186 protein-coding genes and 1 pseudogene (2 of these 187 cut by a window edge) are annotated in these 230686 nt (G+C 44.5%); 95 read left to right on the plus strand and 92 right to left on the minus strand.

What is annotated here, in order from left to right; translation table 11 throughout:
* On the plus strand, positions 1-813 hold the end of the coding sequence (luxN, locus tag OCU90_RS22375) for a quorum-sensing autoinducer 1 sensor kinase/phosphatase LuxN (protein ID WP_061022125.1). Its footprint begins 1794 nt before the window's first position; 813 of the gene's 2607 nt are visible here — the last part of the coding sequence; its start codon lies off the left edge, out of view; the stop codon is at positions 811-813.
* Between the two features lie 150 nt (positions 814-963).
* Here luxN and OCU90_RS22380 read toward each other — a convergent pair whose 3' ends face one another.
* Positions 964-1890 (minus strand): LysR family transcriptional regulator, encoded by a 927-nt coding sequence (locus OCU90_RS22380; protein ID WP_004731949.1) that lies wholly within the window; start codon positions 1888-1890, stop codon positions 964-966.
* Between the two features lie 130 nt (positions 1891-2020).
* On the opposite strand from OCU90_RS22380, the gene OCU90_RS22385 reads away from it, so the two are divergent.
* Positions 2021-2809, plus strand: a complete 789-nt coding sequence (locus tag OCU90_RS22385; RefSeq protein WP_004731951.1) for a hypothetical protein — start codon at positions 2021-2023, stop codon at positions 2807-2809.
* A gap of 106 nt (positions 2810-2915) precedes the next feature.
* On the plus strand, positions 2916-4427 hold the full coding sequence (locus tag OCU90_RS22390; protein ID WP_061022128.1) for a DUF1214 domain-containing protein: 1512 nt from the start codon (positions 2916-2918) through the stop codon (positions 4425-4427).
* A 139-nt stretch (positions 4428-4566) separates the two neighbouring features.
* Here the strand turns inward: OCU90_RS22390 and OCU90_RS22395 are convergent, their stop codons facing one another.
* Positions 4567-5205 carry an RpiB/LacA/LacB family sugar-phosphate isomerase gene (locus OCU90_RS22395; protein WP_061022130.1) on the minus strand — a complete coding sequence of 213 codons (639 nt, stop codon included), beginning with the start codon at positions 5203-5205 and terminating at the stop codon, positions 4567-4569.
* A 63-nt stretch (positions 5206-5268) separates the two neighbouring features.
* Complete coding sequence (kduD, locus tag OCU90_RS22400; protein ID WP_017077347.1) at positions 5269-6030, minus strand: 2-dehydro-3-deoxy-D-gluconate 5-dehydrogenase KduD; 762 nt, start codon at positions 6028-6030, stop codon at positions 5269-5271.
* A gap of 319 nt (positions 6031-6349) precedes the next feature.
* Between kduD and OCU90_RS22405 the strand changes: the two genes are divergently transcribed.
* From OCU90_RS22405 to OCU90_RS22415, 3 genes are all read left to right on the plus strand, one after another.
* Positions 6350-7681: an MFS transporter gene (locus tag OCU90_RS22405; protein WP_061022132.1), complete on the plus strand. Its 1332-nt coding sequence runs from the start codon at positions 6350-6352 to the stop codon at positions 7679-7681.
* A gap of 185 nt (positions 7682-7866) precedes the next feature.
* Entirely contained in the window at positions 7867-8748 is an 882-nt protein-coding gene (locus OCU90_RS22410) for a DMT family transporter (RefSeq protein ID WP_061022134.1), read from the plus strand.
* 181 nt (positions 8749-8929) lie between these two features.
* Complete coding sequence (locus OCU90_RS22415; protein ID WP_061022136.1) at positions 8930-9175, plus strand: hypothetical protein; 246 nt, start codon at positions 8930-8932, stop codon at positions 9173-9175.
* 53 nt (positions 9176-9228) lie between these two features.
* Here OCU90_RS22415 and OCU90_RS22420 read toward each other — a convergent pair whose 3' ends face one another.
* The gene (locus tag OCU90_RS22420; protein WP_061022137.1) at positions 9229-10416 is read right to left on the minus strand and encodes a GGDEF domain-containing protein; all 1188 of its coding nucleotides are present in this window, start codon (positions 10414-10416) and stop codon (positions 9229-9231) included.
* Between the two features lie 584 nt (positions 10417-11000).
* Here OCU90_RS22420 and OCU90_RS22425 point away from each other — a divergent pair.
* Together OCU90_RS22425 and OCU90_RS22430 are read left to right on the plus strand one after the other, a co-directional pair.
* On the plus strand, positions 11001-11789 hold the full coding sequence (locus OCU90_RS22425) for a phytanoyl-CoA dioxygenase family protein (protein WP_061022139.1): 789 nt from the start codon (positions 11001-11003) through the stop codon (positions 11787-11789).
* Between the two features lie 20 nt (positions 11790-11809).
* Positions 11810-12799, plus strand: a complete 990-nt coding sequence (locus OCU90_RS22430; protein WP_061022142.1) for a zinc-dependent alcohol dehydrogenase family protein — start codon at positions 11810-11812, stop codon at positions 12797-12799.
* 21 nt (positions 12800-12820) lie between these two features.
* Here OCU90_RS22430 and OCU90_RS22435 read toward each other — a convergent pair whose 3' ends face one another.
* The 3 genes from OCU90_RS22435 to OCU90_RS22445 all read right to left on the minus strand — a co-directional run bounded on the left by OCU90_RS22435 (position 12821) and on the right by OCU90_RS22445 (position 15662).
* Positions 12821-13768 carry a FecCD family ABC transporter permease gene (locus tag OCU90_RS22435; protein WP_004731972.1) on the minus strand — a complete coding sequence of 316 codons (948 nt, stop codon included), beginning with the start codon at positions 13766-13768 and terminating at the stop codon, positions 12821-12823.
* A 101-nt stretch (positions 13769-13869) separates the two neighbouring features.
* Positions 13870-14832 (minus strand): ABC transporter substrate-binding protein, encoded by a 963-nt coding sequence (locus OCU90_RS22440; RefSeq protein WP_061022144.1) that lies wholly within the window; start codon positions 14830-14832, stop codon positions 13870-13872.
* Positions 14829-15662: an ABC transporter ATP-binding protein gene (locus OCU90_RS22445; protein WP_081089957.1), complete on the minus strand. Its 834-nt coding sequence runs from the start codon at positions 15660-15662 to the stop codon at positions 14829-14831. The genes OCU90_RS22440 and OCU90_RS22445 overlap by 4 nt, the downstream gene beginning before the upstream one ends.
* Before the next feature lie 371 nt (positions 15663-16033).
* Between OCU90_RS22445 and OCU90_RS22450 the strand changes: the two genes are divergently transcribed.
* From OCU90_RS22450 to OCU90_RS22465, 4 genes are all read left to right on the plus strand, one after another.
* Positions 16034-17938, plus strand: coding sequence for a bifunctional metallophosphatase/5'-nucleotidase (locus OCU90_RS22450; RefSeq protein WP_061022146.1), 1905 nt, complete (start codon positions 16034-16036; stop codon positions 17936-17938).
* 746 nt (positions 17939-18684) lie between these two features.
* Positions 18685-19383: an ABC transporter ATP-binding protein gene (locus OCU90_RS22455; RefSeq protein WP_061022148.1), complete on the plus strand. Its 699-nt coding sequence runs from the start codon at positions 18685-18687 to the stop codon at positions 19381-19383.
* A gap of 8 nt (positions 19384-19391) precedes the next feature.
* Positions 19392-21926, plus strand: a complete 2535-nt coding sequence (locus OCU90_RS22460) for an ABC transporter permease (protein ID WP_061022150.1) — start codon at positions 19392-19394, stop codon at positions 21924-21926.
* Positions 21926-23059, plus strand: a complete 1134-nt coding sequence (locus tag OCU90_RS22465) for a lipocalin-like domain-containing protein (protein ID WP_061022152.1) — start codon at positions 21926-21928, stop codon at positions 23057-23059. The genes OCU90_RS22460 and OCU90_RS22465 overlap by 1 nt, the downstream gene beginning before the upstream one ends.
* A gap of 60 nt (positions 23060-23119) precedes the next feature.
* Here the strand turns inward: OCU90_RS22465 and OCU90_RS22470 are convergent, their stop codons facing one another.
* Both OCU90_RS22470 and OCU90_RS22475 read right to left on the minus strand, forming a co-directional pair.
* Entirely contained in the window at positions 23120-23914 is a 795-nt protein-coding gene (locus OCU90_RS22470; RefSeq protein ID WP_017091752.1) for an endonuclease I family protein, read from the minus strand.
* A 264-nt stretch (positions 23915-24178) separates the two neighbouring features.
* The gene (locus OCU90_RS22475) at positions 24179-24442 is read right to left on the minus strand and encodes a hypothetical protein (protein ID WP_017091753.1); all 264 of its coding nucleotides are present in this window, start codon (positions 24440-24442) and stop codon (positions 24179-24181) included.
* 385 nt (positions 24443-24827) lie between these two features.
* Here OCU90_RS22475 and secD point away from each other — a divergent pair, with 385 nt between their 5' ends.
* The 9 genes from secD (at position 24828) to OCU90_RS22520 (ending at position 34621) form a co-directional block, all read left to right on the plus strand.
* Positions 24828-26615: a protein translocase subunit SecD gene (gene secD / locus OCU90_RS22480; RefSeq protein WP_061022154.1), complete on the plus strand. Its 1788-nt coding sequence runs from the start codon at positions 24828-24830 to the stop codon at positions 26613-26615.
* Positions 26615-27517 carry a protein translocase subunit SecF gene (gene secF / locus OCU90_RS22485; RefSeq protein ID WP_061022156.1) on the plus strand — a complete coding sequence of 301 codons (903 nt, stop codon included), beginning with the start codon at positions 26615-26617 and terminating at the stop codon, positions 27515-27517. Before secD ends, secF begins: the two co-directional genes overlap by 1 nt.
* A gap of 303 nt (positions 27518-27820) precedes the next feature.
* The gene (locus OCU90_RS22490; protein WP_061022158.1) at positions 27821-28912 is read left to right on the plus strand and encodes a calcium:cation antiporter; all 1092 of its coding nucleotides are present in this window, start codon (positions 27821-27823) and stop codon (positions 28910-28912) included.
* A 57-nt stretch (positions 28913-28969) separates the two neighbouring features.
* Positions 28970-29626, plus strand: coding sequence for a DedA family protein (locus tag OCU90_RS22495; RefSeq protein ID WP_012600220.1), 657 nt, complete (start codon positions 28970-28972; stop codon positions 29624-29626).
* Between the two features lie 45 nt (positions 29627-29671).
* The gene (locus OCU90_RS22500) at positions 29672-31063 is read left to right on the plus strand and encodes a magnesium transporter (RefSeq protein ID WP_061022160.1); all 1392 of its coding nucleotides are present in this window, start codon (positions 29672-29674) and stop codon (positions 31061-31063) included.
* A gap of 36 nt (positions 31064-31099) precedes the next feature.
* Complete coding sequence (locus OCU90_RS22505; protein ID WP_017091757.1) at positions 31100-31750, plus strand: MarC family NAAT transporter; 651 nt, start codon at positions 31100-31102, stop codon at positions 31748-31750.
* 187 nt (positions 31751-31937) lie between these two features.
* Entirely contained in the window at positions 31938-32615 is a 678-nt protein-coding gene (locus OCU90_RS22510; RefSeq protein WP_061022163.1) for a hypothetical protein, read from the plus strand.
* A 75-nt stretch (positions 32616-32690) separates the two neighbouring features.
* Positions 32691-33392, plus strand: coding sequence for a hypothetical protein (locus OCU90_RS22515; RefSeq protein WP_061022164.1), 702 nt, complete (start codon positions 32691-32693; stop codon positions 33390-33392).
* Positions 33393-33688: 296 nt separating this feature from the next.
* Positions 33689-34621 (plus strand): LysR family transcriptional regulator, encoded by a 933-nt coding sequence (locus OCU90_RS22520; protein ID WP_012600214.1) that lies wholly within the window; start codon positions 33689-33691, stop codon positions 34619-34621.
* 135 nt (positions 34622-34756) lie between these two features.
* Here OCU90_RS22520 and OCU90_RS22525 read toward each other — a convergent pair whose 3' ends face one another.
* Entirely contained in the window at positions 34757-36490 is a 1734-nt protein-coding gene (locus OCU90_RS22525) for a mechanosensitive ion channel family protein (protein WP_061022166.1), read from the minus strand.
* Between the two features lie 289 nt (positions 36491-36779).
* On the minus strand, positions 36780-37820 hold the full coding sequence (locus OCU90_RS22530) for an alpha/beta hydrolase (protein WP_017091762.1): 1041 nt from the start codon (positions 37818-37820) through the stop codon (positions 36780-36782).
* 408 nt (positions 37821-38228) lie between these two features.
* On the opposite strand from OCU90_RS22530, the gene OCU90_RS22535 reads away from it, so the two are divergent.
* Positions 38229-40067 (plus strand): alkyl sulfatase dimerization domain-containing protein, encoded by a 1839-nt coding sequence (locus OCU90_RS22535; protein ID WP_041473037.1) that lies wholly within the window; start codon positions 38229-38231, stop codon positions 40065-40067.
* A gap of 266 nt (positions 40068-40333) precedes the next feature.
* Here OCU90_RS22535 and OCU90_RS22540 read toward each other — a convergent pair whose 3' ends face one another.
* Complete coding sequence (locus tag OCU90_RS22540; RefSeq protein ID WP_261809214.1) at positions 40334-40576, minus strand: hypothetical protein; 243 nt, start codon at positions 40574-40576, stop codon at positions 40334-40336.
* 182 nt (positions 40577-40758) lie between these two features.
* Positions 40759-41547 (minus strand): AraC family transcriptional regulator, encoded by a 789-nt coding sequence (locus OCU90_RS22545; protein ID WP_061022172.1) that lies wholly within the window; start codon positions 41545-41547, stop codon positions 40759-40761.
* A 98-nt stretch (positions 41548-41645) separates the two neighbouring features.
* Between OCU90_RS22545 and OCU90_RS22550 the strand changes: the two genes are divergently transcribed.
* The 4 genes from OCU90_RS22550 to OCU90_RS22565 all read left to right on the plus strand — a co-directional run bounded on the left by OCU90_RS22550 (position 41646) and on the right by OCU90_RS22565 (position 45810).
* Entirely contained in the window at positions 41646-42539 is an 894-nt protein-coding gene (locus tag OCU90_RS22550; RefSeq protein WP_004732002.1) for a DMT family transporter, read from the plus strand.
* Between the two features lie 194 nt (positions 42540-42733).
* A complete protein-coding gene (locus OCU90_RS22555) occupies positions 42734-44371 on the plus strand; it encodes a peptide ABC transporter substrate-binding protein (RefSeq protein WP_061022174.1) in 1638 nt (545 codons plus the stop codon).
* A gap of 428 nt (positions 44372-44799) precedes the next feature.
* Positions 44800-45303, plus strand: coding sequence for an acyl-CoA thioesterase (locus tag OCU90_RS22560; protein WP_004732005.1), 504 nt, complete (start codon positions 44800-44802; stop codon positions 45301-45303).
* Between the two features lie 234 nt (positions 45304-45537).
* The gene (locus tag OCU90_RS22565) at positions 45538-45810 is read left to right on the plus strand and encodes a hypothetical protein (RefSeq protein ID WP_017079795.1); all 273 of its coding nucleotides are present in this window, start codon (positions 45538-45540) and stop codon (positions 45808-45810) included.
* 583 nt (positions 45811-46393) lie between these two features.
* Here OCU90_RS22565 and malG read toward each other — a convergent pair.
* From malG to malE, 3 genes are all read right to left on the minus strand, one after another.
* On the minus strand, positions 46394-47284 hold the full coding sequence (gene malG, locus OCU90_RS22570; protein WP_017081399.1) for a maltose ABC transporter permease MalG: 891 nt from the start codon (positions 47282-47284) through the stop codon (positions 46394-46396).
* Between the two features lie 11 nt (positions 47285-47295).
* Entirely contained in the window at positions 47296-48867 is a 1572-nt protein-coding gene (gene malF, locus OCU90_RS22575; protein ID WP_017079792.1) for a maltose ABC transporter permease MalF, read from the minus strand.
* Between the two features lie 81 nt (positions 48868-48948).
* On the minus strand, positions 48949-50133 hold the full coding sequence (malE, locus tag OCU90_RS22580; RefSeq protein WP_017084832.1) for a maltose/maltodextrin ABC transporter substrate-binding protein MalE: 1185 nt from the start codon (positions 50131-50133) through the stop codon (positions 48949-48951).
* Positions 50134-50797: 664 nt separating this feature from the next.
* On the opposite strand from malE, the gene malK reads away from it, so the two are divergent.
* The gene (malK, locus tag OCU90_RS22585; RefSeq protein ID WP_004732014.1) at positions 50798-51910 is read left to right on the plus strand and encodes a maltose/maltodextrin ABC transporter ATP-binding protein MalK; all 1113 of its coding nucleotides are present in this window, start codon (positions 50798-50800) and stop codon (positions 51908-51910) included.
* A gap of 230 nt (positions 51911-52140) precedes the next feature.
* On the opposite strand, the gene OCU90_RS22590 is transcribed toward malK, so the two are convergent.
* On the minus strand, positions 52141-52341 hold the full coding sequence (locus OCU90_RS22590) for a restriction endonuclease subunit S domain-containing protein (protein ID WP_004732016.1): 201 nt from the start codon (positions 52339-52341) through the stop codon (positions 52141-52143).
* A 224-nt stretch (positions 52342-52565) separates the two neighbouring features.
* On the minus strand, positions 52566-54482 hold the full coding sequence (locus tag OCU90_RS22595) for a methyl-accepting chemotaxis protein (RefSeq protein WP_061022176.1): 1917 nt from the start codon (positions 54480-54482) through the stop codon (positions 52566-52568).
* Between the two features lie 455 nt (positions 54483-54937).
* Here OCU90_RS22595 and OCU90_RS22600 point away from each other — a divergent pair, with 455 nt between their 5' ends.
* Genes OCU90_RS22600 through OCU90_RS22625 form a run of 6 tightly spaced genes read left to right on the plus strand, consistent with a single transcriptional unit; the run spans position 54938 to position 61880 of the window.
* On the plus strand, positions 54938-55894 hold the full coding sequence (locus tag OCU90_RS22600) for an AAA family ATPase (RefSeq protein WP_017084836.1): 957 nt from the start codon (positions 54938-54940) through the stop codon (positions 55892-55894).
* A 10-nt stretch (positions 55895-55904) separates the two neighbouring features.
* A complete protein-coding gene (locus tag OCU90_RS22605; protein ID WP_061022178.1) occupies positions 55905-56831 on the plus strand; it encodes a DUF58 domain-containing protein in 927 nt (308 codons plus the stop codon).
* Positions 56828-57313: a DUF4381 domain-containing protein gene (locus OCU90_RS22610; RefSeq protein WP_061022180.1), complete on the plus strand. Its 486-nt coding sequence runs from the start codon at positions 56828-56830 to the stop codon at positions 57311-57313. The genes OCU90_RS22605 and OCU90_RS22610 overlap by 4 nt, the downstream gene beginning before the upstream one ends.
* Positions 57306-58298, plus strand: coding sequence for a vWA domain-containing protein (locus OCU90_RS22615; protein WP_099426127.1), 993 nt, complete (start codon positions 57306-57308; stop codon positions 58296-58298). Before OCU90_RS22610 ends, OCU90_RS22615 begins: the two co-directional genes overlap by 8 nt.
* Complete coding sequence (locus OCU90_RS22620) at positions 58291-60195, plus strand: VWA domain-containing protein (RefSeq protein WP_061022184.1); 1905 nt, start codon at positions 58291-58293, stop codon at positions 60193-60195. Before OCU90_RS22615 ends, OCU90_RS22620 begins: the two co-directional genes overlap by 8 nt.
* Before the next feature lie 2 nt (positions 60196-60197).
* Complete coding sequence (locus OCU90_RS22625; RefSeq protein WP_061022187.1) at positions 60198-61880, plus strand: BatD family protein; 1683 nt, start codon at positions 60198-60200, stop codon at positions 61878-61880.
* Between the two features lie 136 nt (positions 61881-62016).
* Here the strand turns inward: OCU90_RS22625 and OCU90_RS22630 are convergent, their stop codons facing one another.
* From OCU90_RS22630 to OCU90_RS22650, 5 genes are all read right to left on the minus strand, one after another.
* Entirely contained in the window at positions 62017-64161 is a 2145-nt protein-coding gene (locus tag OCU90_RS22630; protein ID WP_061022190.1) for a sensor domain-containing diguanylate cyclase, read from the minus strand.
* Positions 64162-64497: 336 nt separating this feature from the next.
* Entirely contained in the window at positions 64498-65247 is a 750-nt protein-coding gene (gene pstB / locus OCU90_RS22635; protein ID WP_004732036.1) for a phosphate ABC transporter ATP-binding protein PstB, read from the minus strand.
* A 90-nt stretch (positions 65248-65337) separates the two neighbouring features.
* A complete protein-coding gene (gene pstA / locus OCU90_RS22640) occupies positions 65338-66201 on the minus strand; it encodes a phosphate ABC transporter permease PstA (protein ID WP_004732038.1) in 864 nt (287 codons plus the stop codon).
* A gap of 15 nt (positions 66202-66216) precedes the next feature.
* Positions 66217-67146, minus strand: a complete 930-nt coding sequence (pstC, locus tag OCU90_RS22645; protein WP_004732040.1) for a phosphate ABC transporter permease subunit PstC — start codon at positions 67144-67146, stop codon at positions 66217-66219.
* Between the two features lie 111 nt (positions 67147-67257).
* Positions 67258-68079 carry a phosphate ABC transporter substrate-binding protein gene (locus tag OCU90_RS22650; RefSeq protein WP_004732042.1) on the minus strand — a complete coding sequence of 274 codons (822 nt, stop codon included), beginning with the start codon at positions 68077-68079 and terminating at the stop codon, positions 67258-67260.
* A gap of 461 nt (positions 68080-68540) precedes the next feature.
* On the opposite strand from OCU90_RS22650, the gene OCU90_RS22655 reads away from it, so the two are divergent.
* Positions 68541-70184, plus strand: coding sequence for a methyl-accepting chemotaxis protein (locus tag OCU90_RS22655; RefSeq protein WP_061022191.1), 1644 nt, complete (start codon positions 68541-68543; stop codon positions 70182-70184).
* A 109-nt stretch (positions 70185-70293) separates the two neighbouring features.
* Here the strand turns inward: OCU90_RS22655 and OCU90_RS22660 are convergent, their stop codons facing one another.
* The 7 genes from OCU90_RS22660 to OCU90_RS22690 all read right to left on the minus strand — a co-directional run bounded on the left by OCU90_RS22660 (position 70294) and on the right by OCU90_RS22690 (position 81029).
* Entirely contained in the window at positions 70294-70851 is a 558-nt protein-coding gene (locus OCU90_RS22660) for an Lcl C-terminal domain-containing protein (protein ID WP_017081844.1), read from the minus strand.
* 2 nt (positions 70852-70853) lie between these two features.
* The gene (locus tag OCU90_RS22665; RefSeq protein WP_061022193.1) at positions 70854-72338 is read right to left on the minus strand and encodes an Lcl domain-containing protein; all 1485 of its coding nucleotides are present in this window, start codon (positions 72336-72338) and stop codon (positions 70854-70856) included.
* Between the two features lie 4 nt (positions 72339-72342).
* Positions 72343-74670 carry a proprotein convertase P-domain-containing protein gene (locus tag OCU90_RS22670; protein WP_061022195.1) on the minus strand — a complete coding sequence of 776 codons (2328 nt, stop codon included), beginning with the start codon at positions 74668-74670 and terminating at the stop codon, positions 72343-72345.
* Positions 74671-74679: 9 nt separating this feature from the next.
* On the minus strand, positions 74680-76821 hold the full coding sequence (locus tag OCU90_RS22675) for a TonB-dependent hemoglobin/transferrin/lactoferrin family receptor (protein ID WP_061022197.1): 2142 nt from the start codon (positions 76819-76821) through the stop codon (positions 74680-74682).
* Positions 76822-78843, minus strand: a complete 2022-nt coding sequence (locus OCU90_RS22680; RefSeq protein ID WP_061022199.1) for a prolyl oligopeptidase family serine peptidase — start codon at positions 78841-78843, stop codon at positions 76822-76824.
* 311 nt (positions 78844-79154) lie between these two features.
* Positions 79155-80048, minus strand: a complete 894-nt coding sequence (locus tag OCU90_RS22685; protein WP_061022201.1) for a lipase secretion chaperone — start codon at positions 80046-80048, stop codon at positions 79155-79157.
* Between the two features lie 39 nt (positions 80049-80087).
* On the minus strand, positions 80088-81029 hold the full coding sequence (locus OCU90_RS22690; RefSeq protein WP_061022202.1) for a lipase family alpha/beta hydrolase: 942 nt from the start codon (positions 81027-81029) through the stop codon (positions 80088-80090).
* A gap of 586 nt (positions 81030-81615) precedes the next feature.
* Between OCU90_RS22690 and OCU90_RS22695 the strand changes: the two genes are divergently transcribed.
* Complete coding sequence (locus OCU90_RS22695; RefSeq protein ID WP_061022204.1) at positions 81616-82863, plus strand: SGNH/GDSL hydrolase family protein; 1248 nt, start codon at positions 81616-81618, stop codon at positions 82861-82863.
* A gap of 153 nt (positions 82864-83016) precedes the next feature.
* Here OCU90_RS22695 and OCU90_RS22700 read toward each other — a convergent pair whose 3' ends face one another.
* Complete coding sequence (locus OCU90_RS22700) at positions 83017-84348, minus strand: DEAD/DEAH box helicase (protein WP_004732064.1); 1332 nt, start codon at positions 84346-84348, stop codon at positions 83017-83019.
* A 361-nt stretch (positions 84349-84709) separates the two neighbouring features.
* On the opposite strand from OCU90_RS22700, the gene OCU90_RS22705 reads away from it, so the two are divergent.
* Positions 84710-84976 (plus strand): Lpp/OprI family alanine-zipper lipoprotein, encoded by a 267-nt coding sequence (locus tag OCU90_RS22705; RefSeq protein ID WP_004732066.1) that lies wholly within the window; start codon positions 84710-84712, stop codon positions 84974-84976.
* Positions 84977-85122: 146 nt separating this feature from the next.
* On the opposite strand, the gene OCU90_RS22710 is transcribed toward OCU90_RS22705, so the two are convergent.
* Entirely contained in the window at positions 85123-86220 is a 1098-nt protein-coding gene (locus OCU90_RS22710; protein ID WP_061022206.1) for a L,D-transpeptidase family protein, read from the minus strand.
* Between the two features lie 347 nt (positions 86221-86567).
* On the opposite strand from OCU90_RS22710, the gene deoD reads away from it, so the two are divergent.
* From deoD to OCU90_RS22730, 4 genes are all read left to right on the plus strand, one after another.
* A complete protein-coding gene (gene deoD, locus OCU90_RS22715; protein WP_004732072.1) occupies positions 86568-87278 on the plus strand; it encodes a purine-nucleoside phosphorylase in 711 nt (236 codons plus the stop codon).
* A gap of 81 nt (positions 87279-87359) precedes the next feature.
* Entirely contained in the window at positions 87360-88829 is a 1470-nt protein-coding gene (locus OCU90_RS22720; RefSeq protein ID WP_004732073.1) for a hypothetical protein, read from the plus strand.
* Between the two features lie 185 nt (positions 88830-89014).
* Positions 89015-90484, plus strand: coding sequence for a tetratricopeptide repeat protein (locus OCU90_RS22725; protein WP_061022209.1), 1470 nt, complete (start codon positions 89015-89017; stop codon positions 90482-90484).
* Positions 90484-92064: a GGDEF domain-containing protein gene (locus OCU90_RS22730; protein ID WP_061022211.1), complete on the plus strand. Its 1581-nt coding sequence runs from the start codon at positions 90484-90486 to the stop codon at positions 92062-92064. Before OCU90_RS22725 ends, OCU90_RS22730 begins: the two co-directional genes overlap by 1 nt.
* 72 nt (positions 92065-92136) lie before the next feature.
* Here OCU90_RS22730 and OCU90_RS22735 read toward each other — a convergent pair whose 3' ends face one another.
* Positions 92137-93039, minus strand: coding sequence for a DMT family transporter (locus OCU90_RS22735; RefSeq protein WP_004732079.1), 903 nt, complete (start codon positions 93037-93039; stop codon positions 92137-92139).
* Positions 93040-93289: 250 nt separating this feature from the next.
* Between OCU90_RS22735 and OCU90_RS22740 the strand changes: the two genes are divergently transcribed.
* The 6 genes from OCU90_RS22740 (at position 93290) to OCU90_RS22765 (ending at position 98914) form a co-directional block, all read left to right on the plus strand.
* Positions 93290-93685: a DUF3302 domain-containing protein gene (locus tag OCU90_RS22740; RefSeq protein WP_061022213.1), complete on the plus strand. Its 396-nt coding sequence runs from the start codon at positions 93290-93292 to the stop codon at positions 93683-93685.
* Entirely contained in the window at positions 93685-94815 is a 1131-nt protein-coding gene (locus OCU90_RS22745; protein ID WP_017061874.1) for an HlyD family secretion protein, read from the plus strand. The genes OCU90_RS22740 and OCU90_RS22745 overlap by 1 nt, the downstream gene beginning before the upstream one ends.
* Before the next feature lie 320 nt (positions 94816-95135).
* Entirely contained in the window at positions 95136-95684 is a 549-nt protein-coding gene (locus OCU90_RS22750) for an ECF-type riboflavin transporter substrate-binding protein (RefSeq protein WP_004732085.1), read from the plus strand.
* Between the two features lie 6 nt (positions 95685-95690).
* Positions 95691-97385 (plus strand): ABC transporter ATP-binding protein, encoded by a 1695-nt coding sequence (locus tag OCU90_RS22755; RefSeq protein WP_061022215.1) that lies wholly within the window; start codon positions 95691-95693, stop codon positions 97383-97385.
* Complete coding sequence (locus OCU90_RS22760) at positions 97382-98221, plus strand: energy-coupling factor transporter transmembrane component T family protein (RefSeq protein ID WP_017078595.1); 840 nt, start codon at positions 97382-97384, stop codon at positions 98219-98221. The genes OCU90_RS22755 and OCU90_RS22760 overlap by 4 nt, the downstream gene beginning before the upstream one ends.
* 222 nt (positions 98222-98443) lie before the next feature.
* Entirely contained in the window at positions 98444-98914 is a 471-nt protein-coding gene (locus tag OCU90_RS22765) for a TetR/AcrR family transcriptional regulator (RefSeq protein WP_017072409.1), read from the plus strand.
* A gap of 80 nt (positions 98915-98994) precedes the next feature.
* Here the strand turns inward: OCU90_RS22765 and glgB are convergent, their stop codons facing one another.
* The 3 genes from glgB to OCU90_RS22780 all read right to left on the minus strand — a co-directional run bounded on the left by glgB (position 98995) and on the right by OCU90_RS22780 (position 106173).
* Positions 98995-101175 carry a 1,4-alpha-glucan branching protein GlgB gene (gene glgB / locus OCU90_RS22770; RefSeq protein ID WP_061022216.1) on the minus strand — a complete coding sequence of 727 codons (2181 nt, stop codon included), beginning with the start codon at positions 101173-101175 and terminating at the stop codon, positions 98995-98997.
* A 175-nt stretch (positions 101176-101350) separates the two neighbouring features.
* Entirely contained in the window at positions 101351-103531 is a 2181-nt protein-coding gene (gene malQ / locus OCU90_RS22775; protein ID WP_004732094.1) for a 4-alpha-glucanotransferase, read from the minus strand.
* 188 nt (positions 103532-103719) lie between these two features.
* On the minus strand, positions 103720-106173 hold the full coding sequence (locus OCU90_RS22780; RefSeq protein WP_061022218.1) for a glycogen/starch/alpha-glucan phosphorylase: 2454 nt from the start codon (positions 106171-106173) through the stop codon (positions 103720-103722).
* 568 nt (positions 106174-106741) lie between these two features.
* On the opposite strand from OCU90_RS22780, the gene malT reads away from it, so the two are divergent.
* The 5 genes from malT to OCU90_RS22805 all read left to right on the plus strand — a co-directional run bounded on the left by malT (position 106742) and on the right by OCU90_RS22805 (position 112762).
* Positions 106742-109450, plus strand: a complete 2709-nt coding sequence (gene malT, locus OCU90_RS22785) for an HTH-type transcriptional regulator MalT (RefSeq protein ID WP_026012276.1) — start codon at positions 106742-106744, stop codon at positions 109448-109450.
* A gap of 612 nt (positions 109451-110062) precedes the next feature.
* Positions 110063-110983, plus strand: coding sequence for a polyprenyl-phosphate transporter (locus OCU90_RS22790; protein ID WP_004732100.1), 921 nt, complete (start codon positions 110063-110065; stop codon positions 110981-110983).
* A 203-nt stretch (positions 110984-111186) separates the two neighbouring features.
* The gene (locus OCU90_RS22795; RefSeq protein ID WP_061022220.1) at positions 111187-111627 is read left to right on the plus strand and encodes a hypothetical protein; all 441 of its coding nucleotides are present in this window, start codon (positions 111187-111189) and stop codon (positions 111625-111627) included.
* Positions 111624-112220 (plus strand): SCO family protein, encoded by a 597-nt coding sequence (locus tag OCU90_RS22800; RefSeq protein ID WP_004732104.1) that lies wholly within the window; start codon positions 111624-111626, stop codon positions 112218-112220. The genes OCU90_RS22795 and OCU90_RS22800 overlap by 4 nt, the downstream gene beginning before the upstream one ends.
* Positions 112221-112303: 83 nt before the next feature.
* On the plus strand, positions 112304-112762 hold the full coding sequence (locus OCU90_RS22805; protein ID WP_017061862.1) for a copper chaperone PCu(A)C: 459 nt from the start codon (positions 112304-112306) through the stop codon (positions 112760-112762).
* A gap of 99 nt (positions 112763-112861) precedes the next feature.
* Here the strand turns inward: OCU90_RS22805 and OCU90_RS22810 are convergent, their stop codons facing one another.
* On the minus strand, positions 112862-113482 hold the full coding sequence (locus OCU90_RS22810; protein WP_017081826.1) for a glutathione S-transferase family protein: 621 nt from the start codon (positions 113480-113482) through the stop codon (positions 112862-112864).
* 273 nt (positions 113483-113755) lie between these two features.
* On the opposite strand from OCU90_RS22810, the gene OCU90_RS22815 reads away from it, so the two are divergent.
* A complete protein-coding gene (locus OCU90_RS22815) occupies positions 113756-114289 on the plus strand; it encodes a DUF4136 domain-containing protein (protein WP_017081825.1) in 534 nt (177 codons plus the stop codon).
* Between the two features lie 154 nt (positions 114290-114443).
* Here OCU90_RS22815 and OCU90_RS22820 read toward each other — a convergent pair whose 3' ends face one another.
* The 6 genes from OCU90_RS22820 to OCU90_RS22845 all read right to left on the minus strand — a co-directional run bounded on the left by OCU90_RS22820 (position 114444) and on the right by OCU90_RS22845 (position 121266).
* Positions 114444-115796 carry a BamA/TamA family outer membrane protein gene (locus OCU90_RS22820; protein WP_017081824.1) on the minus strand — a complete coding sequence of 451 codons (1353 nt, stop codon included), beginning with the start codon at positions 115794-115796 and terminating at the stop codon, positions 114444-114446.
* A 322-nt stretch (positions 115797-116118) separates the two neighbouring features.
* Positions 116119-116868 (minus strand): DUF302 domain-containing protein, encoded by a 750-nt coding sequence (locus OCU90_RS22825; protein ID WP_061022222.1) that lies wholly within the window; start codon positions 116866-116868, stop codon positions 116119-116121.
* A 101-nt stretch (positions 116869-116969) separates the two neighbouring features.
* Entirely contained in the window at positions 116970-117269 is a 300-nt protein-coding gene (locus OCU90_RS22830; protein WP_061022223.1) for a muconolactone Delta-isomerase family protein, read from the minus strand.
* Positions 117270-117348: 79 nt separating this feature from the next.
* Positions 117349-118434 (minus strand): transporter, encoded by a 1086-nt coding sequence (locus OCU90_RS22835; RefSeq protein ID WP_017081820.1) that lies wholly within the window; start codon positions 118432-118434, stop codon positions 117349-117351.
* Positions 118434-120236: an arylsulfatase gene (locus tag OCU90_RS22840; RefSeq protein ID WP_081089959.1), complete on the minus strand. Its 1803-nt coding sequence runs from the start codon at positions 120234-120236 to the stop codon at positions 118434-118436. The genes OCU90_RS22835 and OCU90_RS22840 overlap by 1 nt, the downstream gene beginning before the upstream one ends.
* A gap of 55 nt (positions 120237-120291) precedes the next feature.
* A complete protein-coding gene (locus OCU90_RS22845; protein WP_061022225.1) occupies positions 120292-121266 on the minus strand; it encodes an alpha/beta fold hydrolase in 975 nt (324 codons plus the stop codon).
* Positions 121267-121549: 283 nt separating this feature from the next.
* Between OCU90_RS22845 and OCU90_RS22850 the strand changes: the two genes are divergently transcribed.
* Positions 121550-122557 carry an AraC family transcriptional regulator gene (locus tag OCU90_RS22850; protein ID WP_017081817.1) on the plus strand — a complete coding sequence of 336 codons (1008 nt, stop codon included), beginning with the start codon at positions 121550-121552 and terminating at the stop codon, positions 122555-122557.
* Positions 122558-122613: 56 nt separating this feature from the next.
* Here OCU90_RS22850 and OCU90_RS22855 read toward each other — a convergent pair whose 3' ends face one another.
* The 3 genes from OCU90_RS22855 to OCU90_RS22865 all read right to left on the minus strand — a co-directional run bounded on the left by OCU90_RS22855 (position 122614) and on the right by OCU90_RS22865 (position 125009).
* On the minus strand, positions 122614-123276 hold the full coding sequence (locus OCU90_RS22855) for an OmpA family protein (protein ID WP_029224309.1): 663 nt from the start codon (positions 123274-123276) through the stop codon (positions 122614-122616).
* 188 nt (positions 123277-123464) lie between these two features.
* Complete coding sequence (locus OCU90_RS22860; RefSeq protein ID WP_017081815.1) at positions 123465-124688, minus strand: HlyD family secretion protein; 1224 nt, start codon at positions 124686-124688, stop codon at positions 123465-123467.
* Complete coding sequence (locus OCU90_RS22865; RefSeq protein ID WP_017072398.1) at positions 124689-125009, minus strand: hypothetical protein; 321 nt, start codon at positions 125007-125009, stop codon at positions 124689-124691.
* 627 nt (positions 125010-125636) lie between these two features.
* Here OCU90_RS22865 and sstT point away from each other — a divergent pair.
* The gene (sstT, locus tag OCU90_RS22870; RefSeq protein WP_017068938.1) at positions 125637-126851 is read left to right on the plus strand and encodes a serine/threonine transporter SstT; all 1215 of its coding nucleotides are present in this window, start codon (positions 125637-125639) and stop codon (positions 126849-126851) included.
* Between the two features lie 192 nt (positions 126852-127043).
* Here sstT and OCU90_RS22875 read toward each other — a convergent pair whose 3' ends face one another.
* From OCU90_RS22875 to OCU90_RS22885, 3 genes are all read right to left on the minus strand, one after another.
* The gene (locus OCU90_RS22875) at positions 127044-128288 is read right to left on the minus strand and encodes a tetratricopeptide repeat protein (protein ID WP_061022226.1); all 1245 of its coding nucleotides are present in this window, start codon (positions 128286-128288) and stop codon (positions 127044-127046) included.
* A 322-nt stretch (positions 128289-128610) separates the two neighbouring features.
* Positions 128611-129213, minus strand: coding sequence for a response regulator transcription factor (locus OCU90_RS22880; RefSeq protein WP_061022228.1), 603 nt, complete (start codon positions 129211-129213; stop codon positions 128611-128613).
* An 11-nt stretch (positions 129214-129224) separates the two neighbouring features.
* Positions 129225-131096 (minus strand): sensor histidine kinase, encoded by a 1872-nt coding sequence (locus tag OCU90_RS22885; protein ID WP_061022230.1) that lies wholly within the window; start codon positions 131094-131096, stop codon positions 129225-129227.
* 257 nt (positions 131097-131353) lie between these two features.
* Between OCU90_RS22885 and dsrO the strand changes: the two genes are divergently transcribed.
* The 5 genes from dsrO to OCU90_RS22910 all read left to right on the plus strand — a co-directional run bounded on the left by dsrO (position 131354) and on the right by OCU90_RS22910 (position 138681).
* Positions 131354-132190, plus strand: a complete 837-nt coding sequence (gene dsrO, locus OCU90_RS22890; protein ID WP_061022232.1) for a sulfate reduction electron transfer complex DsrMKJOP subunit DsrO — start codon at positions 131354-131356, stop codon at positions 132188-132190.
* Positions 132187-133335, plus strand: a complete 1149-nt coding sequence (nrfD, locus tag OCU90_RS22895) for an NrfD/PsrC family molybdoenzyme membrane anchor subunit (RefSeq protein WP_061022234.1) — start codon at positions 132187-132189, stop codon at positions 133333-133335. The genes dsrO and nrfD overlap by 4 nt, the downstream gene beginning before the upstream one ends.
* Before the next feature lie 14 nt (positions 133336-133349).
* Positions 133350-136442, plus strand: a complete 3093-nt coding sequence (locus tag OCU90_RS22900; protein ID WP_061022236.1) for a tetrathionate reductase subunit A — start codon at positions 133350-133352, stop codon at positions 136440-136442.
* Between the two features lie 526 nt (positions 136443-136968).
* Positions 136969-137610 (plus strand): c-type cytochrome, encoded by a 642-nt coding sequence (locus tag OCU90_RS22905; RefSeq protein ID WP_017064226.1) that lies wholly within the window; start codon positions 136969-136971, stop codon positions 137608-137610.
* 9 nt (positions 137611-137619) lie between these two features.
* A complete protein-coding gene (locus OCU90_RS22910; protein ID WP_061022238.1) occupies positions 137620-138681 on the plus strand; it encodes a c-type cytochrome in 1062 nt (353 codons plus the stop codon).
* A gap of 142 nt (positions 138682-138823) precedes the next feature.
* Here the strand turns inward: OCU90_RS22910 and OCU90_RS22915 are convergent, their stop codons facing one another.
* Entirely contained in the window at positions 138824-139753 is a 930-nt protein-coding gene (locus tag OCU90_RS22915; protein WP_061022240.1) for a LysR family transcriptional regulator, read from the minus strand.
* 27 nt (positions 139754-139780) lie between these two features.
* Positions 139781-140221 carry an Lrp/AsnC family transcriptional regulator gene (locus tag OCU90_RS22920; protein WP_017090339.1) on the minus strand — a complete coding sequence of 147 codons (441 nt, stop codon included), beginning with the start codon at positions 140219-140221 and terminating at the stop codon, positions 139781-139783.
* A 141-nt stretch (positions 140222-140362) separates the two neighbouring features.
* On the opposite strand from OCU90_RS22920, the gene OCU90_RS22925 reads away from it, so the two are divergent.
* Positions 140363-140947 carry a LysE family translocator gene (locus OCU90_RS22925; RefSeq protein WP_061022243.1) on the plus strand — a complete coding sequence of 195 codons (585 nt, stop codon included), beginning with the start codon at positions 140363-140365 and terminating at the stop codon, positions 140945-140947.
* A gap of 56 nt (positions 140948-141003) precedes the next feature.
* On the opposite strand, the gene OCU90_RS22930 is transcribed toward OCU90_RS22925, so the two are convergent.
* The gene (locus OCU90_RS22930) at positions 141004-141393 is read right to left on the minus strand and encodes a DUF1294 domain-containing protein (RefSeq protein WP_061022245.1); all 390 of its coding nucleotides are present in this window, start codon (positions 141391-141393) and stop codon (positions 141004-141006) included.
* Between the two features lie 157 nt (positions 141394-141550).
* Between OCU90_RS22930 and OCU90_RS22935 the strand changes: the two genes are divergently transcribed.
* Entirely contained in the window at positions 141551-143323 is a 1773-nt protein-coding gene (locus OCU90_RS22935; protein WP_061022247.1) for an alpha-amylase family glycosyl hydrolase, read from the plus strand.
* Positions 143324-143727: 404 nt separating this feature from the next.
* Positions 143728-147369, plus strand: a complete 3642-nt coding sequence (pulA, locus tag OCU90_RS22940; protein ID WP_061022323.1) for a pullulanase-type alpha-1,6-glucosidase — start codon at positions 143728-143730, stop codon at positions 147367-147369.
* Positions 147370-147911: 542 nt separating this feature from the next.
* On the opposite strand, the gene OCU90_RS22945 is transcribed toward pulA, so the two are convergent.
* Together OCU90_RS22945 and lamB are read right to left on the minus strand one after the other, a co-directional pair.
* On the minus strand, positions 147912-148739 hold the full coding sequence (locus tag OCU90_RS22945; protein WP_017081801.1) for a MalM family protein: 828 nt from the start codon (positions 148737-148739) through the stop codon (positions 147912-147914).
* 163 nt (positions 148740-148902) lie between these two features.
* Entirely contained in the window at positions 148903-150126 is a 1224-nt protein-coding gene (gene lamB / locus OCU90_RS22950; RefSeq protein WP_061022249.1) for a maltoporin LamB, read from the minus strand.
* A 434-nt stretch (positions 150127-150560) separates the two neighbouring features.
* Here lamB and glgX point away from each other — a divergent pair, with 434 nt between their 5' ends.
* The 3 genes from glgX to OCU90_RS22965 all read left to right on the plus strand — a co-directional run bounded on the left by glgX (position 150561) and on the right by OCU90_RS22965 (position 155386).
* Positions 150561-152534 (plus strand): glycogen debranching protein GlgX, encoded by a 1974-nt coding sequence (gene glgX / locus OCU90_RS22955; RefSeq protein ID WP_061022251.1) that lies wholly within the window; start codon positions 150561-150563, stop codon positions 152532-152534.
* 258 nt (positions 152535-152792) lie between these two features.
* Positions 152793-154535, plus strand: coding sequence for a sensor domain-containing diguanylate cyclase (locus OCU90_RS22960; RefSeq protein ID WP_061022254.1), 1743 nt, complete (start codon positions 152793-152795; stop codon positions 154533-154535).
* Positions 154536-154663: 128 nt separating this feature from the next.
* Positions 154664-155386: a tRNA (adenine(22)-N(1))-methyltransferase gene (locus tag OCU90_RS22965; protein WP_017086583.1), complete on the plus strand. Its 723-nt coding sequence runs from the start codon at positions 154664-154666 to the stop codon at positions 155384-155386.
* Between the two features lie 154 nt (positions 155387-155540).
* Here OCU90_RS22965 and OCU90_RS22970 read toward each other — a convergent pair whose 3' ends face one another.
* The gene (locus OCU90_RS22970) at positions 155541-156485 is read right to left on the minus strand and encodes an acyltransferase (RefSeq protein ID WP_017086584.1); all 945 of its coding nucleotides are present in this window, start codon (positions 156483-156485) and stop codon (positions 155541-155543) included.
* Positions 156486-156828: 343 nt separating this feature from the next.
* Between OCU90_RS22970 and OCU90_RS22975 the strand changes: the two genes are divergently transcribed.
* From OCU90_RS22975 to OCU90_RS22985, 3 genes are all read left to right on the plus strand, one after another.
* Complete coding sequence (locus OCU90_RS22975) at positions 156829-157632, plus strand: ferredoxin--NADP reductase (protein ID WP_061022256.1); 804 nt, start codon at positions 156829-156831, stop codon at positions 157630-157632.
* 66 nt (positions 157633-157698) lie between these two features.
* Entirely contained in the window at positions 157699-158031 is a 333-nt protein-coding gene (locus OCU90_RS22980) for a DUF1971 domain-containing protein (RefSeq protein WP_009845875.1), read from the plus strand.
* A 223-nt stretch (positions 158032-158254) separates the two neighbouring features.
* Positions 158255-159247, plus strand: coding sequence for a 2-hydroxyacid dehydrogenase (locus OCU90_RS22985; protein WP_017081793.1), 993 nt, complete (start codon positions 158255-158257; stop codon positions 159245-159247).
* 120 nt (positions 159248-159367) lie between these two features.
* On the opposite strand, the gene OCU90_RS22990 is transcribed toward OCU90_RS22985, so the two are convergent.
* The 8 genes from OCU90_RS22990 to ltnD all read right to left on the minus strand — a co-directional run bounded on the left by OCU90_RS22990 (position 159368) and on the right by ltnD (position 168700).
* Positions 159368-160240, minus strand: coding sequence for a patatin-like phospholipase family protein (locus tag OCU90_RS22990; RefSeq protein ID WP_061022258.1), 873 nt, complete (start codon positions 160238-160240; stop codon positions 159368-159370).
* Between the two features lie 302 nt (positions 160241-160542).
* Positions 160543-161994 carry a catalase gene (locus OCU90_RS22995; protein WP_061022260.1) on the minus strand — a complete coding sequence of 484 codons (1452 nt, stop codon included), beginning with the start codon at positions 161992-161994 and terminating at the stop codon, positions 160543-160545.
* 200 nt (positions 161995-162194) lie between these two features.
* The gene (locus OCU90_RS23000) at positions 162195-163361 is read right to left on the minus strand and encodes a glycerate kinase (RefSeq protein WP_061022261.1); all 1167 of its coding nucleotides are present in this window, start codon (positions 163359-163361) and stop codon (positions 162195-162197) included.
* A gap of 113 nt (positions 163362-163474) precedes the next feature.
* A complete protein-coding gene (locus OCU90_RS23005; RefSeq protein WP_061022264.1) occupies positions 163475-164929 on the minus strand; it encodes a GntP family permease in 1455 nt (484 codons plus the stop codon).
* Between the two features lie 162 nt (positions 164930-165091).
* Positions 165092-165868, minus strand: a complete 777-nt coding sequence (otnI, locus tag OCU90_RS23010) for a 2-oxo-tetronate isomerase (RefSeq protein WP_061022266.1) — start codon at positions 165866-165868, stop codon at positions 165092-165094.
* Entirely contained in the window at positions 165868-166515 is a 648-nt protein-coding gene (otnC, locus tag OCU90_RS23015) for a 3-oxo-tetronate 4-phosphate decarboxylase (RefSeq protein WP_206207875.1), read from the minus strand. Before otnC ends, otnI begins: the two co-directional genes overlap by 1 nt.
* A gap of 11 nt (positions 166516-166526) precedes the next feature.
* Positions 166527-167783 carry a 3-oxo-tetronate kinase gene (gene otnK / locus OCU90_RS23020; RefSeq protein ID WP_061022268.1) on the minus strand — a complete coding sequence of 419 codons (1257 nt, stop codon included), beginning with the start codon at positions 167781-167783 and terminating at the stop codon, positions 166527-166529.
* Positions 167784-167785: 2 nt separating this feature from the next.
* Entirely contained in the window at positions 167786-168700 is a 915-nt protein-coding gene (gene ltnD / locus OCU90_RS23025) for an L-threonate dehydrogenase (protein WP_061022270.1), read from the minus strand.
* Between the two features lie 281 nt (positions 168701-168981).
* On the opposite strand from ltnD, the gene OCU90_RS23030 reads away from it, so the two are divergent.
* Both OCU90_RS23030 and OCU90_RS23035 read left to right on the plus strand, forming a co-directional pair.
* Positions 168982-169746, plus strand: coding sequence for a DeoR/GlpR family DNA-binding transcription regulator (locus OCU90_RS23030; protein ID WP_061022274.1), 765 nt, complete (start codon positions 168982-168984; stop codon positions 169744-169746).
* A gap of 225 nt (positions 169747-169971) precedes the next feature.
* Positions 169972-170871: an AraC family transcriptional regulator gene (locus tag OCU90_RS23035; RefSeq protein ID WP_061022276.1), complete on the plus strand. Its 900-nt coding sequence runs from the start codon at positions 169972-169974 to the stop codon at positions 170869-170871.
* Between the two features lie 81 nt (positions 170872-170952).
* Here OCU90_RS23035 and OCU90_RS23040 read toward each other — a convergent pair whose 3' ends face one another.
* The 3 genes from OCU90_RS23040 to OCU90_RS23050 all read right to left on the minus strand — a co-directional run bounded on the left by OCU90_RS23040 (position 170953) and on the right by OCU90_RS23050 (position 172790).
* Positions 170953-171291 (minus strand): hypothetical protein, encoded by a 339-nt coding sequence (locus OCU90_RS23040; protein WP_061022278.1) that lies wholly within the window; start codon positions 171289-171291, stop codon positions 170953-170955.
* Positions 171292-171488: 197 nt separating this feature from the next.
* A complete protein-coding gene (locus OCU90_RS23045; protein ID WP_061022280.1) occupies positions 171489-172463 on the minus strand; it encodes a Gfo/Idh/MocA family protein in 975 nt (324 codons plus the stop codon).
* A 3-nt stretch (positions 172464-172466) separates the two neighbouring features.
* Positions 172467-172790, minus strand: a complete 324-nt coding sequence (locus OCU90_RS23050) for a putative quinol monooxygenase (RefSeq protein ID WP_061022282.1) — start codon at positions 172788-172790, stop codon at positions 172467-172469.
* Positions 172791-172896: 106 nt separating this feature from the next.
* On the opposite strand from OCU90_RS23050, the gene OCU90_RS23055 reads away from it, so the two are divergent.
* On the plus strand, positions 172897-173754 hold the full coding sequence (locus OCU90_RS23055) for a LysR substrate-binding domain-containing protein (RefSeq protein WP_061022284.1): 858 nt from the start codon (positions 172897-172899) through the stop codon (positions 173752-173754).
* Between the two features lie 28 nt (positions 173755-173782).
* Here the strand turns inward: OCU90_RS23055 and OCU90_RS23060 are convergent, their stop codons facing one another.
* From OCU90_RS23060 to OCU90_RS23075, 4 genes are all read right to left on the minus strand, one after another.
* Entirely contained in the window at positions 173783-174976 is a 1194-nt protein-coding gene (locus OCU90_RS23060; RefSeq protein ID WP_061022286.1) for a winged helix-turn-helix domain-containing protein, read from the minus strand.
* A 34-nt stretch (positions 174977-175010) separates the two neighbouring features.
* Positions 175011-175658 carry a DsbA family oxidoreductase gene (locus tag OCU90_RS23065; protein ID WP_061022287.1) on the minus strand — a complete coding sequence of 216 codons (648 nt, stop codon included), beginning with the start codon at positions 175656-175658 and terminating at the stop codon, positions 175011-175013.
* A gap of 181 nt (positions 175659-175839) precedes the next feature.
* Positions 175840-176637 carry a Cof-type HAD-IIB family hydrolase gene (locus OCU90_RS23070; RefSeq protein ID WP_061022290.1) on the minus strand — a complete coding sequence of 266 codons (798 nt, stop codon included), beginning with the start codon at positions 176635-176637 and terminating at the stop codon, positions 175840-175842.
* Positions 176638-176715: 78 nt separating this feature from the next.
* A complete protein-coding gene (locus tag OCU90_RS23075) occupies positions 176716-177312 on the minus strand; it encodes a TetR/AcrR family transcriptional regulator (RefSeq protein WP_061022292.1) in 597 nt (198 codons plus the stop codon).
* A 138-nt stretch (positions 177313-177450) separates the two neighbouring features.
* Between OCU90_RS23075 and OCU90_RS23080 the strand changes: the two genes are divergently transcribed.
* The 3 genes from OCU90_RS23080 (at position 177451) to arsB (ending at position 179608) form a co-directional block, all read left to right on the plus strand.
* Positions 177451-177975, plus strand: coding sequence for an HPP family protein (locus OCU90_RS23080; protein ID WP_029224304.1), 525 nt, complete (start codon positions 177451-177453; stop codon positions 177973-177975).
* A 134-nt stretch (positions 177976-178109) separates the two neighbouring features.
* Positions 178110-178451, plus strand: a complete 342-nt coding sequence (locus tag OCU90_RS23085; protein ID WP_061022294.1) for an ArsR/SmtB family transcription factor — start codon at positions 178110-178112, stop codon at positions 178449-178451.
* Positions 178452-178552: 101 nt separating this feature from the next.
* The gene (gene arsB, locus OCU90_RS23090; protein WP_004732209.1) at positions 178553-179608 is read left to right on the plus strand and encodes an ACR3 family arsenite efflux transporter; all 1056 of its coding nucleotides are present in this window, start codon (positions 178553-178555) and stop codon (positions 179606-179608) included.
* Between the two features lie 136 nt (positions 179609-179744).
* Here arsB and OCU90_RS23095 read toward each other — a convergent pair whose 3' ends face one another.
* Positions 179745-180632, minus strand: coding sequence for a LysR family transcriptional regulator (locus OCU90_RS23095; protein WP_004732211.1), 888 nt, complete (start codon positions 180630-180632; stop codon positions 179745-179747).
* A gap of 130 nt (positions 180633-180762) precedes the next feature.
* Between OCU90_RS23095 and OCU90_RS23100 the strand changes: the two genes are divergently transcribed.
* The 6 genes from OCU90_RS23100 to OCU90_RS23125 all read left to right on the plus strand — a co-directional run bounded on the left by OCU90_RS23100 (position 180763) and on the right by OCU90_RS23125 (position 188097).
* Positions 180763-181194, plus strand: a complete 432-nt coding sequence (locus OCU90_RS23100; protein WP_061022296.1) for a PACE efflux transporter — start codon at positions 180763-180765, stop codon at positions 181192-181194.
* Positions 181195-181642: 448 nt separating this feature from the next.
* Positions 181643-182497: an MIP/aquaporin family protein gene (locus OCU90_RS23105; protein ID WP_004732234.1), complete on the plus strand. Its 855-nt coding sequence runs from the start codon at positions 181643-181645 to the stop codon at positions 182495-182497.
* A 59-nt stretch (positions 182498-182556) separates the two neighbouring features.
* On the plus strand, positions 182557-184080 hold the full coding sequence (glpK, locus tag OCU90_RS23110; protein WP_004732235.1) for a glycerol kinase GlpK: 1524 nt from the start codon (positions 182557-182559) through the stop codon (positions 184078-184080).
* Positions 184081-184372: 292 nt separating this feature from the next.
* Complete coding sequence (locus OCU90_RS23115) at positions 184373-185158, plus strand: DeoR/GlpR family transcriptional regulator (protein ID WP_004732237.1); 786 nt, start codon at positions 184373-184375, stop codon at positions 185156-185158.
* Positions 185159-185425: 267 nt separating this feature from the next.
* Complete coding sequence (glpD, locus tag OCU90_RS23120) at positions 185426-186985, plus strand: glycerol-3-phosphate dehydrogenase (RefSeq protein ID WP_061022325.1); 1560 nt, start codon at positions 185426-185428, stop codon at positions 186983-186985.
* Between the two features lie 302 nt (positions 186986-187287).
* Positions 187288-188097 carry an SDR family NAD(P)-dependent oxidoreductase gene (locus OCU90_RS23125; RefSeq protein WP_061022298.1) on the plus strand — a complete coding sequence of 270 codons (810 nt, stop codon included), beginning with the start codon at positions 187288-187290 and terminating at the stop codon, positions 188095-188097.
* 102 nt (positions 188098-188199) lie between these two features.
* Here the strand turns inward: OCU90_RS23125 and OCU90_RS23130 are convergent, their stop codons facing one another.
* The gene (locus OCU90_RS23130; RefSeq protein ID WP_004732242.1) at positions 188200-189096 is read right to left on the minus strand and encodes a LysR family transcriptional regulator; all 897 of its coding nucleotides are present in this window, start codon (positions 189094-189096) and stop codon (positions 188200-188202) included.
* 192 nt (positions 189097-189288) lie between these two features.
* Positions 189289-189525 carry a YdcH family protein gene (locus OCU90_RS23135; RefSeq protein WP_017060944.1) on the minus strand — a complete coding sequence of 79 codons (237 nt, stop codon included), beginning with the start codon at positions 189523-189525 and terminating at the stop codon, positions 189289-189291.
* A gap of 667 nt (positions 189526-190192) precedes the next feature.
* Between OCU90_RS23135 and OCU90_RS23140 the strand changes: the two genes are divergently transcribed.
* Entirely contained in the window at positions 190193-191233 is a 1041-nt protein-coding gene (locus tag OCU90_RS23140; protein ID WP_017082585.1) for a DUF1214 domain-containing protein, read from the plus strand.
* A 106-nt stretch (positions 191234-191339) separates the two neighbouring features.
* Here the strand turns inward: OCU90_RS23140 and OCU90_RS23145 are convergent, their stop codons facing one another.
* From OCU90_RS23145 to OCU90_RS23155, 3 genes are all read right to left on the minus strand, one after another.
* Entirely contained in the window at positions 191340-192254 is a 915-nt protein-coding gene (locus OCU90_RS23145; protein WP_017082586.1) for a LysR family transcriptional regulator, read from the minus strand.
* A gap of 247 nt (positions 192255-192501) precedes the next feature.
* Positions 192502-193485 carry an HAD family hydrolase gene (locus OCU90_RS23150; RefSeq protein ID WP_061022300.1) on the minus strand — a complete coding sequence of 328 codons (984 nt, stop codon included), beginning with the start codon at positions 193483-193485 and terminating at the stop codon, positions 192502-192504.
* A 236-nt stretch (positions 193486-193721) separates the two neighbouring features.
* Positions 193722-194966, minus strand: a complete 1245-nt coding sequence (locus OCU90_RS23155; protein ID WP_061022301.1) for an NADH:flavin oxidoreductase/NADH oxidase family protein — start codon at positions 194964-194966, stop codon at positions 193722-193724.
* Between the two features lie 279 nt (positions 194967-195245).
* Here OCU90_RS23155 and nfsA point away from each other — a divergent pair, with 279 nt between their 5' ends.
* Positions 195246-195968, plus strand: a complete 723-nt coding sequence (gene nfsA / locus OCU90_RS23160) for an oxygen-insensitive NADPH nitroreductase (protein WP_061022303.1) — start codon at positions 195246-195248, stop codon at positions 195966-195968.
* A gap of 161 nt (positions 195969-196129) precedes the next feature.
* Here nfsA and OCU90_RS23165 read toward each other — a convergent pair whose 3' ends face one another.
* Complete coding sequence (locus OCU90_RS23165) at positions 196130-197662, minus strand: phospholipase D family protein (protein WP_061022305.1); 1533 nt, start codon at positions 197660-197662, stop codon at positions 196130-196132.
* 161 nt (positions 197663-197823) lie between these two features.
* A complete protein-coding gene (locus tag OCU90_RS23170) occupies positions 197824-198387 on the minus strand; it encodes a TetR/AcrR family transcriptional regulator (protein WP_017082590.1) in 564 nt (187 codons plus the stop codon).
* Between the two features lie 93 nt (positions 198388-198480).
* Here OCU90_RS23170 and OCU90_RS23175 point away from each other — a divergent pair, with 93 nt between their 5' ends.
* From OCU90_RS23175 to OCU90_RS23195, 5 genes are all read left to right on the plus strand, one after another.
* Entirely contained in the window at positions 198481-199014 is a 534-nt protein-coding gene (locus OCU90_RS23175) for a dihydrofolate reductase family protein (protein WP_061022307.1), read from the plus strand.
* 139 nt (positions 199015-199153) lie between these two features.
* Positions 199154-199651 carry a hypothetical protein gene (locus OCU90_RS23180; protein WP_061022309.1) on the plus strand — a complete coding sequence of 166 codons (498 nt, stop codon included), beginning with the start codon at positions 199154-199156 and terminating at the stop codon, positions 199649-199651.
* Between the two features lie 207 nt (positions 199652-199858).
* Positions 199859-200149, plus strand: coding sequence for a putative quinol monooxygenase (locus OCU90_RS23185; protein WP_017062386.1), 291 nt, complete (start codon positions 199859-199861; stop codon positions 200147-200149).
* Between the two features lie 145 nt (positions 200150-200294).
* On the plus strand, positions 200295-200969 hold the full coding sequence (locus OCU90_RS23190; RefSeq protein ID WP_061022311.1) for a Crp/Fnr family transcriptional regulator: 675 nt from the start codon (positions 200295-200297) through the stop codon (positions 200967-200969).
* Between the two features lie 156 nt (positions 200970-201125).
* Positions 201126-202448, plus strand: coding sequence for an IS4-like element ISVbsp1 family transposase (locus OCU90_RS23195; RefSeq protein WP_009845967.1), 1323 nt, complete (start codon positions 201126-201128; stop codon positions 202446-202448).
* A gap of 87 nt (positions 202449-202535) precedes the next feature.
* On the opposite strand, the gene OCU90_RS23200 is transcribed toward OCU90_RS23195, so the two are convergent.
* The 3 genes from OCU90_RS23200 to OCU90_RS23210 all read right to left on the minus strand — a co-directional run bounded on the left by OCU90_RS23200 (position 202536) and on the right by OCU90_RS23210 (position 206424).
* Positions 202536-204020: a sulfatase family protein gene (locus OCU90_RS23200; RefSeq protein ID WP_061025914.1), complete on the minus strand. Its 1485-nt coding sequence runs from the start codon at positions 204018-204020 to the stop codon at positions 202536-202538.
* A 30-nt stretch (positions 204021-204050) separates the two neighbouring features.
* Positions 204051-205259 (minus strand): anaerobic sulfatase maturase, encoded by a 1209-nt coding sequence (locus tag OCU90_RS23205; protein ID WP_240513424.1) that lies wholly within the window; start codon positions 205257-205259, stop codon positions 204051-204053.
* A 283-nt stretch (positions 205260-205542) separates the two neighbouring features.
* Positions 205543-206424 carry a LysR family transcriptional regulator gene (locus OCU90_RS23210; protein WP_061025910.1) on the minus strand — a complete coding sequence of 294 codons (882 nt, stop codon included), beginning with the start codon at positions 206422-206424 and terminating at the stop codon, positions 205543-205545.
* Between the two features lie 281 nt (positions 206425-206705).
* On the opposite strand from OCU90_RS23210, the gene OCU90_RS23215 reads away from it, so the two are divergent.
* Positions 206706-207893: an MFS transporter gene (locus OCU90_RS23215; protein ID WP_061025909.1), complete on the plus strand. Its 1188-nt coding sequence runs from the start codon at positions 206706-206708 to the stop codon at positions 207891-207893.
* Positions 207894-207992: 99 nt separating this feature from the next.
* Here the strand turns inward: OCU90_RS23215 and OCU90_RS23220 are convergent, their stop codons facing one another.
* The 6 genes from OCU90_RS23220 to OCU90_RS23245 all read right to left on the minus strand — a co-directional run bounded on the left by OCU90_RS23220 (position 207993) and on the right by OCU90_RS23245 (position 217573).
* On the minus strand, positions 207993-208556 hold the full coding sequence (locus tag OCU90_RS23220) for a sugar O-acetyltransferase (protein WP_061025907.1): 564 nt from the start codon (positions 208554-208556) through the stop codon (positions 207993-207995).
* Between the two features lie 201 nt (positions 208557-208757).
* A complete protein-coding gene (locus OCU90_RS23225) occupies positions 208758-209756 on the minus strand; it encodes a LacI family DNA-binding transcriptional regulator (RefSeq protein WP_061025905.1) in 999 nt (332 codons plus the stop codon).
* A gap of 99 nt (positions 209757-209855) precedes the next feature.
* Positions 209856-211295, minus strand: a complete 1440-nt coding sequence (locus OCU90_RS23230) for a 6-phospho-beta-glucosidase (RefSeq protein ID WP_017078512.1) — start codon at positions 211293-211295, stop codon at positions 209856-209858.
* 273 nt (positions 211296-211568) lie between these two features.
* Complete coding sequence (locus tag OCU90_RS23235; protein ID WP_061025903.1) at positions 211569-212699, minus strand: RHS repeat-associated core domain-containing protein; 1131 nt, start codon at positions 212697-212699, stop codon at positions 211569-211571.
* Complete coding sequence (locus OCU90_RS23240; protein WP_061025902.1) at positions 212689-216381, minus strand: RHS repeat domain-containing protein; 3693 nt, start codon at positions 216379-216381, stop codon at positions 212689-212691. The genes OCU90_RS23235 and OCU90_RS23240 overlap by 11 nt, the downstream gene beginning before the upstream one ends.
* A 64-nt stretch (positions 216382-216445) precedes the next feature.
* On the minus strand, positions 216446-217573 hold the full coding sequence (locus OCU90_RS23245; RefSeq protein ID WP_017082599.1) for a hypothetical protein: 1128 nt from the start codon (positions 217571-217573) through the stop codon (positions 216446-216448).
* An 877-nt stretch (positions 217574-218450) separates the two neighbouring features.
* On the opposite strand from OCU90_RS23245, the gene OCU90_RS23250 reads away from it, so the two are divergent.
* Positions 218451-218768 carry a hypothetical protein gene (locus OCU90_RS23250; RefSeq protein ID WP_240513423.1) on the plus strand — a complete coding sequence of 106 codons (318 nt, stop codon included), beginning with the start codon at positions 218451-218453 and terminating at the stop codon, positions 218766-218768.
* A gap of 54 nt (positions 218769-218822) precedes the next feature.
* Here the strand turns inward: OCU90_RS23250 and OCU90_RS23255 are convergent, their stop codons facing one another.
* Complete coding sequence (locus OCU90_RS23255) at positions 218823-219347, minus strand: hypothetical protein (protein ID WP_061025896.1); 525 nt, start codon at positions 219345-219347, stop codon at positions 218823-218825.
* Positions 219348-219398: 51 nt separating this feature from the next.
* Positions 219399-219788 carry a VOC family protein gene (locus OCU90_RS23260; protein WP_017078507.1) on the minus strand — a complete coding sequence of 130 codons (390 nt, stop codon included), beginning with the start codon at positions 219786-219788 and terminating at the stop codon, positions 219399-219401.
* Between the two features lie 255 nt (positions 219789-220043).
* Between OCU90_RS23260 and OCU90_RS23265 the strand changes: the two genes are divergently transcribed.
* Positions 220044-220886: a DMT family transporter gene (locus OCU90_RS23265; protein WP_061025895.1), complete on the plus strand. Its 843-nt coding sequence runs from the start codon at positions 220044-220046 to the stop codon at positions 220884-220886.
* 90 nt (positions 220887-220976) lie between these two features.
* Here OCU90_RS23265 and OCU90_RS23270 read toward each other — a convergent pair whose 3' ends face one another.
* Positions 220977-221879 (minus strand): LysR family transcriptional regulator, encoded by a 903-nt coding sequence (locus OCU90_RS23270; protein ID WP_004732294.1) that lies wholly within the window; start codon positions 221877-221879, stop codon positions 220977-220979.
* A 188-nt stretch (positions 221880-222067) separates the two neighbouring features.
* Here OCU90_RS23270 and OCU90_RS23275 point away from each other — a divergent pair, with 188 nt between their 5' ends.
* Complete coding sequence (locus OCU90_RS23275; protein WP_061025894.1) at positions 222068-224140, plus strand: alkyl/aryl-sulfatase; 2073 nt, start codon at positions 222068-222070, stop codon at positions 224138-224140.
* A gap of 306 nt (positions 224141-224446) precedes the next feature.
* Positions 224447-224761, plus strand: a complete 315-nt coding sequence (locus tag OCU90_RS23280) for a hypothetical protein (RefSeq protein ID WP_061025893.1) — start codon at positions 224447-224449, stop codon at positions 224759-224761.
* Positions 224762-225155: 394 nt separating this feature from the next.
* Here OCU90_RS23280 and OCU90_RS23285 read toward each other — a convergent pair whose 3' ends face one another.
* Positions 225156-226148, minus strand: coding sequence for an alpha/beta hydrolase (locus OCU90_RS23285; protein ID WP_061025890.1), 993 nt, complete (start codon positions 226146-226148; stop codon positions 225156-225158).
* 52 nt (positions 226149-226200) lie between these two features.
* Here OCU90_RS23285 and OCU90_RS26210 point away from each other — a divergent pair.
* Positions 226201-226497: pseudogene (locus OCU90_RS26210) on the plus strand (IS4 family transposase); the annotation flags it as partial.
* A gap of 356 nt (positions 226498-226853) precedes the next feature.
* Here the strand turns inward: OCU90_RS26210 and OCU90_RS23295 are convergent.
* The gene (locus OCU90_RS23295; RefSeq protein ID WP_061025917.1) at positions 226854-228170 is read right to left on the minus strand and encodes a serine hydrolase domain-containing protein; all 1317 of its coding nucleotides are present in this window, start codon (positions 228168-228170) and stop codon (positions 226854-226856) included.
* 120 nt (positions 228171-228290) lie between these two features.
* Here OCU90_RS23295 and OCU90_RS23300 point away from each other — a divergent pair, with 120 nt between their 5' ends.
* Together OCU90_RS23300 and OCU90_RS23305 are read left to right on the plus strand one after the other, a co-directional pair.
* Positions 228291-229181 (plus strand): LysR family transcriptional regulator, encoded by an 891-nt coding sequence (locus OCU90_RS23300; protein WP_061025889.1) that lies wholly within the window; start codon positions 228291-228293, stop codon positions 229179-229181.
* A 461-nt stretch (positions 229182-229642) separates the two neighbouring features.
* Positions 229643-230686: the 5' portion of an ISNCY family transposase gene (locus tag OCU90_RS23305; protein WP_081090036.1), read on the plus strand. 474 nt of this gene lie beyond the right edge of the window; 1044 of the gene's 1518 nt are visible here — the first part of the coding sequence; the start codon lies at positions 229643-229645; its stop codon lies off the right edge, out of view.

Here is a 230686-nt window from a genome sequence, read left to right on the forward strand (position 1 = left end):
GACAGCCAAATTGAGATCAGCACCAAAACTGGGGCTTACGAGAACGTCCTCACATTCCGTGATACCGGCCCCGGCATTGACGAAGCCATCGTTCATAAGATCTTTGATGACTTCTTCTCTTACCAAAAAAGCGGTGGTAGTGGTTTAGGTTTAGGCTACTGCCAACGTGTAATGCGTTCATTTGGTGGCAAAGTTGAATGCCATTCCAAACTTGGCGAGTTTACTGAGTTCCACCTGTACTTCCCTGTTGTGCCCAATGCACCCAAAGCAGACGCACTTCGTACACCTTACTTCAATGATTGGAAAAGTAACCAAGCCGCAACTGAAAACAAAACCAACGTAGACGCTAAGCCAGACAACCAAGCGGCAACGCAAAATTCAGAACCAACAAGCACGCTAACCCCAGGGAATCATTTGGCTCCAACCGTGCTTATCGTCGATGATAAAGAAGTACAACGCACGCTTGTTCAAATGTACCTGAGCCGACTTGGCGTAAATAGCTTACAAGCCAAAAACGGTGAGAATGCCGTCGAGCTGTTCAAAACACACAAGGTCGATTTGATCTTAATGGACGTACAAATGCCGATAATGAATGGTTTTGACGCCAGCCAAATTATCAAGGCACGCTCTCCTCAAACACCAATCATTGCTTTGTCTGGCGAATCAGGACAACACGAGTTAGATATGATCAGTAAACTGATGGATGGTCGCCTAGAGAAGCCAACCTCTTTGAAGGCACTGCAACACGTACTGGACAACTGGCTAGAGAAAGGCTGGGCGTCAAACGCCTCTAAAGAAACAGAAAGTGAATAGCTAACTGCGAACGGTTAAGCGAATCAATGGTTAAATAGTTAATAGTTAATAGTTAATAGTTAATAGTTAATAAAAAATGCCCTCAAGAGATGTATTGAGGGCATTTTTTTGGTCAACTCATTGAATCTATTAAAAAATCACAGTTAAAGCTTACTGATGGTTGGCTTCAACCATCGCCGTTTCGATCAAATCCAGTAACCATTTGTATTTAGCAGAGTGTTGGTTTTTCTTATGAAGATAGGCAAATACCTCCATTTTCTCTGCATCTTCTTCTAATCCTTCAATCACAATCGAGCGCAATACTCCCTTGTGCTGTTCGATCACCGGAGGCATGCAGGGCGCGATCATATTGGAATGCTTAATCGTTTCTATTAACCCCACAACTGACGTCGTTCGAAGCGCCATATTAATCGATTTACCTTGGCTTAAAACTTCTTCTTCCAATCGCGAGTGTTTGTTTTGATCGAAGTAAGCAAGGTCTACATGCGCAAATGGAAAGGACAACAAATCATCGATCTGTGCTACATCCTCTTTAAAAGGATGGTCGACTCTTACTGCCAATACAAATTTTAGGGTCACGAGAGGCACGGCAATGATCTCGGCGGGCAGGTTTTCAGCTTCAAAGTGAATAACAAAATCAATCTCGTCACTCTTAAGTCTTTCCAGTGAATCTTGGGAGCTAGTATGACTAATCAACCTCGAAAGTGGACTTTCATCTGAGAGTTGATGAAACAGAGAGGGTGTTAACCAAGGCAAAAGATGCGGGTTCGCCTCTATCTTAAAGTCTTCGCTTAGTTCGGCAGGAGTAAACTGTTTACCCTCTTCTATCGCCGTGACCAACCCGTCCAATAATGGAAAAACACGTCGATACAGTTCATCAGAATAAGGCGTCGGGAGAAACTGCTTATTGGACAAAACAAATAGCTCTTCACCTAACGATTCCTTAAGCTTTTTGACGCTTTGGCTTACCGCTGGTGTCGAGACAAACAGCTTTTCAGCTGCTTTGCGCAAGCTTTTTTCCTGATATACCACCACAAACACTTTCAATAAGTTCAAATCGACATTATTCAGTTTCATACCCAAACCATAAATCAATACTTAACGAATGGTTAAGTTTATATGAATTAACTTAACGATGTCCACTTTGTATAGTTACCTCACCTTCACGCAGTACACGGAAGTAGTGAGATAAATTTATGAGGCATCTATGTTATTACAACGTTCAATCCTTTCTCTAACTCCTTTGTTTCTGGCAAGTGTCGCTTTCGCGGAAGAAGCCGAAATTCAAGATATGTCAGATCCGTTAGCCGTCTATACACAAGGTGGCTTCGGTTACACAGACAAAGGCTTAAACCTGAAAATCGGGCAAACCTATGACACTGGTAGCGATACGACCATGGGTATGAATGTCTTCGAAGTCAAAGGCATCGCTGGTGAAGCCATTGGTTGGAATAACCGAGGCGCAGATGACAGTATCGATTCGATTCGTTTCAGAAACTTCGGCGTAGACTTAACCAATGGTCGAGGCACACAAGTCGATATGTCTTGGGATTTCGATAGTAATCAAGGTAGTGCGTCATACAGCTTTATACAAGCTCTTCCACAAATGGGCATGTTTAATTTCTATCCGCTTGCGGGTGTTGGTGTTGCTGCAGGTGAGGAGTTGGTTGAAGGCTCTGGAGGCAACCTCGACGCGGATCAACTTCGTGATCGCTACAACATGCACGGTACTTTCTACGTGGCGGGTATGTACGCAAAAATGCAACTTACCGACAAGATTTGGTTGAACTATAACCCTATGTATTTAGGCACGATGTCTGGTTCATCAACGTTCAAAGATTATGGATTCGAGGGCAGTGATTCTGTACTCGCACATGAGTTTGCTGCGAGCTACCAGATTAACCCAAGGGCGAACGTTCGTTATTTTGCAAATTGGACAGAAAACACCAGTATCGAAGACGGTGATCACCGCATCGAATTTAACTATCAGTTTTAAGCAGTCACTTTCTGCTTGGATGAGCTCTTTCAGTTTGAACCAATGATTTCTGTTCGACGAGCCACTCCCGTTTTGACGAATAATTTTGATTTTTTGAGGACATATTATGAATATGATATCTAAAGCCTTTGTTGGTAGTTTCACTTGCCCATTACGCTCAGCTGCCATGCTAGTTTCTGTAACAGCCTTGTTTTCAGCCACAGCGATAGCAGGCAACGGTGATGCGACAGAAACGATCCAAACGCGTGCAGGTGACTTTACTTTCGAAACCGACTTTCTTCATGGCATTCCAACACAAGAAAGCTCAGCAAAACTGTTTGAACTGATGGACTATCAACGCGCGTCACAAGCTTACATTTGGTCCGTACCTTTGGTGTCAAACTACGCATGGAAACAAGCCTATGCCGACATGGGTGCAGAGGATGGTCAAATTACTTATGTTGAGTCTCATGAATCTAAGCTAGGAGGCTTAACTTACAACACCTCTACGCCTTATGCGATTACTTGGTTTAACGTAGAGAAAGAGCCCGTTGTTATAGAAATTCCCACAAATGAACTGCGTGGCGCGGTACACACCATGTGGCAAATCGGTATTTCACAGATGACCGAACCGGGTGTCTACGTGGTAAAAGCGAAAGGTTCTGAAACGCCTAGCAACTTGCCAAAAGGCGCAAAAGTATTTGAGTCTGATACCAATAATGTTTTCTTGGGTGTTCGCTTAATGGCTAAGTCAGATCAACAACGTATGAAAGACTTAGAAGCATTAAAAATTACTGACCTTAACGGCAAGCCGCTCAGTAGCAAAGGCGTGAACTTCCCTGAACGTGGTGACGATGCTAAGCACCCACGTGGTATGGCATTTTGGGAGACGTTGAATGAAGCGATCCAAGCCGAACCTGTAGCAGAGCGCGACCGCATAATGCACGACATGTTACGCCCACTAGGTATTGAAAAAGGCAAAGCATTTACTCCATCAGATCAGCAGCGTGACATCTTAGAACAAGCGGTAATCATGGGTGAAGCTATGGTCAAAAACATCGATTTCAACAAAACCGAACGTCTACCACATGCGGCTTACGGTAAAGAAGGGAATTCGTGGGAAATCGCAACGGCTTCAACACCAAACCAAGACCGTCACTATGGTATGGACCTCGATGGACGTGCAGCTTGGTTTTATGAAGCCGTCACTAACGACATTGCAATGCATGGGTTTGAGAACGGCGGTTGGGGACAGATCTACCTAGACAACTACCGTGACGACAATGGCAAAGGGCTAAATGGCAGTAACCACTATACTTTGACACTAGATGGAGATGTAAATTTCGCCGATTTGTTCTGGACAATTACTGTCTACAACGTAGAGAACCGCGCCATCATCGACAACGATATTGAACGTGCCGACGTGGGTTCAAACATCGAAGGAACAGTTAAAGATGCGCAAGGTAATTACACGTTCCACTTCTCGCCAACTAAGCCAGCGGGCGTTAATGAAGCGAATTGGGTGCAAACCCGAGAAGATGAAAACTGGTTTGTTTACTTCCGCGCTTACTCACCAAGTAAAGCGTTTGTAGAGCAGCAGCCTGAAACCTTGTTGCCTAACTTTAAGCGTGTGGACTGATCATCTAGAGCGAATCACAGATCATTTATCTATGCGTCTAAAAACTAACAGGCTCATAGAGCAAAACAAAAGAGGAGCCTCAGGGCTCCTCTTTCTCTTTTCTATCTTCATCTAGCAGCCAAATAAGCTCTTAATCGAATTAATCTAAAAGTGAACGAACGTAATCCGCAATGTCTGGGTCTTGGCAATGATCAAACAAGCATTGTTGGAAACGCTCACTGCCAACCGCTGTTTTCACGAGCTCTTGGTCGATTGCTCTTAGCGAATCAATAAAGTTATCTTTGACCACTGCGGCTTTCACCTCATTTAACAGTGCTGCGTTACGCTGTTGTGGTTCAGCTCGCTCTAGTGGATACCCATTACCACGCTCGCCTGTGAACGCTTTTTCAAAGATATAACGAATGTTGAGTTCACCAGCCCAGCCAAAGCCTTTAGCAAAAGCGAGAGCGAGAGCATTACCGTTGTTGATTTGGTTAAACAAGAACGCATCTGATGGCTCTAGGCAGTAGCCACAAACCACACCCGGATGCAGGTTCAGTGACATCAAAGCACCTTGCCCTGTTCCACATCCCGTCACAACAAAGTCCACAGCCTTTGAGTTGATGAGAATACTAGCCATGATACCTAAGTGGATATACGTTAAGTGGTGATCATTCTCGTCGGTCATACCTAGATTAAAAACATCATGACCAATGCCACCCGCCACTGACTCTAGCTCAGCTGCAACCATGGCATTTTTACCTGCCTGACTGTTTTCCATCATTAGTGCGATTTTCATTTATGTTCTCCTGCAAGATTGCTGCAAATTTAAAATTCTTAACCGTGTTTGTTACAAGGTCAGTTAACGAGCTAACCAACCACCGTCAACAGCAATGGTATAGCCGTTAATGTAATCCGATGCTGATGAGGCTAAGAACACACAAGGACCTGCGATATCTTGCGGTTTACCCCAACGTTCAGCCGGAATACGCTCAAGAATCGCTTGATTACGCACAGCATCTTCACGCAGAGCTTGAGTATTGTTCGTTTCCATATAACCGGGGGCTATCGCATTCACGTTGATATTATCGCGCGCCCATTCGTTCGCCATCGCACGTGTCACTCCCATCACTGCACTCTTTGAGGCAGTATAAGAAGGCACGCGAATACCACCTTGGAATGAGAGCATTGATGCGATGTTAATGATTTTTCCGCCAGTGCCTTGAGCCTTAAACTGCTTCGCAACAGCTTGAGACATAAAGAACACAGTCTTGGTGTTCACGTTCATTACGTCATCCCAATCTTGCTCTGAGAACTCAATAGCATCTTGGCGACGAATAATTCCTGCATTGTTGACCAAGATGTCGACTTGGCCAAACTCAGCCAAAGTGCGCTCTATAACCTCTGGAATGCACGCTTGATCGAGAAGATCAGCACTCACGTTTAAGAACGAATGACCTGCCGCACTCATTTTCTCAATAGTCTCTTCAGGTTCTGTTCGGTTAACACCGACAACCTTACAACCAGCTTCCGCTAGGCCTAATGCAATACCTTGCCCAAGCCCCGTGTTGCAGCCAGTCACTATCGCTACTTTACCTTCCAGACTGAATGACTCTAAGATCATGCTCGCTTCCTCAATTACATTGGATTCATTGCGTATCATTACTATCAACAATTAAATCATACAATAAGATGTAAATGCGAGAGCGACGTTGTAGAAGTTCGATCTTGCACCAAAATCAGTCAAGCAAGTTGAAACGAGCAGCACAAACTAAATGAATGGGGGGAAGTGATTTGAAGAAGAGAAACCTATAACCCACTATGAACCATGAACTCGAAGATCACCTAAATCAGATATTTTAGGGATTTGGCAACAATTCCATGATTTAAAAGAGTAAAAGGGTTATACATAATGATGTGTTATCTAAAATACTGAAATTATCATGACGCTCAAAGAGATCCTTAACATTCCCAATGTCCGCTACTTCTTAATGTTTCGAAGCAGCTACTTTGCGCGTTTTTACTACCCTATATTCACCCTACTCTATTTAGATTACGGGCTAACTCTTTCTCAATTCGCGATGCTTAATGTAGTTTGGGCAGCTACCATTGTGCTTGCTGAGGTGCCGTCGGGCGCGTTCGCTGATACCTTAGGCCGCAAGAAACTGGTGGTGCTGTCTTCGATCGTGATGTTTGTTGAGATCGCAATGATCGCGCTAGTACCAACCGGAAACCCCGACTTGGTGTTCATTGTCTTTCTGATTAACCGGATTCTCAGTGGCTTAGCGATGGCACTGGCCAGCGGCGCCGACGAGGCATTGGCTTACGACACCTTAAAAGAACAAGGCAATGAAGAGTTGTGGCCTCGAGTGCTGCAAATCCAGCTTCGTGTCGCCTCAACGGTCGGTATCTTTGTCACATTGATTGGTGCGGCGATGTACGATGTGAACTTCATGGCGAACATCTTTGATTTCCTAGGATTAGCCGAGCCAGAAAGCACTAAAGATCTGATGCGTATTCCTGTGTTCGCCACCCTATTTGTTGCGATGATCGCTATCTATGCCGCGATTAATATGCGCGAAGAGAAAAAGGTGATGCCAAGTGACCAAACCAAATTGGCAGCCACCATCTCAAGTCTTAAGTTAACGATCGATGCGGGTAAGTGGGTATTTGCTACGCCTTACGTGCTGTTCATCTTGCTCTACTACAGCCTATTCGAACACACCTCACGCATGTTCCTAACCATGAACAGCCAATACTATCTGGCCATTGATATTCCAATTATCTACTTTGGTTTTATTGGTGCGGGTATCAGCTTGCTTAAGATTATATTGGCAGGACAAAGCCGAAGATTAGCAGAGAGTATGGAGGCTAAAACCTTCATTGTAGTTATGGGATTGGCAAGCATGGCGACTTATTACTGGATCAGTTTAGGTTGGTCGATTTACGGAGTCATTCCGGCACTGGTATTAATCTTTATCATCATGACGATGAACATTTTCATCAGCTACCACCTGAATAAAAAAACCGAATCACACAACAGAGCCACGGTTCTCAGCTTTAAAGGGCTGATGTTTAACCTCGGATACGGCCTGATCGGTATCTTGTACGCTTACTACTATAAGCTGGTGTCTCAGGGCTACACCGAACAAGAAATAGAGCAGAATCTTGCCTTCTTGGCCTCACTGTCTTCGTTTTTCTATTACTTCACCTTACTGTTCATTTCGATAAGCGCACTGTTCTATTTCAAGAACCGAAAAGAGCCCATTTTTTGAGGCGGCTAGCTATATTGTGTTGAAGTTCAATGAGCTGCCCCTTCAAAGGTTAGCTCGCACAAAGTTCTGATTTACCCAAATAGACTATCGCCTGAAAATAGACGCTCAATAAACAAACAAGCCCCTTCTTCTATTGGTTAAATTTGTTAATATAATCATAATTTTATATAACACACGGAAGCGTCATGTCATTTAGTTGGATAGCCTTTACTCTTCTCGCAGCCTTCAGCCAATCTTGGCGCAATGCCTTTCAAAGTAAATTAAGTGGCACCATGAGTGTTGCTGGTGTGACGCTGGCGCGTTTTATCTGGGCAGGCCCAATCGCCTTAATTTATCTGTGCGCCCTCTATCAATGGAAGCCAGTATCCACACCTGATTTTTCGGGTGAGTTTGTTTTCTACATTATTGCAGCAGCCATTATGCAGATCCTCGCGACGGGTTTAATGGTGATGTTATTTAAGCTCGAAAACTATGCGATAGGAGCAGGCTTAGCCAAATGTGAAGCCCCCGTATCTGCTGTGTTATCCGTACTGTTTTTTGGTACTGCTTTGACACTAACAGGTTGGGTCGGCGTGCTTATTGGCACGTTAGGCGTACTAATCATGAGTAGTTCTTCTGGTTGGCGAAGCTTGTCTCCGAAAGTGTTTTTGTTAGGTATGGCGTGTAGTACCGCTTTTGCTTTAACGTCTCTTTGGGTACGTGAAGCAAGCTTGAGTATCGGGTTACCCTTCCCTCATAGCGCTGCATGGGTGCTGTTCCTCGTCATTTCCCTTCAGACAGTGATTATCTGTACGTATCTCTTTTTCAGAGAACGCGACACGCTGCGCCAGATATTCAAGAAATCTAAACTGGTCGTGATGACAAGCCTAGCGAGTGTTATCGGTTCTCTAGGCTGGTTTAGCGCAATGTCACTTCAAGCCGTTCCGTACGTAAAGACGCTTGGGCAAGTCGAAGTGATCTTCATGGTGTTGATATCCTATTTCTGGTTGGGGCAAAGCATCGCGCGCAAAGACATTCTTGCGCTCATCTTGCTTTCTATCGCAGCGGTCTTGGTGATGTGGCAGTAAGTTGAACGTCGTCATGCTGGGTGTTGGCAAATAAGAACGGGCAAATCATGCCCAAGTGACATATTCATCCACCGTATAATTTTTACGGTGGCATAAAATGATAAGAACGACCTCCAGATAATTTTTATAGTGCACGTATCAGCTATTAGTAATTCCCTCTTACCCAATAGGATACAGCCCAATGAAAACACTCGCTCAAATCGCACTAGCAACAATCATTTTTACAACCTCAATGATGGCATTCGCTGAACCCGTAACTACAAACCAAGCCCAGTCAGAAACGGCAACCATAACGGTGAAACATGAAGCAATGACCGTGACGCTAACAGATAAGCATTTTACGTCTGCAGAAGAAACTGAAGCCACTCTCCCTCAAAAGTTAACACAAAGCCCAAAAACAGACTCAGCGTCACAGCCAACAATATAATGGCTGTATCAAAATAGTAGCGGGGCAAACTAACGTATAAAGACCTGTCATCATCAGGCAGTGACGAGCTCGTTAATATGACTAGGACAAATTGAAGTCATATTGCGACCGTTTGTTTTCGCTTGATACAACGCTTTGTCGGCTCGGCTAATAAACCCATTCCAACTCTCATGCGGGTGAAGCTGAGCAACACCAAAACTCGACGTCAGAAACATCTCATTTCCTTGCACTGCTGAGATCTCTGAAATAGACAATCGCAGCTTACAAGCAATAGCCTGTGCTTGTAGGAAATTAACATTGGGCAATAAAATCATTATCTCGTCTCCGCCAAAACGGAACGCGCTGGCTGTTGGCGATGTTTTTATCGCACTTTGAACCATTTCAGCAAAAGACTTGATCACGAGATCACCCACAATGTGTCCGTGTTGGTCATTGATCGACTTAAAATTATCAATATCCATCATAATGGCACTGACAGGTGCAGTCCCCGCCTGCTTCATGATGACTGGAACCATTTCATCTAATGCTCTGCGATTTCCAAGTGCCGTTAAAGGGTCACTGTAAGACAGGTCATGAATAGACCTAAGCAACCTTGCATTGATCAACCAAAGCATTGTAAAGCTCATCGATACGATAAGAACAATACTCACCAAAAAGGCAAGCTGATGAATGAGTGCAGCCGCCATGAAATCCTGTAGCTCAGCTGAAAATAGCGTCACCATTACTCGGAAAGCCATAAACCCGCCATATATCAAAAATGACAAGGCCATCATCCGAGTTGCTAAGGTCAAGTCATCATGTTGACCCTTCAATACCGCAAAGGCAGTGCAAATAGTCACAAAGGCCAAATAGAAACTAATGAGGATAATTCGAGCCTTGATGGAAGGTTCGTAGTACGTGAAATAAATAAAACATGGCAAAAGAGCCAACATCATCAGAGTGCTGAGGTAGGTGCATTTTAGTGAGTATTCTCGGAATAAGCATAAGCTATACAAAGCGAGATGAAAGCCAAGCGCAATGACCATGTTAGCGCCAATAACAGTGATCCAATCAGGGAGTTCCCCTCTTAGGCTCAACATCAACGGCCCACTTCCGATAACAAATATTGAAATGGAAAAAATTGAAAGCCCTTTAATGGACTGTTGGGTAAATTGGAACAGCAACAAGCCAATGCAGTAAATGAAAGAGAACAAAATAATAATAAAATTAAGTGTTCTCATATCCAGCGAAAAACCATCCATGATTTACTCTCTTCCCTAAGCCAATTAAATCACAATATGGTCAATAATTATCTAAACAATAAATTTATTCACTATATGAATCATTACACTTTGTAAAATAGGGGATGTGTCACATATGGGGAGATCTGTATCGCATGAGTCCATGACATGGATAGACATGTAAAAGTCGTCCCCCATATGGCTTCATAGCATCACGGAATCTACAAGCTTCTGCACACGTTACTTGGTTGAATGACGACTGTCTGGCATTATGCGCCCAAGAAATCTCTAGGGGCTGTTGACCTTTCGAGCTGGGTTTTGCAGCATCTTGTGGAAAATTTATACAAGGAAGAGGCTTTGACGTGTAGCTGGCCTACATGAAAAGCCGATAACGCAGTAGAAATGAACCACAAGAGCTGCCCGAAGGGTTCGGCTAAAATCGTTTTATGCTTTGTTGAAGAATATTTGCTTAGAATGACTAGGCTACATACTCTTCGCCGCGCCTAAAACGATTTTGACTAGGCGTCCCCATCCGAACAAAACTTAACCACGAAAGGTCAACAGCCCCTAGTTATTACACAGCAAAGAATGAACGAAGGTAATCAGTGGTAGAAAACAGCCAACAATTAAGTGACCGTTACGACGAACATGGTTACTTTGTTATCAGAAATTATTTCGATGAAGCTCAAATTACATCGCTTAGAAAAGTCGTGCTGAAATTCCATGAATCATGGAAAGCAGACAACGAAGAATTCTATAAAGAAGAAGCATTTAACTCGTCTTTAATTACGGGAAGCGAGCATTTGCCTGCCGACGATAGAAGCGTGCTTTTCGACTTCATCAGCTCGAAACAAGTGATGGACGTGGTTGATGCGGTGATTCCGAACAAACCGGCATTCATGAATACACAGCTGTTCTTCAACCCAGTAAACTCGCAGCAAAAAGACTTCTGGCATCGTGACTGTCAATACGACTACGACATTGATGACCAGATGAAAGTCATCATGGAAACCCAAGTACTGCATCTGCGAGTGCCCCTTTTTGATGAGCCAGGTATGGAGCTTATCCCCGGTACGCACAAACGCTGGGACAACGAAGAAGAATACAATGTTCGCCAAGAAGAAAACGGCAAAGTGAGCAGCGATGACATCTCTGGTGGTAAGCAGATACCATTAGCCGCCGGTGACTTATTGGTTTTTTCAGCGGATATGATCCATCGAGGTAGATACGGATTGGATCGTTTGGCCTTGGATATCTTGATCTTTGATTCTGCGGCCGATTATGTCGACTACGTCGATGACGATTGCTTACCAACTCCATCAATGTTGAACAAGATTACCGATCCTAGACTGTTTATGAACACGCTACACTTAAAGTCTATGCAGTGCTCATAAACCACAAAGGTGCCCGAACTATGACTGACACTAAGCAAAATACCCGAATTAGCCAGTTCCGCTTCGGTCAGCCGAAGGAGTCTCTCAAGCTAGAACATGTCACTTTAGGGACGCTAGATAAGGATAAGGTTCGAGTAAGAGTTGAGGCGACTAACATCAACCCTAGTGATCTGTTGTCGATTTATGGTGTTGGGCAGTACAAACACAGCCACCAGCCGCCGAGAGTGCCGGGATTTGAAGCGGTAGGAAGGGTTGTAGAATCCAGCAGTGCTGAGTTTTCAGTGAATCAGCGCGTGCTTGTGGCAAGCAGTGGAACATGGCAGAACTATGTCGATGTATCACCAGATGACCTGTTCCAAATTCCTCAGCATTTAGACAATGGCTACGCCTGTCAGTTGTACATTAATGCGCTAACTGCATGGGTGTTGACGACAGAAGTGGCTAAGCTGACCCAAGAAGATGTGTTGATCATCAACGCAGGCGGCTCTGCCATCGGTAAGATCTTCTCGCAGTTATCAGCATCACTCGGCTTCAAAACCATTGTCGTTACATCGCAGCCGACACAATACCCAACCACTTCCAGTTGGGTGTTAGATACGAACGCTGATTTGGCTTCTCAAATTAAGGCGTTAGGCTTGCCGATGCCAACTGTTGCCTTTGATGCGATTGGCGGCTCACCCGGAACCGATCTTATTCACACCCTTGGCAACAATGGGCGCTTTATCAACTATGGGACGCTGTCTCTGGATTTTTACGAACCACGCTTCTTTGAGTACGCGAAAAGCCAAGACATTGATTTCAAAACCTTCTTCTTACGTTATTGGGAGGAAGCGGAAGGTAAAGATGTTCGCCGTGATAAGTTCACGACCATGCTAGATCACTTCATCACAAACGACATTCAACTCGACGTTGACCGCTATCTGCCATTCGATGAAGTGCAAACCGCGATTGATCTCATTGAATCGAAAACCACACGCTTGAACGGCAAGATCATCTTGCTGCCTGTATAGTTTGGTGGAATTGAGCACACACTATTTACGCCAAACAAGATACAGAACGAATAACCCGCCAAGCGCTGCTGTCACAATACCTACTGGCAGTTCTTGTGGCGCTAATATGGTTCGGCTAATCACATCCCCAAACAGTAAAAGCACCGCGCCCCATAAGGCAACCAAAGGCAGAGCTCGCTTGTGAGTGACACCTGAAAATGGTCGAACTAAGTGGGGTACCATCAAGCCAATAAAACCGACCACTCCGGTCATCGATACAATCGACGCAGTGCAAAACGCACAACAAAGAAAAATCTCGCTTTGTAGGCGGTGCACATTGATCCCCAATGAGCTTGTCGTCTGTTCACTCACCAACAAAGTATCGAGCTCGCGATAACGTTTGAAAATCAACACAATAAGACACAACACGCCCGCCAAGGCAAAAATCAAATTATCCCAACGTGCGAGCCCTAAGCCTCCCATCGTCCAGAACAAAATCGAACTCGCCGCTCTCTGGTCGCCTGAATAAATCAAAAAACTCGTGATGGCTCCGAATAGAAATGAGATCGCCAAACCACACAAGATCAAGTTGTCATTGCCCTTTTTCTTCTGCATCGAAAACAGAATCAGAACGGCGGTCGCCGAAACAATACCACCCGAGAATGCAGCCAGTGGCAGTGACCAAACACCCAGAGCATCTCCCACTTTGGTGATCACCAACACCGCACCAGCAGACGCGCCAGATGACAAGCCAAATAGAAACGGATCCGCCAGATCATTTCGTGTCGAGGTTTGAAGCAACGCCCCAACCATCGCCAGCCCTGCACCCGCGATAACCGCTAACAATGCTCTAGGTAACCTTAGATCGATCAGTATTCGACTGGTCATATCCGGCGTTGGATCAGTGAAAGAGCTCAGCCCTACAATCACTTCCTTAAAAGACAAAGGGACTGAGCCAAATTGTAAACTCATCATGAAGGCGAGCAGCATGGCAATGATACCTGTTAGCCATGCTGTCCGATATTTATCAAATAAAATCAACGGACTACTACTCTTATCAATAACAAGATTTCATATAACAACCTTCCCGATCACTCAGAAACGAACGCCTCTGCAAGTTTCTCAATGGCATCGATATTGGCAGGCCCAGGGGTGAGTTGCTCATAACGCAGTTTGACATAACGACCAGAAGTGACTGCATTGGTGTATTTCATTAACGGATGGGCTTCGAGGAAACGTTGCAACGAATCGGCACCACTCGCCGATTGGTAATCAAGAAGGATAATCACATCTGGGTTTTCACGAGCGACATTCTCCCAAGATGTTCTTGCCCAGCTTGCTTCCATGTTGCCAGTGATATTTTGGCCACCAGCAGCTTCAATCATTGCGTTTGGCATTCCGTACTTACCGGCGGTGAAAGGCTTATCTTCACCCGAATCAAACAAGAACACTTTTGGACTCGGCTTACCTGATGCTTTCTGCTTTTCTGCTACTTTTTCAACTCTCTCTTTCCAGCTGCTTACCAAAGCCTCGGCTTCTGCTTGCTTGTCGAAAATAACGCCTAGCTTTTGCATGTCGCCATAAAGCAGATCCATTGTCGCGCCTTCCTTTTGACTCTGGGTATGAATACAGCTTTCAGAAAGTACCAAGGTATCAATCCCGTATGGCTTCAGTGTTTGAGGCGTCACTTCACCGCCCACTTTCATTCCATAATTCCAGCCAGCGAAAAAGAAGTCAGCATCAGCAGCAATCAATGTTTCTAATGAAGGATACTTAGGTGCGAGCTCAGGAATATCACCTAAACGTTCTTCAAACGAACTCGACATCTTGTACCACCCAGTAATGCCCGTAACGCCCACCATCTCCTTTTTAAGACCAAGAGCAAACGCCATCTCGGTCATATTGATGTCGTGTACAACCACACGCGAGGGCCGCTTTTCAATGGTCAGTGGGCTCCCACAGTTATCAACCGTCACTGGGTATTGAGTGCTTGTCGCATGCGCAAAAGAGAAAGGTAAAAGAAACAAAAGACTGGAAATTACAGGCCACTTCATTGGGCTGCTCCTATTAAAGAGTGATTAGAGAGAGTTGAGTAAGTTGATGCAGCTTCAAAATGATGGATGGTGCTGCATAGATTAGGATGATTGAACGTGAGAACGCGCAATCCAAAAACAGGGATCATGTATCGGTCCTGCATCACCGCCTCTGGGGCTGAGAACGCCACCATTTTTTGGCCTGACATCAACAGGACTTTGTCGGCGAATGGCGCTACCAAAGGTAAATCGTGCAGCACCACGACAGACGCAATGCCACGTTGTTTAATTAGGCTCAGAAGTTCAAGACGAGCGAGAGGATCAAGGTGGTTTGTAGGCTCATCTAAGAGTAAAAGTCGCGGCTCTTGTGCGAAGGCGCGAGCAATACTTGCACGTTGTTGTTCACCACCGGATAGCTCACCAAAGCACCGCTGGCTTTTGTGAACAAGACCAACATCTTGCATCGCCTGCTGAACCGCTCGTTTATGCTCTTTTGCGCTACAACAAAATGTATGAGGAGTTCGGCCTAAGCCAACATACTCAGCAACGCTCAAACGAGGATCCACATGCTCATGTTGAGTAACCACCGCGACTTGCTTAGCTATCTGCTGCCGCTCAAGGCTTCCAAGCGGAATACCAGACAACATCAACTCACCCGCGACGGTTTTGTATTCGCCTGTAATGCCTTTCAGCAAACTGGACTTTCCACTTCCATTAGGCCCAATGATGGCAACGCATTCACCGTCGTTCACATCAAATGTCACATCGGAGACGGCCCTCCAGTTAGCCAAGCCATCAGCGCAGAGCCCGCGCACAGACAATACAGGTTTATTCAAATTCCCACCGAACATCCAAAAACAACATTTATTGTTATGTTATAACATAACAATAAATTAAAGGTATAGTTATTAATAGAAATATTAAGACCGCTCTAAGAAGTAATGGGAATGGCGGGATAACCCAATCACCTTAAACAAAGACAGAAGCGCTTACGGAAATTGATTCACTAAGAAAGTTTGATTCAAGGAATTGAGTATTAAGAACGCAGTAAAGAGTTGTAATGCGTTTCTCCATAATTTAAGTGGTTACGAGATGGTCATGAATCACATTTATTTGAAACATCAGTAAGTTATATCACTATAAATATGACACTGATCACCCATAAGGTAATCTCGATTCTATATGGTAGCGTCATACTTAAAACCACGATGTGAACATACTTATGAAAAGACACATACTATCAAGCGCCATCCTACTCTCTCTAGCCTTTCCCACCTTTGCAGATGATGGCGACATACACGATGTCACGATACTGGGTACTTCAGATATCCACGGTCATTTTATGGCGTGGGATTACGCGGCAGATAAACTCAACACTCGTGGTAGCTTGAGCCAAATCGCGACCAAGGTTGGTGAGATCCGCAAAGAGCAATCTAACATTATCCTTGTCGATGCTGGCGACACCATCCAAGGCAACTTCGTGGAAACCTTCAAAGACGAGCCTGTTGATCCAATGATGCTTGGCTTTAATCACATGAAATACGATGTATGGGTTTTAGGTAACCACGAATTCGACTTTGGCCTTAAAACACTCAACAGAGCCGTTACCCAATTTAAAGGGCAGTCTCTCGGCGGCAACATCAAGAACAAAAACGGAAATCCATTCTTACCGGGTTACACCATTCTAGAACGCGGTGGCATTAAGATCGGCGTGATCGGAATGGATACCCCAATGACGGAGGTCTTTGCGCAAGGTACAAACCGTTTAGAAGGCGTCACTTTCACTAATCCAACCTTGGAAGTGAAGAAAATCGTCAAAGAGATTGATGATAAAGTGGATGCTATCGTATTGGTTGCCCATATGGGAATTGAGAACGAGAATGACATTGCCGACACCGGTGTCACCGACATTGCCAACGCAAACCCAGAGCTTGATGCCATCGTCGCTGGCCACATGCACACTCGCATCGATAAAGCCGTTGTGAATGGCGTTATTATTACTGAGCCCGACAAATATGGCCGCGCCCTATCTCGTATCGATCTTCAATTTGAAGAGCGCGATGGCAAATTCACTCTCGTTAACAAAGACAGCTTCACCTATAAAATTAAAGGTATAGATTCTGATCAGAATATGGACGAGCTATACCAGCCTTATCACAAACAACTCCGAGAAATGGCGAACAGACCTGTCGCTCAGCTTACCGGCGTTGATTTAGTCCCTGAAAATGAAATCCGCGGTATCCCTCAAGTCCACGTTCAAGACACAGGCATCAGTGCGCTATACCAAGAAGCGAGCTTCTTCTATGCACCCAAAGCCAATGTCATTGCACTTCAAATAGACAACGACAATGCAGAGCTCGATGTTGGCCCAATCAAAGCCAAAGACATCGCGTACAACTACCAATACGCAGGTGGCGAAATCACTGTCTACCAGATGACAGGCAAAGAGTTAAGAACCTACATGGAATGGTCTGCGGGCTACTTCAACTCAGTGCAACCCGGTGATGTGACCTACAGCTTTAACCCTGAACGCAGAGCTTCAAAATACTCAACTAATGACTTCTTCGCGGGCGTGACTTATACCATCGACCTCGCTCAGCCTGCAGGTACACGCATCACCAACCTCGCGTTTGCAGATGGCACACCGGTTACTGATCAAACAGAAATCCGTATTGGTATGAATAGCTATCGAATGGGTCATCTAACCAAGAAAGGCGGCGTGCTAGAAGGTGAATCATTCCCTGTACTCTTTGATACGGAAGCAGAGTATGGAGAAGAAGCAGGCACGATCCGTAATATGACAATCAAGTATCTTAAAGAAGAAAAGAACGGTCAGTATGAAGGTAAAACTCAGCAGCGATGGGCTCTTTCTGGTTTAGAGAGCCGCTACAATGAACAGCGAGAGATCGTAAAGTCTTTGATTAATGATGAAACCATATCAATCCCGACCAGTGACGATGGCCGCTACACAAACATCGCTTCTATCAACGTAAAAGAACTGATGTTCACATCTGACGAAGCCAAACAAGCAGCCATAACCACACGCGAACAAAAACTGGCGCAAGCTAATGGACAAGAGAGCAAACAGATCAAACGCGAAATCACTCTGATTGAAGCGCTCAATTAACCCCTGACCTCAACCAATAACGACTTAACGACTTAACGACGCTTAGAGCGTGGTTAGGTCGTTGATTGCGGAAAAGTTGAGTACGATCCATATTAAGTGACGTTGAAAAATAGAAGTAAAAGCAGGCTCTTTGGCACACTCATTACTATTGTAAGCAAGTACTTTGCAACTTGAAGGCCACACCGCCTACTCCTTCAGTAAATTCAAAAAAATCAGGTAGTTATCCACAAGCAACCCCATTTTTTTATCTTGCCTTCCCTCACATGCATGTTGATAATACGAAGAAGCTCTCACATAAGGCGAGAGCTTCTTTATAGGTAATAATATGAATAACCCTGAATTGGTTTTCGCTATCGCTGCTTTGTTAGGTGCCCTAGCGAAATTAATCCTCGCAATAAAGTCCAAGTAACTAGATTTTCTTGGACCTTACTAACCCTGATTGGCTTCAACCAATCGGGGGCGTTTTCTTTTCAATGAATTGGAATTGGGAAAATTTTTAACATAGATATTTATTATCTATAAACAGCCCCAAAAGCCTCCTAGGTGACTCAAAACTCCCACTAACAACTGTATTCCTCCTCACACTGATCTATTTCCCTCTTTTTGCAGTACAAGTTATTAATAATTCGATGTAAATCGCTTTCTTTTTCAAATTGTTGTCTACAGTTTTATAGAGCTTGTCGCTTCAATAATTGCCACAAGTAACGACACCTTTTGATGGTTAGTTTTGGTTATGAGGAAAGGAAATGGAAAGCCCAATTGTCACACTTACACATGCCAGCAAAAGCTTTGTTGATGGCAACGATACCCATCACGTGTTGGACAATGTCGACTTCGCTTTGGCGACAGGAGCAAGCGTGGCTTTGACTGGGGCGAGTGGCAGTGGAAAGAGTACTCTGCTTAACATTATTGCGGGGTTTGAACCTCTATCCGGTGGAGAATTGTGGCTTGATGGCGAGAACACATCAAATTGGAAAGATCCACAGTGGAGCCGATTCCGCCATCAAAAACTAGGCGTTATCTTTCAGCAGTTCAACTTGTTAACGCCACTCAACGTAAAACAAAACATCGCCTTCCCTCTTCATTTAAATCAACAGAAATGGAGCGACTGGTGCGATTATTTAGTTGATGCATTGGGCATCAGTGAGCTACTCGAAAGACACGTATCCGCACTCTCTGGCGGTCAGCAACAACGGGTGGCAATAGCGCGTGCGCTTGCCCATAAACCCAAACTACTGCTTGCCGATGAACCCACAGGCAACCTCGACCACAAAGCAGGCATTGAGGTAATGAAGCTGCTGAGTGAAATCACTACACAAGGCAACACTGCCGTGCTTTTGGTTACGCACAGCCCAGAATGCGCCAGCTTTATGCAGACAAAATTGGTGTTAGACGATGGTTGTTTAAGGAACGTAGATCTAACCCCAAGAGCAGCAACGTTGTGAGTCATTCAATGAAGCAAACTGGCTTCGCTCAGAACCAGCTCACCCATACCAAACTGACTTTGAATCTATTCGCGGCGCACTATCGTCAATCACCATTGCAAGCCGCAGCGATTCTGATCGGCATTGTGTTAGCGGTCACCTTGTTTGTCGCTGTGCAAGCCATTAACCTCAATGCCAAGCGCAGTTATGCAGAATCGACCGAGCAACTTAGCGCCCAAGCGAAGAACCTTATCATTCCACCAGCAGGGCAAAACTATTTGCCGGAATCGCTCTACTTCAGCTTAAGACAAAGTGGATTAAGCGCAGTGCTACCTGTTATAGAAGGGCGAGTAAGGGATGAACAAGGTCGACGTTGGTCAGTTCAAGGCAGTGAGTTGATCGCCGCCCTCACTTCAAGATCTCGCCACGCTCGCATCGACGAAAAAAGCAACACTCAAACCAAAGAACCAAACATTTCCCTGTTCGACAATGCCTTACCTTTACCGCAGCTCTTAGCGGGTGAACCCATTGTGATGATGAGCCAATCACAACACCAGAACTTGGGAGAAGTAGACGTACTCACTTTGGATGAAGTGCTCACCAAAGTCGTGGTATTGCCAGATGAATGGCAACTGGGAAGCCGAATGTTGATGGACATTGGATTCGCTCAGCAACTGCTTAACAAGCAAGGGCAACTGAGCTATATCGCTATTTTTGACACTAACAGCGACACTAACAGCAATGCTCAGGATAAATGGCAAGGCCTTATTGGCGAGCAAGGGCAATGGATATCCAACAACCAAAGCACGGATCTCGGTTCAATTACCGATAGCTTTCACCTCAATCTCACCGCCATGAGTTTGTTGGCGTTTTTGGTTGGCCTGTTCATCGCTTACAACGGTGTGAAGTACAGTTTGCTGAAACGTAATCGGCTATTGGTGCAAATTCAACAAGCTGGGATTTCGCGAAGCATCGTGTTTTCAGCTCTGTTAGTCGAGCTGACTGTTTTAGTCACACTGGGCGCGTCGCTTGGTTTCATTCTCGGCATTCAACTCAGCCATTGGCTACATCCCACCGTCGCAATAACGCTTGAGCAACTTTATGGTGCAACACTGCTTCCCGGCACATGGCAGTGGCAATGGTTAGTGCAGGCACTGCTACTCACGCTGGCCGCAACGCTTGTCGCGTGTTGGCAGCACTTTAAACAGCGAGTGCGACAACCCCTCTCTTCCCATGGCGGTTTCTATCAAGCGCCGGAAACGTCTAACAAAAATCAGCTGTTTGTTATCGGGTCAGTATTAACTATTCTCGCGTTAGCAGGGTTATGGATGAGCGAACATCATCGCTTCACCATGGCATGGCTCGGAGTGTTAGTGGTGTCGATTCCTTTGTATTTGCCCAAAACACTCAGCGTGCTAGCGAACTGGAGCGAAAAACGCACCCAATCGGGGTTAATACAATATCTGTTCGCTGAGCTGCGTGAACTTATCTCCCCTCTCTCCCTTGCCATGATGGCGTTGCTTCTCGCCGTCACCGCCAATATCGGAATGAATACCTTAGTCGGCAGCTTTGAATCCACGTTAAAGCAATGGCTTGAACAGCGCTTACATGCCGATATTTACGTTAGCCCTGCCCAAGGTGAAATTGCCAATGTAGAGCGCGCGTTAGAACAGTTTGATAATGTTGAAACCGTCTATAAGCAATACTACGTCGATGATAACTTGCAGGGTTTACCGACTTTGCTCGGCACCAAAGACAAAGACACACTTGAGCAAACCATGGTGTTCCAATCTCACGTTGATGACTTCTGGACGCGCTTTTACCAAGGTGAATTCGTGGCAATCAGCGAACCTACGGCGGTGAAGCTCGGCTTGTCCCTTGGAAGCCAACTCAAGCTCGACGCGATCCAAGACAAAACACTCATCGTCGGGGCGATTTTCCATGATTACGGCTCACCGAATGGCGAAGTGTTGCTTGCACCTAATTTATGGCTTAAGAGCGGATTTACTGACTTACCCACTAGCTTGGGAATTAAAGTATCTGGCGACCCACAAGTGGTGTACGAACAACTGCGCCAGAAACTGAACCTGCACCCAAGTCAGCTTTACGATCAAGCGCAGATCAAATCGATCGCGTTAGATATCTTCTCACAAACTTTTGCCATCACTCGAGCGCTTAATGGCGTTACTTTATTGGTCGCGGTAATAGGGTTGTTCTGCGCCTGTTTCATGTTGCTCGATGCACGTAAAGCCGCTATTGCAAGGTTGTATGCGCTCGGTGTTAGTCAGCGAAAATTGATGGCAATGGTAGTCGGGCAAATCGTTGTGTTGGTCGCCTTCACTCTGGTTATCGCTTTACCACTCGGCGCTATGGTCGGTTATGTGTTGACGGACATCGTTACCCTGCGCGCCTTTGGTTGGAGCTTAAATTACGTGTGGAATTGGAGTGATGCACTCAGCATCGCAGCCATCACCATTTTAGTGGCTGTGATAGCGACCTTGATTCCGCTGTGGCGTTTGGTCAGTAAACCCGTGGTATCCAGTTTACAGAGTGAGGTGTTGTGATGACTCGACCAACAAGAGCTTTCGTTCTCACACTTGGCATCTTGCTCCTTTTAGGGTGTGAGGAGTCCACGCAACCATCAGCTCAAAATATGGGTTCGATACTCGGCACTGGAACACAAGCCGATAATGAAACACAAAAAGAGACTGAGCAATTCACACCAGTAGTAAAAGGTGTCGACATCACCTTCCCTGCCGACCACCAAGCACACCCAAGCTTTCGTCATGAATGGTGGTATTTAACCGCTAACTTAATTGATGAAGACAGCAATGCTTTAGGCGTGCAGTGGACACAGTTCCGCTTCGCGGCTGCACCACAGGAAAGTGGCAATAGCACTAAGAAAACTACGTGGCAAAGTCAGCAAATCTACATGGCACACAGTGCTGTCACGACCAAAGACAAACACTACGCCGATGAAAAGTGGTCTCGCGACCAAGCAGAACTGGCAGGCGTCGATTCTTCACCATTTAGTGTCTATCTTGATGACTGGCAATGGAACTCATCAAGCGATGATCTATTCCCCGCAACCTTGAACGCTAATTCCGATCAGTTTGGCTACTCGCTTAAGTTAACCAACAACGCGCCCTATCAAAAGCAAGGCGAACAAGGCTACAGCACCAAAAGTGTCGATGGCAAAGTGGCTTCCTATTACTACAGCCAGCCATTCATCGATGTATCAGGCGAGGTAACCATTGATGGCATCACGCATCAGGTTTCTGGCAAAGGTTGGATAGACAGAGAGTGGAGCTCGCAGTTTTTACTCGACTCGCAACAAGGCTGGGATTGGTTTGCGCTAAGGCTGAGTGATGAAACCAGCTTAGTGGTATTTCAGCTTCGAAACTCAACATCAGGCGAAGCCAGTTATGCTAACGCAAGATTAATGCAGCAAGACGGTTCTGGCATTGCCATTTCACAACAAGAGATAACCCTAACCGCCGTCAAGCAAACAGAAATCGACGGACGCGATTATCCAACAGAATGGCAAATTTCAATTCCAACTCAACAGATCGAACTGACCGTCTCGGCACTCAATCCAAATGCCAAAATGCCGCTGTCGGTTCCTTATTGGGAGGGGCCAATCATGATTAAAGGTTCTCATTCCGGATCTGGCTATATGGAGTTGACTGGGTATTAAGCCAACAGCATATTTCTGAAATGAGAAGCTTTAATTTTTAACAGACGAATAAGAATAAAATCAACCGTTACATCGGCTGCCATAAATATCGTTTACCCAGCTTGGGTTATCAATGAACGGGTTGCGGTTACCTTGCCACTGCACGGCTTTCTCGTGGCGTTGACGTTCCCAGTTGTCTACTGGATCAGCGTTATGCCATTGAAGCAACGTACATAGCTTTCCAACTTTAGGTTTACCTGACGTACTCGAAGTGTCATCAACCAGATACAAGTCAGGCATGTTTGCGTTGTTGCCCTCATAGCGCACAGCCATGTAGAAAATTGAACGTGCGGTATCACCTTTCACTGCATCACGAGGTTCAAAGCTGTCGTAATCCGTTTTGTTCAGTGGCGACTTTTTCAATGGCGAACCGCCAAAATCAAAGTCTTTATTTGAACGGATGGAGTTAATCTCGGCATCTGTTGGCTGTAGGTGGTGGATATCGGTATAGCCCCATTGATCTTTGCGCTTAAAGCCAAAAGATTTAGGCCAAAGGTGCTCACGGTTCCAAGCATTTTTGTCGTTGTTACCCGATGAGGTAAAGTCTTTGGATTGTGAACGGCCGCTGTAGTACAGAATCACGTTATTCGGATTATTCGGGTCTTCGTTGGTGTCTTTCAATGCAGACCAAACTTGAGTGTACGTTAATTGCTTTTGCCCACGAGCAGCAATCACACCGAGCATATCTTTTAACGCATTTCCGTTGAGTCCTTCAACTTCGAGGTAGTAGCCATCAGGGTATGTAATATCAGCTAGCGCAACTGGACTAAGAGCTGTAGAAATTAGGAAAAGGCTTAGATTTAAACGCATTTTCATTGTTTTAAGTATCCTTGTTATTGTTTTAATCACCCATCATTAATGAGTGTCCTAATACTCTACAAAACAATATCCATATGCAATCGGTTTATTTACAAAAGGTGCTTCCTGATACTTTTCAATACCTCACGTTAATTATTGATGACTAGTATTCAGCTTTCGAAGCTAATTTTATGCCAAGACAAGTTGCTCTAGTTTGTCACTCCCCAACAAACTAGAGCAACTTAAAAATCAACGCCGTAGACAAACATATCAATAGGTTTTCTATTCAGTCGATAGCGCTAGTGCAGAAATCCCTTGGAATATTTCTTGTCCTTTATCTGTTTTAATTTCAAAATCATCGAGCCAATAGATGTCAGTTAATAACCGAACATCTCCGATTAATTCACAGCGATCCTTTTCGCACAGTGTGTCGATTTCTCCACTCCAACATGTTGATATATCGATGACTATCATTCTTTCTATCTCAAGAAACTGATGGCTAAAGTGCTCATGCAATGACTCTATACCTTCTGCGTAACTAAGCACTAGAGTGCATCTCCCTTCACCAATATCGCAAACTCTATATTTGCGATCGTTTAAATATATTGTGCAATCCACGTAGATTTATCCTCAATCATTAATTCAGATTACATTGTTTTAAATAAATCGAATCTCTGCGAGGAATTAGAGAAATTCATATATGCAAAGTCGAGCAAACCAAATATGAATTTCTCTAACCCATAGTTCTATTGAATCAAGAAACTAAGATAGCTCAGTAACCAACAGTTAGGTTTATCGATAAAACCGAAAGCGTCATCGATAACCTTTAGGATCCCTTAGTTTCAACTCATACATGATTAATACTGGTGCTTATTTAATAAATAAGCTTGGTGCTATTTACGTATGCGTTAATCAATAAGATGCAACCAAAATGAAGTTAAAGCGCTCAATCGCACCCATAAATTATTCAGCTAAATGGAAGGTCATCGTTCTCGTGTTGTCTGTAGTACTGATGCTTCTCAGTGCCCTACCCTCTGCATTTGGTGAACGTGAAGCTTTGCACATTTCAAACCAAACGCATTCGACACACGCTGATGATGTATATCGTTATCTTGTGGACAATAGCATTGATGTTCACAGTGTTAGCGAAAACAACGATAGGTTAGTTGTGACGTTTGCTTCAAGCGGGCAACAAGCCCCCGCACAAGCTTTGATGTCCGATTTTATCCAATCATCGGAGACCGTTGCCCTCACGCTCGAACCTTCAGCTCCTTCTTGGCTAAACTCGCTGGGCTTTCAGCCGATTAAGTTTGGATTAGATCTGCGCGGTGGTGTGCAATTTCTGTTAGACGTTGACCTAGTCCCTGTCTTTAATGCTCACGCGCAATCAGTGATCGACGACCTTCGTCAGGAGTTTCGTGTACGCGGTCGTGTAGAAAGCGGTGAGGTAGTCATTGCTCGATATAACGAAGCATTACTTGGCGATATTCGAACCCACTTAAGAACACAGTATCCAAATTGGACTCTGAGCCAATCTGGTGAGCGCTTAATGATCTCAATGGATGAGGAAGAGAAACGCGCGATTCGAACTCTGACCGTGACACAAAATCTTCAAACAATGCGAGGCCGCATAGAAGAGCTAGGGATCACGGAAGCCGCAGTCCAACGCCAAGGTGAAAATCGAATTCGCATCGAACTGCCAGGAGTACAAGACCCGACATCCGCAAAAAACATTATCGGCGCCACTGCATCGTTAGCGTTTTACCATGTGGAGCCTAATGTCAGCGCACGAACAAAATCCATCAATGACCAAGATGGTAGACCTGTCATTCTGCATAGAAACAGTATCTTAGGGGGCGAGCATATTATCGATGCACGCGCCAGCCTAGGAGAAATGGGAACACCCGAAGTTAACATCACTCTTGATAGCACGGGGGGGCGGCTGATGACCAATCACTCGCGCAGCAATATCGGAAACCCGATGGCGACTCTGTACAGTGAATACAGTCAATCAGAGACAGGACAATCCATTGAGCAAAGCGAAGTTATCAGCGTAGCGACAATTCAATCAACGCTGGGTAACCGCTTTCGCATAACTGGCGCGGGGTCAATGGCAGACGCTCAAAACCTGGCTCTTCTATTGAGAGCTGGCTCACTCACCGCTCCTGTTACCATTGTTGAAGAACGCACAATCGGGCCAACTCTTGGTGCTGAAAACGTCAAAAATGGCTTTGCTGCACTCGCCTTGGGGCTTGGTTTTACATTGGTATTTATCGCTTGTTGGTATCGACGCCTTGGCTGGGTTGCGAATGCTGCACTGACTATCAACTTAGTGTGTCTGTTTGGCCTATTGGCGCTCATTCCTGGCGCTGTGCTAACGCTTCCGGGCATTGCTGGGCTCGTGCTAACCGTGGGGATGGCTGTCGATACCAACGTGCTTATCTTTGAACGCATCAAAGACAAAATGCGAGAAGGCAGAAACTTTTCCCAAGCCATAGACCGAGGGTTCGATAGTGCATTCTCTTCAATTTTCGATGCCAACCTCACCACTATGATCGTTGCCATCGCTTTGTATGCAATAGGTAACGGCCCAATTCAAGGCTTTGCTATCACACTCGGATTAGGCCTACTGACTAGCTTATTTACCGGCGTATTTGCGTCTCGAATTCTTATCAATTATTTGTGGGGAAGAGACACCTCACATGAGGTGAAACTGTAATGACCAAATCAATTAACGTCACCAAAATACGTCAATTGATGACGATGATATCTCTGATTCTTTTGACGCTTTCCATTACATCAATCGTTGCAAGGGGGTTCAATTGGGGACTCGACTTTACGGGAGGTGTTGTCGCCGATATTCAAACAAAACCAAACGTAACTCAAGTTCAGCTCAAATCTCACCTCGACTCAGCACTGAGCCAAGATGTTCAAATGACGGCGGCAGGCAGTGAAGGAAATTGGCAACTGCGTTTCAATGATACAGACCTCGATTTGCGAGACGCACTTAACCAAGCACTGTCGCCAATAGACAGCAATTTTCACATTGCTAACAGCAGCGTAATTGGCCCTCAGGTTGGGTTAGAAATGGTCGAACAAGGCGGCTTAGCGATTTTGGCTTGTTTCGTTCTTACCTTGCTGTACTTGAGCTACCGATTTGAATGGCGATTAGCGCTAGGTTCAATTGCGGCGTTGATTTACGACATTGTTATTGTGCTAGGGCTCTTTGCGGTGACTCAAATTGAATTCAACCTAACCGTGTTGGCCGCTTTACTGGCAGTGATGGGCTACTCCCTGAATGACTCGATCATCATTTCAGATCGAATCCGTGAGGTATTTCGTGCGAAGCCAGACGGTGAAACCGATGCCCTTCTCGATCAGTCCATCGTGTCAACGTTGTCACGAACGCTTGTCACATCAGGCACCACCTTAGTCACAGTCTCAGCATTGTGGTTGTTAGGAGGGAGCGCACTAGAAGGTTTCGCCATTGCACTGTGTGTCGGGATTTTAAGTGGGACATGGTCTTCTATCTCTATTGGCACACTCTTGCCAACTCGTGTGGGCTTGAAACCAACCCACTATAAACCGGAAGAAACTGAATCCCTTGAAAGCATGCCTTAGCTTTTACTTACTGCGCTTACTGCTTACTGCTTACTGCTTACTGCTTACTTAGCACGCTATTAGGCGAATGTCGGTCGTCTGATAGCAACAAAGAATTTCTCTAATTCATAGTCTGAATCATCGGTTCACCTTAAGTTAGCAACATGGTTAGACGCATAGCTTTGTAGATATCGTTTTAGATGCAAAAGCTTAAACGCATAACTTGAAACGAACCGTTTGCTGCACAGGAAATTGCAGTATTCACCCGATTTACTCTCGTTAAAGGACATTAGCGAGCCTTCGGTTACTCAATAAAGGCTCAACATGCTCAACGTACTCAAACAAGAATACAAACTGCCACTTGGCATCGTTGCCGTTCTATTTTTCAAACTAATCGGCGACAACTTACTCACAGGAGAGCTGTCTCAGCTCGCCTACATAATGATTACTGCGGTGCTGTTTTACGCGGTGATGAGCGCCATTTTTTCGGTTGTTCGCCACTCAGATGCGCTGGCGATCAAGCTTGGCGACCCATACGGTACTCTTATATTAACGCTGTCTGTTGTCTTGCTCGAAGTCATTATGGTCTCGTCCGTTATGCTGACTGGAGAATCGAATCCCTTCCTAGCGCGTGACACCATGTTTGCTGTCGTGATGGCGGTGCTTAATGGCTTTGTCGGTATCACCTTGTTAATCGGTGGGATGAAATACCATACCCAAACCTACAACCTTGATGGAATAAAAGCGTACTTGGTGGCCATTATTCCACTCTCATTACTGTGCTTGGTACTGCCTAATTTCACCAGCATGGATTCACTGGGTAACATGTCGACCAGCCTAACTTGGACATTAGTGCTCGCTTCGATCGCCTTGTATGCCGTATTCCTGTTCATCCAAACACGCAGCCATACCGACTACTTCATTGATGGTGATAATGAAGATCATCACGAACATCACGGCCCTCTGCACAGCAATATATTCCACACGATTATGCTGGTGAGCTATTTGATGGTGGTGATTTTGTTAGCAAAAAGCCTCGCGATTCCAATTAACGATGGCATCACGGAAATGGGCGCACCTGCGGCTCTAGGTGGTTTGATTGTTGCCTTGATTATTCTCGCACCTGAAGCGGTTGGTGCCGTTAAAGCCGCCGTGACCAATCAATTACAGCGTGCGATGAACCTCTTCTTTGGCTCAGTTCTCGCCACTATTGCACTTACCGTTCCTGCTGTTCTGCTGATTTCAGGGGTAATGAACGAACCCATCCAACTCGGCCTCGCCCCTGCAGAAATGGTGTTATTAGGTGCAACGCTATTAATGACAAGCGTGAGCTTTAGCAGCGGGAGAACTAACTCGCTCAATGGTGCAACCCACCTCATCCTGTTCTTTGCCTACATCATCTTGATGTTTGATTAAAACGCATTGTGGGCTCCGGCTATCAACAGCCAGAACCCACGTTAACTTGGAGTTTCCATGCAAGAGATTATTTCCGCGATTTGGCTGCAAGACTTTGATGCCTTACTTGAATTGAATTCACTGCACGTTTTATTGCTTTTGCTTGGTGTCGTGCTTTTCCTTGAGTCGAGTTTTGTTTTCTTACCACTACCCGGTGACGGCCTAGTGCTGTTTGTCGGGGGTATGGTTGGTTTGGGCGCGATTGATTTTTCAAGTGCTCTAATGCTTCTAACCAGTGCCTCTTTTTTGGGCAGTATCATTGCCTACCTTCAAGGACGCTGGCTGCACAATACTCCGTTCATGCGTAAAGCTGAACAAACACTGCCAGATGAATCGTTACCCAAAGCAAAAAAACTATTAAACCGATTCGGGTTTTTGTCCCTGTTCGTTTCGCGGTTTGTCCCATTTGTTCGCGTACTGACCCCAATGTTAATGGGCGTTGCACAACTCAGCGCAATAAGAACGCTGATTGTTAGCTTCACTAGCTCGATTACATGGGTCTTCAGTTTATTGCTGATAGGAAAGTGGATCATGCGACACCCATTCGTCTCGCAATATCAAGAGTTGATTACAAAGTGGTTCTTAATGGGCAGTTTAATCCTGATGGTTACTGCATTTATCGCCCTCTTTATTCGGCTTGCGACCAAGAAGCGACAACCACAAACATCCGAATAAAAATCGCTTCAATTGTATTCTCACTTATTGTCAAAGGTCTAACATATGACATTAATTACATTAGCTTTTTCATCAGAAGGGGCGGAAAAGCTGTACCTAAAAATACTGGAGTGTCTAACTCTAAGAAAGGCTAAACGACTGAATCAAACGCTTCTAGAAGCTGAACCCGTCGAACTGCCATCAGTCTTAAGGAAGCTCTCTGACCAGCAACGTATCGCCACTTGGACTCTATTAAGCGAAGTAAACCCAAGCCTTGCTGCCAACTTACTTGATCACTTATCTGATCCCGAGCTTCTATGGCTGATCAGTCAGCTATCTGAAAGTAGCACTATAGTGCTATTTCAATATTTGCATTCCGCAGACCGCCGGCTGCTACTCAATGAGCTGCCAAACGACCTACAAAAACAGCTCAGGCAAGCCCTACCTTCAACATGGAAAGACGAAGAGCGTGCAGCCTTGATCTACCCACAAGACTCTGCCGGAGGGATTTGTAAAAGCGAAGTCCTCAAACTGGCAGCAGACGCTACCATCGACAGTTTGAGCGCAATATTAAGCGCAGAAGAACACAACTTAGATCGACTAGAGTGGCGCTACGTTTACTTGCATGACACTGAAAGCAGCTATTTAGGCGGGCTGAAGATCCGTGATGTACTGCTGCTACCACGTGGTACGCCATTAAGGGAATACATAGATACCACATTGCCCGTTATCAGCCCTGACACGGATCTAAATACGATTAAAAGTACGCTGGACACCACTTTACACCCCGTTATTCCCATCGTTGATGAACAAGGTTTCCAAATAGGCATCGTCGGTTTTAAACATCTCAATGAAGCCTTATACCAACGTTCGAAGCAGCAAATGCTGGAGCAATCCGGTGTATTTGGAGGTGATGAGTCTCGCACCATGCCAGTACTAAAACGTAACCTACGTCGACTCGCCTTTTTATTGCCTTCAGTCGCCTTAAGTTATGCCGCAATTTCAATCATTGCTATTTACGAACCCATCATTGAACAAATTGCCGTCTTAGCGGCCGTGTTGCCGCTTGTCGCCAATCTTTCTGGTGCGGCTGGGAATCAATCCGTTGCAGTGTCGATACGTGAATTATCGATGGGGCAGATCTCAGCCAAAGACCTGCTGTATGTGGTCGCGAAAGAGATTCCAATCGGCGCGATCAATGGAATGCTAATTGGTGGTGTTCTGGCTCTGCTTACGCTGTTCACGCTTGGCGGGGAGCACTCTGGATTGCCATTGGTTATCGCCATTGCTTACACACTTTCTTCCACTCTTGCCGTCGTGATTGGAGGTACATTGCCCTTGCTACTAAAACGGCTCAACTTCGACCCAGCCATGCTATCAAGCCCAATGCTGACAACCTTAACCGACGCAATTTCGTTCTTCAGTGTTCTGTATCTAGCACACGCTTTTTTACTGTGATTTAACTTTTTCTTCCACCACAAAATGGGGATTCTTATGCATTTAGAAACATTGTTCACCTATATGACACTCACGGTTCTTGGCCTATTACCCATCATGAACCCACCCGCAGCAGCAACGGTTTTACTCGGTTTGAGTAAAGGACGAGATAAGAGCTATATTGTGTCGCAAGCCAAAACGACTGGAGTCTATCTTTTCATTGCCTTGTGCATCACCTTCTTCATTGGTGCATCGGTACTCGAACTCTTCAGTATTTCAATACCGAGCTTGCGTTTAGGTGGTGGCATCATCATTGTCGCGATTGGTTTCAATATGCTGTTTCCTCGCCCCGACAATGGAGCCGCCCCCTCTGGGCAAGATTCAATAGCACTAGTACCTTTAACCATTCCTTCACTGTGTGGCCCTGGTTCTATGGCGATGATCATCAGCCTGGCCGCTCAAATTGCTACTTATGAAAACCACACAAGTATGACTAGCGTCTATGGTGGTGTAGTCGCAGGGCTTGCTCTCGTTGCACTTATTGCGACCTTCACATTAACCATGGCGTACCCTCTGCTCAAGGCGCTTGGTCAAAATGGCATCAATGCATTTACCCGAATTATGGGCTTCCTATTGATCTGTATGGGAGTACAGTTTTTCACTCTCGGGATTCAAGAAATCGTTCTTGAGATCAATGAACTCTTATAAGTAAACAAACAGCCCAATTTTGAGCCTCAGCCATTTTTGGTTGGGGCTTTTTTATGTCTATACCCAAGTAACCTCAAGGTGCTTGGGTATATACGTTTAGCAAATATGAATCGCTGTAATTCATAGTCTATTCCCCGGTCAGTAAATAAAATAGCGGCATAAACAAACACAACTTGGATTTATATTTATGAAACTAACTAAAACATCTCTATTAATTGCATCACTTATTTCTTCACCTTTAGTACTTGCAAATAACAATGTTGATTTCTCTGACTCTAAACAACATTATTCGGGGTTTGATATTGGTTACGGCAGCAACGATTTTGATATTGGTCTTCAATATGCCAAGTCACTAAATAACGATTGGAGTTTGCTAAGTTCATATAGCAGTGACGACAATTTTGATAACCACGAATTGGGATTTGATTTTCAAAGAAGCGATGGCTTAGGGCTTGTTTTTGAGTATGAACATGATACCAACTTCCAATCCGATAATTTGCGCGCGAATGACTATAGCTTCAGTCTCTACAAGGCCAATACGGTTAACGAACAGTTTTCTGTTGTACCTCAAGTAACGCTTGGTAACCTGAAGCATCAACAGATGAGTAGTAGTGTTTACTACACCAGCGCATCACTTGATATGACTTACAATCTGAACCCTAGCATGTGGGTAGGATTCACACCGGAATACACTTACAGCTTAGGTAAAGTGAAAGAAAAGAATGACAACCAATCGACGCTTAGAGATTGGGATTACACGGCAGAACTTGGTTATCAATTAAATAGCACAAGCGCGTTCGTCTATAGCTATCAATATGATGATGGTAATAACCTTTCATTATTCTCTTTTAAACATTCATTCTAAATCATTAGAGCTGCCGGTAATAGGCAGCTCATTTTTTAATACCTAACCTTAAAATATTTAAATAAGTGAGCCACTTTGAAAACTAAACTAATATTACTGAGCTGTATTATCAGCGCTTATTCCATTGCTGATGAAAACACAATTGATTTTGAATCCGCGGTAGAAGAGTTTACAGAAGCGACCATTGAAACAACATCCATTGATTTCACCGACCCGACTGCCGCTTATAGCTCCCTCCAATTAGGGTACAGCAATGAAGGCCTTGATGCGGGATTTGGATATGCTAGAGCAATCAATGACGATTGGGCGGGATTGATTTTTGCTCAGTCTCTAAACAGTTTTGACACATACAGAGTCAGAGCCGCGGCACTGAGCACCAATTTCGGTAGTGGCGTTATGGGAGACTATTTATATGATGACCGACATGACACACACACTTTCGTATTGAACGCGATGCAAGTCCTGCCGCTGCATGAACGACTACTGATTGCACCGACTCTTGGCGCGGGTGTCATATCCAGCGATAACCTTAATAAAGACGTGCCTATTGCTATGGCGCAATTGTACGGTGTCGTTACCATTACAGAGCAAGTCTCTATGATGATAGCACCTATCTACACGACGTCTTTGAGTGACAAAACACTTAAAATCAACACGTTAGACTGGGAAGGTAATTTTTCATACCAAATCGCAGATAACCAAAATATTTCATTTAAGTATAGTATCTACGATGAAACCGACAACAAGGTGGGCATTCACTACACCTATGCGCTGTAGCTACACTCATTCACTATAATGCCCTTGACTCTACCTAAAACGAGTACTCTAACTCGAAGCTCTTGTATCACATCAAGCCCTAAGCGCCTTTAGTAACACGGATGTTGCTAGCCCTCCTTTTACTTACTCAAGATATTTAGAACGCCTTTCGTTGAAAGCTAACTTCTGCTCACAGCGCATTGCTGCGAACCGTATCAAACATTCTTTAACACATATCGTTCTTAAACTATTGAACAAAGGCTAATTTCCCTTATTCTTAGGTTACGCTTTCGAACTTCATTACGAAAAGGTAACCCATGAAAGAACTTCAAGACTTAGACCTAAATCTGCTCAAGTTACTTAAAGCGGTTGTTGAAACTCGTAATACCCATGCAGCAGCAGACAAGCTTGGTATATCGCAAACCAGTGTCAGCAGAGGGATGGCGAAGTTAAGAGAAACTTTTGGCGACCAGCTTTTTCTTCGTAAAGCACACGGCGTCGAGCCTTCAGAATTGGCAGAGAAACTCGCCGAAGCGGCCGATGAAATGTACTCCCCTTTGATAAAAGTGGTTGAGTCCTACCACAACTTTGACCCTAAAATATTTACCGGCGAAGTCACTATTGCATTAAATATATTTCTACTTGAACTGTATGGCGATGGGGTTTTTAAGGTTCTGCAAGAAGCTTTACCACAAGCGAGCTTTAAATTGATCTACTGGCAAGATAAAAGCTTGGTAGAAGTACTGAATGGACAAGTCGATTATTTACTACAACTTTCAGGCATTCCATTACCTCAAGATATCTACCAACATAAGCTCACCGAAGTAAAATTGAGCCTAATTGCGCGTAAAGATCACCCTGTGTTAAGTAAAAGCAGTGAATGGGAAGATATTCATCACCTACCAATAACAAGAATCTTAATTGATGGCATTAACACCAAGCGTGCTCCGATTGAAGATCTCTATATATCAAAAGGCTACAGCGCGAATATTGTGCTGGCGACGCATAGCCTCACAGTATTACGAAGCAAGCTCAGAAATTCGGATGCCTTCTCTTTTGGCAGCAGTTTTATGACGGAAGATGATTCGGAACTCCGCTGTTACCCATTACCTAATTTACCAAAAGAAATGCGCCAAATTGGTGTAGAGGGCGGCTACCTGCAATCCAAACGAGGCTTCCCACTTCACCAACTATTGCATCAAACCATGCAGAGCTACTTTGATAGTATTGTTCAACCTGACGGTCGATAGCGAGCGGGATTTCTGGCCTCAATTGAAAAACTATTAACGATAAGCTCTGGCCCCTAAAGCGATATATAGGTCGCTTTAGAGGCACGTTGTCTTTAGGGGCAAGGTGTCTTTAGGTTAATCGTGTCTGAGGCTGCTTTAAGCAGAAGGTGGGCGCACAGCAGAGGTTGCCGCCGGATACATGATGGTATTTTTAATTTCGTACTTATATTCAAAGCTGAAATCAGGAAATGGGAAGGCTTGCTCTTCATGCCACTGCGCAACAACCTGTTCGGCTTTTCGTTTCTGTTCCTCATTGTCATTGGCATTTACATCCACAAGTTGATATTGCGTAGAGTGAGCTATCTTCGCACCAATGCTCTCGACTTGGGTCAATACAGAAAACAAAATATCCTCTTGGACAGCCATGAACTCTTCATGGTCACGACAGCTAATGTAAGCCATCAGATTGATATTGATGGAGTATTCCCCAACACCCATAAGCCTCACTCGAACTGGATCTTCTTCGATGATTGGATGTTGTAGCAACAACCGGCGCAGATTAACGATCAGTACGCGTAATTGCTCAAGGGTGGTTTCAGAACGCAATCTCAACACATGATCCATGCGTCGCTTATCACGCCGCTCCAAGTTATCAATTTCCATGTTGGCAAATTCCGAGTTAGGAATGGTAATTAAAGAGCGCTCTAGCGTCCGGACTCGAGTCGAACGCAAACCAATACTCTCAATGGTTCCTAGTTTGTCTCCATAACGGCAAAACTCACCAATCTTTACGCCCCCGTCAGCATAGAGCGTTAATCCGTTGATTACGTTCTCCAATATAGGGCGAATGGCCAGTGCAACCGCTAAGCCACCCACACCCAAACCTGCCAATATTGGGGAGATTGAGAACCCCATAAATTCGATGACATAAATGCCAAGAATCGCGATCGTCAACCCGCCAAATATACGTGCTAATACGGTAATCAGTGACGAATCTACGTGCTTTCCATTGTGCTTTTTGAATACATAAATATCAGCGAAATAATTGAAAATGGCCATAATAAGCCATGAGACGAAGAAGAACTGAGCCAGTAGGAAGAAGGTGGTGAACAGCTGATAAACACCACCTGTAATCCATATCCCATCATCAATCACCCATCTTGCTAAAAACAGCAAATTCACCACGCCCACCAGCGACAACAGTCGACCTGCCCGCCATTTCAAGCCTTTTCCTTCCCAGCGACGATTCCAGCGTTCACCAAGCAAAAAGCTAATTCTTATCATTATCTTACATAGTGACAAAACGCCAGTGAGTGCAAGCCATTGCCATAAAGGAAGCGGCCCATAACGTTGATTAAAAGATGAAGGTAAAGAAAGAACAAATTGCTTAGAGAACATAGGTCCGGGGCTAATCAGAAATTCCTGATAATAGTCTGGACGTGCTTTGGCATAGTACGGAAGGACTGACATCGTTCTATACCACCGAGAAAGGCTTTGAATGGTGTTAGAACTAAATAGGAACTGATCGGTTCGATCGCCTAGAGTTTGGCGAGACAATACGATCTCAGTATTGCCTAAACGCCAGTGATCAATATCTTCTCCCCTTATTTGCTCGACATTTGGCACTAGCTGATGAGTACCTTGATCAATTCGATCCAACAACTCACGAAGAAGAATTATTTTCTCCATCACGACAACTGTTCGGCTTCGATTCGGAACCATAGACAAATCCATGGTTCTGATCACTTGTGAATAAGCATGCTGCGCTTCTTTAAGATGCAGTGTTTCATTTTTCCAATGCTCGATAACCACACTCGAATCTCTGATGAAGCTCGAAAGAGTATGTTTGGGGCTCGACGTGTCGGCGAGCTCCAAAGCAATACTTTGCATGGCTAGCGCATTAGGTATGGTTAGACATAAGGGTATGGTTAGAAAAACGGCTACTAACATCGAATAAAAACGTCTTATCACAACGATCTCCCGTCATCACTTTGTTCCAATGAAAACATAGGGGCTAGCGAATAAGAATGATCCATGACAGATTGATGTTGAGAGTAATGATAATTAGCTTGTAGTAACGTAGATATACATTTTAAAAGTGAAGTGAATAACGTTGTCATTATATCCTCCAAATAAAAATCCACATCCATGTGATTCAATATTAGCTTGCTGAAATAGACTAGTTGATATGTTTATTAAAGAACTGGCCTAACTCATTAATAGCATCTTCAGACTCTGGCATGTCGATTAAGATACCACTCATATAATCACCATGAGATTGGCCATCATATATATGCAGGTCAGTTTCTACGTCTGCACTGCGTAATAATCGATGCATACGAACCGTATCACTTAACAAGAGATCTCGAGTACCTGAAATGAATATCGTTGGTGGGAATTCATCAATATCAGCGTATATTGGTGAAATAAGAGGATTATCAAGCGCTTCTCCACCAGCATAGACATCGAAAGTGCCCTCAATCAGCCCTTCTCGCTGACCTAGAGGGTCTAAGCCTTGCATCGTTAACCATGAATCCGATGTCTCTTTAAGGTCGACGGAAGGGGTCCCAACAAACAATGCGCCAGGTGCCGGAAGATCGAGCTCTTGCAGTTTAAGTGTCGTTGCTAACGTTAAGTTACCGCCTGCGGATGTGCCAAAAATCGCTGTTGATTCTGGTGATTGAGTTTTTATTAGCTCTTTCCATACTGCAACTGCATCATCAATTGCCGCTGGGAATGGATGCAGTGGCGGTTGACGATAGTCAACAGAGATCACCTGTGCACCAAGCCCGTTCGCAACCCAAATAGCTTCTCGTAAAGCTGATTCACCCCCACCGAAAACAAATGCACCACCATGGATATGTACTAGCCACTTATCTTTGTATTCAGGGGCGATATTCTTCGGCGTAACAAAGAACGTATCAACTCCGGCAAACTGCTTAGCTTCATAAGTAACGTCCAAGCGCTCTAGAGCTTGTTGAGCAATCTTAATACCTGGCGCATCAAATTGGGCTTGTAACGCCAACCACTCTGCCGTGTTGTTAGGAACAGGAATTGCCGGTGAGATAACTCTGTTCTCAAATAACTGAGCAAACTCTGTCGATATACCTGCTGGGGTCGGAACCTTTCGCTCTTGCAGTTCCATTCCAGCGAACGCCGCTGTGCTTGATAAGCTGAGTAGCAATGCAGGAATAACAGTGCGTAGTGATTTGGTTTTCATAGTAACTCCGGTAATGATTCTAAAAGCCGTGATTGGCGAACTGAGGCTATTATTCACGTCCGAACCCATTAGCACTATGAATTAGAGAAATTCAAATTTGATTATAGCTAAGTAGCAATAATGAATTTCTCTAATTCCTACTAAGTCTAAAAATCAAATGCGATATTAAATGAAGAAAAGATAAGGAGCTTACATGAAATACTTACCAGCAAGTATGGTATTAACAGGCTATTTAGTTTTCTTCTTTATATTGGTTATGCGTTTAAATAGCTAAACAATATAAAAAGACAACACTCAATCACTTATTTAACTTCTTACTAGTTTAATAAATAAAATAGTAAGAGGAACATTAAATTTAGTATCGGTCATCAGAATTAATTCGGACAGTATTAAACCATGAGAAAACCAATGAAACTTAATTCAACAACAAAATCAATCAAGCTATTCATTCTGACAGCTTCATTAAGCGCAACTGCCATCGCTCAAGACACGATGTTTACCTCTCCACAAAACGTATATAACGACAGTGAAGTAGTGCTGACTAAGTATAACAATGGCGGAGTAGTGAATGCTTCGGTGATAGAAAACGTAGCAAAGACTCAACCTGAAGAGGCGTACATCAAACAAGTAACAGATGGAGTTTGGGCAATCACTGGCTATCATTTCGGCTACAAAACAGTTATTGAGGGCGAAACTGGCCTTATCATTTATGACTCTGGTGACGACATTGAAGAAGCAACGGAGATCTTGGAATTAGTACGCAAACACATTAGTGAAAAGCCGATCCACACCGTCATTTATAGCCATTCTCATTATGTATTTGGTGCACAAGCGATTCAACAAGCCTTTGATGGCGAGCTCAAAGTGATTGGTCATCCAGAGATCAACAAAAACGTTCTAGAAAGCGGCGGCTTAGGTGCGTCGATTCCTGAATTATCACCAACGCTAACAGCCCGTGCCTATGAGCAATTTTCGGTGCTTCTGCCTGCTGAGGGGCCTGACGCAAAATCACCAACACCGATAGGTAAAACACAAGGGTTTGTGCCAGTAAATACTCCTGTAACACAAGGCCAAACAATGACGGTTGATGGTGTCGAGATGGTTTTCTACACCGACTTTGATAGTGATACCGACGATCAAGTGATCGTCTATCTGCCTGAGTCCAAAACGGTACTCAACAACCACCTATGGCCAACTTACCCAAACTTCTACACATTAAGAGGTTCAGTGTATCGTGATCCGACAGTCTGGGCTGAAGGTATCCGCCTTATCAGAGACTTAAATCCAGAACATCTTATCAACACGCACACTGAACCACTCAGTGGCCATGATGAGATCCAAACCACATTGAACGGTTACTATGATGGAATTATGTACCTCTATGACCAAACTATTCGAGGGATTCTGCAAGGTAAAACACCTGAAGAGTTAACCTACTCGGTGCAGTTACCACAAGATCTCGCCGAATTACCCCATAACCAGATGACTTATGGTGAGTTTTCTTATTATCCGAAAAACATCTATTACCATGCGCTTGGTTGGTTTAACGGTGAAGCTGAAACCTTGAACCGTATTGAGCCGAATCTTCAAGCTAAGAAAATCATTGAAGGGTTTGGGGGAGTAGACGCGGTAAAACAAGAGCTAAACAAGACTATTGCCAACAATGAACTCGCATGGTCAGCAGAACTCGGCGGCTACTTAGTCCGTGTTGTCCCGAACGATGAAGAAGCTAAACAGCTTTTGGCAGACACATTAAGACAAATGGGCTACCAAACAGAGGCATCAATCCCCCGATCTTGGTATCTAACCAAGGCTCTTGAATTAGAAGGAAAAGTCCAAATACCAAGCGTGGTGTTTTCAGATGCTAATTCAATCATAGGATCCCCAGCCGAGACGTTGGTGGGCCAATTTCGAGTGCGTCTAGACCCAATCGCAAGCTATGGGGAAGACCAAATGATGGCAATTACGATAAAAGACTCGGATGCCCCAACAATGGGATTGCATGTACGTAGCACTGTCGCTGAGTTTATCTCAGACACTGAAGACTACAATCGCCAAGCTGACCTTGAAATCAGCGTATCTAAACGCACTTGGGCAGAGTACTTTGTTGGGGAGAAGAGCTTAGATCAAATGCTAGAAAGCGCTGACGTGAGCACTAACCACAAAGATGATGTGAGAGGATTCTTTAGCCTCTTTGACCAATTAAACGAATCGAAAACCCGGTTTGTATCCCCATCGCAGTCTTAGACTTGAGCTTCGACATAGACTTAGTTTTTGGGCTTAAACATAGCGATAGCCATGGACTAAACCACTTTTAACCAAAGCCTCCACGACGGAGGCTTTTTGCTATTTATCATGTTCTATTTATCTAAACGCTTGTTACAAAATATCTAATTTAACCAAACACTGAGCTCCCCTAAAATACCAATCAAATGATTAGGGGAGATAGAACATGATTAGCTCAGCACACAATGACGAACTCAACAGATACATAGAAAGACTAGACTTAAACCTTACCAAGGCTCAGGTTCGTGAACTTGGTTGGCAGCAAAGTAATGAAGAGGTAGGAAAAGAAAAAACAGTATTAGGCTCGTGGTTTTTCTTTTCTTTCTTTGGCTTATGTACGTCTGCATGTCTTGCGCTGCTGATATATATCTCATGAAGATAAACAAAACAATGACCACGTATAACCAGCATGGAACGTTCAATTGGTTTGAGGTCGATGGAGAAACGTACATACTGTTTAAGGTCGGCATCAACAGCGCTCTATTGAACCAACACTATGAGGATGTCACCGAACAAAATAACGAAATATACAGGCTATTAGGGGCGATTCCATAAGCTCCTACCGCGCGTATTCACTTATTCACTTATTCACTTATGGTCTATCTACTCACTAACTAGTGAAAACATCCGTTCTTTTGGGAATAAGATCGAGCTACAACAAACGGTTCTTATACTGTTCTGGCGTTTGGTTCGCGTAACGTTTGAACATGGTGATAAATGGGCTTGCTTGGTTATAACCCAATGTAAGAGCGACCTCTTTGACCGATTGGCCGTTTCTTAACAAATCCATCGAGTAAAGGTAGCGCACTCGTAACCGCCACTCTGTAAAGCTCATTCCGAGCTCCGTCTGGCAGTGGCGAGAAAGGGTTCTTTCCGTGGTGTGGACACGTTCAGCCCAATCTTTCAGTGTCACTTCGTCGGTTGGGTTTTCTTCAACAGAAGCCAATATAGGCGCGAGGTACTTATTGTCGGTCGAAGGTAAGAAGTGATGCTCAACCTCACGCTGCGCAAGTTGGTCAAGCAATACCTGAACAAGTCTTTGATCTTGTTCTGTTTCCGCAACATTTATCTCACGATCGCGAAAATCATCGATGATAGAAGACACAATCGGCGTGATCTTTATAAGGCTGGTTTTATCTGGCAGATGTTGCGTTAGCTCTGGGGCGATATTTAGCGAACAGTAGTCCAAAGGCTTACGGTTATAACTGCAATGCATCACCCCAGCCGGTACCCAAATCGCCAAATGTGGTGGTGCTAGAAATCGGGTGCTTTCCGCTTCCATCTCTAATATACCGCCACTGATCAATTGAACCTGTCCCCATGAATGGCTATGAACTCGGGTTTCAGTGTTCGAAAGAAACGCTTCAAAATTCATAAATACGTTGGATGGTGCCTTATCAATTGATAAGGATGGATGAAGGTTTCTGGAGTGTTTTTTCAAACTTGTCTTCCTATCGCGCCTGATGTCTTTTTAAAGATACTTGTAAGTATAACGACCTGTCAAACTAGCCGCATCAACTCATTCGCCACGGAATTCACATGCATTATCTCTTACCATTTTTTACAGTCTGTATCTGGGGCGCCAATGCAATCGTCAACAAGCTTGCTGCAAGCACCATAGAACCTAGCGCGATGAGTTTTTACCGCTGGTTTTTTGCGATGTTAATTCTCACGCCTTTCTGTATTCGCCCAGTCATGAAACAGTGGGCTGTCATTAAGCCAAACTTATCTAAATTAGCGTTCCTCGGCTTTTTGGGCATGGTGTTGAACCAATCTCTAGGTTACTACGCAGGCTTAACCACAACCGCTTCCAACATGGCCTTGATCACGTCTTTAGTCCCATTGATCAGCGTGTTTCTAAGCGTTCCTTTGTTGCACAAGTCCATTTCTAGTTTAAGTATTGTTGGCGGTGTGTTGTCACTGTCAGGCTTAGCTCTGATGTTAGGCAAAGGCGACCCTTTGTTCTTCATGCATCAAGAATTGACTCAAGGCGATGGTTATATGCTGATTGCGGCCTTTGTTTATGCGTCTTACTGTGTGTTATTGAAACGCTGGAAAATGCCCATCAGTAGCTGGGTGGTGATTTACATTCAGGGTCTGTTTGCTGTCGCGATGCTTACGCCACTTTGGCTTACCAGCGAACAGCTTTTACCACCGCAACAAGCGATCCCATTGATAGCTTACGCCGCGGTTGCCGCTTCAATTTTAGCGCCTTGGATGTGGGTGAAAGCGATTGACACCATTGGTGCTGACTCAAGCGCGATGTTCATGAACTTGCTTCCGGTTGTTGCGATCGTATTAGCCGCGACATGGCTTGGCGAAGAGATTAACCAGTTCCACATCATTGGTGGTGTGATGGTGATTTCAGGTGTCATCCTTGCTCAAATCAAAAGAAAACCAAGGCTTGAGGCTCCTCTCCCTCAACAAAGCTAAACGCATTACCCAACGCTCACATTAGGGTAAATATTCAAACTCACTTTTCTCTCAGTGCCTACTTCCGAAGTAGGCACTGTTGTTTTATTCACAAGCCTTTCAAATGCTTTTAATACGCGTTCATTGTGGTTGCAACATGTTACCGACTCAGGTTTAATGTATTAAGTACTGTTTAAGTTGTAAAAGGAATTACAATGACTCAACCAAGGATCCCTGTGATCATCTCGTCCCTGCTTGCTTTGTCCTCTACTTCAAGTTTTGCTGCCTTTGTTCCGACAGAAACTCCGTTAGCTGAAGAACTATTAGCTGAGGAACAACATTTTGTGCGTGGCAACGGCGCGGAGCCCAACACTCTAGACCCTAGTTACGTAAACTCAGGCATGCCCGGTGACATTATCGTCAATGATATGTTTGAAGGCTTTGTGATTGAGAACAGTGACGGGCAAATCATCCCAGGGCAAGCCAAGGAGTGGTCTATCAGCAAAGACGGCAAAACCGTGACATTTGTATTGAAAGAGAATCTCAAGTGGTCGAATGGTGAGACAGTCACAGCATCCGATTTTGTCTTTGGTTGGCAGCGCGCTGTGTCTCCTAAAACAGGTAACAACACGGGTTTTGTTTTTTCGACGGCTAACATCGTGAACGCTAGCGAGATTCTATCAGGAGACAAAGCTCCCTCTGAGCTTGGCATCAAAGCATTAGATGAGCACACGGTTGAGATCTCACTTTCAAAACCTACGCCCTACTTTATGAGTTTAATGAGCATCAAGACCTTTTCCCCTCTGCCTGCTAAGTTGGTTCAAGAGAAAGGCGACCAATGGACTCGCGCAGAAAATATCGCGACCAACGGTGCTTACACTTTGAGCAAATGGGTACCCAATGAATACGTTGAGGTCGAGAGAAACCCAAACTATTGGGATGACACATCGACAGTCATTAATAAGGTAACCTATCTCGGTCTATCTTCTCAAAATGCCGAGCTGATTCGTTACCAAGCTGGTGAGATTGATATGACCAATCGTGTCCAGCTTGAGTACTACCAAAAATTAATCCAAGAAAGCCCTGAGCAAATCAAAGCGCAAGCTCTATTGGGCTCTTACGTTTATTCATTCAATACACGTCAAGCACCCTTTGATGACGTAAGAGTACGCCAAGCACTGAGCATGGCCGTCAATCGTGAGATTCTGGTCGAGAAAGTTACAGGCCAAGGTGAGCCAGAAGCATACAGCGTGACGCCGAATAATATTCCTGACTACACAGCGCCTTTATCCGAATTCAATTCTTTAGACAGCACGCAGCGTTTAACAAAAGCCAAAACACTACTTGCTGACGCTGGATACAACGAGAGCAACCCACTCAAATTCACACTGACTTATAACACCAGTGAAAATCACAAAAAGATAGCAATAGCGATTGCATCGATGTGGAAGCCGCTGGGTGTGAAGGTAGAATTGGAAAACATGGAGTGGAAAGCGTATGTTGCGGCAAAAGGCGCTGGTGACTATCAAGTTGCACGCTCATGGGCATTTGGTGACTACCCAGAGCCTTCTGCACTGTTAGAGGCGTTCACTTGTGGTCACACGGCAAACGAAAGTGGCTACTGCAACTCCGATTACGATGAGCTCTTACAGCAAGCAAGTAAAACGGAAGATCAGTCTAAACGCTTTACTTTATACCAGCAGGCTGAATCGCTACTTAACGAATCTGCAGCAGTTATGCCTTTATATCATTACAATCACACCCGATTAGTGCGAAATACTCTCAAAGGCTTCCCTAACAATAATCCGAAAGGAAATATCTACGCGAAGGATCTATACTTTATTCAAGAGTAAAAATGAGCTGAATAACAAACATTTTTAACTACCACTTTAGTGGTAAAAAGACTAAGATAATTTAACTAAACCAGATAAACAGCGGTTAGTTGGCTAAAACAAAATAAGGTACCGCAATGAGTACCAAACGGCTTAGAAACACCTAGCATTACGCTAGGTGTTTTTTTTTGCAATCGACCTTTCTAGCTGTCAGCTCAACATTTATTGGTTCTTAGTCAATGTGGCTAGGCACTTGCTCAATATTGCTTCATCCGCGTTTGCCACTCGCCTCTACCGCCTTTAAACATCAATATTCATCCGTTCGTCACCCGTTTGAAAAAATAGTCTTAATCGTGAGAAACACCGCTTTAATTTATGTCATCTTAAGTATATTGTTATTAGCAAGTAACAAGCATGTTATACAGCACAATAATAATGAAGGAAGATAGATGAGCAGTAACAATAACCGACCAGATGGTAAACGAGACGTTACTCTGCGTTTTTTAGCTGAACCTGGGGATGTGAACTTTGGTGGTAAAGTTCATGGTGGTGCAGCAATGAAGTGGATCGATTTAGCAGCCTACGCTTGTTCTGCTGGGTGGAGTGGTAAATATTGTATTACCGCTTACGCAGGGGGGATTCGATTCGTAGCTCCGATCCATGTTGGCAACCTTGTAGAGGTAAGTGCGAAGGTCATCTATACCGGTTCATCTTCTATGCACATCGCTATCGACGTTCAAGCCAGCGACCCTAAAGAACTCAACAACCGCCTAACGACTCACTGTATCGTTATTATGGTCGCTGTTGATGAAAATGGTAACCCGACTAAGGTGCCAGAGTGGGTGCCAGAAACACCAGAAGACATCGAATTAAGAGATTCGGCTATTCGCCTAATGAACATGCGAAAACAGATCGGTGAAGAGATGGAAGCACACGTAAAGTACCTTAAGTAAACTTTACCAACCACGCTACGCTACAAAACCATATTACAATGCCAAGCACCTGCTTGGCATTGGTTGATCTAATACCCTCGATCTTTGCAAGCAAAGCCTCAGTAGATCTAATACGATCTATTAGAGCGTGATGCCCAGCCAAAGGTTGAAATGAATCGGCACTTGTTCGCGGATTTATTTTGACTGTAATAAAGTCGTCATTTTGCTCTGTTTAAATACCGCCAATCATAATGGATGTATTTGAATTTCCTGGAGCCACTCTTGAGCGTCACACGTCCCACTCTTAGCGAATCTACACTGAACAATTTAAAGGCGGTTGAGTACCAATGGGTTAGAACTTTGTACGTCGAAGGCTACGACAGCAACGAAATTAACCACTACATCCAAACTTGTTTTGGTGGTGACCAGACGTTTGCGGATCTATTTCGTCGTGTGGCACTCGACCAAGAAAGCATCTATGTGCTGTTGCAGCATCTTGGCTGTGCTCCTTCTAGTAGAGAATTCTAACCTCAACACCCGATTCCCCCTTATCTTTGAATCGAAAGATACTTCCAAGCAAACCAATAACTACGAGTGATAGCTATTCACGATGCATCAACAGTAGCCTGCCGTTATAGACATTTTCTGTGCAATCAGGCTAATCGTTGCATACAAATCATTGAAGTATCACGCATTGAAATATTAGCAATATATCAATAGAGCAACTGCCCCTTATACTGAGTGTCTGATTTGTGAGACTCGTTCATGCCATCCTGTAAGAGGAATGAGGCAGGAGAGATTCGGGAGAGAAGTGACTCGAAACTTTAATGGCTAAAGCAGCTATGAGCACAAAAACTGACAGGTAAAACGAACATCCGGACAAAGTAGAAAGCAAAAAGTAGCAGGCATAAAAAAACCCAAGTAAATACCTGGGTTAGAGTTACAAAAACCACTAATCATTAATAGCGTAAGGAACCTGATTAGTAGCCAGCTATGCGTAACCTGAGGGTTATTTTTATTACTGATCGGCGGCCAAACCAAATGATGTAATAAAAATGCCAATACAGAGCGACCTAGAAGGTCGCTCTTTGTCTTTCTTATAGGGTACAGCTTATCCTTTTACACCACCTGCCGTCAAACCGCCAACTAACCAACGTTGAGCAAGTAAGAACACGATAGTAATCGGAAGTGCTGAAAGTACAGCCGCTGCCGCAAAATCACCCCATAGGTAGTTCTGAGGATATAGGTATTGCTGCATACCTACCGCTAGCGTGTAAGAGTTCACATCGGTTAGCAGGATAGATGCTACAGGCACTTCACCTACTGTTGCGATGAACGAAAGAATAAACACAACCGCTAGAATTGGTACAGACAGCGGTAATAGAACCAATCTGAATGCTTGCCAAGGCGTTGCACCATCCAGTGCTGCAGCCTCTTCCAACGAGTTATCAATCGTTTCAAAGTAACCTTTAATCGTCCAAACGTGCAGTGCGATACCGCCTAAGTACGAGAAGATTAGACCACCGTGCGTGTTCAAGCCTAAGAACGGGATGTATTGACCAAGCTTGTCGAACAGCGCGTAAATAGCGACTAGAGCCAGTACTGCTGGGAACATTTGGAAAATCATCATCGCTTTCAGGATAGTTTCTTTACCTTTAAAGCGCATACGAGCAAATGCATAAGCCGATGTTGTAGACAATGCCACAATAAGAAGCGACGTCACACCCGCAACTTTAATTGAGTTCCATAACCACGTTAGTACTGGGAATGGAGGTGGTGTCACCGAGCCGTCAGCATTCGTTACCGACATACCAAGAGCCAGTTTCCAGTGCTCCAGTGATGGGTTATCGGGAATCAAACTACCGGTGGCGAAGTTACCTTCACGGAACGAGATAGCGATGATCATCAGTAGTGGGAAGATAATCATTGCCAAGAAGCACCACAACACTGCATGCGTTGCCCACACTCGGTATTTAAGGCCTTTACCTTGTACCATAGCCATTGTCGTGCTCCTTAATCTTGAGACAGTTTAGTGAAACGAAGGTTTAGTAACGCAAGTCCACCAACCAATAGGAAAATAAGCGTTGCGATTGCACTTGCTAGACCAAAGTCTTGACCGCCGCCGCCTTCGAATGCAATTCGGTAGGTGTAGCTTACAAGCAAGTCTGTGTAACCCGCTGGCTCTGAGGTGCCAATCATGTTCGGGCCACCGTTCGTCAATAGTTGAATCATTACAAAGTTATTGAAGTTAAAGGCAAACGCTGCAATCAATAGCGGTGTAAGCGGCTTAATCATCAATGGGAATGTAATACGCTTGAAGTTATCAAGGAAGTTCGCACCATCAATCGCTGACGCTTCGTACAAATCATCAGGAATCGCTTTTAGTAGACCCATACATAGAATCATCATGTAAGGGAAACCTAGCCACGTGTTAACCATCAACACCATGGTTTTCGCAAGAATTGGGTCAGAGAACCAATTCGGGCTTAAGCCGAAGATATTCTCAAGCACCATGTTGATCTCACCAAAGCTCTGGTTGAATAGACCTTTAAAGATAAGAATCGAGATGAATGCTGGTACTGCGTAAGGCAGAATCAGTAGAACACGATAGATTGAACGACCTTTTAGCTCTTCCCATTGCACGATATTCGCAAGTACAAGCCCGATAACAAGCGTGAACGCTACGGTACATACCGAGAAGATCACCGTCCAAATAAAGATGCTGATGAATGGTTCTTTAATACCATCATCTTTCCAAACACGTTCAAAGTTATGTGTACCAATATTAACCACAAAGCCCGGGGAGATTGTGTTACCAGTAAACTCACCATTGGCATCAACAGGTTGATAGAAACCCTCTTCCATGTTCGGCTTGAGAACTTCACCCGTTTCATTGTTGATTAACGTTTGTTCATCGTCTTGTAGCGTGTAAAGCGGAGCAACAGAAGCAAACTTACGTAAGCCACTCATGCGGATGTCGTCGCCGTTAGGCAGATGGAAATCAACCGCATTAATCGCAGAACGGTTTTGGATGATCGCTTTGATCTTCTCTTTCTCACCTTGTGCAGACTCAATTGCAGATAGGTCCATCTCTGTTGCACTCATATCTTCAAAAGAAAATACGTCTGTTGCTAACAGCTGGTCGCCATCTTTAACAACGATCTGGTGACCGTCATCAGTCTTGTACAAAGTAAATGGGTAGCTCTCACCACTTTGGAATGAGCGATCTAAAAGAACGGTTTGAGTACGCTCTAAAGACAGTTGATTTTTTGCGCTGTAGTTAGTGAACGCAAGCCCGACGGTATAAGCCAATGGGAAAAGAATGAACAAGATCATTCCAGCAATACCCGGGTAAATATAACGGTGGGCGTAAGTTTTCTTACTGCCAAAAATGTAAAGTGCCAAAGCCGTTAAAATCACAGTAAGCAGCGCAAAAGCGAGCTCACCGCGTGAATACATTAGAATTGTAGCGTAGCCGTTAATTAAGCCAACACTACCAAGCAACCCCCATTTGATGAAGACGCTTTTACTGCCTAGAAGGCTTGATGGTGCTGGGATAGCATCTGTACCTTGAACTGACTGCATAGAGGAACCTGCTAGCGATATAGATAAAAAATAGAAAAGTAAGGAGAGGTTACCCTCTCCTTAAAAGGTAGTGCTTGGTTGTTACTTAGTCATACGACCTTCAGCAGCTTTTAGTGCTTGGTCTACTGTTTGACGACCGTCAACTACGTTACCGATCGCTTCTTCCATGCTGTACCAGAACGTTGTGAACTGAGGGATGTTAGGCATGATTTCGCCATTCATCGCGTTGTCCATTGTTGCTGCAATACGAGTGTCGCTGTCTAGTTGGCGTTGGAAAGAGTTAAGAGCAACAGCGCCTAGTGGCTTGTCGTCATTCAGGCTCTTCATACCTTCATCAGTTAGTAGGTAGTTTTCCATGAACTCAACAGCTAGGTCGCGGTTTGGAGAAGCAGTGCTGATACCACCAGCCCATACACCAACGAAAGGCTTAGACGCTTTACCGTTGAACTTAGGTAAAGTTGCTACGCCGTAATCGATGCCAGCTTTCTTGATGTTTTCCCAACCCCAAGGGCCGTTGATTGTCATTGCAACGTTACCTGCAACGAATTCAGACTCAGCAACTGAGTAATCCATGTCTGCAGAGATAACTTTGTCTTGTACCATCTTCTCGATGAAACCTAGAGACTTCTGAACACCTTCAGTCGCTACGCCCGCATCTTTAATGTCGTAACCTTCTGCAGTCTGTTTGAATGCGTAACCGCCGTCAGCTGCAAGTAGAGGCCATGTGAAGTAAGCGCCGCCACGTAGAGGCCACATGATCGCTTTTTTGCCATCTTTTTTAAGTTCAGCATCAAGTGCTGGGATTTCTTCCCAAGACTTAGGTGGGTTAGGAACAAGTGCTTTGTTATAAATTAGAGAAACTGACTCAACCGCTACTGGGTAAGCGATTGTTTTACCTTCGTATGAAACAGCGTCCCATGCGAAGTCTACGATACCTTCTTTAATTTCTTTAGAAGGTTTGATATCAACAAGAAGCCCCGCTTCTGCATAGCCGCCAAAACGGTCGTGTGCGTAGAAGATCATGTCTGGGCCATCGCCAGCCGCTGCAACTTGAGAGAACTTCTCTTCTAGTTTGTCAGGGAAAGCCACTGTTACTTTAACACCAGTGTCTTCTTCGAAGCGTTTACCTACTTCAGCCATGCCTTCATAAGCTTTGTCACCACCTACCCAGATAGTTAGTTGTCCTTCTTCGATAGCAGCATTTGCACCAAAAGAACCCAGAGCAACTAATGTTCCTAGAGCTACAGCGCTTAGAGCGTTTTTCATGTGAATATCCTTTTTATATTTATACGTAGGGCACATCTACCAAGACGAGCCAGTTTTCAGGGCTTATGATCTGAGAAAATAGACTCTAACTCATCATCCTAGCCACTACGCCCTAGCTATTATGGCTTAATTTCGTGATCGCCATCCGGTCAGATTAGAGACTGAAATCACAAAATCCATACTCATCGTGATCAACATCACCGTTATGGGGTGGATTTATTTGAACTGGATCGCCAATTATTAATAACCCCATTTATCTACTCCTCCCCTACTACTCCCCCTCGTTAAATTTTCATTGGGAGGATGTACCATTGCGCCAATTCACCGAAACTGCATCCATCCAAGAGTGGATAGTAAGAACCCTTTACCAGCGAATGTCGTGTGTAACCGCACTGTTCATTTAGTTGGCTTCACTGCCCGCTGTTGTCTTTATTAAGCATCGAGCTAAATCTGTGATTGAATCACGGGGGAGATTTAGCTGGATGTGGGGGAAATAGGCACCAGTTTGGCTATGACGGGTGGGCTTGGTTAAAGAATCCAAGTCTCACCCACTTTTTTCTTACTCATTCAATACTTACCAATTCCTACAGTTACTGCTGACCCAAAAATTTCTTATAATGATAAGCAGTAAAACTTAAAATTTGATCGATCGAGGACTAGCTAGATGGCGAGTGTCACGTTAAAAAACGTTTATAAATCATATGGTGATGTACAGATTTCTAAGGACGTAACCTTAGACATCAACGAAGGTGAGTTCGTAGTATTCGTTGGACCATCAGGTTGTGGTAAATCGACGCTATTACGCTGTATCGCAGGTCTAGAGGACATTACGTCTGGTGATTTGTACATTGGCGACCAACGCATGAATGACGTTGAGCCTTCAAAGCGTGGCGTAGGTATGGTATTCCAATCTTACGCGCTTTACCCTCACCTTAACCTTTACGACAACATGTCTTTCGGCCTGAAACTAGCGAACGCTAACAAAGCTGAAATCGACAAGCGTGTTGAGCATGCTGCAGAAATTCTTCAGCTTGGTCACCTTCTTGAGCGTCAACCTAAAGCCCTATCTGGTGGTCAACGTCAACGTGTTGCTATCGGTCGTACTCTGGTTTCTCAGCCAAACGTATTCTTACTTGATGAGCCTCTATCTAACCTAGATGCTGCGCTGCGTGTTCAAATGCGTTCGCAAATCACTAAACTACAACGTCAACTTGGTTGCACCATGATCTACGTTACCCACGACCAAGTGGAAGCGATGACAATGGCCGATAAGATTGTTGTTCTTGATGGCGGTTATGTTTCTCAAGTGGGTAAACCTCTTGACCTTTACCACTACCCTAAAAACCGTTTCGTGGCAGGCTTTATTGGCTCGCCGAAGATGAACTTTATGTCGGTTCACATCGAGCAAGCTGAAGCAGAACGCGTACAAGTTCAACTTTCTAACGGTATGACTTTCTGGATCCCAGTTGATGGTACGACTGTCAATGCTGGTGACCGTATGTCTCTGGGTGTTCGTCCTGAACACTTGTTGTCTGCTGAAACAGGTGATGCGACGATTGAAGCTGAAGTGATGATGGTCGAGAAACTAGGTAACGAAACTCAGGTTTACCTAAACCTCGAAAGTGCTGATGCTGACGTTATTTATCGCCAACCAGACACGTTGACGATTGAGTCTGGTGACAAACTAGCGATTGGTATTCCTGCGCACCGTTGTCACTTGTTCCATAGCGATGGTCGCGCATGTCGTCGCTTGTACAAAGAGTACGGCACCGACTAATCGGTTCGCCTTTTTAAGATATAACTTGCCCATATCGAATCCCTCTTACCAAGTAAGAGGGATTTTTTTGTTTAAAGACGCCAGCTACTTTCGCTTTGATTGTTTAATTTTGCGCACCGCTCAGTTAGCTTTTCGCGCGGCAATAAAAAAGGCCTAGCGGATGCTAGACCTTTATCTGTTTGAGCTAAAAGCCACCCTACCTAAACGATATAGGTTGGCCCTGCAGAAACTTAGTGGATTGGCGTATCACTTGTTTTGTTGAACTGGCCAAAATGCTTTTCTAACACTTCTGGTGTTAGTTTGCCTTCCGCTTCTAGTCGCTTAAATTCAGCAACGATCGCTTTTTGCTCTTCAATTGATGGCAGTTTTACTTCTGGCTCATCGCCCATCTCTTGAGTCATCTGCTCTAGTTCTTTTTCAAAATCGCTCATGATACTTACCTAAATATTAAACCTAATCAGATTTTACTCATTTACGCTCTGTGATGCTAGAGCGATTAAGTGCAAAGCCCGAAACCAGATCAAGCTAAGGCCAGTTAGAAGAAAACAAACCCCTAAATAAAAAGAGCTGGATTCACGATTAAATGAATCCAGCTCTTCGTCTGTGTCCCTTTCTAAGCCATGCTACAGCTTAAAGGAATTAAAGCTCAAAGAGATTACAGCTTAAATGAACCAACCATCTTATCCAGACGTGAAGAAAGGTCTCGGAGCTCTTGGCTCGCTTCAGCAAGCTGCTCAGCGGTACCCGTTGTCACTTCATTGATTGCGTTAATCTCTTCAATGTTCTGGTTAATGGTATGAACTACGGTTGATTGCTCTTCCGTTGCCGTTGCGACTTGCGTGTTACGATCGGTGATGTCTACGATGCGGTCTGAAATGCCACCCAATACATCTACGGCTTCATCCGATGCAGCTACACCTTCAAGAGTAATGACTTTACCTGTACTCATTGCTGCTACTGCATCTTTAGCATCACTTTGCAGTTGGTTGATCATCTTCTGAATCTCTTCCGTTGAATCTGCTGTACGACTTGCTAGATTTCGTACTTCATCTGCTACCACGGCAAAGCCACGGCCTTGCTCACCGGCACGCGCTGCTTCAATCGCTGCGTTCAATGCAAGTAAATTGGTTTGCTCTGAAATATCACGGATAACACCCAGAATGGATCCGATATCTTGTGTTGTTGAAGCAAGTTGTTCAACCACTTGACCCGTGCTCTCAATATCTTGAGCTAAGCGGCTAATTGCATCTTTTGCTTTGTTTACCACTGAGCGACCGACTTCAGTATTGCCTGAAGCTTGAGTGGCCGTTTCCGCAGCCGTTGCCGCATTTGATGCTATCTCGCTGATAGTCATGCCCATTTGGTTAATGGCAGCAACTACTTGAAGGGTTTGATCACGTTGCTCTTGGCTATTATCGTGGGTGATGTGTGCTTTGTTAGAAACACTCTCTGCCGCCACTTGAAGCGCTTGGCTTGTCGAGCATACTTCTTTCATAGACTCGTGAATCTTTTCAATGAATCCATTAAAGCCTTTTGAAAGCTGTGCAATTTCATCGTTGCCCTTCACTTCGATACGCTGCGCCAGATCGCCATCACCTTCGCCAAGGTCACCGAATCGCTTAGCCAGAAGTTTAATTGGTTGAGTAATGCTGTTTGCCAGAACTACGCCCATTAGGATAAAGACTAAAGCCACGATAGCAGTCATGATCAGCATCTTCTGCGCAGTCGCATCGAGCTCAGCAAACACTTCACCGGTTGGTACCACACCAATAACGAACCAGTCCATTGACGACACATACAAACTCGCCACAAACAGTTCTTGTCCTTGGCTTTCAGTGGTAATCAGATTGAAGCCCGACTTGTTCAATAGTTGGCTTGATTGAGGGCCGTAAAGTTGTTGAAGTGAAGAATCGCTACGAGAACGCTCACGGTGAATTTGTACATCACCTTGGCTATCGGTTAAGAATACGAAGCCTGTATTTTCAATCTTAAAGCCATTGAGTAGGTTAACCATGTCATCCATCGATTTTGATAGACCAGACATCGCCAAACCAGAAGGCTGCTGATAGTTAGCAAACATCTTCACTTCGCCATTCGCTTCTTGGAACATGCTCACCATGGTCGGCTGTCCAGATTGCGTAAAGCCAAAGAACCAACCGTCTTGTTGCTGGTTTAACTGGCGTAAGAAACCATCTTGGTTCCAGTAGTAAGCTGTTTGACGGTTCGCTACCGAGGCATCGTTCAACTGATATTGGTTGCGAACATTGTTCAGTTGTTTAACCAGCTTATTCTCTAGCGCGGCATCGCGCTCGGTCGATTCGATAGCATCAGAAATGAATTCATTTGAAGCAATTTGCTCCGCAGCTAACAATAACTGAGAGACTTCACGGTCAATTTCACCATTGATTCGCTCCAACATACCGGGAAGCTCAATATCAACCAAACGGTGACTCAATACATCTCTTGCTTGCTGTTGTGCCATTGCGCCGACAATCACTGTCGATGCAAGAACCGCAAAGGTAATTCCAAGTACAACTTTTTGTTTGATACTCAGAGAGTTAGTTTTAAACATATTTGGACCTTTAAAAGAATCGCTCGTTATTGGTATACCCTGAACAGGACTTTTTTAGTGCACTCCAACAAGCAATGCACAACCTGAGTGATGTATCGGCCAAAACCAGTAAAACTAGAGACTTTTCTCTCAAAAAAACTGCAAATATAATGTAACAATAAAAACCATTCAGATTAGATATGAATTAACTGAGCAAATATCGTACTTTCGAGAATCGATTTTAGCTCTCAGCCCTGATATCTAACCGCACTCAAACAACGACCTCCCCCCGAGCTTTTGTATATAAAAACCAATTGATATGGTAATAATCACACCCTAACGATGTTTTTAGCTAAACACTTGTAAATCTTTCCAATTTTGAAAAAATAAATTCCGCAAATGTACTGGAACTTTTTCCTATTAATAAGTGACCAATACTCAAAATAAGAATCAAATGGCCCCCAGAGAGTCCAAAAATGCATAAAAACAACTTCGAAATCCTTCAAAACTACTTAGAGTCTCAAATCATTGGTCAGCAAGAGCTCGTTAAGCAACTGATGATCGCCTTACTGGCAGATGGTCATATCCTTGTTGAAGGGCCTCCAGGGTTGGCAAAAACCCGTGCAGTAAAGTCACTGGCTGACTGTGTCGAGGGAGATTTTCACCGTATTCAATTTACCCCTGACCTATTGCCTGCCGACCTAACTGGTACCGATATTTTCCGTCCCGAAACGGGAGAGTTCACCTTCCAATCAGGTCCGATTTTCAACTCACTGATTCTAGCGGATGAGATCAACCGAGCTCCGGCGAAAGTTCAAGCGGCAATGCTGGAAGCGATGGCAGAGAAACAGGTGACCGCAGGTCGAAAAACCTATGCCCTGCCTGATCTGTTTTTGGTGATGGCAACGCAAAACCCGATTGAGCAAGAAGGCACTTACCCGCTGCCGGAAGCTCAGTTAGACCGTTTCTTGCTGCATTTAGAAGTGGCTTATCCCGACATGGAAAGTGAACTTGAGATCTTGCGCCTAAACAGAGGCGAAGCTCAAGGCAACCAACCTGTTCAACCAGAGCCTATTTCTCAACAAACTATCTTCGAAGCTCGCCAAGAAGTACTCAACATTCACATGGCAGATACCATCGAGCAGTACATTATTCGACTGGTTATGGCGACTCGCCAACCTAAGCAATACAGCGACCAACTTGATCAATGGTTAGACATGGGTGTTAGCCCGCGTGCAACCATTGCGTTAGACCGTTGTGCCCGCGCTCACGCTTGGCTTGCAGGACGAGATTACGTCACACCACAAGATGTTCAAGCGATGGCATTCCCTGTATTACGTCACCGCCTGCTTCGTAGCTACCACGCACAAGCCGAAGGGGTCACTGCAAACCAAGTGATCGCACACCTTATCTCGTTGGTTGGTAGCGCATAGGGATACGCGCATGAATAATCAATTACCTAACCATAGTGACGGTGTCACGTTAAATCTAGACGAACTGCTGCAATACAAAGCGCAGTCTGTTCGCTGGTTGCCTCCAGCCAAGAGCCTGTGGTCACAACTAAACGGTCAACACGAGAGCAATCGTAAAGGTCGCGGGATGAACTTCTCTGAGGTTCGCCAATATCAGGCAGGCGACGATATCCGCAGCATTGATTGGCGAGTCACAGCGAGAACAGGCAAGGCGCATACCAAACTGTTTTCTGAAGAAAGAGAACAGCCTGTGATTTTGTTCTTAGATCTGTCGAGCAGTATGATTTTCGGCTCAACCTTATTGCTTAAATCGGTTCAACTCGCGCACTTTGCCAGCCAACTTTGCTGGTTAACCGTTGCTCAAAAAGATCGTATTGGCGCAGTGATAGATACTGGCCAAGAGATCATTGAGATTAAACCCAGTGCTAGCAACCATGCTCCGCTGCGTATTTTGCAAAAAGTCATAGAAATCAATAACGCAGCGCTGACCAACCAAGACAATCACAACGACACAACCTTAGAGCATGGATTGAAGTCTCTTCATCAGCTTTGCCCAAAAGGCAGCGATATCATTATGCTCAGTGATTTTGTCCGTTATAACGAAAGTAATTACTCACTTATCAATCAAATACGTCGACACAATCGGGTTCGCTTGGTGCATTTTTACGACCCGTTGGAGCAAGGTGTTACTGCATTCAAAGGTTCAAAACAGATCACCGACGGCAATAAAACCCAATGGTTTAACTTTTCCTCAAGCAAGGAAAAGGAAAAGCTCAGTCACGCATTTGATCAGAAGCAACAACAGCTTATGCAAATGAGCCTTTCTCTGGCGATCCCATACAGTTCATTGTCTTGTGCGCAATCGTTAATGAGCCAAGTATCAGGAGTTCAGTCATGAATCAACCTCTCGACCTGAGCCCGATTATTACGCCAAGCGCACCGTCATGGTGGCCTTTGGCATGGGGTTGGTGGTTAATCATTATCACGGCCATCGTTCTGATCGCCTTAGTATTTTTCATTGTAAAACGCAGACAAAAGAACCAATACGCGAAAAACGAAGCACTTGCTTGCTTTCGTGATAGTCAGCCTTCCAATACCTTGTCTCCGAGTGCAGCTCAAGACATCGTTCGTCAGGCTGCACTGAGCTATTTTCCACGCGACAAAGTGGCAGGCTTGTCTGGTGATGATTGGTTGGCGTTCTTGGATGCGCAATTGGCGAAGCCGTTGTTCGCCGCAAAACAATCGCAATGGCAACAAGCGCTCTACCAAGATACAGCCTTAATGAGCGACGAACAAAAAAAGGCTCAACAGCAATTGGTTAATGACTGCGAAATCTGGCTTCATAAAGCCCTTCCTCCAAAGCGAGGTCGTTATGACTAATCTTTTAAACACGAGCTTACTAAACATCGAGTTCGTTTGGTGGTGGATGTTTTTCCTCGCGCCATTGCCAATCCTTGTTTACTTGTTCTCGCCAAGGTCAGAATCAAGCAGTGCCCTAAGGCTTCCATTTCTACCAGAAGACAGCAATACCAAAACGCCGAGCAGTCGCTTACCCAAGGCGTTGTCGGTCATCATCTGGCTTTTATTGGTAACGACCATGGCACGCCCAGTTTGGTACGGTGAACCAGTTGAGTTTCAGCCAAAACACCGTGATTTGATGTTAGTTGTCGACCTCTCCGGCTCGATGAGCCAAGAGGACATGCAATTCAATGGTGAATACATCGACCGCTTATCTGCAGTAAAACATGTATTGAGTGACTTTATTGAGCGACGCAAAGGTGACCGAGTCGGATTAGTGCTATTTGCTGATCACGCCTACTTGCAGACGCCACTGACGTTAGACAGAGACACGCTGTCACAACAACTCAATCAAGCGGTGTTAAAGCTTATCGGTACTCAAACTGCGATCGGTGATGGTATTGGCCTTGCCACCAAAACCTTTGTCGACAGCGACGCTCCTCAGCGTGTAATGATTCTACTCAGTGACGGCAGTAATACTGCGGGCGTATTAGATCCACTTGAAGCGGCGGATATTGCTAAGAAGTACAACGCGACGATTTACACCGTGGGTGTCGGTGCGGGTGAAATGATGGTCAAAGAGTTCTTCATGACTCGTAAGGTCAATACTGCTCAAGACTTGGATGAACGTACTCTAATGGAAATAGCCAAACGCACTGGCGGTCAGTACTTCCGAGCGCGAGACAGCAAAGAATTGGCAACGATTTACGACACCATCAACCAGTTAGAGCCCGTGACGAATGCCACTAAGATATGGCGACCACAACAAGAGTGGTTTGTCTGGCCTCTGTCTGCGGCAATGTTCTTTGCATTTATGCTGTTAGCCATTAGGAGAAACAATGTCTAACTTTACTTTTATCTACCCATATTGGTTCTTTGCTCTTGCCGTGCTGCCCGCTATTTGGTGGCTTAGCAAGAGACAATCTAAGCAAGGGCTATTGGCGTCACACATCGCCCGATACTTGGCGCCAGAATCAAGCAAGCCATCGAAAAACCGCAGCACTTATTTCGGTGTTTGGTGGTTAGTCGGTGTCATCGCATTGGCCGGTCCAAGCTTTGAAAAAAATGAACAGCCAAGCTTTGAAAAAACACAGGCGCGAGTTGTGATCATGGATATGTCGATGTCTATGTATGCCACTGACATTAAGCCAAACCGTTTAACACAGGTGCGATACAAGGCCCTGGATCTGCTTTCATTGTGGAAAGAAGGCCTTACGGGAATGGTAGCCTACGCAGGTGATGCTTACACCATCAGTCCGCTAACGTCAGACATCAATACCATCAAGAACCTCGTACCCAACCTTTCGCCAGATATCATGCCCTTCCAAGGAGGCAATGCAGCATCGGCAGTTAAGCTTGCGATTGAGATGATGACTCGAGCCCATATCTATCAAGGCGATCTGGTACTGATTGGCGATGATATCGATGATCAAGAGAAGAAAGAGATCGACTCGCTACTCTCTGGCAGCAATTGGACATTATCAGTCTTGGCTGTAGGCACGGAAAGTGGCGCGCCAATCTCTCTACCAAGCGGGTCGATGCTGCAAACAGATTCAGGGCAAACCGTGGTGGCAAAAACTAACTTAGACAATATGCGCGACCTGACTCGTCGCTCTGGTGGCACATTCACCGAGGTGCAATTTAATAACTCAGACGTTGAACACATCGCAAATTACCTCGACCGAGTTGCGACAACATCAGAAGTGACTAAAACCAACAACTCACTCAACACCAGAGTAAACAACGGCTTCTGGCTATTGCCGTTCCTGTTACTTCCTGCCCTTGGCCTATTTCGAAAAGGGGTCATTTGGTGTGGCCTAGCTGTACTTGTCTCGTTCAGCCAACCGAATACTGCGTTTGCAAATCCTTGGAAAACCGATGACCAAGTGGGTTATCAGTTGTATCAAGATGAGGACTTTCAACAAGCCGCAGAACAGTTCGAACAGCAAGAATGGAAAGGCATAGCGCAATACAAAGCCGGTGATTTTGAAGCGGCCGAACAGACGCTACAAGGTCTTTCTGGCGAAGATACTCGCTACAACCTCGCCAATGCACAAGCAAAGCAAGGTAAGTACGACCAAGCGATAAAAGAGTATAAACGTATTCTCGAAAGTAACCCTGAACATGCTTACGCGAAGAAGAACCTAGAGATTGTCGAACAAGCTCAGAAGCAACAGCAACAGCAACAGCAACAGCAACAGCAACAGCAAGACGATTCTGAGTCCAAAGACCAAAACGAACAAGACCAGCAAGGTCAGCAAGGTCAGCAAGGTCAGCAAGGTCAGCAAAATGATTCTTCGCAAAGCTCGCAGGATCAACAACAAAGCTCAGCTGACAATGGCAAGTCGCAAAGTCAAAGCGGCAGCCAAGATCAAAGTGAAAACCAAGATCAGAATACTGACCAAAACCAAGCTGATAGTCGCTCTGATTCCAAGACGGATGAAGAAAACGACAAGCAAGCTGTGCAACAAAACAAAGCGGAGCAAGTAGATAAACAGCCACAGGACAAGGGTGACTCAATATCTCAGGCAGCCCAAGCACAAGAGGCTGCTAAGGAAGACACTGATAACAACGCTCAACAAGCTGCCGCACAAGTATCAGGTCAACCTATGTCGAGCGATCCTGATATGCGAAAACTTGAGCAAGTAGAGAGTGCTCGCGACCCGAGCCAACTGCTGAAAGCGCAAATGATTCTACAAGCACGACAAAAAAGTGCTCCTAACAACCAAAACAAAAAGTGGTAACCATGCGATTTTTAAACAAGCCATTTTTATCAATGCTACTGACACTGCTAATCGGTGTTTTCTCGTCACATTCTGTATTCGCAGCGACCGCAGTGGCGAGCGTTTCCCAAAACAGTGTGACCAAAGATGAAGTCTTTCTACTTAGAGTGGCGACCGATGAAAAAGTATCGTCCGGTGCTTTAGATCTAACCCCTCTTCAGAAGGATTTCTACGTCGGCACCCCAAGCTTTGGGTCGTCGATGCGAATCGTCAATGGTAGCCGCACTGTGTCTAGCGAGTGGAATATTACCCTTGCCCCGCTTCGATTAGGCCGATTAGAGATTCCTAGTTTTGATATTGAAGGCGCAAAAACCCAACCGATCACCATCAACGTTGCGGTTAATAAAGCCGCTCCAAAGCAGAATGATATGGCCGAGTTTCAACTTAATCTGAGTAAAGACTCGCTATACCCTCAAGAGGTCGCGGAGCTTGATGTAAAACTCATCATTAAGGCTGATCCTAGAAGACTGCAAGATCCTAAAATTGCGCCACCAAGTTCAGCGCAATTAGATGTGGAACCGATTGGAGAGTCTAAGCAATTTCAAGATGTTATCAACGGACAAGAAGTCACGGTTGTTCAGCAATCTTTCCATATATCGTCACAACAAGCTGGGCAATTTCAGCTTCAAGGACCAAAGTTAACCGGTGCTGTTGTTTACTCAACCAACAACTCAAGCACAACGCGCCTTTTCCAACTCGACACGCCCGTTGAAACCTTAGATGTCACAGTGAATCCTGTACCAAAAGGCTATCAAGGTGAGTGGTTACCAACATCGAACTTCAAGTTGATTCAGAAATGGTCAGATAGCCAAGGCAACGAGCTGACAGGTAGCAATGCTTTAGGTGGCGACAAGCAGAATATTGAAATGGAAGCCGGTGATTCGTTAACTCGTACCATCACAATGACAGCCAGCAACTTGACCCAACACCAGTTACCAAAACTGAACATCACCTACCCTAAATCGGTGCGCGTGTATGAAGAGAAACCGCAATTTGGCACTACCCAATCCGGTAATGCTGTCGTTGTTTATAAGCAGGTTCTCATCCCTAAGGAATCTGGAAGCATCTCCCTGCCTGGTGTTTCTCAAACTTGGTTTAACACCGATTCGCAATCACAAAAAACCAGTAAGGCTCTTGGTCTTGAGTTGTCGGTTCAGGCGAGTGATCGCGTAACCTCAAGCACGCCGCCTCCTGTTATTGAAACACCAACTCAGCAAGCCAGCCCGACAATTGTTACCGTTGAAAACTCAGGAATGTGGCCTTATCTAACGGCGCTGTTTGCTGCGTTATGGTTAATCAGCTCGGCGCTTGCTTTCTACTTCTGGTCACGCCGCGGTACAGCAATAAAACCAAAGCAAAAAGATGAACGTCAATCCGATACAGCCGAAGCGCTTATTGAAACTCTAAAAGCGAAAGATGGCGTGATGACCAGAACCTTGTTTGAGCAATGGAAAGTAGATAATTCAGACTTGAGTGATGAGACGTTAGAAACAATCGAAGCTGAGCTCACCAAGCTAAATCAGAGTCTCTACGCTGAAGCTGGTTCACCAAGTCAGTCATGGGATCCAGCTCTAGCAATCAAAGCGGTTAAGAAACCAAAACGCATCTCGAACAAAACACACAAGAGCACATTAGAAAGGCTTTAATTAACCAGCGTTCTAAGTAAGCAGAAAGCTAGTTAAACAGAAAATCTAAGTAAACAAAAAAGAACGAAGCCGTGATGACCACATTGTGCTCATCACGGCTTCAATCGTTTTGAGATCAGAAAAAATAAACGCCAAACTAAATCAATGGCGTCGCGACCTTTCTTCGCTTTAGAGCAGAGACAATTCGATTTCGCCCTGAATCTTTGGCTTGATACAAGGCTTTGTCTGCCTTGCCATACAGTAGATCGAAATCGAATTGGCGTTGATCAGAGGTGATTGAAGCATAACCGACAGATGCGGTTAAATACTGGCTAGTGCTGCTTTCACAATGAAGGATCTTCGCCTCTTCAATGCATTTTCTGATCGACTCTGCACGCTGTTTAGTTTCAGAGTGATGAGTGCCGATCATCAACAACATAAACTCTTCACCACCAATACGGCAGAAGGTTTCTTTATCGCTATGAACATGAGCATTAAGTATCTTGCCAATGGTGCGCAGAGCAGCGTCACCTTCTGTATGCCCGTAAACCGTGTTGTACAAACCAAAGTGATCAAGGTCAACAAGAATGAGTCCAAACGTGACTTCGTGCTCTGTGGCAAATGCCCCTTGATCATCACAATTGAGATCATCTAAAACCTGCGACAACATACGCCGATTTCCAAGACGTGTCAGCGGGTCTAATTTAGAGATGATATCCAACTGCTCATTGGCTCGTTCAAGCTCTTGAGTGCGCTTACTGACCTCTTGCTCAAGCGTTTCATTGAGCTTTTTGAGCTCCTCTTGCGCCATGGTTCTCTGTAGCACCTCCGCTAAACTCGAAGCAAAGATACGTATCACCTCACGGAGCTGTGACGTTAGGGGGCTTCGAGTCAGTAAATTATCCGCGGCAATAAACGCAATCGGCTCACCCATATTGGTGGTGAGCATCGTCATTGCCGTCCAACCGACACCCACAATATTGAAATCGTGATAAATAGGCACCGATTCTTCAAAGGCAACTTGATTAGGACAAGCGCGAGCTGCAGCTACAATGTCACGCTCCACCAGCTCAGAGCGATAGTAGGATTCATCGACGATGTCGCCTTTTATGTCCGTGCCCCACGTGCCTTGCATGTAACTGCAATTTTTATCGGTGAGGAAAACGGCCAGTCGGTCGATGCCTAAATGCTGAATCGCAAAGCTCACCGCCGATTTACACACTTCACTGACGCTATCGCAACGAGACAACTCCACCATGCTTGAGTGCAACATCCGTATATTCTGTTCTTGCCGTTTACGAATGTAGATCTGAGAAAGCAGAGAACCAAAGGATTCAAGCATCTGCTTTTGATAATTAGTGATGGGTGAACGGTGAATGTAATTGTCCATTGCGATCCAACCGACGGGTTTATCCCCTTCACGTAAGATCAACATGCCATTCCAACCTTGCCCTACGACCTTGCCTTCGGTGTATAGCGGCGCTTTCTCAATAATAACTAGGTTGATGTGATTGTCAGACAACGCCTCAATGTATTCGGCTTCAAGTTGATGTAAATCGTACTGAGTATGATGCTCGCTGTTAGTTTTTCCCCGCTCATCGGTGCCGTAAGTGCCACTAAAGCAGCGCTTTTTCATATCGAGTAACATGAAGATCGCACGGTCAAAGCCTAGACGGTCGCGCACAGCCTCAACAGAAGCCTTATACAAAGCATCCAAAGAGTCAGGATTAGAAAGCTCTAACGCGACCTGATGGACTAGTTTCATGTTCTCAACAAATAGCTCTCGCAGCTTAATTTCATCAAGGTACTGCGCTTCACGTGTGTCTCTGTGTTTGATCTCAAGTGCCGCGTTCTTTTCCGCACGAATACACTGCCAGCGAGCTGCGGCTAGTTGAAGGACATCAAGATCTTGGTCGAACGTTTGGTTGATCTGCTGAGCATTGCAATTTTGAACAATTAAATAAGTTCTGCAGGCAGGCGCGTTGTCTAGCATCATGATGAACGACTCACCACCCAGCACCTCCATGTGTTCCCACTTACAAGTATTGATAGACATTGGAAGCACACCATCTGCGGTATCAAACTGGGAAACCCAAGGCCAAAAGGTTGAAGGATACTTGTCGAGGGAGGTTAGCTCACCGCAAGAAAACAAGGGTAACGAATCGCCTTCTGGTGATGGCTCGGCAAATACTCCGATCCCTTTTGGCGCGAGCACCTCAACAAGGTAACCAAAAAGAGATTCTGCCAACAGACGGTGGTCGCGAGTAGCAGATATTTGTTTTGCAAAGGCTTTAACAGGCACAGCTTCCGTCCATTGGCTAATGAGATTGAAGCAAAAATACCGAAGCCTTGATATGCAATCAATGTAACTAAAAATGAGATGTTAAGCGGGTCGCAATTTCACTTTTTACATTATCACAAGCATGAGAAGGACGACAAAAATGGGATTTCCTGCCCAAAATTTCATCGACATTAATACTTTTTTAGCGACATAAAAAAGCCCCACATTAGAGTGGGGCAAAACTTCCATCGCTTATAGTTATAGTGATAATTCTGTCGATCTATTCGATTATCTAACCTGCGTTTCAGTTAGCGTGCTGTCCTTTAAAAAAACTAAAACAGCACTGAGTTAATCGAATTAACCAAAGTCACCGTTTACGTAACCTTTAGTACGATCATCTTTTGGTTCGCTGAAGATAACACTCGTTTCGTTGTGCTCTACAAGCTCTCCCATTAGGAAGAAAGCCGTGCGGTCTGAGATACGACGCGCTTGCTGCATTGAGTGCGTTACGATAACGATAGTGAAGTCTTTCTTCAGATCTTCCATCAATTCTTCAATCTTGTGTGTCGCGATTGGATCAAGTGCCGATGTAGGCTCATCCATCAGGATTACATCCGGCTCCATTGCAATCGTACGAGCGATACATAGACGCTGTTGTTGACCACCAGACAAACCAAATGCGTGTGCTTTAAGACGGTCTTTCACTTCATCCCAAAGTGCCGCACTGCGTAGTGAACTTTCTACTACTTCATCAATGTGTTTCTTGTCTTTGATACCTTGAGCGCGTAAGCCGTAAGCTACATTCTCGTAGATGCTCATTGGGAATGGGTTTGGCTTTTGGAATACCATGCCTACGCGAATACGTAGGTCAGCCACATCAATATTGCCGTAGATGTTTGTGCCATCCATATCCAGTTTACCTTTGATAGTAACGCCTTCAATTAGGTCATTCATACGGTTCAAACAACGTAGCAGCGTCGATTTGCCACAACCCGATGGGCCAATCAGAGCCGTTACCTGACGCGTTGGAATTGGCAGGTTGATAGATTTAAGCGCTTGGTTGTCGCCGTAAAACAGATCTAGGTTCTCAATATCAAATTTGTTCATATTCGTAATCTCTAAATTCTTAAATTCGTGTCTAACTTAATGCTTTCTTTATCACGGTGGCTCTCTTTATTGTTAAGCCAGCTAATGAGCTTAGTAAGTTGCCGTGTTGAAGCGTCTCGCAATCAGTTTTGTAACCATGTTGATCAAGAGAACCAATACGATTAGGACTGTCGCCGTGCCGTAGGCTTGGTTCCACTCATCGATAGTAAATAGCTCTGTTGTCAGCTTATATAGGTGAACCGTCAGTGTACGGCCAGAATCGAATACCGACTCAGGAACACGTGCCACCATACCTGCTGTTAAAAATACAGGTGCTGATTCGCCAATTACACGACCAATACTAAGAATGACCGAAGTTAAGATACCTGGCATTGCGCTTGGTAAGATCAAACGCCAGATAGTGTAGATTTTTGAAGCGCCAAGGCCGTATGAACCTTCACGATAAGTTTGTGGTACTGACATCAATGCTTCTTCTGTAGTTCGAATGATTACAGGAAGAATAAGAATACTCAGCGTCAATGCACCCGACAAAATCGAGAAACCAAGGCCAAGAATCGAAACAAAGAAGGTCATACCGAACAGACCAAAGATAATCGATGGAATACCCGCTAAAGATTCGGTACAGAAACGAATCACTTTAACCAGTTTACTGCCAACTTTAGCGTATTCGGTTAGGTATATCGCCGTCATAATGCCGAGTGGCGCCGCCACTGCAATCGATGCGATTACCATGTAGATCGTGGCAATGATCATTGGGAAAATACCACGTTCTTCACCGGTTCGAGTGTAGTCGTCGGTGATGAAGTTCCAGTCTACGTATTGCAGGCCATTCGATAGGATGTACCAAATGATCCAGAATAAGAAACCAACGGTGACTGCTGCTGCCGCCCAGATAAAGCCTTTCAAGACATTATCTTTCATTTGACGTGCTTGTTTTAGTTTTACGCGATCCATATTACTTATCCTCGCCTACTTCGTTTTTTCACGATTAAGATAAAGCAGAGCACCATTCAACATCATGATGAATACCAGAAGCACAACGCCGGTTGCGTACAGTGCACTCGCGTGAATACCACTTGCGTAAGACATTTCAATAGCAATGTTTGCGGTTAAAGTACGAGCCGAATCCAAAATACCTTCTGGCATTGCTGGCGCATTACCCATCACCATGATGATTGCCATCGTTTCGCCAAGTGCACGACCGATACCCAGAATCACACCCGTCATAATGCCTGAACGTGCGGCAGGAACGAGTAACTTAAAAATCGTGTAGATTTTCGAAGCACCCAGTGCAAGTGAACCTTCTTTGTACGTACGAGGTACAGCGCGGATCGAAGTTTCAGAAACCGTAATAACGGTAGGAAGAATCATGATACCCAGAACAATGATACCCGCGAAGATAGTGTTACCCGCTGGTACTTGGAAGATGTTCTGAATCATAGGAACGATGATTACTAGACCGAAGAAGCCGTAAACTACCGACGGGATACCCGCTAGAAGCTCAACTGCTGGTCGAATAATATCGGCAAGACGCTTAGGAGCAATCTCAGCAATAAAAATAGCGGTTAATACACCGACGGGTACACCAACAACTACAGCGCCAAGTGTCGAGACAATCGATGCAACAATCATGGTTGCAACGCCGAATAGAGCTGGCGGTAACCAATCCACACCCAGAACGATGCCAGAAACACCAGCCTCTTGGAATGCAGGGATACTCTCTGCAACGATAAAGTAAGCGATAACGGCTAGTGATACGATGCCGATTACAGCACTCGATAAGAACAAGCCGTGGAAGATTCTTTCTCTCCAGTCGATGCGCTTCTTAGCACGTAGACTTGGCTTGTTGATTTGAGTCGCTTCAGTATTCATAAGCTTTTCACTATTTGCGATGGTCATATATAAAATCTCAAACTTTGTGGCTCAACAAGAGCTCGAAATAGACAAAGTTGAAAGAAAAGGCTCAGCCTAAGTTAGGCTGAGCAATAATTAAGTGTTGGTCAGTTAAGATTAGTTAACTGTGATGTAGCCTTTCTTGTCAGCGATAGCTTGAGCTTCATCTGCAACCATCCAATCTAGGAATTGTTGAGTTTCAGCTGTTGGAGCGCCGGCTTTGTAAAGAACTAGGAAAGGACGAGCAACTTTGTAAGAACCGTTCTTTACGTTCTCAACTGATGCTGCTGCGCCGTCGATAGTTAGAGCTTGAACTGTGTTATCTACAGTACCAAGAGAGATGAAGCCGATAGCGTATGGGTTGCTTGCTACAGAAACTTTAAGTGCACCGTTACCGTTTGCAACTTGTGCACGTTGAGAGATAGCCGATACTTTCTTGTCGCCAATCTTCTTCTTAAGTTTCATGATGTCTTCGAATGCACCACGTGTACCAGATGCAGTATCACGAGTGATTGCTACGATTGGCTTGTCAGCACCACCAACATCTTTCCAGTTAGTGATGTCGCCTTTGTAGATTGAAGTGATTTGCTCAGCTGTAAGAGCAGATACTTCGTTATTTGGGTTAACAACAACTGCGATACCGTCACGAGCGATAACGAGCTCTTTCAGGTCAGCTGTTTTCTCTTCTTCTTTTAGGTCACGAGAAGAGATACCAAGGTCAGCACTTCCATTTTTTGCTGCTTTGATGCCTGCAGAAGAACCTGGTGCTTGAATTTCGATGAACACTGGTTCGCCTTTATTCATGTAGGTTTCTGCAAAAACTTCAACCAGTGGAGAAGCACTGTTAGAGCCAACTACAGAGATAGTTTCTTTAGCTGAAGCTGTATTCACTGTTAGAGCGCCTAGTAGTGCGATTGCACCGATAACTGTCTTTTTCATCACAAATTTCCTTTAGTGGCGTTATTGCCGTAATGTTTTGCTTGAACGAGGCCTACTTTAGAATCCGAATGTGACAGTTGTGTTTCACTTAATTGAAGCCTATATGACAACTACAATTTATTTTCTTGTTTTCCCCCTACCAAATAGCCTTGAAGTAAAAAATTAGCCTCACTCATAGGCACTGAATATTCATTCCAACTTATTTAAGCCAAACCGCTCAATATCTCGCCCCCTGTCATTACCTAATACCGCACAAGGTTCTTCGCCAAATAACCCTATCTTAAAAATGGCTAAAGCCTTGTTTGTACGATAAATAATCAGAATTTATGAAATATCTATCGCATATATAAAAATAGCATCTATTACTGATTGAATTGTCATTCTCAATAGTTAGAATCACTGATTAATAACAATAATAACAATTGCTTCTGCTCATTTACTTATTCATAGAAGGACAATACATGCGCCAACTTCTCAGTGGCTTATCAATCAAAATACAAATTCTGATTCCAGTACTCTTTTCCGTCGTACTACTTTTGACGGGTGTCATTATCGGTGGTGACAAACTGGAAAATGCTTTTAAAGATGTATCAACAGCAACAGATCAGCTGATTCTACATAAAGAAGAACTTAGCGAGATCGTCGACAACAGCTACGGTATGCGCATCAAGGCGATCTATAGCTTATTTAATCCTGACGACGTCAAAACGCTTGTCGAAACGCTAAATCAAAAACGTGACCAAAATACTCGTCTACTGAACTCGCTTGATACCGTACCAGGCATGCAAGATGAAGTAGCCGCAATGAGCAAGGCGATGAATCACTACGTCGACTTTTCTCGCACCACCATGCTTCCTCTATTAAGAGCGAAACACGGCGATGCATCAATCTCCTCAGATTTTGATAACCGCTACCAGATTGCAATCGACCAATACCGTCACGCGGGTAATGAAATGGTGCAGGCTATCAACCTCCTTTCAAAGCAACTAAACCGTATTGCCACTCAAGAAGTGGACATCAATGGCCAGCAACACACCAGCACACTCAATACCGCAACCATCGCACTGTTAGTGATTCTTTCAATTGCATTAGTCATCAGCTGGACGCTGGCTGGCATCATTGTTAAGCCGCTTAGCAATATCCAAGAAACCATGCGCGAAGTGGCAAAAGGTAACCTGCTAGTAAAAGCCGAAGAACATGGTGACAACGAAATATCTCGCCTTGCCCAAGACGTAAACAAATCTGTTGAGCAATTGCGTGACACGGTAAGCTCACTGTCTCGAATCAGCATCGAAGTGGCTTCCGCGTCTACAGAACTAGCCGCAGTGATGACGCAATCAAGTGCTAACTCAGATCAAGAGAAGCAAGAAGTGGAGCAAGTTGCTTCCGCCGTGAACCAACTTGAGAGCACAGCAGCACACGTTAACGAGAATGCGGTACAAGCCGATTCAGCTTCCAAGCAAGCCGACGAAATGGCAACACACAGCATGAGCTTGTTTAACGAGAGCAACCAAGCTAATGAGCAAATGGCTATTCAGCTGAGCGAAGCGGCAAACGTTGTAGGCACGTTAAAAGAGCACTCCGAGCAGATTGGTAAGGTAATTGAAGTAATTCAAAGTATCTCTGAACAAACTAACCTTCTTGCACTTAATGCAGCAATCGAAGCCGCTCGAGCTGGGGAAAGTGGCCGTGGTTTCGCCGTTGTTGCCGATGAAGTTCGAATGCTGGCGGCACGTACCCAAGATTCAACCAAAGAGATCCAAGCGATCATAGAAGGTTTGCAGGTTCAATCGGGTAACGCCAATGAGAGTATGAGCAGTTCACTGTCTATGTTAGAGCACAACCAAACACTCTCAGGCGAGGTAAGCGCAGCCCTTTCTGGTATTGCGAACTCGGTAACCGACATGACTGAGATTAACACTCAGGTTGCCTCTGCCGCAGAAGAGCAAAGCCAAGTGACTGCAGACATCAACCGTAATATCTCCAACATCTACAGCCTAGTAAGCCAAAACGTAACCGGCATTACCCAAGCTGCAGCAGCGAGCCACGAGCTATCTAACCTAGCAGAGCAACAGAAGCAGCAGTTGGACTACTTTAAGGTATAGGGTTTAAGGTGTAGGCTTCAAGGTCTAAGACTTAAGTTAAGACCTATATACCAGAACCTAAAAGGCCGTGGAAAACCACGGCCTTTTTATTTACGCATTAAGAACTAAATCATTCTGCAACTAATAAGACGCTAAATTTATATTGTGCGGCGTTGTACTGGTAAACCTCGCCATTAATCGAATCAAACGTCATCACGCTCTGTCCATCACTTGCAGGAGTTGAACTCCATATATAAACGGCTAAGTTTCCAGCTTCAACGTTAAAAGTATCACCAAACACCTTGTGACTCATTGCTGGAGAATGGCAAGCCACTTCTTTTAGTGACACTAACTCTTTGATGTTTGGCATGCGCCACTCTTTTTCACCACCGAACTGATGCAACGCATGACTGCCACTTTGATCATTGATTGATTCAACCATAGAGAGAGCACTCTGCCAGTGATACGTTTCAGCAGGCCCACTACAAGCTAATGTCTTCGTATCCCAAGTTTTACCCAGTTGGCAACGCATCCAAGTTAACCCTGTCAGTTCATCGCTAAACGTCCCATTATCATTCGCAACATAACGCGTGCTCGGAGCCGATTTTTCCATATCTAAACTGCACTCTTGTGCCATTGCACCCGCAGAAAACAAAGCCATTAAAGTGATGGAGAGTAAATTTTTCATGTCTATTTACCTTGTAGTGAAACTAAGCGAACTGGGAATTGGTACGAGTCATAATTATCTGAAGAATCGACATCACCTGAATAGATCTCTATAGAACCAACAACCCCTCTATCTGAGCCCTGGGTTCCAATCTCGTTATAATAGAAGCCACCTTCAACAGCAGTGTTTGTATATTGACTATAAGTAATGGATTGTGTCCATACCGAGCCAGTGTAAGTCGTATAGTCAATACCAAGGGTTTGATGTGGGAAGTACTTGTAAGTTAAACCATAAACTTCACCATCCGAGTTGGTTTCGGTCTCACCGAAGTCGAGCACGTTGTAGAATTCATTGAACGTTGGCAAGCGCCAATCTGACTTGCCGCATAAGTTCATTGCATTGATATGTTCAACGTAATCTTGAGTGGTACATACCGCATCACCTTTCGTTTTACACGTCGCTAAATCAACATCTTGATCGTAAGGCGTTACTCGTCCAGGTAGCTCAAGCGCTAATATGCGATCTTTATATTGAATAGAGCTTTCATCATCCGTTTTCGATTCCCAAATCAAGCCACTGCGTTGATCCAAAACACAAGACCACTCCGCAGCATCATCAGCAAGCACCTGACCACTTGAATCTAACTTTGCGAACTGGAAACCATTGCCGGTATTGGCATTCAGCTCAGTTTTATCAAAGCCGTATCCTGCATCTTGACCTGGAAATGAACTCTGTGGTTCAACGACATTTTGTGTATCATCGATATCTGAGAAATAGCGTAAAACACCCGTATCATTCAATGCTGTCGCAGCTTTTAGCTCTCCTTCGAGGAAATTTGCAAAAGCAGTAACTTGGTCATTAGTGAGTACTCCACCTACATAATCGGCCGCACTCTTATCAAATTTCGCACTCAATTGAGCCAGCATGAACGCACGATTAGAGTGCTTAAACGCCTTAATTGTTGATACGATATTTTGTTCCAGACTCGCGAGTTCAGATGCAGATAAATCGTCTTGAATATCGCCAGATATAGTGATGCCACTTTTCGCCAACTGCGCTTTTAATTTGTTGTTAGCTTCGGTAATCGTCAATCCATCTGCGACATAACCCGCCAATAGTGAACTGATACCATTAATCTCATTTCCCGTATTTTTTTGAAGGCCGGGAGCGGCAATATAAGCGTAAGAAGATGCAGAAGCGCTCGTGCTATTGGCTTTAATCCCCGTATCCACCTGAGCTAATAATGGAACCGATAAAATCGACTTCTTAGTGCTGGTGATACTAAATTCGCCATTCGCGTTAGCCGTCGAGCTTGGTTCTCCACTATCACACATGTAGTTTTGATTTATGTCTGCACAGACCTTACTTTGTAGATCTACATTCTGTGCTGTCACTGTACCTGACACGGTATAGGTTGGTGCTGCAGATGCAGAGGTATCGGAACCGCCCGAACCACCGCAGCCAGCAAGAGCCAAAGAGATGGCCAAAATTGTCAATTGAGGTTTCATAGAGTTATCTTCTTGTTTTGTTTTTAAAGAGCCTTGCCATTAGAGACAAGTAACGCGTACTAAATGATCTGCTGAACGAGAGCAAGAACATGAATAGAATCAATATGGGTGAAGCTGAGCCACCGGAAGAGCCACTGGTAACGGTGGGTTCTTGAGGTGAAGTCGTTGTTTCTCCACATTCATATTTCGAAATCGTGCCAAGCCCCCACCGCTTTAAGTGCCCAGTTTCACCATTCACATAATCAGCGATTTCCAAACGCCATGACCCGTTAATAGGCTCACCCTTAAACGAATCGAGAATCGAGTCATGCTTAAGTGTGAAGTAACCATTAAAGCCAGAAAATCGCGTCGACTTATGGTTAAGTAAATCAACTCGAGTTCCCTTCGGTGAAATCAGGGTGACCACTAAATCACTCAATCGAGGATGCTCGATCTCTAGGTACACTCCGAAATTGTCGTCTGCAGTTTGAGCCGTTCCATTTAGAGTGAAATTGAATGTCTTAAAGCCAACGATCGGCTGATTGGTCGAGCTAAACCGGCTATCGGGAAGATAACTGTTTACTTCTTTGATATCGGATTCAAGTACAGGTAAGCCATATACAAGGGACAAATCATGCTGCCAATTTTGTAATTTCAGTTCGTCGCTGTATCGATAGTCAACACTCGTATTCATGGTGACTGAAGAACCACACATCTCGCCTGTCGGAAGTGTCGCCTCAATCGTTAGTTGATTAGCCGGAGGACTAACGAACGGCTTAACTAATTCAGAAATATTGATTTGGCCATCCACTTGAGCCTGTCTTAATGTCGGATACAATTCCATCGTCAACGGCTTCTTTGGATTAACATAACGATCAGGAACCTCTACTTTAAATGGCTCGATGATCAATCCATGCACATCAAATTTTTGCTTCAATATTTCGACATAAGCTCGATTTGGATACAGCTGTTGAGCCACAAACAGTGTGCTCTCGGCTAAATCGTGCATTTTCAAGCCACGACCTAGCCCGTACATAGACTCAAGTATGATGGAGTCAAACTCTTTAAAAGCGAGCTCACCATATTGTTCAACCGATGCTTTCAGAGCTTGGAACAAAGGCGTTGACCAAAGCTCATCGCCTAACTCACCAGCAACACTTTCATGAGGGCGATATTCCGCTTGTCTAAAGTAACGTGCTCTTTGATTCCGTAGGCTACGCGTGGTATTCCTTACCCCGAAGTAACCATCCCAGTTAAAGACAGTATCTATCTCGAACTCTTGTCCACGAGTCTGTGCATTTTCATATTGAGTACGAAAACTAAAGCTGCCCGCCCAGTAATCACCAAACCCTTCACCGATTGCACCTGTATGACCGTAAGCCCAATCTTTTACTATGTGATAATGAATCCCGTGTCCAAGCTCATGCAGAATCACGTCACCATCTAACGCATCTGGAGAGCCACCGCCGATACCAAACAAAACCGCTTTGGGACCATAATAATACGTCGAGTTATCTGCAGATAAGCCTCTGCCATCGAACTCAAGAGGGGCATCAAACAAATCAAAGCCCAAGCTGCTGATATAGCTTAAAGACTGATCTAGATGAGCAAATACCATCAATTGCGGGAATCGCACGTCTTGCCAATCCACATTTTGCAGCTCGTTCAGATCGGCAAACTTTGTAACTCCTTCATCTGTGAGAAAGTTTGAAGTGTCACGTTTCGTTGTCGCGCCGGAATCAGGGTCGATCGAATATAGAGCCGTTGCATCAACCTGTGAGACACGTTCATTGGTAAGGTAGATACCATCGCTGTGGTTCAACACCTCCACATCAGTTTGTACATAATGTGGAAGACTCGGGTATTGGCTGACATCGGTTAATAAAGTTTCTGGTGGTGCAGCTCTGTCCATAGTTCTCAAATCTGGACTGAAAACGTTCACATGCGTCGCAACGACTTGACCACTGCTTAAGCTCGGCGCTCGCTCTGCTTCTAATAAACGAGGAACTTCCAGCTCAGCAGCCGTTGTCGGATTTCCGTTGAGTAACACGGTATTTTCTAAGCTTCTGAAAACGCGTGAAACCTGCTCGTCAGAGTTAGTGGATAGAACCACAGATTTCTGTTGTTGGTACTCACCTTCAATCAATACATCGAAGTTGTAGTGGCGCCCCAACTTAGACTGTGTTTCATAGCGAAACCGCAACGTACCAACCTCAGGATAAGCTTCTTCTAGATAAGTCTTAGCTTCTTGCTGCGTTGTCACAACGGTGTTACCAATTGGGTAATCCCACTCGGCAGCACTGCTTGTTGCTGAAACCAAGAACAAAGCGAGGAATAGAGGACTCTTTTTCATATGTCCTCCTTAAAACGCATACTTGGCGTTAACGGTGAAGTAGCGGCCAGGTTCTGTGGAGTAGATTTTATTGCTGTTCGCAATACCCGCAACGTCTTGGTATCGGATGTATTCTTTGTCAAATAGATTCATCACATTGGCACTGACATCCAAGCCAAAGTTCCAAGAGTAACTTACCCCCAAGTCGACACTCGCCCAGCCAGAGGTGGTCGCACAGTCAGTAACGATACCTAAATCATCTTCACATTGAGGTACGTTATCCATCGCTTGCGCCCAATTAACCTGCGCATAAGCGGAGAAGGCGTTGTCGTCATAAGTCACCTCGGCATTGCCTTCCCAAGGTGTTAGCGTACGAACTTTCTCTCCATCCTCATCTTCTCCATCAACGTAGCCTACTTTAGTACTCACACTCCAAAAATCACTCAAACGATGCGCAATTGAAGCTTCAATGCCGTACGTCTCGACTCCATTTACGTTTTGATACTGCTTGTAGTAGTTACCTGTATTTGAGTCCGGCACAAATGTGATCTGTTTAACGTCGATAAAATTATCGAACTTCTGATAGAAAACGGCCGCATATAGCTGTGTTTGTCCGTTATCAAACTTACTGCCTAATTCAAACGAGTCACTGGTTTCGGCCTCTAGGTCCATATTCGGCACAATGACAAATGGGGTAATTGGGACAAAATCATGGTTCTGATAACCATAAATTTTGTCATAACCCGGTGCTCTAAAGCCGTGGTTGTACGAAAGGTATGTGTTGAGTGATTCTGTTAACTGATAACTCACCGATAAGCTCGGAGAGAACTCACTCGAGTTTTGTTCCTTCACTTCATAGCCATTGATTGTGCTCTGTGACTCAGGTTTCAATTGGTGTAAATCAAAACGGGCTCCTGCCGTCACAGTCCAATGGTCAATTTCAATTGCGTCACGAATAAAAGCAGCAAAATTGTACGAGCGAGCTGGAGCAAAAGGGACATCCGCGTTAAGTGACACTCCGTTCCAGTCTAAAACAGAAGATTGACTTGGGCGCTCATGGAGGTTGGTTTCCATATTCACACCATATGACAAGGTATGGCTCATATTTTTATGTTGAAACGCACTAATAAAATCGGCGTTTGCACCAAGAAGCTGATCGGTGAAACCACGAACATCAATCGTTCTGCGTAACTCGGAAACGTTGTTGTTGGTTCGAGACATCAAACGATTAGTGGTATCTTCATTAGTCATATCACGCCAATAGATCTTGGCATCTAATTCTTCAAACCAAGTATTGGCAGGTAGGTATTCAAACCCCGCATATGCAGAAAATGTCTCGGTATAAGACTGTTGGTCAAAATCTTCAGTGTCCCATTTTCCGTCTTTTTGGATCTTAGAGGATCCTTCTTTTCGACTTAGATTATCTTTGTAGTACTCAACATTGCCTTTGAGCATCAAGGCATCACTTGACCAATAATTTAGAGTGTAACCACCACCGACGCCATCTATGTCTCGGCTATAGAGGTCCTCATCAAAGTTACGTGTTTCTTCACCTTCCCAATAAGAAAGGTTGACTAAGCTTTCGAATTTTCCTGAACGGAAAGCAAGGTTTGTCGCACCTTTGTATTTATTACTGATACCGGTATAGGTTGCAGATACGTCGCTGTAGAAATCTTTATCTCCGAGGTAATCTCCCGGTTTTTTTGTCCTAACAACCACCACGCCACCAATAGCGCCTGAACCATATACGGATGAACTCGCCCCTTTCATAACCTCAATACTTTCCAAGTTAGACATATCAAACGAGTTACGCCCTACCTTGTCATTGATGTCGTTGGCGCCAAAGCCATCAGCAGACTTTATTCCGTCTTTCACAATCAAAATCCGGTTGCCTGTCATCCCACGGATCGTAATGTTTTGAGGTCGACCAGCTCCCCCAGAAACACTGACTCCAGGCTCGCTCTTTATTGCGTCATAAAGCTCCGTTGCGCCTTTTCTTTCTAGATCTTCACCAGTAATCACGGCAACTGAGCCCGCGACTTCAGATAATGGTTGCTCTATTTTATTGGCTGTTACAATCACTTCTTCAAAGTGATAAACCTCAGATTCAGCGTGCACGAGGTTGGCAGCAAGTACACTCAGTACTGCCGCTGATAGGGGGGAAAGCTTCATTTACTGCTCCGCTTTAATGTCTTTCAGGGTAAGTGATAAAAGAAATGCGTACTCAAACGCTTGTTGCGATTGGGACTGTCGCCTGTCTGTCGAGTGTCCTTGAGTAAAATTTGTCGATAATAGATAAGGGCCGATTCCAGTCGTAAGTTCACTGATTTTTGCGTAATACTTAGCCCCTTCCCAATAAGGTACGCGGCGGTCATTCAGGCCAACCTGAATCAATATTGGTGGGTAGTTTTGCTCGCTAAGATTCAGATAAGGGTCATATTGCTGCATTACCTTCAATTCATCGGCGATATTTGGGTTGCCCCACTCACCGTACTGCTGAGCCGTTAGAGGTAATGCAGAATCAGACATGCTGTTCACAACATCGACAAAGGGCACTTTAAGGACTGCACCATCAAACAAGTCAGGAGCCTGATTTAAAGCTGCAGCAACAAGAGTGCCACCAGCACTGCCACCCATCGCATAAATAGGGCGCTTACCGAGATTGTATGCAGTCAAATCACGAGCAGCGGCGATGAAATCCAAGATGGCATTTTCTTTTTTAATTCCCTTACCTGCTTGATACCAAGCGTCACCATAGAAGCCACCACCTCGAACATGTGCAATCGCATAAATTACACCCTCATCAAGTAGGCTAATGGTTTGGGACATAAAGTAGGGCTTCATCGTCATGCCATAAGCACCGTATCCATACAAAAACACTGGAGAGGTCTTAGTCAATTTGTCTTTGCGATAAGCCAGTGTGACTGGAATCGTTACCCCACCAGAATTAACCATAACTTGCTCGGTTTGATACGCTGATTGTTGGTATTGAGGGTAATAGTCTTGAGAGAAGCGTTCTCGTTGTAAAGTGTCAGTATTCAACCGGTCCCACTTCGCTGGCTGAGTCAAAGACATACTGCGAATATGTAATTTGTTACTCTGGTAGTCGCCCACTTGGCTTACCCAAGCAACTTGGCCTGCGTCAGCCAATAACTGGCTTGAGCGATAGCGATTGTCATTATCGAAGAAGTGCAAAGATTGAGACGCGCCAATCTGGCTAACAACTACAGCGCCAGACTCAAACAAATAGAAGTTACTGATTCTAGATTCGTCCGTTGGTTCAAAAACCGTTCGCCAAAGGTTGATATGTGTAGCCTGAGTAAGTGGTGCGGAGTAAAAAGCAAAATCATTGCGGTCGTGATTGCTGTTGGCAAACAAAATAGAACCCGCAACATCAACGTAGTATTCCACTCCTGCTTTGCGTGGTAAAAGTGGTTTAGAGATTTCACCGTTATCAAGGTTTAACAAACGTTGCTCGCTGGAGTTTTCACTATTTGCCTGAACCACAGCAAATTGCTTATCACTAGAAAGGTAATACGAAAGCAACCAAGCGGAATCCAGCTCTTCCGTTAATTGAATCGGCTTTGACTCATTTAAGAAGTATTTTGTTAGCGCATATGGTCTCGAAGTTTGTTGTTCAAGTTGAATCAAATACAGGGATTGACCGTCTTTCGACCACGCAAGCGAACTGTCTACATTTTGAGCTACTGATGTGACTTGCTGAGTTTTAAGATCAACAACACTCACTCGATACTGTTCAGTGCCCGTAATATCTTCTGCTATCGCGAGCTTGGTTTTAGTTGAGTCGAGTGCCCAATCACCTAACTGATAGTAATCATGCTCGGCAGAACGAGCATCAATGTTAAGCAACTCGGTCAAATCCTCACTCCCAACTAATCGGGACAACAAGGCTCTTTTGCCCTTGTTATTTAGGATCGCATACTCGTAACCACCGATTTCCTGCCATGGTTTATCGGCGCGTTCAGGGCGATTGTCTTGCCATTTCTGTTGTAGGGATTCACTCAGAGATCGAATACGTTCTTGATATAACTGAGTTTTATCATTCTGTTGATTAAGATAATTGAGTACTTTACTTGCACTACGAGAATCATCTCTGAGCCAAGAGAACTGATCAGATGCGCTAACTGCTCCCGTCAGTAAGAGCGCAAAAGCTAACAACACATACGCTTTCATAAATACAACAAATCCATACGCTAATTTAATAAATTTCGCGTATACTGCACCCAGACGATAATGAGATCAATTATCATTTACATAATTATGTGAGATTAATCACGAGAAGAGCATCAATTAATGATGGATTACCATTGTAATCATGGAAGGAATTTATATTTAGATAAGCCTGACAAATCAGTCGATAGTGTTTAGTTCAATCAGAAAATTGACCATTTACAGAATAAGCAAACGTTTACTAAGTTTGTGAAGCGACTATCTCCACTAAGGCAATTTTGAAAATTTGGCTAACGTCGTTAGCTCAGCAAACCTTACTGACCGTTCTCAGCAGCTCTGATTCTTTCAATCGCTTCTACCCTTCTCAGCTGTTGTGGCTGAAAATGAGCTTCTCTAAGCTGGGCAATCGTCTCTTTTTGTTCAATTTCTGAGAGTGCTGAGTCATTCAAAATGTCATTTCGTTCAACAAAGTAAATCTCTAGAGCTCCATCAAAGTCCGCCCTTTGTTGATCAAGCGCTTCGAGCCTCTGCGTCGCTTGTTCGCCAACCAGTTCGCTTCTCTTCAAGTATTTTCCTTGTTCATCTAGGCCTTGTGAGCTGGATAGTTGCTGTAATAACACCTGATTTTGATGGCTCGTTTGAACGTAATCTGGTTGTTCAGATAGATAAGATTCAAGCCTTTGCTGGTATTCTGATTCGTCTAGCCCTTCTTGTTTCAGAAGTAACTTTTCTAAAGCGATTTCCCTCATTCTGTTGTCATGGGTAAATAGAATACTTATCTCGCTCTCACTGAAAAATTCAGATTGGAGATCGAGTAACGCTTGATTCAGTGCGCGTAGATCCTCAGCGGATATTGATGTGGTGTCGAATTGCACGTCTAATGATGTCAGTGCCGACTTGTACTCAAGATACTTGGCAAACAGTGCTTCATCGACAATCGTAGCTTGTGATTGCTCATGGTGTTTTGCCACATTGTCGCGAATATCTTCGAGGGTTAATTCTGTATTGCCGGAGACGAAATATTCCATCATGTCTTTGGCTGATGCGTTATCGATTTCGGTATCTTGTTGAGAGGCCACCTTCAATGAAGAAGCACTTTGTTCGTTGTCACTATATGAATTTGGATCTTCCTTTTGTAGATACAAAAAGACCGCCGCTGTGCTCATCAGGGCTATCGTGGTTATCGACAAAATGGCGGTCTTTTTCATCATACTTTCCTTGTTCTCTTTATGAATGGGCAGTGCAACCTAAAGGCCAGCCAACTTCAATCGATTGGCGTGTTGACGATATAACGTCACGGGATCGGTCTCAAAGAGGTGGTGAATACCCAATAACCCATTAATCTCGTCTAGGTGGTTCATTTTATAATCATCACCAATCACTTTGCCCAAATGCGCGCTGCATGCTCCCACTAAACCATCATTAGGTTCATTGAATGCTAAGCCAAGGATTGTCATCGCTCCGTCGGTAGGATCGAGAAGATTGGTGAAAGTGGAGGATCCTGTCCATGAATAATAATAAACACCGTTATTGGCTTGCCATTCACCATCGCCACACTCAGACGTCGGAACGCCTTCAGGGTAAAACTGATTGAATGCAAGCGAACCTTCAGTGGTCAATGCTTCAAGGGAAGCAAGGCCATCTTGATCAAGATCCGTTCCGCCAGATAACAGGTTGATAAGCGTCGTCAATCCACCAGCCAATTTAACAGCGATACCTTCCGCGGCTGAGCCTTCTGATACGGTTCCACGCACGAGGTCGGCGACTTTCGAGCCTTTATGAACACCACCAATGCTCGTCACCGAAGCAACCAAATCAGGACGTACTGATGCCACATAGCGCGCTGTTGGTCCGCCGTGGCTGTGACCAACTAGGTTCACCTTACTTGCCCCTGTCGCGGCTAACAGTGTTTCAACTTGAGCCAACAATTGCTCGCCACGTACTTCAGAGCTATTGGTCGCTGATACTTGCGCTACATAGACGCTCGCACCATCTTTGGTTAGGGATTCAGGTACGCCATAGAAGTAATCGACACCCGCTAATGTATCGAAACCAAACAGACCATGTACCAACATAATGGGGTATTTCGTTTGTGTGTATCCACTGACCTCTAATGCCGATGCGCTTGTTCCGGCATAAGCGCCAAAACTGGATAGATAGGCTATCGTCCAAATTAATATCTTTTTCAATGCTCTTTCCTTAAACAGATTAGACCTCTGATGAGTAAAAGAACCGTAGTTGATGATTTTATAAAACAGAAAATAGAAACTTGATATTTGTGATGTTGAACTTGAATTAAACAGTTGTGATGAACATTAGAAAAATAGAATCGGACCAGACATCGAACCACAATAAGCTATTGATTAAATTAATATTTAACAAAAAATCATGAAGCTATAACTTCAATTATCTTGACCAAATAAAAACCAACATTCACAAAAAAATTTATCTCGTTTAGATCTGCGACGACAAACTGGCAAGTCATAGTCCACTAAAATCGAATATTAATGATAAATCCCTCGCTTCGACTTGATTGTTTTTCAACCAGAAAGTCGTTGGAAATTTGATACTTATACCAATTATGAAACGCCAACAACCTGAATGTATTGACGAGAATTATTGATTCTAGATATAGGTCGTACCAGTTATTTACTTATCCACTTATCCACTTATCAACAAGCAAGAGGCAAGAGGCAAGAGGCAAGAGGCAACAAGAAATAGACAACAAGCAACAACGTTTTGTTTGGCTCACTAAATATCAAAGAGAATACAGTGATGAAAAATACGGCTTTAATACTCGCGTTAACCATACCATTTGGGGCTTATGCTGCAGATGACTCAATACCGACACCAGAATCGATGACATCCGCACAAGTGCTCAGTACACAAGGTTCTGAGACCTATTCTTATGTTCGATGTTGGTATCGAACCGATGCATCGCACGACTCTGCAGCCACCGATTGGAAATGGGCGAAAAAAGAAAACGGCGACGATTACACGATCAACGGATATTGGTGGTCTTCCGTTTCTTTCAAAAACATGTTCTACAGTGATGCCCCACAATCTGAAATCAAACAGCGTTGCGAACAGACTCTCGGCATCCAACATGACGCCGCTGACATTACCTACGTTGCCGCAGACAATCGCTTCTCTTACAATCACTCCATCTGGACCAACGATAACGCTGTGCAAGCCAATACCATTAATCGCATTGTCACTTTTGGTGATAGCCTCTCTGACACTGGGAACCTATTTAATGGCTCTCAATGGGTTTTCCCAAATGCAAACTCATGGTTTCTGGGGCACTTTTCAAACGGTTTGGTTTGGACCGAATATTTAGCAAAAGCCAAAGACGTTCCTCTTTATAACTGGGCCGTGGGTGGCGCAGCAGGTACCAATCAATACGTGGCACTGACTGGCGTCTATGATCAAGTCACCTCTTACCTAACTTACATGAAAGTCGCTAAAAACTACCGCCCAGAAAACTCACTATTTACTCTAGAATTTGGCCTCAATGACTTTATGAATTACGACCGAGAAGTCGCTGATGTGAAAGCTGATTTCAGTAGCGCTTTAATCCGATTAACGGAATCTGGTGCGAGTAATATTCTACTGTTTACATTGCCCGATGCGACCAAAGCGCCGCAATTCAAATACTCGACTGAGCAAGAGATCATTAAAGTTCGTGGCAAGATCTTAGAGTTCAACCAATTCATCAAAGCGCAGGCCGAGTATTACCAAAGCCAGGGGAAAAACGTGGTGTTGTTCGATGCAAGTGCATTGTTCGCCAGCATTACCGATGACCCAGAACAACATGGCTTTCGAAACGCGAGTGACGCCTGTCTTGATATCAATAGAAGCTCAGCAGCAGACTACTTACGAAGCCATAGCTTGACTAATGATTGCGCAACCTATGGTTCAGACAGCTATGTATTCTGGGGCGTGACACATCCAACGACGGCTACTCATAAATACATTGCCGATCATATTTTGGCGTACTCGTTCTCTACCTTTGATTTCTAACGAGGAAACCTCGTCGAGTATCATCAAATACCGTCTGTAAGTACCAGAAGCTAAGGGCTTACACGAAGTACAGGTACAAAAAAACCGCCATCATCGGCGGTTTTTTATTTGCATCAACCTTTCAAAGCTAAGCTTTTAGGTCACGCAAGTTGATTACTCGTCGTCCACTTTTGGTGCGACTTTCTTCTTAGGGATAAACACGGTATCACCCACAGCCACATTTTGGTGGAAGCTCTTATCACGCTTAACCGGTTTCTTCGGCGTTTTCTTAACTTGGGTGCTGGTCTTCTTCTTCGCAGGTCCGCCTTTAGCAAAAGCAGGTTTACGAGGCTTAATACCTTTGAATTTACCTTTTAGACCTTCAAGCACAGAGAAAGTAAGATCTTGTTGAAGGTAAAGCTCAACACGCTTAAAGCTGTCCCAGTCTTTTGGACCAACCAAAGAGATTGCATCACCTTTGTTACCCGCACGACCAGTACGACCAACGCGGTGCACGTACTCTTCTGTATGCTTAGGCATATCAAAGTTGATAACGTGGCTTACGTTTGGAATATCGATACCACGCGAAGCAACATCGGTTGTTACCAAGATCTTGTAAACCGCACGCTCAAATTGACTCATGATCGCGTTACGTTGCGTTTGGTTTAGGTTGCCACTCAATGCAACGGCTTTAAGCTTCTTCTCGTTTAACTTATCCGTTAAACGATCAGTATCGGCACGAGTTGCAGTGAAGATCATCACCTGACGGTATTCAGCTTCTTCAATCACACGATCCAAAATCGCTTCTTTATGATCGAGGTGGTCACACAGGTAGAACTTCTGAGTGATATCAAGGTGCTGCTCGTTAGAAACACCAACAGAGATACGCTTGGGTGCGTCTAGCATTTCATTTGCAATGCCATTCACTTCCGCGTGATCAAGCGTCGCAGAGAACATCAACGTTTGACGACGACGGTGCTTAGCTGCATTCGCAATGCGACGCAATTCAGGTGCGAAACCTAAATCCAGCATACGGTCAGCTTCATCAAGAATTAGCGTTTCAACACCATCTAAAAACAGTGAGCGGTGCTCAAGGTGATCGGCCAGACGACCTGGAGTCGCAACAATAAAACGAGGGTACTTACGCAGGGCTTTAACTTGGTCGTTAAAGTTTTCGCCACCCAAGATAAGTGTGGCTTCGTAAGACAGACCGCCAAGCATGCTACGCAGCTCGCCGTAAACTTGTTTTGCTAGCTCACGAGTAGGAGCCAAAATTACACCACGAGGATCTTTAGCAGAAAACGCTTTTGTTTTTAATGCTTTATGTATCATCGGCAACACAAACGCCAATGTTTTACCTGATCCCGTTTTTGATGAAGCCAATAGATCCTTACCAGCAATAGCAACAGGGATCGCTTTTGATTGGATCTCTGTCGCTTTCTTGAAGTCGTAATGTTTTAAGTTCTTCAGTAAGCGGTTATCTAAGCCTAAATCTTTAAAGTGCAAAGGACTCTCCAGTCATGATGGTATTGAATAAAATTAATTTAACGTGACATGATACCGCGAAAGTACTTTATAAGGATAGAGATCACAGTAAATTTATCCTTTTATCTGATGTTAACTAGAACATTGTATGCGTTGCTAACAAAGGGACCACTCTCCAAAGTAGTATCAAAACGACCTCGAACCCCCTCATCTCAGAAATGAGACAGAACGTGATGCTTAGCTAATTACCTCAAAAATTTAGCAATTTCTTTAGTTATTGTTTTTGCAGTTAAAAAATTAGTCGCTACAATCATTAATGAAGCGACTATATGATAAAGAATGTATAGCGCATCTTTTGATGATAAATAAGCAAGGAGTTCTTATGAATAAGACGTTAATCGCAGCTGCAGCCTCAGTATTTATTTTAGCTGGTTGTTCTTCAGAGCCTGAAGAAGCAGCGGTATCAGAAATGGACCAACTAACTAACCAAGTTGCTGAGCTAAGCAGCGAAGTAGAAGCACTTAAGAGTGACAAAGCGGCTGCTGAAATGAAAGCTCAAGAAGCATCAGCTGCGGCTATGGCAGCAAAAGAAGAAGCGGATCGTGCTAACGACCGTATCGACAACATTGCTGAGTCTTACACTAAGTAATTGAGATAGAAGCTCAATGAAGCTGTAGATTTCAAAAGACGTATATACATGCAGTAAATTGACAACACCACCTCTTTCGAGGTGGTGTTTTTTTATTTAGGGAAAAGAGAAAGAAGGCTATGGGGCTTTACTCACAACCGATAAAATTAGAACTCAATCACAGGCGGTGCAATTTCAACAGGCACACCATTTTGAGCAAAGATGACGGCTTTGGCTTTTGAATTAGGAAGATCAGCGTCTTCAAGCCACCATTTTAGTTCAACAGGGATTTGCAGTAATTTCTTAGAGCCATCACTTCGCGTCAAAGGTTCGTGAGCCTCAACAAATACACTTCTATCCGGCTCTAAAGACACCTTAATAGGCTCATCGATTATTGTGACTTGTTCACCACGACTCACCTGTTCAAAAAGCCACTCAATATCTTTAGGTTCCATACGGATACACCCAGAACTGACTCTCAAACCTATCCCGAAATCCTTATTAGTACCATGTATCAGATAATCACCAGCACCATAAGCAAGTCGCAGTGCATATTCACCTAAAGGATTTTCAGGCCCAGCGGGAACCACTCTTGGTAGCTCAATCCCTTTTTCTAAGTACTCTTTGCGAATTGAGTTTGGAGGAGTCCAAGTCGGGTTTGGACGTTTTTGGCTTATCTTAGTGATCATTTCGGGAGTATCACGCCCTACTCGTCCAATACCGACAGGGAAGACATGCACCTGATTTTTCTCAGGCTCAAAGTAGTACAACCTCAACTCTGCAAGGTTAATCACAATGCCTTTTCTCGGAGTATCCGGCAGAATCAAACGGCTAGGAATGCTTAACACATAGCCTTCAGCAGGAAGAAAAGGATCGACCCCTTTGTTTGCCGCCATTAAAGAGAGAAAGCCAATATCGTATTGCTTTGCAATGATCGCCAAGGTTTCACCCGCCGCAACTTCGTGTTGCTGTATTCTGCCCACGATACGGCTTTCTGTTGGTGGCAACTCAAAAGTTGCAGCAGACACCCACGACGAAGTCATCGCGCCAGCAAGCAAAATGATTACCCGAGCAAGTAAAGCAGTTCTCACAGCAAACAAAGTCGTTCTAGCTGTAATCAATGCGGACTTAACAGTAATCAATGTGGACTTAACAGCAATCAATGTGGATTTAACAGCGACCAACACTAGCTTATGTAACCTTGTTTTCGTCTGTAACTGTGTTTTCATCGAGTGCGAAGGCGTCGAGTTAGCGCAATACGACATACAATTCCTTGGTTTGTCTCTTTATCAAAGTTTAGATTATCGCTGATCAAACGTCTCTACAACGTATTGTTGTCTCCAAGGCAATATGCAACAGATTTAAATTTCGAGCTTTATCTTTAAATATCGAGCAATTTACCCATACAAAATCGATTGCCTTTACGCTTTCAACATATTTGGTTATCAATATTAATAAAACTATAATGGCAAAGCGGTTTTGTGACTAAAGTCTCATGGAGCCTCGTTTTAACTCGCTAATATTGCCTCAACAAAACGAATTCAATTCAACAGAATCGGTAATTGATTAAATCCTGTTCCTATCATTACCGTTTAAACTTTGGAGAACGACCATGGCTACACCTCATATTAATGCTCAAGCTGGTGATTTCGCAGAAACAGTACTTATGCCGGGCGACCCGCTTCGCGCAAAATACATTGCAGAAACATTCCTTGATGACGTGAAGCAAGTTTGTGACGTTCGCAACATGTTTGGTTACACAGGCACTTACAAAGGTAAGAAAGTTTCTGTAATGGGCCACGGTATGGGTATCCCATCATGCTGCATCTACGTACACGAGCTTATCGCTGAATACGGCGTGAAAAACGTTATTCGCGTAGGTAGCTGTGGTGCGGTACGTGACGACGTTAAACTGATGGACGTTGTTATCGGTATGGGTGCTTCTACAGACTCAAAAGTAAACCGTATTCGTTTCAACAATCACGACTTCGCTGCAATCGCTGATTTCGGTCTTCTAGAAGAAGCAGTAAACCAAGCACGTGCACAAGAAGTTCCAGTTAAAGTTGGTAACGTATTCTCTGCAGACCTTTTCTACACTCCAGAAGCTGACCTTTTCGAAAAAATGGAAAAGCTAGGCATCCTTGGTGTTGATATGGAAGCGGCAGGTATCTACGGTGTTGCTGCGGATCTTGGTGCTAAAGCACTAACCATCCTAACAGTGTCTGACCACATCATCCGTGGTGAGAAATTAAGCTCTGAAGATCGTCAAAAATCTTTCAACGACATGATGAAAGTTGCTCTAGAGACTGCAATCAACATCTAACGACTTGAATAAGATACATTGAAAAGCGTTACCCCGCAGCCAAGCTTACTTGGCTGCTCAAATAATCCCGAGGGGGAGATCGTGTCTAACGACAAGCTGCCAAAAGATGCGGATGGTTTGCAACTCAACTTTTGTAAAACATTGGCGTGTGACAACTTTGGCTTGAGCGATGCAAAACGGTATGTTTTGCAACACGCAAACCCTAAGCGTCCGGCGATGGTTTGTCGTGAATGTGGAGCTTTCCCCCCCTTACTTAACAATCGTGAAGTGTTAAGCGAACTTCATCGCCTAAGACAACTTCACAGCGATGGGCTCCCTGCTTGTCGTAATGATGATTGCGATAACTTCGGCTTATCGGTTCATACCCACAAACATCTTTACCATGCCTTCGGCTACAGTGGCGACAGGCAGCGTTATCGATGTAAAGACTGCCAGTCAACCTTCGTTGACAAGTGGTCTGGATCCAATAAAAAACTTCAGTTTCAAGAAAACCTCATGGGCTTATTGTTCATGGGTTATTCCGTACGTGAAATCTGTAGAAAATTAGAGATCAATCCAAAGACTTTCTATGATCATGTTGACCATATCGCGAGCCGTTGTCGTCGTAAATTAGCGATGATCGATGCACGATGGGTTAACCATGCGAAAGATTACGAGTTCGCATCTCACTACCAGCGTCTACAGCCACAAAGTAACAACGGTGTGGTTTGGATAGCGACTGGCGAAGCGCATTCTGGCTACATCCTTTGCCAACACGTTAACTACTCTCAAAATGAAGAGCCTTCAGGGAATGTTGATCACAATCCTTACGATGACGTTGCGCGTTTTGTATCCAAAGATCACTCATCAGAAGCGAACCTCGAACAACCTCAGCCATCTGACAAGTTGAAAGAGCGTATTGAACAGCAGTACCAAGTGATTCTAGCGAGAGGTAACGTTGAGGATCCTATGGGTAACCTCACAACATTTAGCTACCCTTCAAAAGGCGCGCTGATTCGACCGCCTTATACCTCTTATGCTCACTTCTTACATGTGCTTGATATGTGTAATGAAGACAAGCATGTCGCTATCTATATGCCACAAGATCCATTACTAAGATCTGCCGCTTTAAGTGTATGTTTGCCGCGCATTCAGAGTCAAAATATTGACCTTATGTATGTAGAGGAAGATCCCGGCTGGCAAGACGATCAAAGTTTCGAAAAGATCGACATCGTTCACATGAGTTGGTGGCGCGATCGTTGGGCTATCGCAAATCAAGGTGATAACCAGAAAGGTATTTGCTACCTAACGGGTAACAATCCAGAACCAAAACAGTGGTTTAACACTGCCTCAATTCAGCAAACCAAGTTCTATCAACAACGCTTCCAGCTGTTATTTGATAGCTTCATCAATGAGCCCAGACGTAAGCTTCGTCCTGGGGGCATTCTTCCATTGCTCGACATATTTAGAGCTTGGCACAATCTGTGCTACCAAGATAAGCAAGGGCTCACGGCAGCGCAGCGCTTAGGTGTAGCAGAGCAGCCATTGACCCTAAAGCAACTACTTTCATAGAAACAGACCTCTAGATAATTATTCGGGAACTCATTGATTTTAAAGCAACAACATGAGGTAACACCCATAATTGGAAAAGATACATGTTCCTTTAAGGCCCTAAGAAAGATAATTGGTGCTTATCTCAAATCACACTCTTATAATGATTGTGTTATCAATATGTTCGATAATTATGGATCTAACTCTTGGACAAAAATCAGTACCTTCTTGAAACAGAACTAGAACAACTCAAAACTCGTGTCGACTCTGAGCCATCGGTGATCCTAGAGATTGCCCAACAGTGCCTAGTCCGATCGGAGCAAGTTCTGTTTGAAGAGGGTGCTATCCAGTCGTTAATGTTAATGGCAAGGTGTAGCTGGAACCTGATGGATTACCAAAAAGGTTTGAAGTACATCAAGGAAACCTACAAGCGCCAGAACCGATTAGATACCGACCTTTTCCTCCCTGAAATCCTCCATTTACACGCGCTCCAGTACTGGGGACAAGCCAAGTACTATTCCGCCCAACAGTTCTGGATCAATGCCTTAGAGCAGTCTGCACTGGTTGATGAAGTCGAGATTCAAATTGAATGTCTCATTGGGCTTGGCAACATTTGGCGAATGACTCATGAATATAAGCTTGCACGTTCTACCCATCAACTTGCCGTTAAAGTGGCTAACAACAGCCGCATTGGTTGGCTAGAGGGCAAAGCAAGAATACTGCTCGCTTGGGATTACTACCTGCTTAACAACTATGTCGAAATGCTGTCGGTACTCGACGGTGCAGAAGAAGCGTTAAAAGAGCATAAAGATAACACTTGGCATGCCGAAGTATGGGACTTTCGAGGCCTTGCTCTGCTTGGGCTTGAACGTCTAGATGATGCAGAGCGCGCGACAGCCAAAGCGCACAATCTAGCCGTAGAACACAACCTCGTTTGGATGAAAGCGCACTCTTACATCAGTCGAGCTCGATTGGAGCTCCTGAGAAAAAGACCAGAACATGCGGCAGAATTGCTGAAACTCGCTGAACACTCTGCAAATGAATTCGATAATGGTGAGTTGCTTAGCCAGATTTGTTACCAACAATCCTTGGTTGCAGAAGAAAACCAAGATTTCAAAGCTGCGTTGGTCGCCTTTAAAAAGTACCGTCAATATTCCATCGGTATGCTTAAAGAGCAAACTAATCGTGTCGGTTTAGACAAAGCGCGCAGTTCCAAGCGTCAGCTTGAACAGAGAGCACGAAAACTGATTAACCGTATTCGTGGCCAGCATGAGTACGATCCTGAAAAGCACCTCTCTTATGTCGTCTCTGAAACCTTTTGGTGGGAGAAGCTGGTCCTATTTAAGACAGAACTTAAACGTTCGAACCACAGCATCATTATGTTCCATCATGTCGATACCGATTACTTAGATGTCTGTACCGAGATTGCTCATACCTTGTGTAATCAAAACGACTTCATCGCTAGGCTGAGTTCAGAGCGTGTTGCTATGATGCTTTCAGAGAAAGGCGAAGCCGCAGAACAAACCTTCCAAACTCTCAGCACCATGCTAGAAATATATCCATGGCATAGAAAAGGATTAAAAGGTTCGAGACCTACCGTCAGCCTCAATGATATTTTGACGTTCCCGTTCACTCTTGAACAATTAGAAGAAGACGATGCTGAGGTAATAGAATAATGGAAACCCTACTACGCAAGATCACAGATGCTGGTTTAGACCCTTCATCGGTATCGGGTGAAGAAGCGATCATATTCTGGAACCACATTCGCCAGCACGTTTCGACCACGCAAACTGAGCAAGCGCACTGCTATATCATCAGCTCTGAGTACCGTGCCGAGTTACAACAAAATCAAACCAGTATCGAAGAACTCAGGTTTGCACTCGACCTACTCCACCTTCCTGTAGATATCGAAGACATTCTCACAGTAAAGACCAGCCTAAGCGACCGCTTAGTTGAAATTGGTGATTACACATCGGCACTGAATGAATTCGTCAGCTCATCGACAATTGCGGTTGAACACGGCCATATCGATGAATATGTATTGGCTATCTTAGGCATGGGCAACCTGTGTGATGCCTATGGTGATCACAACAGAGCTCTTCGCTATTACCAAAAAATCAGCAGTATAGACCACGCGATAAGCAGTCGCTCACTTCGCCTCAAATTCAAGCTGCATATGGTAGCAAGCCTACTTCTGCTCAACCGCATTACCGCGGCCAGCGATTTACTGAATGAGTGCGAAGAATTAAGTATTCTAGTGAGTGACAAGTTGCTCACAGCTCAAATATTGCTCTACCAAGCGAAAGTGCTTCGTGCTAAGAAAAAATACCATGAAGCCTTACGTTGCCTTTCAAAAGTTCAATACCCAGCCAACAGCACTCAAGCAAGCTGGCTCGCAACCATGACTCGTCTCGAGTTAGCACATTGCCTAAGTGCAACCGGAAAGCAAGACTATGCGAGCATGATTTTGTCGAACACAGACAAACGTGTAAAAGCCTACTCATCGCCAGTGCTTGCAAAGCGTTTCTATGACTCTTTGAGTGACGTATGTATGAATCAGGGCCGTTTTCAAGAAGCTCTGAGCTATGAGAAAAAAGGTTACCGAATTGAAACGGATCTGATGAAGCAGATCCCGATCAGCGAACTCGGTGCAAGCCAACTACGCCGCCTATCGCGTTTTGAGTTACAACTAAAACTCATTCTCTCTGAACAAGAAAATAGAGAACTCAAAGAGACGACTGAACAGCACAAGAATACAGTTGCTCAACTACAACAAGATGTTTTCACCGACCCACTGACCGGGTTACACAACCGTCGATGGTTAGATGTAAAACTAAAAGACCTGTTGCTTCACGAAGCACCTTTCGCCTTGATGGTTGTTGATATCGACCACTTTAAGTCTATCAATGATGAACTAAGCCACTTAGTGGGTGATAAAGCGATTGTCAGCGTTTCTCAAGAGCTGCGCTCATACTTTAAGTTTAGAGGCGCGTCATGTGTCAGATTTGGTGGAGAAGAGTTCCTCGTCATCCTTGAAAACACTGACCTTGCGAAAGCAGAAATGCACTCTGAAAATTATCGAGAGCGTATCTTCCAATTCGGATGGCATGAAATACTCGGAGAGCGCGGTTTAACCGTGAGTATCGGTATCACTTTACATCGCGACGGAGAAAATACTCAGCGTACCTTCTACCGTGCCGATAAAGCGCTATACCGAGCTAAAGCCAATGGCCGTAATCAAGTGTGTACAGAGTAGTGGCATGTAACTCTGTAACTTTGTAGCTCTGTAGCTCTGTAGCTCTGTAGCTCTGTAGCTAAAGCCTGAACTTTATTGATAAAAGAACAGAGATATTCCAGCAAGGGCAGCAAGCGTCCCGATGACGCTTTGCTTTGACACCTTCTCCCCTTTAATCGCATAAATCACCAAAATAAAGACCGGACTGGTCGCTATCAATGTTTGTGCAATCGCAGGGTTCGCATTCTTCAATGCCACTTGCTGAAGCCACAAAGCCAAAAAGGTTCCGACAAAGATTGCCCCTAATAACCAAAGTTTATCGAGCTTGGTCATTTCCCATAAATCTCTTTTTATCGATGAATACGGCTTCTTTTCAACAAAAGGGATAATCAGCATTACTGCAAACACACCTATCGTGAGACGAATCAGTGCACCTAATAATGGTGGGATATCACCCGCCACTAACGCGTAATGAGAAATCACCACACCGGATGCCTGACAAACACTCGCCACAAGCCCATAACCAATGCCACCCCACTGCGCTTTATCATTCGATTCACCGCTCGCCGATTTTGATGGCTGGAAGACAACGAAGGTCACCGCTAGTGTTGTAATCACGACACCGAGCCAACTTTGTACTGTCAATACAGCACCAAGAAACATGAGTGCCAGCACGCCAGAAAGAGGCGGTGCTAAAGATTCCAGTAACAGCGTCTTATTGGCACCGATTCTTTTCAATGCCGCAAAATAGGCGCTATCTCCAATCGCAATGCCAATCACACCTGAAATTGCCAATATCAGAAAATGGTTGGTACTCAATTCAAATTCAGGCATCGGTATTAACGGCATGACTAACAGCATCATGCCAGAAGCGACTACACCCTTAACAATGTTCAATTGCATCGCAGAGAAGCGATGTCCAAATTGCCCATAAATCCATGTCGCACACGCCCACACAATCGCAGCACCAATAGCCGCCAATTCACCTATATACATCCGTGTTTATCCTTTGTGGTTGTGCACGTCATTTAGAATCGTAGCTGTCATCATTTCAGCTAAAATACCAACCAGAAAGCCGAAATAGCCTCTTCAAACGCGATGAGATTTTATAAGATTCGTCAATGGTTTTGCTCACATTAGAAGCGAACACTCATTATTTCTAACTCAGTAAATCATTTTTATAACAATTACTTGGATGATAGCGTACTATATTTATAACTAACATCTAACATTACAAGGATCTGTTATGTTTTTAGACTACTTTGCACTCGGCTTACTCATTTTCGTTGCTCTAGTCATCTTTTACGGCATCATCGTTATTCACGATATCCCTTATGAAATAGCCAAAGAACGTAATCATCCTCACCAAGACGCAATTCACGTCTCAGGCTGGGTTAGCCTATTCACTTTGCACACAATTTGGCCCTTTCTATGGATTTGGGCAACATTATGGCGCAAAGACCGAGGCTGGGGCTTCGAAAAACTCGAAGAAGAGCAGCACGATATTCATCACCGAGTGGATGTTTTAATCGATCAAGTTAGCACCCTTCAAGAAGAGATCGCACAGCTCAAACAAGCAAATACTAAACAAAGCAGCACAGAAAAAGAGTCAAACAACGTTCAAGATCAGGAGGTTAAGTAATGGATTTACTACTGATAATGACCTACGCGGCACTTTGTATCACTATTTTCAAAGTATTTAATATCCCACTAAACAAATGGACAGTGCCTACCGCAGTGCTCGGTGGTGTGGTCATCGTAGGAACATTGATCCTATTAATGAACTACAACCATCCTTTCACACAACTTGGCAACCAAGTTTACTCAACGACTCCAATTGTTTCAGGCGTTAGAGGTAAAGTCATTGAGGTTCCTGTTGAGGCGAATTCTCCTTTAAAGAAAGGAGACATCCTCTTTAAAATTGACCCTATCCCTTTTGAAGCAGAAGTCGCTAAGCTCGAAGCGAAAGTAAAAGAAGCAAGCCAAGGAGCACTTGGGCTTGAATCTCAAGTTGCTGAAGCTGAAGCTGCTAAAATCAAAGCGATTGCAGAAAGAGACAAAGCGCAACGCGAGTTTTCTCGTTATAAGCGTGGCTTTGAAAGTGGTGCGTTCACCGAACAACAATTGGATACTCGTAGACAAGCTTACAAGGCATCGGAAGCTGCAGTAAAAGTAGCAGAAGCAAGTCAACAACAAGCTCAGATTGCTCTAAATTCTGAAATTGGTGGCGAGAACACCGCAGTGGCAGGATTACTTGCAGACTTACGTAAGGCTCAATTCAACCTTGACCAAACGGTCGTGAGAGCACCAACGGATGGATATGTTACACAACTAGCACTGCGTCCAGGCGTAATGGCTGTACCGCTGCCTCTTGCTCCTGTCATGACATTTGTCCATACGGAAGAAAAATACTACATCGCAGCATTCAGACAAAACTCATTGCAACGACTGCATCCTGGTTTCGAAGCTGAATTTTTATTCAGAGCACTACCAGGCAAGATTTTCAAAGGACGCATTGATGAAATAATCCCAGCTATTGGTGAGAGTCAAATTCAAGCGCGCGGGACACTTATTGGTACCAATGCACTTCGTACTAATGGACGTGTATTTGCTAAAATGACCATCACTGATGACCTGTCTGACTACCATTTACCTATGGGTACCGCGGTTGAAGTTGCCGTTTATTCTGACAGCTTCACTCACGTGTCTATCATGCGTAAGGTCCTTATTCGCATGAAGAGCTGGCAAAACTATCTATATCTAGACCACTAACTATACCTAGACCACTAAATGGTCGTAGATATACGACGAACCCACTTAACACATTGTTAAGACGAATGAAAAAGCCAGACCCGTTCTGGCTTTTTTGTTGCTTGATTAACCGTAAAATTGCGCTTTTTACACGATATTTAGGTGTTCAGATGGAATTTTAGACATCTAGACACTTATCTTCCCTTATGGAAGGGTTCTACTGTATAATGCGCGCCTTATTTTTTATATTTGCCCAAAAAACGTTCTCATTGAGACGCATATTAATAATGGCGAATATTTGTTCTTTATTTTGCTTTATTTTTCAGTATTCGAGGTTATCTATGAACTTTTCAGCTAAAACAGTGGTCGTTATCGCCATTGGCGCGGCACTGTACGGCATTGGTGGTTTACCTATGTTTGGTGTCCCAGTGTTTGCGAACACGACATTGAAACCAGCGATGGCAGTCCTAGCACTATTTTCTGTTTTGTTCGGCCCAATTGTTGGCTTCTTGGTTGGCTTTATCGGTCACTGGGTAACGGATCTGTTCGCAGGCTGGGGCGTTTGGTTAACTTGGGTACTAGGCTCAGGTATCGTAGGTATGGTTATCGGCTTATTCCCTATGATGACTAAGAACCGTCTTCAACAAGGCGAACTGCCAATGAAAGATTTTGTATTGTTCGTGATACTGGCCCTTGCAGGTAACGTTGTAGGCTATGGCTGCTCTGCGTTCCTAGATACTATCTTATATGCAGAACCGTTTACTAAAGTCTTCACTCAACTGTCTATCATCGCAGCGGGTAACACCGTTCTGATCGCTGTTGTGGGCTTCCTGATCCTAAAATCAGTCGCTAAACGCAACAAACAAAGCCGCAACCTAACTGAGGCATAAGCGATAATGACTATAACATTTTCGAACTTCTCTTTTAGATATGAGTCGCTGGATAAACCGACGCTAAAAAATATCAATCTAAGGATAGAGAAAGGAGAGAAAATCGTCATTATTGGACCAAGTGGCAGTGGTAAATCTACCCTAGGTCAATGTCTCAATGGCCTAATACCTCATGCAATTAAAGGTGAGGTAACTGGCTCTTTAGAGATCAACGGCAAGAATATCTCTGAATTTTCGATGCACGATTATACCGAACAAGTCGGCACAGTACTGCAAGATACTGACAGCCAGTTTGTGGGTTTGAGTATCGGTGAAGATATTGCTTTCGCACTCGAAAATCAGTTGATGTCGAACATTGACATGTACCCGTTAGTTAAGTCGACTGCAAAAATGGTTGACCTAGCGGACATGCTTGAGCGCTCTCCTCATGATCTATCTGGTGGTCAAAAACAGCGAGTATCGTTAGCGGGTATCTTAGTTGATGACGTTGATATCTTGCTGTTTGATGAGCCTCTGGCAAGCCTTGACCCTAAAACAGGTAAGGCAACGATTGAGATCATCGACCAACTGCATAAAGAAACCAACAAAACCATCGTTATTATCGAGCACCGCCTCGAGGATGTCCTACATCGTGATATCGATCGTGTGATCTTAATGGAGCGCGGTGAAATCGTCGCGGATATGACTCCCGATGAAATTTTAGCGTCTAAGTTACTTGATACACACGGTATTCGTGAGCCTCTTTACTTATCCGCGCTTAAAGCGGCGAAAGCCCCACTAACCTGCGAAGATAAGCTGTCAAACCTCAAAGCTTTGGATTACAAAAGGTTCCGCCCAGCAGTTCAAGCTTGGTTTGCTGACCGCCCTGACCCTGCTGCAGAAAAGCAGTATCAGCCTTTACTCGAAGTTCATGGTCTGACTTATTCTTACGATGGCGAGAAGAACGCACTCGAAGATGTGAGCTTCAAGATTGGCAAAGGCGAGTTTGTTTCGATTCTGGGCAAGAACGGCTCGGGTAAATCTACCATCACCAAACTCATCATGGGTGTGATCGATGCCGATTCAGGCTCTTCCTATCTAAATGGTGAAGACTTATCTGAGCTTTCTATCTTTGAAAGAAGCCAGAAAGTCGGTGTCGTGATGCAGAACCCAAATCATATGATCTCGCATCATATGATTTTTGACGAGATTGCTTTTGGTCTTCGTAACCGCAATATTGCAGAAGATCTGATCACAGAAAAAGTTGAGAACGTTCTTGAGCTGTGTGGGCTGAGTAAGTTCCGTCACTGGCCTATCGAAGCTTTAAGCTACGGTCAGAAAAAACGTGTAACCATCGCTTCTATCTTAGTGCTGGAACCTGAGCTTCTTATCTTGGATGAGCCGACAGCAGGTCAAGACTACCGTAACTACACATCCATGCTGGCATTCATCCAAAAGCTTAACCGTGATTTGGGTATTACTGTGGTGATCATCTCACACGACATGCATCTCGTTCTAGAGTACACCACACGTTCAATCGTAATCGCAGACAGCAAGCTTATTGCCAATGCCGCCATGACAGAAGTGTTTAGTCAGCCATCGCTTCTAGAACGTGCAAACCTCTGTACCACCAGTATTTATGAACTCGCGACTATGATGAAAATCGACGATACCAATGCGTTTATGCAGTACTTCATCGACTACGAGAGAAGTTCTCTATGAACGCATCAAAAGTAAAATTCGGCATCAACTACATTGATACCAAATCCCCCCTGCACGCATTGAATGGCATCACGAAATTTGCACTCTTCTTAGCTTGGGTAACCGTGGTATTGACTACGTTTGACCTGAGATTGATTACGCTGCTTATTATGACTGGTTTATACCTATTAAAGCTCACCAATGTGCCTATACGCGTGTATAAGCCTTTGTTATTAGGTACGGCGAGTGTCTTAAGTCTAAATGCTTTATTCATGTTCCTGCTTGCTCCGCAGCAAGGCACTGAGCTCATCGGTAGCGAAACTTTATTACTGACATTGCCGGGTAACTACTCGTTGAGCCAAGAGACTCTGTTTTACTTAGTCACGGTCACGCTCAAGTACATGAGTATGTTCCCGATAGCGTTAATATTCGTATTCACTACGCACCCGACTGAGTTTGCCGCGAGCCTCAACCGTATCGGCGTTCCGTACAAGATCGCCTATGCGGTAAGCTTAACGCTGCGTTACTTGCCAGAAGTTAAGAAGGACTTCATCAATATCATGCATGCTCAGCAAGCTCGTGGTGTAGAACTCTCGAAGAAAGCGCCCCTAATAACTCGAATCAAAAACGTGGCTAAGGTTCTAGGGCCGCTCATTTTCTCTAGCTTGGACCGCGCAGACGAGATTTCAAATGCAATGACGCTTCGAGGCTTTGGCCGACACAAGGCACGTACCTGGTATAGCTATGCGCCTTTGAAACGTATCGATTTTGTTTGTTTGAGTGTCATTGCTTTTATTGTGGTGTTGGCCATAGCGAAACGCATTCTTGAACCTGAATTGTTTTGGTATCCATTCTAAGTTTTCATTTACCACATACAAACAACGACTTAAAATAACACACCGCTCAATAGGGCGGTGTTTTTATGTGTGCCAAGATCTGATTAACAATTGAACCAATAACTCAATACTGACTATTTTTGACGATAAACTGACCGTTTACTTACGTCTTTGGTTTGAAATCTAATTTAGAAACTCTTAATATACACGTTTACAGAATGTTACACTCAATAGAGATTTGTAATGGCTCGAATTACTCAAGTACAGAAACTAGAAAATCAAAAGCACTACGATGAGATCGTACTAAACCTTTTTCTGGCTGAAGGACATGAAGCACTAACTTATGCAAGGATTGCTCAAGAAATTGGCATTAGTTTGACGACGCTTCAGGGCTATTATCCATCGACCCGCGCTATCCGATCAGCGTTACACCAACACATGCTATCAATTGTTATAGAGAATCTAGAGTTCTCATCGGAAGAAGTATTCATTCAATCTTGGCAAAACGCTCTAGATAATGATCAATTTCGATTCGTGATCAAATTGATGTTTTTCCATGCCTCCCAGGTCAAGAGCCCTGAACAGTTTAACATCAGTTCAGATGGTCAATTCCGCGAGATAATGTTTAATAGCTTTGGGCTTGATTCCGTTCGAATCCTTGAGACTGTCGTAGGACGTTCAATGTTCTATCTCACGAACTTCAAGCAGCATTAAACCAAGCGTTATAAATACAAAAATGGGAGCCTTTCGGCTCCCATTTGCTTTTTAGTTATTGCTTACTTCAACTTATAGACCTAATTTAGCTTGTAAAAAACGGTCGATAACGGTGGTAAACGCAGCTCAATCGATGTGTCTAAGCCTTCGCTTTCTACTGATTCAACCTTAGCAACTGGCTTCACTTCAAAGCCACTGCCTGCATAATCCGCAGAGTCTGTATTCAATAACAAAGAGTACTGACCTTGTGCTGGAACACCTAAGCGGAAGTGCTCATGAGGAACGGGGGTAAAGTTAGAAACCACCAATACACGCTCGCCTGATTCACTGATACGCTCATGAGCTAAGATGCTCGCTTCAGCTGAATCCTGTAGACGCCATTCAAAGCCTTTCGGGTCGAAATCAAGATCATGCATTGCAGCTTCAGAACGGTACAGATTGTTCAAATCTTTCGTTAAGCGCTGAACACCTTGATGACGTTCATAATCTAGCAAGAACCATTGCAGTTGATCATCGTGGTTCCATTCCGCCGTCTGACCAAATTCAGCACCCATGAAGTTCAGCTTCTTACCCGGCTGCGCGTACATGTAACCCATGTAAGCACGTAGATTTGCCGTTTGCTGCCACTCATCACCAGGCATTTTTTCGTGGATAGATCCTTTACCATAAACCACCTCATCGTGAGATAGAGACAATACATAGTTCTCACTGTGTGCATAAACCAATGGGAAGGTAATTGTATCGTGGTGATATTTACGATTGATTGGATCTTCTTGGATGTAAGACAAACTATCGTGCATCCAACCCATGTTCCACTTAAATCCGAAGCCTAAGCCACCCATAAAGGTTGGGGCTGAAACACCAGGGAAAGCCGTCGATTCTTCAGCAATCGTCATCGCATTAGGGAAGTGCTTGTAAACTTCTTCGTTCATCCACTTAAGAGTTGCGATGGCATCGTAGTTTTCGTTGCCGCCGTCTGCATTCGGAATCCATTGATCATGGCTACGCGAATAATCGAGGTACAACATCGAAGCAACCGCATCAACACGAATGCCGTCGATATGGAATTGTTCGAACCAGTACAGTGCGTTTGCAACCAAGAAGCGACGCACATGCTCTTTGCCTAAATCATAAATGTACGAATTCCAATCTTGATGCCAACCGCGACGTGGATCTGGATCATGGAACAAAGGTGTTCCATCAAAATTGGCTAAGCCGTGATCATCACTAGGGAAGTGCGCTGGAACCCAATCCAGAACAACACCTAAACCAGCTTGGTGACATTGATCGACGAAGAATTTGAAGTCATCAGGAGAGCCAAAACGACTCGTTGGTGCGAACAAACCTATTGGCTGATAGCCCCAAGAGCCGTAAAACGGATGCTCTGAAACCGGCATCAACTCTACATGCGTGTAACCCAAATCCGTTAAATATGGGATCAGTTCAGCAGCAAGTTCACGGTAGTTTAAGAACTCACCTTCAGCGTTACGCTTCCAAGAACCGGCGTGCAGTTCATAGAACGAAAGCGCTTCTTTACGCTTTTGCGTTACAGGGCGATTCTGCCATTGAGTATCTTGCCACTCGTAACGAGCGTGATCGTAAGTCACAGAAGAAAATGAAGGGTATTGCTCAGAGTAAAAACCCCATGGGTCAGCTTTGTGTGGTAAGCCTTCGCCATCAGGTCCTTTTAATTCAAACTTGTATTGAGCGCCTTCTTCCAGTTCAGGAATGAATAGGCCCCACATGCCATAATCTAAACGTTGCATTGGATGACGACGACCATCCCAAGCGTTGAAGTTACCCACTAAGCTTGCCGCTGTTGCATGCGGTGCATACACCAAGAAACGCGTACCTGAAATCGTCTGTCCATCACGCTCTAGCGTAATAAACTGAGCCCCCATGTGATGATACATATCTTTAGGTGTATGGAGATCTTCATAACTCGCGTACAGATCGTGGTACTGGTATGGATCATCGATGATCTGCTCGACTCCAGCCCAATCAACCGCGAGCTTGTAGTGAGTAAAACGTAAATCTCTCTCTTGCTTAAGAATGAAGCCACTTTCACCCTCTCGCGCTAACTCAATACGAGGTTCCTTTCCAATAATCAACTCGACTTTATTTGCCCCAGGAATCCACACACGTAATGCACCTTGCTCAGAAGGTAGGTATGGCCCTAAAAACGCAAATGGGTCAGTGAAACAAGCCTGTGATAGTTGGGTATATATTTGTTTTTGCTTTGAAATCGAACTTAGTTCCAAAACGCTTCTCCCTAACCAAACATCCAAAAAATATAATACAAAAATGCCCGCTATTAGTGCGGGCAATATAACGACGGTTTATTCTACCAGATGAGCATTCATTATTGAGTGACCGAGGTTGTAGTTTCGTACGGCGTAAGCAAAAAACCACCTATTTTCAAGCCACTCAACGTCATTACTTAGCTGCTTTTTCTCGAACGTCAGTCAGCTTAGAAGCGATACGATTTACCCCTTCGTGAGCAAATATTTCGTCCAAGTTCATTGATAGTTTACGACGCCAGTTAGGATACTCATCGACAGTGCCAGGGATGTTTACTGGCTTGTCCATCTCTAACCAATCTTCCAGTTGAACACTAAGAAGTGTCGAACCACCAGCCGCAACGTGCAGTTGAAGCGCTTCGGCAAGATAAGAGTCCATCGGTACTTGGCTTGCATCACGACCAACACCTTCAGGTAAGAAGCCATGCCATGCTACTGAATCTAAGATACCTTGTTTGCACTCCAGACGGTCGTCGAACAAGGTTTCTAGCTGTTCTGCATCTGGGTATAAACCAATCTCTTGACCCATTTTCAAGTCATCACAATGCCAGAAGCCGCGAAGCGTTGGCATATCATGAGTACAAAGTGCCGCCATCGATTGTGGTGCATAATGTTTCGGTGAGATAAAGCCACCGTCATCTTCTGATGTTTCGAAGAAGAATACTTTGTAAGAATGCACGCCCGCATCCGCTAGGATATCGACGATTTCATCCGGCACCGTACCTAAGTCTTCACCGATAACGCTACATTGGTAACGGTGAGATTCAAGCGCCAGAATTGACAGCATGTCTTGTACTGGGTAGTAGATGTACGCACCCTTGGTTGCGTTTTCACCTTTTGGAATCCACCACAAACGCAGTAGGCCTAATACGTGGTCAATACGAAGTGCACCACAGTGCTTCATATTGGCACGGAGTAGCTTGATGTATGCGTCGTAGCTTGTTTCTTGAAGCACTTCAGGATTAAGCGGTGGTAAACCCCAGTTTTGACCTAGAGGACCGAGCACATCCGGTGGAGCACCGATGCTCGCATCCATCACTAGGTTGCCTTCATCGGCCCATGTTTCGCTGCCTGAATCCGCAACACCAACGGCTAGGTCACGGTACAAACCAACGGCCATGCCTTTCTCTTCAGCAAGAGACTGTGCATCGTTGATTTGGCAATCCGCTAACCACTGCAGGTACATGTAAAGATGAACATTCTCTAGGTTCTCTTTAATGTATTTCTGTGTCGCTGGGCTTTCGAATGTACGGTACTTCTCTGGGAATACTGGCCAGCCCCACATACCTGAATCTTCAGCATGTAACTCACCGTGCAGAGCATCAAACGCCGCTTGATGCATCAGGCTTTCACCGCCCTCTTCTACAAACGCTAAGAACGCTTGTGCACGATCGCTGTTCTTGTCTAAATGACGAGTCTTAAATTCTGCGAATAACAGAGGCAAGATGCTCATCTTAAGCTCAGACACTTCGGTGTAGTTTACCCAGTGCGCTTCACGAGCTTTTTGTAGACGCTGTTGGAATTCAGCGCTGCCTACCGTTTGTTGTGCTTCTGCACTTAATGCGAATTCAGGTACTGAGCTCACATCAATGTATAAGATGTTCAACCAACGACGTGACGACGGGCTGTATGGGCTCGCGCCTTCTGGGTTCGCTGGGAACAATGAGTGAATTGGGTTTAGGCCAACAAAATCACCACCACGAGAAGCGATATCAGCAACAAGCTGTTTAAGGTCACCAAAATCACCAATACCCCAGTTGTGCTGAGTTCTTAGTGTGTACAGTTGAACACTTGGTCCCCAAAGTTTTTTGCCTTGCTCGATTGGTGACTGCTTGAAACACGCTTTTGGCGTAATGATCAATGTCATCTCGTAAGGCTTCTTACGGCGCTTACGACTCACAATCAGCTTGTGATAACCCCATGCCAAATCACTTGGCAATGCAAACACTAAAGGGCCACCCTCGGCACGCTCGTCACGAACGACTTGAGATTGAAGATAGCCTTCAAGTACCTCTCCTTGCTCGGTTTCTAAGCGCCAGCTGAACTCACTTTCACGAGCACTAACACCTAGATTAAGCGCCACTTCTACTGGCTCACCGTCACGCAAGACAAGAACTGGGTCTAGTACATCTTTTTTGTGTTTTCTTTCTGCAGATTTAAGCAGTGCATCATCGCTGCTTGTATCGTAGCCCAATGAAGCCAATAGAGACGTAATCGTCTCTTCTGATACTTGTGCTTCATCGCCCCACGCACTAACGTAACTGTCGGCAATGTTTGCCATTTCTGCGACTTGTTTTAATACGGTCTGTTCTTTCATCGCTCTCTCCGAAAACGTTCTGACGCTTTCTATTTTGTAGGGTTGTTAATTTAATTTTTTACTAATCAATTAGCTTGTGACAATCGGTTTGTAAGCAGCTTGTTTATAAACGACAAACCTTTAAGCCTTTCGTTTGCTCACAAGCTAATTGAGCCAAGGCAGAAACTGCCTTGGCTACTTTGGAAGTATTAACGGTTAACCGCTTCAAGTTTCCAAATGTTGTTCACGTAATCGCGAATAGAGCGGTCTGATGTGAACTTACCAACCAATGCTGTGTTAAGAATTGCTTTCTTAGCCCAACCTGCTTGGTCTTTGTACTGCTTGCCCATGTCTTCATGTGCTTTCACATAAGATGCGAAGTCAGCAAGACATAGGTACGGGTCGCCACCGTCGAGTAGGCTATCAAACGTTGCACGTAGAAGGCCTGGTTGACCTGGAGAGAACTCATCGCCAGTCAGTAGGTCTAGAGATGCTTTCAGCAGTGGGTCTGCGTTGTAGTAATCGTATGGGTTGTAACCCTGAGCTTGCAATGCCACTACACCATCAACGTCTAGGCCAAAGATGTAGATGTTTTCATCGCCAACTTCTTCACGAATCTCAACGTTTGCACCATCCATAGTACCGATAGTTAGCGCGCCGTTTAGCGCCATCTTCATGTTGCCCGTACCCGATGCTTCTTTACCAGCCAGTGAGATTTGCTGAGAAACGTCTGCCGCAGGAATAATGATTTCAGCCATGCTTACACGGTAATCAGGGATGAATACCACTTTCAGTTTGTTGCCAATGCGAGGGTCGTTATTGATCTTCTCTGCAATCTTGTTAACCGCGAAGATGATCTCTTTCGCTAGGTGGTAACCCGGTGCTGCTTTCGCTGCGAAGAAACATACGCGTGGTTCACACTCGAAACCAGGTTCGTTAAGAATACGGTGGTACAGAGATAGAATGTGTAGCAAATCTAGGTGCTGACGCTTGTATTCGTGAAGACGCTTGATTTGCACGTCGAAGATAGCGTTCGTATCTAGCTCGATACCCATGTTCTCTTGAACCCAATCAGCAAGACGCTGTTTGTTTTCTTTCTTAACAGCCATGAATTCTTTTTGGAATTTCGCGTCTGTTGCAAACTTAGCGATGCTTTCAAGCTGCTCTAGTTTTGCTGGCCACTCAGTGCCGATCTTGCCAGTAATTAGCGTAGATAGGCCTGGGTTACAGAACTTCAACCAACGACGTGGCGTGATGCCGTTCGTTACGTTAGTCAGTTTGCCAGGGAAGATTTCGTTGAACTCTGGGAACAAGTCTTTCTTAACCAGTTGAGAGTGAAGCGCAGCTACACCGTTTACTTTGTAAGAGCCAATCACACATAGGTTTGCCATGCGAACCATGCGGTGGAAACCTTCTTGGATGATAGAAAGCTTCGCTTGCTTCTCACCGTCACCAGGCCACATCTTGCGAACTTCTTGCATGAAGCGGTGGTTGATTTCAAAAATGATTTCCATGTGACGTGGAAGAAGGCGGTTGATCAAAGATTCAGACCAAGTCTCTAATGCTTCTGGAAGTAGTGTGTGGTTCGTGTATGCGAACGTATGAGCACTGATTTCCCAAGCTTGGTCCCAAGTTAAACCTTTTTCATCGATCAGGATGCGCATCAATTCAGGGATAGCGATAGTTGGGTGCGTATCGTTCAGTTGAATCGTTTCTTGCTTAGGCAGATCTTCTAGAGAGAAACCTGCTGCTTCGTGACGACGTAGAATATCGCGAACAGACGCTGCTGAGTGGAAGTACTGCTGCATTAGACGCAGTGTCTTACCTTTCTCGTGGTTGTCGTTCGGGTAAAGTACTTTAGTAATGTTACCCGCATCGATTAGCGAGTGTTGCGCTTCGAAGTAGTCACCGTTGTTAAAGCTTGCTAGTGAGAATGGTGCGATTGCCTGACATTCCCAAAGGCGCAGTGGGTAAACCGTGTTTGACTCGTAACCTACGATAGGTAGATCCCAAGGCATTGCTTTCACTTCCATACCCGGAACCCAAGTACGAACTTCTTTACCGTCGATGTATTCAACTTCTACATGACCATAAAAACCAATGTGTTGTGCTAGTTCTGGACGAGCCACTTCCCATGGGTAACCTTCAACACCACGCCATGCGTCAGGTGCTTCTTGTTGACGACCGTCTTGGAAAGACTGTTTGAATAGACCGTATTCGTAGTGAAGACCGTAGCCCACTGTTGGATATTCTTGAGCGGCACAAGAATCCATGAAACAAGCGGCTAGACGACCAAGACCACCATTACCTAGTGATGGGTCGCGTTCTTCTTCTAGAAGATCAGTTAGGTTTTGACCTAGCTCTTCCATTGCATGAGTGATCTGTTCATACAGACCCATGCTGATCAGGTTATTACCGGTTAAACGACCAATCAAAAACTCTAATGAAAGGTAGTTAACGCTCTTCGCGTTCTTAATTTTTTCGTCATTTTCAGTTTCTAACAGATCAAATGTTGTGAGTTCTGCTAGCGCACGCCCCATTGCTAGGTACCATGCGCGGCTATCTGCGTTTTCAATCGTTGTTGCGTAGGTTGCAGATAAATGCTTTTTAACGCTTTCTTGGAACGACACTTTATCGAAAGTTTTTTGCTGAGTTGGTTTCATTTCAGAAATCTCGCTTTTAATAGTTCTAATTCATCTGTGACATATCGTGCATGGTCACCATTAACTAAACATCCTCCCGCTAACGCGACAAACTAGGAGTAGATGGGAGGGCGTAGGGGGCGTACCGACATAGGGTTAGTGATCTGACTCTCATGTTCTGACTTCGAACAAAAACTTGGAGTGACTAAGATCACAAGCTCCCGTTCGATAACTTACCTTCAACTGATGTGACTTTTATTTAACCGGATTAAAGTCATTATCAAATTTGATATTCAGATCACGAAAATAATTTCGTCCTCTCATCTTTTGCATAGATTCGCGTGTTGGAATGAAGGAAGTCACATTCACAAACCAACCCGCTATGTGAGCAAAGTCTCAAATAAAGGGCGTAGAAGCCTAAAAACATGCAGGAGTGCAAGGTTTCTGAGGAGGATCATAGTCGGTGCCGTTTTGCTTCACGTAATATGATTGAAGACTTAAGTAATTAGGCTGATGTCATTCGATTACACTCAACGATAGATTGAGGTAATCCAGAACATAAGCCACGGAATAGGTGAAAAACTTCGACATGTGGATCCCTTCGAAACTGACTCGTCCCGGCCGCTTACATAATGCAATCCTACGACCTAGGGTTCTCGATCTGCTCCAACACGCAGATTGCTATAAGCTTGTATTATTCCGCTCTCCAGCGGGGTACGGCAAAACCACAATGGCAGCACAATGGCTGGTAGATAAACCCAATGTGGGTTGGTACAGCATTGATGACAGTGACAACGATGCTTTTCGCTTTATCAACTACCTAATGCAATCACTCAATAAAGCAACTCAAAATGCCTGCCCTAATGCCCAAAAGCTGGCAGAAAAACGACAGTTTTCATCGTTGCATTCTTTGTTAAGTGAAGTGTTTGCTGAGATGTCTGAATTCCACCAAGAATGTTTCCTTGTGCTGGATGACTACCACTTAGTTAATAACGATGACATTCACGAGGCGATGCGCTTTTTCCTCAAGCACATGCCTGACAACCTGACGCTTGTTGTGACTAGCCGTGGCACTCCACCACTTGGCACGGCAAACCTTCGCGTTCGTGATTTGATGATTGAGATTGGCAACGATTCGCTGGCTTTCGATACTGAAGAGACGACGCGCTTCTTCAACCAACGTGTCGCCGATGGCGTAGATGACACGACCGCTGGCAGTATCTGTACTTATGTTGAGGGATGGCCTTCGGCGTTACAGCTTATTGCCCTTCAAGCTCAGCATCAAAAACGTACGCTTGCGCAATCGGCAGAGTCTTTCTCTCACTTTAACCATGCCCACCTTTGGGATTACTTGGTTGAAGAAGTATTCGATCTACTGGATAAAGAAACCCGACAGTTCTTGATGCAGTGTTCAGTACTTGATCATTTCAATGACGAATTAGTCTGCGCGCTTACACAGCGTGAAGACGCACTGGGTATGATCGAATCACTCAACCGTTTTGGTTTGTTCATCTACCCGCTTGAGGGTGAAAAGAACTGGTATCGCTTCCATAACTTGTTTGGTGAATTCCTCGCACATGAGCGCCAAGCTCGAATTCCGCAACAAGAAGCCGAGTTGCACCGAAGTGCCGCGAAAGCGTGGATCAAACAGAAAACGCCTCATCAAGCACTGCGACACGCGCAGCGCGCTGAAGACCCAGAGCTGATCATCCAAATCCTGACTGAACACGGTTGGCCGATGTTCAACCAAGGTGAGCTTTCATCATTAGAGATGGCGATCAAGCAACTGACTACGGATCAACTATACAGTGAGCCGAAGCTATCAATGCTGCGCGCTTGGCTTGCACAAAGTCAGCACCGCTATGATCAAGTGGGGACTTTGTTGGAAGAGGCTGAGACTCAATATCAAGCTCGAAACATTGAACTTGATACTCAGCAGCAAGGCCAATACAACGCCTTGCGCGCCCAAGTTGCCATCAACAGCAATGAGCCTGAGAAAGCATTGGAATTGGCTGAGCTGTCGTTAAGCCAGCTGAACACGACCGTTTATCGTAGCCGCATTGTGGCAACGTCAGTTGTAGGTGAAGTGAATCACGTGATGGGCAACCTGAGCCGTGCGCTACCGATGATGCAGCAAACAGAGAAGCTTGCTCGCCAGTATCAAGTTTACCATCAGGCGCTGTGGGCGATTCTGCAACAAAGCGAAATTTTGATTGCTCAAGGTTATGTTCAAGCTGCGTTTGAGCTACAAGACAGCGCATTCAAATTGATCGAAGAGCATCAGCTTCAATACGTGCCTCTACATGAATTTTTGCTGCGTGTTCGCGCTCAGATCTTCTGGTGCTGGAACCGATTAGATGAAGCGGAAGAGTGTTGCTACAAAGGCTTAGATATCCTTGGACACCACTCACCAAGTAAGCACCTGCACAGTTACTCAATGCTGGCTCGAATTTCATTGAGCCGCGGCGAGATTGATAAAGCGTCGAAATTTATCGACCAAATTCAACACCTGCTACGTCAATCAACTTACCACGTAGATTGGACCGCAAATGCTTCTCTTTCTTTGATTCTGTTCTGGCAAGTAAAAGGCAATAAAGAGGCAATCCGTGATTGGCTAAGCGTGGCGGTTCGACCTGAATCGGCGAGTAACCACTTCTGTCAGCTTCAATGGAGAAACATCGTACGTTCTCACATCATCCTTGAGCAGTATGAAGATGCGGAAGAAGCGCTGACTTTCCTTAAGAGTGAAGCGCAGCGTTCACATCTGATTACAGACACCAACCGAAACTTGATCGTTGAAGCGGTGTTGCGTACACAAATTAACGATGAAGACAGCGCACGCGTGCTACTTGAAGAAGCGCTTCATATGACCAACCAAACCGGTATGGTTGGTAACTTCTTGGTCGACGGTGGGACTATCGGGCATATCTTGGATAAATTGAGCAACAAGCCAGGCTTAGGTGACTTAGAACGCCATCGCGCTCAACAGATCATGAAAGATATCTCAACCACCCAACGCAGCCGCTCGGTTCACTTCGATGAAGACTTTGTTGAGAACTTGGTTAATCACCCGAATATTCCTGAGCTTGTGCGCACTAGCCCACTCACCCAGCGTGAATGGCAAGTACTTGGTCTGATCTATTCTGGGTTCAGTAATGAGCAAATCGCTCAAGAGCTCGATGTAGCGGGGACCACGATCAAAACTCACATCCGTAACCTTTACCAAAAGCTCAACATTGCTAACCGCAAAGAAGCAATCAGCACGGCAGAGAACTTGCTGCAGTTGATGGGTTACTAAAACGGATTCGAGATTGATTCGAGATTGATTCGAGATTGATTCGAGATTGATTCGAGATTGATTCGAGAAAAGCTTAAGCTAGTCACCAATGGTGGCTGGCTTTTTTTTCATCTGAGGTTAGAGCTTAAAAATGTAGGAACTGGAAAAGAAAAAAGACAATCACCAAACGACAGGCAAAAAAATAGCCAACCGCAATAATCGCGATTGGCTCTATATATTTGTGAACAAATCATAAGTTCACTAACAACGTCAGTTGGCTAGGTGACCCTCGGCTTAAGAAGGGTCAATGTATATAATGCAGTTAGCGTGCCAACTTTAATTCGGCGTTTTATAAGCCCTGCATCGCATAAAAACCATGAATTTGTCATGCGAATTGCAAAGTGCATTTGCATAATGCAACCAAGATGCAATATTGATAAGAGATCAGTTTCATCTTTGCTCTTAATGACAAATTACTAAGTGGTTGTATTTTAAATGTTAGGCAAATGTTCACTTCAACTTATTGCCTTACAATTAAGAGAGTAATAAAAGCCCCTCCCCAATGGCATATTCATACTTTTTTTACACTAAAGTTTGTATACTGCACAAAATCACCCTCAACTCTATGAAGCAATGAACTACTTAAGTACTTTTTTCAAAGGCATGGCAATGGGCGCAGCAGACGTTGTTCCTGGCGTGTCGGGCGGAACCATCGCATTCATCACTGGTATCTACGATACGCTGCTAGAAAGCATTCGCAGGATTAACCCTAGTGTACTTGGCTTATGGAAACGCGAAGGCTTCAAAGCCGCATTTAACCACATCAACGGTTTCTTCCTGATTTCACTGTTCGCAGGCGTATTCACGAGCATTGCGACATTTGCAAAACTGATTTCTTGGTTATTAGTCACCCACCCCGTTCCACTGTGGTCTTTCTTCTTTGGCCTGATCTTGGTGTCGGTTTTCCATATTCTTAAGCAAGTAGAGAAGCGCGATATGATTCGATTCGTGTTTTTGCTGCTTGGCGTTGCTTTCGCTTATAGCATTACCGTGCTTAAGCCGCTGCAAATGGAGCCTACCAGTATCAATATCCTCATTGCGGGTGCGATTGCGATCTGTGCGATGATTTTGCCGGGTATCTCGGGTAGCTTCATTCTGCTATTGATTGGTATGTATGGTCCGGTTCTTGGTGCGGTTAAAGAGTTTCAAATCGATGTGCTTGCGCTATTCCTTAGTGGCTGTGTGATTGGCCTACTGACTTTCTCGCACGTACTTTCTTGGTTACTGCGCTCATTCCGCGATTTCACATTAGTGTTCTTAACTGGTTTGATGATCGGTACGCTGCCTAAGATTTGGCCGTGGAAAGAGACCATCAGCTGGCGTACAAATTCAAAGGGTGAGCAAGTTCCTCTACTTCAAGAAAATCTGTCACCGTTTGATTTTGAAGCCGTAACCTCTCAGCCTTCTCAGCTGGTAATGGCGATTGTGATGATGTTGGCTGCTATTGCCTTGGTTCTAGGACTAGAGAAATTTGCAGAGCGCAACGCTGACTAATCATTCAGCCAACTTCTGGAAAGCGTTTAGAACGGATAATGCTTAGAAATACTAAGCTCACTTCTCGATTGAACAGACAAAAGCGAAGCCAATGGCTTCGCTTTTTTAGTTCTACTATACGCACAAAATTGCTTTTTGATACAAGCACGTATTGAGGGGTATGATAACATCGCCGCTCTTATAAAATTAGATGAGAACACGACATGCACCCAGCATTAAAGGTGGTGGCTATTGGCATTGCTCTCGTGGCAGGTTTTTATGGGCCGCAAGTATTTCAAAAATTTAAGTCGGTCATTGAGCACTCAACTGCCGAAGTCAACTTGGATGACTACTGCATGCTTTCAACCACATCGTGTGAGCAGGAATCCATTTCAATGTCGCTTGACCGAGAAACCGCGCAACCTCTTCTACCCACAAAGATAAAGGTCGTTTGGGAAGGTGCTGCATCTGAGACACTGATGTTATCCCTCACCGGTTTAGAAATGGAAATGGGATCAGCGCGTTTTCAATTAAAGAGCATTGGCAACAATACCTATGAAGGTGATGTAATTTTACCTGTATGTACTTTAGATAAAATGACATGGATCGGTGAACTCACTGATGGTGTCGATACTGTAAACCCTGCAATAAGGATGGCAAGATGAGTAGAAATTGGTCGTTAGCATTGGTTGTCGCTTTTGTACTTGGCTTTGGTGTCAAAAGCTATCTTGATGGGCAAAACGAAGTTCAAGAACAACACGCTGCAAAACAAGAGTTCTCCGCAACGACTCTTTTCGGCAAAGACAACCAACCAACGGAAATCTTTGACCAAACCGATGACAGAATTCGTATCGTTTACTTCGGTTTCACACGTTGCCCGGATGTATGCCCCACTTCTTTGGCTATGTTGGCCGGAGCACTTAACCAAGTTTCTGATGAAGCAAAAGCCAAGATTCGCCCAATGTTTGTTTCTCTCGATCCTGAACGTGATGCCGCTGAAGCCTCGTATGAATACGCGCAATACTTCCACCCGATGATGGAAGGACTAAGTGGTCCATTGGATGTCACAACGACTCTGGCTCATAACTACGGCGTTATTTTCAGAAAGACCAAGCTTGAAGGTTCAGAGTTGGAATACACCCTAGACCACAGCTCATATTTTTATTTTTTAAAGCCCGACGGTACCTTGATTACCAAAGTACCGCACACGTTGACGCCAGCGCCAATTGTTGAGGCTATCAACAAGCTGACGCAGTAAAACGTAAAAACAAAGAACTTACTCAATAAAGTTCTAAAAAAGTCAGGTCCCAGACCAAAAACATAAAAATTAAGGACAACAACATGAAGTTAAAAGCACTTGCTCTAGCAGGCTTATTGCTCACCCCTTTTGCTCAGGCTAGTAGCGATATTATGGTTCATGACGCGTACGCTCGTGCAACACCGCCTTCAGCAGTGAACAGCGCGGTATTCACGACTCTGATGAATCACAGCGATAAAGATCGCGCTATTGTTTCTGCAACAACACCTGCAGCAGGTAAAGTAGAACTTCATGATGTAATCATGGATGGCGATGTTATGAAAATGCGCCAAGTTCAAGAGATCACCATCCCTGCAAACGGTGAAGCGGTACTTAAACCTGGTAGCCTACACATCATGTTGTTCGACCTAGCAAGCAGCCTAAAAGAAGGTGAGCAAATCGAGATGACACTGACTTTCGCCAATGGTGAAACGCAGACCTTCGATGCGCCGGTTAAGAAAGTGATGAGCGGCATGAAGAAGATGAATCACGATCATCATTAATACAATACAGCACTAACAAACATTCTGTTATAGCTATAAAAGAAAACAGCCATGATGACGAAAGTTATCATGGCTGTTTTTACTTAATCAAAGTAAAGTTCAAAGCTCTCTCTGCTGAGCCATTTTAAATGCGGGACGAGATGTACAACGTTGCACATAACTCATCAAATTAGATTGTGGGATCTCTTGCTGAAAACTTAGCGCCCACGCTAAGGTGTGTGAAATTAAAATATCAGCAATAGAAAACACCTCACCCAATAGGTATTCGTTACTATCAAGTTGTTGGCTCAAAACTGATAAAGCGTTTTGGAACTCCTTTTGACAGACAGGTAAAATGCCATCCTGACGCATATCTTCGGGGTAAATAAAGCTGTGTTTAGCCATCGTCCACAAAGGTTGCTCAAGCTCACAAACCGCAAAAGAGCACCATTTAGCACAAAGTGCCTTTTCTCGATTGTCACTCTTGTCGCTTGGTTTGATTTGCTCCTTACCGTACTCCTGCGCTAAAAACTCTAAAATCGCTGTTGATTCAGACAAGACAAAATCTCCGTCGACGATCGCTGGCGTTTTACCTGCTGGGTTAATTGCCAAATACGCATCGGACTTATTTTCACCCGATGAGAAATCAACTTTTTTAAAGTTATATTCAATACCGAGCTCTTCTGCACACCAAAGTACGCGAGTAGAGCGGCTATTCGGGGTGCCATAAATATCAATCATGCATTATTTACCTATATAACTAAACACCAGTGACTGATGCAAAAAATACAACCAAGTGAAGCACAACAACCGTGCTAATCATTGAAGTCAATACTCCCTTTATCCAGTTCACTATAATTCCCCCTTGAGCAATAAAGCCAAAGTTCGGTTAATAACATCAATTTAGTCATCTGATTGATTGGATATATCGAACAGAAATCTTCGAATACCAGAAAAGTATAATCACCATAGAAAGAGAGATTCATTTCAAACCACCGTCATAGGACATAAAACATGCTTCGCTTAACAACAATATTATTAACGCTTCCTCTAGCGGCCTGCTCTACAATAAATACTGACTTTGATAAGCAAACCGATTTCTCAATGTATAAAACCTATGATTTCGGCTCGCTTGAAACAGCGACAGAAACAATGAATAAAATGCCGATCAGCATCGATTCAATCAGGATTGAAAGTGCGATCATCAAAGAAATGGATCGTACTGAGGTAGAGTTTGTAGAAGACGGAGGCAGCCTATATGTTCGCTACCAACTTCAGCAAGAATCAGAACTTGTTTCTTCCGGCTCTTCCTTTGGTATTGGCTATGGTCGGAACAATTTCCGCGGGGTAATGTCCACCCCACAAAATTATCACGAACAGACGTATGGACAATTAGTTGTAGAGTTGGTCGATGACCGAACAAACATCGTTGTATGGACAGCGAATTCAAGCCGAAAATTAACTCGCTCAATGAGTTCTGAGGAACGTGGAGAACTGATTTCCGAGGAAGTCGCTGAAATGTTCCAACAGTACCCTTCGTATAAATGAATGAAAACTTCTAGGCTATTACTTCTCTAAATTTTGGTCATTCAGTTTAGAGAGAGGAAAAGCCCAGGCCTTCAAGGAAGAAGGCACCTTAGTCACCAATGTAAGAGAAGCATCAGTAGACCAAAGCTTGATAAATAATACCTCGATTTCTCAATCAAAAGGGTTGATTCACCATAAACCAGAGGTTGGCTCCTTCATTAGAAACAGCGAGGTCCGTACGCACAACTATACCTCCAGCAAATGCTCGTAAAGACACCCCAACGTCCATTTTCATATCTGATGTTAGCTCTTTCAGGTTATAGTCGCTTGCCACCTCTCCCACCTCAACGAACCCAACCAGTTGGAACCAATCGACATTTAAAAAGCTCAACCAATTAACGTTTGTTATCGGGTTATATTTAAGGGTATAACGATACTCACCAGACAAATATAGGCTCGCCTTGTCATGGAAACGATAGGAATCATAGCCACGCATTCGGTTCCAACCTCCTAACGTTGCTCCTTCGTTATAAGGGGGGGAATTCTCAACAAGCCGTCCGCTGTCGGAGTCATTATTTACACTCCAGCTCGGCGAATAACCAGTCCACAGGTTAAAAGCTAAGATTCGTTGCGATGCAAATTGGCTCTGTCCCATTGAAAAGTATTTGCTGACGTCTAACTGAATAAAATTCCAATCGCCATCAGAGTCAATCAAATTGCCATCGCCAGAAAAACTCAGATACTGTCGACTTCCCATACTAGGGTTTGGATAGAAGTCCGTATTATCGTACTGAACACCGAATTCTATGGCATGAAGATCTCCACTGATTTGGTCTTCATTTTCGAAAGACTGATATCGATTGAACTGGTTCATGATGATGGTTGTTGATCCATACTCGAATGGATTCCATTGGTGCCTGACGGGAAGATCGACTAGCAAACCGTTGGATACTCGATAACTCTTGATAATCTCACTTTTACCGGTACCAATCGGTAATATGTACTCTAGTTTAATGTCTAACCAATTAGAAAACCCGCTCGCTTGAATGTTTTGCTCACTGGAAGAGCTGGAGCTTCCTGGTATCGGAACCCCATTAGGATATGGATAATATTCAGCCCCTGTATAAGCCGTATTTTCAGGGTAATACGCATACATTCCATATACAGAGATGAATAGCCTTTCTATACTCTCTACTTGGTAGTTCCAGACTCCTCCTCCCAATGCATAACTATCAGCGCCTCCCGAATACGCAGCTGCACCAACTTTCAGTTGTTCTTGTCCAATACCTTGAAAGACACCACCTACACCCATATTAAAACCCATGGACTCAGTATTAAATGCGAAAGGAATTATCAGATTGTTTTTATTTAATTTAATTTCATTGATACGCTCAAGAACATACTTACTTGAAACTGGCGTAGCCGCCATAGAAGAGAAACTCACTAAGCTAATCACACACACCATAACAACACCTACTATGTTATTTTCAAAGGGGTTAATTAGGCCGCCAACTTTTAAAAAAATCACTTATTATATTTCCATTAAAGCCTTAACATATAAATACACTTACAAGTCACGTGTCACCAAAAAGAGTTAGGAGCAGTGGACTGAGTTATATCGAACACGGTAGAGTGATATTTAGCACAATGTCAATTAGATGAAAAACACACCGTCACTATAAATAACAAGAAACACTGGGAACGTTTCATTAAGTTTTATAGTAGTAGGTAAATATATAGCTAGTTTTATATTTTATTAAAAGCCTCTTCTGTATCATCCATAATGAAAAAGATTTATAAACGTCTTGCCTATCGGCTAAAAGAAATAAATTGTTGAAGCTTACACGTACCTATCCCATCTCATTCTGCCAAACCAATAATTTTTGTGGAAATGCATCAAGGCCTAACGTTTGTGCTTGCTTCATGGCTTTACCTCCTGGCGATGGTGCACCATACATAATGAGATATGTTGGCGGTAACTTGACGTCATTTTGAGCTGCCAGTTTTTGATAATCGATCTCTTTAAAGATCGTTACGTCATCATTACGGCTAATAACCTCAAGTGCTTTTCTGATGGTTTCTTCTAAAGACAATTCACTTTCGATGGTTATCACGTCGTTTTGCGCCATTTTATCACTAGTGAATGAATTCAAAGCGCTCTCGGGCACTCCATTCAAAACATCACTCATAGCCTCATCATATTGTTGCTTTTCCTCGACCGTGAAGCTAACGTTATAACGCTCCTCAAAATAACGAGTTTGATTCCAAATCACGTTGGAGTCTCCATTTTCGTCCATATATACCAATATTTTCAAAGGCATATCTAACGCAATTAAACGTTCTTTTTCTATCAGACTCGACTCCAAAACTGGATCATGAAACATAATTACCTTCGAGGGTAAAAGCGGCTCTTCAGCTTGATTGGCAAGTCTAGAATGATCAATCGCGATAACATTTGACAGTTGAGGTAGGTCTTTAATATTGCTATCAATAATTTCGATATAATCATCAACGAGTTGGTATTTTCCTTCAAATATCTTATTAAAGGAACAACCTACCAATAGAGTACAGCTTAACGCTAAAAAAATTAACTTTCGCATTTACAATGCCCTGAATAATTTTTAAATAGGGGGATGGAGATAGTAATAAAAATGAATAATTAAATAGACCAAGTAAAATCATTCCCCTCAGTCTATAAATATTACTTTTTCCACCTGCGCTTTACATCTTCAGCAAACTCTTCATAGTCACGAACCGGGATAACCTCTTCTAGAACCATGATATTTCTCATTGGTATATCGCCATGAACAATTTGCTCTATTTCATGGTGCTCCATATCAACAACCATTATCACGCCGCGTTGTCCTGTAATTTTATATAGAAACTTAATCTTACCTGCTGACTTAGCTTTTAACGCCGCTTCGGCTTCTTTTTCCCAAAGGTCCCACAGCTCTTTCTCTGTTAACCCCGCATGTTCAACACGCACTTTTACAAAATACATTGAAACCTCTCAAACTATAGTTCCGCTTCCCCATCACCCTGGAAGTAGGAAGTAGGAAGCTGAGTTTAAAAATTCATATTTAGAACTTAAAACCTGTCCGGTCTAACCCATCAAGAATATCTGCCCAGTAATAGACCAAGTTGAAACTGAAGGTGCTCATTTGCGCTTCGCCAGCACCACCATCATTAATGGTCGTCTGATAACCCAATGAGGCATTCAAATTACGCGTAAGATCCGTAGCAACCGTAAAGCCAACGCTTGAAAAGTCCTGACCCTCAAAGCTTCCATTGTTGGAAACTTGAACATTACCGCTGTTGGTATAATCACCTGATTTCACGTAGGAGTAGTCCAAAGAAACCCACACATGTTGGCTTAAATCGTAAGTCAAATGAGCACCGAGGCTGTAACCTAAATCAGTGCTTTGAGAGCCGCCTCCATACATGTCGTCATTATCGCCATACCAAGTGACAGCAGGTAGGAGTTCTAGCGAAGCACGCTTACTTGGCGCCCACACATCTCCTAACTGATACATCATCGGGAAACCCACTCTTCCCCACAATCTGTTCGTGCCCATGTTAATCGCTTGATCCGAGTCATATTCACCAAGCGGTACGCTTAAGTCGACCAATAAGTCCATTTGAAAGCCCGGTTGGTAACGAATCGCTTTAGGTAGCTCATCTAATGCTGGAGAACCGATTAGCCCAATCGTAAATTCAAAAAATGGGTCACCGATACCATTAGTTGAATAATACTGAATAGGCACATTGGATACTGTTTGCCCACCACTAGTTACTTGCCCCGTCGCTGTCACATTCATGTTGCCAACAGGTTGTAAGTAGGAAATACGAGCTGACCTGTCACTAATGGGGAAGCTAATCGAATAGCCCGCTAACGCCATTGTTCCTTCTAAATGAATGTCATCAATACCGGGTTGTGGTAAATGAGCATTACCGTTGTCACCTAATGTAGGGTCAAATGGGTTAATATTTCCGTCAAAGCTGATCCCTAATATAGGTATCGCTTCTACTCCTAGTAACGTACGTTCATAAAACCTTGGAGGTAATGTCAAAGCACTAGCACTGGTAGAAACAATGAGCCCGGCACCCACGAGGTATTTAGTCATTTGATTAACTGAATCTGAATTTATGCTGAATCCTTTCATCATTATTCCTCCTCCACTTGCTTAGGTTCTGCCATCATATCTTGAGGTGGCGTCCATCCTTTTTTGTACAAACCAGGCGGATACTCTGAGCCTTCATCATTGCCCTCTTCAAAACGAAGAGGCCCATCCCACCAATCACTTTCATGGAAATTTCGGCTGCCAAGAATGACATTGTTCTTTGGCACATATTCGTTTTCATAAATTGAGACGAGTTCATTCAATATCTCTGGATGCTTATCAGCTAGGTCGTAACGTTCAGAGAGATCTTTCTCAATGTTATACAGTTGCCACTGCTCATTACCCCAAGGCTTAATATTATTAGAGATTTTCCACTCGCCGCGACGTAATGCTCGTGAGTTACCACTCTCCCAACCAAACCAATCCTCTCCCGTTCGAACCGTTGCCTCAGGATCATTTAACATCTCAAGCCAAGATTTAGCCTGAGTGTATCCATTGGGGAAATCTTGATTGGTCATTTCAGCTAAGGTCAAGAAAATGTCTTGAACATGCATAAAATCATTACGAATACTTCCGGGCTTATGCGGGCTATCTTTCGCCGGTTTAACAATCAGTGCATTACGAATTCCACCTTCCAAGGCAAAGTCTTTATGTCCAAAGAATGGTGCAGCCGAAACTTGCGCCCAACCGGGATCGAGCTCGGTATAGTTATTCTCTGTGCCTTGCAAACGAATATCACCTTGATCAGACCAGTTTCTTGCTTTGAAAATGTAATTTTTCGTTCCAAACGTCGTGATTCTGTCAAAAGTGCCGTTGCCCTCAGGGCCGTTGTCTCCAAAGAACAAAATCATGGTATTGTCATATTCGCCACTGTCCTTCAAGTACTGTATTACACGGTTAAGATGATGATCCATGTTGGTCATCAAGCCAGCATAAAGCTCCATTTCTCTTCCTAGTGCCGCTCTGACAATTGGTGCGAGCATCTCACTATCCGGCACGAACCAATATCGCTCCGCAAGTTCAGTAAACTCAGGAATAATACCCAGCTCTTTTTGCTTGTTATAACGAGCTAATCGTACTGCAGACCAACCTTTGTCATACTGCCCTTGATACATGCTTCTCCACGGTTCATCGACATGCAAAGGATCATGAGGCGCTTGGTAAGAGAGGAAAGCAAAGAAAGGCTTGTCATCCTTTGCTTTATTATCTTTCATGAAAGACAGCATTTTATCGGTGTAAGTCTTACTCGAGTAATAGTTATCTGGCAGCTCTTTAAGGTACTTTCCGTCTTCAGTAAATTGTAGCTTTGGTGCCTCTTCCCACATCGCTAACATACTGTAGTGGCTACCATGATCATCCAGCATAACGAAATCACGATCAAAACCTCTCGCTCTTGGAATCAAATTAGGAAAACGCCCCAGATCCCATTTGCCACTAACAAACGTCGTATAACCTGCTCCCTTCATAAGATCACCTAGGGTGACAAATTCTTCTCGAAGGAAACCCTCATACCCAGGTTTGTCCTTTTGGTTTGGTGCAGTGAATAGACCCATAGTACCGGCGCCCGCACGGTGATGATCAACGCCAGACATTAGCGAAGTTCGGGTTGGGGTACATAAAGGATTGGTGTAATAGTTGTTAAAACGTAGCCCTTCGTTCGCGATAGAATCGATTGTTGGCGTTTGAATTTCACTACCAAATGCACCAACATCTGAAAAGCCCATGTCATCAGCGGTGATGATTAAAACGTTCGGCTGTTTTTCTTGTGCCAACGAGGTATGAGCGTACATCAAAGTGAAACTCATCAGTAAGCTACTGAACACCCGATATTTTCTTTCTTTGTTCATATCAAAATAACCTGAGCCTCTTATTCAATTTCTGTTTACCGGTCTCAATAACCACTTATTTTTCCTCTTGCTTAGTAATCCAATCAATTACCATGTATTCGAATTCTTTATGACTGTCTTGATAACAAAAATGGCCACTGTCTTTAAACACTGTTAATTCAGCATTCGGCATGCGTTCAGCGAGACGTTCCCCATTCTCGACATAGAGAATGGCGTCGTTTTCTCCCCAAAATATTTGAGTAGGTAACTCAATTCTCTCGAGAAGTGGATCAACCGTTGTTAAACTTTTTGGGTAATCTTTGAACCATTGCATTACGGCGGGCATTCGATTGCGATACGATGCGATATAGTCCGAAACCTCTTCTTCATTAGGGCGATAGTTTGTATAACAAACCTTGATACAGCCTTGAATTAAAGACCCAGATCCTGTCACTTTAAAGACAGTGCGCCAGAATGATGAGTCGACCATTTTGCGAATGGCACTTGCATTTGACGAAGGGTCAATCGCTGGGCCATCACCTATCAATAGGCTTTTTACATCGTTGTCATAAGTGCCCGTGTAATAAACGATCGCCGGCATACCAACATCAGGCCCTAATAAGTGTGGTGATTGAATATCAAAATGATTCAAGAAATCTTTTAAAAAGTCACCTTGGGCCTTGAAAGACATATATTCAAACCCGCCAGTACTGCCGCCGAATCCTGGCATATCGTAGGCATATAGGTTGTAGTTTTCAGCCAACCCTGTCCAAATAGGGGCATACGCAAGAATGCTTTGAGGAAAAGGGGAAAGCATCACAAGAGTCGGTTTACCAATCGCTTCAGAATGTGCGTATCGAATATCGACACCATTTATCTTGGTTCGCTTTATTGGCATGGATGGTGTCGTTTCAAATGTTGGGAACATTGGATAGTCGTTTTTTCTTCGCAACTGCTCCAAGCTTTTATATTCAGAAGTCAATAACATCAGTGCCGATGCGTTAATACGATCAAACACGCTAATTTTTTCTATCTTAGGAGTATGTGTCATTAATTAATCTCTATTTAATTCTCTGAAGTTAAAAAACGCTGAAACCATAAATAAATTTCCATCCAATTTATTTATGGTTCTCAAAAAATAGTATTGGGGTTTACTCAACTCAGTATTTACAGCTATCAACAATTGTAGTTGACACCATTATTACTAATATTATCGCCACTACTTTACCGATATATTTGATGTTAACTAACATCGTTGGGGTCTGTTAAAACTCGTTAAATTACGTCATTTATGCTATGTTTATGACCTAATTCACAGAGGTTTGGATGGATCAATGACTATCAACACAACTTACTTTATAAGGGTAAATAGCCTGATGAATTTGTATTACAACGTATGTAATCAATATTATTCAGATCCAATCTCCCCACAGACAATTCCCCAATCCGCGTTTAATCACACAATGAACCTGTTGCCCATTTCTGAGGTATTTCAGCTTTATGAAGAACTCGAATGCTATACAAAAAACCCAAACTTTATGCTCGAGGCTGTGCGCCATTTCCGGGTCGAAGACTTGGGCGGATTAGGCCAATGGATGTTCTCTGGTCATGACTTAATGTCGACGATAAGAAAGGTAAATTACGGCATGGGGTGTATTCAATCCGGTGCTTTTTGGGTTGCTGCACCTGCGGGGTCTATCATCAAGTGGACTTACAACAATCAGTATGACGCAGAACACTTAGACGTTCATGACAGTATTAGAGTCGCTGTTTTGATGTTAAAGATATTGAAGAAATACCTTGGGGTAGATTTCGCTCCGATGCGCGTATTACTTTCTGGGGAGCGTGCGGATGAGAACCTATATCGAGACTATTTTGGCTGTGACGTAACATGGAATCATCATCAAACAGAGATCTGGTTTCATTCCAACTTACGCTTGGCAAATCTGGCTGAAAATCAAGATACCAAACAAACCTTTTCTTTAAATTTTGAGGACTTGGATCGATGCTTAGATATGCCCGATCCAAGCGATGATACTAAATTGGTTTATGAGGCCATCAATTACTCATGTCACTTTGGATTACCGACGCTCGAAAGAGTATCGAAATTATTTGGTCTATCTACACAAACATTTCAACGCAGATTCCACAAGTATGGCCATAACTTCACCGAAATGTGTGGTTTTGTCTTGAGTAATAAAGCCGTCAAGATGCTAAGCCAATCAATGCCTGTCGACGAAGTTGCCCACAAATTGGGATATAGCCACCTAGACAGTTTTACACATATGTTTAAGAAACATCGAGGCATGACACCAAAGCAATACCTCAAGTCATTAGAATAAAATAGAACATCCGCAAAATGTCTCTACTTGCGGATGAGAAAGATTGCATCACCTCGCTAGATGGCTTGGATACTGATCTCGACACGGCGATTGCAGGCTCTTCCGTCTTCGGTTGCATTGTCACAAATAGGGTAACGTTCACCAAGGCCGCTGGTACTGATTCGTCCACCTTTCACTTTTTGATTCACTAAGTAAGCTTTTACTGAATCAGCACGTTTCTCAGACAACTGCTGATTAGAAGCATCATTGCCAGTACTGTCGGTATAGCCTTTGATCTGCAAATACGAATCTGGGTACTCGACCAATATTCTCGCAACACCATTCAATGAATTGTATACCGTCGCTTCAAGTAGGTATTCACCAGAGCGAAAACCGATGCCGTTTTCCATCACCAACACTAACTCATTTTCACCAACACGCTTTACTTGAACGCCTGAATCTAGCAACTCCTGACGCAAAGCTTCCTCTTGTTTATCCAGTGAGTAGCCGACTCCTCCACCGATGAGACCGCCAGCCGTTGCCCCAATTAACGCTCTCTTTTTCCGTTCTTTTGAATTATCTCCAGACAGGAGACCAATCGCAGCACCAGACAAAGAACCAATCGCAGCCCCTTTTGTAGTGGAATTCGTTTCCATCTCACCAGTCGTTGCGTCCTGACGTTGAGTCGCCTGACAGCCCACCAAGCTCGTTAATAGCAACAGAGAGATAATAGGTTTAATGCATCTTTTTATTTCAGAAGATATGAATAGCATAAATATATTCCAGTTAAATTTAGACTTTCGATTAAATATTCACTGAATAGCAAACATATTAAAATTACAGACCACGACTGTGGCCCGTAATTTCATTAATAATCTTATTTTGAATAATTCGGAATTAAATAACCGAATTAACTCTGGTTCTAGATCTAGAAAGAGTAGAAGTAGTAAAGCTGCGACTTCATACGTAAAATGATTCCACGTATTACATCAAGAAACGCCATAAGCTCTGTTGGCTTTTCTCCGCTAATCCAAGCTAAACCAACCGAGCCGACTGGTACGCTATAGCCTTCAGGTTCAAAGACTTTCAACCTAACAAAGTGATGTTTGTTTTGTAGGTTCTTGCCTGTCGTAGAGCGAACATTCTGGTCAAAGCCAAGCAAGTTACTTTGCGCTTCGCCGGTTGCTTCAATAATACCTTCAACCTCTGCCGTGAATACTTTCCCTGGATAAACTGGCGTTGTAAATTCAGCCAATTGACCCGGTTTAACATTTCTAATCGCTTGATGATTCACTCTCATCAATACGTATTTCTCGTTGGTGTACATCTGCAATCGTGGAACTCTAGAAACAAGCTGACCTTCACGAAGAATAAAGTTAGTCACAAAGCCATCAGCGGGTGCATAAATCTTGGTGCTATCAAGATCCCATTTCGCTTTATTCACCTTCTGAATTGTTTCGTTAAAGTCTGACTGACGGGATTCAACCGAGAGTTCCGCTTTGGTTATTTGTAGCTTGGCTTTCTCTACATCAGATTTCTTTTTGCTCAGCTGTGACTCAAGCTTGGCCACAGTGTACACAGCAGAATCGGCGACCGTTTGCTGGTTATCAATCATGCTTTCAGTGATCGTATTACGCACGACTCGGTTTTGTTCAAGATAACGCTTCAACGTTCTTTTCTGTAAGTCTCTATTTGACTGAGCAGCTGAAAGCTCACTTTGTGTCATTTCAAAATCATGTAACGCTGCCTGATAGCTGGATTCAGCGATTTTTACTTCTTCAGCCGCAGTGCTAACCGCTACGTTTGCCGAGTCGCGCGAAATCTTCGCTTGTTCATAAGCAATTTGATAAGGCTCGTTTTCAATCTCATAGATTAACTGCCCTTTCTCAATGCGTTGGTTCGGGGTGATATAAATCTGGTCGACCTTGCCCGAGACATTGGTTGAGGTTGGGCGAAGTTGAATGTGAGGAGACTGCACCACAGAGCCTCCCGACAAATCCATTGGTGTATAGTTAATTAATCCTACCCACACAAATAACAACCAACCACTGCCTCCTAGATAAGCGAATGCTTTAGTCCCTGTGTTCCAAGGCATGCCAACAAGTCTTAATAAATAGATGAACAAACACCAAACCGCTAAACCTTCTAACATTTAGACATCCTCTGATTGATTAACTTGAGCCGGAGAATTCCATAAATCACGCAGTCGGATAATGGCTTTTTCAAAATCTACAAAAGCAATGATAATGGCGAGCACCCACACCCAGTGCCAAATGAAGCCAATCCAAGTGAGCGCGGTAATCAACCCTATCTGATGGTGGTCAGTCTTATGAGCCTTTTGAATAGGGATCTCGTGAAGCTTCCAAAAACCGAACAGGCCAGCCGCTATGGTGCTGATCAGCACGATAGCGGCTGCTATATGTAAAACGGTATCTGCAGAGGTCTCTACATAAGGGATACTGATTAAACTCATTGCTCATACTCTTGTAAATTAAGACCAACACAGGATATATGCCACCCACTTACAACGGCAATTTTAGATAAATTACGTCATATAAAATAACATGTTGATATAAATCATCAGATAATGTGTGCGGTATATCAAAGTAGCAAGGTATTAAGTTCAGTAGCCTGACGCTATTAAGGAGAGCTGATGAGATTCACAGCTAACGCTGCTTAAGTAGGTGGGAATGCCGATAGAAAGATTAGATGACGACAAAACATGGCAAGTCATGCACCAACGTAGATTAAGCAAAGCAGGTGATGTCTGTTGAAGTGGCTTTTTTACCTATACAAGTTTAGGCAGCTATTTCCGAACACAATGTTTTTATCAGTAATGGTTTACACACCATAAATACTAGAACATTAAGCCAATGGAACATTATTCAGCAGGCTTATACCTCAACAAAAGCACAAAGATTTAACATTTAGCTCCAAAAGCACCACATGGCGCAAACAATCACCCTAAAAGTAAACTATTCCTAGACACCCTCTTAGATCCCGCTAATATGACCGCCCATTCCACTAGTGTATAGTTGGATTTGGTACAACTTTATAAAAAAATACATCACTATAATAAATTAACAATTGCAGGTATTTTATGCAAAATCACAACATGCTCGCCCGCATCGCTCGTGGAAATCTCGTTCTACAGATCCTTGCTGGTATTGTTTTCGGTGTCGTTCTCGCCATGGTTTCTCCTTCAGCAGCTCAAGATGCAGGCCTATTAGGTAGTCTGTTTGTTGGTGCTCTGAAAGCTGTTGCCCCAATTTTAGTATTCATTCTTGTTGCAGCTTCTATCGCAAACCAAAAGAAAGGTCAGCATACTCATATGCGTCCAATCATTGTGCTTTACCTGATTGGTACGTTCTCTGCAGCACTGACTGCTGTAGTACTGAGCTTCATGTTCCCAACCACTTTGACACTGGTTGCTGGCGCTGAAGGTGCTAACCCTCCTCAAGGTATTGCAGAAGTTCTTCATACGCTTCTATTCAAGCTTGTAGATAACCCAGTTAGCGCACTAATGAACGCGAACTACATCGGTATTCTTGCTTGGGCAATCGGTCTTGGTCTTGCACTGCACCACGCATCTGCAACAACCAAAGCGGTTTTCGAAGACCTTAGCCACAGTGTTTCACACATTGTTCGCTTCATTATTCGTCTTGCGCCATTCGGTATCTTCGGTCTTGTTTCGGCTACATTCGCAACAACGGGCTTCGATGCACTAGCAAGCTACGGTCAACTGCTAGCGGTTCTACTAAGCTCAATGCTTATCATTGCTCTTGTCGTTAACCCACTGCTTGTCTTTGTAAAGACAAAACAGAACCCATACCCACTTGTACTGCAATGTATTCGTGAGTCTGGTGTAACGGCATTCTTCACTCGTTCAAGCGCTGCAAACATCCCAGTGAACATGAACCTTTGTAAGAAGCTAGAGCTAGATGAAGACACTTACTCTGTATCAATCCCTCTAGGCGCAACCATCAACATGGCAGGTGCTGCAATCACCATCACTGTGTTAACGCTTGCAGCTGTACACACAATGGGTATTGAGATTGATATCTTCACTGCGATTCTACTAAGCCTTGTTGCTGCAATTTCAGCATGTGGCGCATCAGGCGTTGCCGGTGGCTCACTGCTACTGATTCCTCTAGCTTGTGGCCTATTCGGTATCTCAAACGATGTAGCGATGCAGGTTGTAGCGGTTGGTTTCATCATTGGTGTGATTCAAGATTCGGCTGAAACAGCGCTTAACAGCTCAACTGACGTCGTGTTCACTGCGGCTGTATGTAAAGCTGAGCAAAACAAAGCTTAACAGCTCTTGGTATTAGGCTTTAACTCTAAGCTCTAAAAGCAAATAGCACACAAATAAAAAGGGAAGCATTCGCTTCCCTTTTTTGTTGTCTTGGTTTTCTAGATTACGGCTAGAAGCTATATAGCTATATAGATTTATAGATTTATAGCTTCAGTCATTTTTGTCTAACTCATCAAAGCTAACCAACACGTTTTAGTGGTTGCTTTTCCAGCTTGGATCCACTGCTGCCTGACTGAAGTCTAGAGAGTTAGGGCTTGCTTCTTTGTTATGCGTTGCTTGATCGCTGGATGACCCTTGATTCGCAGCACCGCTATCATGGTTTGGCGTCGCCTGCTGGTTGTAATCGACGTTAGAACCTTGCTCACTCGAAGCTTTGGTCTCTATATGACTACCATCGACATTTAGCTCCTCACCTTCTTCATCGGACGCTTCTTTAACCTTCTTAGGGACAGGGACATTGCGTTTGTAGAGCTTGTTGAGCGCCTTAATGATTGAGTGCTTAGTGATTGCTTCTTGGGTCAGCTTGGTCATTATCGGTTTAGTCAGAGCTTGTAAGCCCACGACGGCATCCACACCGAGTTCACCGCCTACTTTATCCCTCAAATGCTTGGCTTCTGAGTAACCAAAATGAGCCGATAGAAATAGCCAGATATAAGCGATAGCGTTGCCGTGTTCACCATGGTCAATCCAAGCTTCACCTGCTCTAAACATGGCTTCTGCACTGTTCTTTTCTGCGGCCGTCTCAAACCAGTAAACAGCCTCACCATGGTTAGGCTCAACACCAACACCGTTCAAATAACTCATACCGAGTTTGATCTTGCCGTCTAAGCTATTCTTTTCCGCAGCTTTTTGGTACCACTCGACAGAGCTTTCGGCAGAGTAGTCTGGGTTTTCTTTATCTAGACACCAGTCACCGATAAACAGCATTGCTTCAGTATTACCACCAGCCGCAGACTCTTCAATATAGGTATAACCTTTAGGGATGTTTTTATCAGTTCCACGACCAAAGACGAGCGCTTTGCCCATCTCAAATTTCGCAGACACGTCATTGTCCAATGCGGATATCGCAAGCTGCCAAAAGTTGGCTTTTTCTCTTAAAATCAGGTCTTCTTTACGCTTCATGCTTAGGCGCACAATGCCGTACATGCCATTGATATTATCGAGTTGCGCCGCTTTGTCGTACCAATACAGAGCTTCCTTAATATTGTTACGTTCAGCTTCTTTTGCCAAATACAGTATCGACGGTACATGCCCGGTTTCGGCTTTGAAGTGACGCTCTTTTTGCTCTTGTATGCGCGCTTTTTCAATCGCTTTTCGATAAGCGACAGCACGAGCCTTACGTTCTTGTTCCAAGCGCTGCTTTCTTAGCGATAAAGAGATCAGCCACACGGCGACAAGTATTAACGAAAGAGCCGTCGCACCAATTGCGATTCCCATTGTACTCATAAAATATTTTAACCTAACTCGGCTGATACTAGCCCCGATACCGGGAAAGTGATCAACCCATAGTGAATGGTATGTTTCTAGTTACAGGGAAAAGCGCCGTTATTAAAACGTTCCGCCCTAAAATGAACTTAGTTCAGTATCTCAGGAATACATAGCGATAAAAAGTCTACTAAGACCTATCCTTATGCACTCCATAAATGGTGTGATCTTGCTTCAATAGAGTTCGATAATGAAGACCACCTTTAAGCAAAATAATCTTAAAAAACGACAACGAAATTGATGAATACCTATTAGCAATCCCATGTCGCTGTAGTTAGTTCAGTTGGCCGTATATGTAAGCCAGTTCAGCAACCGTTTTAGCAGAAAATTTCTTCATTAAACTCGCTCGGTGTACTTCTACCGTTCTCATCGCGATACATAACTCATCAGCGATTTTTTGGTTACGTTTTCCGTCAATGATCTGCTTAAGAATATCGATTTCTCGGTCAGTCAACGATGCATACGCTTGGCGGTAAACATTCATGTGTAAATGCTTTTCAGAAGCGTCCAAACCTTGTTTGATCGCCTCAGCTAACTCACCGCCTTTAACTGGCTTTTGGAAGAAGTTCACCGCGCCGGCTTGTAAGGCTTCAACCGCCATTGGCACATCACCGTGACCCGTCAGGTAAATCACCGACAGTGGGCTCTGCGCCTTCACCATCAACTCATGAACTTGTTGCCCTCTCATTTCAGGCATTCGGCTGTCTAACACCACGCAACCTGGCGCACTCAAATCCACTGAGTCCAGAAAGCTCGGGCCATCTTCATAGGCTGACACCGTAAAATCATGCTCTTCCAATAAGAACACCAATGAGTCACGCATCGACTCATCGTCATCAACCACATAGACCGGCAACGTTTGATGAAGTTCAGACATAACAAGATTCCTTATGAATCATTTGAAATAGAGGAAGGTAGTGTCACCGCGACATGACAACCATGAGGAGTCAGTGAAGTAATGCTCATTTTGCCACTGTGGTCTTCAATCACATCTTGGCAAATCGCAAGCCCTAATCCCAAGCCGTTTTCTTTGCTGCTCACAAAGGCTTGAGTGACTTGTTGCTCGGTAAAATCTAAGCCCGTGCCGTTATCGATAACCGACAGCATCATTTTATCCGGTTGATACTCGGTAATCACTTTAATTGTCGATGGTTCGTTATTTTTGTTACCAATATCAGACGTAGCGCTTTGTTCGCGATGCATCTGAGCATTACACGCATCAGTCGCATTGTTGATCAAATTTACAACTACCTGCTGCAATCCGACAGGGTCAACATATAGCGTGATAGGTTTACCCACAACATAACGTTCAATGGTTATCTTGTGTTTCTCTAATCTAAACTGCAGTAGCTCGATGGTATCTGTAAGAAGCACTTCTATATCAATTTGAGATTTATCTGATGAGCGTTTTTTGATCATGTTTCTTAGGCGCTGGATGATCGCATCAGCACGGTCCACTTGAGACTGTATCTTCTCAAATACAGGCTCTATGTCAGTCAGCGGTTTGTTCTTCGAAATCCGCAGTAAACCACCTTCGCTATAATTCCGAATAGCTGCCAAAGGCTGATTAATCTCGTGTGCCAAGCTACTTCCCAGTTCACCAACTACCGCGATTCGTTGTGAGTGCTCTAGCTGTTCACTCTTACTTTTCAGCTTATACAGCGTCGCTTCTAGTTGCTTTTTGCTGCGACTGAATTTGTATTCTAGCCAGAAGTGGTAAGCATTCAGAGACACGACAAGAATAAAGAACGCCCATGCCCACTGTTGATTGTACTTGAGCCAGATTAACGCTTCTTTCCACCAAGGTTGTTGCAGTGGATGCATGTCGAGTTGTTGATATAGCTTATCGATCGACAGCAGGCTTGTCGGTGACGTCCAGCCCGATGCATTCGCTGCAATGGCGGGCGCACTGCTTTTTGGCATAGCAAATAACACCTGACTCATTTGTTTCGCCAGTGCCGAAGACGCTCGCTCTGTTTTGGCAAACGACCAGTTAGGATACAACGGTGTAGACACCTGACATCGGAACCCTTCTGGTGCTTGATTCTCGATAACACGATATTGACCCGCCACCAGCAAACCTTCGCTGATCATGCTCTCGACCAAACACGCAGGCACCACCGCAGCTTCAATGTGCCCTTCACGCAGTTGATACAAGCTAGCATCAATAGGGAAACCTAAGAACTGAGTATTAGAGAAAAAGTGATTGGGGTTGAGCCCTTGTTGCATCACTTGGTAACGCATAGTGAGGTAACCACCAAAAGCATTTTCAGATACTGCCGCAATCGGCTTACCGCTAAGTTGTTCGAGAGAGATATAAGGCGACATTCTTCTCACCACCAAGGCAGAACCAATGCTACGTGTATTACTGGTGCCTTGAGCTTCAAAGTTATGACTGGTCATGGTTGCCATCCAAGAAAGCGCATACTGGCGTCCTAATCGAACCGCCTGACCGGGGTTGGTGATGACAAAATCAACAGTGACATCTTTTACCGCTTCGGCCATCTCTTCCAAGTTGAAAGGCTTGAGAACAAAGTATTTTCCGGGAATGCGCTCCGACAGCCAATCCATTGTCGGCTGCCAACGCTGCTGAGCGGAAAGCTTACCTCGAGTCGCCAACACGCCAACCTCTATGATTTGCTCAGACTCAACAGTGCTTGTCGTTGCAATCTCTTGCTCCGATTGAGCGGCTAAACAGATTCCTGCGGTTAAGCTCAACCAACAAAGGCCAACGATTGATATTAGGTTTCTGACTGTCACTGAAATCTCTTTCTCCAAATGGACTGTTTATTCAATTTATTCTCGATTCATTTTATGTCAGCGGCGTGTTTCGCGCTTAGCTCATGCTTGAGCGCCTTAAATAAGCCTCTAAAACAAAGCATAACAGCTAGATTGGTAAAACCACATTTGTTCTAGATCAACTTTGATCTGGGTATGTGGAAATCCACAATACCCCGTGAACGGTCAAAAACTGACAATGAGCCTAACAGATCGAATACCCATTTATAGGTACCTCTATGGACTCATTGAAAAGACGGTTTCTTAGCCAATTCGGCAAGGTTTCCGCTGGTGCTGCGCTCATTCCCATTGCCGGAATCAACACCGCAGTCGCAAGCACAGCCATTCGTAATAACAACCAACCTGACCGCAAAGGCGAAATAGGCAAACGCTACGCCATGGCGATTGATTTACGTAAGTGCGTTGGCTGTCAGGCGTGCACTGTTGGCTGTAGCGTTGAAAACCAAGCACCAATTGGCCAGTTCAGAACCACCGTAAAACAGTATGAAGTCTCCCTTGATGATGGTTCGACGGCTCAACAAGACGTGAAATCATTCATGTTACCTCGCCTATGTAATCACTGTGACAACGCCCCCTGCATCAAGGTTTGTCCTGTTCAAGCGACCTTCCAGCGTGAAGATGGGATAGTGATGGTCGACAACGAACGCTGCGTAGCCTGTGCTTACTGCGTTCAAGCTTGTCCTTACGATGCTCGTTTCATTAATAACGACACCCTTACCGCAGACAAATGTACCTTCTGCGCACACCGCCTCGAAGACGGCTTACTGCCTGCTTGTGTAGAAACCTGTGTCGGTGGCGCGCGTGTCATTGGCGACCTTAAAGATCCAAACAGCGAGATCAACCGTCTGCTCAATGAAAACCAATACGACATCAAGGTGCTTAAGCCAGAGCAGAATACCAACCCCCATGTTTTCTATATCGGCATGAACGAGCGATTCGTTAGCCACATTGAAGGCCAACCTGCGATTTATGATCCAGCCGCCATCGATAACTCATCCTCTAGCAAACAAGAATTGGCAATCGCGACACAAGGCAAACAAGGAGAGACAGCATGAATATCACTGAGGTGTTAGTTCCCGCTCAAGAGATCGCTTGGCTACCGTGGGCGGTTCAGTATTTCTTCTACATAGGTTCGGCTTACGCGGCGGCGATTCTGTTTTTGATTGCCCTGATATTTAAAAATTCAACCAGTCATCAATTTCGTGCAGCCCTTGTGCTTGTGATGGCAATCGGCGCGATTGTTGGGCCATTAGCGCTTACTGGTGACTTGCATCAACCCGGACGTGCGTGGCATTTCTATGCTCACATCACGCCTTGGTCATGGATGTCATTAGGCTCTTTGTTTCTACCTCTATTCTCTGGTCTGGCTGTCGCGACGGCTTGGGTTTACCTGCGTGACGACATCGCACAGCTTAAACAAAGTGAAAACCCATTTCTAAAACGTTTGTCTTGGCTGACGCTAGGTAAATGGCAAATATCATCAAAGCTGATGATTGCACTCGCTGCTGTGACGGCTATTTCGGGCCTAAGCATCGCGCTTTATACAGGTGCCGAGATTGCGATTTTGGCGAGCCGACCGCTTTGGCATCAACCGGCTTCTCCACTACTTTGGTTCACGACCGCATTCTTTGCTGCTACGGGTTTAACGCTGTTGATTTGGGCTCTGCTGCCTTCAAGCAAACCAAGCTTAAAACCAACAGACCTAGCTCTGATACAAAGAACCATTACCTTAACGGGTGGCCTTGCCATCATTCTCACGTCGATTTGGGCATCTAACCATGGTCACTTCAGCCTGTATGAGAACGACGCTTGGGGCATCAATTTAGGCATCATGACCACCAGCATTTTGCTGTGCATGATCTTGGTTCTACCACTGCAACGCCTATCGCAAAGTAAGCTAGGAATTATCTGTGTTGCGCTTGCGACCATAGTTTCTGCATGGGCGGTACGTTGGGTCACCATGATGGAAGTTCAAACCATTCCCCGTTTTGATGTGGGTGCATTCCCTTATGAACTGCCGATGGGTAGCGCAGGATTACTCGGCATTGTTGGTATGTGTGGCCTTTGGCTAGCACTTGCGTTGTTCGCCTCTGAGATCGTGTCTGCTGGATCGTCAAGATCAACTGGCTCTGCGACAAAGACAGCATCTAAGCCAAACCAAAACACATCATCACCACTTAACCGCTCACATAGCTTGTAGTCTGAGGAATCATCATGGATAACAAACGTCGTCAATTTTTGAAAACAGGCCTTGCTGCCGGTGGTGTTGGAGCTTTTGCTGCAGGTTATGCGACAACCACAAAACACATGGTTCACGGTGCTATCGATGGCACTGCCGGTAAGAAAACCAATCACATCCACCACGGTAATTCGTTAGAGACGGAATACAGTGTCGATGAGCAAGGTAAGATCTCGCCAAATCCAAACCAACGTGTTGCACCCTCTATGTGTTTTGGTTGCTGGACACTGTGTGGATTGCGTGTACGTATCGATAATCGCAATGACGAGATCTTACGTATCTCAGGTAACCCGTACCACCCGCTATCAAGTGATCAGCAGATCCCGTTCAAAACACCGGTAAAAGATGCCTACATTGGCTTGTCTGGTGAATCAGGCATCAATAATCGCTCGACAGCCTGCGCCCGTGGTAATGGCATGTTGGAGATTCAAAACAGCCCATACCGAATCACTCAACCGCTCAAACGCGTTGGTAAGCGTGGTGAAGGCAAGTGGGAACCAATCAGCTACGAACAACTTATCTCTGAGATCACCGAGGGTGGTGACTTATTCGGTGAAGGTGAAGTTGAGGGCTTACGATCGATTCGTGACATCGAAACACCACTCGATCCAAACAACCCTGAATACGGACCAAAAGCCAACCAACTGCTTGTGACCAATGCCGGTAATGAAGGCCGTGACGACATCTTGAAGCGCTTTGCATTTAACAGCTACGGCACACGCAACTTTGGTCACCACGGCTCTTACTGTGGTTACGCGTTCCGTGCGGGTTCAGGTGCGATCATGAACGATCTAGACAAGTTCTCGCACTTAAAACCAGATTTCAACAACGCAGAGTTCATTCTTTTCATCGGTATGTCTCCGGCTCAAGCGGGTAACCCGTTTAAGCGTCAAGCAAGACAGCTGGCTGAGGCTCGTACCAACGGAAAACTCAGCTACACCATAGTGACACCGAGCCTTCCAGCAGGATCGTCAAGCCTTGCGGCGGGCGATCGCAATAACTGGCTACCGATCAAACCGGGCACCGATTCAGCATTAGTTCTGGGTATGATCCAATGGATCATCGAGAACCAACGATACAATCACGACTTCTTGTCTCGCCCAAGCGCACAAGCGATGCAAAAAGCAGGCACCACACACTGGTGTAATGCATCTCACCTTGTGATCAGTGACGAGTCGCACCCACAAAATGGGCGTATGCTTCGTGCATCGGATATAGGGTTGCTAGAAACAGGCGAACCGATGTCTGACGATGACGGATTTATCGCACTTAATGTGACAACGTCACTGTTATCATCACATATTCAGGTGAATGAAGCGGCTCTGTTCGTCGATCAAGACGTAGAAATCGATGGTCAGACTGTTCGTGTTAAGTCTTCTCTACAAAGATTGAAGGAAGAAGCCTTCAAATATGACCTTGCATACTACAGTGAGCAGTGTGAAATCCCACAAGACCAGATTATTGCGTTGGCAAAACGCTTCACCAGCTACGGTACAAAAGCAGTCGTGGATACTCACGGTGGCAACATGCACACCAACGGCTTCTATAACTCGTTCTCTATTCTGATGCTGAATGCTCTGATCGGTAACATCAACGCAAAAGGCGGCGCGATGGCGAAAGCGGGCGGCTACCCAACTTCCGTTGCTGGCCCACGTTACGACTTTACCAAGTTCAAGGGTAAGACTAAGCCTCAAGGTGTGTTCTTGTCCCGCAGCAAGTTCCCGTATCACAAGACCAGCGAATACAAACGTCGCGTTGCCGCAGGCGAGTCACCTTACCCGACTCGCGCGCCGTGGTACCCAATCTCAGCGCCGCTTTTAACCGAGCACTTATCAGCTGCGATTGATGGCTATCCTTACCGCGCAAAGGCATGGATCAACCACATGGCGAACCCACTTTATGGTGTTCCGGGTTTAGACAACTTGCTGGGTGAAAAGCTTAAGGATCCAAAACAGCTTGGCTTGATCGTGTCTATCGATGCCTTCATCAATGAAACGACTGCCTTATCGGATTACCTAGTGCCAGACACGGTGACCTACGAAAGCTGGGGCATGGCAACCCCGTGGCATGGCGTCGCGACCAAAGCGATCACCGCTCGTTGGCCGATTGTTGAGCCTAAAACCTCACGCACTCAAGACGGGCGCGCCATCAACCTAGAGAACTTCTTTATTGATCTGGCGAAAACACTGGGCTTAGGTGGCTTTGGCGATAACGTAATCAAAGACAACCAAGGTAACTGGCACGGTATTCATAGCGCTGAAGACTTCTACCTGCGCTCAGCGGCTAACTTAGCATTTGCAAAAGGCGGTGTGCCGAATGTAGACGCGGAAGATATTGTTTGGTCTGGTCTAGAGCGCCTTATACCTGTAATGAACAAAACGCTTAAACCAGAAGAGATGCTCAAAGTGGCGTATATCTTTGCGCGTGGCGGTCGTTTCGAAGACGCAACCAATGCCTACACCAATGAAACTATGAAGTACAAATGGACCAAACCTTTGGCTATCTGGAATGAAAAGCTGGGTACCTCTCGCAACACCATCAGTGGCGAACAGTACATGGGTTGCCCGACATGGTATCCACAAAAACTGGCAGACGGCACGCCTTTGGCTAAACAGTTCCCAGTAACAGAGTGGCCATTTACGCTAACTAACTTCAAGTCCAATATTCACAGTGCGGTGTCTAACTTGTCACCACGTTTAGAGTCGATCAAAGGCGTGAACCCAGTTTACATTCACCCGCAAGACGCCTCTTCTGCTGGCATCAAAACTGGTGACGTATTTGCCATTGAAACACCGAGTTCAACCACACACGCGTTGGCGATGGTGATTGATGGCATCAAACAAGGCACATTAGGCTTTGAACACGGCTTTGGACACAAAGAGCTCGGTGAGCGTGCACACTGGATTGGTGACACACAACAACCAGTGAAGATGAAGTCGAACGATGGCGTTAACATCAATGATATAGGCTTGATTGACCCGACGAGAGAAGGCAAAGGCGTCATGTTGGATTGGGTTGTGGGGGCAGCAGCAAGGCAAGCGCTTCCGGCTAAGATCTACAAGGTCTAGCTTAAACTCAGCAAGCTATAACTTAATCACTGATTCAAAACACTTCCTTATCTGATTTGCAGATGAGAACACAACAGGGCAACTTCGTCATTCGAGGTTGCTCTGCTTTTTCGTCCCCTTGATCTAGAAAAGCACCCTATTTGGATAAACGTCCAATCTACATAAAGTACCCAATCTAGATAAAGCATCCGCTCTAGATAGAGTAATCAACCCAAAGCCATTAGGTAATCTTCATTTCACCACAACTTTTTTAGCCCGCCTCCATAAAGCAGCTATGCTTATACAATCGGTGCCATAAAAGAGCCTTAACAAGCAGTTATACCGAGGCGAACATGGCAGTTCCCTTGCATTTCATAAACGGCAGTTGGATCAACCTATCGAAGTTCACATCAATACCATTATGGTAACTGAGGTTATTAATGTGAGACTCACCTCAAGTTCCAAGTGAATTAATGTGGAAATCCACAATAGCGCGAACAACCAATTATGTCGAAAATGCGTGCATTACAACCAATAGCGACGCCTCATGACTAAGCTGACAATTAAAACTCAAACTCTAACGCTTTGCATCGCTGCTCTAGGAAGCCTTTCTTTATCCGCTTTTGCACAAGCAGCACCCAATCCAATGCCAGAAGCCGCAGAAACTTGTAGTGGCTGCCATCAAGCCGACGGTAAAGGCATGCCCAACATTGCCCCTATGCTTGCAGGGCTCAATGCTGACTATCTAGAGCATCAACTGGTTCTGTTCTCAAGTGGTGAGCGTCAAAGCGCGATCATGAAGGGAATGGCTGACGGTGTATCTGATCCCGCTGTTCGTCGTGAGGTCGCAGAATACTTTGCATCACTGCCTTCATACGAATTTACCGATTTAGAGCAGCGCGGCTCACAGGCTGATATCGATAACCCCTATCGTAAACTTGTATTCCAAGGCGATTGGGATAGAAACATTCCAGCCTGTGCAACCTGTCATGGGCCAAGCGGTATGGGCGTAGACAAATTCCCGCGCCTAGCAAGCCAGCATGCCGACTACATTCAAACTCAGCTCAACGCCTGGAAAAATGGCACTCGTAAGGGTGATGATTTGAACATGATGGGCAACATCGCAGGCAAGTTGACCGACGATGAGATCAAAAACCTGTCTTACTACTTCGCCTCTTTCCGATACTAAAGGGCTCGCATGAAAACATTACTTTTAATTACCGCAACCCTTGCCTCTGGAATCGCTTATGCCGAAGCTGAGTTGCCCGATCGCCAAACCGAACTGCCAGCCGTTGAGAAGCCTCAAGACAACAAATATCTGGTGCCACGAGACTTGGTTGATATCCCTGCTGGGGAATTTGGCGACAAAGTAAAATTGGGGTACTCGCTGTTTGTCGATTCACAACAGATGCGTGGTACGTTCGTAGGCAATGAACAAAACTGTGTAAACTGTCACATGCAAGCGGGCATGAAGCCTAACGCAGCACCTCTTTGGGGTGCGTACATGGCCTACCCTGCGTATCGTTCCAAGAACGACAAGGTAAACAGCTACGCAGAACGTATCCAAGGTTGCTTCACCTACTCAATGAATGGCCTACCACCGGCTGAGGGTTCAAAAGAAATGGTCGCACTAACGGCTTATTCATACTGGCTGGCGATGGGTGGAATCCTAGATAAGAACGGCATGCAAGACACGCCTGTCCCTGAGATCAGCGATGCTGATTTACAAGTTGGTGGTAAAGCTGAAAGCTTCCCTCTTCCTGAAGAGCTGTTAAGCAAATACCCAATCGATGAACGCAGTAAGCTTGCCGGTCGTGGCTACCCTAAGATTGCAAACCCTGAACAAGAGCCGTCAATCGCTCGTGGTGAAAAGGTTTACCAAACCAGCTGCCAAACCTGTCATGGTCAAAATGGCGAAGGCATTAAAGGGGCGGATGGTCGCTCATACCTACCACCTCTTTGGGGCGAGAACTCGTTCAACTGGGGCGCAGGTATGCACCGTGTAAATACAGCAGCCTACTTCATCTACGAAAACATGCCGCTTGGAAAGAGCCAGCAACTTTCGATTCAAGATGCATGGGATGTGGCTGCGTTTGTGAATAGTCATGAACGCCCACAAGACCCACGATACAAGGGTGATGTTGCAGGTAATGCTAAGCGTTACCACAACCACCAAGGTTATTATGGCAAAGAAGTCGACGGTAATGTACTGGGTTCAAAAGCCTACCCAAGTGGTAAAAAAGTGATTCATGAGCATTGATAGACATTAGTGCACAAGAGCCTTTCACGTCAGCTATAGCTAAGCTTTACATTGTAAATCAGCTATAGCCAGAGGAATAAAAAGGAGCCAGATCGTTCGACGTTCTGGCTCCTTTTTTATGTTTGAACGATTAGAGATCCAGCTAATCTTGCTGCATCTTCTCCCAAATCGTCGGAGAGCCGATATAGTCTTGAACCGTAGTGATGAACTCTTTGACCAGTTTGGTCTGTTTACGGTGCGGATACACAGCGTAGATTGCAGTATCAATCGTAGAGATCGGATAATCCGGAAGCAAAGTCACCAAGCCAAGCTCTTTCATTGAGGCATACAGGTTTGATTGATCAAGGAAGCCATATCCTAGGCCATCTTTCACACAAGACACCATAGTACGAACATCACTGACCTTGTAGTTGCCACGAATCGTTAAGCTCTGGAAGGTATTACCTCCCGGCTCTTCACTAATGCGCAGATGGTCGACCGTCATATCACCATTGGTATAAATCACGGCAGGTAGCGCGAGCAGATCTTGTGGCGTCTTAGGCTCACCATGCTCCTTAACAAAATCGTTTGACGCGACCAACATAAAATTACTGTCGGCAATCTTCTTGGCAATCAAGTTCGATTCAACAAGCTTACTGAAGCGAAACGCGATATCAAACTGCCCGGCAATGATATTGGCGATCTTATCGTCTAAGGAAAGTACGATCTGAACATCAGGGTACTTTCTCATGAACTGAGTGATGATAGGTTGCAGATATTGCTGCCCAAAATAGATCGGTGAGGTAATTCGCAGAACGCCTTTAGGCTCTGACTGGTATGAATCTGCAATGCCTTGGATCTGATTGATGGTGTCTTTCAGCACATAGGTTTGTGCGAGAATATCTTCCCCGGCCGACGTCAACGAAAACGAGCGTGTAGAGCGGTTCAGCAGCTGAACACCTAAATCTTGCTCAAGCTTTTTGATCTGTTTAGAGAGCGATGAGTTGTCCATGTCATGCAAAGTTGCCGCTTTGGTAAACGACCCTTGTTGAACCACATCTAAGAACAATAACAACTGATTGGTATTTGGCACTGCGCCTCTCCTGAAATAAAAACTCGACTAGCGTTCGTCTTTGGGTGTATCCATCACAACCATAGTCGTAATCGATTGCACCTGAGCACATTCCCCAAGCACATCGGCATGAAACTTCTTATAGCCCGGTAGATCTTTGGTTTCTACCCTTAGCAAGTATTCGTTGGCACCGGTAATGTTGTGACACTCCACTACCTCTTTTTCCATACTGACGTGCTGTTCAAACTCCAGCTGAGCCGCTTTGCTGTGGCTCGATAAACCAATCGAAACATAAGCAATAAAACCGACCCCCATCAGCCCATTATCCAGAACCGCTCGGTAACCTTGAATGACCCCTTTACGCTCAAGATCCTGGACGCGTCTTAAGGTCGCAGAAGCCGACAAGCCAATCCGCTCTGACAGCTCAATGTTGGAGATTCTGCCGTCCAATTTAAGCTCTTGCAATATCCTTTCGTCAAATCTATCCATAAGTACTTATTATTGTGCATTTAGTGATAATAGAGGAAATAAAAGCACATAATTGCCTCACTTTCCACCTACTATGTTTCTCAACACGTGAAAGTCATGACCGGTCAGTCACTTCGTTCATTTTACTGCTGGAGAACCATAATGCCTTTAGAACAACTTAGCGCACTTGCCTTGTTTGCGTTTGTCTCGACCTTCACACCAGGTCCAAATAACATCATGCTCATGACATCAGGAGCAAATGTTGGCTTTGCCCGTACTATTCCGCACATGCTTGGGATTGCTCTAGGGTTCGCAGCCATGTTGCTGTTAGTTGGCTTCGGTTTAATGGGCATTTTCAACGCTTATCCGGTTACTCACCAAATTTTGAAATACCTAAGCCTTGCTTACCTCGTGTACCTTGCAATCAAGATAGCACTGAGCGGCAAAGCGAAAAGTACTGAAGCTTTTAAACCAATGACCTTCATCGGCGCGGCAAGTTTTCAGTGGGTGAACCCTAAAGGTTGGTCGATGGCGCTGACGGCGATTTCAGTCTATAGCAGCGGCAGTTCATGGTGGGAGCTTGCGATCATCGCAGGTATCTTCACGCTAGCCAACTTGCCATCCGTGACCTTCTGGACAGCGGCAGGCAAGCAACTGCAACACTGGTTAACAACACCCATCCGCATCAAAAGCTTCAACTACGGTATGGCAGGCTTGCTGCTCGCATCGACAATTCCGATGCTCTAATCAAATAACGTCCTATATTGAGATGGTTAGTGCACGACTACTAGCCATCATTCTCGTTAAAGATACCCAATAATCTCGCTAAGCCAACGACCAAAAATTGCCTGCCCGCTTGGGGTTAGCGTCCACACAAACGCCGCTACATTCATTGCCACTGTCAGCCAATAGATAGATCTGAACGGCTGCTTTTGCGTTTTATGACGCAGCTTATCTTGAGCGATCAACGCCCCTAACCAACCACCAGCAACAGAAAAAGTATGCAGGGTTTTCTCTGGCACACGCCAATTGCCATTGATCGCTGCTCGCTTGTCCTTCGCATACACAAAAAACGTCACCACACCGATAACCAAATACCACACCAACAGCGCTTTAGAACTTTCCGCAAACAACACAGATACCGCTACCAGAACAAGATAAGTGATAACGATTTGAATAGATGAAGACAACATCAACTCCTTTTGGGTAACAGCTCACATACTGTAGCAATTACGCCCTGTAGATTTTGATAAGGATGAGTAAGGCATATTGTAATTCGGTTAGCCTGCAAAGAATAAACAAGCCCATTCATCCCTACATAACATGATGGAAGTTAAAGGAATTATAAATATGTACAACCAAAAGTACGCCATCTACCAAGTTTTTACGCGTTTATTTGGTAATAAGAACACCCAACATGTTCCATGGGGCACAATCGAACAAAATGGCGTCGGTAAGTTCAGTGATTTTACCGATAAAGCGCTGTCTGAAATTCAAAAGCTCGGAATGACTCATATTTGGTATACAGGAGTGCCGCATCACGCCGTCATCAATGATTACAAACACATAGGTATTTCAGACGATCACCCAAGCGTGGTAAAAGGCCGAGCAGGCTCCCCTTATGCAATTAAAGATTACTACTCCGTCAATCCGGACCTCGCCAATAATCCTGACCATCGGTTAGAAGAGTTTGAGGCATTGATAAAAAGAAGCCACGACAACGGTTTAAAAGTGATCATCGATATCGTACCGAATCACGTTGCGCGTCATTATCAAGGCTTAAACAACCCACAAGGCGTCAGTGACTTCGGCGCTCAAGATGACACAACGCTGGAATACCACAGAAACAATAACTTTTACTACATCCCCAACAGCACTTTTGAACTGCCAGATATCGAGCCCGCCTTTACGCCGCTTGGTGGTGAACAGCACCCTAACCTAAGCTCCCCGTTTATAGAGACGCCCGCCAAATGGACGGGTAACGGCTCACGTTTAGCCAAGCCTAGTTTCGATGATTGGTATGAAACGGCGAAAATCAATTATGGCGTGCGACCAGACGGTTCAAAAGACTTCCCTGAACTACCGAGTGACTATGCCCAGCGAGATTACCGAGAGCATCATCATTTCTGGGAATCGGCTGCTGTGCCTAGCTCTTGGGTGAAATTTCGAGATATAACATTGTTTTGGTTAGAAAAAGGTGTTGATGGGTTCCGCTACGACATGGCTGAGATGGTGCCTGTTGAGTTCTGGAGTTACCTTAATTCATCTATAAAGATGAAAAACCAAGATGCCTTTTTAATGGCTGAGGTGTACCAACCGGACTTATATCGCGACTATATCCACTTAGGAAAAATGGACTACCTCTATGACAAGGTTGATCTATACGATGGCCTCAAAGACATCATGCAAGGCAAGGCTTCAACGGCTATCATCCCCGAAATCCAACATCAGATGATGGATATTGAACACCACATGCTGCACTTCTTGGACAATCACGATGAGCAACGCGTCGCTTCTCCCGAGTTTGTTGGCAATCCAAATATCGCGAAACCTGCAATGCTAGTCAGTGCGTTATTGAGCAGTTCACCAACCATGATCTATTTTGGACAAGAAGTTGGTGAACCTGGAGCGGAAAACGCAGGGTTTGGACAGCCCTCTCGTACCTCTATATTCGATTACGTCGGAGTCCCACAACACCAAAAATGGATGAATCACGGTGCATTCGATGCCGGATTATTAAACGACAACGAAAAGCAACTACGTCACTTCTATCAGAAGGTAATGAACTTTTCGCTTGAGCACTCTTCAATGACTGGTGAATATCGAGACTTACATAAAAGCAATAATCAGAGTGATTCGGTTTACACATTTCTGCGCTATGACGACCAAGAGGTGACAATAGTTGCTGCGAATTTCAGCCAACATGTCACAGAGAATATTCACTTAACGGTTCCAAATGATCTTATACAAACGCTCACAATCGCTGATGGCAATTACTTGCTAGATGAACATATTGAAGGCATTCAACAACAGGTATTAAACGTTGAGAAAAGTATTGGCAGTTTTAGTCTTGAACTAAAGCCACTGGCTTCGTTGGTTTGGGTATTTCCCTTATCTGAATAGGATATTTATCATTATTAATTTCCAAATAATCTGAGTTTCAATCAATTGATAAATAACTTAATTCCCGCATTAAATTAACTTCACCTCAATTCGATATCTTCCTCACATTAATAAGGATGAGATCTCATCCTTATTATCTACTCCTAGCTTCTACGCCTTGGGTTATTAATATCGAACATATGAGCTATTGATCCAATTAATTTCACTTAAACCAAATACAAAGCGTGATACTGACACTAGGTTTCCTATTTTTACGTATTAAAAATAACTTTACATATAGCCATCACAAATAGTTGGCCATCATTCGGACTAGGATATTCATCTTCATAAAAAGTGAAATATGGATATCAAACGTGAACAACATAAATATTAATAAGAACATCACTCTACAACGCACCTTCAACATTACAAAAAAGAGAAGCTTCAAACGATCAACGCTAGCCAAAGCGATTCTACCTCTCTTCACCGCCACCCTTATCACAGGCTGTGGTAGTGATAACGACAGCGACACGGATGCTGGCAACAGTGGTTTATACAAAGCTGGCGAAAACGAAGTCGTTGTTTACTACAAACGTGATGTCGCGGCTGCTAGCACGTCTAGCTCGACCTATGATGGCTGGGGATTGCACCTTTGGAATGGCGAAGGCTGTACCAGCACAGACTTAGTAGCCATGGGGTTAAGTGAAACGGGTACTAACTGGGAAGCACCTTACGAATTTGATGGTATCAGCGATACCTACGGTGCCTACTATGTGTTGAAAGTCGATCCTGATGCTTCTGACCCGCATAAATGCATGAACTTCATCTTACACAATGGCGACGAAAAAGCGTTTGGTAGTGCCAATTCGAAAGTCGAGTTAACCAAGCTTGGTGATTCGCAAGGTGTATTCGGATTTCATGGCAGCAGCGAGTTGTACTACGACCCAATCTCAGAAAGACCAGTCAATATTGATGGCCAAAAAGCACATTGGTTAGATGCAACCACCATCGCTTGGGAAGCAGCTAGTAATGCCGATTCTGTAAAACTCTTCTATGCGTTAGATAACAGCATCACGATGAACGACGACAAAGAAATTGTCGGCGGCACTGCAATTGAACTAAGCAAAGACGGGGAGCTGTCCTCTGAATTGAAAGAGCGTTTCCGCCACCTTGCAAGCTTACCAGCCCTGGCTATCGATGTTGACGACAGCACACTTCGCACTATTTTAAAATCTCAGATAATTTTTGTTGCCTACAATGCCAGTGGCGATGTTATCTCTTCAACTGAGGTTCAAAAACCTGGTGTGCTTGATGCGGTATTTGCTAGCGAAGATGCTGGTAATGCAATGGCTGAAGAATTAGGCGCGATTGTTGAAGGCAGTGCGGCTACCTTCAAGCTTTGGGCACCAACAGCGCAAGATGTAGAGCTCGTTCTTTACAGCGAAGACCTGAAAAGCTCACAAGTTTTTCCAATGAAAGAAAGCACTGAGACGGGTATTTGGGCGACTGACGCGGTACCTAACGCTGTCAACAGTTACTATCGCTACCAAGTGAAGGTTTACCACCCAACCACAGGCAACATTGAGACTCGCTTAGTAACCGACCCTTACTCACTCAGCTTATCGAAAAACTCTGCATACTCTCAAGTCATCGATCTTGATGATTCAGCATTAATGCCTGAAGGTTGGGTTGGATATAAACGCCCAACCGTAGAGAAAGACGAAGACCACGTACTCTACGAGTCACATCTTCGTGATTTTAGCTTCAGCGATAAGCTCGGCACAAAGAGCCTAAACGGCAAGTACCTCGCTCTCACAGAAGCAGATCGTGAGTCGGTTAAACACCTTCAAGAATTGAAAGATGCGGGCTTAACGACACTACATATCTTACCGGCATTCGATATCGCTACCGTCGATGAAGATGAAGCGAGCCGTGTCGATATTACTGACACCGTTGGTAAGCTATGTGATGTAAAACCGACTGCCGCCTTATGTGGAAACGAAGACGAAAACAAAGTCATCGAAGAAGTACTCGATGGTTATGATCCTTCAACAGGCGATGCACAAGCGCTAATGAACGACCTGCGTATGCTCGACAGCTTCAACTGGGGCTACGACCCATTCCATTACACGGTTCCAGAGGGCAGCTACGCGACAGATCCTAATGGTTCTAAGCGTATTCTAGAGTTCCGTCAAATGGTGAAAGCAACGCACGACATGGATCTTAAGCTGATCATGGACGTTGTATACAACCATACCAATGCGTCTGGCGTGAACGATAAGTCAGTGCTGGATAAGATTGTCCCTGGGTACTATCACCGCCTTAACGTCAACACCGGTGGCGTCGAAAACTCAACCTGTTGTGACAACACTGCAACTGAAAACCTAATGATGGGTAAATTGATGGTCGATTCACTTAAGGTATGGGCTGACGACTATAAAGTGGATGGTTTCCGATTTGACTTAATGGGCCACCAGCCAAAAGACGTGATGGTAGAAGCTCTTGCTGAAGTTCGTAAAATCGACGAGAACACACTGTTCTACGGTGAAGGTTGGGATTTCGGTGAAGTAGCGGATAACGCACGCTTCGATCAAGCGAACCAAATCAACATGGCAGGCACTGAGATCGGTACCTTCTCGGACCGTCTGCGTGACGCCGTACGTGGCGGTAGCCCGTTTGATGGTGGCGTCGATTCAGAAGGCAACCACCCACTTCGCTTTAACCAAGGCTTTGGTAACGCAGCGATTGCCAACGAAGAGACCAAAGTTGATCAAGATTCAATCAACGGTCGCTTACACAACCAAGATCTTGTTCGTTTAGGCATGGCAGGTAACCTCGCAGAATACGTGTTGATTGATTACAAAGGCGACACCAAACTGGGTAAAAACGTCGATTACAACGGTGCGCCCGCTGGCTACACCAAAATGCCTTCAGAGAACATCTCTTACGTTTCAAAACACGATAACCAAACGCTTTGGGACAACAACGCTTACAAGATCGCTGCAGGTACTAGTTCTGCAGAGCGTGCTCGCATGCAGTCGGTATCGCTTTCTACCGTGATGTTAGGCCAAGGCATACCATTCATCCATATGGGTTCTGAACTACTTCGTTCTAAGTCTATGCAGCGCGATTCTTACGACTCTGGTGATTGGTACAACCGCGTCATGTTTGACGGTACTAACAATAACTGGAATGTTGGCTTACCACGTGAAGACAAAGATGGTGCTAACTGGGATTTGATCAAAACTATCATAGCTGACAGCACGGCTAAACCAGACGCAGACGACATTGAGCTGACTAAGCAGCAATTCCTAGAGCTATTAAAAATCCGTAGCTCAAGCGAACTGTTCCGCTTAGACACAGCAGACGAAGTCATGAAGCGTGTCGACTTCCGCAATGTTGGTGAGGATCAAGTCGAAGGCCTAATCGTGATGTCTATCGATGATGGTGCATCCGCAGGTACAGACCTCGATCCAGCGAACGATGCGATTGTCGCGGTTGTAAACTCTACCGATGAATCTCAATCATTCAAAATCACAGGAGCGACGGGGTTTACTCTTCATACCGTTCAACAGAGCTCAGCTGATGACACAGTCAAAGGCGCAAGCTTTGCCGCTGAAACGTTCACTGTACCTGCATTAACCACAGCAGTATTTGTACAGGCTCAAGGCGATGCGCAAGGTGTCGGTCTGCCAGTCGATAACTCAGATAAAGATGTATCTAGCATTCCGCCATACGGGCAAACAACGGTTTACGTTAGAGGTAACATGAATGAATGGGGCGCAACTGATGATTGGGCGATGAGCTTTGTTAGTAACGGAGTTTATTCTTTAACAGCAACTTTAGATCCTAATAGTTATGAATTCAAATTTGGGAGTTCTACCTGGGAAACCATTGATATCGGTTGTAAGTCCGCTGAACTTGCAGATGGCTCTATCAATCTTGGAACTGATGGTAACTGCCAATTGAGCGTAACAGAAGCTGGCAACTACACATTCATTCTGAATGCGATTTATGAGTTAGATGACAATGTAGAAAAAGCGGTCGTTTCAGTAACCAAGAATTAAGCCTTAAAGCTTATGATTCTAATAAACAGATAATAAAACCAGCGCAAGCTAGCCTTTTGGGAGACGTCAGTCTCCCTTTTTTTATCCTCAATAAACTCCAATCCCAATGCACCACACCATTGCTTTGCTTCTCATCGGTAAATACTCAGTGTTAAGTGATAGACGAGCCACCTTAGTTCTTAGTAGAAAGCATAACGACTCAGTGTGAGCGTCTAGTTTAAGTGTATGTGAAATTTAGGAATCCGAGTTTAGATTTAGGTTGATAAATGAAATGGCGATTCGACAATAGAGCTCGTATTCAGTTGTGTGAGAAGAGTAAAATAGACGAAAGTGTTTTAGTTGGCAATTAGTAATATCAAAACCATAAACGACCATTAACGTCCATTTATATTAGCCATTAATTATTAGGTGTAAGTCAGTGGTTATTTAAGACCCAGTGTTGAGTGAATATAAATATTCCTTTTCACTTATCACAAACAATAAAAAGGCCCCTAACTAGGAGCCCTTCTTTTCATATCATTCAGTATATACAAACCGTTTGATTATTTTTTATTGACGGCTTTTACAAATACTTCTTGTGCGCCTTCAATACCGAGTGCTTTTGCTTCATCTAATAAGCTCAGAGCTTTCGGAATATTATCTTCACTTACTGCCGTTTGAATTGCATTATGGTAGTAAGTTTGCGTCTCTGGTTGAATGGTATCAAGCTTCGCTGCCGCCGCTGGCTTAGCGTTAGAATCACTGCTAGAACCAAACGAGAAGAAACTTACTCTATCAAGAGTCACTTCAATCTTACCTACGTTTGCGTTCGGAACTGGGATATCTTCCATTTCTGGCAAGTAGTTACCGCGGCCTTCTGCATCTAAACGAGCAGGATGAATGACATCAGTAAAACCATCCAGATCTTGCTGCTCGGTATAGATAACTAAATAAACCGATTCAGACGTCGTCGGTGGGTAAAAATCGTTGTCAGCAACTAAGCGATTTCCCAAGTGCAATCTTGGTTTCGCGTATTCGAAACTCTCTTTACCATAACGCTCTAGCTCACGACCATTTTTATCGTAAATGACGGCATTTGGTACAAATGCTGTATCGCCGATCATGCTCGTGATCTTAATAGAATACTCACCACGGTCTGCAGGGAGCTCTATCGCGACCACAGGGCTGTTGATGCCTTGGTAATTTAATATTTGACTATCTGGTGTTACATCAAAAATTGCTGAGCTTGGCAGCTTCATTGAAGCAAATTGAAGACCAGCAATAGAGTTAACTTGTTCAGCTTGCGCAACTTGCACTTGCTCGACTACTTGCGCAGATTGACAACCGGCTAACGCAACACAGCCACTTAGCATAAGAGCTTTAAAATACATAACCCTTCCTTTTTGTTATTTTTTTAAGAAATTTACTAACTTTAATTACCACAAAGAGAACTATTCACCTAGGGAACGATCAACTTAATCGTACATTCCTTAAAAAAATAGCCGACGCAAGCCGGCTATGAATTAGGACAGTTTAGGATTTAAGCTAAGTGGCTTACCACCAAGCTTCAGCTTGGATACCGAACACGTATTCAGTATCGTCACCGTTGAATGCTTCTTTATTTTCAGTATCTAGGATGTAAGAACCGTAAACACGGATTTCAGGACGAGCCCAGAAGCTGTCACCCATAGCCCAAGCTTGAGCTACTGTGAATTTAGCGTTACCGAAGTCTTCTGTTGCTAGACCGCCGTCAGCAATACGCTCACCAGCGTTGTAACCAGCTTCAAATACTGTACGCATAGTGTCGTTCCACTTGTACATTGGACGAACTACAGCAGAATACTGGTCGATATCGAAAGTTTTGTTTGTGTAGTTACCATCTTTGTCAGCACCACCGATATCGCTACCCGCTAGGTAAGCTAGTTGGTGACCCATTTCCCAAGATTCGCCAAGGTTCATTACACCCCAGTTAATTAGACGGAAACCAGATGCTTCGTTGAATGCTTCAGTACCACGAGAGTAGTAAGAACCTGAACCCCAGAAGTTTGCAGCTTGTACGCCGTAACCATTAGTACCGTATTGAAGTACAGTTTGGTGGAAGCCGTTGCTCGTTCCTTGGTGTAAAATCGCAGATGCTAGTAGACCATCATCAGCAGACTCACTTGCGTCATCTGAATCAGTTGCGAAGTTGTATGCTAGTGCAAATTCTAGAGAAGCATCTTGCCATAGGCCAATGTTCGCTAGACGAGCATCAAAGATGTAACCCGTTGAATCGTCAGTGTCACCATCTTGAATAAGCGCTACAGAAAGTTTTTGGTCACCAATAGAGATGTTTTCAACACCACCACCAGTACCTGATGTATTTAGGTAGTAGAAGTCAGTGATGTGGATGTCTTTACGTTGGTAGTATGTTTTACCAGCCCAAAGAGTCGCTTCTTGGTCAAAAGATAGAACGCCTTTCGCTTTAACAGCAAACTGAGCAACGTTAAAGTCAGAATCTTCCCAACCATTTGCGCCAGGAGCACCAGAAGCAATCATTGACTCAACGCGCCACGTTTGCTCACCAGTTTTCAGCTCTTCAGCTAAACCAAACTCAGAATAGTTATCGTTTTCGTTACCTAGACGACCAATACCGTTTTTATTTACTGATACATCACCGTTACCGTTACCGCTAATACCAGTACCAGCACGCATGTAACCATTAAAATCTACAGCGAACGCAGAGCCAGCAGCTAATGTAGTTGCCACTGCAGCAGCAATCAAACTTACTTTTTTCATTCTTAACTCCATTAAGGACGATTTATTTTAGGTTTTTATATTTTTGCTCTCTTGCGACAACCAAAGGCAGTAATGGCGGACGTAAGATAGAGAGGTTTAGGGTTGCCCCTGATTCGTTTCAACGGAGTCAATATTAAGAGGGGATGACAAGTTTGACTTCCTCCACCCCTAAGTTAATTAAGGGGGACTAGAGGGGAGTAGAAAATATACAGAACGGTGTTTTAAAGAGGTAGATCACTTAATCTAGGAGGAGTAGACAGCACACAGATCTAATTATTCGATATAAGTGCGATCTAGTTCAAATATATAATTTGAACTTCATCGATGAATTATTTTTTTAACCGTAATTAATCTGTGAAGTTGCTTGACCTTATTGTGACAAAGCTTTTTACTTATAGTTCACTGATGTCGATAAACGAACAAGAAATCAAGCAATGACTAGAACGCTCGCTCGCCCTTATCCACTAGGCGCAACGCTAGGTAACACTGGCTGCAACTTCTCAATTTATTCTCCTGACTGTAAATCCCTTTCCCTCGCTCTCTTTGACGAGAACGATGAGTTCACCACTTATAAATTGGAAAATGAATACGCTGATATTGGATATGTGTTCATCGACGGAATAAAAGCAGGACAAAAATACGGCTTCATTGCTGAAACTGAAAATGGTCCAATCTTACTTTCAGACCCTTACGCTAAAGCAATCAGCGAACCGCTCGATTACGCCACGCCATATACCAATGAAAAAAGCTTTTCGATGGCGAAATGTGTCGTTATTGATGACACTTTCGACTGGCAAGATGTAGACAAGCCGCGTATTAGCCGAGAAGAGACCGTTCTTTTCGAAACTCATGTAAAAGGCCTATCGAAACTTCACCCTGAAGTCGCGACCCATACTAAAGGCCGTTACTTAGGGTTAGTTAGCCCTGAAATGCTCGCGTTCTACAAACAGCAAAATATCAACTCTCTACAACTTTTACCTATTGCTGCGTGCATGCATGAGCCTCACCTACTAGATATGGGGAAAGTGAACTATTGGGGTTACAACCCATACTTATTCATGGTGCCTGACCCACGCTACGCCGAAAAGGACGCCGTGAATGAGCTCAAAACTGCGATTCGTGAACTGCACCGTAATGGCATCGAGGTCATTCTCGACGTCGTGTACAACCACACAGCAGAAGGCGGTGAAGGTGGAACGACCTTCAACCTAAAAGCACTGGATAGTCGCTACTACATTAAACATGGTTGTCATTATGCGAACTTTACTGGTTGCGGTAATACGGTCGACCTAACCCACCAGCCAGCACTCAACTTAGTGATGGATACGCTTCGCTATTGGGTTAATGAGTTTAAAGTTGATGGTTTCCGCTTTGATTTAGCAGCAACGCTAGGCCGTGAAGGCGATAATTACAATCCTGAGGCCGCTTTCTTCAAAGCCGTTGCTCAAGATCCGGTACTTAAAGAAACCAAGCTAATTGCAGAACCTTGGGACATCGGCCCGAATGGCTACCAAGTCGGTAATTTTCCTTTAGGTTGGAATGAGTGTAACGACAAGCTCAGAGACATTACACGCAGCTTCTGGCGCGGTGATCAAGGCTATCTGAAAGAGTTTGCAACTCGCTTGATGGGATCGCGTGATATCTACAGTGCTGCTCATTGGCCGTACAAATTGACCGTCAACTACATCACTTACCATGACGGCTTCACCATGCAGGACCTTGTTTCTTACAAACATAAGCACAACGAAGAGAATGGTGAGAACAACCGCGATGGACACGGCGACAATCGCTCTGAAAACTATGGCGTTGAAGGCGAAACCGAAAACCTCCTGGTCGTCGCAACACGTGAAAAACAGAAGCGTAACTTCATGGCAAGCCTGCTGTTCGCCTTTGGTATTCCGCATATTCTGACGGCTGATGTGTTATCTCATACTCAAAAGGGTAACAACAATGCTTACTGCCAAGACGGCGTAACCAGCTGGCTGAACTGGGAAGATTCAGAGCGTAAGACTTACTTCAAGACTTGGCTGTCTGAGATGATCTCCGCACGTCAGCAATACATGGTGCCTTTTATTAAGGCATTCAGTGGCGAAAAGCGTAACTCTAACCGCATCTTCTGGAGCCGTGTCGATGGCACTCTCATGGAACATGATGATTGGAACCGTTTAAGCTCGGTTGCGTTGCATTTAGGTATTGGTAAAGATGGTGACGAGTTGATTTATCTAATCAACCAAACCAACGCACCGGCGCGTTTTTCTTTACCTAGTGACCGTGATCAAAACTGGGTAACTATTTGCGATACGAACCTACGAAATGTAAAACCAGGTCATGCTGAAGGTGAAATGCTGTTATCTCCAGCTTCAATGGCGATTCTGCACTATTCGCCAGACAAGACTGATTTAAGTTAAGTTAAGTTAAAAGCTAAGTTAGCTTAATAAATCACCAGAAACCATAAGAGCCAGTTATGTTTATAACTGGCTTTTTTGTTAGCCGAATATCACAGAAATCATTCATTTATATGGAATCATTTGCATTGATGTGATTACGAAAACTGTTTAGTATGGCCGTACTATAAAAATGAATCTATAACGTCTTTGGATATCATGGCTTTACCTAAAACATTAATTCGGCTTTTTAAACCATACATTATTTTATTAACTGGAGGGATGCTCTATCTTGCTGTCGCTCAGCTTGAAAAAGTAGAAACAGCAGCAACCGAACAATCATCATCAAATATTCGAATCGCAAGCTCCACGATTCGTTCCAACATCGAAGCCACATTTGGCAAGCTCTATTTTTTAGAAACCAGTCTAGGCTTACCTCAAACGGCTCCAATCGGTGACCGAAAATTCAGAGAACTGAGTGATAACATTCTAAAAAGAACACCTAACTTCTCTGATATCGTTCGATACCAACCTCAAACCCAACAATATATATCAAGTCGTGGCTTACCTCTTTCCAACGAACAAGTTGGCTCCATCAAATGGAACCCAATAGACAGTGTTGTGGAGGATTTTTATATCTCTTCTATTTATCAAAAGCCCGATGGTCGTTGGGTATTCGCGGTAAAACATACAGCGGAAAGATTGAACGAAGAGATATGGATTGAGTTTGATCTATTGCACACAACCCAAGGGTTAAGAGACTTAAAAACGCTTAATCACGGCTATGTGTTTGTGGTTGATCGAGCAACAGAACGACTTGTCTTTCACCCTAATCCGAAACGTATCGGCTCTAAATCTATCAGCTACCACGCTGGAATAAGCCACCAACTCTCACAAGGCGAAACCGTCGGTAAACACGAATACTACTATCAAGATAACTTCAAAATATCGGTATTCGATGCTGACAACAGCTTGAACTGGGTGTTCATCGCAGGTACTGATCGTCACGATATCCTAACCAGCTCATATCAATTCACATTAACTGGTGTCGTACTTGGTTCTCTGATTCTTTTGTGGGTTGGGGCAAACTATTTGTCTTATCGCTTGAACGTATCTTTATCTCAACTGAATAAGGTCGATGACCTCGTAAGCTTTAAGCGAGAGTTGAAATCCATACTGGATAGCTTTACTTACCAAAAAGGGATTCAATTCTGTCTCTATCAGCCTGAAAACCACGCATTCAGTACCATCGACTATCACGGAAACAAATCAACGGTACATTGTGACAAAGCCCTTGCAGAACGATTTACACCAGACACCATGGCTTATCGAAGTGGTAAGTACGCCGATCCTCTGGCATGTAAACTCAAAATATACCAACGTCACTACTGCATTCCTTTGTACTCTCGCAAACAGTTGGTCGCAGTACTTTATGTGAACGCGAACTTACCGATCAGCCAGAGTATTCTGCGTATGATCAGAGATTACACCGAGGTCTCGCTGTCTAATTTACTGCTCCACCATCAATTGAGCAGTAAAGACCTGATGACTCAGTTGGACAACAAAAGCAGTTTCAATATCGCATTGGAAAACTACGCCGACGAGCCAGATACCTATGTTGCTCTGCTCGACATCGATAACTTTGACCACGTTAATCGCGCCTATGGTGAAGCGGTTGGTGACAAGATGATCAAGCTGACTGCAGAAGCGATACGCTCATACTTCCCTAAGCCTAAAGGGCTTTGTCTTGCACGTATTGGAGGCAAGGAGTTCGCTGTATTGTTCAAAGCAAATGATGTAAAGGATGCCAAATTCCAGCTAGACCAATGTCGAATTGAAGTTAGTGAGCAAGCCATTGCCGCGCCAGATATCACGTTATCATTAGGTGTCAGCGTCGGATTCTCGCAAATAGAAGGTGAAACAGATTCGGCTTTAGCGCTTGCAGAACAGGCGAAACTCATCGCTCAGCAGCTCGGAAAGAACCGAGTGGAAGGGCATATAAAGGCTGTCGCGCAAGCTTCATAACACGCCATAGATTCGTATGTGCACACAAAGCACCTAGGATTCACACCCTAGGTGCTTTTGTTTTTCTAGAAAGTCATTACAATGCGCCTTCGACACGACAATATTCCCTTTCTAACGACACGAATCTTATGAAGCTCAGCAACCGACTGCAAACTCTCCGCTCTCTTGTCAGCAATGACTACCTGCATATTTGGGACTGTTGCTGTGATCATGGCTTTTTGGGTGTTCAACTGCTGTCGGATAATAAAGCGCCTCAGATTCACTTTGTCGATATTGTCCCGTCTTTGATGAGTGAGCTTGAAGGAAAGCTAGCGCGCTACTTTCCACAAAGTAATAAAGCCGAACAAACGGTTACCAGCCAATGGCAAGTTTACTGCATGGATGTCGCCGCTATTCCGCTCCAGAAACATATTGGTAAACACCTGGTTATTATTGCCGGTGTGGGTGGCGATCTGACTCAAAAGCTCGTCGACGACATTCATCGCCAGCATCCAGACAAAGATATCGATTTTCTGCTTTGCCCAGTCCATCAGCAGTTCGAGCTAAGAAGCCATTTAAAAGCGCTCAAGTTCGGTCTTATTGATGAAGTACTGATCGAAGAAAACCGTCGTTATTACGAAATTTTATTGGTCAGCAATAACCAAGGCGAAGCTGAAAAGAACCAAGCTGTTAGTGATATATCAAACGTGGGTGACAAGATCTGGGCGCCGAGTTGCGAACAGCAGTTACAGATATCTCAGCAATACAAAGCCAAAACATTGCGGCACTACTTACGTATCCATCAAGGGCAAGAGAAGCAAGGCAAACCGAGCCAAGTGAAGCACATCATCAATGCTTACCAAGCGATTTAGCCCTCACATGTTCTGCATGTAGCATTGATTCTAATGCCACTAGATTATAGTAAGTACTAACTCTATCGTTTACCTCTGATACAGCCAATTCAATAAAAAAGCCGATAGTTCAGTGAACTATCGGCTTTTTTAATGCTATCAATTTGGTTTGAGCTTACTGCTCTTGTTTCTTGTGAACCGCATCAGCCTCATCAATCGTTTCAACCTCACAGACCTTATCAACCCCATAAACCGTATCGAGATACTCGTCTTTCTCTTTCCACGTGTTGTTCAACCAACTGTGGAAACGGCGCTTAAACGCTTTGTCTTCAAAGTAATTGCCGTTCACGTTCTCATCCATCGGATGCAATTTAATACGCACGACCACCTTTTTCATCTTACCTTTCAGCATGTCTTCAAACGGAGATGCCTGATTCTCTGGGTAAGCTAAAGTAACATCGACGATACCATCTAAGATTGGGCCCATTGCAGACAGAGCAAACGCCACACCGCCGGTTTTTGGCTTGAGTAGATGTCGATACGGTGTTTTCGCTGTCGCCAGCTTCTCGTGATTTGCACGTGTCCCTTCGACAAAGTTGACCAATGTTGTTGGTGCCCATTTGAACTTAGTGCATGCCTTGTTGATTGCGTCGAAGTCATCATTACGACGCTCAGGGTTACGAATCAAAAACTCACGCGAGTGACGTCTCATAAACGGCATATCCAAGCCCCAGCAGGCCAATCCAACAAAAGGAACATACAACAGTTCGTGCTTGAGGAAGAACTTAGTCATCGGCATCTTGTCTTTCAAGATAGAAGACAAGATCACGATATCCGCCCAGCTCAGGTGATTCGACATCATCAGGTACCACTGCTTGGTCGAGATATCTTCCCCCCCTTCGACTTGCCACTCGATATCGTTATTCACATTCAACATCCAAAGGTTAAGCGAAGCCCAACACCAAAACGTGAAATTCGCTAAACGAGTACATGACTTTTGAACAATAGAGATTGGAAGAATCAGTTTGATGAGGCCAAAGAAGCTCACGGTAAACGCAGTCATTGCGGTATTGATAGTCACGAACAATACGTTCAAGACCATACGAAGATTATCAAGCATAAAACACGGCTATATTGAGATCGAAAGCCGACATTATACTCATCTGTAAAATATTCTCTTTAGTAATTGGTTGAATACCCTGGGGGTCAAACCACTGTATCAATTTTGGTCTGTGTCCATAGAGCAATTCATCGTTCTTAATCACAAGGAATCACATCAAAAAACAATAAAGATGTCATTTAGACGCAGTAAGTGTAAAGTCTATTTGACATCATTCAAGTTCATTCTCACCGAATCGTTAGTATTGATAAGCATTCTCATTAATGGCATGGTACATGCAACTCCAAAGTGTAAATAGTTGAGTATCCTTAATGAGATAACTTCTCTAAGTAAAGGTGATGATATGACAGATATTCCTCATGGTTTGGTAACTGGCAAAGTCTTACATAAAACACAATGGACAGATCAACTGTTCTCGCTGCAAGTCAGTGCTCCCGTCTCTCCCTATCAGGCGGGTCAATTCACGAAACTTGGCTTGCTTAACAGAGAGGATGAGTTCGTAAGACGGGCTTATTCAATGGTGAATGCGCCAGAGCACAAACAAGGTCACCAACATCTGGAGTTTTTGATTATTAAGGATCAGAACGGTCAGCTTTCACCTCAACTTCATGAGTTGAAGGTAGGCGATGACATCTTTGTCGGCAAAGACCCAAGCGGCTTTATGACCTTAGATGAGATCCCAGAGATCGCCGACGATCTATGGATGCTTTCAACCGGGACTGCCGTTGGGCCTTTTATCTCAATGCTCGAAAGCATGCAGATACAGCAGCAAAACGGCTCAGATGTCGAAAAAGTAATGTCATTCAAAAACCTTGTACTGGTTCATGCCGTAAGAACAGAACAAGACCTGACTTATCGAGACCGTATCGCTCAACTCGTTAATCACTTCCAAGGGAAACTACAATATGTGCCAATTATTTCTAGAGAATCAGTCACCGGAACTTTGCGCGGACGAATCCCAAGCTTGTTACTTGGAGGCAACCTTGAGCAAACCACGTCTGTCGCTTTCAATCAAACCCGCAGTTTTTTCTACCTTTGTGGCAATCCGCAAATGGTTCGCGACACAAGTGAAGCACTAACCAGCTTAGGTTTCGAGAAGCACTTACGCAGAAAACCCGGCCAATTCAGCAGTGAAAACTACTGGTAATCACAGTCACCAATTCCATCAAAGCTAATGCTTGTATTCAAAATACAGACAGATAAGAGGTTTTATATGAGTCATTTACGTATTCCGTCACACTGGAAAATTCAACGTTCAACGCCATTTTTCACCAAAGACAACATACCGGCTGCATTGCTTAATCACCATAACACCGCAGAAGGCGTATTCGGCCAGATCTGCGTAATGGAAGGCACCGTCACCTTCTACGGTTTTGCCGATGCAGAAGCGACAGAACCAGAAAGTGTAATCACAATCGAAGCTGGGCAATTTGCCACAAGCCCGCCTCAATATTGGCATCGAGTAGAGCTTAGCGACGACGCACAATTCAACATTAACTTCTGGTCTGAGAAAGAGACCAAGAAGATGTTCAACACCCGAAAGTAAGAACCATTCAATATTGATGAACTTATAAGCAAGCTACTTCGTAGTGTGATTTCCGATGTTCAAAAAGTGATGATAGAAGATCAAATAACCATAGTAATTACAGTGACTAATGGTGATAGACAAGACAAAAAAACTCTAGCACACTGGACAAAGTTATTAGTTTTAATCCCGTTTCAGATAATGAATCAGTGGATTATTTATATTTTAGGTAAGAGAGGAAGCCATGCTCAACATTGCTTTTTTTAGCTCAAAATCATACGACGAAAAATCATTTGAACTTGCAAAAGGCGAACTCAACGCCGAGTTCCATTTTCACGATTTTCGACTCACTACAACAACAGCAAAAATGGCGCACGACAACGAAGTCGTTTGTGCGTTTGTAAACGACGACCTATCGCGAGATGTGCTAGAGATTCTAGCGAAAGGCGGCACTAAGCTGATTGCGATGCGCTGTGCAGGTTTTGATAAAGTCGATTTAGATGCAGCCAAAGAGTTTGGTCTGCAAGTGGTTCGCGTTCCTGCTTATTCACCAGAATCGGTAGCAGAACACACGGTCGGCATGATGATGTGTTTAAACCGTAAACTACACAAAGCATACCAACGTACTCGCGATGCGAACTTCTCTCTTGAGGGTTTGGTTGGCTTTAACTTCCACGGTAAAACCGTCGGTGTGATCGGCTCTGGCAAAATTGGTCTAGCAACCATGCGTATTCTGAAAGGTTTAGGCATGAACATCTTGTGCTACGACCCGTACCCGAACCCATTGGCAAAAGAACTGGGTGCTAAATACGTAGAACTCGACGAACTTTACCAAGAATCTGACGTGATTTCTCTGCATTGCCCAATGAGTAAAGAGAACTACCACTTACTGGATGCGACGGCATTTGGCAAAATGAAAGATGGCGTGATGATCGTCAACACCAGTCGTGGTGAACTGCTGGATTCAACTGCTGCGATTGAAGCACTCAAACAAAGCAAAATCGGCGCGCTTGGTCTTGATGTTTACGACAATGAGAAAGAGTTGTTCTTCCAAGACAAATCTAACGACGTGATTGTCGATGACGTATTCCGTCGCCTATCCGCTTGTCACAACGTATTGTTCACTGGTCACCAAGCCTTCTTGACTAAAGATGCTTTGTTCAACATCGCCAATACAACGCTCACCAGTGTTGATGCCTTCTTTACTGGAAACACCAGCGGCAACGAACTCGTTTAATAGAAGATTGAGTTAATAGCAGACTGAGTTAAAAACAAACTAGCTCTGCAAATACAAAGCCACGCTATTCCTAAGTGAACAGCGTGGCTTTTTCGTTTGTCCAGTATTCAAAAACCGTTCCTAGACGCAGAAATGACAATCTTCAGTGTCTAAACCATACACGCCTTTTCGAATAGCAAGGTGCTCTTCCCCTGCTTTAACACCCATCTCATAACCTGCATTGAGAGTATTTTGATCCATAGTTAAACGCTTCACTGCGAAAGCTTCTGGCGGCGCAATCACCTTGATGGTCGCATCTTTTGGAGGGTTACGAATGAACTCCAAAGACTGGTTATAGTTTTCAGCACGTACCGCCATCGACTCCGCAATATTGGGGAATTTCTTTAACAGTTTTTTTAGCATCCATTGATGCTTTTGAGGCTTCATTCGGTAACTCAAAGGATGAGAAAGAATCACCGTAATGTCACTTGCACCACGTCGGTATGCTTCACGCACTGGAATCGAATCAGCCACGCCACCATCAGTATAACAACCACCAGAGAAGCACGGCGTTTCGCGGTAAGCAATAGGTAAAGCGGTTGTCGCCTCAACCACGTTAGAGAGGTTTTCTGGCTTGATATGGTAATAATCGGCACTGCCTGTATCGACGTTTGTTACAGCAGCAATGAGAGGGATACTTGAAAACAGTTCACCACAATCGAGTGGGTAACGTTGGTTAGACTCATCCCACAACCACTTCACGTCCACCAAGTTACCGCCTTTAGCAAAGCGAGTTGGATTAAAGAAGGTTTTGTCGGTCGCCATGGTAGTAATCACGTTATAACTGCGCTTTGGCGCTTGAGATAAGTAACCAACGAGGTTCGACACGCCCGCAGATACACCAATAGCAAAATCATAGGGACGGAAATCGTCTTGCATAAAGGCGTCCAACACTCCGGCTGCGAAGATGCCTCTCATTGCCCCACCTTCAACAATTAATGCGCTTTTACTCATCTCAAACTCTATTACTTTATAAACTGATAGCCGTAGGATAATCCCGTCCATCTTATAAAGATAATGGGATATGTTTATCAATTCGATAGGTAAAAACTATCAATACAAATGGTGCTAAATTTCAAACAATTGGCATCGCTAACATGGCTTACCTAATAGATTATCAACCAATACATCTCACCTAAGTGCACTTCGCGGGATACACCTCACCTGGTACACTTCACTTAATGCACAGCATGATCAAAAAAGGCCGCTGAGTGATTCACTAAACGGCCTTTCAACTATTTAAACGAGTTTATTGATTACGACTTAAATTCGCTCACGTCGATTTCAAGCAGTTTACCAATGCCTTCACCGTAAGCTGGGTCGGCTTTGTAACAGTGTCTTAGGTGACGCAATTGAATCTCTTTTGGTACGCCGCCTAGGTTACGAGCAGTGTTATCAAACAGAATCGCTTGTTTTTCTGGTGTCATCAGACGGAACAGGTCACCCGGTTGTGAGAAGTAATCTTCATCTTCGCGGTGATCCCAGTGTGCCGCTGCGCCATCTAAGTTCAATGCTGGTTCTGCAAAGTCAGGTTGTTCTGCCCATTGACCTTCGTTGTTTGGCTCATAACCCAATGTGCTACCGAAATTACCATCAACACGCATCGCACCATCACGGTGGTAGCTGTGTACTGGGCAACGAGGTGCGTTCACTGGGATATGCTGATGGTTAACACCCAAACGGTAACGCTGCGCATCACCATAAGCAAACAAACGACCTTGCAGCATCTTGTCTGGTGAGAAGCTGATACCCGGAACCACGTTGGCAGGATTGAATGCCGACTGCTCAACTTCAGCGAAGAAGTTTTGTGGGTTACGGTTCAATTCAAACTCACCCACTTCAATTAATGGGTAATCCGCGTGAGGCCAGATCTTAGTCAAATCGAACGGGTTATAAGACACTTTCGCTGCATCCGCTTCTGGCATCACTTGAACTTTCAACGTCCATTTAGGGAAGTCTTGGTTATCGATGCTGTCTAGCAAGTCACGTTGGTGGCTTTCACGATCATCACCGATCACTTGTGCCGCTTCTGCATCAGACAGGTTTTTAATACCTTGCTGAGATTTGAAGTGGAATTTCACCCAAAAACGCTCGTTGTCTGCGTTAATAAAGCTGAACGTGTGGCTACCAAAACCATGCATATGGCGGTAAGTAGCAGGAATACCACGGTCACTCATTACGATGGTGATTTGGTGTAGAGCTTCCGGAAGAGAAGTCCAGAAATCCCAGTTGTTCTTCGCGCTGCGCATATTGGTGCGCGGGTCACGTTTAACCGCGTGGTTTAAGTCTGGGAACTTAAGAGGATCACGAAGGAAGAATACTGGCGTGTTGTTACCCACCATATCCCAGTTGCCTTCTTCGGTATAAAACTTCAATGCAAAACCACGGATATCACGCTCAGCATCGGCGGCACCACGCTCACCCGCAACCGTTGTAAAACGTGCAAACAGATCGGTCTTTTTACCTATTTCAGAAAACAGTTTTGCCTTGGTGTATTTTGTGATGTCGTGTGTCACGGTAAATGTGCCGTAAGCGCCTGAACCTTTCGCGTGCATACGACGCTCTGGAATGACTTCGCGGTCAAAATGCGCCATCTTTTCTAAAAACCAAACATCTTGAAGAAGTTGAGGACCGCGTTTACCCGCAGTTTGAACATTCTGGTTATGAGCAACAGGACAACCCGCAGCTGTAGTTAGTTTTTTACTCATGATCTATTCCTTAAGGTCCAAAGGTGCAGCAATAGTGAGTGCACCTTGATATTTATACTGGCTCCCTTTCAAAAGCCCCTAAAATACTATGGATATAGAATAGACCTCTAATGGCATAAAATATAATCGTTTGTATTTATCGTTATAATCTATAAAACCTATTAATCGGCCAACTTAGAAACAACGATGTGACACACTGATTAGCTAAGTATCTTTCTTCCTAGCTTTAGCGTCGCTGCTATGTTTCTTGCCGTTCTGGTTAGATTCATTTCAGCCTCTTTCAGTACCTGATTGAGTGGTTGAGGAGAACGTACCGTTCCAAACAAGCTGCTCATTTCACCATATAAAGCTTCGACTTCAGTACCTAAAGATCCTGCAATTCCTATGGTGGGAATACCTTGTAAGCTCGCACGTTTAGCAATGCCATAAGGTGTTTTTCCCTGTAGCGTTTGGTTGTCCATTTGCCCTTCGCCAGTAATCACAAGGTCAGCACCTTTCAGTACTTCATCGGCTTGAAGAACTGAAAGCACCATCTCAATCCCCGGTTTAATCTGCATATTAAATAGCAGACCAAGTCCCATCGGCGTGCCACCAGCCGCGCCATAACCAGCACGCTCTTGAACGGGTTCACCACCAACACAACCTTGCGATTCAGCGATTTGAGCAGAATTCGCTAGCGCCTTATCAAGCAGTAAGACTTGTTCGGGTGTCGCCCCTTTTTGTGGGCCGAATACGTGGCTAGCACCGTTGTCACCACACAACGGATTATCGACATCGCACGCCACAATTAACTCGATATCAGCACAGCGTGAATCTAGACCTGTAAGGTCAATAGATGCTAACTTCGCTAGCGCAGCACCACCTCGGTTAAGCTCTTGCCCTGCATTATCTAACAGTGTCCCACCTAACGCTTGAACAATACCCGCACCACCATCATTAGTCGCACTGCCACCCAATCCAAGAATGATGGTTTGAGCACCCTGCTCTATCGCTTCCAAAATCAATTGCCCTGTGCCGAATGAAGAAGCAATCAACGGATCACGCTGCTCTGGTTTCAACAAGTCCAAACCCGATGCAGCAGCTATTTCAATCAATGCCGTTTTGTTCGGGTTGCTATCGGATGGCTCAAGCATCGCCCATTCAGCATGAACCAATGCGCCCAACGGCCCTTCAACTTGATATGTTCGCTTTTGCCCTACCAAGCCTTGCAGCAAAACATCTACCGTACCTTCACCTCCATCAGCTAAAGGTAAGGTCACGTATTCAGCGTCAGGGAAGATTTCACGAAAGCCCTTTTCAATACACGCCGCCACCGATACAGCCGATAAAGATTCTTTAAACGAGTCTGGTGCAATAACAATTTTCATACTGAGAGATCCAAAAGAATATTAGGTTTGATGAGTGCCCGATCCAAAAATGCCCCTATTGAAGATCAGCAAGCTAATCACTTAATAGGGGCAGTATATAAAGGTAAGCAGTATTAGTTAGTAACGGCTGTCTTTACTTGTGATTTCTCTTTGCTTTTTAGCCATACAAATACAGCGCCTAGGACCGCAATTGGAATCAGTGGGTCGATCAACGTGCCGCCTTTACCAAAGACTAGGTTTAGAATCATTATGATACTTGCACCAATTGCCCATGCTACGGTTGAAGATACAGACCAGATTTTGATTTGGTCAGCAAGTTCAGTAATACCTAAGGTACGGTTGATAATATGGAAGTAAGAGTCGTTCAAATGAGAGAAGCCAACCGGGCCTACCGCACAAGCTAGTGCAACGAACACAGGGTCTAGACCTAACGTTTCAACTAGAGGCAGTGTCATCGTTGCTGCCACCATCATTGATGCCGTTGCTGAACCTTGGATTAAGCGAAGCATTGATGCGATGGCTAGCGGAACTAATAATGGAGGAATACCGCTGCTTGCAATCGCTTCTGCTACTTGAGGACCAGCACCTGATGCTTTAAGTACGGCCCCCATTGCGCCACCACAACCAGTCACTACAAGAATTAGCCCCGTAGTAGACAGAGCATCATCCATAGAGCTAACCATGTCTTTACGCTCAATATGGCGAGTAAGACCGTATAGCGCCATAAGAACACCAATACCAACTGCAACTACAGGATTACCAATTAAAGAGATCACAGTGTGTATTGCGCTGTCACCCTGACCAACAAGTGTGTTGATTAGGATAAAGGCGATTGGAAGAAGGATTGGACCAAATGATAAGAAGTTACTTGGCAGTTCTTTGTCATCCGTCTCTTTTACTTTTTCTAGGTTTGCCCAATCAGCTTGGTTAGTGATCCATGTTTCACCGTTTGGTACACGGTAGTATTCATTGCCCACGCGGCGAATGTAAATCATAGAAAGCAACATCATAGGGATAGATACCATCAAACCCCACATCATGTACTCACCTAGATCAACGCCTAGAATACCCGCAACAGCAACTGGCCCCGGTGTTGGTGGAACAAGTGCGTGGGTGATCAGTAGGCCAAGTGCCAGTGTCACCCCTAAACCTACCGCTGACTTACCTGTATCACGTGAAATTGCGCGAACAAGCGAGTGTAAAATAATGTACGCAGAGTCACAGAATACTGGGATAGCGACAAGTACACCTGTGAAACCAAGTGCCAAGTCTTCACGACCTTTACCACATAGCTTTACAAACGTTTTTGCCATTCTTACAGCAGCGCCAGAACGCTCAAAACATGCGCCCATAATCACGCCAAACGCGATAATTAAACCAATACCACCAAGAACGCCACCAAAGCCCGCTTTGATTGCATTAATAAGTTCAGTGGGTGCCATCCCAGCAAACAGACCCATGATGATGCTTGCGATAATCATAGCAAGCGCCACTGGGATTCTTGTTTTTATGATCATGCCCATCATGGCTAAAATGCCAATTACAATGCCTATCAGTGCTCCATCCATTGTGTATTCCTTTTTGTGTCTATTTTTGTTGTGTAGGGTTTGCAAACGAGAGACATAGGTGCGCCTCCCGCTGCACTTTGTTGTACAGCGACTTTTTGTTTTGGCCGCTTTATCTTATTTTTACGAGTTCAAATCTGCCTTAAAGGCTCGTGCTGGCTGCGTCTATAAATACGGTTTAACCCATTCCAAACCAGCTTCAGTTGTATTTTTGGGGTTGTATTCACAACCAATCCATCCTTGGTAACCTGAATCATCTAGAACATTAAATAAATGTGGATAATTCAGCTCGCCTTCCGATGGTTCGTGCCTTTCTGGTACAGAAGCGATTTGAATATGGCCGGTATAAGCAGCCACTTCGCGAATCAAAGTACTTAAGTCGCCATCCATGATTTGCGCGTGATAAAGGTCGAGTTGCAGCTTCACATTTGACCTATCGACCAACTTAATCAGTTCGACAGCATCACGTTGGTGAGCAACGAAGTAATTAGGAACATCACGGCTATTCAGCGGTTCAATCATCAATTCAATGTCTTGCTCAGCAAATTTATCTGCGGCAAAACGAATGTTTGAGGTGAAGGTTTCAACGTGTTGCTGTCTCGTGAAATTCGCATTATGTAGACCCGACATCGCGTGAACTTTCTTGCAATTCAGCGCTTTAGCGTACATAAGTGCGGTATCAACACTGGCTTTAAACTCATCTTCACGGCCAGGAATCGCTGCGAAGCCTCGTTCGCCTGCGTCCCAATCACCTGGAGGCATATTAAAAAGTGCTTGTTCAAAACCAAATTTCTGCATTTTTGCTGCAAGCTCTTCGGCCTCAAATGCATAAGGGAATAGGTATTCAACTGCTTTGAAACCCGCTTGGTGCGCCTTCTCAAAACGCTCTAGAAATGGCACTTCTGTGAATAACATCGTTAAGTTTGCTGCGAACTTAGCCATTATTTGCCTCTCCCTTTTAAATCCATCACTTCTTCGTCCGTTAAGTAACGGATATCATTTCCTTTCAATAAGAATGCTAATTTGGCGGTCTCTTCTAGCTCTTCAGCGTTATCAACGGCATCAACAAAGTCAGTGCCTGTTACTACTGGGCCGTGATTCGCCAACAAAAATGCTCGGTAGTCGCCCGCTCGCTTTGCCAATTCTTCAGCGATTTGTGGGTCACCGGGGCGTAGGTAAGGAATCACTGGTAACTCACCAATTCTCATCACGAAATACGGTGTGAAAGCCTTAATCGCGTTGTTACGATCTAGCCCTTCAAGGCAAGACAGTGCAGTTAGGTATGTAGAGTGCAGGTGCACAATCGCATTGCACTCTGCATTGTTTCTATAAATCGCTAAGTGGAACGCGGCTTCTTTTGATGGTTTCTTACCTGATATATGGTTGCCATCGATATCGACAACCGACAATTCCTCAGCCACAAGACGACCAAACGAAGAACCTGTTGGTGTTGCTAGGAAATGTCCATTTGGTAATTTGATAGATAGGTTACCTGCGCCACCTGTCGCGTAACCTCTTTCGAACATTGAACGAGCGAGCGTTACCATTTGCTCTCTTAACTGCTGCTCGTTCATCACAATTTTACTCATCTGAATCTCGCTTATGAAAAGAATGACTGCGCTTTAGCAAAGAAGTTTTCGTCACCAAAATTGCCTGACTTAAGAGCCAGAGAAAGCTTACCTTCAACCGATTTAACCCAAGGCACACCTGGTGCGATTTGAGGGCCAATATGAAAACCTTTCACAGCTAGGCTTTGGGTCACTACGCCTGATGTTTCACCACCAGCAACAATGAAGTTTTTCACGCCATGTTGTTGCAGTTTGATAGCGAGTTGACTAAAGAATTGTTCAACGGCATGGCTTGAAGCGTGTGCACCGTATTCTTCTTGAATAGCTTTAAGCTCAGCAGCGTCTGCCGTTGCATAAACCAAAGGAGCAAAATCTCCTTGGCTGTTGGTCATTACCCAATCGAACACTTCATTGGCGTATTGATCATTGGTTAAGCAAGCCTTCACATCGATAGCAAAGTGAGGAGCAAGCTGCTTGTATACCGCAACTTGTTGGTTAGTCATCACAGAACAAGAACCAGAGAACACAACGGTTGGTCCTTTTACTGGGCTGCCTGCATGTTTTGCATCACTTTGGTCAGCTAGATGTTCTGTCCAATTTTTAGCGATACCCGCAGCTAAACCTGAACCACCAGTAATTAGCTTTAATGATTTAGCAGCCTGTCCTAACGTGACTAGGTGCTGCGCATTGAATGCGTCTACCACGGCGTAGCGACAGCCTTGAGCTTGGAGTTCGTTAAAACGAGAGGTGACTGCATCAGAGCCCTGTTCAATGGTTTGGAAGTTAACCAAGCCAGAAACACCCTCTGATTGTGCATCCATCATTCGAACCACACTTGAATCCGTCATTGGTGTAACAGGGTGATTACGCATACCTGAATCACTTAATAGCTCACCAAAAACAAACAAGTGGCCGTTGTAAACCGTGCGACCATTTACTGGCAATGCAGGGCAAACGATAGTGAAAGATTCTCCAAGCTCAGTCAAAAGCGCATCAGTTACAGGGCCAATATTGCCCTCAGCGGTACTGTCGAACGTTGAGCAGTATTTAAAGTAAAACTGTTGGCAACCTTGAGATTGAAGCCATTTAAGCGCAGTAACAGAATCCGTCACCGCTTCGTCAACTGGGCAAGAGCGAGATTTAAGGCTGATAACCACAGCATCTGCTGATGCGTCAAACTCTCCCGTTGGAATCCCATTCAGTTGAACAGTGCGCATACCGTTTTCAACCAAGAAACCTGCAATGTCTGTTGCACCAGTGAAGTCGTCCGCAATTACACCTAATAACATAATTACTTCTCCACCTTTGACGGGGTTACACCTGGCAGATCAATACCTTGGAATACTTTTATCACAGCGCTGTCGTCTTCTTGGCCAAAGCCAGCATTACTCGCACTCACGAACATATTCAGTGCTGCACTCGATAGTGGAAGTGGGAATTTCAGGTCTTGAGCGGTATCCGCGACTAAGTTCAAATCCTTAACGAAGATATCGACCATAGATTTTGGAGAGTAATCACCATCGACTACGTGCTTCATGCGGTTCTCGAACATCCAAGAGTTGCCCGCTGCATTCGTAACAACGTCGTACATCAAATCAAGCGGAATGTTTGCGCGTGCGGCTAGTGCCATCGCTTCAGCGCCCGCAGCAATATGAACACCGGCAAGCAATTGGTGGATAATCTTCACTGTCGCACCAAGGCCAATCGCTTCACCGATATTGTAAACCTTAGCAGCTGTTGCATTAAGAACAGGAGCAAGCGTGTCGAATGTGCCTTGAGCACCCGATGCCATGATCGTCATCTCACCAGCTTCCGCTTTCACCGCACCGCCAGATACCGGAGCATCAAGCATTACAAGCTTATGCTCAGCGAGCTGGCCTTCAATTTGTTTTGCATCTTCAGCAGAGATCGTTGCGGACACCATCACTGGAGTATTTGGCTTTAGTGCCGCAGCAAGGCCAGTCTTAAACAAAACTGTGTTCACTTGTTGTGCGTTCACAACCAACACCAATACCGAATCAAGTTGATCTGCAAACTCGACAGCATTCGTCGATACCGCTTTTGCACCAAACGAACCCAGTTCTTCTAGTGCTTGTGCATTTAGGTCAAAACCATAGACATCAAGGCCAGCACGTACACACGATTTCGCTGCACCCATTCCCATTGAACCTAAACCGATCACTCCGACAGATTGAACTTCACTCATAATATCAATGCCTTCTTGGTAATTTCGTACATTTTAATTTTGTTAATTATTGTTTATGTTTGTGATTATATGTGAAGCATCTGCCGATGACTTAGTGACAAGTCACATCCTTAACAAAACTTAACACGCGAACTCAATTTAGCCCTTTAGAGGCAGCACAAATTCACGTAAAAGGCAGCTATCACACTTTAAAGCCCAAAAAGGCAACATAAGTTCACAGATCTTCACAAACAAGGTAAAGGTTGTTAGGATTATGAAAAACAAGAACATAGAAGAAAACCATGATTCCAGCAGAGCGTCAGAGAACCATTTTGTCACTGTTATCACACCAAGAAGTGATTAGTATTTCTGAGTTAGTCGAACAGCTCGACGTGTCACACATGACCATTCGTCGAGACATAGTAAAGCTGGAAGCTTCTGGAAAAGTCGTTTCAGTATCTGGAGGGGTCCAATTAGCTCAAGCCTTGCATCGCGAGCTGTCTCATGATGCTAAAGTAGAACAGCAAGCAAACGAAAAGGTCCAAATTGGTAAGCTTGCTGCCCAACTTATCGAAAAAGATGCCACTGTCTATTTAGATGCTGGAACGACCTCATTGGAAATCGCCCATCAGTTAGCAACACGTGAAGATCTGTTAATCATCACCAATGACTTCTCAATCGCGGCTTATTTAATGAACCACTCACCATGCGAGATTTATCATACAGGTGGTAAAGTCGATCGAGAGAACCAATCGAGCATTGGGGGCAAAGTAGCTGAGTTCTTGGCAGGGATTAATATTGATATTGCGTTTATTTCCTCTTCTTCTTGGAGCTTAAAAGGCTTATCGACACCAAACGAAAATAAAGTATTAGTGAAAAAGGCGATTGTAAAATCAGCCCAAACCAATTACTTGATCTCGGATTCCACCAAATATGGTCGAGTAGCAAGCTTTCACGCACTTGATATGGAGTCACTTGATGGTGTCATTACCGATACCAATCTCCCAAGCAGCGTAATTGAAGAGTTAAATGACAAAGGTATTGAAGTAATTAACGCTCCGGCATAATGGTCATCAAATAATTGGATGTGCGAGCCTTTAATGGCTCGGCTATCTACCCAACCAGTTTTCTTTTTCTTCTGTAGAACACCTAAACGATCTGGGCCCCCTCATAAACATACTGTGATTTCCGGTACCCAATCTCACCTTTACACTGTGAATATTGCAACTCTGTTTGGATAGGTTAGGCTCTCTGTCTAATATCAAAACAAGGCCAGACAGGCGAGCAAAGCAATGAAAGTTGACTATCACAAACGGCTGATTCCCGTTATCCGTTATCTAGAAAAACGCTTTAACGAGCCATTGAACCTGCCAGAAGTCGCGGCGTTAGCCAACTTTTCACCCTACCATTTTCATCGTACTTTTAAGGCCGTTCAAGGCGAGACGCTTGCTGATTTCATCAGACGATTGAGACTCGAAGCTGCAGCCAATGATCTCTTCAAATCCAAACAACCTATTATTAACGTCGCATTGGATTATGGCTTTTCGTCGTCTCAGAGCTTTGCCAAGGCATTCAAACAACATTTCGGTGTAACACCGAGTGCATTTCGCGATTGCGAAGATTACCAAGCGTTCAGCGAACTAACTCGAAATAGCAAGATTGGACACTCGTTGCGCAAGAATGGAAACGATGCAACTGACGGCAATTCATATACTAACTCCGAACTTTCAACATGGAGTATGACAATGAAAACACAACAATTTGAAGCATCAAAACTGGCGTATGTACGAGTGACAGGCCCCTATGGACAAGGCTATGAAGAGCCAAGCGGTCGTCTTTATCAATGGGCAGAAATGAAAGGACTAGCGAGTAATAGTTGCATCTTTATCTATCATGACAATCCAGAAATCACTCCAACAGATAAGTGCCGAACAGACATCTGCTTGATGGTTTCAGACGACACTGAAGTGCCAAGTGGGATCGAATTAAAAGATTTTCCCGGTGGGCAATATGCAGTAATGCGACAAAAAATCACCGAGCCAAGCCAATACGCTAAAGCGTGGGATGACCTGATGAGTAAGGTCATAGAGTCCGGTATCGAAACCGAAGACCGTCCTTGCTTTGAGCTCTACCACAGCTACGATCCACAAACTCAGTATTCAGACGTCAGCTTCTGCACCGCAATTAAATAACAAAACAAAATTCAGTAACAAAGCCTACCTCGCGTAGGCTTTCGTCTCTTTAGGTCGCTTTCAAAGTAGCGCTACAGGTTATTAAAGCCTTTTGTTCCACTTCCCTTGATGGTCACGGTCGCAATTTTCTTGTGTATCGAAGCTAACGTGCTTATAGATATTCTTCAGTTGAATTCCAACCTGATTGAACGCTTGTTGGATAGCCCCAGAGACGCACTGTTGACCTTCGCCATTTAAGAAGTTCGTTCTATCCTGATTGGTATCGAATACGCAGACAATTTTCAAACTTTGCGGGAATGAAGAGAAGTTGACCGAGTGAGTCACCCACAGAAAACCATCGAAGCCTTTCAGCGTGTCTTCACAAACGTCAGTTAACACGTCTCTGATTTGATTCTCGATTTTCTTATCTGATTTACGCATGCGGTAAAGGTCCTATTTAACACCTTAAAAAATAAGGTTTTTCGGTCAGTTTCGTATTACCTGATATTGGACACTGTGGCAGTTTCAAATGCAAAGTATTTATTGGGAAGAGGCGAGTAGAATATAGAGAAGAAGCCTCATGCTTGATCACTGACGAAGCAATCAAGCATGAGGCGGATATAGGATTTACGAAGATGTTAGCTCGCCGCTTGTTCCCAATCAGTCAGTAACTTCATGATCACGCGAGAGTCTTGATGAGTCGCCATCGGCGCAGCAAGTTGTGTGTCACCTTGCTCAACCGCTTGGCGGATATTACGCACTTGATAATGGAAGCCATCGCCTTGCGCTTCGACTTTCACTTCGCGTGTCGACGTCTCATAGATCTCAACCGTGAATGTGTTGTCTTCAGTCGGTAGCCATGGGTTGGTATCGAGCGTGATGCAGCCTTTGCTACCTAGGATCGTAAAACCATGCTTTAAGCCGTGATCTTCAGCAGTGTGGATTTGCGCAGTAAAACGGTCGTTGAAACGCATCATCGCCGACGATTCACAGATATTGCCATCTTGGCCACGTCGGCCGATTGCCGAGATCTGCACATCATCGAACACACTCTCGCCAAATTGCTGCTGCGCAACAGAATGAATCAGCGACATTGGATAACAACCCAGGTTGTACAAGGCGCCTTTGCTCGCAGGGTTAACGAACTGATCAATCGCCGCAACGTAGGAACCTTGGATTGAGCGCACTTCGCCAATCTCACCGGTTGCCAACTCTTGATGAAGCTTAGCGATAAGCGGGTGATTTAGATACATCAAACCTTCTGCGAAGAACACGCCAGATGCTTTCACCGCTTGTAGAGCTTGCTCGGTTTTTTCCATATCAACCGACAGAGACTTCTCACACAAGATCGCTTTGCCTTTTTGAGCCGCTTTAATCACATACTCATGATGAACATGGTTTGGCAGAGCAATGTAGATGATGTCGACTGACTCATCTTCAATCAAGGCGTCATAGCTGTTGAAGGTTCGTGTTGGTTGGTATTGGGCAGCAAACTCGTTAAGTGTTTTTTCAGTACGACCAGCAACGGCATACAGCTCGCTTTGAGCATCGCCTTTGATCGCATCCGCCATTACGCCTGAGATAAAGCTAGTTCCTAGGATTCCCCATTTCATGTCTTAGATCTCCTGCTCTTGTGCTTTGATAGGTCCACGTTGCGTTTCGAATGCTTGAACCAACTCGGTAATGTCACGCTCAATAAACGCTTTGGTATGAGGCATCACAAAGTGCTGATTGATCGCCTCGCGGTTTGCGTATTGCTCTAGCAAGATCACGCGATCACTTTGACTTTGATCATAGGTTGCAATCGCTTGCAGGCAGCCCGGCTCGCTTTGCATGTCTAAACAAAACTGTTCGATGGCTTCGATCGCAGCAGCTCGCTCTATGTTAGTTTTGATCTTCAGTTCGGCAGTGACAAAGATGGTTTCGTTCATTTGAGGCATTTCACGCTCTTATTTTAGTTAATTATCGGTTTGCCATTAATATAATTAACCCCTAATAATTGATAAACTCACGTTTTGTTTATTGTTTATCAACCAAGAGTGTTTAATGGATAAGTTAACCAGCATGAAAGTCTTCGTCTACGTGGTGGAACAAGGCAGCTTTCGTAGCGCCGCCAACCACTTCAACCTGTCGGCGACCATGATCAGTAAGCATGTCCATTCCTTAGAAACCAGTCTGAACTCTCAGCTGATCCACCGCACCACGCGTAAGCAATCGTTAACCGACTCAGGGCAGCTTTACTATCGTGAGTGTAAGCGAATTCTCGAAGACATCAGCAATGCAGAGAACCTGATTCAGACCTTGGAAAATCAACCGCAAGGCACGGTAAAAATTAACTGCCCAGTTACCTATGGAAACAAGGTGCTCGCCCCTATCGTGGCCAAATTTCTCGCACATCACCCAACCATTAACGTTGAGCTGATGTTGAATAATGACCTTGTCGACCCTTATTCATCCGACATTGACCTGATTGTGCGAATTGGCGACCTGTCCGATTCAAGTTTAGTCGCCAGATACTTAGGGGATTATGAGATGTGTTACTGCGCGGCTCCTGAGTACCTTAACCAACATGCTGAAATCAGAGTATTAGAAGACTTGGCGCAGCACCCGTCGCTTGGGTTCAGTTACAGCAGCCAAGCTCCTCACGCCACACCGAATAAAGAGCGTGTGCGCTTGATGTCGAATAATGGTGATGTGTTGCGATATGCAGCCCTTCAAGGCGTAGGCGTGTTATTGCAACCGACTATCTTGGTCGCAGAAGAGATTAAACGTAGCGCGCTATTGGAGATCTTGCCCGGCATGGCGCCGTTACCCAAGCCGATTCACTTGCTCTACAAAACTAAGCAACTCTCTTTAAAGAACCGAACTTTTGTCGAGTTTTTATTAGCCGCTCTTTCTGAGTAACTAAGCGCTTTCTAAACAACAAAGACCGCTAGGCTGTTTGCCAATGACTCATCAAGCGTTTGCCAAGATCAGAAGGTGTGGTGTTATGGACGGTCATCTCATCACATTGGTTGAACACCATGAAGTGTTTAAGTTCTTCGCACAAAGCGTGAATCAATGACTCATGACTTTTAACTTTGTCTTCAACAACCAAGTTACGAATATTGAGTAAACGGGTCTTCCTATCGACCTTACAATCCATTCGCGCCACCAGCTTACCTTGCCACAGAATCGGCAAACTAAAGTAACCAAACTGACGCTTGGCCTCTGGAACATAGCATTCAAGGAGGTAGTCAAAGTTGAACAATGATTGCATTCGCTTTCGTTGAATCAGCAGGTTATCAAACGGAGACAGTATCTTAAGCTTGGTTCTGGAAAGAGGTTGATTCAGCAGTTCAAAAGCACCTGGCAGGACATAGTAATCAGAGCCTTGAATATCTACTTTCAGAACCTGCTTATCTTCAAGCATCTGTTGGAGTGCTCTCTGAATCAAAGGCTTTGTGTTCTTGAGTAGGTAGCTCATTTCCGACGCTATTCCAACTCCGTTAGCCTCTAAATAACGTGTTATCAGATGCTCGATGTACTCTTGTTCTGTCGGCTCAGAGGTATCAATTCCACTCGGTAGAACTCGCTCGGTTAGGTCATACACCTTATGAAAGTTCACTCGGCTCGGCACCATTAAGTCACCTTGCATAAACAAAGTTTCTAGCGCCTGTTTGGCAGGTTTACCGCCCCATCCGCCGGGGTTTGGTCTATCCCCTTCAAAGTCTTTCGCCATCAACGGCCCTTCATTCTCAATACGTTTGAGAACATGAGCCATCAATGCATCATCCTTTTTATACCAATGCTTGAGCTTGCCGCTCGCAAACCCATTCTTTCGATGTAGGCTGAAGCGGTAATCTCGAATGGGTAAATACGCGGCGGCATGCGACCAATACTCAAACACTTCTCGACGCTCTAACAGCTTATCAAGATGGTTCAGTTGGTAGTCTTGATTTCGATTCCACAACGTATGATGGTGGGCTCGCTGAATCACGGAAATGGTATCAATTTGCACATAGCCAAGGTTTTCAATCGCAGACAGCGTATTCGCCAAGGCGCCGCCATTACGTTGCTTTTTAGGCGGTAACTTTTGCGAAAGCAGTACAATTTTTTGCGCTTGAGCGAGTGAAAGTGATTCCATGAAATTCAGACTCTAATTGATACCAATGACTGGCTTATGATTCAGCAATAAGCTCTTGAAGGATTTGCTTATACGTTTCTACCGTCTGCGCGCCTGTCACTGCACTCTTGCGGTTGAATACCACGGTAGGAACCGCTGAGATGCCCATGCGTTGCCATTCAAACTCTTGCGCTTCAATTTGCTTTAAGTTGTCGATGTTCTTCAAGCGTTTCAGCGCTTTCGTTGAATCTAAGCCAACCGCTTCAAGTTCTTGTGCAATGACTTCAAGGTCAGACAGGTCTTTTTGCTCTGTGAAGTGAGCGGTAAAGAAGCGTAGCTTTAACTCAGTCTGTTTACCGTGCGCTAGTGCAAAATCGAGCAGCACATGCAGATGACGGGAATTAACCATTCTCATGCTGTCATAGAAATTGAAATCGAAACCAACCGCTTGGCCACGCACCGCAAGCTGTTCGCGTGAACTTTGACTCTCTCCTGCGCTAGAGCCGTATTTTCTCATGATGTGGTCACGCAGGTTTTCGCCCTCTTGCGGCATATCAGGATTGAGCTCAAACGGCTGCCATTCAAGTTCAATTTGCTCTGCTAAGCCAAGCTCAACAATAGCTTGCTCTAAGTTTTTGTAACCGACCACGCACCACGGGCACATTACGTCAGAAATAATATCGAGTTGAAGTTTCTTGCTCATCGTCATTCCAAATGATCATTGATAAGGCATGTCCGCTGTATAAGCAGGCATCCAATTTATCTTCAGACTACAACAACCTGAACAATCGTTCAAATTTAACTAACTGGATCTGTAGCCAACAAAAAAGCCAACTCATGTTACCGAGCTGGCTTTAATAAAAATCTGTTGGAGCTTAACCGCGTTACGCTAGCAGCTTCTCAAGTACTTGGAACACACCCGCATCGATGTTACTTGGCGCGCCAAAACGAGCGATCTCTTTCAGCTTTGGATGCGCGTTTTCCATTGCGTAAGAGTGGAAGCTCTCTTTAAGCATTTCTAAGTCATTGAGGTAATCACCAAAGCTCATGGTCTGCTCGTAAGTGAAACCTAATGTGTTTTGTAGATGTTTAATCGCCGCGCCTTTTGACGCTTCAGCGTTCATCACATCCAACCAAATTTTCGCACTGACAACCACTTGGTAGTTCTCACCAAACTTGGTATCAATAGTTGGGTTCACTTGCTCTTGTGAACCGTCGAAGTGACAGATAGCCACCTTGATGAAATCGTCTTCTACCGCCAGTAAATCTTCTACTTGCTCACGGCGATGGTAGTACTTAGAGATCTCCGCTAGAGCACGCTCATCTTTGGTTTCGATGTATGCAGACTTCTTACCACATAGCACCACATGAGCACCTTCAATCGCGCGAGCTTCTTTAATGATGTCTTTGATGGCATCAGTATCAAGTAAGCAACTGTAAAGCTCTTGGCCTTTATGCATCACCAATGTGCCGTTTTCAGCAACGAACATCATGCGATCTTTTAGCGGGGCAAAGGTTTCCATCAAGCTGTAGTACTGACGACCCGATGCCGCAGCAAAAATAATGTCTTGAGCTTCTAAGCGCTCGTAAAGGTTGAAAAATTCTGGGTCTAACTTTCCGTGTTCATTAAGCAGAGTGCCGTCCATATCAGCAGCGATAAATTTGATGTTCTGTTGTGGCATTTCAGGGCTTACCTATAAGTAAAAATTAAAGTGTAAATTATGATTTTTCGTTATCTTGTGTAACGGTTCTGCCTTCGATTATATCGCTAGAGTAGCCAGTGAATGCAATGCTTTTCGGTAGGCTTTTTTCTTTGAGTCAGCGCCTAAATCTGAGTTTGAATCTAAGCTCGCGTCTAACTCACCAAACTCACTTCTCACGATAAGCCCTTCAATGAAGGTCATGACTGATTCGCTGCGTAATTCTAATGTTGCAACGTCTACCTCTTCGCCACCACTGACTACTTTGTAAATAGTACTCTTGAGCCAAGCCTTGTGCTGTCGCGAGAGCATCGCAATGTCATCTTCGGACTCTTTGAATTCCGCCAAGGCGTGCATGAACATGCAGCCTTTGAAGTCGGGTTGTTCAAACCACGCAAGATGCCAATCTAACAGCGCATCCAATTGGTTTTGCAATCCTGAGGTTGATGACAGTTCCGCCTCTAAACTCGACTCGAAACGCTGATGACGCCTTTCTAACACCGCTTCAATCAGCTTGGTTTTCGATCCAAAGTGACGATACATGGATGTCTTAGAAACCGCCGCTTCGTCTCGGATCATATCCACCCCAACAGCGGTATAACCAAACTGATTAAATAGCGACTCCGCTACATCCAGAATCAAATCTTTTTTACTCATCGTTCATCAACCTCAAATCGCTCTGAAATCGTAGAGCTCAATTTCTCGTTGCAAGAAGTGTACAGATCTGTATCATTCAAATCAAACAGTACAGATCTGTACACTTGCAATAAAAAGAGATAACAAGAGGAAATGATTATGATCGGTAAACTATCTGGTGGTGGAGCTCTTCCTCCGAAAGCAAGCATAAGCCAACTGATTAAAGGTTTTATTGGCGGTACGCTGGGCATCTTAACCTTGTGCCTATTAGCAGAAAGCTCTGGCTTCTCGTGGTTAATGGCTCCATTTGGTGCGACGTGCGTACTACTGTTCGCGGTGCCTACATCGCCGTTAGCTCAACCTAGAAACGTCATCGCGGGTCACTTTATTTCGGCTGCAGTGGGTTTAGTCGTGTTATATGGCTTTGGGGATTCTTATTTGGCCATGGCAATCGCTGTCGGCTCATCCATCATGCTAATGCAATACTTTCGAGCGGTTCACCCACCCGCTGGCGCCAATCCGATTGTGATAGCTTTGGCAGGTACCGCACATGTGGATTGGACGTTCTTATTCACTCCCGTATTAGTAGGCAGCATCGCTTTGGTTGGTATCAGTACGCTATTGAATAACAGCGATTCACAACAAAAGTGGCCGTTATACTGGTTTGGTTCATCCAAGTCTTAGTCTATTGAATTTCAATGATAAATATGGATTTTGACATCCAATTTAGAAGCAAATTGAAAGATCACATTGACCCTTATATAAAATGGGCTTACTATTAATCGTCATTTAACGATTATGGAAAGCGAAACATCAATATGAACGAAACTTGCTCTACAACTGGTGGCTGTGCTCTACCAATCGGACATGGTGATACCGAAGCTGAAACGCAAATGGCAGCTCTGGCCAAAGCGCTCGCTCACCCGGCAAGAGTTCGTATATTGAGTATCCTTTCAACGCTAGAAAAATCGGGGGGCTGTTTGAACAGTGACTTGGTTAGCGAATTAGGTTTGGCGCAATCGACAGTATCAGAGCACCTAAGAATCTTGAAAACCTCTGGTTTCATCACTGCTGAATCGATACCACCGAAGATGTGCTACCGCATTAATCGAGATAATATTCAGCAATTTGAGACGCTAATCGACACCATTTTAAAATAGATTAACCACGCTTAGTTTGTCGAACACAATAAACTAAGCGTATTTTTTGCCTTTAAATATCGTTTTTCGACGATTAACGATATCAACAAAGAGAGATTATCATGAAACCAAAGTTAGGTTTTCTAGATCGCTACTTAACACTGTGGATCTTTATTGCCATGGGCCTTGGTGTATTGCTTGGCACCCTGTTCCCACAGATCGAACAGTGGAATGAATCGATGTCGGTTGGTACCACCAACATTCCGCTTGCGATTGGCCTTATCTTAATGATGTATCCGCCTCTTGCTAAGGTTAACTACAACCTATTAGGCACCGTGGTCAAAGATAAGAAAGCCATCAAACTATCTCTGATCATGAACTGGCTTGTTGGCCCTATTCTGATGTTCGTGTTGGCGCTAACATTCTTAGGTGACCACCCAGGTTACATGGTCGGCGTAATTCTGATTGGTCTTGCTCGCTGTGTGGCGATGGTGCTGGTTTGGAACGACATCGGCGGCGGTAACAAAGAATACGGTGCGGCGTTGGTTGCTCTAAACAGTGCATTCCAAGTAGTGAGCTACAGCTTTATGGCGTGGTTGTTCATCAGCGTTCTTCCACCAGTATTTGGTTACGAAGGCATGTTGGTTGATATCTCGATGATCGACATTGCACACAGTGTACTTATTTACCTAGGTATCCCATTCTTAGCGGGCTTCCTAAGCCGTAAGATCCTTGTGTCGATGAAAGGCGAGCAGTGGTACAACGATGTGTTTATTCCACGCATCTCTCCAATCACACTGATTGCACTACTGGCGACTATCGTTCTGATGTTCAGCCTAAAAGGCGAGATGATTTTAGAACTGCCAATGGACGTATTGTTGATTGCTGTTCCACTGACTATCTACTTCACAGCGATGTTCTTCATCAGCTTCTTCATTGGTAAGAAGATGGGTATTGAATACGACAAGAACGCATCAATTGCATTCACAGCGACAGGTAACAACTTCGAGCTAGCGATTGCCGTTGCTATCTCAGTATTCGGTATCAACTCAGACCAAGCGTTTGCCGGTGTTATCGGTCCACTGATTGAAGTACCTGTGTTGATTTATCTAGTGAACGTAGCGCTTAAGATGAAAGACAAGTACTACAACGGTCAGACGGTTAAACCTAGCGTATAGCATCTACGTCTACACCTAGAACTAGAACTAGAACTAGAACTAACAAAAAGCAGTATCACTTTGAACAGAAAGGCTCACACGTTAAACGGTGAGCCTTTTCTTTATTCAGTTTGATCCAATTTAAGTCTCGTCCAGTTTACGTTTCGTCTAATAAGCCTTTCAAAGCTTGTTCAAGCCAAAGTAACGCAGGGCCTTTAGAGCGTGTTTTAGACAGAACAAGATCAACGGGCGGCGACCATGTTTTGTGATCGAATGAGACATTAATCTCCACTAAACGCTGCTTATTCAGCTCCTCTTCGACAAGGTGCTTGGGTAAGTATGCCCAGCCAATATCGCTGCCAAGTACCATCTCTTTGATCACAATAAAGCTGTTTGACCACCATACCTTTCCGGCAATCAGCGGAAACTGATCCATCACCTTGCCTTTGTCTCCCCTCAACATTAACTGACGATGCGGGAGTAAGTCAGTGAGTTTCGCCACACCTGTTTTTGCGAGCGCATGACTTGGATGACACACAGCAATAAACGGTAAGTGACCGATAAAGCATGGCTCAGAACCGACATCAAAAGCCAAGTTGGTAAACATCAATCCAATGTCGGCTCTCTCTTCGATAATTAACGGATTGACCTCTGTTGTGGTACACGCAACCAGTTCAACTTCAGTAGCAGGGAATTGTTGACTGAACTGACTAAGGATCTTAGATAAGTTCGGAACCAGTAATGAATCATCTAATGCAATTTTGATGAGCCCCTCTTCACCGCTACCCATCGCGTTAACCGTCACATTCAGATCTTCAACCTGAAGCACGATCGCTTTCACCTGTTTAAATAACTGCTCGCCTGCTTTGGTTAGTGAAGGCTTTCGAGTCGAACGATCAAAAAGCTCAACATTAAAATCTATTTCAAGATTACTGATGCCTTGGCTTACCGCCGACTGCACCTTCCCCAAATGACGAGCACTAGCAGAAAATGACCCTAATTCAACGGCATACACAAACATTTTCAGCTGTTCAATGTTGTACATTCGGTTTCTCCCAAAGCTTACTATCACAAGATGTGATGCTAACTATCTTTATATTATCACTTAAGTAGATATTATCTAGCCAAGTCATTAGCCCATCGGCGGCTATTTAATCGTAAAGAGAGTTAGAAAAATGTCACATAAAGAACGCATGTTGCACATGGTGCTATTTGAATTGGTTGCTTTGGTTTTGATGGCAGGGCTTGCAACCTATATTACAGGAAACGGCGCAGGTGAAATGGCAGGCTTAGCACTCGCAATATCATTGATAGCGATGGCTTGGAACTACGTTTACAACTATGGCTACGACAAAATTTACGGAGCTGACCGAAGCAAAAGAACCAAGAAAACACGCGTTCTGCACGGATTAGGTTTTGAGCTTGGGTTGATGACAGTGACTCTACCTGTCTTGATGTGGGTTCTACAACTCGACTTCCTTACCGTACTGGTCATGGACATCGGCCTAGTTATTTTCTTCGTACTTTACGCGATAGCGTTCAACTGGGCGTATGACTCGATCCGAGCTCAGTTGGTTGCGAGAGGAAAGGTTGCAGCTCTGGTTTAGAGCTGTAAGTTCTTAACTTATAACAAGAACAAACATCCAAATTGAAACTGCCAAACTACAACTTAGTTGGCAGTTTATTCATTTATGCATATAAGCTCATTTGTTAACGCCCTTGTTACATAGCAAAAACATCACACAGCCCTCCCTAATTAAGTCTAATAATCCGCCACTCACGAAGTAGCATCACAAATCCAAACATAAACTCCTCGTACCAGTTGCGCATTCATTTACATATAGGTAGTTTGAGCGGCTTCGCAACCTATCAATTCGAGCAATGACGTTCATGCGAGCATCTTTTTCGAGCAAAAGTGTTCGGATTAACATTTCAAGTGACTTTAATTAACAATTTTATGCTCAAACGCTCACTTTTGATGTTCGTTTATTTTCGAGTTCGCAAATATATGCACAATACACGTGCTAGATAAGCAAAACTAAAAAGGACTCGAACATGACAACAAACAAACACCCTTCTTTATTTGGGCAATGCTTGGCTGAATTTATCGGCACAGGATTACTCATATTCTTTGGCGTTGGCTGTGTGGCCGCTCTGGTATTAACTGGTGCGACATTCGGACAATGGGAAATCAGCATCATCTGGGGCTTCGGTGTTGCGATTGCAATTTACTGTACTGCCGGCGTTTCAGGCGCACACATCAACCCAGCCGTAACGATTGCACTGGCCATGTTCCATGGCTTCGATAAAGCGAAAGTGGTGCCTTACATCATTTCGCAACTGCTTGGCGCTTTCTGCTCTGCAGCATTGGTTTACAGCCTGTACAGCAACCTATTTACTGACTACGAAATCGCACATAACTTTGTTCGTAGCAGCCAAGACGCACTATCAACTGCTGGTATCTTCTCGACTTACCCACATGCTTCACTTTCTTTCTTCGGCGCTTTTGCTGTGGAATTCGTGATTACTGCAGTGTTGATGTTTGCCATTTTAGCGTTAGGTGATGAGAACAACGGCGCGTCTCGCGGTGCAATGAACCCTCTACTGATCGGTATTCTTATCGCGGTTATCGGTGGTTCTTTAGGTCCACTGACGGGCTTTGCAATGAACCCTGCTCGTGACTTCGGACCAAAACTGTTCGCTTACTTTGCAGGTTGGGATTTCGCACTAAGCGGTGCTCGTGATATTCCTTACTTCATCGTTCCAATTCTTGCTCCAATTGCTGGTGCGTGTTTTGGTGGTTGGTTGTACCCACGTGTTATCGGTGCTTACCTACCAGTAGAAGGCCAAGGCTGCACAATTCCAAACCAATGTGAAACAGAAGAAGAAGCTGAACAAGCTCAAGCTTAATCCCTAAGCGACCTTACATTTACTAAAATATAAATAACGAAAGAAAAAGGATTCTTACCATGACCGAGCAAAAATACATTGTTGCCCTAGACCAAGGCACCACAAGTTCTCGCGCTGTAATCCTCGATCACGATGCAAACATCGTTAGTTCTTCTCAACGAGAATTCACTCAGATTTACCCGAAAGCGGGTTGGGTTGAGCATGATCCAATGGAAATCTGGGCGACTCAAAGCTCTACATTGGTTGAAGCTCTTGCTAAAGCAGGCATCCGCAGCGATGAGCTAGCGGGCATTGGTATCACGAACCAACGTGAAACCACCATTGTTTGGAACAAAGAGACAGGCAAGCCTGTTTATAACGCAATCGTATGGCAGTGTCGCCGTACTGCAGACATCTGTGAAGACCTAAAAGCGCGTGGCCTAGAAGACTACGTACGTGACAATACTGGCTTAGTCCTTGACCCGTATTTCTCAGGTACCAAAGTAAAATGGATTCTAGACAACGTTGAAGGCGCTCGCGAAGACGCTGAAGCTGGCAAATTACTGTTCGGTACAGTTGATACTTGGTTGGTTTGGAAAATGACTCAAGGACGTGTACACGTTACGGATTACACCAACGCGTCACGTACTATGTTGTTCAACATCAACGACCTATGCTGGGATCAGAAGCTACTTGATGAAATGGGCATTCCAGCAATCATGATGCCTGAAGTGAAGCGCTCTTCTGAGGTTTACGGTCAAACGAACCTTGGTGGTAAAGGCGGTACTCGTATCCCAATCGCGGGTATTGCGGGTGACCAACAAGCTGCACTTTACGGTCAAATGTGTGTAGAAGCAGGCCAAGCTAAGAACACTTACGGCACAGGTTGTTTCCTTCTAATGAACACTGGCCAAGAGAAAGTAACGTCGAAGAACGGCCTACTAACAACGCTAGCATGTGGTCCTAAAGGCGAGCCTGCATACGCACTTGAAGGTGCAGTATTCATGGGCGGCGCATCAATCCAATGGCTACGTGATGAAATGAAGCTGCTGGCTGGCGCAGAAGACTCTGAGTACTTCGCAACGAAAGTAGATTCTTCAAACGGCGTTTACGTAGTCCCTGCGTTTACTGGTTTAGGCGCACCATACTGGGATGCTTACGCTCGCGGTACGATTGTTGGCCTGACTCGTGGCGTTAACTCTAACCACATCATCCGTGCAACGCTGGAAGGTATTGCTTACCAAACTCGTGACGTACTAGACGCAATGCAAGCTGACTCTGGCATCAAGCTAGCGAAACTACGTGTTGATGGCGGCGCAGTAGCGAATAACTTCCTAATGCAATTCCAATCAGACGTGCTGGATACTGAAGTTCACCGCCCTGAAGTAACAGAAGTAACCGCTCTGGGTGCCGCTTACCTTGCCGGCCTAGCGGTTGGTTTCTGGGACAGTATTGATGAGCTTCAAGACAAAGCCGTTCTTGACCGCACATTCATGCCGCACCACGACGAAGAGAAGCGTAACCGCCGTTACAAAGGTTGGAAACGTGCTATCAAGTGTGCACAGGTTTGGTCTGAGCTACACGATGACGATGACAACGAGTGATACTGAGTACTCAACTAATCGTTAATCATTAGCCGCTGATCTAGGAACTCGAGTAATCTAATCGACTAGATTGTTCGAACCTCAGCAAACGAAACTAAAAAGAGCACTATTTTGTGCTCTTTTTTGCGTTTCAGGCTCAAATTCCGCGTTTTGCGCAGCGTTTTTGCGGTTTAGACATGATTCCTTACCATCATTACTTCTCTCTTTTCATCAATTCGAGCACAATAGCGTGAGTTTATATTTTCGATTTTGACGCGCTAGAGCCCTTTGCGCGCAGGGAGTGGTAAGTTAAGTGAAGCAGATACCAAGACACCAGCAGATTGTAGATCTGGTAAAAACACAAGGATATGTGAGTACCGAAGAGCTCGTTGAAAAGTTCGATGTCAGCCCACAAACCATCAGACGAGACCTCAATGAACTTGCCGATAGCAACAAAATTCGTCGCTATCATGGTGGTGCAACCATTCCTTTAAGCTCGGAAAACACCTCGTATAACACGCGTAAAGCGCTTAACTTCAACGAAAAAGACGTGATCGCCGACGAACTAGTTAAGCACATCCCAGATGGTGCAACCCTATTCGTTGATATCGGTACCACGCCAGAATCGGTGGCACGCGCACTCAACAAAAACCACAAACAACTAAGAGTCGTCACCAACAACATCAATGTTGCGAGCATCCTTCTACCGAACCCAGAGATCAAGGTTATCTTGGCGGGTGGCGAAGTGAGAAACCGTGATGGCGGCATAGTTGGCGAAGCGACACTCGATTTCGTAAAGCAGTTCCGCCTTGATTTCGGTATTTTGGGTATCAGCGGCATCGACTTTGATGGCTCACTGCTCGACTTTGATTACCACGAAGTTCGTGTGAAACAAGCTATCATCGAAAACAGTCGCAGCATCTTCTTAGCCGTCGACCACACTAAGTTTGGCCGTAACGCGATGGTTAAGCTCGGTAATATCTCTCAAGCGCACATGGTCTTTACCAATAAACAGCCACCAGAAGAGATTCTCAACATCCTTAAAGATTCAGCAATACCATTAGAAGTGATCGATACCGCTCGTCCTGTGAGCGAATAACTCACATAAGTGCTCGGTGAGCCACTTTCTATAATGAATCACGATTCTTTATAGAAAAGTTAAAAAAGTAAAGCTTGCTCACTACCACTGTCGCTTCTATGCTCGAATTAGACTTATTTGAACCTCTGCTTTCATAAGCAGAGGTTTTTTTATGCCCAAATCACATAAAACGCGCATAAACGAAAATAATAAATGACCGCAAACGAAAGTTCATATAGGATTCAATTATGTTCTAAAATGCTCGTTCGCTCAGAAGAGGTCAAAACCATGAGTGCTCAACAAAATAATTCAAACAACAGTACATCTTCCACTTTAGACTTGATCGTGATTGGCGGCGGCATCAATGGTGCAGGCATCGCGGCAGATGCATCAGGTCGTGGTCTAAACGTTGGCTTATACGAAGCAAATGATTTCGCGTCTGCGACGTCTTCCGCTAGCTCAAAGCTTATCCACGGGGGCCTACGCTACCTTGAACATTACGAATTTCGTTTGGTTTCGGAAGCACTCGCTGAACGTGAAGTCTTGTTAAGAAAAGCACCTCATGTTGCTCAACCAATGCGCTTTCGTTTACCTCATCGACCATTTTTACGCCCAGCTTGGATGATTCGCTGTGGCCTATTCCTTTACGATAACTTGGGTAAGCGCACCACTCTTCCGGGAAGTAAGACCGTCAACCTAGCGAAATCAGGCCTACTGAAACCAGAAATGAAGACGGGATTCGAATACTCAGATTGCTGGGTTGATGATGCGCGTATGGTATTGCTTAACGTGTTAGCAGCAAAAGAGAACAACGCAGAAGTACGTAACTACTGCCGTGTTGAAAAAGCGCACCGCGAAGGTGGTATTTGGCATGTGACGATCCTTGATGTGATGACAAACCAACGCTTTGAACGCAAAGCAAAAGCGCTTGTTAACGCTGCTGGTCCTTGGGTTAAACAGTTCTTTGATGATGGATTAGAGCAGGCTTCGCCTCGTAACATTCGTCTTATCAAAGGCTCACACATTGTTGTGCCACGCATTCATGACGAGCCACAAGCGTACATTCTGCAAAACAAAGACAATCGCATTGTGTTCATGATCCCTTACCTAGATAAATTCTCGATCATCGGTACTACCGACCTTGAATACAAAGGCGACCCACGTAACGTCGCAATTGATGATGTCGAAGTGGATTACTTGATTGATATCGTTAACCAGCACTTTGTTAAACAGCTTGGCCGTGAAGACGTGGTTTGGACATACAGTGGCGTAAGACCACTTTGTGACGACGAATCTGATTCACCACAAGCGATCACTCGTGACTACACATTGGAATTGGACGCAGAGCTAGATCAAGCACCACTGCTTTCGATCTTCGGTGGCAAATTAACCACTTACCGTAAGCTCGGCGAAGCAGCACTGAAGAAGTTAGAACCACACCTAACCAATATGGGTGCGCCTTGGACAGCGAACGACACGCTTCCAGGTGGTAACTTTAGTTGCAGTAGAGAACAGCTTGCGAAGATGATCCACACTAAATACCCTTGGGCATCTGAAGCGCTATTGCTTCGCTACGTGACTCAATTTGGTACTTACACGTGGAAGCTGCTTGAGGGCGCAAATAGCGAAGCTGACCTTGGTATTCAATTCTCAAACGAAGCGCATGGCGTTTATCAAGTTGAGATTGATTACTTGATCAATGAAGAGATGGCGATGACTGACGAAGACATCTTGTGGCGCAGAACCAAGCTTGGCCTGTACATGAGTGAATCCGAGCAGCAAGCAGTAACGGATTACCTGAAAGAGAAACTACAAAGCAAGGTAGTGAGCTTTTCTCAAGTAGGCTAACCCCACCAGCCTAAACATGGTTCAAGAACATACTTAACAACGAAGCTTAGCGTCCCCCGCGCTAAGCTTTTTTATTGCCTGCTATTCCGGCCTAAGAACTCGATCAGATAAATCTCTCGATTGATCGTCTCCTTCGCACGGACTGAGGCTTTGTTCACTCCCCCATTTTCAATAAAAACTAAATAGTGTTTTATTAATCAGCTTGATTATCAACTTTACAAAAGATTGCTATTCTTTACCTCAACGAAACGACACATTTAGAAACGCTCACTATGTCAGCGCTTTAATAAGGAATCTATTCCATGCAAAAAGTTATTCTGATCACAGGCTCTACCGATGGTATCGGCTTCGAAACGGCAAAAGTACTTGTTCAACAAGGTCACCACGTTTTATTGCATGGACGTAACCCAAGCAAGCTCAAAGACGTAGAGCAGCAACTTGTGGCGATTACTGATGAAGCGAAAATTCAAAGTTACGTGGCAGACTTGTCTGTTCTGGCCGATGTGGATGCGTTGGCTGACAAAGTAATTGCTGAGCACGATAAGATTGATGTACTGATTAATAACGCAGGTGTGTTCAACACTCCGAACCCAATCACTAAAGACGGTTTAGATGTTCGTTTTGCTGTGAATACCATTTCACCATACCACCTGACTAAACGTCTGCTACCTGTGCTCGATGCATCTAGCCGAGTGGTTAACCTGTCTTCAGCGGCACAAGCAGCAGTGAACATCGAAGCGCTAGAAGGTAAGAAACCAATGTCTGATGGCGACGCTTACGCACAAAGCAAGCTTGCGATCACTATGTGGACTCGTGAGATGGCAAAAGAGTTAGGTTCTACAGGGCCAATGGTGGTTGCGGTCAACCCAGCTTCGTTACTAGGCAGCAAGATGGTGAAAGACGCTTATGGCATTGCAGGCGGAGACCTAAGCATCGGTTCTGATATTCTGGTTCGCGCATCATTGTCTGATGAGTTCGCACAAGCAGGCGGTCAATACTTTGATAACGACAACAACACGTTTGCGAACCCGCACCCAGATGCGATATACGGTGATAAATCACAGCAAGTTGTCGCTAAAATTGAAGAGATCATCAAAGCAACGCTTTCTTAATGACAGCTATGCTCAAGTGATTTTCTGATTCCAAGAAAAAAGCCCTACGTGACTAACGCATAACTTAGTCACGTAGGGCTTTTTCCTTAAATCTATCTGACTCTACTTTTGTTCCCAATACGGTGGATTACCATAATATTCAGAGAAGTAGTCGATGAAGGCTCTCACCTTTGGTGCAAGTAATCTTGTGCTTGGGTACACAGCCCAAATTGCAGGCTCTGAGGTTAATGGGTAATCTTCTAATATTTGAACCAGCTGACCGCTTTTCAGTTGTTCATAGGCACACCAATTCGATGTCACCGTGATACCCATACCACCTGAGGCTGCGTCACGCAGTGCTTCTCCGTTATCTGCCCTGAACGACCCAGATGCCTTAATCGTCTTAGGCCCGCTTTCAGTATTGAAGGTCCAGTTTTCTAAACCAATTAAGCTAATACACTGATGATCATTAAGATCTCGAGGTGTGGCTGGCTTACCATATTTGATTAAGTAATCAGGCGATGCACACACAATACGCTTGTCTGTCGCAAGTTTTCGGGCAATCAGTGTCGAGTCTTTCAGCTCTGAGATACGAATCGCGATATCAAAGCCACCCTCAACAACATCCACCATCGAATCTGATAGCCTGAGATCGACTTTTAACCCAGGGTAGCGTTCTAAGAATCCAGGTAAAGCAGGAACAAGATGCAAACGCCCAAAAGACGCAGATGCGGTAACTCGCAGCGTTCCGGTTGGAGAATCACAGCCCACACCGACCGCCGATTTGGCAGCATCCACGCTCGATAACACTTCTTCAGCATGAGGTAAGAATGCTTCCCCCTCTTCGGTTAAAGAGACCTTACGAGTGGTTCTGTGGACCAAGCGAACGCCTAAATTGTCTTCCAGTTTACTGATGTGCGAGCTTGCAACAGCAGGAGATAAACCAAGCTCTTGCCCAGCCATGCTGATGTTATGTGTGGAAGCTAAACGAACAAACAATTTGAGGTGTTCAATATTCATGAGATTACCAATAAAATCTTAAAAATCGTGTACCAGTAACCCTCATTATGCGTCATTCACATAACAATACAACGTATTAACTCAGTTGAATTGTGAAGAAGTGATTGAGCCAAAACGAAAAAAAACTCCCGAAGGAGTTTTTGTCTAAGTCTGTAATTCGCCATTTAGCTAGTCAGCAAAATTACCAACTCACTAGCCCGTTAAACGAGCATGCAGTAAATCTTTAAGCTCAGAACGATCATGTTTCAATTGGTGCATCGAGCCGTCATCAATGGGTGAATCTTTCAGCTCTAGTTTACGAATCTCTTTATCAAGGTTGTCGTATGTCTTCATATCTGCTGCAAAGCCATCGTCAGTTTTAGCAAGCTCAGCAATTTTGTCTTTCATTTCAGGAAATTCGTGAACAAGAGAGTGATTTTCACCTAGCATAGAAACCTCTTAAGTTGAGTAAAGTGATTGGTAGTACACATTCATTATTTACCTTAGCAAGGGACTCAAATAACAAATGAGATCCAGTACACAGCCTAGAATATAGACAGTTCAGATTCACAAATTTACAACATAAATCGGCAGGGATGCGTTATTTTACATAGAAGAAAGCCTCACGTAATCGCAAGGCTTTGTAGAAGTGAGTTCTTTATAAGAACAGTGACAGAAATGATAATAACAGCAGCTAAAAAGTATTTTCAAAAAAGGATTAGCTGCTACAACCACCAGAATGAACTCGATTGATTTGATCATGTGAAGACGTGTCAGAGCCTGTCGATTGGCATCCTGCCACGAACAATAGCGTTACAGATAAGATAAGCCATTTCATAATTAATCCTCTTTTAGTCATGACTAAAGCATAGTGCTTAAAAGCGCGGATACCTCAGTCATTAACTAAAGCCTTACCTGCCGATAAAGCCTTAGTTAATGAACAAAGCATCGCTTCATTAACTAACGACCAGTCTCTGTGCAAAAAACTTTCACCAAACGAACAAAAAACAGTCACAACTCTCTCTAAGCTTCACAAAAACCAGCCTTCCGATTCCTTTTGGTTATTACATAAATAACATCAATTCATTTTTAGAATCACCACCAAACCGATACATTAGTGTCATCTCCTAATGACGACCTCAAGGTAAACGATATGAAAAAGACCATTTTAGCAACACTGATTACCATCACATCAATGCAAACAATGGCAGCAGTTGAAGTAACCGACGAAAACTTCGCTCGTGCAGAAAGCGACCTTTACTTCACTCAACAGTTAGAGCATCAACCGGTTAATGTTTTTGAGCATAATCGCGAAAACGTAACGGTAGAGAACCAAATGATTATCCGCTCTAACACCGACCTGCTCTATTCAACCGCGGTTGTCGATGTCTCAGAAGGCGCAACATTCAAACTGGCGAAAGGCGATGCGTACCAGATCATGCATATCTTCAATAACAATCATGATAACCACATGGCCATTTATGGTGGCGAAGAAATTTACATCGACTCAGAAATCGCAGGTTCAGACTACATCTACATACTGATGCGAACTGCAACAAGTGCTGGCGCAGATGAAGCGCATCGACTGCAAGATGCGGCGGTCATTAATGCGAAATCAGCTAAGCCTTTTGAACCTGCTTCAGATTGGGATGATGCATCTCGAGATAACGTCCGAGCAAAATGGGAGAAGCTAGTTAATGACATCAAGACAGAAGAAGCCTTCACACCAAACATCACAGCAACATCAGATAACAAGCAGTTTATGATTGGTACTGCGGTGGGTTGGGCTGGTATGCCGGCAGAGCATGCTGTGTATACATCACGAGCGGGCACAGGTAAAACGGAGTGTGCAAACATCACGTTTGAAGCACCCTCATTACGTTATGACGAAGGCGGTTATTGGTCAATTACGGCCTATTCAAGCCAAGGCTGGTTGATGACGAACAACAACAGTGCTGATTCAACGACATCAACACCCAATAAAGACGGTTCTTACACGATTCACTTTGCGCCAAAAGGGCAAACCTGTGACGCTGCAAGTAACGTGATTGAAGTAAACGATGATGGCTGGAACTTTGCGGTTCGTGCATACCGTCCTAGCAATGAAGCGGTAGCATCCGGTGAGATGCACAACTTCCCACAGGTCACGGCTAAGTAGCGGGGAATAACGACTGAGTTGCGAGTAATTAGTGTTAATTAACTGGCAATAATAGCTGCTAACAATAATAGCTACTAACAATAACCTAGCCTCTCATTTGAGAGGCTTATTGCTTTTCTTTTATGATGGCTTGGGAGGTAGTGATAATTTTGCGCTTAAGCCATTGATTCATCGGGTGCATTCTCTTGTTATGAGATTCCACCAGTACGATTTTTTTGAGCTCTTCCGGTGCATAATCAGGAAAAGAGAGATAATCGAACTCTTCATGAAGATAAAGAGCAAGCTGCTTGGAACACGGTAGAATCATGTCACTTTGTTTAATGACCTCTAATAGCGTGTGCAAATACGAGCTTCTTGCTTTCACTTTAAGCTGCTCTGTCGACAAATGCTTGGCGATATAAGGCTGAATATCATTCCACCCCGGTATCACCAAACTCGCGTATTCCGCTTCATCTATCTCTTGCTGTGAAATCACTTTGCCAGCTAATGGATGGCCGGTTTTAACCAACCCGACAAAGTCATCCTCACCGATAATCTGATGGGTAAACTGCTTATTCGTGTCGATTGGAGAAAAGTTGATAGCTGCTTGTATCTCGCCATCCAACAATTTTTTCAGCGTTTGAGAGCCCCAATTAACGATATTGACTTGAGCATTGGGCGCTTCTTGAATGAGACCAAGGCATAAACGCGCACCAAGCCAGTTCGAGATAAAACCGTTAATCGCAATCGTGATGTTGCCTTGATACTCGGCAGGGTCAAAGCTTGGAGTTTCAAGAATCACGTCGTCCAAGCTTTCCATGATCATTGGCAGCCGTTCACCAAGCTCTAACGCACGTGGAGTTGGCTTCAAACCTGAATGGACACGAGTAAACAATTCGTCATCAAAGTATTCTCTCAATCGCCCTAGTGCTTTACTCACTGCGGGCTGACTCAGCGCCAATTTATTGCCAGCAATGCGAGTATTTTGAGTTTCTAGCAAAACCAGAAAAACGCGGATTAAATTGAGATCCAATTGTTTCATAGTTACCTGTCATTAAAGTTTGGTCAGGGAGATATTTAGCCGTCTAGCGATAAAAGCTAACTTAGCGAATATCTCTCTCATTATGGCTCATTTGACGATTGATTCGCTTAACGATCTTTAACTCTTTTCTAAGTATGTGACTCATACAAACCCGCTTACCCTCTGCTCCTTCGAAAATACTTGTTGTAAAAAAGGCTCGAATCAACAATCCGAGCCTTTATTGTTTTTACCGAGTGTAAACTAGACGTTAGTACACCTCACACCAATCTGATTTCATGTCGATCAGTGTCCAATCCTCTCTGGAATTCGCCTCATCTAGCGCTTTATCAAGCTTGCCAACATGGGACTCACGATCGTACTTCCACTCTCGCTCAGCATCAGTGTGATGAACAATCATAGCCATTGAGTTGGGTTGGCTCGTTGCCCACTGCATCATCGCTTGATCACCGTCTGAGTTGCCTACTGCTAAAATAGGCTTCTTACCGATAATATGCTGAATATTGGTGACCTTTCCGGCTTTGTCATCGATGGCCAAAATGGACGAATCCTTGGTAACCGTCGGCTTGCCATCGTTGTAGCTGTAGTTGTATTTAAGCGCGCTGCCGATGATCTGTTCTGTAGGAATGTTGTAAGCTTGCGGAGCCCACGCTCTCATGAAATCAACACCTCCACCCGACACAATGTAAGTATTAAAGTCATGCTCTTGCAGGTAAGTCAGCATCTCTTTCATTGGCTGATAAGTAAGGTCTGTGTAGGCTTTATTGAAGCGTTTATCTTTTGCTACCGCCAACCATTGCTCAACGTCTTGCTGGTATTGTTCTACTGTCATACCAGAATGTGTCGCCATGATGATTTTCAATAACCCTTCTTCGCCACTGCCCAGAACACTTTCAATATCATCTTCAAGTACAAACTTAAACGGTGCTTCTGTTTTCCATTCAGGGTGTTCAGGCGCCATCTCTTTTACACGATCTAGTGCAAAGGCTAGTTGGAAGTAGTAAGGTTTTTCTGACCAAAGCGTACCGTCGTTATCGAATACGGCGATACGATCTTCAATTGCCACGAACGTATCGGATTCAGCTTTGGTGGCTTGGCCCACAAAGTCGACGATAGCGGATTTGCTCTCGCTGTCCTTCCAAGAAGGCAGCAAGTTAGGATCACAATCTTTAGCAAAAGATGAGAAAGAGAGGCTGGATAAGATCGCGACGGATAAAAGAGTTATTTTCTTCATAGCAACTACCATGTTGTTGAATTAATTGTAGGGTTTAATTCAATTCATCCTAGTTGGTCTACTCTGATTTTCCACTTATGGACACTATAACCAATACTCATGTTGGTATTAGATTAGTACCACAGCTAAGCTGGCTGAGGGTGCTCTACGATGTATTTATCGAGAATTTAAAAAGAGACAAACAAAAAAGCAGAACTTCAATTCCTCAAAGTTCTGCTTTAACAATCCATGACTGCTTACGCTCTGCGCTTTTTGAAAGCGTGCCAGCCGGCGCTGAGAATTGTTTTTACCACCACACCTAATGCGCTTAGTTTGGGGTCGGCATTCTTGCCAGAGGCAATGCGCCACATCTGATGTTCATACCAAACCAGCCCGACCATCGCCATCTTGTCTAATGCAGGTTTTCCTGTGGTTGGCACCGTTAGCGGCATGCCGTGGCTAGGGTTTTCAATTAACTTGTTAGGGAAATCAGGATCAACCGCCATTGTTCGCGCAATGCCAATAAAATCGGTCGCCGAGGTGTTTAATGCGTCATTCATTGCTTGCGCGGTTCGAAAACCACCCGTGACCACCAGCGGAGTGCTGACGAGTTTTCTCGCCTTCACCATGTAATCCATAAAATACGCTTCACGTTTTACCGTGCTGGCCTTGATTGGTTCAGCTTTGCTCTTTGAACCCATCATTGATGGACTTTCATAGGTGCCGCCAGAGATCTCAATCAGGTCGATACCGTTATCACTCAGTGTTTGCACAACCTGCATCGACTCTTCTTCAGTGAAGCCACCTTTCATGAAGTCGGCGCTGTTGAGCTTAATTCCGACAGGGAAATCTTCACCGACCTCTTTTCGAATCGCGCGATAAACCTCAAGCACGAAACGAAGTCTATTTTCAAGTGATCCACCCCATTTGTCTTGGCGTTGATTGTGTCTAGAAGACAAAAACTGACTTACCAGATAACCATGAGCACCGTGAATCTGCACACCAGTAAAACCCGCTTGTTTTGATAGTTTTGCACTCAGCGCGAATTTATCAATGATTGCGATGATTTCCGTCTCAGTCAGAGCTCGTGGCGTATTAAAGCCTTTTTCTAATCCACGCTCTAAAGAGATAGCCGAAGGCGCAACCGGGCTATCACATAAGAATTTAGGGATTTGCTTTCCTGGGTGGTTCAATTGCATCCATATCTGCGAACCATTTTGTGTTCCAGCCTTCGCCCACTCACGAAATACGCTTAAGTCACTTTGCTCATCCAACACAACGTTTTTAGGTTCACCAAGCGCACCTCTATCGACCATCACGTTGCCCGTCATGGATAGGCCAATTCCTCCTTGAGCCCAACGCTGGTAAAGCGTGACTAAACCTTGCTTAGGGTTATGATGTTTATCACCTAGCTGTTCACTCATTGCCGATTTGAACAGGCGATTTTTGATCACTTGGCCATTAGGAAGAGAAAAAGGGTCGTTGAGGCAGATCGGATTCATGCGCGTGGTTACTTTCTTTGGTTTATATATTGAGTCCAGTATGCCCTATTTTATCCGACAGTTTTTATCATTTAGTGCCTATTTCGAAGCAAGTTTCGCTCAATAATAAAATGCCAGCGGCATAGCAGCTGGCATTAATCGATTATAAATAGAATCTCAAAAACTGGGCTGACGCTGCTGAAATATGTCAACCAGAAAGGCTCGAACACCCTTTACGCTCATGGTAATTGTCGTTATTGTGATTCTCTACGTCATCATCACAAGGACTGTCTGAGAGTTATGAACAGCACGATTGAAACTATTCTGGGGCACCGCTCCATTCGTCAATATACAAATCAACCGATTGAAAAAGCACAACTTGATGTGATTATTCAGGCTGGTCTCGCGGCTTCATCATCGAGCTTACTGCAGGCTGTTTCTATCGTGAGAGTGACAGACAAAGAGAAGCGCAAACTGTTAGCCGAATACGCAGGTAGCCAAACTTACGTTGAGAATGCGGCTGAGTTTTTGGTGTTCTGTATCGACTATCAACGCCACGCTCAAATTAACCCTGAAGTGAAAACCGACTTTACTGAACTGACCCTGATTGGCGCTGTCGATTCTGGCATCATGGCGCAAAACTGCATGCTGGCAGCTGAGTCTCTAGGTTTGGGTGGCGTGTATATTGGTGGGCTGCGTAACAGCGCACAACAAGTGGATGAACTGCTAGAACTGCCACAACACACCGCCGTATTGTTCGGAATGTGCTTAGGTCACCCGGCACAACAACCAGAGGTTAAGCCTCGCCTCCCTGCTCATGTGGTGATGCACGAAAACCAATACCAACCGCTGAGCCTAGATGAAATTGCCAGCTACGATGATTCAATGCAGAGCTACTACGCAAGCCGTTCAAGAAACCAAAAGCAGAGCAGTTGGTCACAACAGATCACTCAAAAGCTGTCTGGCGAATCTCGCCCGCATATCCTGCCTTACTTGAACAGCAAGCAGCTGACCAAGCGTTAAGCCGTTAAGCCATTAAGCCATTAAGCCATTAAGCCATTAAGCCATTAAGCCATTAAGCCATTAAGCCATTAAGCCATTAATAGCTTGCAACAAACCACAGTACAAACAAGAATGTCAGCGTAATATACGCTGACATTTTTATTTATCCGGAGGCGGCTAGCTTACAGATATTTCTCAATCGGTAGCAATTGCAAAAAGCCTGACTGCATTCGTTCCCATTGACCAGTGTCAGGTTCGCTGTCCCAACGTTGGTCGCCTGAATACCAATACACATCACCGTCTTCAAGCTCTAATCGCCAGCTGTTTTCTTCGCTCATTGCTTGCTCAATGGTTTCTGCTAATGTTTCAGCAATCTCTTTATTCTCGATGATCAAAACCGATTCCGTGTTCAAGTAGGTAGAACGCAAGTTGAAGTTAAATGAGCCGATGCTCGCGATGCTGCGGTCGAATACGACTGATTTTGCGTGCAAGCCATAGGCCGTCTCAGGTGCACATTTCGACAAGTCCTGAGTCGATGCTTCACAAAGCTTAGATTCTGGTTTTAGCTCAAACAGGTCGATACCATGCTCCAACATATCGTAACGTCTGCCCGCATAAGCGGAGTGATTGGTCACCAGATCATTAGACGCCATAGAGTTCGTTAGCGCTTTTATCTCAACGCCCTTATTGTTCAACACTTGCCACGCTTCAAGCTGACCATCATCGAATACAAGGTAAGCCGATTCCAACAAGATCTCTTGTTTCGACTCGCTCGCTAATTTCCCTAGAAGAATCGCGGTCGCTTTTGGTTCATCAGTATTATCGGAGTCATCAGGGACGGGTTGATCGTAAACAAAACGCGCATTCACCCAAGTCATCTCACCAACCACCTCTTTCAGTAAACTATCAGCAGCCTTACGATCTAGTGGCAATTCCGGGTAATTTTGATAATGCGGAACGACAATATTATCTATCTTCGAGAGATCAGGTTGCTCGTCATCACCCAGCATATCGACAGGGTAAGACCAACGGCTGTTCCAGTATTCAACAAAACTGGTTTGGATGGTGTTAACTACCGAGCCCATGACTAATACATCGCGGTCTCGGAAATTGATTTCATCAGAAAGGTCGAAGTATTCATCACCAATATTACGCCCACCCACCACAGACAAGGTGCCATCGACGGTAAACGACTTATTGTGCATGCGGCGATTTAAGCGAGAAAAATCACCGACAAAGCTCAGCCATTTACTGAAGCCGCGGCGTGTTGGTGTTGGGTTGAAGATACGAATCTCGACGTTCGGGTGCGCATCCAATGCCGACAGCAAACCTTCACGTTCGTTGAGGTTGATATCGTCCAGCATTACGCGCACCTTCACACCACGCTCAGCCGCGGCTAACAAACGGCTAGCGAGATAGCTGCCCGATTCGTCAGAGTTCCAGATGTAGTATTGAATGTCGATGGTGTGCTCGGCACTTTCGACCAGCGCTAATCGCTGTGCCAAAGCATCCCAACCAGACTCTTGCAGACGAACCGCAGTGGTGCCTTGCTCTAAAGCTTCAGGCTGAAATTCATTGGTTAGAACCGATAAAGAACTAGGTGCAGGAGAGGCTGGCGGTTCTGTCGGGTGGTCGATGCCTTCAGGAAGTGAAGAACACCCACCTAAAACGGCGATTAAAATTAACGTTAAGCTGATGCGTTGGAGCACAGGCATGTATCTGACTTCCTTTTCACGATGGCGTCTTTAGAAACTTTCCGTAAAGCTTTTCAATGAACAAGCTATTCCGATCTATTCATTGATTATTACTGCTAAAGCCTGAAATTTATAGGTAATTATCCAGTATAAATTTAAAGGTCGGTAAATTGGCCTACAGATCACTTAAGTTGAGTGAGCGCCAAACAGTATAAACTCAGCGGCTTTTCGACCATTTCAATGGTGAGCTCTGTTCGGTCTGGGTTACAGTTCAACGCCAAAGCGTAGCCGTGTAAATAATCCACCAGCAAGTCCAACGCATTTTTGGTTTGCTCTTCCGTTAACGCTAACGGGCTCAACACCGCTTCAAAACGTTCACTAAATACCTCCATCGGCCCGAGAGATTTCATGGTCAATAAGGTTTCTAACAAGCCTCTATATTCGTTGAGCATCGACAAGTAACTCACACTGAGCCGATATAGGTTATCTTGCCAGTCTTGATTCAGCTCTGGCTGTGCCACTTCTTCAATCAAAGAAACTGTGATTGCCTCAAGCAGATCGTTTTTGTTTTTGAAGTAATGGTATATGGCCATCGCATCGACCCCGAGTTCTGTCGCCAACCCTCGAATACTTGGCACTTTGCCACTCTCTCGCATCATGCTTTTAGCAATGGTGAGAATTCTCTCCGCGCTGAGTTGGCTTGATCCACTCTTTGGTCGACCTCGTTTCTGATCCTTGACAGTCATACCGTCACCTCTTAAACTTTATTTCTACACTGTAGAATATTTTAATTTATTACCGTGTAGATGCCAAGTTTCTCATCGCTATCGGAGTTAAAAATGTCAAATATTGTATTCATAGCAACCAGCCTTGACGGTTACATTGCAGACAAACAAGGTGGCTTAGATTGGCTGCAAGCGATTCCAAATCCAAACGGTGACGACATGGGTTACAACGCTCATACTGATCGTATCGATGCACTGGTCATGGGACGTAATACAATGGACATGGTGTTGAGCTTTGGCATTGATTGGCCTTACAGCAAGCCAGTCTATGTACTGAGCAACACTTTAAATGAAGTACCTCAAGAACTTGAAGGTAAGGTATTTTTGATGAAGGGCGAGCTTAAACAGATTGTCGCGGATTTGAATAACAAAGGCCTAAAGAACTTGTACATCGATGGCGGCATCACCATTCAAAACTTCATGAAAGAAGACCTGATTGATGAGCTGATCATATCGACCATTCCTGTCGTGCTTGGTGGTGGGTCCCCGTTATTTGGTGACTTAGTATCTCCGGTCAATTTTACGTTGAAAGGCGTCACGACGTACCTTGATGAGATAGTGCAAACGAATTACTTGCGTAAGCGTTAAAGCTGTTGTTGCTCTAAGGGCATGAAAGGATCAACACCGAAAACATTGTTCACGCGACGTAAGCTTTACCGTCTCTACACAAGCCTCCCCTAAAGTAGTACCCTTTATCGTCTCTCATTCTTGATGGTAGCTGGATATTATGAAGCTTTTGGTCGATCGCACTGGTGAACAGTTTTTAGAAATTCTGCAAGAATCGGGAGACACACTGACGGTTCAATTCATTAGCAATGAAGGCAATCGAAAGGGTAAGCCGTTCCAAGATAACTTGAGTGGATTGTTCCTCACAGGGTGGAAGCCGCGCACCACTTCAACCGCCATCGGATTAGAACGCTTTAAGCAAGGCAAACTTGAAGATCCCAAAGTGAGTTTCGCATTGCACCAGCTCTATCCACTGGGTCGAGACGTAAAATTACCTTCCGGTGATATCGCTACAATCGCGAGTTACGCTAATACCCATGCCGATGGCTACTATATGTTTGTGCGCCTTAACGATGAGTTAACCCGACTCAAGATTACACCCGATTGGGAGCTGCAACCTTCCGATCAAAGATTGGCTCTGCCTTATTACCCAACCCCAAGAACTAAAGAAGAGCTCGACAACATTGACAATTTTGATGCGTGGGCGGGCGGTTTCTAAACACTCCTCACCTACGCCTCGTAGCACATAATACCCAAGTTATTATCAATTATTTTTTGACAATAATTCAAATGTAGCACTGTTTATCGCTTCAAATATTCCTACTATTATTTATCCATCGACACAGACTGCAGCTCAATGAACAAAGAGTGGCGCTGTAAAAACAGACAAATCACCATTTCGGTGAAAAATAATATAGGTACGAACATGACTCAACTAACTATCGTCGCAAACATCGTCGCTAACGAAGACAAAATTGAATTGGTTAAAGCAGAGCTGCTAAAACTGATTGATATTACTCGCGCTGAAGAAGGCTGCATCAACTACGACCTTCACCAAGACAATGAAAACCCAGCACATTTCACTTTCTACGAAAACTGGACGTCTCGTGAACTTTGGCAAACACACATGGGCAATACTCACCTTGCTGAATACATGGCAGCAACCGAAGGTAGTGTTACGTCATTTACACTTAACGAGATGACTAAGATCGCTTAAGTGTGAATGAAAGCTAGCTACGAGCCTCCAAATATCCAGCCCTACAGTCTTTACTGTGGGGCTTTTTAGTTACTTTTGTTTTACCGTTTTTCTTATACAATGGTCTCTTATCCCCTCTGAAAATAGGCTCCGAGCTAATCACTTTATGCTGATCACTGAAGATGATATTTACTATACATCACATATCCTCGACTTCTTATCTGAAAACGGAGAAGCCTTGTCCTTTCGTAAGCATACAATTAAGAAAGGCGATCCTATATTTCAACAGGGGCAAGAGATCAACGACATCATCTTCATTACTGGGGGAGCTATTTCGTTGTCTCGCAGTTCACGTTACGGTCGTCGATATCAGGTAGGAACATTCAACCACAATGGTTTTCTTGGGCTTATGGAGTTGTTTTCAGGGAAACCCTGCTTCTACTCAGTGAAAGCAGAATCTGATTGTGAAGGATTCATTATGAATGGGGCGATGTTTGCCGAGCTCATCTGTAAAACCCCTATCTTGGCAGCACATACTTTTAAACACCTCACCTCCAAATGGTATTTATCGGTCGAGAGAATGTCGCGTAATATTCTCCATTCAATCACCTATTGTGTAATTGATGATTTGTTGCAGTTTCACAGCCTGAATCCAGATAAAGATTACATCGTAAACAAAAGCTTAGAGTGTGAACGACTAGGCACAAACCTGCGCGTTTACAATCGAATTTTAAAGCAATTGAATGACAGCGGCGCGATTTCCGTTACAAGAAAAAGTATTCGAATCATCAATCTAGACAAACTCGAAGCGACTCGTTTGAAAGAGTCCGAAAAGCAATAACTTCATTCTAATACTTAGTAATTTATTCACTTACTCCAACGCTCCCACAAACGTAAAACGGTGACCCATAGGCCTAATGCCGATCGTTTAAGAAGACTTGAACGATCTTGCAGTTAGCAGATAATCCCCATCAACAACGTTGATGGGGATTTTTTTATGCTTGAACAAGAATTAGCAATGGCACACGAGACCATTGAAGATGCCGACAATTATGAATCTGTCGTCGACGCCATTCAGATTGAGTGGATAGAACAAGCTCTTCTTGAAACCAATAAAGCGAGCATAAGACGACGTCGGCTTCCCGCTCAGCAAGCTGTCTGGTTAGTTATTTGGATGGGGCTGCAACGCAACATGTCTATCAAAGAGGTATGCAGTTCATTAGACATTGCGCTTCAGCCTAAACCTGAAGATAGCTGGTCTCGTGTTGCACCTAGTGTCCTAACTGATTCACGCCGACGTCTAGATGAGAGTCCATTAGCGGCTCTGTTTCACACAACGGTAAAGGCTTGGAACGGAGATATCCTTCAACAAGATAAAGACTTGGAGCTTAATGTTCTTGCTGTGGATGGAACAACATTTAGGTGCCAAGATTCCCCAGAGAACGCTGAAGAATTTGGGTTCATCTCTAAAAAATTGAAACCTTACCCTCAACTTCGTTTAGTCGCTTTGATGTCAACAGAAACTCGAATGATTATGGGGGCGGCTTTTGATGGCTGTCATGTCGGTGAAACGACCTTAGCTAAGCGTCTATTCAATGATATCCCCGCACATTCATTGACCTTATTTGATCGTTGTTATTTCTCGGCAGACCTCTTGTTGTCGTGGCAAGAGAGTGCGGAAAATGCTCACTGGTTAATGCCGGCAAAACGTAAGCTACGCTATGAAGTGTTGGAGAAATATGCGGAGAACGACATGCTCATCTCAATGCCCATATCTCCTCAAGCTCAACGGCAGAATCCGAATTTACCCGCACGTTGGGAAGCTAGATTAGTCCTATATCAAGAGCCAAAAGGTGAGATAAAAGGTTTTATTACTTCACTTACAGACCCTAGTAGATACTCGCTAGAAAGCCTGCTGCGTATTTATTGGCAACGCTGGGAGATAGAAGAAGGTTATGGTGAAATTAAACAGACTCAACTGCAAAGTCACGTCACTTTACGAAGTCGTTTTTCTGCCGGTGTGAAGCAAGAGCTTTGGGGCGTATTACTTGCCTATAACTTAGTGCGATTAGAGATGGTTAAGATAGCTTCAGAAGCCGGGGTTCGAGCGACTAGGGTCAGTTTTACCGCCGCAATTAACCTTATTGATGCGCAATTACGTTGGTTAGCTTTAAGCCCAGACGGAACTCTACCTGTAAAACTGAAAAGGATGAGAGACAGTTTGAGTCACTTCATTCTTCCAGATAAAAGAAAGGACCGAACGTTTCCACGTTCAGTCCTCTTTGTCCCAGCCAAATATCCGTTCAGGTTCAAGCAATAATGCTTATCCGAACGGCATTAGACCCATAGGCCACCGTTTATTTTGATTATCGACAATCATTAAGACTAAGCTTGAAGAAACTATGAGTTAGTTCCACAGCTCATGTTCAATGATTTTCTCAGTAGTGAAATTGGGGTAAGCCATCTTCCACATGTTCAAACCTGAGTATTCATCACTGGAGTACTGAGCAAAAAATTCATCCAACGCTTTTATCATAGTATCTTGAACCGCTTGACGTGGTGGCTCTGCGATATACGCCTCACCCATTGGGTTACTCAAATCATACCAATGGTCGATCGGCTCATTGTTCTTATTATAGTAACGCACCAACTTCCAATGCCCGTTAGTGATCATTCGTGCATTACCACGCTCTGAGAATTGGTACTGACGCCAATCACGAACGCGCTCACCCTTCATCATAGATAACAAAGACTTGCCTGGGCCATAGCTCGTATCATAACCTTTACCATTGCTGGCGAGCTCCATGATGGTGGTATGCAGATCTAAGATATCAACAAACTCACCACGCACTTGTTTCTGACGCACCATGCCTTCAGGACCTTTGATGATGAAAGGCACGCGAATCGTCTCTTCATAGAAATTGTATGGGAAGCTGGCGTTGATCTTACCGTATAAGCCATATTGCCCCATCAACAAGCCATGATCAGAAACAAAAGCGATCACGGTATTATCCATCAAACCACGTCCCTCTAAACCATCGATCAACTGGCCGACTTGCTCATCCAATAGAGTCACCGCCGCCAAATATTGCGCGAGTTTCTCTTCATGATCAGATGGCACTAAAGTATAAGCACTCATGTGTTCGAGTACTGAGTTACCACCATAAGAGACCACTTTATGTGCGATATCGCGATATTTCTCTACTAATCGCTCAGGTAAACCTTCAAATGGGAAATGCGGCTCAACATAGTTAAGGCTAACAAAGAAAGGCTTATCACTTGGCTCATCAATGAACTTGATCGTCTCTTTAGTTAAGAACTGAGCTTGAATACCTGTGTGCTCTTCGTTTTCGCCATCACGAGAAAACAACACAGTTCCAGAATGGAGGTATTGGTTTTTCCAACCCGCTTCTAACGCGTCGTAACTTAACCAACGATCAAAGCCACGAATTGGCTCTTTGCTGTCCGTCGTGGCGTGCCATTTACCAATTAATGCAGTGCGATACCCTTCCTCTTGCAAGCGCTCAGACAACAGTTTTTCGCCATCCAACCAATCAGCATCGTACTTAGGATCTTCCGCTAAGAAATCATACACACCATGCTGAGAGGGCATTTTACCAGTATGGAATGAAGCTCGGGCAGCAGAGCTAACAGGTGCTGGCGTCATACCATTCTCGAAACGAACACCGGTTTCTGAAAGGTATTCTAGATTGGGGGTTTCAACGTATTTGTTATGGTGGCTTGTCGCCCAATCACCAAGGTCATCGGCCATGATGACCACAATATTCGGCTGTTGAGGTTGTATGACGTCTTCAGCGATAACGCTGCCCGAGCAGGTTACTGCCGCGAGAGCAAACGCTTTTGAAACCGCACTAAGCGGGAATTTTTTCATGTTCGACTCCATGAATATTCAGAGGATGAGTTATTGGGATTCTTTGTTTTTGATGATTTGCATAATGGCAGCAGGAGGATGCCCTGCTTGGTAGAGCTTCTTCATCAAATCAATGTAAGGGGCTGAGTAAGAGAAAAATGTTTTATAACCAAGGCAAAGGTAGTTCTGATCGGGCTTACCAGAAGACGAGAAAGCAAAGCGATGTTTCGGGCAGCCGCCATGGCATACAGAGCGAAATTCACAGCGTAAACAATCTTGAGAAAGTGAGTGTTTTTTCTTCTCGCCAAACTTTTGATTCGCCTGGCTTTCGTTTATCTCTTTGATAGTGACGGTATGGATATTTCCAAGCTTGAACTCTGGAAATACATAGTGGTCACAAGCATAAATATCGCCGTTATTTTCCATCGCAAAAGCGCTGCCGCACGTCTCTGAAAACACACACAACTGCGCTGGTTGGCCACATGTCATTGCAAAGGTATTCTCAAAAAGTTGCACCCATACTTTTCCGACATCTTGGCGTACCCACTCTCTGAATATGGCCGCCATAAATAAGCCATAATGCTCAGAGCCAACACTCCAATCACACAGAGACACCGCCTCTAAGCGTTCAGGATGTAACAGGGTTAATCCATCTTCCGTTTGCTGTTGGGCTTCACGTTCCACCAACGGAATGAACTGCATGTGCGCACTTCCGATCCCCTTAAGGTAGTGATACACCTCTAACGGAGATTTGGCATTCACATCGCTGATAACGGTTAGTGTATTAAACTCAACACCAAAGGACTTGAGCAGATTAATCGCTGCTTCAACTTTGTGGTGGGTAAGTTTCCCTGAGCGTGTTTTACGATAGGCATCATGCAGATGTTGTGGACCATCAACCGAAATGCCAATTAAGAACTGATGATCTTTGAAGAACTGACACCACGACTCATCAAGCAATAAGCCGTTGGTTTGCAGAGTATTGGTGATGGTTTTACCTAGGCCGTATTTAGCTTGCAGAGCCATCGCTTTTTCGAAGAAAGCCAACCCCAACAACGTCGGTTCGCCTCCTTGCCATGCAAAAGTCACCTCATTGGAGCATTGCGCTTCAATATGTTGGATAACATAACGCTCCAACGTGGCGTCATCCATCTTCCAAGAGGTCGGTGAACTGGCAGATTCAGGATAGAGTTTTTCTTTTTCAAGATAGAAACAATAGCTGCAATCAATGTTGCATTTAGAACCCGAAGGCTTTGCCATAACATGACAGCCTTGAGGTGAAAAAGTATCTATACCCATCTTCGATTACCTACTCAATTTCGATATGGGCATGCTAAAAATTGATAAGCTTCATCAATAGGACAAATGTCCGAAAAGCGGTAGTTTTAATCAGTGAAAGTCAGTAAACGCTATTGAGATCACATCCACCTATCGAATCTCAATACAACAATATGTGCTCTCTAAACATTGATACGAATACCCGTTCTCAAACGATTCAAATAACGGCTTGACTGTGTGCTGCTAAAGAGTGTTTCATTCTTCCCTACAAGCTCAAACGGGGCTGTATAAAATCGATAAACGCCGAGATACGTTTAGAGACCGATGACGACTTGTAGTAAACCGCATTCACTCGCTCTCGGTCTGTGTTGGCAAGTTTGTCTTGTTCCAAAATAGGGATTAGACGCCCTGCTGCCATATCTTCCTGCACCATAAACCCCGACAGACAAGCAATCCCATTTCCAGCTAGTGCTAGTTGACGCACGGTTTCACCATTACTGGCTGTCACGGTAGGCGGGACATCACTTTGGTTTGGTAAAGGCCAATGGTTAAGCACTTTGTTACCCGCAAATCCCACAATTTGATGCGAGCTCAAATCTTCAGGTTTGGTGGGTAGCCCACGCTTAGCGAGATAATCAGGTGACGCCACAATATGGAGTAAACTTTTTCCTAAAGGGCGAGCGTGCAGTGTTGAATCGGACAACTTACCGATTCGAATCGCAACATCGGTTCTCTTTTCTAGAAGATCAACAAAGCCTTCGTTGGAAGTGAGTTCCAACTCAATGTCTGGGTAAGCCTCTTTGAATGACTGCACCAACGGCACTAGCTGATGGAATACGAATGGACTGGCGGCATCGACTCTTAAACGACCTTTTGGCAACTCACCGCGCGACACGATTTCTTCTTCCGCGCTCTGGATCATCTGTAATCCCACCCTGACTGAATCGACAAACTGCCGCCCTTCCTCCGTCAATTCCACGCGTCTCGTTGTTCGGTTGAATATTGAGACGCCGAGTTGCGACTCAACCTTACTCACCGAACGAGACACCTTGGCGACCTGCATATCCAACGCCTCTGCCGCCGCAGAAAAACCACCAGCATCGACAACGGTGAGTACCATTTCTAAATCATCTGAACGGGTTAACATAAGGCTCCTTCGCTATCTTCATTTTGTTTAATGTCATCTCGCTTGTGCTCATCACAGCTCAAATCATCTATGTCTTTTCGATCTCATCAGCTTAATCCAATGATCGGCTAACTCTTCAATTATTGCAAATTTAACAAAGGTTATTTGTTAATAACGTCATTTATCACAAATATATATTGCTAGATAATCCTCGCCATCAAACGAAGCGCTCCTATTGCAGTCACAAGCTGCCCCATTTTATCGCGCTCGGTATTTAACAAAGAACAGTAAGAGAGATGATTATGCCACTAGCATTACTTGCATTGACGCTCAGCGCCTTTGCCATCGGAACCACAGAGTTTGTCATCGTAGGCTTGATTCCTACCATGGCGAGCGACTTGAATGTATCTCTGCCATCGGCAGGCCTATTAGTCAGTATATACGCGCTTGGCGTTGCTATTGGCGCACCAGTATTAACGGCATTAACCGGCAAATGGAATCGTAAAGCGGTATTGCTAACCGTGATGGCATTGTTTGTCATTGGTAACTTATTGGCGTGGCAAGCTCCAGGCTATAACACGCTGATCGCCGCACGAATTTTGACTGGCCTTGCCCATGGTGTGTTCTTCTCGATTGGATCGACCATCGCGACAGGTTTGGTTTCAAAAGATAAAGCAGCCAGTGCCATTGCGATCATGTTTACGGGTTTAACGGTTGCATTGGTAACCGGCGTACCACTGGGCACTTATATCGGCCAAACCTTTGGCTGGCAAGCGACCTTCTTGATCGTTGCTCTGCTTGGTCTGATTGCTCTTATCGGTAGCGCTATCTTGGTTCCAAGCAACCTTAAGCAACCACCAGCGGCGAAGATTTCGGCACAACTAAAGGTTCTGACTCAACCACGCTTGCTGTTGGTTTACGCCATCACGGCGCTTGGTTATGGCGGCACATTCACAGCCTTTACCTTCCTTGCTCCAATACTGGAAAACGTATCAGGGTTTGATTCGAGCTCAATCAGTTTAATCATGTTGGTTTACGGTGTGTCAGTGGCGGTAGGTAACATCTGGGGCGGTAAAATGGCCGACAAGATGGGCCCAATTAAAGCGCTGACCGTTATCTTCTCTGGTTTAGCCGCAGTACTGGTGGTATTCAACTTTACCGCTGTAAACCCTTATGCAGCCGTTGCGACTATTTTGGTTTGGGGTGCATTTGCATTCGGTAACGTTCCGGGGCTACAAGTGTATGTTGTGAAACTGGCTGAGAAATACACACCAGACGCAGTCGATGTCGCTTCTGGGTTGAACATTGCAGCCTTCAACGTCGGTATTGCATTGGGCTCGTGGGGTGGTGGTTTGATTGTCGCGAAATCTGGATTAATGAACACCCCTTGGGTAGGTGCTGTGATCGTTTTGATCGCTCTTGTTCTGACTCGATTCAGTGGTGCGTTAGATAAGAAGCAAGCACAACAAGCTGTTCCATCTAGCATCTAGCATCTAGCATCTAGCATCTAGCATCTAGCATCTAGCATCTAGCAAGGATAGAAAAAACAAAGCCCGAACCTAGGTTCGGGCTTTGTCATTTAAATCTGATTATTGTCCGTTATCGATCAATTTCAGCACTTTACATGGGTTACCGACTGCAACCACATTGGCTGGGATGTCTTTAGTTACCACACTGCCTGCGCCAATCACGCTGTTTTCGCCAATAGTGACACCGGGGCAAATGATTACACCACCGCCAAGCCAAACATTGTCGCCGACGTTAATCGGTGTGCCAAACTCAACGCCTTCTTCTACACGGCCTTTCACATCGAGTGGATGACCTGCGGTAAGGATTTGAACATTCGGGCCAAGCAGCACATTGTCACCAATGGTCACTTCAGCCACATCCAAAATCACGCAGTTAAAGTTAGCGTAGAAGTTCTTGCCCAGCTTGATATTCGAGCCGTAATCACAACGAAATGGAGGTTCTAAATGCGCATTTTCACAGCCCGGAATCAGCTCTTGCGTTGCTGCTTCCCATTCGGGTGTGTCAGGAATACTGTTATTAAGTTTTTGAAGCACCTTACGACATTCGATACGAGCGGCATAAAGCTCTTTATCCCAAGCCTGATAAGGTTCGCCTGCTAGCATTTTTTGTTTTTCTGTTTTCACGTTACTTACCTATTCTCACATCACTTAGCTAGTTTCACATTACTTACCGTTTTCACATTACTTAACTAATGCTGGTCAATTCATCGACCAAAAACGCAATATCGCACATCTAAATAACAGTGAATAAGGAGTGTTTGAGCTTGGTTGAAGAGATGCGCAGCTCGTCACTTTTTGTAGGTGAAATATGAAATTCGAACGGTGCTAATTTAGCTTCGCTATCGAATCACGTAACACCAAACTGCCAGTGGTATTGATGGTGGTCGCTTGCTCTGTTTCACCGACAATTTGCAGGATCGCCTTTTGCGTCATTTGCTCTAATGGCACACTCACAGACGTTAAGCTTGGCGTTAAAAACGCGCCCACTTTGCTGTTATCAAAGCCGACAATAGAAACATCTTGAGGCAATGAGTACCCAAGTTCAGTTAACGCCTTAATCGCACCAATCGCCATATCATCGTTTTCAGACAAGATAGCAGTGAACGTGGTTTTGCTTTTTACCAGAGCCTGAGCCGTGTGATAACCGCTCTCCATCGTCCAATCACCTCGAACAACCTTGGACTCATCCAATGTAATACCCTGTTTAGTTAAGACATCTTGATAAGCTTGGTAACGCAACTCATCAGTCGAAGAACCGGCTTTTCCTCGAATCACTGCAATGTCTGTATGGCCTTGCTCGATGATGTGTTCAACCATCAAACAAGCGCTCTGATAGTGGTCGGTGGTGATAGCATGATTGGGCTTCGACGGCATTTCTCGGTTGAGTACCAGAATAGGTGTGTCAGTGCTGTCGATGATCTTTGCAATCTCGCTTTCGGTTAAGCATTGCGGATAGATGATGATGCCCGCGCACTTCATATCCAGCAGGAAGTTGATCGCCTTTACTTCGTCTTCAGCACTGTGTTTGCCATCGGTGATCACCAATTGGTGATTCGACTTTTCGCTATAAGAAGCCGCGTGATACATCAAGGAAGAAAAGTAAGGGCCATTGAACAACTCATTAGTGATTACAAAGCCGATGAAATTGGTCTTCTTGGTCGCCAATTGCTGGGCCAACAAGTTCGGTCGATAACCTGTTTCTTGAATCGCATCGAATACCTTTTTCACCACATCTGGGCGCACGATGTTCTTGCCATTTAAGACACGAGAAACAGTCGATTTAGATACACCTGCGCGGTTTGCGACGTCAAGCATGGTTACCATTCGCTTCTTTTCCTTTATAAAAAATTAGCCGACATAGGCCGACTAATTCATTGCAAAATGACAGCTCACAGTTCACATAACTGCGCTGGGAAATGCATTCTAAATAGTGGCACCGTTAGATGCAATCACGCCTTTATACCACTCGAACGACTTCTTGCGTTTGCGTTCTAGTGAGCCAGATTGATCGTTGTGCTTATCTACGTAAATGAATCCGTAGCGTTTTTTCATCTCACCGGTGGTGAACGACACTAAGTCGATACAGCCCCAAGGGGTATAACCCATCAAGTCAACACCATCAATCGCAACGGATTTTTTCATCTCTTTGATGTGGTCGCCAAGGTAAGCGATGCGGTAGTCGTCATTAATGCTGCCATCTTCTTCTATGGTGTCGACAGCACCGAAGCCATTCTCGACGATGAACAATGGCACTTCATAGCGCTCATACAGAGATGCTAAACAGAAACGCAAACCCGTTGGATCAATTGGCCAGCCCCAATCGCTAGACTGGATGAACGGGTTATCGACCGAGTTCTCATGACCGCCGTCCATCGCTTCTTCAGTCGATTGATGAGAAGAAGAATCCAAGGTATTAGACATGTAGTAGCTAAAGCCAAGGTAATCCGCTTTACCTTCTTTCAAGATTTGCTCATCTTCGGGCTGCATCTCAATATTGAAGCCTTTGATTGCCCAGTCACGCTTAGCGTAATTTGGGTAGTGGCCACGCACCATCACGTCCGAGAAGAAATAACGATCACGCATCGCTTGCTGTGCCACCATAATATCTTCTGGCTTTGAAGAATGAGGATAGAAAGGCACCATCGCACACATTGCGCCGATTTGAAGATCTGGATTGATCTCGTGACCTTTCTTAACCACCAAAGCACTGGCAACAAACTGATGGTGAACCGCTTGATACATGGCTTCTTGCGGCTTTTCACATTGTGGAAACTTCACGCCAGAACATAACCAACCAAAGATATCTGCTGAAGTATTCATCTGGTTATTTATCTCATTGAACGTCATCCAGTACTTAACCTTGTGCTGGTAGCGTTCCATCACTGTGGTTGAATACTTAACAAAGAAATCGATCACTTTACGGTTCATCCAGCCCCCGTATTCTTTGGCTAGATGGTAAGGCATTTCAAAGTGGCTCAGTGTTACCACAGGTTGAATGTCGTATTTCAGCAGCTCATCAAACAGATCATCGTAAAATGCTAAACCCGCTTCACACGGCTCAGCTTCATCGCCATTTGGGAAAATACGCGTCCAAGCGATACTGGTACGGAAACACTTAAAGCCCATCTCAGCAAATAACTTAATGTCTTCTTTGTAGCGGTGGTAGAAATCAACAGCCACTTGGTTTGGGTAGTTTTCACCATCAATCACACCATCGGTGATTCGACGTTGTACACCATGAGCACCTGCCGTTAATACGTCAACGACACTCACACCTTTACCATTCGCATCCCAGCCGCCTTCTAGCTGATGCGCTGCTACTGCACCACCCCATAAAAAATCGTTCGGAAATTCGTTGTTCATACCATTACCCGCTACAAGTTATTCGTGAAAAAGATCGGGATTAGAGAAGCAATCGCAACTCTGAAACCGATTTCAATAAAAGTAAAGATACAGACTGAAACCGGTTTCAACAATACCTTTTTGATCTTTTTTTGATCACGAAGTGAGATCTAAGGAAAGTACTCATGGTTGGTGGGTAACGTTCGAGAACGCCTACACAGAATGCAAAAAAGCCAGTTCAACGAGTGTTGAACTGGCTTTATATTAGTAGTTAAAGTAAACCAATAAAACAGACTACGACAATGGCAGCTGACGGATCATCTGCTGAACCTCATTACCATATTTAATTCGTTGTCGTGTCTCTTCTAATGCGTACATCTGCGTCTTCTTGGCTGCAGGATTGGCACTTCTACCTTCCGTCACCATGGTATCCGCTGAAGACTTTTCTTCATCTAATCGCCCAGGTATTGTTTTAACCGATGACCAACCTAAACCACCAATCGAGCGCGCCGTCATTATGCCTTGATAAATGGTATAGCCTCGGGCGCCCACTTTGACTTGTCCGAGTAGAATCTTGGTAAATCCACCATGAATGGGAGGAGGTGTGTACGTCATCGTCTTACCGCCCTGCGTCATTCTGGTCGCAATCACCTGCCCCTCTGAGCTGCCTATTCGCATAGCCGGGTTCGTTTTATTGGCCCATGCAACATTGTACTCACTAGAAGGCCTAATCTTGTTCATTAAGCGAGAACCAAGGCCTGGCTGAGTGACATCTTCCAATGCACCGCCGGCTCTTACCCAGCGTAAGTTCTGAACCGACTTATAAGCAGAATATCCGCCACTCACTACACCAATAATATCGAACGGAATCGTCGCTATATCGAGTTTGCGAGAAATATCGCCATCATCGATAACACCCGAAGCAATTTGCAGCGCACCACTGGTCATCCCAGCAATACCGCCGATAATACCTGCAGCCAGTACTAAGCTAGAGCCCCCCGTTGGCGCAGCCAAGGCAATACCAACAATCCCCGCGATAACCCCAAAAGCACCGAATAAGATCTTACTGATATTCAGGTGGCCACTTGGATCGGTGAAGTTAATCGGGTCGTTATGGCAGTACACATAAGCATTGTGAACACCCTCATTGAAAGGCGCCAAACTGTCCGGAGCATTGAAGCGCATCAGCTTAGGTTGGTAGACACGATAACCTTGACCTAAGTGATAGCCTTGCAACACAGGGTCCAACCACTCGCCATTAAAGCCAATCTCCGAATGAGAGATAGTCATCGACTGCGCCATCGCTAAACGAACCGAAGTAGGAAGCAGTGAGATACCACCAGCCACCGCCGCAGTTTGACCAATTTTAATCAGGAACTCACGGCGATTAAGTGGGGTAATAAATACCGAGTCTTTATTGTTCATTTGCATTCCCCGCTTGATCACGTTGCCCATATGGAGAGTAACGGTACATCGACCCTGTTTTGCCCGACGTATTTGACGCGATTACCGAACCATTTTGATCCGTTGCCAATAACGTAGTTTCCGAGTCCATCTCTGACCATTTAGGCACTCCTTCGTGATAGATATACTGAGTGAGTTTGCCATTTCCCTCGATCGAAGCGAGGTCACCCCATAGATAGTTAAAGTGACGAGATTCAGAAACGGACTGTTGTGTAGACAGTCGGTCGTTGCTGTCATATTGATAGAGCCATTCGGTATTATCAGCTAACACACGCTGTAATCGGTCGAAATGGTCATATTCAAGAATTCGACCATCCGCATCTTGAATCATGTTGCCATTCAAGTCGTATTTCACTGTTACCTGACCGTCGAGTTGTGGATGGGAATGAGTAATACGAGTCAACTGGCAAGGGTCATCCGACTCATAAAAGTAACGAGCGAAATCCTCAGATTCAGTAGTCGCTGTGCGTTGCGTCAGCATGTTACCTAGCTCATCATAGCTCCAATCAATAGACGTCATAGGCTGAGACCAATCGCTCAGTGGGCCCGCGCCGAAGAACTCGACTTTAGTCAACTGAGAAAGGTCATCATAGGTATAGATTTCCGTCAGATTACCTAAAGTTACACACTCCTTTTTACGAGAATTAAGCAGCCCTAACGCGTTATATTCTTGTGATTGCTCAAAGATATAATTATCGTTCAAGGCTATAGCTCGGTTGACTTCGCGACTATATTCATCCCATTCGAGTTCAGTGACTTGGGTTTGACTACCCGATATCAGTGTTTCTAATATCACTCGATCAAACTCATCATATTCGTAGTAAACCGTTGTTGAATTTGAACTCAATTTCACTAATCGTCCGAGTTCGTCGTAACCATACTGGCGAGTGTCCGTGTCACTATCAATTGCAGCGATAACCCCACCATCGGAGTAGCTGTAGTAACGAGACTGACCATCATTCACCTCGGCTTCAGGCAAACCTTTAGTCGAGTAGGTAATGGTACTTTGATTGCCTTCACTGTCCTGACTCCCTGTCGGTAAGCCGGATATTGGGTCATGACTGTAACTAGAAGCCTGCCCATCAGACGACTTAGCACTTAGCACTCCCAATTGGCTATCGCGAGCAAATAGCCTTGTTGGGGCTGCCATGCTGGTTTCAGTTTCTGGGATATTGCTGCTATCCGCGTAAGTCCACGCCAATGAAGCTTGGAGACTCGATCCTCTGCGCAAGGATTGCGGACGTCCCAATCCATCAATATCGCGTTGCCCTAAAGTCACCCCACCAATTTTCAGATCTACAACTTGTGACTGATCGGTATGTTCAGCGTAAGTGATATCTTGATCGACACCGTTCGCTTGAGTCATGCGAATAACACGATCAAAACGGTCGTAATGGTAATGCTTAGATCGAGCGAGAGGATTCGTTTCTTTAATCAACCTTCCCCATGAGTCGTACTCATAATTCCAACTGTTGATGCCTTGCTCTTTTTTCTCTTCTAGCCCCCAGCTATTCAGAGAACTGACCGTCATGGTCAAACCTTCAATACCTTGGGTTTTCTTACGTGAGGCAAGATTATTGAACTCGACACGACGTTTTCCATTCGCTAACAGAGTCGCTTTAATCTGATCCCACTCATCGTATTCATAGCTTTCTGTTAACACCACAGGCGCAGATCTAGAATGGCGATCAGGCAGCACATCGTAGGTACTCTTACTTTGGAGTCTACCCAACGCATCGTACATTTTTGTCCATACGATCGAGCTACCAACTTTAGCCTCTAGCTCGCGCCCTTGACCATCCCAGCTTTGTTCACACAAGTTGCCTTTGCAATCCGTTAACAACAGGGTTTGTCGACTCATACCAGTATCAACAATGTATTGATACGAACGAGCAGCGCTTCCTTCAATCCGTTCTTCAGTAGTTCTACGAAGCGAATCATAAGTAAATGCACAGCTAACTCCGTCTGAATCGACATGACGCGCGAGTTCTCCAATATCAAGGTAGTGCCCAACCGCAAGATTGGTTTTCGTATTGTCGTGACAGGTCAGCTCTTCGTGTTCTTCAAGGACATAGCTATCCAACTCATAACGATAGTGAGAAATAGCAGAATACGTGCCGTTAGGATGAAGAATGTCATTTTGGACTGAAGCCAATCGGCCGAAAGAGTAAGTCTCACCAGTATCAGTTTGATAAGCGTAATGACTTCTATAGCGTTGGACGTCTTCTTCCAAACTCAGAACCACATCACGATGGCCATTCAGCCCCTCAAGAGAAGCATATTGATAAGAGATCACTCTCTGTTCTGATCCATTGTTGAGCGTACGAGATTTGACGAAATTCACCATACCCGTTGGCGATGCGGGACAACCTGCCTCACCATGTTTAGCGTAGTATTCGTAACGTTCTGCGATGTCATTCTCATCAACGAACTTAAGCATGTTGCCATATTCGTCATAATCCCATAATCGACTTTGAGCTTGGCTATCCGATCCAGAAAACCAGACTTGTTCCTCTTTACTGATCAATGAATACTGAGCGGGTTGAGCGGAAAACTGTTGATTATCAATCGCTGGGTATTCCAGCCTTTTCAAATGAACAAGGTTTCCGTTTACCTGCCGGGCTTCTTCAACGAGTAGATGAAATTGATTGTATGTTTGCGCTGTTACAATAGAGCCATTTTCGATCTTTTGGACGCGATAAGTATATTCGTAACCACGCTCAAGTAAGTTATCAAGCCCTTCACTTAATTCACCGCCACGTACACCGTAACCCATGAAATTGCGGCTATCTGTACCAACACTGTCGTAGGTTGTGGTAATAACTGGCGAATTAAGGGTAAGAACATCGTGTGCAGTAACGGCTGGTAAGTAAGTCATTGAGTTGACGCGAATACCATCAGCCTTATATCTCAAACGCTCGGTCAAGCCACAAGGATGGTTTACCTCATTGATTAACGTATATGAACCAATGCTTTCATAACCGAAACTATAGCTACCTGCTTGTTCTGGTAAATTGCATTTGACGAGCTTGTTATTGCTAAGAGTAAGACTGAAGTAAGCTTCATGGGTACTGCCAATATTAGTAAAAATATTAACGCGCCCTACCGAGATATACTCAACCCATAAAAGTGCGGTCTGTTTGGTTGTTCTGTCATCCCAAACTTTATCTAAGCGCTTATTTTGTCCCACGTTGAGCCAAGAAAAGTAGAGAGCATGACCATTGCTTTGGGTGATCTTAATGATGTCGCCATCTTTATCTAAAAGATCAGTACGTCCATTTTTATACGTGATTTCATAACCATTCGCGCTAGACGATACCGAAAAATCGAGCAGTTTCTTGTAACGAATACTCATCTCTATATTGGCGTTTAATTCAGCACGGTAGGATTGCCCATTTGCAAGATAGAGCTGTTGGTTCTCGATGTCGTATCTTGGGAGATTCAATTTCCAGCCTTTACCGAAACCAAGGTTGTCCGTCGAGTAAGGTGAGAATTGAATGGATATATCGAGGTTTGGTCCCTTAAGCCAGTTACCAATAAGAGAGCCAAATAAGATTTGATATGAATAGCTTCTGGTTCTTTGGTCTACGCCGCCCGAACAAAAGCTATCAAAGTTAAAAGCGTTTGAAGTCCAATTAGACATAAATTTACCTTAAAGTGAATGAGTTAGCTCAAAGTGGGTGAGCTAACTCTGATTTATCTGGATGTTATTGGCTAACGAGATTCCAATGGGTGTAATCCCATTTCTGGCCGCCACCAGTAAATTCACTTTGAGGATAAATAAGCTTTAGTGGTCCTTTATTTCCGTATTGGTCAAATACAGTAAATCGATACTCTTTTTGAGAATCATTGTTCGATGTCCCGCTATTTGAATAAAGCAATTGGCTCAGAGTCACTGATCTTAGTTGCTGGTTAACTCGCCATACCGCCGTGCGACCTTCGCCAGCGGCGCTATTCCAAACATATTCATCAGATACATTACGCTCTGAACCTGGAGCGAACACATAACCTTTCACTGAACGAAAGCCATTAGTGCAATCTGAATAACAACCTAACCACTCATCGTTTAGGAACACCTTATCGCTGTCCGACTCGTCGAAGTTATCCATAGCAACCTCGACCAGTTTCACTGAAGTATCTTTGGGCGTCACATAGAAGTTATACATCTCAGCTTTTTCGAAATAGAAATCGTCAGTGTTAGTTTCTTCCCATACCTGTTCACCTTCTCCAATCTCTGAAAAGTCGGCGGCACTATAGGACTTAGGCTGTACGCTTTGATAGAAGGCACTTGATTCATTTGGATAAGCGCAGCTGTCGTAGTAGTTATTGTCATATTGGCTACCAGTATTGAATTTAACTTTCATACAAACTTCACGATGCTGAGCTACCTCGTTGCTATAAACCCAAGCGGTTAATTTGGTATCAGATGCTGCAACCCGAGAGGTTGGTAGACCCTTAGAGTATCCATAACTGTTCCCCATTTGGTGAGAATAGTCATTTGGGTTCAATGTATACCCCCAGCAATCTCTTCCGTAGGTACAGTCTTTATTTTTGCCTAACTCTTGTTCACTATTCTTAAGGTAAAAAGATATCGCACCTTCTAAGTCACTCTTAGGTACTGTCACTGGTCTGCCGTAACTATCAGCGAAGGAAACTGACACACTAAGTTTGGACTGCATTCTTCCATTGCCATAAAAAGGCATGGGTACACCGTTGCTTTCATTATGATCAGCCGTTAAGTCATCGGCCACCACATGATAATCACTATTAATTCCTGCAAAACTTGCACTAGAAAAAAAACACGCTGACATTGCTAGTAACAATGATTTATTCATCGACAACTTCATAGTATTAACTCTACATATTATTAGGTAAGAAATTAAAGAAAAGACAATGATATCTCTGGATATAACAACTTTGTTGATAGTTAAATTAACCCTTGGGTCTTTACCCTATTTTTAAATCCACACTATCAACGATTACAAGTGCCATTATCCATTCTAATAACCATTGCTTACACGTCATTTAATTGATTAAACAGACAGCACTAATTTAATTAATCAATTCATCAATGTAAAATTTCAAAGTCTTCTTAGCCCTAGCCAATTCACAAAACCCAATGAAAAACTATACCAATAAAAAACAACAACTTAAGATTAAATTTGTAACATTATTTCAAATTCATTCATGCAATAGCCACACTCAGAATCGAGAGAGAATTACTTTTTATAAAAATCAGCCCATTTATTTGTTGTGACTCGCATCGTTATACCACCTTACTGTTAATACTATCAGCGCTTTTACATTGTTTTTATATTAAGAAGAACTATTCGAGATAATTACCCTTACCAATAAAATGGTAATATTCATTCTTCAGCTGATATCCTAAGATATCTATCGCATTCGTTAATTACGTCAAAATATAAAAACCACCATAAAATTACCACTGTGTTCAATTATTAACCGACAAGATGATAATTTATATGCCTTTATCTAATTTCTATTAATATAATTAATGAAAAGTTAATGAGTTCTTATTAATGCTCTCTCTCAATATTTTGAAAAACCTGTTTGCCCCTCTACCAGGGTAGACTTAACACTCTAGAAAGCGAATCTCTGTTCTACGTTGGAACTCGGCTTAGTGGCACGTTAGGCGCAACGATTGCCGCTATCTGCGTAAGGAAAATGGCGAATGTGGAATAGAAGGTCGTAGTGCTAGCTCATCAAGCCATATTCGTGGGGGGTGTTGCGCTGATTCCGCCGCTTATCGAGTGGCAATGGCCGACGTGGTATGAGTTGGTGCTGTTAGTGTTGGTCGGTGTTATTTCTTCTATCGGCCAATGGTTTGGTGTCACCGCTTACAAATGGGGAGAAGCGAACATGGGAACATGGTTTCGAATGTTGAGTTCTCACAGAGAATCTACTCACGATTCTTGGTTACTGTTGTATGCAGAGTTGCCAAACACCATAGCGGTGATTGTTTTCAGTGCCATTATGCCTTTTGTAATCAAGCTCAAGAAAGGTCAATAATTCACGGTTCCATTTGCCCCGACCAATTCGATAGGGACGAATGGCACCCCAACATCAATGCTGCTCAAAATACTGGTCGTGTTGTGATTTGCCAGATTGGTCTTGAGTTCCTGGGTAGAACTGAACCAGCGTCTGGTCGGCTAGTGTGAGGTGAATCCAACCCTCTTTGACTTTCAGCCAATTGGTGCCGTTGGTCTTATAGACGGCAGGAAAATTGCCCCAGCCTGACTCTGACACCTGCAGCTCTTGAAAGCGGTCGATCGGCGTTAGCTTATTGCTGGCAAAATCTGCGTCAGCATAGACTGATAATGGCTCGATGGCATCGTTGGGCTTAAATGTATAACAGCTCACAGAGGCTAAAGTGCGATCAAACCACTGGTAAGGTTGTGCGCCGATTAAATCGTAGACCGTGCAATCGTTAAATTGAATGGCCCACTCTTGATGCGCTTTGAAGCCAAGGTATCCAACGGGTTGGGATGGTTCAGGCTTCGAGTCAGCCTCTGGTTCATATACCGGTTCCGAGGTAGCACATCCCATCAGCCCAAGACTAAAAAGGAAAGTCAAAGCACGCTTCATCATTGTAATACCTCAGTTCCGTTAGTGAGTTAAAAGCTATTCAAGCTCCCTCCATTAAACGGTAAGTTCTAAGCGATTACCATCCGGATCGAGTACACAGCTCTCATAATAGCCATCGCCTGTTCTTCTTGGGCCATCTAAGCGCTCATAGCCGTCTTCGACCAAGCGACTTGTAAGTTCATCAACCGCTTGTTCCGAGCCTAATGAAATCGCCATATGAATGAAGCCCGTAAATTGATCATAGATGTCATCTTTCGATTCAGGCACCGAGTCCATTTCCATGATCTCTAAACGGCTCCCTGTTTCGAAAGAGAGGAAGTATGAAGAAAACCCTTTGGTTGGGTTGTGATATTTTACGTTGGATGTTGCGCCGAAATAGTTTTCATAAAACTGCTTCAACACGTCGAGTTGTTTTGTCCAAATAGCGATGTGTTCAATCTTCATTTTGTTCACCTAAGTTTGATGTCTAACGCTAGATTACTCATCAAATAAGGAACAATAAACAGAACGAAATCAATCAAAACCGTTCCTATTTAATGGACGCGATCTTATGTCCATAACTGCACAGTATTGGTATCTATGTTTGTGTAATAGTTATCTTTCCTACATAGTCGGTGTTTTACACATTCTGAGATATAAGCCGTGAACTTTATAAAACTAATAACTCTCGCTGCGATATGGGGCGGTTCGTTTCTGTTCATGAGAATTGCCGCTAATCCGCTGGGCCCTGCGGTGCTGATCGAAGCGCGAGTTCTCTGCGCTGCCGTCACTCTATTTTTGGTTTCTTTTTATCTGAAAAGGAAGCTTTCTTTTAATGCCCATGCGAAACACTTTTTCATTCTTGGCTTGTTTAATACCGCACTTCCCTTTTTGTTTTTCGCTTATGCAGCGCAGACACTGAACGCCTCGACACTCGCTATCTTGAACTCTACCGCGCCAATATGGGCGGCGATCATTGGTGCGATATGGACAAAAACAACACTCGAGGCGCGTGTTCTATTAGGGCTTGGGATTGGCGTAACGGGAGTTGGCGTGTTAGTTGGCTGGGACGCGATGAACATTGGCCGTGAAGCCATACTTCCTATTTTTGCAGCGGTGATGGCGGCCTTTAGCTACGGAATAGCGTCAAACTATACCAAACAAGCACCCAAAGTTGAGGCATTCAATAACGCTCATGGCAGCATGTGGGCTGCGGTATTAATCGTGTTGCCGTTTGTCTTCTTTATGCCGATGAGAGAGGCTCCAGATCTCACCATCACCACATCAGTTCTCTTGCTGGGTGCCGTTTGTACTGGCCTCGCTTACCTGCTTTACTTCAATCTCGTTTCAGAATTGGGGGCGCCTTCGGCTCTGTCTGTCACCTTCTTGATTCCTGTTTTTGGCATCTTGTGGGGCAACCTGTTCTTAGACGAAGCGATTGGCCTTAACACCATTTTCGGTTCGGTTCTTGTGATTACCGGCACCATGTTAGTGACAGGTATGACACCTTCTAGGATGATAGAGAGCGCAAAACAGAAACGAGCGGCAAGAGTAGCTCGCTAATCAGATGCCAATGAGCACTTAGAATCTCAGCAATGCATGTTGGAATGACGTTGGAGAGCTAGCCCGCTGACGGTTAACTAATAGAAACCATTAATCGGCCATGTATTGCTGAATCTTGTTTCTCAACCACTGATGAGCAGGGTTCGGTTCCGTTCTCTTATGCCAAATCATGTATTGCTGCACAGGCAACACCTCAAACGGCTGATCAAGAACTTGAAGCTGGAATCGCTCGGCAAATTGATTAGCAAAACTACGAGAAGTACTGCCGACACAATCAGAGCCAGAGACTAATACACACATCATCATCAATGAGTCACATTCTGAGCTCACTTTTCTTTGTTTGATGGCCTTCTTAGCGAAATAATCGGCCGTATAAAGACGAGAACGACGCATTCTAAAAGTGATGTGCTTTTCATCGTAATACTGCTCTTCGGTCACGACGCCATCAATTCTTGGGTGCCCTTTACGAGCAATCAATACCAACTTATCCTCAAGCACTTGCTGGTTCATATAACCATTGACCTGCGGGTAGTGAATATCGATGGCGAGATCCGCTTGCTGCATGCTCAAACTCTGCAGGAGTTCTTCTTCGTTATTCGGCACCATATTGAATTCGATTGAGATATTTCCCAGCGTTTCATCTTGCTCGACAAGCGGCTGAAGCTTGGTTAAACCTATCTCATTAACCAGAAGTCGGAATACATGATGCTGCTGATTATCGAATTGCTTCAAGGTACTGACAGCGCTGGTGATTCCTTCGAGTGCAGGTTCCACTCGGCTTGCTAGTTGCACCGCAGCATTGGTTGGAATGATCCCTCGCCCTTCACGAATAAACAGATCAGTATCAAGCTGAGATTGGAGTCGCTTCAAGGCTCCACTCACCCCGGGCTGAGTCATACCAAGCGATTCTGATGCAAGCGTGATCGACTTTAATCGATACACTTCTAAGAACACGCTCAATAGATTTAAATCCAACTTTTCCACGTCGCTCACCGTTACTCTCCCTGTCAATGTGGTCTTAATCAATCATAGGTCAGGATTCGTCTTCGTTCCCCAACCATTGCATGACTCAATACATAGCCAATCGTGATGTATTAAATAAAGCTTACTTTATTTTTTGCTATATGTCTTATTCCTATAATCGCCTCAACGAAACAAAATTCTGAAATGAAGAGGCTCTTATGACAACTTCTCGCACGTTCAAAAATGCATCACTGTTCCTAGCTATCTCGCTGGCATTCCCTGCGATTGCAGCTAACCATGATCACGCACACTTCAGCGAAATTGGCGACCAAGGTGGCAAAAGCGCAACCGAGATGACCACTAAAGCAAACCAAGAGTTCGCAAAAACACTGAACTTTGCCGACACTCGCGCTTTCGACAATAACAATAAAGGTCTTGTTGCTAGCTTTGATCAAGAGACGGGCGACATCATTCGTAATAGCTTTAACTTCATCGATCCAAGTGTGACGAATGCAGACCAAGCACCAGATTCAGTAAACCCTTCACTGTGGCGCCAAGCGGTATTGAACCAAGCGGCGGAAGGTTTATATGAAGTTGTTCCGGGTAAAGTTTACCAAGTTCGAGGTGCAGATTTAGCGTCTATCTCTTTCATTCGTAGTGACAACGGTTGGATCGCCTACGACGTTCTTCTGACCAAAGAATCAGCCGCCAAATCACTCGAATTCTTCAAGAACAATGTGCCTGATGGCGGTGAACTGCCCGTCGTTGCAATGATTTACTCTCACTCGCACGCTGATCACTTTGGTGGCGCAAGAGCAATCAAAGACGCGTATCCAGATGTAAAAGTGTACGGTTCGAAAAACATCACCAAAGAAATCGTCGACGAAAACGTACTGGCGGGTAACGCAATGTCTCGTCGTACCGCCTATCAATATGGCGCAACCCTGAACCGACACGAACACGGTATTGTGGATGCGGCACTGTCGAAAGGTCTATCAACCGGTAGCATTACTTACGTCCTGCCGGACTACGAGCTGAACCATAACGAAGAGATTGAAACTCTGGTTATCGACGGCCTAGAAATGCAATTCATGGATGCTTCAGGTACCGAAGCGGCATCAGAAATGGTGACGTATATTCCCAGCATGAAAGCACTTTGGACTGGCGAACTGACCTACCAAGGCATGCACAACCTGTACACGCTGCGTGGCGCTAAAGTACGTGACGGCTTGAAATGGTCTAAGAAGATCAACGAAATGTTAGTCACTTGGGGCGAAGAAACAGAGGTACTGTTTGCGTCTCACTCAGCCCCAATCTGGGGTGAACAAGAGATTTCTGATTACCTAAAAATGCAGCGTGATGCTTACGGTTTTACTCATAACCAAACGCTTCGTTTAGCCAATAACGGTGTGGTTCTACAAGACATCGGTGACGAGATTTACAAGGTAATGCCAGACAGCATTCAACAGTCTTGGCACACCAATGGTTACCACGGTACCTACTCTCACAACGCTCGCGCTGTGTACAACATGTACCTTGGTTACTTCGACATGAACCCGGCTAACCTTAATCCATTACCAATCGAGCCAGAATCGGTGAAGTTTGTTGAGTACATGGGCGGCAGCGACGCTGTGATTGAAAAAGCGCAGCAAGATTTCCAAGAAGGTGAATACCGCTTCGTTGCAACAGCACTGAATAAGGTGATTCAAGCTGAGCCAGAGAACAAAGTTGCACGTGGCTTATTGGCAGATACTTACGAGCAATTGGGTTATCAATCAGAAGGTGCAGGTTGGAGAAACATCTATCTAACCGGCGCTCAAGAGCTTCGTATTGGCACACAACCGGGCGCACCAAAAACTGCATCTCCGGATGTATTGGCTAACATGACTATCGAGAACTTGTTGGATTACTTAGCAGTTAAAGTGGATTCGCTAAAGGCGCAAGGAACACCATTTACGCTGAATATTCAGCTGCCTGATGTGAAAGAGTTCTACTACGTTGAGATGTCTAACGGCAACCTGAACAACATCCAAGTATCAGAGCTGCAAGATGCGGATACGACACTGATCATCAATAAGTCTGACGTGTCTGATATCGTGCTTAAGAAAACAAGCCTTGGAAAACTGTTAGAAGACGGACAAGCAGGCGTGAAAGGTGATAAGACATCGCTTAACAAACTGCTGTCTTCACTAACAGAAGCTGACACCTCTTTTGAGATTGTACCGCGTCCAAACAAAGGCGAAGAAGTTGATGCCGAGCTATACCAAGATTCAGCGGTACACGCGCATTAAACGCTCAAGCGATAAAGCGATAAAGCGATAAAGCGATAAAGCGATAAAAACTATAACAGCGTCAAACAAAGCCTAAAAAGGCAAGATGGCTATTAACGATAAAGCCTCAACCGATTCGATTGGTTGAGGCTTATTTCGTTCAAAGTGACCAACCACTCTTCCAACAGCATTAATTACAACATGGCACAAAATGGTAAAACCTCCGTTCCCATACTTTTTATAGTACGTACACTAGGTACTTACCACAAAGCGGACATAACCGCTTAAATATGGCAAAAGCCGATTAATACAATGGAAGACTGAACAATGAAAAAACTGGCACTAACAGCATTAATCACAACAACATCATTCACAGCCTCAGCAGGCTGGTTTAGCAACGATCAGGATGACATATCAGAGATGATGGGAGTAATGCAGGCATGCGTATTGTTCGAGCAAATAGAAAGCACGCCAGCCTCTTACGCTGACCTTTCCACATTGGTTGAAAGCCAGTATGACCATGAACAGATATTTAAAAGGGTAAGTGCTGAAACTTTAATCAAGCTAAAACACGGCACGATGGTCACTAGCGAATGCAGGGCTAATGAGCAGCGCGCGCTCGAATTTTTAACATCAATATAAAAGCCTATCGCCAATGGCGAAGCTATCATTAACAATACTAGTTACAGCGGCAGTCTAGTAACTCCAGCGGCAACGGCTTGGGGTGCTCGCATAGGTTTAGGCACCAAGAAATCGACCGTTTGAGTGATACCTAAATCGTAGTTGAGGAGGGATATGAGTTCACCCGAATTCTCGGTGTCTCTGCTGCGTAATAACTAGCTGATAGTAAACACCCGGACGAGCTAGAGCTTAATATCGTGGCGGAATACAAATTCAACATATCAAGATTTTGGACATAACCAAGTTAGAGCATTGACTTAATTCGGTGAAAAACGAATTAATTTAAGTATTAAAAGCACCGGCCACCTCTAACAAAGCGGCCAAATTATCCGTGCCACTACACCCAATCCATCAGTTATTTTTCGCTATCATCAATCTCTTTAACGAAATTCATAATTCTTTGCTCTATAGACATTCGAATACCGTCACCAGATAAGCTAATCGCTTCTGCAGGATAAAAATGACCGAAGCCAGGTACCCAGGAAAACGTATATTTCACACCTTCTTTATCGTAGTGCTTGAGCAAGGTTGGGTTTATTTCAAATAGCGCTGGCAAGTCATATTGACCCTGGAAGAGTAAAATTGGACTTGGCTTATTTGTTTTCGAAATTTGTTTAGCAATATCAAATCCAGAGGGCCCACCCGAAAGGAGAAAGGTACCCGCTACGGAAATATTCATGCCATGGGCTACGTTTAAACTACTAATTGCCCCAGCAGATTGTCCTCCCAATATAATTTTATCGGGATTAACCCCATAGTGCTTAGCGTTGTCCTTAATATGGTCAACTGCATCACGTAGGTCTTCGGCCGCAGATAACACGGCATTATCTATTAACACCTTTTCTTCCGGGTTATCGAAATCAATTGGCGATAAACCTAAGTGTGGTCGGATAATATTAATTTGCTGCGCCGTGGCATTAATGCTGCCAAGGTCGAGATCCTCACTCTTGTAGCCTCTGCCTGTGGGCAGCGGTTTTTCGGTAGCGACGCGATAATCGATAGCAAAACAAACATAGTCTTGCTTTACGAACTTCTGACAATAGTCATTCATTGAAGTGTCTTGCGCACCATCAATGTTATAGCTATGGTCTGGTGCGCCCCGATGAAACGCACCACCAAATGTCATGACAATTGCCGTTTTTGCTGCTTCAGACTTGCTAGCTGGTTCAAATACGTTCATCCACAAGTCTCTGGATATTACCTTTTCGTCAACCGTCACTTGGCCTTGACCATATACAACTTTTTCACTCATCTTAAAGCCATGACCTGCATATACGCTTGAGCTAAAAGAAACGGCTGTTAAAAGCATGCTTGCAACTAGGACCCCGGGTGTTTTTGGTTTGGTCATATGGCCACCTTCTCTGTTTAGTCTGAATTAAGTTTGTTTCTCGTCGTGTGATATTCGAATACTACATGAGTCGCTGGAAAATCAATGCCCTAACATTCACAAAAAGCGACTCAACTCACTGATGGACTCAGTTAAAGCTTTGCTCAACAATGATACTCTCACTCTTACTTTGCTCGGGCGCTCGCTGCCTTCTAAAGCTAAAACCAAACACTGTATTAAGCGCGTTGACCGTTTATTGAGTAACGGCCATTTACACCGTGACCGACTCGATATTTACCGGTGGCAATTTCATCAAATATGCTCAGTCAATCCGCAACCTATTGTCCTGGTTGATTGGGCCGATATTCGTAACGGATGCTGGCTTTCATAATTCCTGATTTAGACAAGTTAATGATATGGGTTGGTGTTATCTAGGACGCGTCAGGGGTGACGTTAACGTATTAGTCAAAAAACAGTGGCAACATATTAAGCTTCTGTTTAACAAAGCGTAAATACCGACCACAAGGCCGAGAGCATTTTCTTGCTCAGGCCGTCCATAAAAAGTCAGCAATGGAACCTTGGTTACTCGCAACCAACATTCCAACAGACATATTCTCTTCACGATGCATTGTTAGGTTGTACACCAAGCGTGAGGTATCGTTACCAGATAAGGAGCGTTAGCGCTCCTTATCAGTGGCTATGAAATAAACTGCCAGTTAACGCTGGTTATTTATTTTGGTAATAGTCTGTAATCGCATCAAAAGCAAACATGCGGGGTTTGTTTTCAGCGCGAGCAGCGTTTGATGCACTCGCAGCCGAAGAGAAAGTAGCTACAACCAGATCCTGAGATTGATCGATATACATCACCTGCCCAAACACACCGCGGAAAGTGCCAACGCCTTTCTCGCTATCATGCACCCAAAGGTAGTTTTTATACCCCTCTAACTGAGTATCATAAATATTACCATCTGAGTCTTTGTAAGCACTACGTTGAGTGTGCTTGCGCTCCTCTTCAGTCAGGGCAAAGGTGTCTTTTACCCATTTTTCACTAAATACCTGCTTACCATTATATTGACCGTTATTTGCCATCGCGACACCAACGCGAGCAAAATCACGCAAGGTGGTGTTCATACCGCCTGTCGCTACTGGCGTATACTCTGGATCGGTAAACATAAACGCGTCATGCTCCGTGCCAAGCTTGCTCCAGATCTCGTCTGATATAAAGGTTTGCAACGGTTTACCAGATACGCGAGCGATGATCCATCCAGCTACATCTACATTAGGAGAATGGTACTCAAATTTATGGCTCGGCTCTAAGCCCTCAGCTTGGCCAAACATCGGCATGAAAGCCATCACACCGCGTGGTACATCGCTTTTGGTGGGATCAGTGCCCATCAAATCAAACGCTGGCGTTAGGCCGATACGACGAAAATATTCTGTGTGCACCGCCCCCGCCGTCATATTTACGTAGTCTTCAGAGTAATCGAGAGCTGAGACCATATTTAGAATATCGCGTACAGTGCGTGAGCCAAAATAGCTCCCTTTTAATTCGGATACATAATTTTCTACTTTTACCGCAGGATCTACTTTGCCCTGTTCAACCAGAATTCCCATGGCCTGACCAACCAGTGACTTAGTACTCGATGCCCAAAGGTGATGATCGCGTGGACCAAAATCACCAAAATATTCTTCATATACTATGGTGCCATTTTTGATCACTACAACACCATCAGTATCATCGCCAATCAATGCACTACGAACCGTATAGTCAGTGCCATCCACCTTAAAATCGATATCGGCAATAGCTGAGTTACTCGCCATTGGAAACTGAACTATTTGGCCGTCTCTAGGCACCATAAGGCTTGGCAATATACCCGTATTGCGAAACCCCCATTTATTGTAGGGCTGAAGCGTGTAGTTCATTTGTGTTACCTGAGCTTGCGCTGATGCAGGTACCGTATCCATGGCAACCATTGACTTCGCAACAGCAACAGAACTAAATCCAAGAGCAACAAGCGTACTGAGCAATAGTTTTTTCTTCATTTCAAAACCTTTAATGTAATGATACACAGTTGTTTTAATCACAACTCCAATCATGACATTTGATTAAGACAACCAATACACCCAAAATGTACGTAAAACACGCACAATAGGTGTTACTCCATGTTTACTTTAGAACAGATACAGAATTTTCAGGCCGTTTATGAAACTGGTAGCTACAGTTTAGCCGCAAAATATCTCAATAAGAGCCGCACTTCCGTAAGAGATAGGATCCTTGGACTTGAAGAACAATTAGGTGAGAACCTATTTAATATCAAAGGAAAAAAGGCAGAACCCACCATACTTGCGCTGCACCTATATCGTCGAGCAACCAATATCGTCAGGCAAGCAGAAGAGTTTGAATTAATTGCCTTATCAGTAAAAGAACACGACTTAATGGAGGTTGTTTTCTACCACGATGCCCTGATACCAACAAAGCTGATAGCAACCATAGATCAATGTCTCTTTGAAACATTTCCCCACTTGACTGTGCATTGGATACAACAAGGTCGAGAAGGCAGCATGAAAGCCTTGGAAAAAGGTACTGCTCACTTTGCGTTTATGCCATCTTTAGGAAAGATCTATCCAAGCGATGGGGTCGGATACACAAACTTAGGGCAATTAAATCTTGGTATTTATGCGGGAATAAATTCACCACTGGCCAAATTGCCAACGGTAACCATCGGAGACCTATCTGGTAACACCCAACTGATTTGTGACGTCGCATCCCGCGGCAGCTCTCCTTTTGGCAGCCTTTCCAACCAGCAACACTTCGTAACCAGTAAAGAAGTACTCGTTCAGCTGTTAGAGTTTCGAGGATGGGCGGTTTTTAACAAAGCTAATGCCCAAGTCTATGTCAATGCAGGACAAATCATAGAGTTAGATTTAGAAGAAATCCTCCATAACTTTCCCAACTCTCTGGTTCTATTTCATGCCTTTACTCACGAACAAAACCGAACCCAACGCGTTATCACATCCATCATTAAAAAAGTAGCACTTAAAGTGTTAAGTTGATTCAACGCTGGTAAACAAAGCCACGCTACATGTATTGGGTGATTGCGGCACCTTGGTCTCACCTTTCGTCACGCGTTTGCCAACCAGCGAGTAGTCGTGGTCCCCTGCTCTTGATGGTATGAATGGTCTAGCCAAAGTGGCGCCAAACAAAAACATCTGTTTTCTAACCAAAATAATAAGCCGTTATATATTCGCTTATGGCCATTCGCTATGCCAAGTGACAGATAAATTAGATATGGAAAATCGCTATGAACAGGATGTGAGTGAGCAATAGCTCTAACAAGAAAAGGGGCATAAATGAGTTAGGTCGACCTAATTAAACTCTGTGATCACCAAGCGATTCTGTCGTATCGTAACTACCAAGCGACTTTGTCATTCGCTTAATTACCGAGGGAAATTGACGGTCTCTATTTTTACGTAATCCTTTGACTAGTGCTACGAATTAGTCAGGGGTGTATAGGATGATCGTTATGGATACTCAATCTCAGCTTACCGTGGATATCATCGCAAAAGTTGCTCTCGGTAAAATCTCAATTACTAATGCCTCTAAGCTCCTCAAGAAGTCTCGCAGAACCATCGAACGTTATCTCAGGCGATATCGCTCTGATGGTATCCGATTTGTGGTTCATGGCAACACAGGAAGGGCACCCGCTAATAAAATCCCCATTACCTTAAAGCAACAAGTTCAAGCTCTTATAAAGACCAAGTATTACGACTTTAACATGCTTCATCTCGCCGATATGTTAGAGGTATTTGAAGGTATCAAAGTAAAACGGGAGACGCTTCGTACCTGGGCACATGAAATCCATCATGTAAAACGAGCCAAACATCGACGTTCTAAGGTAAGAAGACGACGTGAGCGTATGGAAGCCGAAGGCTTAATGCTGCAAATGGACGGCAGTCCGCACCTTTGGTTCGGTGATAAAAAATCCTGTCTTATCGCCATGATTGATGATGCAACCAGTGAGGTTCATGCGGAGTTTTTTCCTTCAGAAACCACCGAAGGATGCCTCAAAGTAATGAAAACTTATATCAAGAAAAAAGGTCTTTTTAAGACTCTGTATGTCGATAGAGCTGGCATCTTCGGTGGACCAAAACGTTGCCACTTCTCCCAGATGCAACGAGCCTGTGAAGAGCTGGGTATAGAAATTATTTTTGCCAATTCGCCTCAAGGCAAGGGTCGCATCGAACGTGCCTTTGATACGTTCCAAGATCGTCTAGTCCCTGAGTTAAGGCTGGCTGGGGTTACTGATATGATCAGTGCAAATAACTACCTACAAAATACCTTCATCCCTGAGTATTGGGCAACGACCCTCACAGTCAACGCCAAATTAATGCGCTCTGAGCATACACCCGTTCCGAAGTACCTCAACATTGACGCGATATGTATTCAAAAAGAATATCGAAAAATCCGTCGAGATCATACCTTCAGTTACGCCAACGCAATGTATCAAATCACCTCCCCATTACGGCACTCTATCGTGAGTCAACAAGTCGAATTACGT

The organism is Vibrio splendidus, from assembly GCF_024347615.1.
GTDB classification, from domain to species: domain Bacteria; phylum Pseudomonadota; class Gammaproteobacteria; order Enterobacterales; family Vibrionaceae; genus Vibrio; species Vibrio splendidus.

Coding starts and splice junctions, on each gene's coding strand:
- OCU90_RS22560 (WP_004732005.1), top strand. CDS start 44,800: ATGAGCAGTAACAATAACCGACCAGATGGTAAACGAGACGTTACTCTG.
- OCU90_RS22825 (WP_061022222.1), bottom strand. CDS start 116,868: ATGCGAAAGTTAATTTTTTTAGCGTTAAGCTGTACTCTATTGGTAGGT.
- OCU90_RS22800 (WP_004732104.1), top strand. CDS start 111,624: ATGAGTAGAAATTGGTCGTTAGCATTGGTTGTCGCTTTTGTACTTGGC.
- OCU90_RS23170 (WP_017082590.1), bottom strand. CDS start 198,387: ATGACTGTCAAGGATCAGAAACGAGGTCGACCAAAGAGTGGATCAAGC.
- OCU90_RS22505 (WP_017091757.1), top strand. CDS start 31,100: ATGCATTTAGAAACATTGTTCACCTATATGACACTCACGGTTCTTGGC.
- glpK (WP_004732235.1), top strand. CDS start 182,557: ATGACCGAGCAAAAATACATTGTTGCCCTAGACCAAGGCACCACAAGT.
- OCU90_RS22440 (WP_061022144.1), bottom strand. CDS start 14,832: ATGAAGTGGCCTGTAATTTCCAGTCTTTTGTTTCTTTTACCTTTCTCT.
- OCU90_RS22660 (WP_017081844.1), bottom strand. CDS start 70,851: ATGAAAAATTTACTCTCCATCACTTTAATGGCTTTGTTTTCTGCGGGT.
- OCU90_RS22925 (WP_061022243.1), top strand. CDS start 140,363: ATGCCTTTAGAACAACTTAGCGCACTTGCCTTGTTTGCGTTTGTCTCG.
- pstC (WP_004732040.1), bottom strand. CDS start 67,146: ATGACCATCGCAAATAGTGAAAAGCTTATGAATACTGAAGCGACTCAA.
- OCU90_RS22875 (WP_061022226.1), bottom strand. CDS start 128,288: ATGGGAATCGCAATTGGTGCGACGGCTCTTTCGTTAATACTTGTCGCC.
- OCU90_RS23095 (WP_004732211.1), bottom strand. CDS start 180,632: ATGTACAACATTGAACAGCTGAAAATGTTTGTGTATGCCGTTGAATTA.
- OCU90_RS23145 (WP_017082586.1), bottom strand. CDS start 192,254: ATGAAACAATTGGATCTCAATTTAATCCGCGTTTTTCTGGTTTTGCTA.
- OCU90_RS22840 (WP_081089959.1), bottom strand. CDS start 120,236: ATGAACAAAGAAAGAAAATATCGGGTGTTCAGTAGCTTACTGATGAGT.
- OCU90_RS22780 (WP_061022218.1), bottom strand. CDS start 106,173: ATGAAACCAACTCAGCAAAAAACTTTCGATAAAGTGTCGTTCCAAGAA.
- OCU90_RS22970 (WP_017086584.1), bottom strand. CDS start 156,485: ATGCTTGATAATCTTCGTATGGTCTTGAACGTATTGTTCGTGACTATC.
- OCU90_RS23275 (WP_061025894.1), top strand. CDS start 222,068: ATGACAACTTCTCGCACGTTCAAAAATGCATCACTGTTCCTAGCTATC.
- OCU90_RS22865 (WP_017072398.1), bottom strand. CDS start 125,009: ATGAGTTTAATCAGTATCCCTTATGTAGAGACCTCTGCAGATACCGTT.
- OCU90_RS23190 (WP_061022311.1), top strand. CDS start 200,295: ATGCTGATCACTGAAGATGATATTTACTATACATCACATATCCTCGAC.
- OCU90_RS23285 (WP_061025890.1), bottom strand. CDS start 226,148: ATGACCAAACCAAAAACACCCGGGGTCCTAGTTGCAAGCATGCTTTTA.
- OCU90_RS22450 (WP_061022146.1), top strand. CDS start 16,034: ATGAAAAGACACATACTATCAAGCGCCATCCTACTCTCTCTAGCCTTT.
- OCU90_RS22835 (WP_017081820.1), bottom strand. CDS start 118,434: ATGATGAAAGGATTCAGCATAAATTCAGATTCAGTTAATCAAATGACT.
- nfsA (WP_061022303.1), top strand. CDS start 195,246: ATGAACAGCACGATTGAAACTATTCTGGGGCACCGCTCCATTCGTCAA.
- OCU90_RS22880 (WP_061022228.1), bottom strand. CDS start 129,213: ATGTCTGAACTTCATCAAACGTTGCCGGTCTATGTGGTTGATGACGAT.
- OCU90_RS23225 (WP_061025905.1), bottom strand. CDS start 209,756: ATGGTAACCATGCTTGACGTCGCAAACCGCGCAGGTGTATCTAAATCG.
- secD (WP_061022154.1), top strand. CDS start 24,828: ATGAAGTTAAAGCGCTCAATCGCACCCATAAATTATTCAGCTAAATGG.
- OCU90_RS23130 (WP_004732242.1), bottom strand. CDS start 189,096: ATGAATATTGAACACCTCAAATTGTTTGTTCGTTTAGCTTCCACACAT.
- OCU90_RS23165 (WP_061022305.1), bottom strand. CDS start 197,662: ATGCCTGTGCTCCAACGCATCAGCTTAACGTTAATTTTAATCGCCGTT.
- OCU90_RS23075 (WP_061022292.1), bottom strand. CDS start 177,312: ATGAGTAAAAAAGATTTGATTCTGGATGTAGCGGAGTCGCTATTTAAT.
- malG (WP_017081399.1), bottom strand. CDS start 47,284: ATGGCTATGGTACAAGGTAAAGGCCTTAAATACCGAGTGTGGGCAACG.
- pstA (WP_004732038.1), bottom strand. CDS start 66,201: ATGGATCGCGTAAAACTAAAACAAGCACGTCAAATGAAAGATAATGTC.
- OCU90_RS23210 (WP_061025910.1), bottom strand. CDS start 206,424: ATGTTAACCCGTTCAGATGATTTAGAAATGGTACTCACCGTTGTCGAT.
- OCU90_RS22740 (WP_061022213.1), top strand. CDS start 93,290: ATGTTTTTAGACTACTTTGCACTCGGCTTACTCATTTTCGTTGCTCTA.
- otnI (WP_061022266.1), bottom strand. CDS start 165,868: ATGGCTAAGTTCGCAGCAAACTTAACGATGTTATTCACAGAAGTGCCA.
- OCU90_RS22815 (WP_017081825.1), top strand. CDS start 113,756: ATGCTTCGCTTAACAACAATATTATTAACGCTTCCTCTAGCGGCCTGC.
- OCU90_RS23125 (WP_061022298.1), top strand. CDS start 187,288: ATGCAAAAAGTTATTCTGATCACAGGCTCTACCGATGGTATCGGCTTC.
- sstT (WP_017068938.1), top strand. CDS start 125,637: ATGCAAAATCACAACATGCTCGCCCGCATCGCTCGTGGAAATCTCGTT.
- OCU90_RS22520 (WP_012600214.1), top strand. CDS start 33,689: ATGAAAGAACTTCAAGACTTAGACCTAAATCTGCTCAAGTTACTTAAA.
- malQ (WP_004732094.1), bottom strand. CDS start 103,531: ATGAAAGAACAGACCGTATTAAAACAAGTCGCAGAAATGGCAAACATT.
- OCU90_RS22510 (WP_061022163.1), top strand. CDS start 31,938: ATGAAACTAACTAAAACATCTCTATTAATTGCATCACTTATTTCTTCA.
- OCU90_RS23175 (WP_061022307.1), top strand. CDS start 198,481: ATGTCAAATATTGTATTCATAGCAACCAGCCTTGACGGTTACATTGCA.
- OCU90_RS22490 (WP_061022158.1), top strand. CDS start 27,821: ATGCTCAACGTACTCAAACAAGAATACAAACTGCCACTTGGCATCGTT.
- OCU90_RS22495 (WP_012600220.1), top strand. CDS start 28,970: ATGCAAGAGATTATTTCCGCGATTTGGCTGCAAGACTTTGATGCCTTA.
- OCU90_RS22540 (WP_261809214.1), bottom strand. CDS start 40,576: ATGCCGACCTTAAACAGTATGTACGTTTCTCCATCGACCTCAAACCAA.
- OCU90_RS23135 (WP_017060944.1), bottom strand. CDS start 189,525: ATGCTAGGTGAAAATCACTCTCTTGTTCACGAATTTCCTGAAATGAAA.
- OCU90_RS22460 (WP_061022150.1), top strand. CDS start 19,392: ATGAAGCAAACTGGCTTCGCTCAGAACCAGCTCACCCATACCAAACTG.
- OCU90_RS22465 (WP_061022152.1), top strand. CDS start 21,926: ATGACTCGACCAACAAGAGCTTTCGTTCTCACACTTGGCATCTTGCTC.
- OCU90_RS22990 (WP_061022258.1), bottom strand. CDS start 160,240: ATGAGTAAAAGCGCATTAATTGTTGAAGGTGGGGCAATGAGAGGCATC.
- OCU90_RS22530 (WP_017091762.1), bottom strand. CDS start 37,820: ATGAAAACCAAATCACTACGCACTGTTATTCCTGCATTGCTACTCAGC.
- OCU90_RS22595 (WP_061022176.1), bottom strand. CDS start 54,482: ATGTTTAAAACTAACTCTCTGAGTATCAAACAAAAAGTTGTACTTGGA.
- OCU90_RS22705 (WP_004732066.1), top strand. CDS start 84,710: ATGAATAAGACGTTAATCGCAGCTGCAGCCTCAGTATTTATTTTAGCT.
- OCU90_RS23265 (WP_061025895.1), top strand. CDS start 220,044: ATGAGAATTGCCGCTAATCCGCTGGGCCCTGCGGTGCTGATCGAAGCG.
- OCU90_RS22620 (WP_061022184.1), top strand. CDS start 58,291: ATGTCTAACTTTACTTTTATCTACCCATATTGGTTCTTTGCTCTTGCC.
- OCU90_RS22625 (WP_061022187.1), top strand. CDS start 60,198: ATGCGATTTTTAAACAAGCCATTTTTATCAATGCTACTGACACTGCTA.
- OCU90_RS23300 (WP_061025889.1), top strand. CDS start 228,291: ATGTTTACTTTAGAACAGATACAGAATTTTCAGGCCGTTTATGAAACT.
- OCU90_RS22455 (WP_061022148.1), top strand. CDS start 18,685: ATGGAAAGCCCAATTGTCACACTTACACATGCCAGCAAAAGCTTTGTT.
- malT (WP_026012276.1), top strand. CDS start 106,742: ATGTGGATCCCTTCGAAACTGACTCGTCCCGGCCGCTTACATAATGCA.
- OCU90_RS22830 (WP_061022223.1), bottom strand. CDS start 117,269: ATGTATTTTGTAAAAGTGCGTGTTGAACATGCGGGGTTAACAGAGAAA.
- dsrO (WP_061022232.1), top strand. CDS start 131,354: ATGGACTCATTGAAAAGACGGTTTCTTAGCCAATTCGGCAAGGTTTCC.
- otnC (WP_206207875.1), bottom strand. CDS start 166,515: ATGAGTAAAATTGTGATGAACGAGCAGCAGTTAAGAGAGCAAATGGTA.
- OCU90_RS22680 (WP_061022199.1), bottom strand. CDS start 78,843: ATGAAAGCGTATGTGTTGTTAGCTTTTGCGCTCTTACTGACGGGAGCA.
- kduD (WP_017077347.1), bottom strand. CDS start 6,030: ATGATCTTAGAGTCATTCAGTCTGGAAGGTAAAGTAGCGATAGTGACT.
- OCU90_RS23240 (WP_061025902.1), bottom strand. CDS start 216,381: ATGTCTAATTGGACTTCAAACGCTTTTAACTTTGATAGCTTTTGTTCG.
- OCU90_RS23080 (WP_029224304.1), top strand. CDS start 177,451: ATGATCGGTAAACTATCTGGTGGTGGAGCTCTTCCTCCGAAAGCAAGC.
- OCU90_RS22995 (WP_061022260.1), bottom strand. CDS start 161,994: ATGAGTAAAAAACTAACTACAGCTGCGGGTTGTCCTGTTGCTCATAAC.
- OCU90_RS22670 (WP_061022195.1), bottom strand. CDS start 74,670: ATGAAAAAGAGTCCTCTATTCCTCGCTTTGTTCTTGGTTTCAGCAACA.
- OCU90_RS23000 (WP_061022261.1), bottom strand. CDS start 163,361: ATGAAAATTGTTATTGCACCAGACTCGTTTAAAGAATCTTTATCGGCT.
- arsB (WP_004732209.1), top strand. CDS start 178,553: ATGAAACCAAAGTTAGGTTTTCTAGATCGCTACTTAACACTGTGGATC.
- OCU90_RS23030 (WP_061022274.1), top strand. CDS start 168,982: ATGATTCCAGCAGAGCGTCAGAGAACCATTTTGTCACTGTTATCACAC.
- OCU90_RS22945 (WP_017081801.1), bottom strand. CDS start 148,739: ATGTATTTTAAAGCTCTTATGCTAAGTGGCTGTGTTGCGTTAGCCGGT.
- OCU90_RS22380 (WP_004731949.1), bottom strand. CDS start 1,890: ATGAAACTGAATAATGTCGATTTGAACTTATTGAAAGTGTTTGTGGTG.
- OCU90_RS23180 (WP_061022309.1), top strand. CDS start 199,154: ATGAAGCTTTTGGTCGATCGCACTGGTGAACAGTTTTTAGAAATTCTG.
- OCU90_RS22430 (WP_061022142.1), top strand. CDS start 11,810: ATGACTGACACTAAGCAAAATACCCGAATTAGCCAGTTCCGCTTCGGT.
- OCU90_RS22965 (WP_017086583.1), top strand. CDS start 154,664: ATGAAGCTCAGCAACCGACTGCAAACTCTCCGCTCTCTTGTCAGCAAT.
- OCU90_RS22445 (WP_081089957.1), bottom strand. CDS start 15,662: ATGTTCGGTGGGAATTTGAATAAACCTGTATTGTCTGTGCGCGGGCTC.
- OCU90_RS22435 (WP_004731972.1), bottom strand. CDS start 13,768: ATGCTGCTCGCCTTCATGATGAGTTTACAATTTGGCTCAGTCCCTTTG.
- OCU90_RS22525 (WP_061022166.1), bottom strand. CDS start 36,490: ATGCAAAGTATTGCTTTGGAGCTCGCCGACACGTCGAGCCCCAAACAT.
- OCU90_RS22805 (WP_017061862.1), top strand. CDS start 112,304: ATGAAGTTAAAAGCACTTGCTCTAGCAGGCTTATTGCTCACCCCTTTT.
- OCU90_RS23105 (WP_004732234.1), top strand. CDS start 181,643: ATGACAACAAACAAACACCCTTCTTTATTTGGGCAATGCTTGGCTGAA.
- OCU90_RS22735 (WP_004732079.1), bottom strand. CDS start 93,039: ATGTATATAGGTGAATTGGCGGCTATTGGTGCTGCGATTGTGTGGGCG.
- malK (WP_004732014.1), top strand. CDS start 50,798: ATGGCGAGTGTCACGTTAAAAAACGTTTATAAATCATATGGTGATGTA.
- OCU90_RS22985 (WP_017081793.1), top strand. CDS start 158,255: ATGCTCAACATTGCTTTTTTTAGCTCAAAATCATACGACGAAAAATCA.
- OCU90_RS22655 (WP_061022191.1), top strand. CDS start 68,541: ATGCGCCAACTTCTCAGTGGCTTATCAATCAAAATACAAATTCTGATT.
- OCU90_RS23150 (WP_061022300.1), bottom strand. CDS start 193,485: ATGAAGAAAATAACTCTTTTATCCGTCGCGATCTTATCCAGCCTCTCT.
- glgX (WP_061022251.1), top strand. CDS start 150,561: ATGACTAGAACGCTCGCTCGCCCTTATCCACTAGGCGCAACGCTAGGT.
- OCU90_RS22975 (WP_061022256.1), top strand. CDS start 156,829: ATGACAGATATTCCTCATGGTTTGGTAACTGGCAAAGTCTTACATAAA.
- OCU90_RS23035 (WP_061022276.1), top strand. CDS start 169,972: ATGAAAGTTGACTATCACAAACGGCTGATTCCCGTTATCCGTTATCTA.
- OCU90_RS22930 (WP_061022245.1), bottom strand. CDS start 141,393: ATGTTGTCTTCATCTATTCAAATCGTTATCACTTATCTTGTTCTGGTA.
- OCU90_RS22650 (WP_004732042.1), bottom strand. CDS start 68,079: ATGAAAAAGACAGTTATCGGTGCAATCGCACTACTAGGCGCTCTAACA.
- malE (WP_017084832.1), bottom strand. CDS start 50,133: ATGAAAAACGCTCTAAGCGCTGTAGCTCTAGGAACATTAGTTGCTCTG.
- OCU90_RS22610 (WP_061022180.1), top strand. CDS start 56,828: ATGAATCAACCTCTCGACCTGAGCCCGATTATTACGCCAAGCGCACCG.
- OCU90_RS22550 (WP_004732002.1), top strand. CDS start 41,646: ATGCATTATCTCTTACCATTTTTTACAGTCTGTATCTGGGGCGCCAAT.
- OCU90_RS23045 (WP_061022280.1), bottom strand. CDS start 172,463: ATGAAATGGGGAATCCTAGGAACTAGCTTTATCTCAGGCGTAATGGCG.
- OCU90_RS22790 (WP_004732100.1), top strand. CDS start 110,063: ATGAACTACTTAAGTACTTTTTTCAAAGGCATGGCAATGGGCGCAGCA.
- ltnD (WP_061022270.1), bottom strand. CDS start 168,700: ATGAGTGAAGTTCAATCTGTCGGAGTGATCGGTTTAGGTTCAATGGGA.
- OCU90_RS22920 (WP_017090339.1), bottom strand. CDS start 140,221: ATGGATAGATTTGACGAAAGGATATTGCAAGAGCTTAAATTGGACGGC.
- secF (WP_061022156.1), top strand. CDS start 26,615: ATGACCAAATCAATTAACGTCACCAAAATACGTCAATTGATGACGATG.
- OCU90_RS22420 (WP_061022137.1), bottom strand. CDS start 10,416: ATGGATGGTTTTTCGCTGGATATGAGAACACTTAATTTTATTATTATT.
- OCU90_RS22600 (WP_017084836.1), top strand. CDS start 54,938: ATGCATAAAAACAACTTCGAAATCCTTCAAAACTACTTAGAGTCTCAA.
- OCU90_RS22395 (WP_061022130.1), bottom strand. CDS start 5,205: ATGAAAATCGCACTAATGATGGAAAACAGTCAGGCAGGTAAAAATGCC.
- OCU90_RS22910 (WP_061022238.1), top strand. CDS start 137,620: ATGAAAACATTACTTTTAATTACCGCAACCCTTGCCTCTGGAATCGCT.
- OCU90_RS22810 (WP_017081826.1), bottom strand. CDS start 113,482: ATGATTGATATTTATGGCACCCCGAATAGCCGCTCTACTCGCGTACTT.
- OCU90_RS22730 (WP_061022211.1), top strand. CDS start 90,484: ATGGAAACCCTACTACGCAAGATCACAGATGCTGGTTTAGACCCTTCA.
- OCU90_RS23155 (WP_061022301.1), bottom strand. CDS start 194,966: ATGAATCCGATCTGCCTCAACGACCCTTTTTCTCTTCCTAATGGCCAA.
- OCU90_RS23060 (WP_061022286.1), bottom strand. CDS start 174,976: ATGGAATCACTTTCACTCGCTCAAGCGCAAAAAATTGTACTGCTTTCG.
- OCU90_RS22900 (WP_061022236.1), top strand. CDS start 133,350: ATGGATAACAAACGTCGTCAATTTTTGAAAACAGGCCTTGCTGCCGGT.
- OCU90_RS22685 (WP_061022201.1), bottom strand. CDS start 80,048: ATGAAAAAGACCGCCATTTTGTCGATAACCACGATAGCCCTGATGAGC.
- OCU90_RS22795 (WP_061022220.1), top strand. CDS start 111,187: ATGCACCCAGCATTAAAGGTGGTGGCTATTGGCATTGCTCTCGTGGCA.
- OCU90_RS22535 (WP_041473037.1), top strand. CDS start 38,229: ATGAAACTTAATTCAACAACAAAATCAATCAAGCTATTCATTCTGACA.
- OCU90_RS22470 (WP_017091752.1), bottom strand. CDS start 23,914: ATGAAAATGCGTTTAAATCTAAGCCTTTTCCTAATTTCTACAGCTCTT.
- glpD (WP_061022325.1), top strand. CDS start 185,426: ATGAGTGCTCAACAAAATAATTCAAACAACAGTACATCTTCCACTTTA.
- OCU90_RS22710 (WP_061022206.1), bottom strand. CDS start 86,220: ATGTCGTATTGCGCTAACTCGACGCCTTCGCACTCGATGAAAACACAG.
- OCU90_RS22405 (WP_061022132.1), top strand. CDS start 6,350: ATGACGCTCAAAGAGATCCTTAACATTCCCAATGTCCGCTACTTCTTA.
- OCU90_RS23195 (WP_009845967.1), top strand. CDS start 201,126: ATGCTTGAACAAGAATTAGCAATGGCACACGAGACCATTGAAGATGCC.
- OCU90_RS22390 (WP_061022128.1), top strand. CDS start 2,916: ATGAATATGATATCTAAAGCCTTTGTTGGTAGTTTCACTTGCCCATTA.
- OCU90_RS22935 (WP_061022247.1), top strand. CDS start 141,551: ATGTACAACCAAAAGTACGCCATCTACCAAGTTTTTACGCGTTTATTT.
- OCU90_RS23280 (WP_061025893.1), top strand. CDS start 224,447: ATGAAAAAACTGGCACTAACAGCATTAATCACAACAACATCATTCACA.
- OCU90_RS23295 (WP_061025917.1), bottom strand. CDS start 228,170: ATGAAGAAAAAACTATTGCTCAGTACGCTTGTTGCTCTTGGATTTAGT.
- OCU90_RS22960 (WP_061022254.1), top strand. CDS start 152,793: ATGCTCTATCTTGCTGTCGCTCAGCTTGAAAAAGTAGAAACAGCAGCA.
- OCU90_RS23235 (WP_061025903.1), bottom strand. CDS start 212,699: ATGAACAATAAAGACTCGGTATTTATTACCCCACTTAATCGCCGTGAG.
- OCU90_RS23230 (WP_017078512.1), bottom strand. CDS start 211,295: ATGAACAACGAATTTCCGAACGATTTTTTATGGGGTGGTGCAGTAGCA.
- OCU90_RS22905 (WP_017064226.1), top strand. CDS start 136,969: ATGACTAAGCTGACAATTAAAACTCAAACTCTAACGCTTTGCATCGCT.
- OCU90_RS22605 (WP_061022178.1), top strand. CDS start 55,905: ATGAATAATCAATTACCTAACCATAGTGACGGTGTCACGTTAAATCTA.
- OCU90_RS23040 (WP_061022278.1), bottom strand. CDS start 171,291: ATGCGTAAATCAGATAAGAAAATCGAGAATCAAATCAGAGACGTGTTA.
- OCU90_RS22415 (WP_061022136.1), top strand. CDS start 8,930: ATGAAAACACTCGCTCAAATCGCACTAGCAACAATCATTTTTACAACC.
- OCU90_RS22385 (WP_004731951.1), top strand. CDS start 2,021: ATGTTATTACAACGTTCAATCCTTTCTCTAACTCCTTTGTTTCTGGCA.
- OCU90_RS22695 (WP_061022204.1), top strand. CDS start 81,616: ATGAAAAATACGGCTTTAATACTCGCGTTAACCATACCATTTGGGGCT.
- nrfD (WP_061022234.1), top strand. CDS start 132,187: ATGAATATCACTGAGGTGTTAGTTCCCGCTCAAGAGATCGCTTGGCTA.
- OCU90_RS23055 (WP_061022284.1), top strand. CDS start 172,897: ATGGATAAGTTAACCAGCATGAAAGTCTTCGTCTACGTGGTGGAACAA.
- deoD (WP_004732072.1), top strand. CDS start 86,568: ATGGCTACACCTCATATTAATGCTCAAGCTGGTGATTTCGCAGAAACA.
- OCU90_RS22850 (WP_017081817.1), top strand. CDS start 121,550: ATGACTATCAACACAACTTACTTTATAAGGGTAAATAGCCTGATGAAT.
- OCU90_RS23100 (WP_061022296.1), top strand. CDS start 180,763: ATGTCACATAAAGAACGCATGTTGCACATGGTGCTATTTGAATTGGTT.
- OCU90_RS23005 (WP_061022264.1), bottom strand. CDS start 164,929: ATGGATGGAGCACTGATAGGCATTGTAATTGGCATTTTAGCCATGATG.
- OCU90_RS23260 (WP_017078507.1), bottom strand. CDS start 219,788: ATGAAGATTGAACACATCGCTATTTGGACAAAACAACTCGACGTGTTG.
- OCU90_RS23205 (WP_240513424.1), bottom strand. CDS start 205,259: ATGGCAAAGCCTTCGGGTTCTAAATGCAACATTGATTGCAGCTATTGT.
- OCU90_RS22500 (WP_061022160.1), top strand. CDS start 29,672: ATGACATTAATTACATTAGCTTTTTCATCAGAAGGGGCGGAAAAGCTG.
- lamB (WP_061022249.1), bottom strand. CDS start 150,126: ATGAAAAAAGTAAGTTTGATTGCTGCTGCAGTGGCAACTACATTAGCT.
- OCU90_RS22675 (WP_061022197.1), bottom strand. CDS start 76,821: ATGAAGCTTTCCCCCCTATCAGCGGCAGTACTGAGTGTACTTGCTGCC.
- OCU90_RS23245 (WP_017082599.1), bottom strand. CDS start 217,573: ATGAATAAATCATTGTTACTAGCAATGTCAGCGTGTTTTTTTTCTAGT.
- OCU90_RS23070 (WP_061022290.1), bottom strand. CDS start 176,637: ATGCCACAACAGAACATCAAATTTATCGCTGCTGATATGGACGGCACT.
- pstB (WP_004732036.1), bottom strand. CDS start 65,247: ATGAACAAATTTGATATTGAGAACCTAGATCTGTTTTACGGCGACAAC.
- OCU90_RS22860 (WP_017081815.1), bottom strand. CDS start 124,688: ATGTTAGAAGGTTTAGCGGTTTGGTGTTTGTTCATCTATTTATTAAGA.
- OCU90_RS23200 (WP_061025914.1), bottom strand. CDS start 204,020: ATGAAAAAATTCCCGCTTAGTGCGGTTTCAAAAGCGTTTGCTCTCGCG.
- OCU90_RS23215 (WP_061025909.1), top strand. CDS start 206,706: ATGCCACTAGCATTACTTGCATTGACGCTCAGCGCCTTTGCCATCGGA.
- OCU90_RS22845 (WP_061022225.1), bottom strand. CDS start 121,266: ATGACACATACTCCTAAGATAGAAAAAATTAGCGTGTTTGATCGTATT.
- OCU90_RS23255 (WP_061025896.1), bottom strand. CDS start 219,347: ATGATGAAGCGTGCTTTGACTTTCCTTTTTAGTCTTGGGCTGATGGGA.
- OCU90_RS22760 (WP_017078595.1), top strand. CDS start 97,382: ATGAACGCATCAAAAGTAAAATTCGGCATCAACTACATTGATACCAAA.
- OCU90_RS22565 (WP_017079795.1), top strand. CDS start 45,538: ATGTATTTGAATTTCCTGGAGCCACTCTTGAGCGTCACACGTCCCACT.
- OCU90_RS22745 (WP_017061874.1), top strand. CDS start 93,685: ATGGATTTACTACTGATAATGACCTACGCGGCACTTTGTATCACTATT.
- OCU90_RS23050 (WP_061022282.1), bottom strand. CDS start 172,790: ATGCCTCAAATGAACGAAACCATCTTTGTCACTGCCGAACTGAAGATC.
- OCU90_RS23185 (WP_017062386.1), top strand. CDS start 199,859: ATGACTCAACTAACTATCGTCGCAAACATCGTCGCTAACGAAGACAAA.
- otnK (WP_061022268.1), bottom strand. CDS start 167,783: ATGTTATTAGGTGTAATTGCGGACGACTTCACTGGTGCAACAGACATT.
- OCU90_RS22555 (WP_061022174.1), top strand. CDS start 42,734: ATGACTCAACCAAGGATCCCTGTGATCATCTCGTCCCTGCTTGCTTTG.
- OCU90_RS22615 (WP_099426127.1), top strand. CDS start 57,306: ATGACTAATCTTTTAAACACGAGCTTACTAAACATCGAGTTCGTTTGG.
- OCU90_RS23065 (WP_061022287.1), bottom strand. CDS start 175,658: ATGAGCAAGAAACTTCAACTCGATATTATTTCTGACGTAATGTGCCCG.
- OCU90_RS22410 (WP_061022134.1), top strand. CDS start 7,867: ATGTCATTTAGTTGGATAGCCTTTACTCTTCTCGCAGCCTTCAGCCAA.
- OCU90_RS23085 (WP_061022294.1), top strand. CDS start 178,110: ATGAACGAAACTTGCTCTACAACTGGTGGCTGTGCTCTACCAATCGGA.
- OCU90_RS22980 (WP_009845875.1), top strand. CDS start 157,699: ATGAGTCATTTACGTATTCCGTCACACTGGAAAATTCAACGTTCAACG.
- OCU90_RS22765 (WP_017072409.1), top strand. CDS start 98,444: ATGGCTCGAATTACTCAAGTACAGAAACTAGAAAATCAAAAGCACTAC.
- OCU90_RS22590 (WP_004732016.1), bottom strand. CDS start 52,341: ATGAGCGATTTTGAAAAAGAACTAGAGCAGATGACTCAAGAGATGGGC.
- malF (WP_017079792.1), bottom strand. CDS start 48,867: ATGCAGTCAGTTCAAGGTACAGATGCTATCCCAGCACCATCAAGCCTT.
- OCU90_RS22750 (WP_004732085.1), top strand. CDS start 95,136: ATGAACTTTTCAGCTAAAACAGTGGTCGTTATCGCCATTGGCGCGGCA.
- OCU90_RS22755 (WP_061022215.1), top strand. CDS start 95,691: ATGACTATAACATTTTCGAACTTCTCTTTTAGATATGAGTCGCTGGAT.
- OCU90_RS22665 (WP_061022193.1), bottom strand. CDS start 72,338: ATGAAACCTCAATTGACAATTTTGGCCATCTCTTTGGCTCTTGCTGGC.